Origin of the sequence: Pelagerythrobacter aerophilus (assembly GCF_003581645.1) — a bacterium.
Taxonomy (GTDB): Bacteria; Pseudomonadota; Alphaproteobacteria; order Sphingomonadales; family Sphingomonadaceae; genus Pelagerythrobacter; species Pelagerythrobacter aerophilus.
On sequence record NZ_QXFK01000018.1, the window covers coordinates 232501 to 463186 of the forward strand.

General features: G+C 66.6%; 205 protein-coding genes and 3 tRNA genes (2 of these 208 running past the window's edge). 111 read left to right on the forward strand and 97 right to left on the reverse strand.

Annotation, left to right across the window (positions count from 1 at the left end; all coding sequences use genetic code 11):
• From D2V04_RS11885 to D2V04_RS11895, 3 genes are all read left to right on the forward strand, one after another.
• A protein-coding gene (locus tag D2V04_RS11885) for a lipopolysaccharide biosynthesis protein (RefSeq protein ID WP_119513898.1) crosses the window boundary here: on the forward strand, positions 1-310 show its 3' end. The gene continues 1217 nt to the left of window position 1, outside the view; the window shows 310 of its 1527 coding nt (coding positions 1218-1527); the start codon falls outside the window, past its left edge; the stop codon is at positions 308-310.
• Positions 311-396: 86 nt separating this feature from the next.
• Complete coding sequence (locus D2V04_RS11890) at positions 397-1398, forward strand: retroviral-like aspartic protease family protein (protein ID WP_228766407.1); 1002 nt, start codon at positions 397-399, stop codon at positions 1396-1398.
• Positions 1399-1448: 50 nt separating this feature from the next.
• Positions 1449-3263: an ABCB family ABC transporter ATP-binding protein/permease gene (locus D2V04_RS11895; RefSeq protein ID WP_119513899.1), complete on the forward strand. Its 1815-nt coding sequence runs from the start codon at positions 1449-1451 to the stop codon at positions 3261-3263.
• Between the two features lie 49 nt (positions 3264-3312).
• On the opposite strand, the gene D2V04_RS11900 is transcribed toward D2V04_RS11895, so the two are convergent.
• The 4 genes from D2V04_RS11900 to D2V04_RS11915 all read right to left on the reverse strand — a co-directional run bounded on the left by D2V04_RS11900 (position 3313) and on the right by D2V04_RS11915 (position 6252).
• Positions 3313-3708, reverse strand: coding sequence for a GFA family protein (locus D2V04_RS11900; protein WP_119513900.1), 396 nt, complete (start codon positions 3706-3708; stop codon positions 3313-3315).
• A gap of 51 nt (positions 3709-3759) precedes the next feature.
• A complete protein-coding gene (gene hslU, locus D2V04_RS11905; RefSeq protein WP_119513901.1) occupies positions 3760-5061 on the reverse strand; it encodes an ATP-dependent protease ATPase subunit HslU in 1302 nt (433 codons plus the stop codon).
• Between the two features lie 92 nt (positions 5062-5153).
• Positions 5154-5714: an ATP-dependent protease subunit HslV gene (gene hslV / locus D2V04_RS11910; RefSeq protein ID WP_119513902.1), complete on the reverse strand. Its 561-nt coding sequence runs from the start codon at positions 5712-5714 to the stop codon at positions 5154-5156.
• A gap of 61 nt (positions 5715-5775) precedes the next feature.
• Complete coding sequence (locus D2V04_RS11915; protein WP_182849745.1) at positions 5776-6252, reverse strand: outer membrane protein assembly factor BamE; 477 nt, start codon at positions 6250-6252, stop codon at positions 5776-5778.
• Positions 6253-6442: 190 nt separating this feature from the next.
• Between D2V04_RS11915 and D2V04_RS11920 the strand changes: the two genes are divergently transcribed.
• The 3 genes from D2V04_RS11920 (at position 6443) to D2V04_RS11930 (ending at position 8218) form a co-directional block, all read left to right on the forward strand.
• Positions 6443-6961: a ubiquinol-cytochrome C chaperone family protein gene (locus tag D2V04_RS11920; protein ID WP_119513903.1), complete on the forward strand. Its 519-nt coding sequence runs from the start codon at positions 6443-6445 to the stop codon at positions 6959-6961.
• Positions 6958-7473: a YceD family protein gene (locus D2V04_RS11925; protein ID WP_119513904.1), complete on the forward strand. Its 516-nt coding sequence runs from the start codon at positions 6958-6960 to the stop codon at positions 7471-7473. The genes D2V04_RS11920 and D2V04_RS11925 overlap by 4 nt, the downstream gene beginning before the upstream one ends.
• Positions 7474-7648: 175 nt before the next feature.
• A complete protein-coding gene (locus D2V04_RS11930; RefSeq protein ID WP_119513905.1) occupies positions 7649-8218 on the forward strand; it encodes a hypothetical protein in 570 nt (189 codons plus the stop codon).
• A 192-nt stretch (positions 8219-8410) separates the two neighbouring features.
• Here D2V04_RS11930 and D2V04_RS11935 read toward each other — a convergent pair whose 3' ends face one another.
• Complete coding sequence (locus D2V04_RS11935) at positions 8411-9034, reverse strand: TetR/AcrR family transcriptional regulator (protein ID WP_119513906.1); 624 nt, start codon at positions 9032-9034, stop codon at positions 8411-8413.
• Between the two features lie 102 nt (positions 9035-9136).
• On the opposite strand from D2V04_RS11935, the gene D2V04_RS11940 reads away from it, so the two are divergent.
• Entirely contained in the window at positions 9137-11524 is a 2388-nt protein-coding gene (locus D2V04_RS11940) for a TonB-dependent receptor (protein WP_119513907.1), read from the forward strand.
• 5 nt (positions 11525-11529) lie between these two features.
• Here the strand turns inward: D2V04_RS11940 and D2V04_RS11945 are convergent, their stop codons facing one another.
• Positions 11530-12837, reverse strand: coding sequence for a sulfotransferase family protein (locus D2V04_RS11945; RefSeq protein ID WP_228766408.1), 1308 nt, complete (start codon positions 12835-12837; stop codon positions 11530-11532).
• Positions 12838-12971: 134 nt separating this feature from the next.
• On the opposite strand from D2V04_RS11945, the gene serS reads away from it, so the two are divergent.
• The 4 genes from serS to D2V04_RS11965 all read left to right on the forward strand — a co-directional run bounded on the left by serS (position 12972) and on the right by D2V04_RS11965 (position 16961).
• A complete protein-coding gene (gene serS / locus D2V04_RS11950) occupies positions 12972-14252 on the forward strand; it encodes a serine--tRNA ligase (protein WP_119513908.1) in 1281 nt (426 codons plus the stop codon).
• Positions 14253-14350: 98 nt separating this feature from the next.
• Positions 14351-15115 carry a 5'/3'-nucleotidase SurE gene (gene surE / locus D2V04_RS11955; RefSeq protein WP_119513909.1) on the forward strand — a complete coding sequence of 255 codons (765 nt, stop codon included), beginning with the start codon at positions 14351-14353 and terminating at the stop codon, positions 15113-15115.
• Positions 15112-15891 carry a M23 family metallopeptidase gene (locus D2V04_RS11960; RefSeq protein WP_119513910.1) on the forward strand — a complete coding sequence of 260 codons (780 nt, stop codon included), beginning with the start codon at positions 15112-15114 and terminating at the stop codon, positions 15889-15891. The genes surE and D2V04_RS11960 overlap by 4 nt, the downstream gene beginning before the upstream one ends.
• 5 nt (positions 15892-15896) lie before the next feature.
• On the forward strand, positions 15897-16961 hold the full coding sequence (locus D2V04_RS11965; RefSeq protein ID WP_228766451.1) for a potassium channel family protein: 1065 nt from the start codon (positions 15897-15899) through the stop codon (positions 16959-16961).
• Here D2V04_RS11965 and D2V04_RS11970 read toward each other — a convergent pair.
• On the reverse strand, positions 16958-17359 hold the full coding sequence (locus D2V04_RS11970) for a DUF1761 domain-containing protein (protein ID WP_228766452.1): 402 nt from the start codon (positions 17357-17359) through the stop codon (positions 16958-16960). The two genes, D2V04_RS11965 and D2V04_RS11970, sit on opposite strands and share 4 nt — an antisense overlap.
• A gap of 79 nt (positions 17360-17438) precedes the next feature.
• Here D2V04_RS11970 and rimO point away from each other — a divergent pair, with 79 nt between their 5' ends.
• The 4 genes from rimO (at position 17439) to D2V04_RS11990 (ending at position 22492) form a co-directional block, all read left to right on the forward strand.
• Complete coding sequence (rimO, locus tag D2V04_RS11975) at positions 17439-18815, forward strand: 30S ribosomal protein S12 methylthiotransferase RimO (protein WP_119513912.1); 1377 nt, start codon at positions 17439-17441, stop codon at positions 18813-18815.
• A gap of 164 nt (positions 18816-18979) precedes the next feature.
• The gene (locus D2V04_RS11980; RefSeq protein ID WP_119513913.1) at positions 18980-20134 is read left to right on the forward strand and encodes a PepSY-associated TM helix domain-containing protein; all 1155 of its coding nucleotides are present in this window, start codon (positions 18980-18982) and stop codon (positions 20132-20134) included.
• Complete coding sequence (locus D2V04_RS11985; RefSeq protein WP_119513914.1) at positions 20131-20355, forward strand: hypothetical protein; 225 nt, start codon at positions 20131-20133, stop codon at positions 20353-20355. The genes D2V04_RS11980 and D2V04_RS11985 overlap by 4 nt, the downstream gene beginning before the upstream one ends.
• Position 20356: 1 nt before the next feature.
• Entirely contained in the window at positions 20357-22492 is a 2136-nt protein-coding gene (locus tag D2V04_RS11990; protein WP_119513915.1) for a TonB-dependent receptor, read from the forward strand.
• On the opposite strand, the gene D2V04_RS11995 is transcribed toward D2V04_RS11990, so the two are convergent.
• Positions 22489-23025, reverse strand: coding sequence for an alpha-ketoglutarate-dependent dioxygenase AlkB (locus tag D2V04_RS11995; RefSeq protein ID WP_228766409.1), 537 nt, complete (start codon positions 23023-23025; stop codon positions 22489-22491). The genes D2V04_RS11990 and D2V04_RS11995 overlap by 4 nt on opposite strands.
• A gap of 60 nt (positions 23026-23085) precedes the next feature.
• Between D2V04_RS11995 and D2V04_RS12000 the strand changes: the two genes are divergently transcribed.
• Positions 23086-23505 carry a secondary thiamine-phosphate synthase enzyme YjbQ gene (locus D2V04_RS12000; protein WP_119513917.1) on the forward strand — a complete coding sequence of 140 codons (420 nt, stop codon included), beginning with the start codon at positions 23086-23088 and terminating at the stop codon, positions 23503-23505.
• Positions 23506-23540: 35 nt separating this feature from the next.
• Here the strand turns inward: D2V04_RS12000 and D2V04_RS12005 are convergent, their stop codons facing one another.
• Positions 23541-25103, reverse strand: coding sequence for a tetratricopeptide repeat protein (locus tag D2V04_RS12005; RefSeq protein WP_119513918.1), 1563 nt, complete (start codon positions 25101-25103; stop codon positions 23541-23543).
• A gap of 101 nt (positions 25104-25204) precedes the next feature.
• Between D2V04_RS12005 and D2V04_RS12010 the strand changes: the two genes are divergently transcribed.
• The 3 genes from D2V04_RS12010 (at position 25205) to D2V04_RS12020 (ending at position 29833) form a co-directional block, all read left to right on the forward strand.
• Positions 25205-26005, forward strand: a complete 801-nt coding sequence (locus D2V04_RS12010; RefSeq protein ID WP_119513919.1) for a transglutaminase-like domain-containing protein — start codon at positions 25205-25207, stop codon at positions 26003-26005.
• 76 nt (positions 26006-26081) lie between these two features.
• A complete protein-coding gene (gene glk / locus D2V04_RS12015; RefSeq protein WP_119513920.1) occupies positions 26082-27059 on the forward strand; it encodes a glucokinase in 978 nt (325 codons plus the stop codon).
• The gene (locus tag D2V04_RS12020; protein ID WP_119513921.1) at positions 27056-29833 is read left to right on the forward strand and encodes a phosphoenolpyruvate carboxylase; all 2778 of its coding nucleotides are present in this window, start codon (positions 27056-27058) and stop codon (positions 29831-29833) included. The genes glk and D2V04_RS12020 overlap by 4 nt, the downstream gene beginning before the upstream one ends.
• 48 nt (positions 29834-29881) lie before the next feature.
• Here the strand turns inward: D2V04_RS12020 and D2V04_RS12025 are convergent, their stop codons facing one another.
• Positions 29882-30892, reverse strand: a complete 1011-nt coding sequence (locus tag D2V04_RS12025; protein ID WP_182849746.1) for a LacI family DNA-binding transcriptional regulator — start codon at positions 30890-30892, stop codon at positions 29882-29884.
• A 122-nt stretch (positions 30893-31014) separates the two neighbouring features.
• Here D2V04_RS12025 and zwf point away from each other — a divergent pair, with 122 nt between their 5' ends.
• The 4 genes from zwf to D2V04_RS12045 all read left to right on the forward strand — a co-directional run bounded on the left by zwf (position 31015) and on the right by D2V04_RS12045 (position 35710).
• Complete coding sequence (gene zwf / locus D2V04_RS12030) at positions 31015-32454, forward strand: glucose-6-phosphate dehydrogenase (RefSeq protein WP_119514267.1); 1440 nt, start codon at positions 31015-31017, stop codon at positions 32452-32454.
• A 36-nt stretch (positions 32455-32490) separates the two neighbouring features.
• Positions 32491-34299 carry a phosphogluconate dehydratase gene (gene edd, locus D2V04_RS12035; protein ID WP_119513922.1) on the forward strand — a complete coding sequence of 603 codons (1809 nt, stop codon included), beginning with the start codon at positions 32491-32493 and terminating at the stop codon, positions 34297-34299.
• Between the two features lies 1 nt (position 34300).
• Positions 34301-34915 (forward strand): bifunctional 4-hydroxy-2-oxoglutarate aldolase/2-dehydro-3-deoxy-phosphogluconate aldolase, encoded by a 615-nt coding sequence (gene eda, locus D2V04_RS12040; protein WP_119513923.1) that lies wholly within the window; start codon positions 34301-34303, stop codon positions 34913-34915.
• A gap of 84 nt (positions 34916-34999) precedes the next feature.
• Positions 35000-35710, forward strand: coding sequence for a L,D-transpeptidase family protein (locus D2V04_RS12045; RefSeq protein ID WP_119513924.1), 711 nt, complete (start codon positions 35000-35002; stop codon positions 35708-35710).
• Positions 35711-35752: 42 nt separating this feature from the next.
• On the opposite strand, the gene tilS is transcribed toward D2V04_RS12045, so the two are convergent.
• A complete protein-coding gene (gene tilS / locus D2V04_RS12050; RefSeq protein ID WP_228766410.1) occupies positions 35753-36586 on the reverse strand; it encodes a tRNA lysidine(34) synthetase TilS in 834 nt (277 codons plus the stop codon).
• Between tilS and D2V04_RS17955 the strand changes: the two genes are divergently transcribed.
• Complete coding sequence (locus D2V04_RS17955) at positions 36572-36715, forward strand: hypothetical protein (RefSeq protein WP_182849747.1); 144 nt, start codon at positions 36572-36574, stop codon at positions 36713-36715. The genes tilS and D2V04_RS17955 overlap by 15 nt on opposite strands.
• Here D2V04_RS17955 and D2V04_RS12055 read toward each other — a convergent pair.
• The 4 genes from D2V04_RS12055 to D2V04_RS12070 all read right to left on the reverse strand — a co-directional run bounded on the left by D2V04_RS12055 (position 36702) and on the right by D2V04_RS12070 (position 41263).
• The gene (locus D2V04_RS12055) at positions 36702-37646 is read right to left on the reverse strand and encodes a tetratricopeptide repeat protein (RefSeq protein ID WP_119514268.1); all 945 of its coding nucleotides are present in this window, start codon (positions 37644-37646) and stop codon (positions 36702-36704) included. The two genes, D2V04_RS17955 and D2V04_RS12055, sit on opposite strands and share 14 nt — an antisense overlap.
• 144 nt (positions 37647-37790) lie before the next feature.
• Complete coding sequence (locus tag D2V04_RS12060) at positions 37791-38600, reverse strand: helix-turn-helix domain-containing protein (protein ID WP_119513926.1); 810 nt, start codon at positions 38598-38600, stop codon at positions 37791-37793.
• 136 nt (positions 38601-38736) lie between these two features.
• Positions 38737-41007: a phosphoenolpyruvate--protein phosphotransferase gene (ptsP, locus tag D2V04_RS12065; protein ID WP_119513927.1), complete on the reverse strand. Its 2271-nt coding sequence runs from the start codon at positions 41005-41007 to the stop codon at positions 38737-38739.
• A gap of 76 nt (positions 41008-41083) precedes the next feature.
• Positions 41084-41263 carry a YdcH family protein gene (locus tag D2V04_RS12070; RefSeq protein ID WP_407672100.1) on the reverse strand — a complete coding sequence of 60 codons (180 nt, stop codon included), beginning with the start codon at positions 41261-41263 and terminating at the stop codon, positions 41084-41086.
• 137 nt (positions 41264-41400) lie between these two features.
• Here D2V04_RS12070 and D2V04_RS12075 point away from each other — a divergent pair, with 137 nt between their 5' ends.
• Together D2V04_RS12075 and D2V04_RS12080 are read left to right on the forward strand one after the other, a co-directional pair.
• A complete protein-coding gene (locus D2V04_RS12075) occupies positions 41401-41598 on the forward strand; it encodes a YdcH family protein (protein ID WP_119513928.1) in 198 nt (65 codons plus the stop codon).
• 136 nt (positions 41599-41734) lie between these two features.
• Entirely contained in the window at positions 41735-42196 is a 462-nt protein-coding gene (locus D2V04_RS12080) for a DUF1465 family protein (RefSeq protein ID WP_119513929.1), read from the forward strand.
• On the opposite strand, the gene D2V04_RS12085 is transcribed toward D2V04_RS12080, so the two are convergent.
• Positions 42193-43662, reverse strand: coding sequence for a glycerol kinase (locus D2V04_RS12085; protein ID WP_119513930.1), 1470 nt, complete (start codon positions 43660-43662; stop codon positions 42193-42195). The two genes, D2V04_RS12080 and D2V04_RS12085, sit on opposite strands and share 4 nt — an antisense overlap.
• Positions 43663-43772: 110 nt before the next feature.
• Here D2V04_RS12085 and D2V04_RS12090 point away from each other — a divergent pair, with 110 nt between their 5' ends.
• The 3 genes from D2V04_RS12090 to D2V04_RS12100 all read left to right on the forward strand — a co-directional run bounded on the left by D2V04_RS12090 (position 43773) and on the right by D2V04_RS12100 (position 46136).
• Positions 43773-44645, forward strand: coding sequence for an MBL fold metallo-hydrolase (locus D2V04_RS12090; RefSeq protein ID WP_119513931.1), 873 nt, complete (start codon positions 43773-43775; stop codon positions 44643-44645).
• Positions 44642-45307 (forward strand): DUF4230 domain-containing protein, encoded by a 666-nt coding sequence (locus tag D2V04_RS12095; RefSeq protein ID WP_228766411.1) that lies wholly within the window; start codon positions 44642-44644, stop codon positions 45305-45307. The genes D2V04_RS12090 and D2V04_RS12095 overlap by 4 nt, the downstream gene beginning before the upstream one ends.
• Positions 45308-45380: 73 nt before the next feature.
• Entirely contained in the window at positions 45381-46136 is a 756-nt protein-coding gene (locus D2V04_RS12100; protein ID WP_119513933.1) for a hypothetical protein, read from the forward strand.
• Between the two features lie 6 nt (positions 46137-46142).
• On the opposite strand, the gene D2V04_RS12105 is transcribed toward D2V04_RS12100, so the two are convergent.
• Entirely contained in the window at positions 46143-48131 is a 1989-nt protein-coding gene (locus D2V04_RS12105) for a BCCT family transporter (protein WP_228766412.1), read from the reverse strand.
• A gap of 127 nt (positions 48132-48258) precedes the next feature.
• Between D2V04_RS12105 and nadA the strand changes: the two genes are divergently transcribed.
• The 3 genes from nadA (at position 48259) to D2V04_RS12120 (ending at position 52892) form a co-directional block, all read left to right on the forward strand.
• Complete coding sequence (gene nadA, locus D2V04_RS12110; protein ID WP_119513935.1) at positions 48259-49245, forward strand: quinolinate synthase NadA; 987 nt, start codon at positions 48259-48261, stop codon at positions 49243-49245.
• Between the two features lie 154 nt (positions 49246-49399).
• Complete coding sequence (locus tag D2V04_RS12115; protein ID WP_119514270.1) at positions 49400-51520, forward strand: prolyl oligopeptidase family serine peptidase; 2121 nt, start codon at positions 49400-49402, stop codon at positions 51518-51520.
• A gap of 40 nt (positions 51521-51560) precedes the next feature.
• Entirely contained in the window at positions 51561-52892 is a 1332-nt protein-coding gene (locus D2V04_RS12120; protein WP_119513936.1) for a DUF2254 domain-containing protein, read from the forward strand.
• Here the strand turns inward: D2V04_RS12120 and D2V04_RS12125 are convergent.
• The gene (locus tag D2V04_RS12125; RefSeq protein ID WP_119513937.1) at positions 52889-53812 is read right to left on the reverse strand and encodes a DMT family transporter; all 924 of its coding nucleotides are present in this window, start codon (positions 53810-53812) and stop codon (positions 52889-52891) included. The genes D2V04_RS12120 and D2V04_RS12125 overlap by 4 nt on opposite strands.
• 54 nt (positions 53813-53866) lie before the next feature.
• Between D2V04_RS12125 and D2V04_RS12130 the strand changes: the two genes are divergently transcribed.
• A complete protein-coding gene (locus D2V04_RS12130) occupies positions 53867-54973 on the forward strand; it encodes an alkene reductase (protein ID WP_119513938.1) in 1107 nt (368 codons plus the stop codon).
• 66 nt (positions 54974-55039) lie between these two features.
• Here the strand turns inward: D2V04_RS12130 and D2V04_RS12135 are convergent, their stop codons facing one another.
• Positions 55040-55402 carry a hypothetical protein gene (locus D2V04_RS12135; protein WP_119513939.1) on the reverse strand — a complete coding sequence of 121 codons (363 nt, stop codon included), beginning with the start codon at positions 55400-55402 and terminating at the stop codon, positions 55040-55042.
• Complete coding sequence (lipB, locus tag D2V04_RS12140; protein WP_119513940.1) at positions 55399-56070, reverse strand: lipoyl(octanoyl) transferase LipB; 672 nt, start codon at positions 56068-56070, stop codon at positions 55399-55401. Before lipB ends, D2V04_RS12135 begins: the two co-directional genes overlap by 4 nt.
• Before the next feature lie 67 nt (positions 56071-56137).
• Between lipB and D2V04_RS12145 the strand changes: the two genes are divergently transcribed.
• Positions 56138-56953 carry a glycerophosphoryl diester phosphodiesterase membrane domain-containing protein gene (locus tag D2V04_RS12145; RefSeq protein WP_119513941.1) on the forward strand — a complete coding sequence of 272 codons (816 nt, stop codon included), beginning with the start codon at positions 56138-56140 and terminating at the stop codon, positions 56951-56953.
• Positions 56954-56978: 25 nt separating this feature from the next.
• On the opposite strand, the gene D2V04_RS12150 is transcribed toward D2V04_RS12145, so the two are convergent.
• Complete coding sequence (locus tag D2V04_RS12150; protein WP_119513942.1) at positions 56979-57605, reverse strand: class I SAM-dependent methyltransferase; 627 nt, start codon at positions 57603-57605, stop codon at positions 56979-56981.
• 101 nt (positions 57606-57706) lie between these two features.
• Between D2V04_RS12150 and D2V04_RS12155 the strand changes: the two genes are divergently transcribed.
• Positions 57707-59077 (forward strand): MFS transporter, encoded by a 1371-nt coding sequence (locus D2V04_RS12155; RefSeq protein ID WP_119514271.1) that lies wholly within the window; start codon positions 57707-57709, stop codon positions 59075-59077.
• Here the strand turns inward: D2V04_RS12155 and arsC are convergent.
• From arsC to D2V04_RS12170, 3 genes are all read right to left on the reverse strand, one after another.
• Positions 59074-59418 (reverse strand): arsenate reductase (glutaredoxin), encoded by a 345-nt coding sequence (gene arsC / locus D2V04_RS12160; protein ID WP_119513943.1) that lies wholly within the window; start codon positions 59416-59418, stop codon positions 59074-59076. The two genes, D2V04_RS12155 and arsC, sit on opposite strands and share 4 nt — an antisense overlap.
• Before the next feature lie 145 nt (positions 59419-59563).
• A complete protein-coding gene (locus tag D2V04_RS12165) occupies positions 59564-60118 on the reverse strand; it encodes a (2Fe-2S)-binding protein (protein ID WP_119513944.1) in 555 nt (184 codons plus the stop codon).
• Between the two features lie 23 nt (positions 60119-60141).
• Positions 60142-60900: a class II aldolase/adducin family protein gene (locus tag D2V04_RS12170; RefSeq protein WP_119513945.1), complete on the reverse strand. Its 759-nt coding sequence runs from the start codon at positions 60898-60900 to the stop codon at positions 60142-60144.
• 112 nt (positions 60901-61012) lie between these two features.
• Here D2V04_RS12170 and D2V04_RS12175 point away from each other — a divergent pair, with 112 nt between their 5' ends.
• From D2V04_RS12175 to D2V04_RS12250, 16 genes are all read left to right on the forward strand, one after another.
• Complete coding sequence (locus tag D2V04_RS12175) at positions 61013-62359, forward strand: MATE family efflux transporter (protein WP_119513946.1); 1347 nt, start codon at positions 61013-61015, stop codon at positions 62357-62359.
• Positions 62360-62418: 59 nt separating this feature from the next.
• A complete protein-coding gene (locus D2V04_RS12180; protein ID WP_119513947.1) occupies positions 62419-64761 on the forward strand; it encodes a chemotaxis protein CheA in 2343 nt (780 codons plus the stop codon).
• Positions 64761-65195, forward strand: coding sequence for a chemotaxis protein CheW (locus D2V04_RS12185; protein WP_119513948.1), 435 nt, complete (start codon positions 64761-64763; stop codon positions 65193-65195). Before D2V04_RS12180 ends, D2V04_RS12185 begins: the two co-directional genes overlap by 1 nt.
• A 54-nt stretch (positions 65196-65249) precedes the next feature.
• Positions 65250-65615: a response regulator gene (locus D2V04_RS12190; RefSeq protein ID WP_119513949.1), complete on the forward strand. Its 366-nt coding sequence runs from the start codon at positions 65250-65252 to the stop codon at positions 65613-65615.
• Positions 65616-65697: 82 nt separating this feature from the next.
• The gene (gene cheB, locus D2V04_RS12195; RefSeq protein WP_119514272.1) at positions 65698-66729 is read left to right on the forward strand and encodes a chemotaxis-specific protein-glutamate methyltransferase CheB; all 1032 of its coding nucleotides are present in this window, start codon (positions 65698-65700) and stop codon (positions 66727-66729) included.
• Positions 66720-67580, forward strand: a complete 861-nt coding sequence (locus tag D2V04_RS12200) for a CheR family methyltransferase (protein WP_119513950.1) — start codon at positions 66720-66722, stop codon at positions 67578-67580. Before cheB ends, D2V04_RS12200 begins: the two co-directional genes overlap by 10 nt.
• Positions 67581-67654: 74 nt before the next feature.
• The gene (locus tag D2V04_RS12205; RefSeq protein ID WP_228766413.1) at positions 67655-69187 is read left to right on the forward strand and encodes a putative bifunctional diguanylate cyclase/phosphodiesterase; all 1533 of its coding nucleotides are present in this window, start codon (positions 67655-67657) and stop codon (positions 69185-69187) included.
• Positions 69184-70545, forward strand: coding sequence for a methyl-accepting chemotaxis protein (locus tag D2V04_RS12210; protein ID WP_228766414.1), 1362 nt, complete (start codon positions 69184-69186; stop codon positions 70543-70545). Before D2V04_RS12205 ends, D2V04_RS12210 begins: the two co-directional genes overlap by 4 nt.
• A gap of 108 nt (positions 70546-70653) precedes the next feature.
• A complete protein-coding gene (locus tag D2V04_RS18310; RefSeq protein WP_119513951.1) occupies positions 70654-71760 on the forward strand; it encodes an ABC transporter ATP-binding protein in 1107 nt (368 codons plus the stop codon).
• A gap of 32 nt (positions 71761-71792) precedes the next feature.
• Positions 71793-72836 (forward strand): LacI family DNA-binding transcriptional regulator, encoded by a 1044-nt coding sequence (locus D2V04_RS12220; protein WP_119513952.1) that lies wholly within the window; start codon positions 71793-71795, stop codon positions 72834-72836.
• On the forward strand, positions 72836-74089 hold the full coding sequence (locus D2V04_RS12225) for an extracellular solute-binding protein (RefSeq protein WP_119513953.1): 1254 nt from the start codon (positions 72836-72838) through the stop codon (positions 74087-74089). Before D2V04_RS12220 ends, D2V04_RS12225 begins: the two co-directional genes overlap by 1 nt.
• The gene (locus tag D2V04_RS12230) at positions 74086-74988 is read left to right on the forward strand and encodes a carbohydrate ABC transporter permease (RefSeq protein ID WP_119513954.1); all 903 of its coding nucleotides are present in this window, start codon (positions 74086-74088) and stop codon (positions 74986-74988) included. Before D2V04_RS12225 ends, D2V04_RS12230 begins: the two co-directional genes overlap by 4 nt.
• Positions 74985-75797, forward strand: a complete 813-nt coding sequence (locus tag D2V04_RS12235; protein ID WP_228766415.1) for a carbohydrate ABC transporter permease — start codon at positions 74985-74987, stop codon at positions 75795-75797. Before D2V04_RS12230 ends, D2V04_RS12235 begins: the two co-directional genes overlap by 4 nt.
• Entirely contained in the window at positions 75794-76540 is a 747-nt protein-coding gene (locus D2V04_RS12240; protein WP_119513955.1) for a carboxylesterase family protein, read from the forward strand. Before D2V04_RS12235 ends, D2V04_RS12240 begins: the two co-directional genes overlap by 4 nt.
• Positions 76537-77889: a GH1 family beta-glucosidase gene (locus D2V04_RS12245; protein WP_119513956.1), complete on the forward strand. Its 1353-nt coding sequence runs from the start codon at positions 76537-76539 to the stop codon at positions 77887-77889. Before D2V04_RS12240 ends, D2V04_RS12245 begins: the two co-directional genes overlap by 4 nt.
• The gene (locus tag D2V04_RS12250) at positions 77886-78749 is read left to right on the forward strand and encodes an endonuclease/exonuclease/phosphatase family protein (protein WP_119513957.1); all 864 of its coding nucleotides are present in this window, start codon (positions 77886-77888) and stop codon (positions 78747-78749) included. The genes D2V04_RS12245 and D2V04_RS12250 overlap by 4 nt, the downstream gene beginning before the upstream one ends.
• Positions 78750-78821: 72 nt before the next feature.
• Here the strand turns inward: D2V04_RS12250 and D2V04_RS12255 are convergent, their stop codons facing one another.
• Both D2V04_RS12255 and D2V04_RS12260 read right to left on the reverse strand, forming a co-directional pair.
• Complete coding sequence (locus D2V04_RS12255) at positions 78822-80327, reverse strand: glucoamylase family protein (RefSeq protein ID WP_119514276.1); 1506 nt, start codon at positions 80325-80327, stop codon at positions 78822-78824.
• 77 nt (positions 80328-80404) lie between these two features.
• Positions 80405-83527: a TonB-dependent receptor gene (locus tag D2V04_RS12260; protein WP_119513958.1), complete on the reverse strand. Its 3123-nt coding sequence runs from the start codon at positions 83525-83527 to the stop codon at positions 80405-80407.
• 210 nt (positions 83528-83737) lie between these two features.
• On the opposite strand from D2V04_RS12260, the gene bglX reads away from it, so the two are divergent.
• The 3 genes from bglX (at position 83738) to D2V04_RS12275 (ending at position 89185) form a co-directional block, all read left to right on the forward strand.
• Positions 83738-86062: a beta-glucosidase BglX gene (gene bglX / locus D2V04_RS12265; RefSeq protein WP_228766416.1), complete on the forward strand. Its 2325-nt coding sequence runs from the start codon at positions 83738-83740 to the stop codon at positions 86060-86062.
• Positions 86063-86067: 5 nt separating this feature from the next.
• Complete coding sequence (locus tag D2V04_RS12270; protein ID WP_119514278.1) at positions 86068-87747, forward strand: sulfatase family protein; 1680 nt, start codon at positions 86068-86070, stop codon at positions 87745-87747.
• 148 nt (positions 87748-87895) lie between these two features.
• Positions 87896-89185 carry a sugar MFS transporter gene (locus D2V04_RS12275; RefSeq protein ID WP_119513959.1) on the forward strand — a complete coding sequence of 430 codons (1290 nt, stop codon included), beginning with the start codon at positions 87896-87898 and terminating at the stop codon, positions 89183-89185.
• A gap of 43 nt (positions 89186-89228) precedes the next feature.
• On the opposite strand, the gene D2V04_RS12280 is transcribed toward D2V04_RS12275, so the two are convergent.
• Entirely contained in the window at positions 89229-89840 is a 612-nt protein-coding gene (locus D2V04_RS12280) for a TetR/AcrR family transcriptional regulator (protein ID WP_119513960.1), read from the reverse strand.
• 92 nt (positions 89841-89932) lie between these two features.
• On the opposite strand from D2V04_RS12280, the gene D2V04_RS12285 reads away from it, so the two are divergent.
• The 7 genes from D2V04_RS12285 (at position 89933) to D2V04_RS12315 (ending at position 98372) form a co-directional block, all read left to right on the forward strand.
• A complete protein-coding gene (locus D2V04_RS12285; protein ID WP_119513961.1) occupies positions 89933-91090 on the forward strand; it encodes an efflux RND transporter periplasmic adaptor subunit in 1158 nt (385 codons plus the stop codon).
• 3 nt (positions 91091-91093) lie between these two features.
• Positions 91094-94321, forward strand: a complete 3228-nt coding sequence (locus tag D2V04_RS12290; protein ID WP_119513962.1) for an efflux RND transporter permease subunit — start codon at positions 91094-91096, stop codon at positions 94319-94321.
• Positions 94318-95784 carry an efflux transporter outer membrane subunit gene (locus D2V04_RS12295; RefSeq protein WP_119513963.1) on the forward strand — a complete coding sequence of 489 codons (1467 nt, stop codon included), beginning with the start codon at positions 94318-94320 and terminating at the stop codon, positions 95782-95784. The genes D2V04_RS12290 and D2V04_RS12295 overlap by 4 nt, the downstream gene beginning before the upstream one ends.
• 111 nt (positions 95785-95895) lie before the next feature.
• Positions 95896-96693 (forward strand): TSUP family transporter, encoded by a 798-nt coding sequence (locus tag D2V04_RS12300; RefSeq protein WP_119513964.1) that lies wholly within the window; start codon positions 95896-95898, stop codon positions 96691-96693.
• A gap of 45 nt (positions 96694-96738) precedes the next feature.
• On the forward strand, positions 96739-97149 hold the full coding sequence (locus D2V04_RS12305) for a DUF2946 family protein (RefSeq protein ID WP_119513965.1): 411 nt from the start codon (positions 96739-96741) through the stop codon (positions 97147-97149).
• 70 nt (positions 97150-97219) lie between these two features.
• Positions 97220-97747 carry a copper chaperone PCu(A)C gene (locus D2V04_RS12310; RefSeq protein ID WP_119513966.1) on the forward strand — a complete coding sequence of 176 codons (528 nt, stop codon included), beginning with the start codon at positions 97220-97222 and terminating at the stop codon, positions 97745-97747.
• Positions 97740-98372, forward strand: a complete 633-nt coding sequence (locus D2V04_RS12315; RefSeq protein ID WP_228766417.1) for an SCO family protein — start codon at positions 97740-97742, stop codon at positions 98370-98372. Before D2V04_RS12310 ends, D2V04_RS12315 begins: the two co-directional genes overlap by 8 nt.
• A 79-nt stretch (positions 98373-98451) precedes the next feature.
• Here D2V04_RS12315 and D2V04_RS12320 read toward each other — a convergent pair whose 3' ends face one another.
• Complete coding sequence (locus D2V04_RS12320; RefSeq protein WP_119513968.1) at positions 98452-101787, reverse strand: amidohydrolase family protein; 3336 nt, start codon at positions 101785-101787, stop codon at positions 98452-98454.
• A 119-nt stretch (positions 101788-101906) separates the two neighbouring features.
• On the opposite strand from D2V04_RS12320, the gene D2V04_RS12325 reads away from it, so the two are divergent.
• From D2V04_RS12325 to D2V04_RS12345, 5 genes are all read left to right on the forward strand, one after another.
• The gene (locus D2V04_RS12325; protein ID WP_119513969.1) at positions 101907-104108 is read left to right on the forward strand and encodes a thiamine pyrophosphate-dependent enzyme; all 2202 of its coding nucleotides are present in this window, start codon (positions 101907-101909) and stop codon (positions 104106-104108) included.
• A complete protein-coding gene (locus D2V04_RS12330; protein WP_119513970.1) occupies positions 104105-105148 on the forward strand; it encodes an ACP S-malonyltransferase in 1044 nt (347 codons plus the stop codon). Before D2V04_RS12325 ends, D2V04_RS12330 begins: the two co-directional genes overlap by 4 nt.
• A 96-nt stretch (positions 105149-105244) precedes the next feature.
• On the forward strand, positions 105245-106756 hold the full coding sequence (locus D2V04_RS12335) for a flavin-containing monooxygenase (RefSeq protein ID WP_119513971.1): 1512 nt from the start codon (positions 105245-105247) through the stop codon (positions 106754-106756).
• 173 nt (positions 106757-106929) lie between these two features.
• Entirely contained in the window at positions 106930-107685 is a 756-nt protein-coding gene (locus D2V04_RS12340) for a competence/damage-inducible protein A (protein WP_119513972.1), read from the forward strand.
• Positions 107686-107738: 53 nt separating this feature from the next.
• Entirely contained in the window at positions 107739-108701 is a 963-nt protein-coding gene (locus D2V04_RS12345) for a polysaccharide deacetylase family protein (RefSeq protein ID WP_119513973.1), read from the forward strand.
• Positions 108702-108729: 28 nt separating this feature from the next.
• On the opposite strand, the gene D2V04_RS12350 is transcribed toward D2V04_RS12345, so the two are convergent.
• From D2V04_RS12350 to secE, 5 genes are all read right to left on the reverse strand, one after another.
• Positions 108730-108909: a hypothetical protein gene (locus D2V04_RS12350; RefSeq protein WP_119513974.1), complete on the reverse strand. Its 180-nt coding sequence runs from the start codon at positions 108907-108909 to the stop codon at positions 108730-108732.
• A gap of 126 nt (positions 108910-109035) precedes the next feature.
• On the reverse strand, positions 109036-109731 hold the full coding sequence (gene rplA, locus D2V04_RS12355) for a 50S ribosomal protein L1 (protein ID WP_119513975.1): 696 nt from the start codon (positions 109729-109731) through the stop codon (positions 109036-109038).
• Between the two features lie 4 nt (positions 109732-109735).
• Positions 109736-110167, reverse strand: a complete 432-nt coding sequence (rplK, locus tag D2V04_RS12360) for a 50S ribosomal protein L11 (RefSeq protein WP_119513976.1) — start codon at positions 110165-110167, stop codon at positions 109736-109738.
• A gap of 613 nt (positions 110168-110780) precedes the next feature.
• A complete protein-coding gene (nusG, locus tag D2V04_RS12365) occupies positions 110781-111317 on the reverse strand; it encodes a transcription termination/antitermination protein NusG (protein ID WP_119513977.1) in 537 nt (178 codons plus the stop codon).
• 34 nt (positions 111318-111351) lie between these two features.
• A complete protein-coding gene (gene secE / locus D2V04_RS12370; protein WP_119513978.1) occupies positions 111352-111546 on the reverse strand; it encodes a preprotein translocase subunit SecE in 195 nt (64 codons plus the stop codon).
• Between the two features lie 259 nt (positions 111547-111805).
• Here secE and D2V04_RS12375 point away from each other — a divergent pair, with 259 nt between their 5' ends.
• Positions 111806-113347 carry an alanine/glycine:cation symporter family protein gene (locus D2V04_RS12375; protein WP_119513979.1) on the forward strand — a complete coding sequence of 514 codons (1542 nt, stop codon included), beginning with the start codon at positions 111806-111808 and terminating at the stop codon, positions 113345-113347.
• Positions 113348-113445: 98 nt separating this feature from the next.
• Here the strand turns inward: D2V04_RS12375 and D2V04_RS17960 are convergent, their stop codons facing one another.
• Together D2V04_RS17960 and D2V04_RS12380 are read right to left on the reverse strand one after the other, a co-directional pair.
• Entirely contained in the window at positions 113446-113595 is a 150-nt protein-coding gene (locus D2V04_RS17960) for a hypothetical protein (RefSeq protein ID WP_182849748.1), read from the reverse strand.
• A 187-nt stretch (positions 113596-113782) separates the two neighbouring features.
• Positions 113783-113858: transfer RNA gene (locus D2V04_RS12380), tRNA-Trp, on the reverse strand.
• 98 nt (positions 113859-113956) lie between these two features.
• Between D2V04_RS12380 and aat the strand changes: the two genes are divergently transcribed.
• Positions 113957-114652, forward strand: a complete 696-nt coding sequence (aat, locus tag D2V04_RS12385) for a leucyl/phenylalanyl-tRNA--protein transferase (protein WP_119513980.1) — start codon at positions 113957-113959, stop codon at positions 114650-114652.
• Here aat and D2V04_RS12390 read toward each other — a convergent pair.
• The 4 genes from D2V04_RS12390 to D2V04_RS12405 all read right to left on the reverse strand — a co-directional run bounded on the left by D2V04_RS12390 (position 114571) and on the right by D2V04_RS12405 (position 116604).
• A complete protein-coding gene (locus D2V04_RS12390) occupies positions 114571-115083 on the reverse strand; it encodes a DUF2155 domain-containing protein (RefSeq protein ID WP_228766418.1) in 513 nt (170 codons plus the stop codon). The two genes, aat and D2V04_RS12390, sit on opposite strands and share 82 nt — an antisense overlap.
• Positions 115084-115085: 2 nt before the next feature.
• Complete coding sequence (locus tag D2V04_RS12395; protein ID WP_119513981.1) at positions 115086-115484, reverse strand: NADH:ubiquinone oxidoreductase subunit NDUFA12; 399 nt, start codon at positions 115482-115484, stop codon at positions 115086-115088.
• 61 nt (positions 115485-115545) lie between these two features.
• A complete protein-coding gene (locus D2V04_RS12400; RefSeq protein ID WP_119513982.1) occupies positions 115546-116028 on the reverse strand; it encodes a DUF192 domain-containing protein in 483 nt (160 codons plus the stop codon).
• Positions 116029-116604, reverse strand: a complete 576-nt coding sequence (locus D2V04_RS12405; RefSeq protein ID WP_119513983.1) for a regulatory protein RecX — start codon at positions 116602-116604, stop codon at positions 116029-116031.
• Between the two features lie 131 nt (positions 116605-116735).
• On the opposite strand from D2V04_RS12405, the gene D2V04_RS12410 reads away from it, so the two are divergent.
• Entirely contained in the window at positions 116736-118490 is a 1755-nt protein-coding gene (locus D2V04_RS12410; RefSeq protein WP_119513984.1) for a fatty acyl-AMP ligase, read from the forward strand.
• A gap of 95 nt (positions 118491-118585) precedes the next feature.
• Here the strand turns inward: D2V04_RS12410 and D2V04_RS12415 are convergent, their stop codons facing one another.
• Positions 118586-120133, reverse strand: a complete 1548-nt coding sequence (locus D2V04_RS12415; protein WP_119513985.1) for a TIGR00341 family protein — start codon at positions 120131-120133, stop codon at positions 118586-118588.
• A 144-nt stretch (positions 120134-120277) separates the two neighbouring features.
• Between D2V04_RS12415 and D2V04_RS12420 the strand changes: the two genes are divergently transcribed.
• From D2V04_RS12420 to D2V04_RS12430, 3 genes are read left to right on the forward strand one after another with little or no spacing between them, the layout of a single operon-like run.
• Positions 120278-121492 (forward strand): toxic anion resistance protein, encoded by a 1215-nt coding sequence (locus D2V04_RS12420; protein ID WP_119513986.1) that lies wholly within the window; start codon positions 120278-120280, stop codon positions 121490-121492.
• A gap of 4 nt (positions 121493-121496) precedes the next feature.
• Positions 121497-122237: a hypothetical protein gene (locus tag D2V04_RS12425; protein ID WP_119513987.1), complete on the forward strand. Its 741-nt coding sequence runs from the start codon at positions 121497-121499 to the stop codon at positions 122235-122237.
• Positions 122237-122539: a polyhydroxyalkanoic acid system family protein gene (locus D2V04_RS12430; protein WP_119513988.1), complete on the forward strand. Its 303-nt coding sequence runs from the start codon at positions 122237-122239 to the stop codon at positions 122537-122539. The genes D2V04_RS12425 and D2V04_RS12430 overlap by 1 nt, the downstream gene beginning before the upstream one ends.
• 4 nt (positions 122540-122543) lie before the next feature.
• On the opposite strand, the gene D2V04_RS12435 is transcribed toward D2V04_RS12430, so the two are convergent.
• The 5 genes from D2V04_RS12435 to D2V04_RS12455 form a co-directional block, all read right to left on the reverse strand.
• Positions 122544-123572, reverse strand: a complete 1029-nt coding sequence (locus D2V04_RS12435; protein WP_119513989.1) for a mannose-1-phosphate guanylyltransferase — start codon at positions 123570-123572, stop codon at positions 122544-122546.
• 71 nt (positions 123573-123643) lie between these two features.
• Positions 123644-124366 (reverse strand): TonB family protein, encoded by a 723-nt coding sequence (locus tag D2V04_RS12440; RefSeq protein ID WP_119513990.1) that lies wholly within the window; start codon positions 124364-124366, stop codon positions 123644-123646.
• Positions 124367-124506: 140 nt separating this feature from the next.
• A complete protein-coding gene (locus D2V04_RS12445; protein ID WP_119513991.1) occupies positions 124507-127059 on the reverse strand; it encodes a TonB-dependent receptor in 2553 nt (850 codons plus the stop codon).
• Positions 127060-127294: 235 nt separating this feature from the next.
• Positions 127295-128224, reverse strand: coding sequence for an isopenicillin N synthase family dioxygenase (locus tag D2V04_RS12450; protein WP_119513992.1), 930 nt, complete (start codon positions 128222-128224; stop codon positions 127295-127297).
• 10 nt (positions 128225-128234) lie between these two features.
• A complete protein-coding gene (locus D2V04_RS12455) occupies positions 128235-129542 on the reverse strand; it encodes a NupC/NupG family nucleoside CNT transporter (protein ID WP_119513993.1) in 1308 nt (435 codons plus the stop codon).
• A gap of 122 nt (positions 129543-129664) precedes the next feature.
• On the opposite strand from D2V04_RS12455, the gene D2V04_RS12460 reads away from it, so the two are divergent.
• Positions 129665-130324 (forward strand): queuosine precursor transporter, encoded by a 660-nt coding sequence (locus D2V04_RS12460; RefSeq protein WP_119513994.1) that lies wholly within the window; start codon positions 129665-129667, stop codon positions 130322-130324.
• Here the strand turns inward: D2V04_RS12460 and D2V04_RS12465 are convergent.
• Together D2V04_RS12465 and D2V04_RS12470 are read right to left on the reverse strand one after the other, a co-directional pair.
• Positions 130321-130581 carry a hypothetical protein gene (locus tag D2V04_RS12465; protein ID WP_119513995.1) on the reverse strand — a complete coding sequence of 87 codons (261 nt, stop codon included), beginning with the start codon at positions 130579-130581 and terminating at the stop codon, positions 130321-130323. The two genes, D2V04_RS12460 and D2V04_RS12465, sit on opposite strands and share 4 nt — an antisense overlap.
• Positions 130582-130631: 50 nt before the next feature.
• Complete coding sequence (locus tag D2V04_RS12470) at positions 130632-131096, reverse strand: Lrp/AsnC family transcriptional regulator (protein ID WP_119513996.1); 465 nt, start codon at positions 131094-131096, stop codon at positions 130632-130634.
• A gap of 128 nt (positions 131097-131224) precedes the next feature.
• Here D2V04_RS12470 and D2V04_RS12475 point away from each other — a divergent pair, with 128 nt between their 5' ends.
• Both D2V04_RS12475 and D2V04_RS12480 read left to right on the forward strand, forming a co-directional pair.
• Positions 131225-132277: a Glu/Leu/Phe/Val family dehydrogenase gene (locus D2V04_RS12475; protein WP_119513997.1), complete on the forward strand. Its 1053-nt coding sequence runs from the start codon at positions 131225-131227 to the stop codon at positions 132275-132277.
• Between the two features lie 13 nt (positions 132278-132290).
• On the forward strand, positions 132291-132536 hold the full coding sequence (locus tag D2V04_RS12480; RefSeq protein WP_147391820.1) for a hypothetical protein: 246 nt from the start codon (positions 132291-132293) through the stop codon (positions 132534-132536).
• Here D2V04_RS12480 and D2V04_RS12485 read toward each other — a convergent pair.
• The 8 genes from D2V04_RS12485 to D2V04_RS12520 form a co-directional block, all read right to left on the reverse strand.
• On the reverse strand, positions 132533-133723 hold the full coding sequence (locus tag D2V04_RS12485; protein ID WP_119513999.1) for a dipeptidase: 1191 nt from the start codon (positions 133721-133723) through the stop codon (positions 132533-132535). The two genes, D2V04_RS12480 and D2V04_RS12485, sit on opposite strands and share 4 nt — an antisense overlap.
• A complete protein-coding gene (locus tag D2V04_RS12490; protein WP_119514000.1) occupies positions 133720-135297 on the reverse strand; it encodes a serine hydrolase in 1578 nt (525 codons plus the stop codon). Before D2V04_RS12490 ends, D2V04_RS12485 begins: the two co-directional genes overlap by 4 nt.
• Entirely contained in the window at positions 135294-136433 is a 1140-nt protein-coding gene (locus D2V04_RS12495; RefSeq protein ID WP_119514001.1) for a YkvI family membrane protein, read from the reverse strand. Before D2V04_RS12495 ends, D2V04_RS12490 begins: the two co-directional genes overlap by 4 nt.
• Positions 136430-137470, reverse strand: a complete 1041-nt coding sequence (locus D2V04_RS12500; protein WP_119514002.1) for a DUF1611 domain-containing protein — start codon at positions 137468-137470, stop codon at positions 136430-136432. The genes D2V04_RS12495 and D2V04_RS12500 overlap by 4 nt, the downstream gene beginning before the upstream one ends.
• Positions 137471-137489: 19 nt before the next feature.
• A complete protein-coding gene (locus tag D2V04_RS12505) occupies positions 137490-139802 on the reverse strand; it encodes a TonB-dependent receptor (RefSeq protein ID WP_119514003.1) in 2313 nt (770 codons plus the stop codon).
• A 4-nt stretch (positions 139803-139806) separates the two neighbouring features.
• On the reverse strand, positions 139807-140949 hold the full coding sequence (locus D2V04_RS12510) for a dipeptidase (protein WP_119514004.1): 1143 nt from the start codon (positions 140947-140949) through the stop codon (positions 139807-139809).
• An 84-nt stretch (positions 140950-141033) separates the two neighbouring features.
• Positions 141034-142041: a dipeptide epimerase gene (locus tag D2V04_RS12515; RefSeq protein ID WP_119514005.1), complete on the reverse strand. Its 1008-nt coding sequence runs from the start codon at positions 142039-142041 to the stop codon at positions 141034-141036.
• Positions 142041-144020 carry a serine hydrolase domain-containing protein gene (locus D2V04_RS12520; protein ID WP_119514006.1) on the reverse strand — a complete coding sequence of 660 codons (1980 nt, stop codon included), beginning with the start codon at positions 144018-144020 and terminating at the stop codon, positions 142041-142043. Before D2V04_RS12520 ends, D2V04_RS12515 begins: the two co-directional genes overlap by 1 nt.
• A 143-nt stretch (positions 144021-144163) precedes the next feature.
• Between D2V04_RS12520 and D2V04_RS12525 the strand changes: the two genes are divergently transcribed.
• On the forward strand, positions 144164-144787 hold the full coding sequence (locus tag D2V04_RS12525; protein ID WP_119514007.1) for a helix-turn-helix domain-containing protein: 624 nt from the start codon (positions 144164-144166) through the stop codon (positions 144785-144787).
• A gap of 91 nt (positions 144788-144878) precedes the next feature.
• On the opposite strand, the gene D2V04_RS12530 is transcribed toward D2V04_RS12525, so the two are convergent.
• Both D2V04_RS12530 and D2V04_RS12535 read right to left on the reverse strand, forming a co-directional pair.
• Positions 144879-146210 carry a sigma-54-dependent transcriptional regulator gene (locus D2V04_RS12530; protein ID WP_119514008.1) on the reverse strand — a complete coding sequence of 444 codons (1332 nt, stop codon included), beginning with the start codon at positions 146208-146210 and terminating at the stop codon, positions 144879-144881.
• Positions 146207-147889: a sensor histidine kinase gene (locus tag D2V04_RS12535; RefSeq protein WP_147391821.1), complete on the reverse strand. Its 1683-nt coding sequence runs from the start codon at positions 147887-147889 to the stop codon at positions 146207-146209. Before D2V04_RS12535 ends, D2V04_RS12530 begins: the two co-directional genes overlap by 4 nt.
• 203 nt (positions 147890-148092) lie before the next feature.
• Here D2V04_RS12535 and D2V04_RS12540 point away from each other — a divergent pair, with 203 nt between their 5' ends.
• Genes D2V04_RS12540 through D2V04_RS12550 form a run of 3 tightly spaced genes read left to right on the forward strand, consistent with a single transcriptional unit; the run spans position 148093 to position 153496 of the window.
• Positions 148093-149478, forward strand: a complete 1386-nt coding sequence (locus D2V04_RS12540) for a dicarboxylate/amino acid:cation symporter (protein ID WP_119514010.1) — start codon at positions 148093-148095, stop codon at positions 149476-149478.
• On the forward strand, positions 149475-150419 hold the full coding sequence (locus D2V04_RS12545; protein WP_119514011.1) for an alpha/beta hydrolase: 945 nt from the start codon (positions 149475-149477) through the stop codon (positions 150417-150419). The genes D2V04_RS12540 and D2V04_RS12545 overlap by 4 nt, the downstream gene beginning before the upstream one ends.
• A 26-nt stretch (positions 150420-150445) precedes the next feature.
• Entirely contained in the window at positions 150446-153496 is a 3051-nt protein-coding gene (locus D2V04_RS12550; protein ID WP_119514012.1) for a TonB-dependent receptor domain-containing protein, read from the forward strand.
• 130 nt (positions 153497-153626) lie between these two features.
• Here the strand turns inward: D2V04_RS12550 and D2V04_RS12555 are convergent.
• From D2V04_RS12555 to D2V04_RS12570, 4 genes are all read right to left on the reverse strand, one after another.
• A tRNA-Lys gene (locus tag D2V04_RS12555) sits at positions 153627-153702 on the reverse strand.
• A 25-nt stretch (positions 153703-153727) separates the two neighbouring features.
• On the reverse strand, positions 153728-154204 hold the full coding sequence (gene folK / locus D2V04_RS12560) for a 2-amino-4-hydroxy-6-hydroxymethyldihydropteridine diphosphokinase (protein WP_228766419.1): 477 nt from the start codon (positions 154202-154204) through the stop codon (positions 153728-153730).
• Between the two features lie 17 nt (positions 154205-154221).
• The gene (gene aguB / locus D2V04_RS12565) at positions 154222-155073 is read right to left on the reverse strand and encodes an N-carbamoylputrescine amidase (protein ID WP_119514013.1); all 852 of its coding nucleotides are present in this window, start codon (positions 155071-155073) and stop codon (positions 154222-154224) included.
• A 51-nt stretch (positions 155074-155124) separates the two neighbouring features.
• Positions 155125-155946 (reverse strand): class I SAM-dependent methyltransferase, encoded by an 822-nt coding sequence (locus D2V04_RS12570; RefSeq protein WP_119514014.1) that lies wholly within the window; start codon positions 155944-155946, stop codon positions 155125-155127.
• Between the two features lie 101 nt (positions 155947-156047).
• Here D2V04_RS12570 and msrA point away from each other — a divergent pair, with 101 nt between their 5' ends.
• Together msrA and catB are read left to right on the forward strand one after the other, a co-directional pair.
• On the forward strand, positions 156048-156584 hold the full coding sequence (gene msrA, locus D2V04_RS12575; RefSeq protein ID WP_119514015.1) for a peptide-methionine (S)-S-oxide reductase MsrA: 537 nt from the start codon (positions 156048-156050) through the stop codon (positions 156582-156584).
• Between the two features lie 193 nt (positions 156585-156777).
• Positions 156778-157410 carry a type B chloramphenicol O-acetyltransferase gene (gene catB / locus D2V04_RS12580; protein ID WP_119514016.1) on the forward strand — a complete coding sequence of 211 codons (633 nt, stop codon included), beginning with the start codon at positions 156778-156780 and terminating at the stop codon, positions 157408-157410.
• A gap of 30 nt (positions 157411-157440) precedes the next feature.
• Here the strand turns inward: catB and D2V04_RS12585 are convergent, their stop codons facing one another.
• On the reverse strand, positions 157441-158673 hold the full coding sequence (locus D2V04_RS12585) for an RsmB/NOP family class I SAM-dependent RNA methyltransferase (protein ID WP_119514017.1): 1233 nt from the start codon (positions 158671-158673) through the stop codon (positions 157441-157443).
• 54 nt (positions 158674-158727) lie between these two features.
• Between D2V04_RS12585 and D2V04_RS12590 the strand changes: the two genes are divergently transcribed.
• On the forward strand, positions 158728-158886 hold the full coding sequence (locus D2V04_RS12590) for a DUF1674 domain-containing protein (RefSeq protein ID WP_119514018.1): 159 nt from the start codon (positions 158728-158730) through the stop codon (positions 158884-158886).
• 68 nt (positions 158887-158954) lie between these two features.
• On the opposite strand, the gene D2V04_RS12595 is transcribed toward D2V04_RS12590, so the two are convergent.
• From D2V04_RS12595 to D2V04_RS12610, 4 genes are read right to left on the reverse strand one after another with little or no spacing between them, the layout of a single operon-like run.
• A complete protein-coding gene (locus D2V04_RS12595) occupies positions 158955-160346 on the reverse strand; it encodes a cytochrome P450 (protein ID WP_119514019.1) in 1392 nt (463 codons plus the stop codon).
• A gap of 44 nt (positions 160347-160390) precedes the next feature.
• Positions 160391-161413: a ferrochelatase gene (gene hemH / locus D2V04_RS12600; RefSeq protein ID WP_119514020.1), complete on the reverse strand. Its 1023-nt coding sequence runs from the start codon at positions 161411-161413 to the stop codon at positions 160391-160393.
• Positions 161410-163695: a molybdopterin cofactor-binding domain-containing protein gene (locus D2V04_RS12605; RefSeq protein ID WP_119514021.1), complete on the reverse strand. Its 2286-nt coding sequence runs from the start codon at positions 163693-163695 to the stop codon at positions 161410-161412. Before D2V04_RS12605 ends, hemH begins: the two co-directional genes overlap by 4 nt.
• 2 nt (positions 163696-163697) lie before the next feature.
• Positions 163698-164663 (reverse strand): Mrp/NBP35 family ATP-binding protein, encoded by a 966-nt coding sequence (locus D2V04_RS12610; protein WP_119514022.1) that lies wholly within the window; start codon positions 164661-164663, stop codon positions 163698-163700.
• Positions 164664-164736: 73 nt separating this feature from the next.
• On the opposite strand from D2V04_RS12610, the gene hflK reads away from it, so the two are divergent.
• From hflK to D2V04_RS12625, 3 genes are all read left to right on the forward strand, one after another.
• A complete protein-coding gene (gene hflK / locus D2V04_RS12615; RefSeq protein ID WP_228766420.1) occupies positions 164737-165894 on the forward strand; it encodes a protease modulator HflK in 1158 nt (385 codons plus the stop codon).
• 1 nt (position 165895) lies between these two features.
• Positions 165896-166741, forward strand: coding sequence for a protease modulator HflC (gene hflC, locus D2V04_RS12620; RefSeq protein ID WP_119514023.1), 846 nt, complete (start codon positions 165896-165898; stop codon positions 166739-166741).
• A 126-nt stretch (positions 166742-166867) separates the two neighbouring features.
• Entirely contained in the window at positions 166868-168385 is a 1518-nt protein-coding gene (locus tag D2V04_RS12625; RefSeq protein ID WP_119514282.1) for a Do family serine endopeptidase, read from the forward strand.
• Between the two features lie 181 nt (positions 168386-168566).
• Here D2V04_RS12625 and D2V04_RS12630 read toward each other — a convergent pair whose 3' ends face one another.
• The 4 genes from D2V04_RS12630 to D2V04_RS12645 form a co-directional block, all read right to left on the reverse strand.
• Positions 168567-170741: a PBP1A family penicillin-binding protein gene (locus D2V04_RS12630; RefSeq protein WP_119514024.1), complete on the reverse strand. Its 2175-nt coding sequence runs from the start codon at positions 170739-170741 to the stop codon at positions 168567-168569.
• 142 nt (positions 170742-170883) lie between these two features.
• Entirely contained in the window at positions 170884-171555 is a 672-nt protein-coding gene (locus D2V04_RS12635) for a glutathione S-transferase family protein (RefSeq protein ID WP_119514025.1), read from the reverse strand.
• Between the two features lie 83 nt (positions 171556-171638).
• Positions 171639-172115, reverse strand: coding sequence for a hypothetical protein (locus tag D2V04_RS12640; RefSeq protein ID WP_119514026.1), 477 nt, complete (start codon positions 172113-172115; stop codon positions 171639-171641).
• Between the two features lie 68 nt (positions 172116-172183).
• Positions 172184-172552, reverse strand: coding sequence for a hypothetical protein (locus tag D2V04_RS12645; RefSeq protein WP_228766421.1), 369 nt, complete (start codon positions 172550-172552; stop codon positions 172184-172186).
• 121 nt (positions 172553-172673) lie between these two features.
• On the opposite strand from D2V04_RS12645, the gene D2V04_RS12650 reads away from it, so the two are divergent.
• The 5 genes from D2V04_RS12650 (at position 172674) to fghA (ending at position 177207) form a co-directional block, all read left to right on the forward strand.
• Positions 172674-174107 carry an NAD-dependent succinate-semialdehyde dehydrogenase gene (locus D2V04_RS12650; RefSeq protein ID WP_119514027.1) on the forward strand — a complete coding sequence of 478 codons (1434 nt, stop codon included), beginning with the start codon at positions 172674-172676 and terminating at the stop codon, positions 174105-174107.
• A 105-nt stretch (positions 174108-174212) separates the two neighbouring features.
• Positions 174213-175325, forward strand: a complete 1113-nt coding sequence (locus D2V04_RS12655; protein WP_119514028.1) for an S-(hydroxymethyl)glutathione dehydrogenase/class III alcohol dehydrogenase — start codon at positions 174213-174215, stop codon at positions 175323-175325.
• Between the two features lie 56 nt (positions 175326-175381).
• A complete protein-coding gene (locus D2V04_RS12660) occupies positions 175382-175783 on the forward strand; it encodes a VOC family protein (RefSeq protein WP_119514029.1) in 402 nt (133 codons plus the stop codon).
• A gap of 5 nt (positions 175784-175788) precedes the next feature.
• Positions 175789-176289, forward strand: a complete 501-nt coding sequence (locus D2V04_RS12665; protein WP_119514030.1) for a prolyl-tRNA synthetase associated domain-containing protein — start codon at positions 175789-175791, stop codon at positions 176287-176289.
• Between the two features lie 75 nt (positions 176290-176364).
• The gene (gene fghA / locus D2V04_RS12670) at positions 176365-177207 is read left to right on the forward strand and encodes an S-formylglutathione hydrolase (protein WP_119514031.1); all 843 of its coding nucleotides are present in this window, start codon (positions 176365-176367) and stop codon (positions 177205-177207) included.
• Here fghA and metW read toward each other — a convergent pair.
• Positions 177204-177803: a methionine biosynthesis protein MetW gene (gene metW / locus D2V04_RS12675; RefSeq protein ID WP_119514032.1), complete on the reverse strand. Its 600-nt coding sequence runs from the start codon at positions 177801-177803 to the stop codon at positions 177204-177206. The two genes, fghA and metW, sit on opposite strands and share 4 nt — an antisense overlap.
• Positions 177796-178902 carry a homoserine O-acetyltransferase MetX gene (gene metX / locus D2V04_RS12680; RefSeq protein ID WP_119514033.1) on the reverse strand — a complete coding sequence of 369 codons (1107 nt, stop codon included), beginning with the start codon at positions 178900-178902 and terminating at the stop codon, positions 177796-177798. The genes metW and metX overlap by 8 nt, the downstream gene beginning before the upstream one ends.
• Before the next feature lie 192 nt (positions 178903-179094).
• Between metX and hisC the strand changes: the two genes are divergently transcribed.
• Together hisC and D2V04_RS12690 are read left to right on the forward strand one after the other, a co-directional pair.
• Positions 179095-180195: a histidinol-phosphate transaminase gene (gene hisC / locus D2V04_RS12685; protein ID WP_119514034.1), complete on the forward strand. Its 1101-nt coding sequence runs from the start codon at positions 179095-179097 to the stop codon at positions 180193-180195.
• A complete protein-coding gene (locus D2V04_RS12690; protein ID WP_119514035.1) occupies positions 180192-181097 on the forward strand; it encodes a prephenate/arogenate dehydrogenase family protein in 906 nt (301 codons plus the stop codon). The genes hisC and D2V04_RS12690 overlap by 4 nt, the downstream gene beginning before the upstream one ends.
• Here the strand turns inward: D2V04_RS12690 and D2V04_RS12695 are convergent.
• The 4 genes from D2V04_RS12695 to ftsE are packed head-to-tail and all read right to left on the reverse strand — an operon-like array spanning position 181094 to position 183985.
• Entirely contained in the window at positions 181094-181789 is a 696-nt protein-coding gene (locus D2V04_RS12695; RefSeq protein WP_119514284.1) for a lysophospholipid acyltransferase family protein, read from the reverse strand. The genes D2V04_RS12690 and D2V04_RS12695 overlap by 4 nt on opposite strands.
• Before the next feature lie 11 nt (positions 181790-181800).
• Complete coding sequence (locus D2V04_RS12700) at positions 181801-182325, reverse strand: YdcF family protein (RefSeq protein WP_182849749.1); 525 nt, start codon at positions 182323-182325, stop codon at positions 181801-181803.
• The gene (locus tag D2V04_RS12705) at positions 182322-183254 is read right to left on the reverse strand and encodes a cell division protein FtsX (protein WP_119514036.1); all 933 of its coding nucleotides are present in this window, start codon (positions 183252-183254) and stop codon (positions 182322-182324) included. The genes D2V04_RS12700 and D2V04_RS12705 overlap by 4 nt, the downstream gene beginning before the upstream one ends.
• Positions 183251-183985: a cell division ATP-binding protein FtsE gene (gene ftsE / locus D2V04_RS12710; RefSeq protein ID WP_119514037.1), complete on the reverse strand. Its 735-nt coding sequence runs from the start codon at positions 183983-183985 to the stop codon at positions 183251-183253. Before ftsE ends, D2V04_RS12705 begins: the two co-directional genes overlap by 4 nt.
• 154 nt (positions 183986-184139) lie before the next feature.
• On the opposite strand from ftsE, the gene D2V04_RS12715 reads away from it, so the two are divergent.
• Both D2V04_RS12715 and D2V04_RS12720 read left to right on the forward strand, forming a co-directional pair.
• Positions 184140-184955: a zinc-ribbon domain-containing protein gene (locus tag D2V04_RS12715; RefSeq protein WP_119514286.1), complete on the forward strand. Its 816-nt coding sequence runs from the start codon at positions 184140-184142 to the stop codon at positions 184953-184955.
• Positions 184956-185064: 109 nt separating this feature from the next.
• Positions 185065-185151, forward strand: a tRNA-Leu gene (locus D2V04_RS12720).
• 89 nt (positions 185152-185240) lie between these two features.
• Here the strand turns inward: D2V04_RS12720 and D2V04_RS12725 are convergent.
• Positions 185241-185687: an Lrp/AsnC family transcriptional regulator gene (locus D2V04_RS12725; RefSeq protein ID WP_119514038.1), complete on the reverse strand. Its 447-nt coding sequence runs from the start codon at positions 185685-185687 to the stop codon at positions 185241-185243.
• Between the two features lie 119 nt (positions 185688-185806).
• Here D2V04_RS12725 and alr point away from each other — a divergent pair, with 119 nt between their 5' ends.
• Both alr and D2V04_RS12735 read left to right on the forward strand, forming a co-directional pair.
• Positions 185807-186952 (forward strand): alanine racemase, encoded by a 1146-nt coding sequence (gene alr / locus D2V04_RS12730; RefSeq protein WP_119514039.1) that lies wholly within the window; start codon positions 185807-185809, stop codon positions 186950-186952.
• Positions 186949-188205 (forward strand): D-amino acid dehydrogenase, encoded by a 1257-nt coding sequence (locus D2V04_RS12735; protein ID WP_119514040.1) that lies wholly within the window; start codon positions 186949-186951, stop codon positions 188203-188205. Before alr ends, D2V04_RS12735 begins: the two co-directional genes overlap by 4 nt.
• Here D2V04_RS12735 and D2V04_RS12740 read toward each other — a convergent pair.
• The 5 genes from D2V04_RS12740 to D2V04_RS12760 all read right to left on the reverse strand — a co-directional run bounded on the left by D2V04_RS12740 (position 188196) and on the right by D2V04_RS12760 (position 196776).
• Positions 188196-189674, reverse strand: coding sequence for a mannitol dehydrogenase family protein (locus D2V04_RS12740; RefSeq protein WP_119514041.1), 1479 nt, complete (start codon positions 189672-189674; stop codon positions 188196-188198). The two genes, D2V04_RS12735 and D2V04_RS12740, sit on opposite strands and share 10 nt — an antisense overlap.
• Before the next feature lie 7 nt (positions 189675-189681).
• Positions 189682-191241 (reverse strand): pectate lyase, encoded by a 1560-nt coding sequence (locus D2V04_RS12745; protein WP_119514287.1) that lies wholly within the window; start codon positions 191239-191241, stop codon positions 189682-189684.
• Positions 191238-192236, reverse strand: coding sequence for an alpha/beta hydrolase (locus tag D2V04_RS12750; RefSeq protein ID WP_119514042.1), 999 nt, complete (start codon positions 192234-192236; stop codon positions 191238-191240). Before D2V04_RS12750 ends, D2V04_RS12745 begins: the two co-directional genes overlap by 4 nt.
• Positions 192233-193873 (reverse strand): family 43 glycosylhydrolase, encoded by a 1641-nt coding sequence (locus D2V04_RS12755; protein ID WP_407672104.1) that lies wholly within the window; start codon positions 193871-193873, stop codon positions 192233-192235. Before D2V04_RS12755 ends, D2V04_RS12750 begins: the two co-directional genes overlap by 4 nt.
• An 89-nt stretch (positions 193874-193962) precedes the next feature.
• On the reverse strand, positions 193963-196776 hold the full coding sequence (locus tag D2V04_RS12760; RefSeq protein WP_228766423.1) for a TonB-dependent receptor: 2814 nt from the start codon (positions 196774-196776) through the stop codon (positions 193963-193965).
• Between the two features lie 253 nt (positions 196777-197029).
• On the opposite strand from D2V04_RS12760, the gene D2V04_RS12765 reads away from it, so the two are divergent.
• Both D2V04_RS12765 and D2V04_RS18435 read left to right on the forward strand, forming a co-directional pair.
• The gene (locus tag D2V04_RS12765) at positions 197030-198382 is read left to right on the forward strand and encodes a pectate lyase family protein (RefSeq protein WP_119514043.1); all 1353 of its coding nucleotides are present in this window, start codon (positions 197030-197032) and stop codon (positions 198380-198382) included.
• 11 nt (positions 198383-198393) lie between these two features.
• Positions 198394-199506, forward strand: a complete 1113-nt coding sequence (locus tag D2V04_RS18435; protein ID WP_407672105.1) for a ThuA domain-containing protein — start codon at positions 198394-198396, stop codon at positions 199504-199506.
• Here D2V04_RS18435 and D2V04_RS12775 read toward each other — a convergent pair.
• The 9 genes from D2V04_RS12775 to D2V04_RS12815 all read right to left on the reverse strand — a co-directional run bounded on the left by D2V04_RS12775 (position 199503) and on the right by D2V04_RS12815 (position 210547).
• The gene (locus D2V04_RS12775) at positions 199503-201083 is read right to left on the reverse strand and encodes a carboxylesterase/lipase family protein (RefSeq protein WP_119514044.1); all 1581 of its coding nucleotides are present in this window, start codon (positions 201081-201083) and stop codon (positions 199503-199505) included. The genes D2V04_RS18435 and D2V04_RS12775 overlap by 4 nt on opposite strands.
• Positions 201083-202399: a xylose isomerase gene (gene xylA / locus D2V04_RS12780; RefSeq protein ID WP_119514045.1), complete on the reverse strand. Its 1317-nt coding sequence runs from the start codon at positions 202397-202399 to the stop codon at positions 201083-201085. The genes D2V04_RS12775 and xylA overlap by 1 nt, the downstream gene beginning before the upstream one ends.
• Positions 202396-203850 carry a xylulokinase gene (xylB, locus tag D2V04_RS12785; protein WP_119514046.1) on the reverse strand — a complete coding sequence of 485 codons (1455 nt, stop codon included), beginning with the start codon at positions 203848-203850 and terminating at the stop codon, positions 202396-202398. Before xylB ends, xylA begins: the two co-directional genes overlap by 4 nt.
• Positions 203850-205277, reverse strand: coding sequence for a D-xylose transporter XylE (gene xylE, locus D2V04_RS12790; protein ID WP_119514047.1), 1428 nt, complete (start codon positions 205275-205277; stop codon positions 203850-203852). The genes xylB and xylE overlap by 1 nt, the downstream gene beginning before the upstream one ends.
• A gap of 53 nt (positions 205278-205330) precedes the next feature.
• Entirely contained in the window at positions 205331-206338 is a 1008-nt protein-coding gene (locus tag D2V04_RS12795; protein WP_119514048.1) for a sugar kinase, read from the reverse strand.
• Between the two features lie 5 nt (positions 206339-206343).
• Entirely contained in the window at positions 206344-207099 is a 756-nt protein-coding gene (gene kduD, locus D2V04_RS12800) for a 2-dehydro-3-deoxy-D-gluconate 5-dehydrogenase KduD (protein ID WP_119514049.1), read from the reverse strand.
• The gene (gene kduI / locus D2V04_RS12805; RefSeq protein WP_119514291.1) at positions 207096-207938 is read right to left on the reverse strand and encodes a 5-dehydro-4-deoxy-D-glucuronate isomerase; all 843 of its coding nucleotides are present in this window, start codon (positions 207936-207938) and stop codon (positions 207096-207098) included. Before kduI ends, kduD begins: the two co-directional genes overlap by 4 nt.
• Before the next feature lie 13 nt (positions 207939-207951).
• Positions 207952-209388 carry a glucuronate isomerase gene (gene uxaC / locus D2V04_RS12810; RefSeq protein ID WP_119514050.1) on the reverse strand — a complete coding sequence of 479 codons (1437 nt, stop codon included), beginning with the start codon at positions 209386-209388 and terminating at the stop codon, positions 207952-207954.
• A 100-nt stretch (positions 209389-209488) separates the two neighbouring features.
• A complete protein-coding gene (locus D2V04_RS12815; protein ID WP_119514051.1) occupies positions 209489-210547 on the reverse strand; it encodes a LacI family DNA-binding transcriptional regulator in 1059 nt (352 codons plus the stop codon).
• 108 nt (positions 210548-210655) lie between these two features.
• On the opposite strand from D2V04_RS12815, the gene D2V04_RS12820 reads away from it, so the two are divergent.
• Both D2V04_RS12820 and D2V04_RS12825 read left to right on the forward strand, forming a co-directional pair.
• Positions 210656-212164, forward strand: a complete 1509-nt coding sequence (locus tag D2V04_RS12820) for a UxaA family hydrolase (RefSeq protein WP_119514052.1) — start codon at positions 210656-210658, stop codon at positions 212162-212164.
• 89 nt (positions 212165-212253) lie between these two features.
• Positions 212254-213066, forward strand: coding sequence for a 2-keto-4-pentenoate hydratase (locus D2V04_RS12825; protein ID WP_228766424.1), 813 nt, complete (start codon positions 212254-212256; stop codon positions 213064-213066).
• Positions 213067-213105: 39 nt separating this feature from the next.
• On the opposite strand, the gene D2V04_RS12830 is transcribed toward D2V04_RS12825, so the two are convergent.
• The 5 genes from D2V04_RS12830 to D2V04_RS12850 form a co-directional block, all read right to left on the reverse strand.
• Positions 213106-213633, reverse strand: coding sequence for a PepSY domain-containing protein (locus tag D2V04_RS12830; protein WP_119514053.1), 528 nt, complete (start codon positions 213631-213633; stop codon positions 213106-213108).
• Between the two features lie 10 nt (positions 213634-213643).
• Positions 213644-214924, reverse strand: coding sequence for a TRAP transporter large permease (locus D2V04_RS12835; RefSeq protein WP_119514054.1), 1281 nt, complete (start codon positions 214922-214924; stop codon positions 213644-213646).
• Positions 214915-215403, reverse strand: coding sequence for a TRAP transporter small permease (locus tag D2V04_RS12840; RefSeq protein WP_228766425.1), 489 nt, complete (start codon positions 215401-215403; stop codon positions 214915-214917). The genes D2V04_RS12835 and D2V04_RS12840 overlap by 10 nt, the downstream gene beginning before the upstream one ends.
• 13 nt (positions 215404-215416) lie before the next feature.
• Positions 215417-216409, reverse strand: coding sequence for a TRAP transporter substrate-binding protein (locus tag D2V04_RS12845; RefSeq protein WP_119514056.1), 993 nt, complete (start codon positions 216407-216409; stop codon positions 215417-215419).
• Positions 216410-216613: 204 nt separating this feature from the next.
• Positions 216614-217795, reverse strand: a complete 1182-nt coding sequence (locus tag D2V04_RS12850; protein WP_119514057.1) for a Gfo/Idh/MocA family protein — start codon at positions 217793-217795, stop codon at positions 216614-216616.
• A 98-nt stretch (positions 217796-217893) separates the two neighbouring features.
• Between D2V04_RS12850 and D2V04_RS12855 the strand changes: the two genes are divergently transcribed.
• From D2V04_RS12855 to D2V04_RS12905, 11 genes are all read left to right on the forward strand, one after another.
• Complete coding sequence (locus D2V04_RS12855; protein ID WP_119514058.1) at positions 217894-218286, forward strand: c-type cytochrome; 393 nt, start codon at positions 217894-217896, stop codon at positions 218284-218286.
• Positions 218287-218306: 20 nt separating this feature from the next.
• Positions 218307-219350, forward strand: coding sequence for a sugar phosphate isomerase/epimerase family protein (locus D2V04_RS12860; protein ID WP_119514059.1), 1044 nt, complete (start codon positions 218307-218309; stop codon positions 219348-219350).
• A gap of 48 nt (positions 219351-219398) precedes the next feature.
• The gene (locus tag D2V04_RS12865) at positions 219399-220700 is read left to right on the forward strand and encodes an MFS transporter (RefSeq protein WP_119514060.1); all 1302 of its coding nucleotides are present in this window, start codon (positions 219399-219401) and stop codon (positions 220698-220700) included.
• Positions 220697-221608 carry a hydroxypyruvate isomerase family protein gene (locus D2V04_RS12870; RefSeq protein ID WP_119514061.1) on the forward strand — a complete coding sequence of 304 codons (912 nt, stop codon included), beginning with the start codon at positions 220697-220699 and terminating at the stop codon, positions 221606-221608. The genes D2V04_RS12865 and D2V04_RS12870 overlap by 4 nt, the downstream gene beginning before the upstream one ends.
• A gap of 11 nt (positions 221609-221619) precedes the next feature.
• On the forward strand, positions 221620-222447 hold the full coding sequence (locus D2V04_RS12875; protein WP_228766426.1) for a 3-keto-disaccharide hydrolase: 828 nt from the start codon (positions 221620-221622) through the stop codon (positions 222445-222447).
• The gene (locus D2V04_RS12880) at positions 222444-223001 is read left to right on the forward strand and encodes a gluconate 2-dehydrogenase subunit 3 family protein (RefSeq protein ID WP_119514063.1); all 558 of its coding nucleotides are present in this window, start codon (positions 222444-222446) and stop codon (positions 222999-223001) included. Before D2V04_RS12875 ends, D2V04_RS12880 begins: the two co-directional genes overlap by 4 nt.
• The gene (locus D2V04_RS12885; protein ID WP_119514064.1) at positions 222998-223837 is read left to right on the forward strand and encodes a sugar phosphate isomerase/epimerase family protein; all 840 of its coding nucleotides are present in this window, start codon (positions 222998-223000) and stop codon (positions 223835-223837) included. Before D2V04_RS12880 ends, D2V04_RS12885 begins: the two co-directional genes overlap by 4 nt.
• A 25-nt stretch (positions 223838-223862) precedes the next feature.
• Positions 223863-225545, forward strand: coding sequence for a GMC family oxidoreductase (locus tag D2V04_RS12890; RefSeq protein ID WP_119514065.1), 1683 nt, complete (start codon positions 223863-223865; stop codon positions 225543-225545).
• Between the two features lie 7 nt (positions 225546-225552).
• Positions 225553-226797, forward strand: a complete 1245-nt coding sequence (locus tag D2V04_RS12895) for an FG-GAP repeat domain-containing protein (RefSeq protein WP_119514066.1) — start codon at positions 225553-225555, stop codon at positions 226795-226797.
• Positions 226798-227112: 315 nt separating this feature from the next.
• Positions 227113-228429 carry a chloride channel protein gene (locus tag D2V04_RS12900; RefSeq protein WP_228766427.1) on the forward strand — a complete coding sequence of 439 codons (1317 nt, stop codon included), beginning with the start codon at positions 227113-227115 and terminating at the stop codon, positions 228427-228429.
• 303 nt (positions 228430-228732) lie between these two features.
• Positions 228733-229353 carry a helix-turn-helix domain-containing protein gene (locus tag D2V04_RS12905; protein ID WP_267463456.1) on the forward strand — a complete coding sequence of 207 codons (621 nt, stop codon included), beginning with the start codon at positions 228733-228735 and terminating at the stop codon, positions 229351-229353.
• A 33-nt stretch (positions 229354-229386) separates the two neighbouring features.
• Here the strand turns inward: D2V04_RS12905 and D2V04_RS12910 are convergent, their stop codons facing one another.
• Positions 229387-230686, reverse strand: the 3' portion of a protein-coding gene (locus tag D2V04_RS12910) for a serine hydrolase domain-containing protein (RefSeq protein ID WP_228766429.1). The gene runs 656 nt beyond the window's last position; the window shows 1300 of its 1956 coding nt (coding positions 657-1956); its start codon lies off the right edge, out of view — the gene reads right to left on this strand; it ends in the stop codon at positions 229387-229389.

Here is a 230686-nt window from a genome sequence, read left to right on the forward strand (position 1 = left end):
GCTGGCGATTACGCTGGCGCTAACACTGCCCGCGATCGGCGTCCGTCTGCGCGACCTGCTTGCCGCCGTTGCGCCAGCCGCCGTCGCTTGCGCGCTGATGGCCGTGGCGGTGCTGGCGATGCGCGGTTCGGTCACTGGCTGGTATCCGATCGCGCAGCTTGCCGCACTGGGGGTGGCCGGGGCCGTCACCTATATGTTGACACTCTGGTTCGTCTGGCCGGGCGTCGTACGCGATGCCTGGGCGATGCTGCGCCGCCAGCCTGCAGCCGTTCCCGAGCCGACCGCTTCGCTCGGTGCCACGCACGCCTGACCAGAGCCGGCCGACCGCCGAACGATCATTGGTAGGGTGAACGCCTTGTGGTATGCTGTGCACGATCTGTCGAACAGGAGATCGTCATGTCGCTCCTAGTTTTCGCTGCCGGCGCGCTGATCCAGATATCGACGCCCGAGCCCGCCGAGCCGCCGGCGCCCGTGCCAACAACAGTGCCCGCGCCCGCACCGGTCGACTCGTCGGCGTTGCTCGATAAGATGGCCGGCGCCGCGGGCGAGACCATCGAGAGCATGACCGACCGCTATCAGCGCATGACGGTGCCGGTGACGATCGAGGGCCAAGGCCCATTCCGCTTCATGATCGATACCGGCGCGCAAGCGACGGTCGTCACCCGCGGGCTCAGCGACAGGCTCGGGCTCAAGCCGCTTGGCAATGCCACCGTGGTCGGCATGGCGAGTGCGCAGCAGGTCCAGCTGGTCGAACTCAACGGCCTGGAATTCGCCGCGCGCACGTTCGACAACCTCCACGCTCCGCTGCTCGAGGCGCAGCATATCGGCGCGGACGGCATTATCGGCCTCGACAGCCTGCAGGACCTGCGCGTGCTGATCGACTTTCGCGAGGGCACAATCGCGGTCGACGATGCCGAGGCCCTGGGCGGCAACCGCGGCTACGAGATCGTGGTACGCGCGCGGCACAAGCTCGGCCGGCTGATCATCGCCGATGCGCGGATCGACGGGATAAAGACCGCGGTGGTGATCGACACCGGCGCGCAGGGCAATCTCGGCAATCGCGAACTGCAGGAGCGGCTGCGGGCGAAGAAGCTGGAGCAGGTGCGGTCTACCGACGTCCACGGGGTCGATCTTGTCGGCGATCTCGATTTCATCGATGCGGTCAAGATCGACGAGTTCGTGATCCAGAATCTGCCGGTCGCTTTCGCGGAGGGCCCCGCGTTCGCCGCGCTGGGGCTCGACCGGAAGCCGGCCCTGATCCTGGGCATGCGCGATCTGCGGCTGTTCGACCGGGTGGCGATCGACTTCGAATCGCGGACGGTGCTGTTCGACATGCCGCGCGGGTATGCCTCAGGTAACCGCGGAATGCGCTTCGGCGGAATCCCGAGCCGCTTCTAGCCAGCCCCGTCCATTGCACCGGCCGAGTCGCGTCGCCACATAGGCGCGCGATGCCGCCCGACACGCCCTCCCCCGCCCCCGCCAATCACGACGGGTGGGCGACGATCCGGCGCTTCCTCCCTTATCTCTGGCCGCGAGACAACGCCGCGCTCAGGCGGCGGATCGTGTTCGCCCTGCTGCTGGTGCTGGCCGCCAAGGCCGTCACCCTCGCCCTCCCCTATGCCTACAAGCGCGCAGTCGACGCGATGACGACGCCGGCGAACGAGACGGCAATGGTGGCGATCGCCTTCGTCCTCGCCTACGCGGCGGGCCGCTTCGCTTCGGTCGGGTTCGACAACGCCCGCAATATCGCGTTCGAGCGCGTCGGCCAGGAAGCGACCCGGCATCTCGCCGAGGATACCTTCGCCCGGCTCCACCGCCTCTCGCTGCGCTTCCATCTCTCGCGTCGCACGGGCGAAGTGACCAAGACGGTCGAGCGCGGGACCAAGAGCATCGATTCGATGCTCTACTTTCTCCTGTTCAACATCGCGCCGACCGTGATCGAGCTGCTTGCGGTGGCGGTGATCTTCTACCTCAACTTCGGCTGGGGTCTCGTGCTCGCAACGGCGATGACGGTGACGGCCTATGTCGCGGTGACCCGCTGGATCACCGAATGGCGCACCAAGCTGCGCAAGGAAATGAACGACCTCGACGGCCTGGCGCTCTCGCGCGCGGTCGATTCACTCCTCAACTACGAGACGGTGAAGTACTTCGGCGCGGAAGGGCGGGAGCGCGAGCGCTACGGCCGCGCCGCGCGCGCCTATGCCGAAGCGGCAATCCGCAGCGAGAACTCGCTCGGCCTGCTCAACGTCGCCCAGTCGCTCATCACCAATCTGCTGATGGCGGGTGCGATGGCCTACACCGTCTGGGGCTGGAGCCGCGGGGAGTTGACCACCGGCGACCTCGTTTTCGTCAACACCTACCTTACCCAGCTCTTCCGTCCGCTGGACATGCTCGGCTGGGTTTACCGCACGGTGCGCCAGGGCCTGATCGACATGGCCGCTATGTTCGAGTTGATCGACACCCAGGCGGAAGTCGAGGACGCACCGGGCGCCCCCGCGCTCGTCGTGCGCCGGCCGAGCGTCGCGTTCGAGGATGTCGTGTTCGGCTACGAGCCCGAGCGGACGATCCTCCACGGCCTTAGCTTCGAAGTGCCCGCCGGCGCGCATGTCGCGATCGTCGGCCCCTCGGGCGCGGGCAAGTCGACGATCGCGCGGCTGCTGTTCCGCTTCTACGATCCCTGGTCCGGCCGCATTCTGATCGACGGGCAAGACATCGCCCAGGTGACCCAGGCCTCTTTGCGCGCGGCGATCGGAATCGTCCCGCAGGACAGCGTGCTGTTCAACGACACGATCGGCTACAACATCGCCTATGGCCGCGATGGCGCGACGCACGAGGATATCGTGCGGGCCGCGAAGGATGCCGCGATCATGCCGCTCGTCGAGCGCCTGCCCGACAGGTTCGAAACCGAAGTGGGCGAGCGCGGACTGAAGCTCTCAGGCGGAGAGAAGCAGCGCGTCGCGATCGCGCGGACGCTGGTCAAGAACCCGCCGATCCTGTTGCTCGACGAGGCGACCAGCGCGCTCGATTCGCGCACCGAGCAGGACATTCTCGCCACGCTCCATCGGGTGAGTGAGAACCGCACCAGCCTGTCGATCGCCCACCGCCTCTCGACCATTGCCGATGCCGACGAGATCCTAGTGATGGAACACGGCCGCCTCGCCGAACGCGGCAGCCACGCTGCGCTGCTGCGCGCGGATGGGCTCTACGCCGAGATGTGGCGCCGTCAGCAGGCGGAGAGCGAAGTGAGCGAAGCGGCGGAGTAGCCCAACAAGATCCGCCCCATTTTGCGCGAGCACAAATGATTAGGAGGATTCAACCAGGATACCGCTCGAACCGCGGCAGTTCACCCAGCGATGCCTCCCACGGTAGTTCGTCCGCGACCTGCACGTGAATCTGCGGCGGATAGTTCTCCGGATCGTCGAGCGTCGCGGTCTGGATGTCGACCAGCCCCGGCAGGGCTTTCTCGTTCACGTAATAGAGACCGGTGCCGCAGGTGCCGCAGAAATAGCGCTCGGCATCGGCGGAGGAGCGGTACAGCGCAGGCTCGCCCTCTACGATCGTGAACTCATCGCTCGCGACCGCCATCCAGGCGACGCCGGCCGCGCCGGCGCAGCGGCGGCAGTCCTCGCAATGGCAGACCGAAACGTGCTTCGGCTCGCCGTCGACCCGATAGCGCACCGCACCGCAATGACATCTGCCGCCCGTCATCACATTTCTCCCTCGATTCGATAGAGAGAACATATCGGGTACGGCGTTGCGCTACAAGATGTACTTCGACAGATCGCTATCGGCGGAAAGGTCGTCGAGCCGCTCGCGAACATACGCAGCATCGATCGTCACCGTCTCACCCTGGCGGTCCTCGGCCTCGAAGCTCAGCTCCTCGAGCAACTTCTCCATGACCGTCTGCAGACGGCGCGCGCCGATGTTCTCGATGCTCTCGTTCACCCGGGCGGCAATCCGGGCGATCTCGCTGACGGCATCGTCGCCGAGCTCGAGCGTGACCTTCTCGGTGCCGAGCAGCGCCTTGTACTGCGCGACGAGATTGGCGCGCGTCTCCGACAGAATGCGCACGAAGTCCTCCTCGGTCAGCGCGCGCAGTTCGACCCGGATCGGCAGACGGCCCTGGAGCTCGGGCAGCATGTCCGACGGCTTGGCCAGGTGGAACGCGCCACTGGCGATGAACAGCACGTGGTCGGTCTTCATCGGCCCGTACTTGGTTGACACCGTGGTGCCCTCGATCAGCGGCAGCAAGTCGCGTTGCACGCCCTCGCGGCTGACCGAACCGCCGCGCACGTCGGAGACCGCGATCTTGTCGATCTCGTCGAGGAACACGATGCCATTAGTCTCGGCGTTCTCGAGCGCGACCCGGGCGACATCGTCCTGGTCCATGCGCTTTTCGGCTTCTTCCTCGACCAGCTTGTCCCAAGCGTCGGGCACCTTGAGCTTGCGCCGCTTCATCGGCGTCTTGCCCATCGCCTTGCCGAGCATGTCGGACAGATTGATCATGCCGACGTTGCCGCCCATGCCGCCGAGGTCGAAGGGCATCTGCGGCGCCTCCTCCACCTCGATCTCGACTTCGACGTCGTTCATCGCGTTCTGGACGATCCGCTCGCGGAACGATTCGCGGGTCGCCTCGCTGGCGTTCTCGCCGACGAGGGCCTTGAGCAGCCGGTCCATCGCCGCCTTGCTCGCCGCCTCGCGCACCGCTTCGCGGCGGCGGTCCTTCTCCAGCCGGATCGCTTCTTCGACCAGATCGCGCGCGATCTGCTCGACGTCGCGCCCGACATAGCCGACTTCGGTGAACTTGGTCGCCTCGACCTTCACGAACGGCGCATCGGCCAGCTTGGCCAGGCGGCGGCTGATCTCGGTCTTGCCGCAGCCGGTCGGGCCGATCATCAGGATGTTCTTCGGCGTCACCTCGTCGCGCAGGTCGGGCGAGAGTCGCTGGCGGCGCCAGCGATTGCGCAGCGCCACGGCGACGGCACGCTTGGCTTCCTTCTGCCCGATGATGTGCTCGTCGAGAGCGGCGACGATCGCTTTGGGGGTAAGTGCTTCGTTCATTGTCTTCCGTCGTCATCCCAGTGAAAGCTGGGATTGGGTTGGGCTTGGCGCGAAATGGGAAGCGATCCCAGCGTTCGCTGGGATGGCACCTACTAAACCGTCTCCACCGTCACATTGCCGTTGGTAAACACACAGATGTCGGCCGCGACCGCCATCGCCTTGCGCGCGATCTGCTCTGCGTCGTTCTCGTAAGCGTCGAGCGCGCGCGCGGCGGCGAGTGCGTAGTTGCCGCCGGAACCGATCGCGGCGATTCCCGCCTCGGGCTCCAGCACGTCGCCATTACCGGTCAGCACGAGCAGGGCGTCCTTGTCGGCCACGATCATCAGCGCTTCGAGATTGCGGAGGTACTTGTCGGTCCGCCAGTCCTTGGCGAGCTCGACCGCGGCGCGCATGAGCTGGCCGCTATACTGCTCCAGCTTCTTCTCCAGCCGTTCGAACAGGGTGAAGGCGTCGGCCGTCGCGCCGGCGAAACCGGCGACCACCGAGCCATCCTTGCCGATGCGGCGGACTTTGCGCGCATTGGGCTTCATCACGGTGTTGCCCATGGAGACCTGACCGTCGCCGGCGATGACGGTCTTGCCGTTCTTGCTGACCCCGATGATGGTGGTCCCGTGCCACTGGATCAGGCCGTGGCTCGCCGCGTTCTCGTCCATGCCGCGCGATATGGGGTGGCGCGCGCGGCGGTCAAGGAATGTGGGTGCGCCGGGGATCGGCTCAGACGCCGGGTCCGCCCGGCCCCGCACCGCCGCCGACGCCCGGCGTGCCGACCTGGCCGATGTTGCCGAACAGGTCCTCGAAGAACCCGCGCTCGCGGCCCAGCGTCGGCGTCTCGGCGCCGTCGGGGCTGAGGTACACGACGTCTTCCAGCCCGGACTGCTCGGTCGCGACGACGTTGCCCGAAGCATCGAACTTCACCGCGAGAACCGAATGCTCGCGGATCGTCGGACGTACGAACGGCCGGCGGCCGGTGGTGCTGGAAACGTAATACCAGGTCTCATTACCGAACTGGCTGGTGAAGCTCGGCCGGCCGAGGGTGGCCGCGACCGAACGTTCGTTGTCGATGCCGGGCTGGATGGCGGAGACGAGTGTCCTATCCTGAATGTAGCCACGATTCTCGCGGATCGCGCTGCACCCGCCCAGGGCCAGCGCCGCTACGACCGCCGCCATGCCCAAAGCCTTACCTGCCTGCATCGAGAAACCTTCCGAAATCGGCGCACACGCCTTTTGCCAGGCGCGGCGAAATCTTCTATCGGCGCGAGCCTTACGGCGATGCGCGCGTGCTTGCAACTTTGCCGCTTGCGCGCTGTGCGGCGGCGGGGTTGAATTGCCCCTGAACATCGAACCGAACACCTGACGAACTCCGGGACGAACACCAACGGCCATGTCACTGCTTGCGAAGATTTTCGGTCGGCAGACCGACCCCAAGGACCGGTTCGTGCCGCTATGGCGCGCGGTCGTCGGCATCGCGCGCGAGCCGCAATGGTACGCCGACTGCGGCGTCGCCGACACGCAGGAAGGGCGCTTCGACATGCTCTCCACCGTGCTCGCAGCGGTGATCGTGCGCATGGAGCGCGACGAAGGGCTGCGCGCGCAGGCGGCGCTGCTGACCGAGCTGTTCGTCGAGGACATCGAGGGCCAGCTCCGCCAGCAGGGGATCGGTGATCCGACGCTCGGCAAGCGCATGGGCAAGCTGATGAGCGCGCTCGGCGGCCGCATCGGCGCGTACCGCGCGGGGCTCGCGGACGCTGGGGATACGGCGCTTACCGACGCGGTAATCCGCAACGTCACTTTCGGTGACGGCGGAAGCCCGGCCTGCGTCGCCGGGCGGTTGCGCGCGCTCCACCGCACGTTGCAGGACACCGCGGACGAGGCGCTGCTGCGAGCGGAGATCGCACGATGAGCAAGAGCGAGCTGTCCCGCCTCATCAAGCTGCGCCAGATCGACGCTCGTCCCATCCGGATCGAGGCGAGTGCGGAGGAACGCGCGGCGCTCGCCGAGCGGTTCGGGATCGTTGCGGTGAAGCGGCTCGCGGCCGACATCACGCTGGAGCGCGAAGGTGAAGAGGTCGCGGTATCGGGCCGCCTCGAAGCGGACATCGTCCAAGCATGCGGCGTTTCGGGCGAGGACTTCCCCGTCAGGATCGACGAGCCGATCGCCCTGCGCTTCGTCCCCGAAGTGGCGCGCAGCGTGCCGGACGAGGAAATCGAGCTCGAGGAAAGCGAGCTGGATGAAATCGAGTACACCGGCGACGCCTTCGACCTCGGCGAGGCGGTGGCGCAGTCGCTCGGTCTCGCCATCGATCCTTACGCGACCGGCCCGAACGCCGATACCGTACGCAGGGAAGCCGGCCTCCTGGAAGAAGGCGCCACCGGGCCGCTGGCGGAGGCGCTCAGGGCGCTGAAGAGGGACTAGGCAGCCCGCCGTTGCGGTCATTGGTCCATCGGCAACGGCATCCCTCGTGCTTCCCGCATGATTCGTTCGGTTTATCGCGTAAAGAGGCCTGCTCGTCCGAAAGTGCGTTCAAAGCGCCCGATTGTCCTGCCTCAAGAGGGCCGACAAGCTTGCTCGGCAGGAGGGAACGGCAGGAATGGACAAGTCGAAGATCACCGTAACAACCGCGCTTCTCGCAGCGGCAGCATTCATCATTTTTCTGTTCGTCGGATTTTCGATCGGCAGCGGCGGCAGTCCGCTGCTCGTCGTTCTGGCGCTGGCGAGCGTGGGCGCGCTCATTTACTTCTTCGTGTCGGGCAACAAGAAGGAAGTGGTGCTCGACGATGCTGCGCTGGCCGATGCGCGGCGCATGCAGGCTCCCTCCGGCATGGCCCGGCTCTATATCGTCCGCCAAGGCTTCGTTGGCGGTCAGCAAGGGATGGACGTGGCAATTGGCGAGACATATCGCGGCCAGATCAAATCGGGCCGCGCATTGGTTGCCGATCTCCCCCCGGGCCCGCACGCCCTGTCGGTACGCATGGCGCGGGGCGGCGATAAATCGAATGCCTCGCTGGCCCTCGATCTTGCGGCCGATAGCGTCACTGTCGTGAAGGCGACATCGAGCATGGGAACCACGACCGCAGCCCTTCAACTGTCGGTGATGACCGACATGAGCGCTGCAAGAGCGGATCTGGACAAGGCGCGCTTTCTGGCCTGGCATTCATAAGGATACCCTCAGGTACCGATGGACCTGGCCGGAGCCATGCGCCGCATCGGCGCGGCCCTCGTTCCTCTTCCGAGCCTCCGGCGCCGGGCAGACTCTGCGTCCCCTGTCCCTGCACACCGTCGGAGATAAATTTGGGGCTTCTTGCTTCCACGACACAGAGCCGTCGGTGATCGTGACATCCGGCGACTGGCGTCATCGATCCGCGGCAATGCCTTTCGCGAGCAGATCGCCGGCGATGGCCGCGACGTGCTCGGCAGGCAGGTCTCCCTCGCCCCAGACGGCGTAGCGCAGGCCCAGAAACACGTTCATTCCCATGATCGCCCAGGCATGCGCCTCCTCGAGATCGGCCCGCAGCTCGCCCTTGCGGGCGCCTTCGCGCAGGCGATCGAGGATGCGCGCGCCGGTCGTCTCGTAGTGCTGGCGGTAGCTTTCGGGGTCGACGAACTCGGCTTCGTCGATGATCCGGTAGACTTCCTTGTGCTCGGCGGCGAAGCGCAGAAAGGCGGTGAGCGCGGCGCGCTCACGCTCCAGCGCCGGGGCCGGTTCGGCCAGTGCCTCGCGCGCCGCGACTTTCACCGCCTCGCTCATGTCGCGCACGAGCGCCTGGAAGATCGCCTCCTTCGATTCGAAGTAGGTGTAGAAGCTGCCCAGCGCGGTCCCCGCCCGTGCGGTAATTCCGCTGATCGAGGCTTCGTGGAAGCCGCGCTCCCCGAATTCGACCGCCGCCGCGTCGAGCAGTTTGCGCAACGTGCGCCGTCCGCGCTCCGTACGAGGCTGCTTGGCAGTGTCGGCCGCGGCTGGTGTCCCCGTGTCCATCGATAGCTGGCTAAATGGCGTGACACCGATCCGCAAGAGGAAACTTGAAACCTGGTTCATGTTTCAATATTGAGAGCTCAACGAACAGACAGGAGAGGATCGATGAGGGTCACCAATTCACGCGTTGCAGCGGTGCTGCTCGGCGGCGTGGCGGCTACGGCGGTCATGACGGCCCCTGCGGCGGCGCAGGATGCTTCACCCGCACCGGCCGAAGCCGATCGGGCGGAAGGCGACGGCGTGATCGTGGTGACGGCACGCCGGCGCGAGGAGCAGTTGAACGACGTGCCGGTCGCCGTGACGGCCTTCACCGGCGCCGCGCTGGAGGCCCGCGGCGCGCTCGACATCACCGACGTCTCGAACGTCACGCCGAACACCACGCTCGAGACGTCGCGCGGGACCAATTCCACGCTCAGCGCCTTCATCCGCGGCGTCGGCCAGCAGGATCCGGTGCCCGGTTTCGAGGCGGGCGTCGGCATCTATCTGGACGACGTCTATCTCAACCGTCCGCAGGCTGCGGTGCTCGATATCTACGACGTCGAGCGGATCGAGGTGCTGCGCGGGCCGCAGGGCACGCTCTACGGCCGCAACACCATCGGCGGCGCGGTCAAGTACGTGACCAAGCCTCTGCCGCAGGAGTTCAGCGCCAAGCTGCGCGCGACCTACGGCACTTACGATCAGGCGGAGGGTGTCCTGACCGCCAGCGCCCCGCTGGGCGATCTGGTCCGCATCGGCGGATCGGTCGCTCGCCTCTCTCGCGGCGGGTTTGGGGACAATCTCAACATTCCGGGTGTCGAGAACTACAACAAGGACGTCTGGGCGGCACGCGGCACGTTCGAACTGGGCGGCCACGGCGAGCCGGTGCTGATCCGCATTTCCGGCGATTACACGCGCGACAAGTCCGACCCCCGCAACGGCCACCGCCTGATCCCAGGTATGCTCTCGGGCGCTCCGGTGCTCGAGGACGAGTTCGATACCCGCGCGGGGCTCAACGCACCCGAGCAGGACATCGAGGCTTACGGCCTGGCGATGAACGTCACCGCCGATCTGACCGACAGCCTCACGTTCCGCTCGATCAGCGCCTGGCGCAAGGACGAAAGCTATACGCCGATCGACTTCGACGCCCTGCCCACGGTCGATGTCGACGTGCCGGCGGTCTATCGCAACGAACAGATCAGCCAGGAATTCCAGCTCCTCTACGAGAGCGACCGGCTGCACGGCCTCGTCGGGTTCTACTACCTCGACGCGCGCGCCTACACGAAGTTCGACGTGCTCCTGGCGACGACCGGCGACCTGCTCGGCCTGCCGCCGGGGTTCGGGCAGCAGACGATCGGCGACGTGCGCACCGATACATGGTCGGTATTCGGCGACTTCACCTTCGACGTGACCGATCGGCTGCATCTTTCACTCGGTGGCCGCTACACCGTCGACGATCGCGACAGCTTCATCTTCAAGCAAAACCGCATCAGCGGCGCCGATCCCGAGTTCGGCGGCACCGGCATTCCATTCGGGCTTCCCATTACCGATTTCGAAGGGCAGGCGCGGTTCAAGAAGTTCACGCCGCGCGCGTCGATCTCTTACGATGTGACCGACGACGTGATGGTCTATGCGTCGTACTCGCAGGGCTTCAAGGGCGGCGGCTTCGATCCGCGCGGCAGCGCCAACGCCGGGGCGATCGACGTCAATGGCGACGGCGATTTCAGCTACGACGAAATCTACAACTTCTTCCTGTTCGAGCCGGAAGAGGTCGACAGCTATGAAGTGGGGATCAAGGGCGCAGCGCTGGACGGCGACCTGAATTTCGCGTTGAACGGTTTCTACGCCGACTACACCAACGTCCAGATCCCCGGCTCGATCGGCATCGACGCGGATGGCGACGGCGTGTTCGAGGGATTCTCGGGCGTCACCACCAATGCGGCGTCAGCCACCTTCAAGGGCCTCGAACTGGAGACGTCAGCCAGCTTCGCGCGCGGTTTCGCGGGCGCGGGATCGCGAATGAACTTCGCCGGCACGCTCGGCTACATCGATGCGCAGTACGACGAATTCATCGGCAATCTCGGCACCGACGTTGCCGACATCACCGATATTCAGAACACCCCGACCTGGACCGCTTCGGGCACATTGGGCGCGCTGGTGCCGATCGGCGCGGACGGGGAGCTCAACCTCTCGACCACGCTTTCCTACCGCAGCAAGACGCAGCAGTTCGAGTATCCGAGTCCCTATCTCGATCAGAAAGGCTACGCGCTGTGGGACGCGACCCTGGTCTACAGCTTCGGCGAGGACCGGTACTCGATCGGCCTTCACGGGAAGAACATCCTCGACAAGCGGTACAAGACCTCGGGTTACCAGTTCCTCGTCACCGACCCGGCGACCGGTCTGCCGGTGGTCGGCAACAACGGCCTGCCCACCCCGTCGCTTGGACTGGAGGGTATCGCGACGGTGTTCTACGGCAATCCGCGGCAGGTCTTCGTCACGGCAACGCTGAAGTACTAGGGAGTTCAGCCTCCCGCCGCGCGCACGGTTGCCTGACCGGGGGCCTCCCCCTCGATCGGCACGTCGAACGCGCGTACGTAATCCTCGAGCCGCTCCCGCACATCGCCTTCCGACAGCCCGAATTCGGCGAGGCTGTAGGTGTGCGGGCGGCGCTTCAGCGCGGAGGCACGACGCATGTAGTCCTCCATCGCGGGAAGCGCCGGGCCGATGTCGAGTTCGAGAAAACGGTAGACCCGCTGCATGGTCCCGCGCCAGTCGCGCTCCACTTCATCGTACTGCACGTCGATCATCCGCTCGGGCGGGATCGCAGCGCGCGCGGCGCGCATGCGGTCGATCTGGAGCGCGGTCTTGCGCAGCCATTCGCGCCCCATCCGGGCGGGATCGACGTGGTCCGAATAGATGATCGTCTGGTTCCAGGCGAGCGACGTCGCGCTGCCGACCACCCTGTGCGGATCGCGGTGGGTGAAGATCAGCCGTGCATCGGGAAAGACCTTCAGCAGTGCATCGAGATCGAGCATGTGCTGCGGCGTCTTGAGAATCCACGGTCGGATGGACGAGACCTGCTGCGACCAGCCGACCAGGCGCAGCAGGTTCGCCATATGCCGGTAGGCGGGCACCGCGCTCTCTCCCTCGCACCAGCGGCCGTAGCTCGGCACCTGCCACTGCGCCTCGTGCTTCATGCCCCACATGCTGGCGACGAGCAGGCCGAGTTCCTCTTCGGGCTCATAGGGTCCGGTCGGATGGATCGAGAGTGTCCGGGGGTTCGCAAGCCGGGCGACCTTCATGATCCGGGCGGCCAGGATCGGGCGGAAGTCCTCGCGCCTGCCATCGAGCACGTCCTCGAAATCGGGTCGCGGCACGGGGCTGATCGTCTCGAAACTGCGCATGTGGCTGAAGCGCCGGTCACCCGCGAGCAGGCGGTGCAGACGCGTAGTGCCCGAGCGCATCGGCCCCACGATGACGACCGGTCGCGGCATGGGCCGGGCAAGTATCTCCGGATGCCGCTTGAACCACATCTGCGCCAGCAGCCGGTCGCGCAGGACGTGGTGGAACTGCTTCATCGCGGAGAGGTCGCCAGCCGCATTGAGCTGCGCCTCCCGCTGTACCGCATCGAGGAGCACCTCCATCGGGCGTTCGAACCAGCGGTCGCCGAAATCATCGAGCCCGGTCGCCTCCACCGCCTCTTCCAGCAGATGGTCCTTTTCAAGCCGCGCGGGGGCGACCATGCCCAGCTTGCGTCCGCCGCGGACCGCTGCGTCGAGGATGTCGATGAAGGGAGTTCGCCGCGGGGGCTGGATGCTTTCGTGCTGCAATACTCTCGCCCGAGCTGCGGATTTGACGGCCAGACTGGCTGCCAATCGATCCGTGGGTTGTCTACCCCCGAGCCCCGAAATCCGTTCCCGAAGCCTACTGGAAAAGGGCGCGCGCGTGCGGCATAGGCCGCGCCATGCACGACATCCGCCTGATCCGCGAAAACCCGGAAGCCTTCGACGCCGCACTCGCCCGCAGGGGGGTGGAGCCGGTCGCCGAAAGCCTGCTTGCGCTCGATGCGAAGCGCCGCGCCGTCACCACGCAGATGCAGGAGGCGCAGAGCCGCCGCAACGACGCCTCGAAGGCGATCGGCCAGGCCATGGCCCAGGGGGACAAGGACAAGGCGGAAGCGCTCAAGGCGGAGGTTGCCGAACTCAAGCAGACCCTGCCCGCGCTCGAGGAAGAGGACCGTGCGCTGGCCGCGGAGCTCCAGGACGCCCTCGCGCGCCTGCCCAACCTGCCGGCTGACGACGTCCCGGCCGGCGAGGACGAGAGCGCCAATGTCGAGCTGTCGCAATGGGGCAAGCGGCGCGAATTCGCGTTCGCACCGAAGGAGCATGCCGACCTTGGCCCGGCGCTGGGCATGGATTTCGAGACCGGCGCGAATATTTCAGGCGCGCGCTTCACCTTCCTGCGCGGGGCAATGGCGCGCCTGCATCGGGCGCTCGGCCAGTTCATGCTCGACCGGCAAACCGCCGAGAACGGCTACACCGAATGCGCCCCGCCGCTGCTGGTGCGCGACGAGGCGGCGTTCGGCACCGGACAACTGCCGAAGTTCACCGAGGACCTGTTCCGCACGACCGACGGCCGCTGGCTCATCCCCACCGCCGAGGTCAGCCTGACCAACGCAGTGCGGGAGCAGATTATCGACGAGGCCACGTTCCCGATCCGCATGACCGCTCTCACTCCCTGCTTCCGCTCCGAAGCGGGCGCGGCGGGGAAGGACACGCGCGGCTTCATCCGCCAGCATCAGTTCGAAAAGGTTGAACTCGTCAGCGTCGTTCGCCCGGAGGAGAGCGAGGCCGAGCACGAACGGATGACCGAGTGCGCCGAAGGCGTGCTCCAGGCACTTGGCCTGCCCTACCGCAAGATGCTGCTCTGCGCCGGCGACATGGGGGCGACCGCGCGCAAGACCTACGATCTCGAGGTCTGGCTGCCCGGCCAGGGCGCCTGGCGCGAGATCAGCTCGTGCTCCAACTGCGGCGACTACCAGGCACGGCGGATGAACGCGCGCTACCGGCCCGAAGGTTCGAAGAAGACCGAATTCGTTCACACGCTCAACGGCTCCGGCCTCGCGGTCGGGCGCACGCTGGTGGCGATCCTGGAGAACTATCAGCAGGAAGATGGCTCGGTAGAGGTGCCGGAGGCGCTTCGGCCGTACACGGGCGGCCTGGATCGCCTGGTTCCAAAGCCGTAGTCCGTTCGTGCGAAGGTTGTCCAAGCACCGCTTTTTCTTCTAGCCCTCAGCGGACGCAAGCGCGGCCCTCGGCAAGCTCGGACGAACGGAGTCCAGATTTGAAAATCCTCCTCACCAACGACGACGGCATCTACGCCCCCGGGCTCAAAGTGCTCGAAGAGATCGCGCGCGAGTTCAGCGACGACATCTGGATCTGCTCTCCGCACGAGGAACAGTCGGGCACCGGCCATTCGCTTACCCTCACGCAGCCTGTACGCCTGCGCCGGCATGACGAACGGCGGTTCTCCGTCACCGGCACGCCGACCGACGCAGTGACGATCGGGCTGCGCAAGGTGATGGACGGTCCGCCCGACGTGATCCTGTCCGGCGTCAACCGCGGGGCCAATCTCGGCGACGACATCACATATTCTGGCACGGTCTCCGCGGCGATCGAGGGGGCTCTGGCGGGGATCCGCTCGATCGCGCTCAGCCAGGTCTATGCGCGCGAGGGCATGGGCGACGAGGTACCCTTCGGCGCCGCCCGCGATTGGGGCGCGCGCGTGCTTGCCCCGCTGCTCGACGCGCCGCTTCCGAAGCGCACGCTGGTCAACATCAACTTTCCCGCGCGGCCGCCCGAGGAGGTAAAGGGCATCCGAGTCGTGCGCCAGGGCTTCCACGACTATTCGCGCGGCACCGTAGTCGAGGGACGTGACCCGCGCGGTTACAAGTATTACTGGTTCGGGCTTCAGGCGATCGAGCACACGCTCGATCACGGAACCGATCTGGAGGCGATCGACGAAGGGTATGTCGCGGTGACCCCCTTGCAACTCGACCTCACGCATCACGCGTCGCTCGGCGAGCTCGGCGAGCGCTACACAGGATGAACCGTTTCGTCCTACTCGCGCTCGCACCGCTGCTGATCGCCGCCGGCGATCCGGCAAGCGAAGCGGAGCACGTGGTGAAGGAAGGCGAGACGCTGAACGGGATCGCCAATCGTGCGCGGGTCCCCGCGGCGGTGATCGCGGCGGCCAATGGACTGGCCGAGCCCTACGCCGTGAAAGAGGGCCAGCGGCTCGTGATCCCACGCCAGCGCATCCATGTGGTGGGACCGGGCGAGACCGGGTTCGCGATTGCCATGCGCTACGGCGTGACGTTCGAGAACGTCGCCCTCGCCAATGGGCTCGAGCCGCCCTACAGCATCCGTCTAGGGCAGCGCCTGATCATTCCGGCGGTACTCAAGGTCCCTTCGCTCGCGCCGCCAATGCGAAGCCAGCCTTATTTCCGCCCTCCGCACGACGGCGCGGTCCTGCTCGGCTATGCAGTCCGGCCCGACGGGGGCGGCCACGATGGACTAGACTATGCCGTGACGCCCGGCGACATGGTGCGCGCCTCCGCCAGCGGCACGGTGGTAGAGGCCGCGACCGACGCGCCTCGTTTCGGCAGGCTGGTGGTCATCGACCACGGCAACGGCTGGCATAGCGCATACGGCCACCTCGATCGGGTCACGGTCAAGGTAGGCGACGTGGTCAAGACCGGCGAGCGGATCGGGATCGCCGGTGCATCCGGCGACGCGGAAAGCCCGGAGCTGCACTTCGAGATCCGCCACAACGGCCGCAAGGTCGATCCGTCGGACAAACTGCAGGGTGCGGGCGGCGCGTGAGTCGATTGCGTCTCTCCGAAAAGCTCCCGGGGCGGAAGCGCACGCATCGCGCACCGCATTTTCAGCCATTGCGGCGCGCGCTCAAAGTGCCGGTCTGGGCCGATCTGGGCCTCCGCGTGGGCGCCGCCTTGACGCTGGTTTTCATCGTCGTCCTGATCCACTGGTGGGACCGCGCGGGCCTGGTCGATAATCTCGACGGCGAGGTATCCTTCCTCGACGTCGTCTATTTCACGATGATTTCGATCACGACCACCGGCTTCGGCGATATCGCACCGATCAGCGACCGCGCCCGGCTGGTCGAGGCGGTGATCGTCACGCCGATCCGGTTCCTGGTGATCTTTATATTCATCGGGGCGGCATACGACTTCATCATCAGGCGCAGTTGGGAGAGATGGCGCATGGCCCGCATTCAGGAAACGCTTTCCGGCCATGTCGTGGTCATCGGATTCGGCATATCCGGCTCGGAAGCCGTTGCCGAACTGATCGACCGCGGCACCGACCCACGCCACATCGTGGTAATGGACACCCGCGAGGAGCGCCTGGCCGAAGCCGAATTGCTCGGCTGCAACGTCATGGCGGCCGATGCGACCCGCGACGACAGCCTGATGGCCGTTCGGATCGACAAGGCCGAGACCGTGCTGGTCTCCGCAGGGCGCGACGACGCCTCGATCCTGATCGTACTCACCGTGCGCCATCTTGCACCCGACGTGCCGATCACCGTGGTGGTACGCGCGGCGGACAACGAGTTGCTTGCCCATCAGGCCGGCGCCAACAATGTGATCAACCCGGTGCGCTTCACCGGCCTTCTCCTCGCCGGCAGCGTGCAAGGCATGCACATCGCCGACTACATGGCTGATCTCGCGTCCGTCAGCGGGCGGGTGCACCTCGTCGAGCGCCCGGTCTTGCCCGAAGAAATCGGCAAACCGCTCGACCAGCTAGCGACGGGCGGACGTGGCCTGAGGGTCTATCGCAACGGAGCGGCGCTGGGCTTCTGGGAGACCGAGGCAGGTGCCTTGCAGGCGGGCGATGTGGTGGTCGAGATCCGCCCGACCGCCGAAAAGGACGCCTAACCCAGCAACCAGAACACGCCGCCCATGGCGAGGTAGGCGGCAAGCCAGTACCCGGCGTCGATCATCGCAACGCGGGTCGGCACCCGAATGTGCGAAAAACTGATCCACAGCGCCGGAATCACGAACGCCAGCGCCAACCCGCCCGACATCATGAAGTAGAGCCAAGGCCTGGCGGCCAGGGTCTCCGTCCCGATGCGTGCGAACATGTGCCCCATCATCACCGAGGTCAGCAGCAGCAGCCCACCGGTGATCGCCGCGACTCGTTCGGGGCGCGACCGAGCCAGGATCTTCCCGGGTGCCACTTTGCGCGCCTTGGCAGGCCCGAACAACGGGCCGAACCACGCGAAAGCAAGCAGTCCTGCGGCCAGTGCCGCAACAACAACCGCAATCCAGTTCACCGGACCCAAGACGTTTCTCCTTCGCCTTTTTCTTACACGGTAGCGCAAAGCGCGCGACAGGTGTAGGGCGCGCCGCGCAATGGCTTCCACCCCCTCCACCGCGATTCCCGGCCAGAAGAAGGTCGGCATGGTCAGTCTCGGCTGTCCGAAGGCGCTCGTCGACAGCGAGCGCATCCTCACACGCCTGCGGGCCGACGGCTACGCGATGAGCCCCGACTATGCCGGGGCCGACGTCGTGCTGGTCAACACCTGCGGCTTCCTCGACAGCGCGAAGGAGGAGAGCCTGGCCGCGATCGGAGAGGCGATCGCCGAGAACGGCCGTGTAATCGTGACCGGCTGCATGGGCGAGGAAGCCGACGCGATCCGCGCCGCACATCCCGCCGTCCTCGCGGTCACCGGCGCGCACCAGTACGAGCAGGTGGTCGAGGAAGTGCACCGGGCCGCCCCGCCCAGCCAGGGGCCGTTCGTCGACCTCATTCCCCAGCCCGACGTGAAGCTCACGCCGCGCCACTACAGCTATCTCAAGATTTCCGAGGGCTGCAACCATTCCTGCGCCTTCTGCATCATCCCCCAGCTTCGCGGGAAGCTGGCCAGCCGCCGGATCGACGCGGTGCTGCGGGAGGCGGAGAAGCTCGTCGCGGCGGGCACGAAGGAACTGCTCGTCATCAGCCAGGACACCTCGGCCTACGGCGTCGACATCCGGCACGAGAGCCGCGAATGGCACGGCCGCGAGGTGCGTGCGCACATGACCGACCTCGCCCGTGAGCTCGGCACGCTGCGTACGCCGGATGGCCAGGTGCCCTGGGTCCGCCTGCACTACGTCTATCCCTATCCGCACGTCGATGCGGTGATCCCGCTGATGGCGGAAGGGCTGCTGACGCCTTACCTCGACATCCCGTTCCAGCACGCGAGCCCGAAGGTGCTGAAGGCGATGAAGCGGCCGGCGAACGAGGCGAAAGTACTCGAGCGTCTGAAGTCCTGGCGCGCGATCGCACCCGACATGACCATCCGTTCGAGCTTCGTGGTCGGTTTCCCCGGCGAGACCGAGGAGGACTTCCGCTACCTGCTCGACTGGCTCGAGGAAGCGCAGCTCGACCGCGTCGGCGCGTTCCGCTTCGAGCCGGTCGAAGGCGCGGCGGCCAATGCCCTGCCCGATCCGGTGCCCGAAGAGGTCAAGGAAGAGCGCTACGCCCGGCTGATGGAAGTGACCGAGCGGATCAGCGCGGCCAAGCTTGCGGCCAAGGTCGGCCGCACGCTGCCGGTCATCATCGACGAGGTCGGCGAGCCGGACGAGGACGGCGACATCGGCGCCACGGGCCGCAGCCAGGCCGACGCGCCCGAGATCGACGGCCAGGTCTTCCTGCGCAACGTGCCCGAAACGCTCCGGGCTGGCGACTTCGCCAAGGTGCTGATTGAGGACGCCGACGCACACGATCTGTACGGCGTGTCCGCCTGACCTGTTGACACGTGTGACAGGCCGGAACCGCGGATATCCGCGGTTTTCGGGTGCTACGCCCTTCAAAAGTCACAGCAGGCGCGATCATTGGCTATCACCTCGGTCGCCCTTATTGCAAATGACTATCATTGACCTTCGCCGCCGCTCCGCATAGGCGCGCGGGCATGCGGCGTAGCACTATCCGTGCCTGGTATCTGGTCCACAAGTGGAGCAGCATCGTGCCCACGGTGTTCCTGCTCATGCTGTGCGTGACCGGACTGCCGCTGATCTTCCATGACGAGATCGAGGCGCTGGAAGGGGTCGATTACGAGACCGCCCTGCCCGGCGCACCCTCGGCGGAAAGCGGGGTGCCGCTCGACACGATGCTCGAAACCGCGCTGGCCGAACGACCGGGCGAAGTGCCGCTGTTCATGGCCTTCAGCCAGGAAAGCCCGCTGCTGACCGTCACCACAGGCCCGACGCCCGACGCCGCGAGCGAGGACATGACGCTGCTGTTCTTCGACCGTGCGACCGGCGAATCGCTCGGCCCCGCACCGGGCGGCGGAGTGATGGACTTCCTCCTCCAGCTCCACACCGACATGTTTCTCGGCCAGCCGGGCATGTGGTTCCTCGGCGTGATGGGCGCGCTGTTCGTGGTCGCGCTGATCTCAGGCACGGTGCTCTACGCGCCGTTCATGCGGCGGCTCCGGTTCGGCACGCTGCGGATGGACAGGAGCCGCCGGGTCGGGCGGCTCGACCAGCACAACCTCGGCGGGATCGTGATCCTCGCCTGGGCACTGGTCGTCGGCGGCACCGGCGTGATCAACGCTTTCGCCGATCCGCTGACCGACGCCTGGCGCGAGGGCGAGCTCGCCGCGATGACTACGGAGCATGGTGGGGCCGAGCCCGTTGCGCCGGCGGACTACGGCTCGCTCGATGCCGCAATGGCCGAAGCGCATGCGGTATTGCCCGGCCGCAACCCGCAGTTCATCGCCTTCCCCGGCGGCGGGTGGAGCACCGCGCGCCACTACGCCGTGTTCTTCCAGGGCGACCGGCCGCTGACCGAGCACCTGCTCACCCCCGCGCTGATCGATGCCGAGAGCGGCGCACTGGTCGATGCACGCGCCATGCCCGCGCTCAACCAGGCGCTGATGATGTCCAAGCCGCTCCACTTCGGCGACTACGGCGGGCTGCCGCTCAAGGCGCTGTGGGCGCTGCTGACGCTGGCGACGATCTGGGTGCTGTGGACCGGCGTGCTGCTGTGGTGGCGTCGCAGCCCTGGTGAAATCGAACGGCGCGTGGCCGAGATCCACGGCGGCGCGGAAGGGCAGCTCGCGTGAAGCCCATCGCTCCCTCGCGGCGCCGGACCCGGCAAAGCCTCGCGCATATTTTCGCGCTGCCGCTGGCGCTGTTCGCCGCGAGTTTCGCCGGTCTCGTCCTCGGCCTCACCGGTGAGGGCGCGCCCGACATCCTCGCCTGGGCCCTGCTCTCGCTTCCTGTTCTCGTGGTCGCCGTCGCCTGGCGGCGGCGCGGCCGCCCTTCCCCGCAAAGAAAGATCTGACATGACCGTTCGCTATGCCCTCACGGCTTCCGCCCTCGCCCTTGCCGCCGCTGCGCCCGCCTTCGCGCAGGAGGAGGCGACGGAAAGCGCAAACGACATCGTCGTCACCGCGCAGCGCACGAACGCGACCGAAGTTACGAATGGCGGCGATGCGGGCGTGCTGGGCAACAAGCACGCGGCGGACCTCGCGTTCTCGATCCGCAGCTTCGACGAATCGCTGATCCTCAACCAGCAGCCGCTGACGCTGGGCGAAGTGCTCGATAACGATCCGACCGTGCGCACGACCTACGGCTTCGGCAATGCCTCCGAGCTGTTCGTGATCCGCGGCTTTCCGCTGTTTGGCGACGACGTGGGCGTGAACGGCCTCTACGGCATCGCGCCCCGCCAGATCGTCGCGCCCGAGCTTTACGACAGCGTGCAGGTGCTGAACGGCGCGAGCGCGTTCCTCAACGGCGCGGCACCAGGCGGCTCCACCCTGGGCGGGTCGGTAAACCTCAAGCTCAAGCGCGCCGGGTTCGACCCGCTGACGCGCGCGACGCTTGGCTACACCTCAGGCGCCCATTTCGGCGGCAGCTTCGATGTCTCCCGCCGGTTCGGGGCGAATGGGGAATGGGGTCTGCGCGTCAACGGCGCCTATCGCGACGGCGAGACTTCGGTGGACCGCGAGGATCGGCGGACGCAAGTGATCGGCGGCGCGCTCGACTACGACGGCGGCAACTTCCGCGCGGCGCTGGATCTTGCTTATCAGAAGGTGCGGGTGGATTCGCTGCGGCCCAAGGTGACGCTGGGCGCGGACGTGACCGCAATCCCGCGCGTACCCGAAGCCGACGCGAACTATGCGCAGGACTTCACCTATACCGAGATGCGCGACGTGTTCGGCACGTTGAGCCTCGAATGGGACATCGCCGACAACGCGCTGCTCTATGCGCGCGCCGGTGCCCGCGATGGGCGCGAGGACGGCATCTACAGCCGCATCACCCTGACCGACGCGGCAACCGGCGAGGCCGTCGGCGCCGGACTCATCGTGCCGCGCACCGACAACAACGAGGCGGCCGAAGCCGGCATCCGGGTCAACCTGGGCGAGACGATGACGCACGAGTTCAACTTCGGCGGCAGCGCGAACTGGCAGACCAACCGCAACGCCTTCGACTTCCGGGACAACTTTGCCACCAATCTCTATGACACCCCGCAGGTGGCGCTGCCGCCCTCCACGGTCGCGCCGTGGAATCCCGGCGGCGACCTCGACGATCCCTTCCCGATCGTGAAGAGCCGCCTGTGGAGCGCGTTCGCCTCCGACACGATCGGACTGTGGGACGACCGCGTGCTGATCACCGGCGGCCTGCGCATGCAGACGATCCATGTCGAGAACTACCTCGCCGCCAACGGCCAGCTCGACACGGTGTACGACAAGGACGCAATCACCCCGGTCGTCGGCGTGGTGTTCAAGCCGCTGCCTTACGTCTCGCTCTACGCCAATCGGATCGAGGCGCTGCAGCAGGGCGCGGTCGCTCCGCTGGAGGATGCGCTGGAGAACCGCGGCGAAGTGCTCGCCCCGCGCAAGTCGACCCAGTACGAGGCCGGGGCCAAGCTCGCGCTTGGCCGGTTCCTTTACGCCGGGCTGGCATTCTACCAGATCGAGCGGCCGGGCGACGGCACGATCACCGAACCCGACGGCACGCAGCGCTACGGCTATATCGGCGAGCAGCGGCATCGCGGGATAGAGTTCACGGTCAACGGCGAACCCGTCGAAGGCCTTCGGGTGATCGCGGGCCTTTCGACCATCGACGCCGAGCTCGACGGCGGTGCTGATGTCGCGGGCGTCCCCGGCTTCACGGCCAATGCCAACGTCGAATGGGATACGCCATTCGTGCCGGGCCTGACCCTGACCGGGCGCATGACACACACCGGCAAGCAATGGGCCGATACGGCGAACACGCTGCGACTCGACGACTGGACCGTCTTCGGCCTTGGTGCGCGCTATGTCGTCGCAGCGGGCGGCGCCCCGGTCACGCTGCGGCTGACGGTCGATAACGTGGCGGACAAGCGCTACTGGGCCTCCGGCTTCGACGCCTTCAGCGCCGCCCTGCTGCAGGGCCGCCCGCGCACGGTGAACGCCTCGGTCTCGGTGGACTTCTAGCGCAGGCTTCGCAGCGTCAGCGAGCGGCGCGTGACGGCCATGGGGGCGATCGAATGCTCCCATGCCGCGCGGGCCTCTCCGCTCAGCAGGTAAAGCGAGCGTGGCGGCAGGTCGACGCTGCGGCGCTCGAAGCCCTGCGCGGTGCGGCGGCGCAGGCGCAGGACGGCGGGCGCGGAGAGCGAGAGGCCGAGCACCTCGCCATATTGCGGCCTATCGCGGTGCCAGCCGATGCCTGCGCCGGGATCGTAGCGGATCAGTAGCGCCTGGACGAAATCGCGTGGATCGCGGCCGGCGAGCGGTGCCAGTTTCTCGCGCAGGGCCCCGATCCACTCGGGCAGCGGCGGCGCCTCGGCTACTCGACCGCGCTGGTAGTCGTAGGCCGAGCCGTAGTTCGCTGTCAGCCGCTTGCCGCGCCACTGGCCGAACCGGAATGGCTCCAGCGGCGCCGCGTCGATCCGCGCCTCCAGCACGCGTTCCTCGCCGGCGCCGATCCCATCCTCGATCAGTAGCATGCCCGGCACCGGCGGTGCCACGGCTTGCCCTTCGGAGGCGAAGAGGTCGCGCTGGAAACCCATGCCGCCTATATGGGAGCGATGCCGCACCACACCACCACGCTCGCCTTTGACACCCCCGGGCCGGGCCTGACCGAGATCACGCGCGAGGTCGCCGACTGGCTCGAGTCCACCGGTGTCGAGACCGGCCTGCTCACCGCCCTGTGCCGTCACACGTCGGCCTCGCTGCTGGTCAACGAGAACGCCGCGCGCGCGGTGCAGCACGACATCGTCGCGTGGCTGGACCGTGTCGCGCCCGAGAGCAGCGCCTATGCGCACGACGACGAGGGCCCCGACGACATGCCCGCGCATCTCAAGGCCGCGCTCACCGGCGTCAGTCACTCGATCCCGGTCTCCGGCGGACGAATGATGCTCGGCACCTGGCAGGGCCTGTTCCTAGCCGAACACCGCGCCCGCCCCCACCGCCGCGAAGTCGCGCTGCACGTGGTGGGCGAACCGTAGAACAGCGGGTGAAACCGCGCGGTGCAACCCCTTCGCTAGCGCGCGCTTCTCGGCGTGCGATCGAGCGGCACCCGCTTGCGCGACGCCGCTGGCTCGAACTCCTCGGGTATCTCACGCGCCCAGCGCTGGTAGGCCATGCGTAGCTCCGCACTCGTGGCCAGAAGATCGCGCGGCTGAGGGAGGATCGATGCCGTATAGAAGAGATCGTATTCCTCCGGCAGCAACCCGCCAATCACATTCGAGCGAGTGCGTTCCTCTTCCAATCCGTCGATCAGCATGGCGAGCGCTTCATCCCGCCGACCGGCACACAGCAGTGCTTGGGCCGCCACGGCCACGGTCTCAACGCGGTTTTCGCGCAAGTACGCCAGCTCGGTCTCGGCCTCTTCACCGCGGTCGAGACCGTGAAGCGCACAGGCATGATCGCGTGCGACGAGCATTCTCGCATATGTGCTGCCGTGTACCTCGGCCACTTCGCGCGCAAGCCGGGCAGCTTCCAAACCTTCGACGAAGCGGGTCTGTCCAACCAGCCGGGAACTGCGATTGATTACGAAGTTCACCACCCAGGGATTCTCGTCCGCGGGCAGTTCGGCAAGGCGGTCGAACACGGCGTCGGCCTCGTCGATCCGGCCCAGCGCGTCGAGCGCATAGGCTTCTATGTTGAGCGCCCAGGCGTCGCCCTCCTGGATGTTTCCGAAAGCGCCGGGCCGCTCGCGCCATTTGCGCGCAAGAGCGGTCGCCTCCTCGAACCGACCGTCGAAATAGAGCGCCTGCGCAGCATCGGAGAAGCGCTCGCGGTCGTACGATGCGTTATCATAGCGTGCCGCCGCCCAGTGACGGTAGTTCTCCGTAATCGCGGTAAAATGTTCGCCGACCCGCCGCTCGATCTTCGGCCACGCGGATTCGTATTCGCGCAGCGCCAGCAAATCCGGATAACTGACCGGATTGCGTATCTGGCCCAGAGTTTCGTCGATCAAGGCGTCGTTGTTCGCGCGGATCGCAGGCTTCAGCGCCCGATAGGCGATGCCGCTTTTGACGTCGCCGGAGAAGCTGGCGTACAACGGCGATTGGAACAGACGGAAGGAAAGGTCCTCGAACGCATCCTCGCGGCCATGCTTGCGCGCGAGGCGTGCGGCAGTTTGGAACCCGGCCACGTCCAGCGCCCCGGCCGTCTCGTCAGTCGCGGTGTTCGCGAAGCGCTCGAGCCGAGCGAGTGCGGAGGCGGCATCGTCGAGCCGCGAGTCGAGGTAGAGTCCGAGACCGACAAACGACGACGGGTCGAAATCCCTCTCGTACTCGGCAAATGCATCGGCGGCTTGGCGGTATGCGCCCTGCTTGTCGGCGCAAACCGCGCGCGCAAGCAGCATGCCCGCCCGATAGCCCTCACCGGCTGGACGCGTGCTGAACTCGGCCAGCAGCGGCTCGCTGACTTCGCATTGGCCGAGCCAGCCGTCCCCTAGCCTATCCACCTCCGCCTTGAGTTCGGCGTCGCTCATCGCCGCATAGTTGGACACCGTTCCTGTCGCTTCGCCAGGCTGCTGCGCCGCGGTCGGCGCCGCCCCCAGCATGAGCGCGATAATTATGGCCTCATGTGATTTCATGCTCCCCCCAATTCCGACGTTGTGCCCTACGGTTCCGGTGGTGGCAATTCCCGCGATCTCTCGCGCCCGAAACAACCGCGCTTCCACCGCGTTGGCGAAGTATGCCCATATCGATCGATCTCGCCTTCGCCTTCCGCATGGAGAAGGTGACCGACGTGTTGCTGCAGTTCGAAGCGGCGATCATCCCCGAGCAGACGCTGCTCGAAACCGATACCTGGGCGACGAAAGGCGAGCATTTCGCGCGCATTTCGGCGCAGGACGATATCGGCGAGCGGGTGTGGATCCGCGCGGTCGGGCGGTACGACGTCTCGTACAAGGCCAAGGTCGCCGTCAACCGGCTGCCGGCCGAGATCGGAAACCTCGAATACCTGCTCCCCCATGATCTTCCGGGCGAGGCGGTGCAGTATCTGTTCGATTCGCGCTATTGCCCGGCCGACCGGTTCCAGCCGTTCGTCGAGGCGGAGTTCGGCGGGACCGAAGGGGGCGCGCGGGTCGCGGCGATCCACGACTGGATCGCGCAGAATCTCGCCTACGAACCGGGCAGCAGTACGCCCAACACGACCGCGCTCGACAGCTTTATCGAACGGCGGGGGATTTGCCGCGATTTCGCGCATGTCATGGTCATGCTCGCGCGCGCTTCGGGCATTCCCGCGCGCTTCGTCAGTTGCTTCGCGCCCGGGGTCGATCCGCCGGATTTCCATGCGGTCGCCGAAGTGTTCCTGACCGATCCGACCACCCCGGGCGGCGGCGCCTGGTTCCTGGTCGACGCCACCGGCATGAGCCAGCCGGACGAGGTAGTGAAGATCGGCGTGGGCCGCGATGCCGCGGACGTCAGCTTCATCACCAGCTTCGGACCGACCGAATTCCTCGAGAAGCAGGTGACGGTTACGCGCAAGGCGTGAATATGTATGCGGCGCGTGGGCATGACGCGGCGCGGCTGCTAGCACTTTGGCAGGAGACGAAAGCGGGAGGAGAGCGATGGACCTGGTCGTGGTGGATATCGGCGGCACGCATGCGCGCTTCGCGATCGCGTCGATCGGCGAGGACGGTGCGATATCGCTGAGCGAGCCGGAGACGCTCCACACCGAGGATCACGCCAGCTTTCAGACGGCCTGGGAGGAATTCCGCCGGCGCCAGGGCGGCACGCTGCCCGACGCGCTGAGCATGGCGATCGCCGGTCCCGTCGGCGGCGAGGTGATCCGCTTCACCAACAATCCCTGGATCATCCGCCCGGCGCTGGTGAAATCCAAGCTGGGCGTCGAACGCTACAGCATCGTCAACGACTTCGAAGCAGTCGCCCACGCCGTGGCACGCGCGCCGGAAGACCAGTTCCTGCACCTGACCGGCCCCGACGAGCCGCTTGGATCGGACGGGACGATCAGCGTGCTCGGTCCGGGGACCGGCCTCGGCGTGGCGCATCTCTGGCGCTCCGGCGGCCAGTACCGCGTCCAGGCGACCGAAGGCGGCCACGCCGACTTCGCACCGCTCGACCTGATCGAGGACGCGATCCTCGCCCGGCTGCGCAAGCGCCACACGCGGGTTTCGGTGGAGCGCGTGGTCGCCGGCCCCGCGATCGTCGACATCTACCAGACGCTCGCCGCGATGGAGCGCCGCTCTGTGCCCGAGTCCGACGACGTAGAGATCTGGACCAAGGGCATGAGCGGGGAAGACAGCCTCGCGGCCGCCGCGGTCGACCGGTTCTGCCTCTCGCTCGGCTCGGTCGCAGGGGACATCGCGCTGGTCCAGGGCGGGTTCGCCGGCGTGGTGATCGCCGGCGGGCTCGGCTACCGCATCCGCGAGACGCTGCTCACCTCCGGCTTTGCCGACCGGTTCCGCGCCAAGGGCCGCTTCGCCGGCCTGATGGGGTCGATCCCGGTCAAGCTGATCGTCCACCCGCAGCCCGGCCTGTTCGGTGCCGCCGCCGCCTTCGTTGCCGAACATGGGATAAGCCAATGACCACTGTCGCCCAGCTAGCAGACCGCCTTGCCGTGCTGCACCGGCAGACGCAGGAATCGCCGCTGTTCAATCCCGTGTTTCAGCTCTCGCTCGAGCTATCGCGCATGCTCGAGAGCGGCGAACTCGACCTCGCCGGCGCCGAGGGACTGATCGCCGAGCTGGAGTGCGATGCGCTGATGACGCGTGCCGGGCGGCTCCGGCGGCTGGTCGCGCCGGTCGGGCCGCAGGCGAACGAGGACGCTCTCGCCGCCTGTCTGGACGCCGGGAGCTTCGCGGATTTCCGCGCGGCATGGGAGCGCCCGCAGCTCCACGCGGTCTTCACCGCGCACCCGACGTTCCTGCTCTCCCCCGCACAATCCCAGGCGGTCGCATCCACCGCCGCGAGCGAGGGCGCGATCGGGGAAAGCGCCTGTGCCGCGCCCGCCGAGCGGCCGGCGATCACGCTGGCGTTCGAGCATGCGCAGGCCATGGCGGCGCTCGCCCGCGCGCAGGACGCGCGCGACCGTATCGTGGGCCACCTGCTGAGCACCGCACGCGAGCGCTGGGCGGATGAGTGGCACGCGTTTTCGCCAGTTCCGTTCCGCTTCGCCACCTGGGTCGGCTACGACATGGACGGCCGGACCGACATCGGCTGGCACACCTCGATCGGGTTCCGCCTGGCCGAGAAGGCCGAACGGCTCGGGCGCTATGCCGATACCCTCGCCGCGATCGACCCGACGCACCCGCTGCTCGATACCTTGCGCCCCGCGCAGACTCATACCGCCGAATGTGCGGCGGCGTTCGCGGAACCGCTCGACGAAGCCGGAGCGCTTTCGGCCGCAGCCAATCGGTTGACCGCCCATCACCCGGCCAAGCTGCTGTCGCTCGCCCCGCTGATCGATGCGCTCGAACGCGAAGCGGCCGACCAGGACGACGACCGCGCGGTGGCGCTCAAGACGCTCGCCGCCGCCATGCGGGCCGACGGGCTCGGCATGGGCGGAATCCACTTCCGCGTGAACGCCAAGCAGCTCCATAACGCGATCCGCGGCCGTCTGGAGGACGGCGAGAACTTGGACCTGTCGAGCCAGGGCGCGCTCGCCACGCTGCGCATGCTGATCGCCGAGGCGACCCCGCTGCGGAGCAATTTCGCCGCGCTCGCGATCGAGAGCTCTACCGCGATCCGCCAGTTCCTAGCGATGGCCCAGATCCTGCGCCACATCGACGCCGACGCACCGATCCGCATGCTCGTCGCCGAGTGCGAGCAGCCGGCGACCGTGCTCGCCGCGCTCTATTTCGCGCGGCTGTTCGGGGTGGAGGACAAAGTCGACGTCTCGCCCCTGTTCGAGACGGAAACCGCACTCGAGCACGGCGGCCGCTTCCTCGACGCGCTGCTGGCCGAGGAGATATACCGCGACTACGCGCGGCGGCGCGGGCGGGTCTGCATCCAGACCGGTTTCTCCGACGCGGGGCGCTTCGTCGGACAGATTCCGGCCAGCCTCGCGATCGAGCGGCTGCAAGGCCGGCTGGCCGACGCGATGGCCGCCAACGACCTGACCGACGTGGCCGCGCTGATCTTCGACACGCACGGCGAAAGCATGGGCCGCGGCGCGCACCCGGGCGGATTTGCCGACCGGCTCGAATGGCCGCTCTCGCCCTGGGCACGGCGGCGCTTCGCCCGCGCGGGCATCCGGATCGAGCCCGAAGTCACCTTCCAGGGCGGCGACGGCTATCTGTTCTTCGCCAATCCCGAACTCGCGCTGGCGACGCTGACCCGGATCGCCGAACTGCGCCCGGCCGAGACCGACATCGATGCCCCGCCCGATCCGTTCTACCGCCGCACCGACATCAGCCTCGACTTCTACCGCGCGATCCGTGACCACCAGCACGAGCATCTCGAGAGCCGCACCTACAGCCGCGCCGTGACAGCGTTCGGGCTCGGGCTGCTCAACACGACCGGCAGCCGCGTCTCGCGCCGGCAGTCGGACTTGTCCTCCGATCGCGAGATGAGCCTGCGCCAGATCCGTGCGATCCCGCACAATGCCGTCCTGCAGCAGCTCGGCTACCCGGTGAACGTGATTGCCGGTGTGGGCAGCGCGGCCGAGGGGAACCGCGAGGAAATCGCCGGGCTGCTCGCCGAAAGCCCGCGCGGCCGGCAACTCGTCCGCCTCGTGCGAGCGTCCAACGCGCTCGGCAGCATCAAGACCGTCGCAGCCTACGGCGAGCTGTTCAACTCCGCCTATTGGGCGAGCCGAACCTATCGCGGGACCGAGAGCCATATCGCCGGGGCCTGCGCGGCGCTGGCCGAATACCTGGTCAAGGACGACCGCGCGGGGGTATTCCGCCGTCTCGCCTCGCGCTTGCGGATCGACGCGCTCAAGCTCCACCGCCTGCTCGATCTGTTGCCAGACCAAGCGCCGATGGAGAACCGCGAGCAGGTCCGCCGCCGGATCGGTGTGCTCCAGGCGCTGCGCATGGCGCTGCTGCAGTTCATGTTCCTGCGCGCGGTTTCGGTCCCGGCCTTCAGCCGCGCCAACGACATCAGCCGCGGCGACGTGATCGAGATGGTGCTGACGCTGCGCATCGACGAAGCGCTGGCCCAGCTCCGCCGCGCCTTCCCGACGCACTTCCCGGCACCTTCCGACTATGTGCTCGACGAACCGTCCGACTACCCGGACCGCGGATCGGAAGGTTACGCCGCGATCGAGAACGAGTTCATCGCCCCAATCGAACGCGCGCATGCGCTGAGCCTGCGGATCACCACCGCCATCGCCAACGAATTCGGGGCGCATGGGTAAGGGTTAATATCCCCCCACTTTGTGAAGCCAAATGGGAAGGATCGCCAGCTATCGCGCCGTACTGCCTCGCACAGTCAGCGACACCGGCACTCGCCGCAGCGGCGCATCGTCGCCGGCGTTGAACAGGGCGTCGACCAGCAACGAGCCGGCGGCGGCCGGATCGGGGGCGATCGTGGTCAGAGTCGGCTGGGCGAAGCGCGCTGCGGGCAGGTCGTCGAAGCCGGCGACCCCTACTTCGCCCGGCACCGCCACGCCGCGCTGCTTAAGCGCCTCGAGCGCGCCCAGTGCCATCGCGTCGCAGGCGGCGAAGATCGCATCCGCCCCGCCCCCCTGATCGAGCCAGGCCTCGACGGCCGCAGCCCCTTCCTCCTCTCGCGTGGCGCCGTCGCGCGTCGGCACCAGGCATGGCTCCAGCCCGGCTGCGCGCATCGCGTCGCAATAGCCCTCGTAGCGCTCGGCGAACTGGTGTTGCGGAGAATCGATCGCACCGAGGAAGCAGGGCGCGCGGTAGCCTTGCGCGAGCAGATGCTCGACCGCCAGCCGCCCGGCCGCGCGGTTGTCGGAGCGGACCCATTCGAGATCGTCGAACGGCGAGCCCCAGTAGACCACCCGCCGCTCCGCCTTCTCGAGCCCGCGGAAATAGTCCCACGCCGCGCGGTTGGTCGTGGTGCCGATCACCACCAGCCCGTCGGCCCAGCCGCGTTCCTCGTAATGGCCGAAGAACTGCTCCTCGCGCGCCTGGAACGAGACCAGCGTCTCGAACCCGCGTTCCGACGCCGCGAGGCAAACGCTGCCGAGCAGCATGTAGGAGAACGGGTTGATGTCCGCGGCGCTCTCCCCCGGGCGGCAGATCACCACCACCGCAAGCGTGCCGGTGGAGCCGCGCCGCAACCGGGCGGCGCGCTCGTCGACGAAATAGCCGATTTCCTCGGCCGCACGCAGCACCCGCGCGCGGGTCGCTTCGGTGATCACTTCGGACCCGGCGAGCGCGCGCGACACGGTGGACTGGCTTACGCCTGCCCGTTCCGCCACATCGATCGAAGTCGGCCGCCGTTTCATCGCCGTTCCCTATCGGGAAGACCGTGCAAAAGCGCAAGCGAGCCTGAATATGTATGCGGCACACTGGTATGCATGGACGCGGTTTCCTAGACAGGGAAACGAAAAGCGAAAGGCATATGCGCATGAGCTTCACCGCGGACCGTCTGGTCCTGTTCGGCGCGACGGGCGACCTGGCGCAGCGCATGCTGCTCCCCTCGCTCTGCGCGCTGGATCACGACGACCTGCTGGCGCCCGATCTCAAGATCGTCGGCACCGCCCGTTCGGACCTGAGCGACGCCGAGTTTCGCGACTTCGCGCGCGCCGCACTCGAGAAGTTCCTGCCTGCCAATCGCCGCGGCGGCATGGCCGAGTTCCTCAACCGCCTGAGCTACCAGCCGCTCGATGCGACGACTCTGGAAGGCTACGAGGAATTGGCCGCCAAGGTCGGCGAACCGGAGCGCGGGATCGCGATCTTCCTCTCCACCGCCCCCAGCCTGTTCGAGCCGACGATCCGCGGACTGCAGCACGCCGGGCTCGATGGGCCGCATGTGCGCATGTGCCTGGAAAAGCCGCTTGGCGTCGATCTCGAGACCAGCCGCGAGATCAACGACGCGGTCGCCGCCGCCTTCCCGGAGGAGCGGATTTTCCGCATCGACCACTATCTCGGCAAGGAGACGGTGCAGAACCTGCTGGCGTTGCGTTTCGCCAACATCCTGTTCGAGCCGCTGTGGAACGCAAGTCACATCGATCACGTTCAAATCACCGTGGCGGAAACGGTCGGCCTCGAAGGACGCGTCGCCTTCTACGACGACGCCGGCGCCCTGCGCGACATGGTGCAGAATCACATGCTCCAGCTCCTTGCGCTCGTCGCGATGGAGCCGCCGGGCAACTTCAACGCGACGTCGGTGCGCGACGAGAAGGTCAAGGTCCTGCGCGCGCTGCGACGCGTGGCCGAAGGCGAAACGGTGACCGGCCAGTATCGTGCAGGCGCGATCCAGAGCAAGGCCGTCCCCGGCTACGACGAGGAACTGGGCAAGGATTCGGACACCGAGACCTACGTCGCGATCAAGGCGCACGTCGACAACTGGCGCTGGAAGGGCGTGCCCTTCTACATGCGCACCGGCAAACGCCTGCCCGAGCGCGTTACCGAGATCGTCGTGCAGTTCCGCTGCGTTCCGCACTCGATCTTCGAGGACAAGGGCGCGCGGATGCAGCCCAACCGCCTCGTCATCGGCATCCAACCGGAAGAGAACGTGCATCTTTCGCTGATGGCCAAGGTGCCGGGGCTCGACCGCGAAGGCATCCGTCTGCGCTCGGTGCCGCTCGACATCTCGATGCCGGACGCCTTCTCGGGCGCGGTGCGGCGGATTGCCTACGAGCGGCTCCTGCTCGACCTCATGGAAGGCGACCAGACGCTGTTCGTCCGCCGCGACGAGGTCGAGGCGCAGTGGGAATGGATCGACGCCATCCGCGCCGGCTGGGCCGAACAGGGCCTCACCCCCCGTCCTTACAGCGCCGGCACCTGGGGTCCGAGCGCTGCAATCGCGCTGGCAGAGCGCGATGGGGTGACATGGCATGAGTAACTTCGAACATATCCTCCCAGGAACGGAGAGGATCCTATGACCCTCAACGACACCATCCACCGCGTCACGCAGCGCGTGATCGAAAACTCGCGCGATAGCCGCGCGGCCTACCTCGACCTGATGCAGCGCGAGGCCGATAGCCGGCCCGATCGCCGGTCGGTCTCGTGCTCGAACCTCGCGCATGCCTATGCCGGGACGCTGCACGATCAGCCCGAGCTCAAGTCCGGCGAATTGCCGAATATCGGCATCGTCACCTCCTACAACGACATGCTTTCGGCGCATCAGCCCTACGGCCGCTATCCCGAGCGCCTGAAGATCTACGCCCGCGAAGCCGGCGCCACGGCGCAAGTCGCGGGCGGCACCCCGGCGATGTGCGACGGCGTGACGCAGGGCGAGACGGGCATGGAGCTCTCGCTGTTCAGCCGCGACGTGATCGCGCTGTCGACCGGCGTCGCGTTGAGCCATGCCGTGTACGATGGCGCGCTGATGCTCGGCATCTGCGACAAGATCGTGCCCGGCCTGCTGATCGGCGCCCTGCGCTTCGGCTACCTGCCGACGATATTCGTACCGAGCGGCCCGATGCCCACCGGCATTCCGAACAAGGAAAAGCAGCGCGTCCGCCAGCTCTATGCCGAGGGCAAAGTGGGCCGTGACGAGCTGCTCGAGAGCGAACTCGGCAGCTATCACTCGCCAGGCACCTGCACGTTCTACGGCACCGCCAACTCCAACCAGATGATGATGGAGCTGATGGGGTTGCATATCCCCGGAGCGGCATTCGTCCAGCCGGGCACCAAGCTGCGCCAGGCGCTCGATCGCGCCGCCGTGCACCGGGTCGCCGCGATCGGGCATAAGGGCGACGACTACCGCCCCCTCGCCCGCTGCGTCGACGAGAACGCGATTGTCAACGCCGCGATCGGGCTGCTGGCGACCGGCGGATCGACCAACCACGCGATCCACATTCCGGCAATGGCCCGCGCCGCGGGTATCCGGTTCGACTGGGACGATCTGGCCGAGCTGTCGCACGTCGTGCCGCTGCTCGCACGCGTCTATCCCAACGGTGCGGGCGACGTGAACCATTTCCACGAAGCCGGCGGCATGGGCTACGTGATCGGCGAACTGCTCGAAGCGGGCCTCGCGCATCGCGACGTGCTGACGGTGAGCGAGGGCGATCTCTCCCGCTACGCCGAGGAGCCCGGGCTCGACGACGACACGCTCGTGTGGCGCGATCCGGGCCCGAGCGGCAATCGCGAGATGCTGCGTCCTGTCTCCGATCCGTTCCAGGCCGACGGCGGCATGCGGCTGGTCCAGGGCAATCTCGGCCGCGCATGCTTCAAGTCGAGCGCGGTGGAGCAGGAGCGCTGGACGATCGAGGCGCCGTGCCGCGTGTTCCAGACCCAGCGCGAGGTCGCGGAGGCGTTCAAGGCGGGCGAGCTCGACCGCGATGTCGTCGTCGTCGTCCGCTTCCAGGGGCCGCGCGCGAACGGCATGCCCGAGCTGCACAAGCTGACCCCCGTCCTCGGCGTGCTGCAGGACCGCGGCTACCGCGTCGCACTGGTCACCGACGGGCGCATGTCGGGCGCCAGCGGCAAAGTGCCGGCGGCGATCCACTGCACGCCCGAAGCACTCGCCGGCGGCCCGCTGGCGCGGCTGCGCGATGGCGATGTGGTCCGCGTCTGCGCCGTGACCGGCGAGCTTTCGACCAACGCCGATCTCGACGCGCGCGAGCCCGTACCCGATCCGCTGCCCGAAGCAGGCACCGGGCGCGAGCTCTTCGCCATGTTCCGCAATTTCGCCGATGGCGCCGAACAGGGCGGCTCGGCCATGCTCGCCACCGCAGGACTTTGACATGACCGATATCGACGCGCTGATGCGCACCGCCCCGGTGATCCCGGTGATCGTGATCGACGAGCTTGAGCACGCCGTGCCGCTGGCCGAAGCGCTGGTTGCCGGCGGATTGCCCGTGCTCGAGGTGACCCTGCGCACCCCGGCCGCGCTCCCCGCCATCGCGGCGATGAAGCAGGTGCCCGGCGCGATCGTCGGCGCAGGCACGGTCGCCAACCCGCGCGATCTCGAAGACGCGCTCGCCGCAGGGAGCGAGTTCATCGTCTCCCCCGGCCTGACCGAGCCGCTGGCGCAGGCTGCAATCCGCCGCGGCGTGCCGTTCCTGCCCGGCATCGCCAACGCCGGGGACATCATGCGCGGGCTCGACCTCGGCCTCACCCATTTCAAGTTCTTCCCCGCCATGGCCGCGGGCGGCTTGCCGGCGCTCAAGTCCCTTGCTGCGCCGTTCGGTGGCTGTCGGTTCTGCCCTACGGGCGGCATCGGGCTCGACAACGCGGCCGAGTGGCTCGCGTTCGATCCGGTGCTCTGCGTCGGCGGGAGCTGGGTGGCCCCGCGCGGGGCACCCGACCGCAAACAGGTCGAGCGAGTCGCCCGCGAGGCAGCCGCGCTCGGGCGTTAACCTCCGCGCTAACGCCGTCCCCTTGCGGGACGCGGCGTGCGGCGGACTGGCTGTCGTATCACTCCCGGCGCATAAGTCCGGCCCATGGACCCGATGCTCAAATGGATCGGCGGAGCGACCGCCGCACTCGTTCTCCTGCTCGGCGGAGCTACCCTGGTGAGCCATCTACGGGACGCGCCGGAGACCGACAATGCGCCCGCGCTCGAGCAGGCGATCCCTGTCGACGAGGCAGCGCTGGCCGAAACGTCCGAAGATGCGACCGATAGCGAGGCCGAGCCTGCGACCCCGGGCGGCAATGCCGACCTGACGCCCGCCTCCTCGACCAAGGAAGAGGCCTTCGTCGTCAAGCGGATCCTGCCGATCGATGGGCCGATCAAGTACGGCGAGTGGCACTGGGACGATGAGGGCGTGCCCGACGGGCCGCTGGTCGTCACCGTCGATCTCGACGCACGCGTGGTCTCGATCTTCCGGAACGGCTACGAGATCGGCGCCGCCGCCGCCATGCTCGGCACCGACGAGCATCCGACGCCCCTCGGCACATTTCCGATTCTCAGCAAGGAGCGTCACAACGTTTCCGAGAAGTACGGCAACGCGCCGATGCCCTGGACGCTGCGGCTAACCAACGATGGGGTCGCGATCCACGGCGGCTCGGTGGTGGAGAACGGCTACGCCAGCCACGGCTGCATCGCCATTCCCGACGAACTCGCCAAGCGCCTGTTCGCAGTCGCGAAGAAAGGCGACAAGGTCATCGTCACTCGCGGCGAGACGATGCAACTCGGGGACTCGATTATCTAACATCTCCGTCGCCCTGCGCAGCAGAGACGATGAGAGTGGCGGCTATCGAGTTCGCCGGGGCGGTTCGGGTTCGAGCAGCCAGCCGTCGACCGTGCTCCGTCCCGCAACGCCGCCGCAGTTTGCAGCCGATCCGCGCGTGAGAGCATCGTCGAGCTGCGCCACCCCGCCGCCCCTGGGGAGGCCGCCGAGCAGGCCGATGGCTTTCGCTAGAACCCGTAGGCGAATCGCGCGTGGGGCCCGGGGACGGTAGAGATAGCCGCCGTCCTGCTCCGTTACCTGCGCTTCCCATTCGCGATCGGCTGCCCATTGCAGCGCCTGGTCGGCATCGGCGAGATGACCGGCGCTTTGCGCCAGCGCGAGGATGTCGAGCCAGTCCGTACCGGCCAGCGCCTGGCGCATGCGCACGCGGTCGAACCGCTCATCGGCATTGGACGGATCCTGCGCGGCCACGATCCCCGCAACGTCGAGCACGGCCCGAAGCTCGGCCCGCCGCCAACCGAGCAGCGGGCGCAGCAGGACAAGATCGCCGCCCGGCACATGAGTTCGCGCACGCACCCCGGCAAGCCCGGTGACGCCGCTTGCACGGTTGAGGCGCATCAGCAGTGTTTCGGCCTGATCGTCGGCATGGTGCGCGGTCGCGATCGCTGAGAGCCCGCGCTCGCGTGCCCAGCCTTCGAGCGCGGCATAGCGCGCCTTGCGCGCCTCGTCCTGAAGATTGCCGCCGGCGACCGCGACGCGAAGCGTGGCATGCGGCACGGAGAGCTCGGCACAAAGGCGTGCGACCATGGCCGCCTCGTCCGCGCTCTCCGGACGAAGACCGTGATCGACGGTCGCCGCCTCGACGCTACCGGGAAAGGCCGCATGCGCGAGGAGCATCATGGCGAGGCTGTCGGGCCCGCCGGAAACGGCAAGCCCCAGCCGCCCGGCTTCGGGCCCGATCCGCGCGAGATCGGCCCGGAAGCGCGCTACGCGTTCGGGATCGGCCGGCCTATCAATTGCACGTAACCTTCTTCCGGTTCGCTTCGTACTGGTCGGACAGGCGGCCGGCCGCGATCGCGGGATAGGTCTCCGCGAATTCGGCCAGCGCGATACAGGCGCGGCTCGTATCCTTCGCGGCGATCATGGCCTCGGCGAGGTAGAGCAAACTGTCGGGTGCGCGGGCCGCCTGCTTGTCGCTCTGGTAGTTCTTGAGGAACCAGGGCGCAGCCTCGGCCGGCTTGTCGTCGTCCAGATAAGCGCGGCCGAGCAGGTTGAGGCCGTAGGTCGTGCGCCAGTGGCGCGGGTACTTCTCCACGAACAGCGCAAGCTGCTGTTGCGCTTCGGGATAGAAGCCCGCTTCCCACAGACGGAAACCGTACGAATATTCGTCGTCGCCAGGATCATCGGTCTGCGGCTTGGCGATTGCCTGCACTGCGGCAAGCCGTCCGGGAGTCGGTCCGCTGGCGGCGGGTGTCGCTGCTGGTGGCGGAGGCGGAGGCGGCGCGGAGGCAGAAGCCCCGCCGGTCATCACCGACAGGTTCTGCTGCGGCGCACTGGAGCCGGAGGCCTGCCCGCCAGGCGCGGTATTCGTCACCTCGAGCGCGGAGAGGCGCGTTTCCAGCTCGCTCAGCGCATTGGCGTTGCTCTCGGTCTGCGAGGTCAGCGATTGGATCTGCGCCTCCAGCGCGTCGAGCCGCGCGAGGATGTCGGTCACCGCGGTGGTCGACGGCGGCGCCTGCTGAGTGTTCTGCGCTGGCGCCGCGCCGGTGATCTCGGGCTGGAAGAAACGCCCGTTCGGCCCGGGGAATACGGTGCGCTGCAAGGCACGCACTTCGGCTTCGAGCTTGCGCAGGCGCGATTCCGCATTCCCGTCCTGCGCGAGCGCCGGGGCAGACGCGGCCCCGACCGATACGATCGCCAGTGCGCCCAGAATTGCACGGCTCGTTCGGCTGGTCATGATGAATTGGCTCCTGTCCCTGAAGGTCGCGGCCATCCAAGCGTCCGGTGCCCGAACAACGCCTGAATGGCATGAAATCTGTGCCGCAAGGACGCCTCGCTGTCGAGGTGTCCGGCGCGTGAATCGGGGGAAACCGTACTCGGCTTACCCGCCCTCCGCCGCCGGCTGTCCGCGCGCGAGCAGAGCTTCGGCGCTGACCTGGACGTCGCGAATGATCTCGTCCTGCTCGGACAGCTTGGGAACGCTCCGCCCGCCGATCGTGATTGCGAAGGCGTAAGGCCGGCCGGTCCAGATCTGCGGGCCTTCGGCATCCGCCGGCACCGTATAGCTTTCCCCTTCAGCCATCTGCTTCTGCATCAGTTCCTCGCCATTGGCGTCGTAGAACTTGACCCAGGTATCGTCTTGCAGCGCGGTGAAAACGACCGGCCCCGTCGGGGTCGGGGGCGCGGCCGGCGTGGGCGCCGCGGCGGCCTGAGCCGGCCCCTGCGCGCCCTGCGTCTGCGGCTGGGTCAGCGGGCCGGGTCCGGCCCCGGGGAAGAAGTAGTCCTTGAAATAGGCGAAACCGCCGCCGATCAGCAGAAGCGCGGCGAAGGCGCTGAACCAGGCAAGCCCGCGGCTGGGCACCCGCGCCGGATCGCCGGGTTCGAAACTGCTGGCACGCGCCACCTCGTTCGCGCTCGGCACGCCCAGCTCCTCGCGAACCTCGCGCGCGATCTCCCCTTCGTCGAGGCCGACGGCCCGGGCGTAGGTGCGGGAGAAGCCGATCGCGTAGGTGCGCGCCGGCAATGCGCCGAAATCGCCCTGCTCGATCACCTCGAGATGTCTCTGCGGGATGCGCGTTTCGGCGGCAACCTGCTCGAGCGACAGGCCCGCCTGCTCTCGCGCGCGGCGTAAACGTTGCCCTGCCCCGTCCAGCGGCAGTTCCCCTGGAGCTTCGTTCAATTCGTCCGACATGCCGTCCCTAGCGTACCCGAAATAGCGCGGCTTGCCCGCTTCTTAACCCGAACAGGGTGCCGCGCGCCACCCTGCCGAACAGCCTGTCCACGCAGGCGTGCCGTTTGCCGCAGATCACGCGTCTGGCGCGGCAGCCTCAGTCGGTCTCTATTCCGCGCTCGTTCGCCCATTCGGCGATTGCGGCGCGCATGTTTTCGGGCGGCGCAGAAAGCCAGCCCTGCATTGCCTTTTCCAGTTCGCGCAAGTCGATCTGCCGCACGATTTCCTTGATCGGTCCGACCGAAACCGGCGTGATCGACAGCCGGCGGAAACCGAGCCCGAGCAGCGCCAGCGCCTCCAGCCGCCGTCCGCCCATCTCGCCGCAGATGCCCAGATCGACTCCGCTGCCGGCGGTCGCCAGCGCGACGCGCTTCAGGAAGCGGAGGATCGCCGGGCTCAGCCAGTCGTAACGCTCGGCGAGCTTCGGATTGGCGCGGTCGGCGGCGAACAGGAACTGCGTGAGATCGTTGGTCCCGACCGACAGGAACGAGACGCGCGGGAGGAACTGATCGAGCACTTCGGCCAGCGCCGGCACCTCCAGCATCGCGCCGTAGCGGATCGCTTCGGGCAGGATCTTCTTCTGCTTGCGCAAATGCGCGAGCTGATCGTCGAACACCGCCTTGGCTGCGTCGAATTCCCATGGTTCGCTGACCATCGGGAACATGACGTAGAGCGAACGCCCTGCCGCCGCTTCCAGCAGCGCACGGGCCTGCGCCTTCAGCAGCCCGCCCCGCTCGAGCGCGAGGCGCAGCGCGCGCCAACCCATGGCCGGGTTCTCGTCGTTCTCGAACTCGCTCTCGCGCAAGTAAGGCAGCGCCTTGTCCCCGCCGATGTCGACCGTGCGGAAGATCACCGGCTTGTCCCCCGCCGCGTCGAGCACGTCGCGGTAGAGGCGGAACTGGCGTTCGCGCTGCGGCAGCGTGGCCGAGACGAGGAACTGGAACTCGGTGCGGAACAGACCGATGCCGTCGGCACCCACCAGCGGAAGGGTCGAGATGTCGTCGCGCAGGCCCGCGTTCATCATCACTTCGATCCGCGTGCCGCAGCGGGTGAAGGGCTCTATGTCGCGCAGTTCGGCATAGAAAGCCTGCCGCTTACGCGAGCGGGCGAAGCGCGTTTCGAACGCGTCGATCACCGGCTGCGCCGGGCGCGCCGTGGCCGTGCCGTTGTCGGCATCGAGCAGAACGAAGTCGCCTTCCTGCACGATCCCGCGCAGGCCCCGCACGCGGCCGAGCACCGGCACGCCCATCGCCCGCGCCACGATGATCACGTGCGCGGTGAGCGAGCCTTCCTCCAGGATCACGCCCTTGAGCCGCCGTCGGTCGTATTCGAGCAGCTCGGCAGGCCCGAGGTTCTTGGCAATCAGGATCGCATCGCCGCGCAGGCCTTGCGTGGCCGCGGTGCCGAGCTGGCCCGAGACGATCCGCAGCAGGCGGTTGGCGAGGTCCTCCAGATCGTGCATCCGGTCCTGCAGCAGCGGATCGTCGATCTCGCGCATGCGCATGCGGGTGCGCTGCTGCACGCGCTCGATCGCCGCTTCCGCCGTGAGGCCGGCGTCGATCGCCTCGTTGATCCGCCGGCTCCAGCCTTCGTCGTAGGCAAACATCTTGTAGGTCGCGAGGACCTCCTCGTGCTCGCCGCCGACGCCGAACTCGGCGCGGTCCGACAGGTTGTCGATCTGGTCGCGCATTTTGTCGAACGCGCGGTAGACCCGCTGGCGCTCGACCTCGATATCCTCGGCCATGACCTGATCGATGGTGATCCGCGGCTGGTGATAGACGGCGACGCCGCTCGCCAGCCCCTTGACAAGCGGCAGGCCGGAGATCGTCGCCGGACCGGTATCGGCCGGGGCGAGGCCGCGCGCCTCCTCCTCGTCGATCAGCTCGTTGTTAGAAATGAGCTCGGAGAGCACCATGGCGGTGGTCTGCAGCGCCTCGATCTCGACGTCCTCGTAACGGCGCGGATCGACGTGCTGAACACAGAGCACCCCCACCGCCCGTTCGCGGTAGACGATCGGCACCCCGGCGAAGGAATGGAACTTCTCCTCACCGGTTTCGGGCCGGTACTGGAAATCGGGATGCGCCTTGGCCTCGGCCAGGTTGAGAGTCTCGACGTTGTCGGCGATCGTTCCGACCAGACCTTCGCCGATCGCCATGCGGGTGACGTGGACCGCCTCGGCATTGAGGCCCTGCGTCGCGAACAGCTCCAGCATCCCCTCGCGCAGCAGGTAGATCGAGCAGACTTCGCTATTCAGAGATTCGGCAATGATGTCGACCACATGGTCGAGCTTGCCCTGCGCGTGCAGGCGCGAGGCCATGACCTCGTGCAGGCGGGTGAGAATGCGGCGTGCGGCTGCGGCGGCGCTCATGCAAGCCGCCTAGAACAAAGCGCGCCACATTGGAACGATTCCCGCGCCGCTTCTCCCTTTTTGCCGGCTTCCGGGGCTAGATTTCGGCGAGCTCTTCCTTGATCCGGAGCTTCTGTCGCTTGATTGCCTGGATCGCCGCCGCGTCGGGTGAGGGCCGGTTCATCTCCTCGCGAAGTCTGCTTTCGAGACCGGCATGCTTGTTCTGTAGTGCGCTGGCGTGGGACGATACCATCGGGCTCTCCTTGGTTGCAGCCATGGAGCGACTCGCCCTTCGCGGGCGAGCCGCGCAAGTGATATAGAACCACAACCGGAGGCGCTTGCGAAGGCCCGAGATTGCGCATTTCGACGGGACCGGGCAGAGGCACGTCGAACCGCAGAGGGGAGCAGGCTCAGGTGAACGAGCAGGAACTGCGCAAGCGATTGGCAACGCTGAGGATCGAGCATCGCGACCTCGACGCGGCGATCGATGCCCTGCGCGCTTCGGGCTCGGCGGATCAGTTGCAGATCGCGCGTCTGAAGAAGCGGAAGCTGAAGCTGCGGGATCAGATCGCGGCGATCGAGGACGAATTGCTGCCCGATATCATCGCCTGATTTCCGCATGGCGTGGGCGGGCTGCGATTTTCGCTACAATCCCCTCATCCCGCCACGACACAATTGTTATCAAAATGGGAAAACCCCAACGGCGCGACTGGCGGGGCGACTCCGTCTGGGATAGCGCTCTTCGGGTATGGGCACTCCCACCGACATCAGTCAGACGATTATCGAATCGCTCTATTGCGAGGCCCTGATCCTTGCCGACGACGTGCGCGCCACGTTCGACCTCTCCCAGCACAACATCCCGACGGGCGAGGGCGACTTCGCCCGCATCGCACTGTCGGTCGAAGGGCTGCGCACGACCACGCGGGTGATGCACGTCCTCGCCTGGCTGCTGAACCGGCGGGCGTTCTTCAACGGCGAGATGACCGAATTCCAGCTCCGCCGCCACGGGAGACTGCCGGAGGATCGGCCCGCCGACCCCGACAACCTGTCGTGGCTCGATCCGCATATCCGCGACCTGATCCGCGCGAGCGGGAAGCTCCATGCGCGGATCGCCCGGCTCGATCGGGCGTGGAACGACGGATTCGAGATGTCCCCCCCGGCGATCCTCCGGCTGCACGAGCGGCTCGGACACCGGATGGGCGAGATCTAGACCGCTGCCAGCGCCTTGCGCCAGCGCGCGAGGCGCTCGTCGCGCGTACTCGCGGCCATCTCCGGTTCGAAACGGCGGACTTTGCCGCGCATCGCCCGCGCCGCATCCTCGAGACTCGCGTGAGTGCCAACGCCGACCGCGGCGAGCATCGCTGCGCCGAGTGCGGTGGTCTCGACGAAATCGGGCCGCTCGACGATGACACTCAGCATGTCGGCGAGATCTTGTGCCATCCAGTCGTTCGCGCTCATCCCGCCGTCGATGCGCAGCGTCTGCCAGGCGGCACCGTCGGCCGCGAAGGCTTCCGCGAGATCGTGCGTCTGGTGCGCCATTGCCTCCAGCGCGGCGCGCGCGATCTGCGCCCGGCCGCTGGCGAAGCTCAGCCCTGCGATGACGCCGCGTGCATCCGCCTGCCAGTGCGGCGCTCCGAGGCCGGAAAGCGCCGGCACGATCGTCACGCCGCCACTGTCGGGGATCGAGCGGGCGAGCGCTTCGGTCTCCGCGGCGGCGCTGATCAGTCCCAGCGAATCCCGGAGCCACTGGACCAGACTGCCGGCGACGAACACCGAACCTTCCAGCGCGTAGCGTCGCACGCCCTCGCGCTGGGTCAGGACAGTGCCGAGCAGCCGGTGTTCCGAGCGGGGAAGCACATCCCCCTGGTTGGTCAGCACGAATGCGCCGGTGCCATAGGTCGCCTTGGTTTCCCCTGGCGAGAGGCAGCCCTGCCCGACGGTTGCCGCTTGCTGGTCGCCCGCGAGCCCGCAGACCGGGATCGCACGCCCGAATACCTCGGCATTCGTTTCCGCAAGCGTCCCGTGCGTGTCGACGACGTGCGCGAGCGCAGTGTGCGGCACGCCGATGAGATCGCACAGACCCGCATCGAACTGCGCCCCGTCGAGCGGCAGGAGAAGCGTGCGACTGGCATTGCTCGCATCGCTGACGAAGGTGCCGCCCGAGAGCTTGAACACCAGCCAGCTCTCGACCGTGCCCAGCGCCAGCGCCTTGCGCTCGGCTGCGGCACGCACAGCGGCGTCGTTGTCCATCAGCCAGCGCATCTTGGTGCCGGAGAAGTAGGGATCGAGCACGAGCCCGGTGCGGCGCTGAATCTCCGCTTCGTGTACAACCTCGCGGAGCTTGCCGCAAACGTCCGCCGTGCGCCGGTCCTGCCACACGATCGCGCGGGTGAGCGGTTCGCCCGTGTTGCGGTCCCATGCGACCACAGTTTCGCGCTGATTGGTGATGCCGATTGCCGCGACCGCCTCCGCGCCGCCTGCTTTCTCCACCACCTCCCGCGCGCAGGCGAGCGTGCGTTGCCATATCTCGCCCGGATCGTGCTCGACCCAGCCGGGTCGCGGATAGTGCTGCGTCAGCGCCCGCTGCGCGACATGATGCAGCACACCATCCGCTCCGAACAGCATCGCGCGGGTCGAGGTCGTGCCGGCGTCGAGGACGAGGATGCGTTCTCCCATCGAGGCATCCTAACCACTTTCATCATTGCAGCGAAAGCCGGGATCGCGCGGCATGCCGACCAGCGAGGCCCAAACTCGACACGCCCCGTCTCCGCCCCCATATGGAGCCCATGGCAGGTCCCCCTCCCAAGCCGTGGCCGACCGGGCTGGTCGAGCGCCCCGAACCGCTGGTGCGCCGCGTGCTCGCGCCCAATCCATCGCCCTACACATATACCGGCACGCAGACGTATATCGTCGGCGAGAGCGATGCAGTGGCGGTGATCGACCCCGGGCCGGCCGATCCGGCGCATATCGACGCGATCCTCGCGGCCGTCGGCGATGCGAAAGTCGCGGCGATCATGTGCACGCACACCCACCGCGACCATTCGCCCGCTGCGCGCCCGCTCGCCGAACGCACCGGCGCTCCGATCGTCGGCTGCGCCCCGCTGGTGCTCGACGACAGCGGGCCGCGGGCCGACGCCAGCTTCGACCGCGACTACGCGCCCGACCGGGTAATGGAGGACGGCGAGGCGATGACCGGCCCAGGCTGGACCTTACGCGCGGTCCACACGCCGGGTCACACCTCCAACCACCTGTGCTTCGCCCTCGAGGAAAGCGGAGCGCTGTTCACGGGCGATCATGTGATGGGCTGGTCCACCAGCGTCGTCGTCCCCCCCGACGGCGACATGGGCGCCTACATGAAGAGCCTCGACAAGCTCTACGAGCGCGACGACCGCGTCTATTACCCCGCGCACGGCGCGCCGGTCGAGAAGCCGCGTCAGCTCGTGCGCGGAATGATCGGCCATCGCCGCCAGCGCGAGAATCAAATCCTGCGCCTGCTCGGCGAAGCGCCGCATCCCGCGGCCGATCTCGTGCCCCGGATGTACAAGGGCCTCGACCCGCGGCTTGCCGGTGCGGCGGAGATGAGCGTGACCGCACATCTCCTCGATCTGGAACGCCGCGGCCTAGTCAGCCGTTCGGCGGACATATGGCAAACCCTTTGAAAACGAAGCGCCGCGAGGACCTCGGGCCGGAAGTCCGACGCGAGCGTCCGCTGGCACTGGTGCAGGCCGTACCGTGGCTGATCGTGATCGTCCTCCTCGCCCTCGCCGCCTGGCTCGGCTGGCGCGCGTTCGTCTATCAGGAAGAGGGCGATCCGGTCGGCAGCGCGATGCTTGCGTTCGAAAAACAGAATTCGCTGACCGTGTTCTCCTCGCGCTTCGAAGTCATCGCGGAGAGTGAGGACACGCGCGGCGTGCTCGGCGTGCCGGTTCTGCGTTCGCGCCAGGCCATGATCATTCCGGCCACGGTGGAATACCGCGTCGACCTCTCGCAGGTCGGGCGCGAGCGGATCGACTGGAATGCGGAGACGCAGCAGCTCACCGTGCGCCTGCCGCAACTTCAGACCACGCGCCCGAACCTCGACGAGGCGCAGGCGCGCGTATTCCAGGACGGCGTATTCATCACCCGCGACGCCTCCCGCGACCTCAGCCAGAACAACTCGCGCCAGGCCGAACGCAAGGCCAGCGCCTTCGCGAAGAACCCCGAAGTCCTCGCCCTCGCCCGCACCGCCGCGAAGGAGGCCGTGCGCCAGAACCTCGCCATCCCGCTGCAGATCGCCGGCTATGACCGCGCGACCGTGCAGGTCACGTTCGAAGGCGAGTAGCACCTCCCAAGTATCGCTTCCGCCAAAGGCCGAACTGCAATATAAGCGGCGTGCAATTGGGGGGAGGTCGATCATGGCGACCGTTTCCGATTCCGTTCCAGATACGATTGTTCATTCGGCGCCGCGGTCCCACGATTTCATTGGCGACCAACGCTTTTTTACCCGACTTGCCATCGGGCTTGCGTTGTTCATCGTCGCTGCTTTCGCCCAGTTCGCGCTCCGCGGCATAGTCGACTATCGCGCCGCACCTTTCTGGGTCCACCTGCACGGCGGGCTCATGCTGGCGTGGCTGGCACTGTTCACGACGCAAAACTGGCTGATCGAACGGCGCGCCATCGTGCAGCATCGCATGCTCGGCCGGGTAGGCGTAGTGCTGGCGCTGCTGGTCGCTCTCACCGCAAGCTTCACCGGCTATTGGGCGGTCGCCATGGAACGTCAGCCCCCCTTCTTTCCGCCCGCCTATTTCATCGCACTGACGCAGGTCACCGCAGTGTTCTACATGGCGCTGGTGTTCTGGGCCGTCAGCCTTCGGCGCAACACGCAATGGCATCGGCGGCTGATGTTCGCATCGCTAATCCTGATTCTCGAGCCGGCGCTGGGGCGAGTGCTGCCACTGCCGCTGATGATGCCGTGGGGCGAATGGGTCGTGCTGGTCGTTCAACTCGCGGTATTCCTCATCATCCTGCGGCACGATCGCAAGGCGCTCGGCCGCGTGCACGCCGCCACGTGGGCGGGCATCGCGACAGTGACCCTGCAGCATGTGGTGATCGAAGGCCTCGCCATCGCCCCGCCTTTCATCCGCTTTGCGGAAGCGATCGCCGCGCGCTGAGCGATCTCACGCCAGCCGCCGCGCCTGCCGGAAATGGGCGTAGCGGTTGAGCAGGTCGTGGATCACCTGCGCGCTCGTATAGCCGGTCACGTCGTGCGCATGCTCGCCTTCGGAGCTGTGCGCCATCGCGCGGTAGTGGCGCCGTTCCCGCTCGTGCGACTTGCGCGTTTCGGCCCAGACGAAGCTTGGGGAGAGAAACTCGCGGCTGCGGATGGTGTAGCGGAACACACCCCGCTCGCCATGCGGCACGGTGAGCTCGATCCGGCCCTCGGCGTCCGCGAGTTCTGGCGCGAGACCGTTCTCCCGCAATTCCGCCGCCACTTCCTCCAGCGCCGGACGCGCCGTGCCGGTCAGGAATCCGCCGATCTCGTCCTTGCCGAAAAACTGGGTGATGGAGGCGAGGCGCTGCTGCCAGCTCAGCTCCGGATCGGCCGGCGCGTCGGTCGGCTGGGAGAGGTCGGCAGCGGCGCCCACCGCTTCCATCTGCAGTGCGCGCAGAAGGCCGTAGCAGATGAAGACCAGAACCACCGCAAACGGCAGGGCGCTGGCGATCGCGGCCGTCTGCAGCGCCTCCAACCCGCCCGCGACCAGTAGGACCGCGGCGATGCCGCCGGCGCAGGCGGCCCAGAAGATGCGCTGCCAGACGGGCGGGTTCTCCGCGGCGCCGGACGTGATCATATCGATCACGAGCGCTCCCGAATCCGCCGACGTGACGAAGAAGGTTATCACCAGCAGCGTCGCGATCAGCGAGGTGATGGCCGACAGTGGCAGTTCGGAAAGCATCTCGAACAGCGCGACCGGCAAGTTGTCCTCCACGGTGGCGGCAATCGGCGCCGCACCGCTCATGTCGAGCCCCATGGCGGTATTGCCGAACACCGTCATCCACAAGCAGGTGAACAGCACCGGGACCAGCAGGACGCCCCCGACGAACTGACGGATGGTCCGCCCACGCGAGATCCGGGCGATGAACATGCCCACGAAGGGCGACCAGGCGATCCACCATCCCCAGTAGAACAGCGTCCAGTCGCCCAGCCACGGATTGGGCTCGTAAGCGTACATGCGGAAGGTCCGCTGAACGAACGCGCTGAGATAGGCGCCGACGTTCTGCACGAATGCCTCGAGCAGGAACACGGTCGATCCGGCGAAGAGCACGAAGAGCAGCAGCAGTACCGCGAGTATGATGTTGAGCTCCGACAGACGCTTCACGCCTCTATCGAGCCCGAGAAAGACCGACAGCGTCGCGAGTGCGGTGATCCCCGCGATCAGCAGGAGTTGCACCGCCGTATCGACCGGTACTCCGAACAGATAGCTGAAGCCGGCATTGACCTGCAGGACGCCTAGCCCGAGCGAAGTCGCGACGCCGAACATCGTGCCCAGCACCGCGAACGTGTCGATCGCGTGACCGATCGGGCCGTTGATCCGCCGTCCGATCAGCGGAAACAGCGCCGAACGGATCGTCAGCGGCAAGCCGCGGCGGAAAGAGAAGTAGGCCAGCGCCAGCCCGACCACGACATAGATGCCCCAGGCGTGAAAGCCCCAGTGGAAGAAGGTCAGCACCATCGCCTGCCGTGCTGCATCGACAGTTCCGCCCTCCCCAACCGGCGGGGAGGCATAGTGCTGTATCGGCTCGGCGACGCCGAAGAAGACCAGGCCGATCCCCATCCCGGCGCTGAACAGCATCGCGAACCACGAGAGGTGGCTGTATTCGGGTTCGCTTTCGTCCGGCCCCAGCTTGATGTCGCCGTAGCGGCTGATCATGAGGAATACGACGAAGATCAGGAAACCTGCGACCGATGCGATATAGAACCAGCCGAAATCGGCGACGATAACGTCTTGTACGTGGCCGAATAAAACGCCCGCACGATCGGCGAACACCGCTCCCAACAGCGCGAAGGCGAGGATCAGTGCCGCGGAAACGAAGAAGACCGGCGGATTGACCTTGATCCGCGCGCTTTGCCCCGCGCTTGCCGCTTCCTTCAGGACTGGATCGTTCACACGGCTCTCCCAACTACCTCCAGCGATCAACGCCTGCCCGCGCTGTCGATCGTCCTCGTTCCCCCAAGAATAACCCCGCGACATGAGCGCGGCCGCTTCCTATATGCCAACGCGACAGGAGATTGGCATGTCTATTGAACGCAATATCCCCGCTGGAACCGATCTGCTCGCGGAGATCGACCGCCTGCGCAAGGAGCGCAACGCTGTGATCCTGGCGCATTACTACCAGAAGCCCGACATTCAGGACCTCGCCGATTTCGTGGGCGATTCCCTCGAACTCTCGCGCAAGGCGGCCGAGACGGACGCCGACGTGATCGCGTTCTGCGGCGTGAAGTTCATGGCCGACACGGCCAAGATCCTCAGCCCCGACAAGATCGTCGTCCTGCCCGACATGGACGCCGGGTGCAGTCTGGAGGATTCCTGCCCGCCGGAGAAGTTCAAGGCTTTCCGGGAGGCGCACCCCGATCATATCGCGCTGACCTACATCAACTGCTCGACCGAAGTGAAAGCCCTGTCCGATGTGATCGTCACCAGTTCCTCGGCCGAAACGATCATCAGTCAGATCCCCGAGGATCAGCCGATCATCTTCGGCCCCGACCGGCACCTGGGCGGCTATCTCAGCCGCAAGTTCAACCGTGAGATGCTGCTCTGGCCCGGCGTGTGCATCGTGCACGAGGCTTTCAGCGAGACCGAGCTGTTGAAGCTCAAGGAACAGTATCCGAGCGCCCCCGTCGCCGCACATCCCGAGTGCCCGCCGACGATCATCGATCATGCGGACTACGTCGGCTCGACGAGCGGCATTCTCCAGTTCGCCAGCACGTTCGACGGCGACACGCTGATCGTCGCGACGGAACCGCACATCATCCACCAGATGGAAAAGGCGCTGCCGGAGAAGAATTTCATCGGCGCCCCCGGGGCGGACGGCAACTGCAGTTGCAACATCTGCCCCTATATGGCGCTCAACACGATGGAGAAGCTCTACGCCTGCCTGCGCGACCTCGAGCCGCGCATCGAGATCGAGGAAGGCCTGCGCCTCAAGGCCAAGCAGAGCCTCGACCGCATGCTGGAGATGGCCAGCGGTACGATCGGTAAGGGCGATTTGGGCAGGGTTTAGCTCTCCCTCAAATCTGCGTCCGCCGGCCTCCTCCGTCCGTCGTCCCTGCGAGGGGCAACGGGTCGGTGCGCGCGCGTAACAGTCCGATCGCACCGTACCCCTTTGATCGGGCGGCGAAATGGCTATGGTCCGGCACGTCCACAAAGAGGTGCCAATGCTGCTGAACCGCAAGACCGCTTTCGCTCTCGCCTTCCTCTCGCTGCCCGCCGCACTCGTCGCGCAGGATGCGGTATCGGAAGATCCCTACATCTGGCTCGAGGAAATCCAGGGCGAGCGCGCGCTCCAGCAGGTCGAGGAGTGGAATGCGGAGACCGAGGCGAAGCTGACCGGCGAGCCCGAATATGCGATCGCCAAGGCCTGGGCACGGCAGATCCTCGACGATGAGCGGCAGATCGCGATGCCCACCGCCATCCAGGGCGATCAGGTCACCAACCTCTGGCGCGACAAGGACAACCCTCGCGGCCTGTGGCGCATCGCCCCCCTCGACAGCTATCTCGCCGGTGCGCCCGAATGGCGCGTGCTGATCGATGTCGACGCGCTCGGCAAGCAGGAGGGTGAAAGCTGGGTCTGGCACGGCGCCAACTGCCTCGCGCCCGAATATACCCGCTGCCTCGTCTCGCTCAGCCCCGGCGGCACCGACGCCGACGTGGTGCGCGAGTTCGACATCACGACCGGCGCCTTCGTCGAGGGCGGCTTCACCTTGCCCGCCGCGAAGTCGAACGTCGCCTGGTTCGACGCCGACACACTGATGGTCGGCACCGAATACGGCGCCGGCAGCATGACGGATTCAGGCTATCCGCGGCAAATCCGCCTGTGGAAGCGGGGAACCGATCTCGCCGAGGCACCGCAACTGGTCGAAGCCGAGCAGGAAGCGGTGAGCGCCGGCGCGTTCTCGATCCTTGATGGTGAGACCCGCTGGCGTTTCGTCAATGTTTCGCCCAGTTTCTGGACCAACCGCGTCAGCCTCGTGCGCGAAGATGGCTCCACCGTAGCCCTGCCGTTGCCTGAGGACGCCGATTTTCAGGACGTGCTCGGCGGCCGGGTGATCGCCAAGCTCAATGCCCCGCTCAAGCAGGACGGCACGACCTTCGCCGCCGGCTCGCTGGTCTCATGGCCCCTCACGGAGATCGCCGCCGGAGGCGAAGCCGCACCTTCGCTGGTCTTTGCGCCGAGCACCTCGCAGGCGCTGGAGGAAGTCGCCGCGTCGGAAGGCAAGCTGTGGATCAAACTGCTCGACGACGTCTCGGGCAAGCTCGTGGCGCTGACACCGGGGGCAAACGGCTGGACGGCCGAGGACATGGCGCTGCCCGATAATTCCACCCTCTCGCTCGCCGCAGTAAGCGGCAACGGCGATCTGGCACTCGTGACGGTCGAGGGCATGCTGACCCCGCCCACGCTCTACGCCGCCACACCGGGCGCCGAACCGCGCGTCGTCGATTCGATGCCCGCGCAGTTCGATGCCGCGAAATTCGCGGTCGAGCAGCGCTTCGCCACTTCCAAGGACGGCACCAAGGTCCCCTACTACATCGTCCGCCCGAAGGACGCCGAGGGACCGCTACCGACGTTGATGCACGCCTACGGCGGCTTTCGCGCGGCGCAGACGCCGAAGTATCTCACCGCCGAGCCCTACCGCAGCGGCCCGCTGGCGCTGTTCTGGCTCGAGGAAGGCCACGCTTATGTTCTCGCCAATATCCGCGGCGGTGGCGAATACGGACCGCGCTGGCACGAGGATGCCCTGCGCGAGAAGCGACAGAACAGCTTCGACGATCTTCATGCGGTGGCCGAGGATCTGATCGCGAACGACCTTGCCGTAGCGGACGGGATCGGCATCTCGGGCCGTTCCAACGGCGGCGTGCTCGTCGGCGCCGCGGCGAACCAGCGGCCGGACCTCCATGCCGCCGTCATCTCCGGCTCACCGCTCGACGACATGAAGCGGTACAACAAGCTGCTCGCCGGCGCCTCGTGGATGGGCGAATACGGCAACCCCGACGTGCCCGAGGACTGGGCCTTCATGAAGGAATGGTCGCCCTACCAGAACCTGCGCGCGGTCGAGGGCTATCCGGCGACGTTCTACTACAGCTCGACTCTCGACGATCGGGTCCACCCCGGCCATGCGCGCAAGATGGCCGCGAAGCACGAGGCGCTGGGGCAGACCTTCTACTTCCACGAATACCGCGAAGGTGGCCATTCGGTGGGGGCGGACCATGCCGAGGATGCGAAGCGCGCCGCACTGCTGCTGACCTTCCTCAATCGCGAGCTGGCGAAGATCGACTGAGCGTGCGGCGACCGATCGCCCACTTGAGCGTTGACCCCGCATGACCGCGGATCTCAGATGGCTGCTCGCGCGGCTCGGGGCAAATTACTGGTTCTATCCAGCGTTGTTCTCGATTGCTGCGGCCGCGCTGGCATTCTTCCTGGTCTATCTCGACCGGATCGGCGCGGCCGAGTTCCTCAGCCAGGTGGAGACGATCGTACCGGCCCGGCCCAACGGCGCGGCCAACATGCTGACCGTGATGGCCGGATCGATGATCGGCGTCGCCTCGACCGTGTTTTCGATCACCATCGCCGCGGTCGCTTACGCCAGCGGGACATACGGTCCGCGGCTACTGACGAATTTCCTGGAGGATCGCGGCAACCAGTTAAGCCTCGCCACGTTCATCGGAACCTTCGTTTACGCGCTCACCGTGCTGCGGACCGTGCGTGCGGAAGACGAAGTGCCCGCCACGGCCGAAGGGGCTATTGCCACCACGCTTCCCGGCTTCGTGCCGCAGCTATCGCTGCTGGTCGCTTATCTGCTGATGGCGCTGTCGGTGGCGGTGCTCGTCTACTTTCTCAACCACATCCCTTCCAGCATCCGCATCAACAGCGTGCTGCACGGCATCGGCAAGCGCTTACTCGCCGATATCGAGGACAATTACCCGTGTGATCAGAACGCCGGCGAAGAGGCAGAGGCACCGCTTGGTACGCCCGTGCCGAGCGAGTACACGGGCTATGTCCAGATGATCGACTACGATGAACTGGCGACGCTTGCGGCGAAGGCTGACTGCACGATTGCGCTGGAGGTGCGGACCGGCGACTTCGTTCACCCCGGAATGGCGCTGGTTCGGGTGTGCGAGGGTGAACCTGACGAGGCATTCGAAGCTGCTGCGGCAAACGCCTTCTCGTTCGGTGCCACGCGCACGGCGGAGCAGGATCCGCAGTTCCTGATCGATGAGCTGGTCGAGATCGCGCTCCGCGCGCTATCGCCGGCGATCAACGACCCCTTCACCGCGATCAACGCGCTCCACTGGCTCGGCGCTGCCACTGCAGAGCTGGGACGGCGCGACCTGCGGCGGCGATGGGAAGACCACCCCGAACACCCACGCGTGCACCCCTTGCCGGAAACATTCGGCCACTTCCTGCACCGCGGATTCGGTGCCGTCCGCAGCGCTGTCGCCACCAGTCCTGTTGCCGCGCTGGTGATGTTCGACGTCCTGCGCGCCGCCGCAGCGCCGATAACCGATCGGGCGCGAATCCTCATGCTGCGCGAGGAAGGCGCACGGCTCTACGAACAGGCGCAGCTCGCTATCGGAGGGCCCGACATGCGCGACGTCGCAGACCGGTACAGCAGCTTCCTGCGCGCCTTCCCCGACCTGCCGGCGCGTTAGCGTTCCGGTGGCACGGCGCGTGCGGCGCGCGGCTCCGCCAGCTTGGCGATCACGAGCGCGCAGGCGACAAGCGCCATGCCGGCGATGTCCGGCAGGGCGAGCGTTTCGCCGAACGCTAGCCAGCCGATCGCGGCGGCAATGGCCGGCTGAGTCAGCAGCGCGACCCCGATCACCAGCGGCGGAAAGTGCTTGAGCGAAAACACGAGCAGGCCCTGTCCGACGATCTGGCTCGAGATCGCAAGGCCCACCACAGGCCCCCATCCCGCCGCTCCCGGCCAGACCGGCTCGCCCAGCACCAGCGCCACCGCAAGCAATACGGGTGCCGCTGCGAGACCCACCAGCAGCAGCACGGTCCACTGCCCCAGCCCCGCCCGTGCGCGCTGCGCAGGCAGCAGGTAGAACGCGTAGAACACGCCGGCGAGCAGGCAGAACAGGTCGCCCACCAGAGTCACCGTCGAAACCTCGAAGCTCTGTCCCATGAGGATCGCGGCGCCACCCAGCGCGGCAGCAAGTGCGAGCACTTCGCGCACACCGGGCATGCGGCGAAGTGCCAACAGCCCCCAAACCATCAGGATCACGCTGCCCGAATTGCCGAACAGCGTCGCATTCGCGAGCCGCGTGCGTTCGATTCCCACATGCCAGCTCGCCAGATCGAAGGCGAAGAACAGCCCCGCCAGGGCGACCAAGAACCCGAGCCGCCAATCGAGCGGTCTTGGCGAACGCGCGCGCCAGGCGAGCAGTGCGATGACGGGCAGAGCGACGACCATGCGCCAGAACCCGGCGGCGACCGGGCCCGTGTCAGCCATGCGCACGAACCACGGGCCGAAGGCGAGGGCGACGTTGCCACCGACGAGCGCGGCGAAGTGCCAGGCGCCGGCCTGATAGTTTTTCTGGCCCTCCGGTTCGGTTGTGATCGCCATGGCCGGCCCCTAGCTCCAAACACAGAAAGCGACAGCAAAAAGGATGTGTCCCGAATGCACGAGAATCTGTTCGAACCGCTGACCATGGGCGCTCTCGAGGCGAAGAACCGCATTTTCATGGCGCCGCTGACGCGCGGCCGCGCGACTCTTCCGGGCGTGGTGCCGAACGAGATGATGACGACCTACTATCGCCAGCGCGCCGGCGCGGGGCTCATCATCAGCGAGGCGACCGGGATCAGCGTCGAAGGGTCGGGCTGGCCGGGAGCGCCGGGCATCTGGAGCGAGGAGCAGATCGACGGCTGGAAACCCGTCACCGATGCCGTGCACCGCGAAGGCGGGCTGATCGTGCTCCAGCTCTGGCACATGGGCCGGCTGGTTCATCCCGATTTCCTCGACGGCGCACCGCCTGTCTCCTCCAGCGCGACGACCGCGCCGGGCCACGCGCACACCTACGAAGGACGCAAGGACTACGAACCGGCCCGCGCGCTGAGCATCGAGGACATCGCGCGGGTGGTCGAGGACTATCGCAAGGCGGCGGAGAACGCGAAGAAGGCCGGGTTCGATGGCGTCCAGCTTCATGGCGCGAATGGCTATCTGATCGACCAGTTCCTGCGCGATTCGACCAACCTGCGCGACGACAAGTACGGCGGCTCGCCGGAAAACCGCGCGCGCCTGCTGCGCGAGGTGCTGACGGCATTGATCGACGTCTGGGGGGCAGACCGCGTCGGTCTGCGCCTTTCACCCAACGGCGAAACGCAAGGCTGCGACGACAGCGACCCCGCGGCGACCTTCGGTGCGGCGGCCAGGGTGGTGCAGGATCTCGGCATTGCCTTTCTCGAACTGCGCGAACCGGGGCCCGAGGGCACCTTCGGCAGCACCGAGGTGCCCAAGCAGAGCCCGCTGATCCGCAGCATCTATTCGGGACCGCTGATCCTCAACTCCGACTATGACGCTGTGCAGGCCGCAGCGGACCTGGAGGCAGGCCGCGCCGACGCCATCAGCTTCGGCCGTCCGTTCATCTCGAATCCCGATCTGCCCGAACGCATCCGCACTGGCGCCGATCTCGCGCCGAACAAGGGCGTGCCGCAAAGCTGGTACGGGCGCGGGCCCGAAGGTTACATCGACTACCCGACGCTGATGGAGCAGAGCGCGGCGGCCTGAGACAGGGGGTCCGACGGTGAGGGAGGAGGACGGCAGCTTTCGCCAGGCGGCCGCCCTCCCCGGGCCCTAATCTCCCTCAGCCTCGGGCGTGGCCGGCGCCGGGGCGGGGTTGAGTTGAATCTGCGGAGGAGCATCGGCGTTTGCGTCCTCATCCGCGGCAGCGTCCTCTTCGTCCGAGTCCTGCGTGTCTGCCGCTTCGTCCGTATCCTCCTCCGCTGCATCGTCCCCGGCCGCGCCGTCGCCGGTCGGCTCGGTGCGCAGCGGGGGCGATTGCGAGCGGACGGTGTCGAGCGGCAGCATCTCGTCGCTGATCGTACCGCCGAGCACTTCGCCTTCGGCCGTGCCTTCGTCCGCACCATCGTCGGCGCCGCCGTCGCAGGCCGCGAGGAGCACCGCCAGTGCCGCCACCGCAATCGTCTTGTGCATCATGCCTTTACTCCGCAAGCACGCGCGAGCCCGTCGAGAAAGCCCCCGGCGCGCGCCTCCAATGCCTCATCCCATTCCTCCGGCGCAACCGTGACGCCGAGCCGCTGGAGGCTCGTTACTCCATATTCGGCGATACCGCAGGGCACGATCCCCGCGAAATGCGAGAGGTCGGGCGCGAGGTTGACCGCGAAGCCGTGCATGGTGACCCACCGGCGCACCCGCACGCCGATCGCACCGATCTTGGCTTCGCTACCGTCGATGTCGCGCGTCCAGATGCCGATCCGCCCTTCGGCGCGCCAGGCGTCGACGCCGAAGTCGGCCAGCGTGTCGATCACCCAGCCCTCTATCGCGTGGACGAAGCAGCGCACGTCCTTTCCCCGCCGGTTCAGGTCGAGCAGGACGTAGCCGATCCGCTGGCCCGGCCCATGGTAGGTGTAGCGCCCGCCCCGTCCCGCCTCGACCACCTCGAAGCGCGGGTCGAGCATCTCGTCGGCCGCAGCGCTCGTGCCGGCGGTATAGACCGGCGGATGCTCGAGCAGCCAGACGAGTTCCCCCGCCTCGCCCGCCGCGATCGCGCGATTACGCGCCTCCATTTCGACGAGCGCATCGCGGTAGGGCACGGGTGCGGCCTCGCGCCGCCATTCTATTGCTGACTGGGTATTGCCGGACATTGCCGATTGCGTGGCGCGCCCCGCCCGGCTTATCAAGGGCAAAGGCACCGCAACGAGGGGACATGCCATGAAATTCGACATGGGACGGGCGTGGAACGAAGCGACCGCAATGGTCGGCGCGAACAAGGAACTGCTCGCGGTGATCGCAGGAATCTTCATATTCCTGCCCAACCTCGCGCTGGCGCTGCTGGTGCCGGAGATGATGATCGGCCCGGCCGAGGTCAATCCGGAAGACCCGATGGCCGCCTTCCAGGCGTTCTACGCGGACAACGGCATATGGTTCTTGCTGCTGGGGATCATCCAGTCTGTCGGGACGCTATCGCTCCTGGCCCTGCTGCATGACCGCCGGCCGACTGTCGGCGAAGCGATCCGAACCGGGCTCGTCACGCTGATCCCCTATATCGCGGCGCAGATCCTTCTCGTTCTCGGCCTGTCGATCGTGCTCGGCGTGCCCGTCGGCGTCGCTGCCGCGCTGGGCGGCCCCGCCGCGGGCGTGCTCGTGGGCCTGCTGGCCTTCGTCGTATTTGCCTACGTGATGGTGAAGTTCTCGCTCGTTTCGCCGGAGATGGTGATCGGTGCCAATCTCAACCCGATCACGGCCCTGCGCAATTCGTGGCGCCTGACCAAGGGCAACAGCCTGCGACTGTTCGGGTTCTATCTGCTCCTGGGTATCGGCGTGATCGTGGTCGGGATCGTCATCAGCATGATCTCCGGCCTGTTCGTCGCCATGCTCGGCCAGAACACGGCGGGGCTGCTGGTCGGCGGTGCGCTCAGCGGGCTTATCGCCGCCATCTGGAGCGTGCTGATCGTGTGCGTGCTGGCAGCAGTCTACAAGCAACTCGCCGGGCCCTCGGCCGAGACGGTCAGCGAAGCCTTCGAATAACGAAGATCGGAAGTGGTGAGGCGGCTCAGGCCGCCTCGTCCTTCCAGCCCCAGAAGAGCTGGCACGGCAGCACGTTCCACAGTTCGAAGCCCTGCTCGATGCGGGCGAAGTGCTTGGCCATGAAGTCGCGCGCCTTGGCGCTGAACTGATAGACGAGGAACGCCCCGCCGGGCCGCAGCACCTCGTGCGTCGCCGCGGCGATGGCGGGGCCGACGCCGTCCGGCAGAGTCGAGAACGGCAGGCCGGAAAGCACGTAGTCGGCTTCCTCATGCCCGATCGCCCGGACGATCTCCTTCACGTCGGCAGCCGAACCGTGGACCGCGATGAAGCGGCCATCGGTGATCGTGCGCTTCAGGTAGTCGATGTAGAGCGGGTTGGTATCGATCACCAGCAGCTTGCCGTCACGCGGCAGCCGCTCGAGCACCGGGCGGCAGAAGGTGCCGACGCCCGGCCCGTATTCCACGAACAGCTTGCATTCGGCCCAGTTCACCGGCTCGAGCATCTTGCGGATCGTGAAGCGTGAGGAAGGAATGATCGAGCCGACCATGCGCGGATGTTCGATGAAGCCGCGGAAGAAAACGCCCCATTGCCCGAATAGACGAGCGGTACGATCGCGGAGCCGGGTGCGCGGTTCGACCGCCAATTCGTTCATTTGGGCCAAGAAATCCTGCCTCGTTCGCCGTTGCGCCGTTCGCGTTCGCAAATCCACGGGCGTATTGCAAGCGCTCCGCGGCGAGCCTAGCGATGGACACGATGGCTGACAGCGACCCTCGTCTTCCCATAATCGAAGCACCCGCCCCGCAGAGAATCTCGCGCGGGCGCATGGTTCTGCTGTTCCTCGTCATGCTGGTAACGGCAGCGGGGAATACGGCGATGCAGTCGGTCATGCCCTCGGTCGGAACGGCGCTGGGCGTGGCGGACGTGTGGATCAGCATCGCCTATACCTGGTCGGCGCTTCTGTGGGTCATCTGCGCGCCGATCTGGGCCCGCCGCTCCGACCGGCGCGGGCGCAAGGCGATGATGGCGATCGGCCTGATCGGCTTCATCGCATCGTTCGCGCTGTGCGGTCTCGTGCTGATGTTCGGCCTGGCCGGCGCCATCTCCGCCGCGACGACGCTGGTGTTCTTCGCTGCCGCGCGCAGCCTTTACGGCGGATTTGGCTCGGCCGCACCGCCGGCGGTCCAGGCCTATGTCGCAAGCCGCACACCGCGGGCCGAGCGGACCAAAGCCATGGCCCTGATCGCCTCCAGCTTCGGGCTCGGCACGGTGATCGGCCCGGCGCTGGCGCCGCTGCTGATCTTCCCGGCGACCGGCCTCGTCGGTCCGTTCTTCGCCTTCGCGCTGATCAGCCTGGCGGTGCTGGTCGCGCTGCGGCTGCGCCTGCCCAACGACGCGCCGACCTTCGCGGCCCGCGGCGATGTCGTGGCCGTTCCGTTCAGCGCGAACTCCAATCCGAATGTCTCGCGCGAAGAGGACGAGGAGGACGCACGCGGCACGCCCGGCCCCGGGGTGATCCCCGACCTTTCATGGCGCGACGCCCGGCTGAGGCCGTGGCTGGTCGCGGGGTTGCTTGGCGGGCATGCGCAGGCGGCGACGCTCGGCATCATCGGGTTCTTCATTCTCGACCGGCTGGGGCTGCGCGCCGATCCTTCGGCGGGCACCGGGCCGATCGGTCTGGTGCTGATGTGCGGTGCCATCGCCACGCTGCTCGCGCAGTGGGGCCTGATCCCGATGCTCAAGCTGGGCCCGCGCTCCTCCACGCTCTGGGGCATGGCGTTGGCCATCGTCGGAGTGATCGGATTCTCGGTGGCGCAGGACCTGCATTCGATCGCGCTCGGCTTCGCGGTCGCCTCGCTCGGCTTCGGGCTCTATCGCCCGGGCTTCACCGCCGGATCCTCGCTGGCAGTGACGCGCGACGAGCAGGGTCAGATCGGCGGTATCGTCGCTTCGGTCAACGGCGCCGCCTATGTCATCGCGCCGGCGGCGGGCGTATGGCTCTACGGCCATCACGAATGGATCGGTTTCGCCGCGATCTGCCTGCTATGCGCCGCAGTGTTCGTGTTCGGATGGCGCTCGCTCCAGGCCGACGACGTGCTCGAAGGCCGCGCCGGAGACGACGACTAGAGGATTTCCTCGATCCGCTCGGTCGGGCGGCACAGCCGCACGCCCTTCTCCGTCTCGACCAGCGGGCGTTCGATCAGCTTGGGGTCTGCGGCCATCGCATCGAGCACCGTGTCGTCCTCCGCCTCGGTCAGTCCCCGCTCCTTCGCATCGGTGCCCTGGGTGCGAACGCCCTCGCGGGGTGCGATCCCCGCATCGCGGTAGAGCTGGGCGAGCTTGTCGCGGCTCGGCGGATTCCTGAGGTATTCGACAACCTCCAGCTCGATGTCGTCACGCCCGCGCAGCGTCTCGAGCGCCGCGCGCGACTTGCTGCAGTTCGGGTTGTGCCAGATGGTTGCCTTCATCGTCGGTCTCCTTTGCAGGAGCGGTTAGCGCCGACCGGAAAATTTCGCGAGTCTTCCCGCGCCCGCGCGAAGGTGGGGACCTCAGGTAATTTGTGGACGACCAGGAATTCCGAGCCCCCTGCCTTCGCAGGAACTCGCGCCTTGCTTACTCCCGGGCCTCGCTCTCCGGCACCGCCATTGCCGGTACTTCCTCCGCTGCGTCTTCCGCGCTGATCCCCGGCGCAGGTGCGGCACCGATGCGTTCGAGCCGCCGCGCGACACGCCCTGCCCGCTGAATGGCGTGGACCAGCCGTGGATAGACGCCACAGCGGCACAGGTTGGGGATCGCCTGCTTGATCGCCTCTTCCGAGGGATCGGGGTTGGCCTGAATTAGCGCGGCCGCGGCCATGGCGATGCCGGGCGTGCAGAAGCCGCACTGGATCGCCTGCTCGGCGACGAGCGCCTGCTGCACCGGATGCGAACGGTCGCGGCTCAGCCCTTCGATCGTCGTGACGTAGCGCCCCTCAGCCTCGGCCAGCGTGATCAGGCACGACCGCAGCGCCTCTCCATCGACGATCACCGTGCAGGCATGGCAATCGCCCACCCCGCAGCCGTATTTCGTGCCGGTGAGGTTGGCCGCGTCGCGCAGCGCCCAGAGCAGCGGCGTCTCAGGGTCCATATCGAACCGGACCGGACGGTCGTTGACGGTGAGCGCGGGCATCCGGTTCGGCGCGATCTAGCCCGTCAGTCGCGCCAGCTCGAATCGATCCGATCGACCTTGCGCTTCCACGCCTCGAAATCGGCGTAGCCCGGCCCGCCCGGCGCCTGCGCCTGGCTGAGATCGCGCTGATGGACGTTGATGACGTCCTGCGAGACGTGGATCGGCCTACCCTGGCTCAAAGTCGCGACCTGGATTTCGCAGGCACGCTGGAGTGCCCAGGCCTGCACGAACATCTCGTGGATCGTGCGGCCGAGCACCACGGGCCCGTGGTTGCGCAGCATCAGGATACGCTTGTCGCCGAGGTTGGCGAGCAGCCGCTCGCCTTCTTCCTCGCGTACGGTCACGCCTTCGAAATCGTGGTAGCCGATCTGGCCCTGGAAGTTGCAGGCGTAGAAGCTGATCGGCAGCAATCCGCCCTCTGTGCTGGAGACCGCCATCGCCTCGGTGGTGTGCGTGTGACAGATCGCGTGCGCCCAATCGAGGTGGCGGTGGAAATAGGCGTGCTGGGTGAAACCCGCCTTGTTCACCGGGTAATTGCCGGACAGCACATTGCCGTCGATGTCGATCTTGACCAGGTTGGACGCGCTCACTTCCGAATAGAGCAGCCCGAACGGGTTGATCAGGAAGGCGTTGTCCTCCCCCGGCACCTTTACCGAGATGTGATTGTAGATCGATTCCGACCAGCCGAAATGGTCGAAGATGCGGTAGCATGCGGCGAGATCGAGCCGGGCCTGCCATTCGGCCTCGCTGCATTCCATCCGGGGTTTGAGCTGCGTCGCCACGGGCACTCTCTCCTTCGATTGCTTTGCGCCACTTATCGCACGGAGCACCGCTCCGGCACAAGCGCCTGCCGGCAGCCTTGCAATCGCGGGGCACGGCGCTATCGGCAGGCGCATGAGCGAGGGCGCCAAGCTGACGCGCGGATCGATCCGCGGCCATCTGGTGACCCAGACGCTGCCGATGATCATCGGCGTCGCGGCAATCATGTCGGTCGGGCTCATCGATGCCTATTTCATCGGCCAACTCGGCAGCGCCGAGCTTGCAGCGGTCGCATTCGTTTTTCCGGTCACCATTGCGCTCTCAAGCCTGGGGGTCGGCGTCATGGTCGGGGTCAACTCGGTCATTGCGCGGGCGTTGGGTGCGGGTCATACCGAGCAGGCGGCCCGACGGGCGAACTTCGGCGGGGTGTTCGCGGTCGTGCTCGGCGCGGTCCTAGGGCTGGCGCTCTACCTGCTGCTCGATCCGCTCTTCCGACTGATGCAGGCGTCCGACGCGCTGCTGCCGCTGATCCGGGCCTACATGGCGCCGTTCGCGCTCGGCATGCCCGTGCTACTGCTGCAGATGGCGCTCAACGGCGTGCTCCGCGGCCAGGGGGAGGCGCGCAAGACCACGATCGTCGCGTTCACGTTCGCCATCGCGAACTGGGTGCTCGACCCGCTGCTGATCTCGGGTGCCTTCGGCTTCGAAGGCTTCGGCATGGCGGGCGCCGCCTACGCCTCGATCGCCGGCTATGCGCTGGCGATCGTCACCGCACTATGGCTGATCGCGAGCACCGAACTGCCGATAAGGCCGAGCCTGATCCGCCAGTCCCGCTTCGGCGAATCGGCGAGCGCGATTCTGCGCGTCGCGGGTCCGGCCGCGTTCTCGAACGCAGTCAATCCGATCGGGCTGTCGATCCTCACCGCCCTGCTCGCCGCGCAGGGAGAGGCAGCGGTGGCGGGCTTCGGTGCGGCCGGGCGCCTACAGAGCTTCGCGGTCGTACCCCTGCTAGGACTCTCGGGCTCGATCGGCGCGATCGTGGGGCAGAACTGGGGCGCGGGCCGGCCTGACAGGTCGCGGCTCGCCATGCTGGAGGCGGGCGTGTTCTGCCTCGCCTACGGCATCGCGCTCGCCTTCGTGCTGTTCGCCGCGGGGGAGTGGTTCGCGCGGTTCTTCACCGACGATCCTGCGGTGATTGCCGAGTTCGACAGTTACCTGCGGATCGCCGCCTGGGGCTATGCGGGTTTCGGAATCCTGATCGTCGCCAACGGTGCGCTGAACGCGGTCGACAAGGCCGGCTGGGCGCTGACGCAGAGCTGTGCGCGGGTGTTCCTGGTCATGCTGCCCTTCGGATGGCTGCTGCGCCCGCATTGGGGCGCGGAGGCGATCTATGCTGCGGAGCTTGCCGCCAACGTCGTCGGCGGCACGATCGCGGCGCTCATCGTCTGGCGTGCGCTGCGGCACTTTCCCGGGAAGCAGTGACCGTTCGTTAACCATCCTTGGCCATACCTTTCCGCATTATCGGGGGGGCTTGGATTTCGATGGACGACCTGCTGGCAGATTTCGTGGCTGAAACCCGCGAGATGCTCCAAGCGATCGAGGGTGAGATCGTGGCGTGGGAAGCCGATCCCGCGGACCGCGAGCGGCTCGATGCGATTTTCCGTTTCGTCCATACGGTCAAAGGCAACTGCGGTTTCTTCGATTTCCCTCGGCTCGAGAGGCTGAGCCACGCTGCGGAAAGCGCGCTGTCCGAAGTGCGCGCCGGTCGCCGGCGGGCCAGCAGCACGCTGGTCACGGCGGTGCTCGCGGTTATCGACCGCATCACCGACATGATCGAGGCGATCGACGCCGGCGAGGAACTGCCGGAAGGCGGCGACGACATGCTGATCGATGCGCTGGAACCGGGGCGCGACGAGCCCGACAGCGAGATGATCCAGGCGGGAGAGCAGACCAGTCCCCGGGCGGCGCGGACAGGCAACACGCGCTCGATCCGGCTGCCGGTCGAGTTGTTGGACCGGGTAATGAGCGGCGTTTCCGACATGGTCCTCGCGCGCAACGAACTCGCCCGGCGACTGCGCGACCACGGCGCCGATCCCGCGCTGCAGGCCCCGTTCGAGCGCCTCTCCACCATTCTCGACGAGGTTCGCGAAGGCGCGACCCGAATGCGAATGCAGCGGCTCGAGCATCTGTTCGGCGCCCTGCCGCGCATGGTCCGCGATCTTTCCGCGGAGCTCGGCAAACAGGTAATGATCGATCTCGAAGGCGGTGACGTCGAACTCGACCGCGAGATGATCGAATCGGTACGCGATCCGCTGACGCATATCCTGCGCAATGCGGTCGATCACGGGGTCGAACCGCCCGCCGAGCGGCTTGCTGCAGGCAAACGCGAAATCGGCATCATCGCCGTGTCCGCGCGCCGCACCGGCAACCGCATCACCATCGCGGTGAGTGACGACGGGCGCGGAATCGCGCTCGACAAGCTCGCCAAAAAGGCCGTGGCGGCAGGTGTGGCGAGCGCCGCCGATGTTGCCGCGATGACGGGCGAGCAGAAGCTCGACCTGATCTTCGCTCCCGGGCTCTCGACCGCCGACACTGTAAGCCAGGTCTCCGGCCGCGGCGTCGGGATGGACGTGGTGCGCGCCAACGTCGAGAAATTCGGCGGCTCGGTCTCGGTCTCAAGCAAGGAAGGCAGGGGCACGATCGTATTCCTCCACTTGCCGCTGACGCTCAGCATTGTGGAGGGGCTGACGGTGAAAGTCGGCCCGCATACGCTCGGCCTGCCTCGTTCGTACATCGTCGAGATCGCACGCAGCGTCTCGCGCTCGGTCGAAGTCGATCGGCTTGGCGACGGTATCTTCCTCACCTTCCGCGGCGAACGCGTGCCGTGTCTCGATCTCGCCGAGGTGCTCGGGCTCGAGGAGAAGGTCGATCTCGACCGCGCCACATTCGTTTTCCTGCGGCTCGTCAGCGGCGATCTGTTCGCGCTCGCGGTCGACCGGGTGCTCGACAACGAGGACTTCGTGCTCAAGCCCCTGTCGCCGGCGCTGGAGGCAATCGGCCTCTACGGCGGCACGGCGCTGCTCGACGACGGCAAGCCGATCCTCAAGATCGACGTTCCCCGCCTCGCCGACGCATACGGATTGGCCAGCCATACGCGCATCCGCACCACAATCCAGGAGCGCAGTGCCGAAGCGTCCGCGCCCGTGGAGCACGCGGTCGTCTTCACCTCCTTCGCCGGACGAAGGCGCGCCATCCGCATGGCACCCATCCGCCATATTCATACGCTGCCGGTCTCCGCGATCGAGCCGACCGAGGCCGGAATGCTGGCAACCGTCGACGGCGCGATCCTGCCGTTGCTGGGAACCGAAGGTGGGACGTTCACCAACGAAACGATCACCGCGCTGCGCCTGGGGGATGGTGAGGTCGAGCTGCTCTACGCGGTGGCGGGCATCGTCGATTCGGTAGAGCTACCCGGCCCCGTCGTGCCGCTCGAAGGCGAGGACACGCTGGAAGGCACGGCCCTGATCGACGGCGCCATCGTCGGCGTGATCGACGCGCACGGGCTGTTCGCCCGTTATGGCCGCACTGCCATGCCCGCCCAGCGCCCGACCTGCCGCCTGCCGGGCTCCGACCCGTGGGTGGCGAGCTTCCTCGAACCGCTGATCCGGTCGGCCGGGTACGACGTGCTCGGCGACAGCGACGGGTGCGCTGCCGACATCACCGTAACGCTCGACACGGCAGAGGAACCTGGCGGCGCCGCCGCAGCCGTCGTCCGCCTGCGCTCGCGCCCCGAAGGCGCCGAACACGATCCGGAAAGCATCTACCGCTACGACCGCGAAGGGCTCCTCTCGGCCCTCGCCCGCGTACGCACGGGAGCACGATAATGGGCAGCTTGCTTCTCCTCACGCGTATCGGCGGACGCCCGGCCGCGTTCCGGGCCGAGGACATCGGCTCGATCGTCGAGTTGACCGAGATCGCCCCGGTTCCCCGCGCGCCGGACTTCGTCGCCGGCCTCACCGGCTTGCGCAGCCGCGCGCTGACCGTGATCGACAGCCGCAAGGCTCTCGCCCTCCCCGGCACTCCCGACCCGCCCGACGTGCGCGCACCTGTCGTCGAAGTGGGCGGGCATGCCTACGCCCTGCTTGTCGACCGAGTGGACGACGTCGTCGCCGCTGAGGGGGAGCCTACGCCGCCGCCAGCCACGCTGGGGCCTGCCTGGGCGCGGGTCGCGTGCGGAATGATTGAAACTGCCGCCGGTCCTGCCGTTCTGATCGATGTGGCCGCCCTGGTCGCGGGCCCGCATCGGGCTGCCGCTTAAACGATTGGTTACCTGGAACGAATAATCCGGGATTGCAGAATAAGGATCGCATAAATGAAGACCTGTCTGATCGTCGATGATTCGCGTGTGATCCGCAAGGTGTCACGCCACATCCTCGAATCGCTCGGCCTCTCGGTCGAGGAAGCGGAAAACGGCGAAAAGGGCATCGCGCATTGCGAAAGGGCCATGCCCGATCTGGTGCTGCTCGATTGGAACATGCCGGTGATGACCGGCATCGAATTCATCACCCACCTGCGCCGTATGCCCGGGGGTGACGTGCCCAAGGTCGTGTTCTGCACCACCGAGAACGACATTGCGCACATCCGCGAGGCAATCGGGGCCGGCGCCGACGAATACGTGATGAAGCCGTTCGATCACGAGACCCTGCAGATAAAGCTCCAGCTCGTCGGAATGGCCTGAGGGCCGGCCCGTGGGTGCGGAGAGCAGCATCGCGACCGGAGAGGCCGGAAGGCCGCCGACGGAGCGAACGCCCATCAGGGTGATGATCGTCGACGATTCGCTGACGGTCCGCGCCGTGCTCTCCAGGATCATCGCGCCCGAAGGCGATATGATCATCGTGGGCAAGACGGGCAGCGCGGAGAATGCGCTCGCAGCCCTCGCGACCGCTCCTGCCGACGTCGTGCTGCTCGATCTCGAAATGCCCGGCATGGGCGGCCTTCACGCGCTGCCCAAGATCCTCGCCGCGCATGCCAGCACGCAGGTGCTGGTCGTTTCCTCGCTCACCGAAGACGGAGCGGAACACACGCTGGCGGCGCTTTCGATGGGCGCTGCCGATACCATGCTCAAGCCGCGCAGCGGCGAATTCGATCAGCACTATCGCACCGCGCTGCTGCAACGCATCCGTGCGCTGGGCCGGCGCAGGCGTACAGGCGCGGCTGTCATGCCGCCGGACGAGCCGCCGCTACGCGCGCGCAACAAGCGGGATGGCCCGCTCGAAGTCATCGGCATCGGCGCCTCGACCGGCGGCATTCATGCGCTCTGCATGCTGCTGCGAAGCCTGCCGCGCTATATCGAAGCGCCGATCCTGGTCACGCAGCATTTGCCCGAAACCTTCATGCAGGTCTTCGCCGGGCAGCTCGAGCTTGCGAGCGGGCGGGAAGCCGTGGTGATCGACCGCGCGATGCCGGTCGAAAGCGGGCGCATCCATATCGCGCCCGGCGACGGGCACCTTCTGCTTCGCCGGGAAGCCGGTGAACTGCTTGCAGATACGGCCGCTTTCAGAGCGCCGAGCGGATGCATGCCCTCTGTCGATGTCATGTTCGAGAGTATGGCCGAAGCAACCGAACACGCGGCGCTCGGCATCGTCCTCTCGGGAATGGGCCGCGATGGTCTGATCGGTGCCGAGCGGCTGATCCACGCCGGCGGCAATATCATCGCACAGGATGAGGCCAGCTCTTCCGTCTGGGGCATGCCGCGCGCCGTCGTCCAGGCAGGGCTGGCTTCGGCCGTGCTCCCGCCGGAGAAGATCGCCCTGCGGATCGCGCTCCACGCCGGAGAAGCGGCATGGAGGTGACTCAGATTTCCCACCGGATCATTGCCGACCTGCTCCTCGAGCGAACCGGACAGCAGCTCACCGCAACCCGCCAGTGGCGCATCGGCAGTGCGCTAGCGGGGGTGTTCCGCGAATATGGGATCGACAATGTCGACCAGCTCGTCTGCATGCTCGGCACGGGCGATTGCGAGGAAGTCTCGCGCAAGGTCGTCGAAGCCCTGCTCAACAACGAGACCTACTTCTTTCGCGACCGCCAGCTCTTTCAGCAGCTATCCGAAACCGTCCTGCCCGACCTCGCCGCCAAGCGCGCGGGCACGCGCCGCTTGTCGATCTGGTCCGCCGGCTGCTCGACCGGGCAGGAGGCGCTGTCGCTGTCGATGATGTTCGCGGATCGCCCGCACATGTGGCGCGGATGGAAGATCGAGATTCTGGGCACCGATGTTTCGTCTCACGCGATCGCCGCCGCCCGGCGCGCCTGTTACAGCCAGTTCGAGATCCAGCGCGGTCTCGGCGTTGCGCAGATGCTTCGCCACTTCAACGAGACGCCGCGGGGATGGGAGCCAGACCCGGCGCTGCTGGCGCCGATCTGTTACCGCGTCGGCAACGTACTCGACATGCAGACGCGGCCCGAGCGCTTCGATCTCGTGCTGTGCCGCAACGTGTTGCTCTATTTCGACGGAGAGACGCGGCGGCGCGCGCTCGGCCGCGTGGCCGACAGCCTGCGCGATGACGGCTGGCTGATGCTCGGCGCCGGCGAGACGATGGCGGGCACAGGCGGGCGTTTCGAGCCCGCCACGGACGTCCAGGGGCTCTACCGTCGCGTCGAAGCGCGGGCACCGGCTCTCGGCACCCGAATGGCGGCTGCAAGGTAAATCGGCGTTTAACGCTTCTTTAGTGCCGCAACGCTAACTTGCGGAGCAAGAACAGGGATTTGGGGTCCGGGCGGGTGACACTTGAGGGGGAAAATCACGGTTTGGCGCCGCGACTGCTGGTGGTCGCGCCGGTAGCCATTCTGACGGCGATCTTCGCCGCGATCTGCCTCGTCCTGTCGATGAGCGACGATTTCCCGCTCACCCAGGCCTCGCCACCAATCCTCGTCGGCATCGCCGCCTACGCGATCGCCGTGCTGTTGCTGCTGCGTTTCGGCTTTGCCCACGTCGCCCGGCTCGAGCAGCTCGGCATGACAGATAGCCTCAGCCAGCTTCCCAATCGCCGTGCGCTTCACCGGAACATCGCCGCAACCGCGACGACCGGGCATGAAATGGCCGTGGCGTTGATCGACCTCGACGGCTTCAAGACAGTCAATGATCTCTATGGACACGGGGTTGGCGACCGTCTGATCAAGGAAGTCGCACTGACCCTGCGCCGCCTGTGCGGCAACGACGCCGCCGCCTATCGCCTGGGCGGAGACGAGTTCGCGGTGAGCATGGTGGGGCCGCTCGCAGGAACGCTGCTCGAAGGGATCTGCCGCGGCCTGCTCGAGACGCTGTCGCAGCCAGTCGCACTCGACGACCGGCGCATCCCGATCGGGGCGAGTGTCGGGCTCGCTCGCTGTATGACCGGCGGAACGCTCGAATCCTCCGAGCTGCTGCGCCGCGCCGACGTGGCGATGTACGTATCCAAGCGCGACGGCAAGATGCGCTGCACCTGGTTCAAGGACGAGTTCGACCGCAGCCTGGAGGCGATGCGCGATCTCGACAACGAACTGCGCGCGGCGCTGCTCAACGAAGAATTCCGCGTTCACTATCAGCCCTTGGTGGACGCAAGGACACACCGCGTCGTGGCGGTGGAATCGCTGCTGCGGTGGCAACGCCCGGACGGGCGGGACGTGGGCCCCAACGTGTTCATTCCGGTGGCCGAGGAATCGGGGCTGATCAATGCGATCGGTCTGTGGGTGCTGCGCCGCGCCTGCACCGATGCCCTCCCATGGGGCATCCAGCTTTCGATCAACATCTCTGCCGCACAGCTCCGCAATCCCGAATTCCCGTTCCAGCTCGGACAGGTTTTGGAGGAGACCGGCTTTCCGCCCGAGCGGCTCGAGCTGGAGATCACCGAGACCTGTCTCGTGCTCGACCCAGTCGTCGCCGAGCGCAGCCTGGACCTGGTGCGCGGCCTCGGCGTCGATGTCGTGCTGGACGATTTCGGTACCGGCTATGCCTCGATCGGCTTCCTGCGGCAGTTCCGCTTCGAGAAGCTCAAGCTCGACCGCTCGCTGGTTGTCGATTCGGCGGTGGACGAGAGCCTGCGCGCAATGATGCTTTCCAGCATCTCGATGGCGCGCGCGCTCAAGATGCGGGTGACGGCCGAAGGGGTCGAAACCGAAGCCCAGGCCGCAATGGTACGCAGCGCCGGCTGCGACCACATCCAGGGCTGGCTCTTCTTCGCACCGATGCCGGCTGACGATATCCCACAGCATCTCGCCCCAGCGCTCCTCGAGAAGGACACGGCGAAGGCCGAACCGGGAAGGAAAGTAGCATGAACGCCCCGACGACGATCATCGTGCCCGACGAGATGCGCGACGAGATCGAGCAGGTCGAGCTGAAGCAGTCCGATGCCGACGCAACCCGCGCCGATTTCGCGCTCATGCGCCGGTTCAACGATCAATCGCTTGCGCGCAAGACCGTGCTGCTCGGCGGACTTCCCCTCGTCGCACTCGCCCTGGTGACCGTGCTTGCGTGGATCGGACTGTCTTCGGCGGAATCGCAAGCCGCGTCGGTGCTACGCTGGCCGATCGTCGCCATCACGGTGCTCGCCGTCGCGCTCGGCCTCGGCGCAATCCGGGCCATGCTAACCGACGTTTCGGAGCAACTCGGCACCCTCGCGCGCGACATGACTTCGCTGGTGGCCGGCCATCGCGATTTTACGATCCGCGGGATCGATCGGCAGGACGAGATCGGCGAAATCTCGCGCGCGTTCGAAGTTTTCGTCAAATCCGGCGTCAAGCTCGACGAATTGTTCGCCAACCGCCGCGCGGAACGCGAGCGGCGCGAGAAGGAAGTCCGCACGTTCGCACGCACGTTCGAATCGAGCGTGGGCGAGGTCGTCTCCGGGGTTGGCGCAGCCTCGGCTCAGCTGAAGGCGACTGCCAGCTCGATGGCCGTCGCTGCCGAGCAGGGCGCAGCGCAGACCCAGCGCGTGGCGCAGGCGATGGCCGAGGCGTCCTCGGGCGTCACCGCCGCCGCCGCGGCGTCGGACGAATTCGCAATGTCGATCGGCGAGATCAGCCGCCAGGCGGCACAGTCGGCCGAGCTCGCACGGCGCGCGACCGGCTCGACCCGGGAGGCCAACGATACGATCTCCACCCTGTCCACCACGGCCGAGCAGATCGGCCAGATCGTCGAGCTGATCTCGACCATTGCGCAGCGCACCAACCTGCTCGCGCTCAACGCCTCGATCGAGGCGGCACGCGGCGGGGAAGCCGGTCGCGGCTTCGCGGTCGTCGCGTCTGAGGTCAAGGAACTCGCATCGCAGACCGGCCGCGCAACCGAGCAGGTGGCGCAGCAGATCCGCGCGATCCAGGAATCGACTGGGGCCAGTGTGGGCGCTCTGCGCACGGTCGCAGATCAGGTGCAGCAGCTCGAATCGACCGCTGTCTCGATCGCATCTGCAGTCGATCAGCAGTCGGTCGCGGGGCAGGAACTGGCGCGCAACATCGACCTCGCCGCACGTAGCGCGAGCGAGGTACAGGCGAGCGTCGACCAGATCCGCGAAACCGCCCTCTCCACCGGTGCAGCCGCTTCGCAAGTTCTCAACTCGGCAACCGAGCTCGAAACCCAGGCATCGACGCTGCGCAGCCAGGTCGCGCGGGTCATGCAGGTGATCCTCAAGCGGAGCTGAAGGTCCGGCGCCAGCGCTCTCACGCACAAGATCCTTGGTGCACGGCGCTTCGCAGCGCTATGGCGGCAGCGGACGACGGGAACCATCCCGGCGGAGGGAGAGACGCAATTGCCGGGTGCAACGCTATCCGGGGTCGGCAAGAGCTTTGGCGCAGTCACGCTGTTCGACGGACTCGACTTGTCGGCCGGCGACGGCGAGTTCGTGGTGCTCGTCGGGCCGTCCGGCTGCGGTAAGTCAACGCTGCTCCGGCTGATCGCGGGGCTCGATCGGCCCGACAGCGGCGAGATCCGTATCGGCGAACGGCAGGTCGATCGCTTGCCCCCGGGCGAGCGAGGCGTCGCCATGGTGTTCCAATCCTACGCCCTCTATCCGCAGATGACGGTCGCGCAGAACATCGCCTTTCCGCTACGCATGGCCGGGCGGCCGAAACGTGAGCTGGACGAAAGCGTCAGGCGCACCTGCGAGCTTCTGGGGCTTTCCGAGCTAATGGATCGGCGCCCGGCTGAGCTGTCGGGCGGGCAGCGGCAGCGCGTCGCCATCGGCCGCGCGATCGTGCGCGAGCCTGATGTGTTCCTGTTCGACGAGCCGCTGTCCAACCTCGACGCCAACCTGCGGGCGCAGATGCGGCGCGAGTTCGCCGAACTGCACGCGCGGCTCCGCGCCACGACGATTTACGTCACGCACGACCAGGCCGAGGCGATGGCTCTCGCCGATCGTATCGTGCTGATGCGCGACGGGAGGATCGAGCAGCAGGGGACGCCCGAGGACCTCTATTGCCGCCCGGCGACCCTGTTTGCCGCGGAATTCTTCGGCCAGCCGCCGATCAACCGGCTGCCCGGTCGCATTCTCCGTGCCGACACGCGAAGAACCGAGATCGCTATCGGTGACGGCGAGTCGATCGTGCTCGGCCCACTCACCGGCGGCGGCCCTGCGCGCGACGATGTCGTGGTCGCGATCCGGCCCGAAGCGCTGACGGCACGGCCGGACGGCGGCACGATTGCGCTCGCTCCGCGCGCGGTCGCATTCGTGGAATGGTTCGGCGGGGAACGCCATGCACAGCTCGGTACCGGCGATACTGCACTGGTCTGGCGGACCGCCGGCGATCGCCTGATCGCCACAGGCGAGAGCATCACGCTCCATGTCGCTCCGGCGAAAGTGCATCTGTTCGACGACGAAGGACGGGCCGTTCCCCACACAGCATTGCCGAATTTGTGAAAACGGTTACATTGACTCGGGAGAGGGAAGGCATGGTCACGATTCGGGATGTTGCGCGGGAAGCCGGCGTTTCGATCGCCACGGTGTCCCGCGCCCTGAACGGGCACAGCAACGTCACCAAAGCCACTCGCGAAGCGATCGAGGCCGCGGCCAAGACGCTCAACTTCGTGCCACACAGCGGCGCCCGCAGCCTGACCAATCGCCAGACCGATACGATCGGTGTAATTCTGCCCGACCTGTTCGGCGAGTTCTTCTCCGAAGTCATCCGGGGGATCGACAAGATCGCCCATGGCGCGGGCAAGCACCTGCTGCTCGGCAACATGCACGGCAGCTCGCATGAAACGACCAGCGCGATCCGTTCGATGCGCGGGCGGGTCGACGGGCTGCTGCTGATGCCGCCCGATTCCACCGCAGAGTTGCTGTCCGACCACCTCGACGCCAACATGCCGACCGTCCTGCTCAACGCGCAGGCGGAGGGCCGAGACGTGCCCTTCGTCGCCGTCGACAACTATCACGGTGCGCGGACGATCACCGAGCATCTGATTGCTCGCGGGCGCAAGCGGATCATCCATATCGCCGGCCCCAAGCACAATCGCGATGCGCGCGAGCGCCTGCGCGGCTTCGCCGACGCCATGCGCGAAGGGCTGGGGGAAAAGCACCCGGTCGTCCTGCCGGGCGACTTCACGGAAACGGCGGGCCAGGAGGCAGCACGCCTGCTGCTCGCCGGGCAGGTGCCCGCCGACGCTGTCTTCGCATCCAACGATGTGATGGCAGTAGGGCTCATGTCCGTGCTTGACGAGGCCGGCGTGGCCGTGGGCGCGGAAACGCTCGTTGCCGGCTTCGACGACATCCCGCTCGCCCGCCACGTCAGCCCCAAGTTGACGACGATGCAATCGAACATGGCGCAGCTCGGTTCCACCGCTGCAATGCTGCTGCTGCGGATGCTGCGCGGCGAGGAACTCGGTAGCGAGCACGGCGTGGTGCTCTCTCCCCGACTGGCGGAACGTGGTTCGACCGGACGTGCGAGTCCCAATGGCGGTGCGACCATTGCAGGTGCGCCGGCCGACGCGGCCTGATGACTGACAGTCTATCGCGGCGGGACGTTCTCGCGGCGGGGATCGCCGGCTCCGCCGCACTCGCGCTGGGCGGGTGCCGAGGCGATGCCGGACTGACTTTCTGGGCCATCGGCAACGAGGCGACGGCTCTCCCCGCCCTGCTTCCCAAGCTCGGGCTCGGCGGGATCGACGTGCAGCCTCTGCCGTGGTCGGGCGCTCATCAGAAGCTACTGACGGGGTTCGTCGGCCGGTCGCTGCCCGATCTGGCGCAAGTCGGCAACAGTTGGCTCGCAGAGCTCGCGGCGCTGGACGCGATCGAACCGGTCCCCGCCGCACTCGACCCCGAAGCAGACCAGTTCTCGGCAGTGATCGAGAGCAACCGCATCAACGGGCGGCTGGTGGCGATGCCCTGGTACGTCGACACGCGCGTGCAGTTCTACCGCACGGATATCTTTGCTCGTGCCGGTTATGCCACGCCGCCGCTGGACTGGAGCGGGTGGAAGCGGGCGCTCGCCCGTATCCGGGCACAGAGCGCGGGTGAAACTTACGGTGTTCTCCTGCCACTCGACGAATTCGAGCACCTGCAGACGTTGGCACTGTCCGCCGGTGCGACGTTCCTGAAGGAAAACGGCACGCGCGGCGCTTTCACCGCGCCGGAATTCATCGAGGGGCTGGCCTTCTACAAGTCGCTGTTCGACGAAGGGCTGGCGCCCGTCGTCGCCGGCGCGCAGATCGGCAACCGCTGGGCCGAGTTCGCGCGAGGGTGGTTCGCGGTCTATCCGGCCGGCCCGTGGATGATCGGGGAAATGCGCAGCCGCTTGCCGGTTGCGATGCAGGATCTGTGGAGCACGGCACCGCACCCCGGCCCCGGCGGCCCCGGAGCGACTGCAACGGGTGGGTCGAGCCTCGTCGTGTTCAGCCGCGGCCGCCGCAAACGCGAGGCCTGGGAAGTCGTGCGCCGTATGCTCGATCCGGCGGCGCAACTCGCGCTGCACCGGGCGACCGGCGACCTGCCCGTGCGACGCTCCGTCTGGCGCGAGACCGAACTCGCTGGGGACCGCGTGGTCGCACCCTTCGCGCATCAGCTCGAACGCGCGCAGCCTTTACCCAAGGTACCCGAGTGGGAGCGCGTCGTCACGGAGATGCAGGTCGTCGCCGACCGCATGGTGCGCGGGGACTACACGGTGCGCAGCGCCGCGGCGGAGATGGACCTGCGCGTCGACGAGATCCTGGCCAAGCGGCGCTGGATGATGGAACGGGGGCGTCTGGCATGAGCGCCACAGGGGTCAAGGCGGAGCGGCGCGCCGGATGGCTGTTCAGCGCCCCGGCGCTGCTCGCGATCGCACTGTTCTTCGTCCTGCCGACGATCGCCTCGCTCGCGCTGAGCCTGACCGACTTCGACATCTACGCCCTCGCCGATATCCGCAACCTGCGCTTCGTCGGACTCGACAATTACGCCGAGCTGCTTGCCGACCCGCTGTTCTGGACCGCACTCGGCAATACGCTATGGTTCGTCGTGCTCGGCGTGCCGCTGGTGCTGGTCGTGTCACTCGCGGCGGCGCTCCTCGTCAACGAACGCATGGTCGCATGGCGCCCCGTCTGGCGTGTCGCGTTCTTCGCACCTTACGTCGCGACGCTGGTGGCAGCCGCGGTGGTATGGAAATACCTGCTCCATACCCGCTACGGCCTCGTCAACTACGTGTTCGGCACGCTCGGTCTGCCAACGGTCGACTGGCTCGGCGATCCACACTGGGCGATACCCGCGATCACGCTGTTCGTGGTCTGGAAGAGCTTCGGCTACGCCATGCTGATCTTCCTCGCCGCGCTGCAGACCGTGCCGCGCGACCTGGTCGAGGCAGCGCGGATCGATGGTGCCGGGTGGTGGTCGCGGCTGCGCCATGTCACCCTGCCAGCCCTCGCACCCGCGGCCGGGCTGGTCACGATCCTCACGGTGATCGCCATGTTCCAGCTCTTCGCCGAGCCCTACGTGATGACCGAGGGCGGCCCGGCGCAATCGACGATCACCGTGCTCTACTTGATGTTCGAGGAGGGCTTTCAGTGGTGGAACCTCGGCACCGGTGCTGCGGTCGCGGTCGTGCTGTTCGTCTGCATTCTGGCCGCGGCGCTGCTGCCGGCGCTGGCTATGCGCCTGCTGCGAGTATGCAGGTCATGACCGCCGGCCGCGCCATAACCGCGCTCGCTGCGCTGTTCGCAGCGATCACGCTCGCGCCGCTGCTGTGGATGGTGTCGGTCAGCCTGATGCAGCCGGGCGAAGCAGGCCAGTTCCCGCCGCCGCTAATCCCCGCCGACCCGACGCTGGCCAACTATCACGAGCTTTTTGCGGCGCAGGGCATGGGCGTGTTCCTGGGCAACAGCCTGCTCGTCTCAACCCTTGCGACGCTGCTCGCACTGCTGTTCACCCTCCCCGCGGGCTACGCCTTCGCCAAGCTGCGCTTCCGGGGGCGGACCGCGACGGTGCAGACGCTGCTCGCTCTGCTGCTGATCCCCGGGCAGATCGGCATGCTGCCGCTGTTCCTGGAACTGAAGGCAATAGGCCTGGTCAACTCCTATGCCGGTGTCCTCATCCCGTGGCTTGCCGGGATCATCGGGATCTTCCTGGTGCGGCAATACGCGCTTTCGATCCCCGATGAACTGCTGGAAGCGGCGCGGATCGACGGCGCGAGCGAGTGGGACATGTTCCGTCACGTCGTGCTGCCGATCCTGCGCCCGGCGATCGCGACGCTGGCCTTGTTCGTGTTTCTCGGGAGCTGGAACGATTTCATGTGGCCCCTGATCGTGCTGTCCGATCAGGATCTCTACACCCTGCCCGTCGCTCTCGCCTCGCTGGGGCGCGAGCGGGCGCAGGATATCGAATTGATGATGGCCGGTTCGGTGGTCACCACCGTGCCGGTGCTGCTGCTGTTCCTGGCGCTCCAGCGCCAGTTCATCGGCGGGTTGCTTGCAGGGAGTGTCAAAGGATGAATTGGGTTCGGATGTTGCCGCTGGTCCTCTTGCTAGGGGCCTGCACCGGTCATGCGGTCGCGGCAACACCGCCGCCGGCGTACGAGAGCGGGCAGCATCCGCAGCCGGCGGTCGACGAAGGGGGCTACGTCTATCAACTTCACCTGCCGCCCGGCGTCGCGACGACAGACGAGGACGCGCGCTGGCCCCTGATGATCTTCCTCCACGGTTCGGGCGAACGCGGCAGCGACGTCGCCAAGGTCAAAGTCCACGGCCCGCCCAAAGTCGCCGACCGGCAGACGGACTTCCCTTTCATCCTCGTCTCCCCGCTGCTGCCGGCGGAAGAAGACTGGGACGTCGCCAAGCTGGACGCGATCGTGGATCACGTGATGGAAACGCTGCCGGTCGATCCCGCGCGGGTCTATCTGACCGGCCTCAGCCGCGGCGGTCATGCGACCTGGCGCTGGGCGGCGGCGGAACCGAAACGCTTCGCCGCCATCGCGCCGGTCGCCGGGCGTGGAGACCCCGCCAGCGCCTGTGCGCTGACGGACACGCCGGTATGGGCCTTCCACGGGGACCGCGACGACGTGGTGACGCCCGAGGGCAGCTTTGCCATGGCGCGCGCGATCCGCGCTTGCGGTGGACATCAGAGCCGCCTGACGATCTATCCCGATCTCGGTCACAACGCGTGGGATCCGGCCTATAACGATCCCGCACTCTACCTGTGGCTACTGTCTCATCGTCTCGAAGGGCAGGCGCCATGAGCGGCTTTCCCAAGAGTTTCCTGTGGGGCGCGGCCACGGCCGCCTACCAGGTCGAGGGCTCCCCGCTCGCGGACGGCGCCGGGGCCAGTATCTGGCACCGCTTCACCCACGACCCGCGCCTGATGATCGCGACCGGCGATACGGGGGACGTCGCTTGTGACCACTACAACCGCATGGAAAGCGACGTGGAGCTGATGAAGCAGCTCGGGCTGCAGGCCTACCGCTTCAGCGTCTCCTGGAGCCGCGTGTTGCCCGAGGGCACGGGTCGCGTGAACGAGGCAGGGCTCGACTTCTACCGCCGCCTGGTCGACCGCCTGCTCGAAGCCGGGATCGAGCCGCTGGCGACACTCTACCACTGGGATCTGCCGGCCGCACTCGACGACCGCGGCGGCTGGCTGAATCGCGAAAGCGCGGAGTGGTTCGCGGAATATGCCGGCGTCATGTTCCGCGCGCTCGACGGCAAAGTGAAGAAGTGGGCGACGCTCAACGAGCCGTGGGTGGTGGCAGACGGCGGCTATCTCAACGGCGTGCTCGCACCAGGGCACCGCAGCATCTTCGAATGCGCGATCGTCAGCCGTAACCTGATGCGCGCGCACGGCCGTGCAGTACAGACCTACCGCGAATGCGGCGCGCACGAAGTCGGCCTGGTCATCAATATCGAGCCGAAGTACCCGGCCAGCGACAGTTCGGAGGATCTCGCCGCCACCGCGCGCGCCGATGCCTACATGAACCGCCAGTACTTCGACCCCGCGCTGCTCGGAACCTGCCCCGAGGAGCTGCGCGAGATCTACGGCGAGGCGTGGGAGGACTGGTCGGCCGAGGACCTGGCGCTGTGCTGCCAGCCGGTCGATTTCGTCGGCATCAACTACTACACCCGCAGCGTCGTGCGTTCGTCGGACACGGCGTGGCCCCTGTTCGCCGAACACGTGGTGCAGGAAGGCGCGCCGCATACAGAGACCAACTGGGAAGTCTTTCCCGAGGCGATGACCCGCACGCTGTTGTGGTTTCGTGAGCGCTACGGCGACCTGCCGGTCTATATCATGGAGAACGGCGCGGCCTTCTCCGACCCCGCGACCAGCGATGCCGACGGCATTCTCGACGAGGATCGCTGTCAGTACCTCGCCGAACACATCGCCGCCGTGCGCGACGCGATCGCGGCCGGGGTGGACATTCGCGGCTATATGGTCTGGTCGCTCTTCGACAATCTCGAATGGGCGCTCGGCTATGCCAAGCGCTTCGGAATCGTCCACGTCGACTATGAGACGCTCGCGCGCACGCCCAAGCACAGCGCGCGGCTCTACGGTCAGATCATCGCCAGCAACGGCGCCGAACTGGAGCACGCCGCATGAAATTCCTTCTCTCTCTCCTCACCGCCCTTCTTCTCGCCGCGTGCGCGCATGTGCCGGCGGAATCGGCCGAAGGTCCGCCCATCCGGGCGATGACGTTCAACATCCGGCTCGACGTCGCCTCCGACGGCGGAAACGCCTGGCCGCACCGCAAGGAAATGGTGGAGGCCGTTATTCGGCACGAAGCCCCCGATGTGCTCGGCATGCAGGAAGTTCTGCTGCACCAGAAGCAGTATCTGGAATCCGAACTGACCGACTACACGTTCGTCGGCGTCGGCCGCGATGACGGGGCCGACGCCGGGGAATTTTCGCCGCTTGGCTGGCGCAACGACCGCTTCGCGATGGTGGACTCGGGTACGTTCTGGCTCTCACCGACGCCCGAGGCGGCCGGCAGCAAGGGTTGGGATGCCGCCCTTCCCCGCATCGCCACATGGGCCATCCTGCGCGATCGACGCAGCGGCGAGACGATCCGTGTGCTCAACACCCATTTCGACCACATCGGCACGGTCGCGCGCGCAAACGCCGCGCGGATGATCGCCGAATGGGTCGCCGGCGGCGATGCGCCCGCGATCGTGATGGGCGACTTCAACGTGACGCCGGATAGCGAACCCTACCACGTGCTCGCGAACACGGCGCAAAGCGGCCTTTCCGATACGCGCACGATCAGCAGCACTCCGCCCTATGGCCCGCCCGGCACTTTCACCGGTTTCGACATCATGGCAGCAGCCGAGGGGCCGATCGATCACATCTTCGTGACGGCCGGCTTCGCAGTGCAGCGGTATGCGGTGGTGACGCAGCATTGGGAGGGCCGCCTGCCCTCCGATCACTATCCGGTCGTCGCCGACATCCAACCGCAGCGGTGAGGCCGAGAACCGTCATCCCGGCGCAAGCTGGGATGACGAGCTGGCGGAACGACGGTCCGCCGGCGAGCCGGCCTACTTGCCCTCGTCCAGCCAGCCGCCGGTGAACCCCAGGCGCTCGAGCCCGCGACGGATGTGCGGATTCTTGCGCATCGTGCGCCATACGAGGCCGCTGCGATGGTTCTCCATCATCGCCAGGATCGGCCCCTGGTCGATGCCGATATAGTCTCGCGCGATCCAGCCGAGTTCCGGATCGACCGTGCCGCTGGGGCTGCCCACGTCGACGAACGTGTAGCTCGGATTGAAGGCATCCTTGAAGCCGTATTCGGTGTAGAGCGTCTTGCCGTAAGCCGCACGCATGTTCATCAGCGCGTCGATGGTTACATCGGGCGCGAACGGGATCGAGCCGCCGGCCGCAGTCGGCACGATCGTGCCGTCGTCCACCACCCGCTCGGCGCTCACGCCACGCGCGGAATAGCCCATGAATTCGCGTGGCTTGCCGTTGACCACGCGGCCGTTGCCGGCGTTTGTCGGCCCGTCGGAAGCGGTCCAGCCCCAGATGTCGGCCGAATAGCCGATCCAATCGTTGGGATTGTCCACGCCGTAGGCGCGCTGGCTCAGCGTCGCGCGGCGGCTGTTCTCGAAATAGTCGATGCCCATCCCGCGCATGAATTGATCCTGGATGCCGCGGAAGTCGACCCAGACGTGGCTATACTGGTGCCCGAACAACGGCTCGAACTGCAGATGCTCGTAGCCGTAGTAGGTGCCCCAGTCCTTCTCCAGGTTTGCCGCCCAGCCGGTGTCCCAGGCGTCCTTGTCGATCGGATGCGTCGGTGATCCGGCAGCGAGAACATAGACCAGCATGCCTTCGTTGTAGCCGACCCAGTCGTGGGTCCCGAAGTCGCCGTTCTCGCCGCGGTCGGGATACCAGCCCATCGCGATGGCCTTGCCGCTGCCGCCGTTGCCGGAGGGAATCTCGCTGTTCTCGCGCTGCACGAACGTCCAGTCGACGCGGCGGTAGATCTTCTCCGCCAGGTCGCGGATCTCGGCCTCGCGCGGCGTATCACGATCGAAGTAGCTCTGCGCGAAGAGCACGCCGCCGAGCAGCAGCGACGTATCGACGGTCGACAGCTCCGTCTTCCCGCGGCGCGTGCCGCCCTCGTTTGTGAGGAAGTGGTAGAAGAAGCCCTTGTATCCCGTGTTGCCAGAGACCTCCGGCCCCTGCGGTGCGTTCCAGTAGAATTCCAGGCAGTCGCGCGTGCGCTCTGCGGCCTGCTCACGCGTGACATAGCCCCGCTCGGCGCCGATACTGTAGGCCGTCAGCGCAAACCCGGTCGCCGCGATCGAGGAGAACGGATTGCTCGGCCAGCGATCGGGCGCGAGGCAACGCTGGGTGTCGGTAGTTTCCCAGAAGTAATCGAACGTACGGCGCGAGAGCTGCTCGGCGAACTCCGCCTGCGTGAGTTGAGGCAGCGCGGCAGCGGAATTCTCCGTCACTCCGGCGGGAGGCGGCGTGGGGGTAGACGTGCACGCGGCCAGCGCCAGAAGCGGCAGCGCAAGCGATCCGAAACGGAAGGACATCATAGCTCCCAAGGTCAGGAGGGCGCCCGGTCAAGGGAGGAGGAGGGGATGACCGGGCGCCCGAACAGTGTCGATGATCAGAACGAGAAGCCGGCGGAAAGCTTGATCGTGCGGGGTGGATTGCCGCCGACGCCGAAGCCAGTTCGCTCGCCATAGACGGTGGGCGAATTTTCGGTCCGCGTGTCGTCCGCGGGATTGTTGTTGAAGTTAGTATAGTTCCGATCGTTGAACAGATTGATGATATCGACCCGGAAGCGGAGTCGCGATTCGTCGCTCAGGAAGCCCAGCGGAACGTACTTGGTGAACGCCAGGTCCATCTGCCGGCGGCCCCAGCGATCGCCATTGCCGTCCTCAAACCTGCCGACGATGATGCGCTCGAACGGATCAGCGATGTTGCGGAACGCCTGCATATAGCGCGGCGATTCCAGAGTGAACTTGGCCGACAGTGCCGCTTCGAACGGCAGGTCGACACTGCCCGCCGCGACGAAACGGTGACGCGGCACGCCCGACGAACGCATCACCGGATAATCCTCAATCGACGGATAGTCGAGTGAGAACACCTCGTTGAACTTCCGGTTCTCTTCCGCTTCCGTATAAGTGTAGGTGGCTGTGAGGCTCCAAGGCGAAGACGGCGAATAGTTCTTGGTGAGCTTGAGGTAGGCCGCGTCCGAACTCGTCTCGAGCCCATTGTCGCCGATGATCAGGTTGCCGTAACCCGGAGGAGTGAAAGACCAGGGAGTCTGCGGCCCCTCGCCCGGCTCGGGATCCGGCTGGAAGTACGAACCGTCAGGCCGACGATTGCCGAGCAGGAAGACGAACCCGTCCTTGCTCTCGATGTGGGTGTAGCCGGCTTCGAGCTCCACTTGATCGAAGCGCGTGCGCAGACCCAGGCTGAACTGATCCGAATAGGGCATTTTCAGATCGTTGTTGATGAACCGGAGTTCGCTACCGCCGCCGCCAGGCGTCCCTTCGGCAAGCCCCGCCAGCCCTTCCGGCGTCAGATATATGGGATCCCACGGAATACAGGTCGGCGAGGGATCGCAATCGTTTTCCGGATCGCCGGTGTCGAAGTTGAAGGTACGAGTAGTGAACGACCCGACGCTGATTTCCTGCTGAAGGAAGTCAAACTGGTTGCGGCTGTAGGAGCGGCCGTAGCCGCCGAACAGCACGAACTGCCCCTCTTCATCGAGATCATAGCTGAACCCGACGCGCGGCTGGAACGCACCCATGAACGGCTCACGCTCGTTTCCGGTCGAGATGTAGTCGTTGATGTCGTAATTGGCATTCGCGAGATTCGGATAGAGCGGCTCGCCCGTAACGGGATCGAGTGTCTGCCCCGTCACGAGATCGACGACGTCCTGATCGTGGACGAAATCGAGATACGCGGGGGTCTTCTCGTAATCCCAGCGAATGCCGAGATTGAGCGTCAGACGGTCGGTGACCTCCCAGTCGTCCTGAATATAGACGCCAAGCTGGAAGTTGTCGGATTCGATCTGCGATTCACCGAAGCCGCTCTCGTATCCGAACTGCACGCGATAGGGGATCACGTCATTGAACGTACTTCCGCCGCCAGTGGGATCGTACGCCACGTTGTAGGTGTAGGTCGGATTGGTGTTGTTCAGCTGAAGTGTTCTCAGGGTAACCCACTTCGCCTTGATTCCGGCCTTGATCGTATGCCTATCCAGGCCGGTGTAGGTGAAGTCGTTCTGGATTCCCCAGCCTTTCTGCCCCTTATCCTGATAGTTGGAGCTTCCACCGATCCGAAGCAGCTCGCCTCGTTCGATCTCATCGGGATCCTCGGGCCGCGGCGCGGCATAGGCAAACAGAAAGGACGGTTCGAACAACCCAGGTGTGGGCGCCCACTTCGCATCTTCGTAAGTGAGTTTGAGGTCATTCACCCAGGTATCGGCGGTATGCTCCCAGCGGGCCGTGGCGCGCAGCTCTTCCGTGTTGATGAGGCTGCGCCGCGACTCGGCATTAATGCCGCCGGCCAACTGCTCACCCGTCTCGTCGCGATATTTAGCCGAGATCTCGATCAGATCGCTCCCGCTCGGCGAAATATCGATTTTCCCGAAATAAAGATTCTCGTTGAACGTCTCGTTCGTCGTGCCGAAGTACCCTTGATACTTTTCGGGAAAGAAACTGATATCCCGGCCCAAGCCCGGCTCGATATCAACCGGACTTTCGATACGCTTACCTTCGTAGGTAACGAAGAAGTGCATCACGTCCTTGATGATGGGGCCGCCGAATGCTCCGCCGAACTGCATGTCCTGCGTCTCGACCTTCGCGCCATCATCTTCGTAGAGCTCCGATGGCGTCGGATCGCGCAGATCCTGATTGGTGAAATCGAAGAAGCCTTCACCGTGGAACTCGTTTGTGCCCGATTTGGTGACCGCTGTGATCGCGACCGAGCTCACCTGATCGAACTCCGCCTTGTAGTTGGAACTGATCACGCGATACTCGCCAATCGCCAGCTGCGGGAAGGGATTACCGCGCGAGGTATCTTGGCCGGTGATCCCGTTCTTCAGGATGTAGTCCTTCTGCCCGACGCCGTCTATGAAGACGTTGACTGTGCTGCTGTCCTGCGCACCACCCTGGAGGCGCGAAGCACCATTCGCGCCCGTCACAAACATTACGCCCGGCGCCAGATCGGCGAAGGCCAGGAAGTTACGGTTGTTCTGCGGCAGTTGCTCGATCAGGCGCTGTGTGATGTTCACGCCGACTTCCCCGCCTTCCATCGTACGGATGCGCCCCGCCGTGACGAGGATCTCTTCGCCGCTTGAAGCTGGAGGCGTCTCACCGGCGTCGGTTGGCAGGGCCTGCGGCGCGGCGAGATCGAAGTCGAGCACCGCATCCTGCGCCACAAGAAGCGTGAACTGGTCGGTCTGACGCACACCGTCCGCCGTCGTAATCTCGAGGCGGTAGATGCCGGGACGCAGCGAAGCGAACTGATAGCTGCCATCGGCGCCCACCGCCGAGACACGGCGGATGCCGGTATTGACCTCGATCGCGGCGATCTGGGTCACGCCTTCTGCACCGGTGATCCGACCGCGCAGCGAAGCAGTCGATTCCTGCGCCTGCGCCGGGGCGACCATGGCGAGCGACATCGCGCCACCGGCAACGCCGAGAGCGAGCGCTGCGGCCAGCTTACGGGCGAAGCGGGGGTTGGTGCGAGCGGTATGGGATTGGGTATGCGACATGAATTTCTCCCCGTGGTCGGCCGCATTCTCAGCGCGATCCGAAAGACTTTGCACTCGGCCGCGCCCCTCGGCGGGACACTGCCGAATCAAAATGTGCAAGAGTCTTGTAACCGGTTTCATATCCCCTGTATAGCCTCCCCACACACGCCGATTCCGGTATCGTTCAGAACCCCGTCCGCGGCCGCGCGGTGGGGTGCGGGGAGAAGAAACATGATCAAGACAGCCCGAATCCTGCTCGCCGGCGCCGCTGCGATGGCGCTCGCCGGGTGCGCAACCGCCCAGGCCCAGCCGGCTGCCACAGCCACATCCCCGACCGCCGTGCCGATCGCGCAGGCGGAGCCCGAGTGGGCACGTCCCGATCCGAAGATGGACGCGTTTCTCGACGAACTCATCGCCAAGATGACGCTGCAGGAGAAGATCGGACAGCTCACGCTGCTGACCAGCAACTGGGAGTCGACCGGGCCCACGATGCGGGAGGGTTACAAGCAGGACATCGCCGCCGGCCGTGTCGGCGCGATCTTCAATGCCTACACCGCCAAATACACGCGCGAGTTGCAGCAAATGGCGGTCGAGAACACGCGGCTGAAGATTCCGCTGCTGTTCGGTTACGACGTGATCCACGGCCACCGCACGATCTTCCCCATCTCCCTCGGTGAAGCGGCGAGCTGGGATCTCGAGGCGATCGAGAAATCGGCACGCGTCTCTGCGCAGGAAGCCTCGGCCGAAGGCCTGCACTGGACGTTCTCGCCGATGGTCGACATCGCGCGGGACGCGCGCTGGGGGCGCATCTCCGAAGGCGCTGGTGAGGACGTCTTCCTCGGCAGCAGAATCGCCCAGGCTCGCGTGCGCGGCTATCAGGGTGACGATCTCGGCGCGATCGACACGGTGCTGGCCACCGCAAAGCACTTCGCCGCATACGGGGCCGCACAGGCTGGCCGCGATTACCACACGGTCGACATCTCCGAGCGCACCCTGCGCGACGTCTATCTGCCGCCGTTCAAGGCTGCGGTCGACGAAGGCGTCGCGACGTTCATGACCTCGTTCAACGAGTACGATGGCGTTCCGGCGAGCGGGAGCAAGTACCTGCTCACCGACGTTCTACGTCACAAATGGGGCTTCGACGGCTTCGTCGTAACCGATTACACGTCGATCAACGAAATGGTCCCGCACGGCTATTCCAAGGACCTCGCCCAGGCCGGCGAGCAGGCGATCAACGCCGGTGTCGACATGGACATGCAGGGTGCGGTGTACATGGAGAACCTGGCCAAATCGGTCGAGGAAGGCCGTGTCGACATGGCCCGTATCGACCAGGCCGTACGCCGCATCCTCGAGATGAAGTACCGCCTCGGCCTGTTCGAGGATCCCTACCGTTATTCCGATGAGGCGCGACAGGAAGCAACGCTCTACAAGCCCGAGTTCCTTGAGGCCGCGCGCGACGTGGCACGCAAGTCGATGGTCCTGCTGAAGAACGAAGGGGACGTCCTGCCGCTGTCCGCGCAGGCGAAGTCGATCGCGGTCATCGGCCCGCTGGGCGACAGCAAGACCGACATGATCGGGAGTTGGTCCGCAGCCGGCGACCGGAAGACTCGCCCGGTCACCATCCTCGAAGGACTGCAGGCGCGCGCCGGCGAGGGCGTCACGGTCACCTATGCCAAGGGCGCGAGCTACGCTTTCGAAGACGAGGGCAAGACCGACGGGTTCGCCGAGGCCCTCGCGCTGGCCGGGAAGTCAGACGTGGTAATCGCCGCCATGGGCGAGCGCTGGGACATGACCGGCGAAGCCGCCAGCCGCACCTCGCTCGACCTGCCCGGCAACCAGCGAGCCCTGCTCGAGAAGCTCGTCGCGACGGGCAAGCCGGTCGTGCTGGTCCTGCTCAGCGGACGGCCGAACACGATCACCTGGGCGAACGAGAACGTGCCGGCGATCCTCCATGCCTGGTATCCGGGCACGCAGGGCGGCCAGGCCGTCGCGGACGTGCTGTTCGGCGATTACAACCCGTCGGGCAAGCTGCCGGTGACCTTCCCCCGCACGGTGGGTCAGTCGCCGATCCACTACGACATGAAGAACACCGGCCGGCCGATCGAACTCGGCGCGCCGGGCGCGAAGTATGTTTCGCGCTACCTCAACACGCCGAACGATCCTCTGTATCGCTTCGGTTACGGTCTCAGTTACACGACGTTCGGCTATTCACCGGTGACGCTCTCGGCCGCCTCGATCGGGCCGAACGGGTCGATTACCGCGAGCGCGACGATCACCAACACCGGCGATCGTGCGGGTGAGGAAGTCGTGCAGCTCTACGTTCGCGATCTCGTCGGCTCCGTGACGCGGCCGGTGCAGGAGCTCAAAGGCTTCGAGAAGGTCATGCTCCAGCCCGGCGAGGCGCGTACGGTGCGCTTCACATTGCGCCCCGAGGATCTCGCCTTCACCCGCGCCGACATGAGCCATGGGTGGGAGCCGGGCGAGTTCCAGCTCTGGATTGCGCCTTCCTCCGGTGCGAAGGCGAGCACGCCGGTCACTTTCACGATCACGGAGTAGGGATGATGGATCAGCCCAGAATCGCTCTCGCAGCCGCGCTCTGCACGCTGGCACTGCCCGCCTGCGCCACACTGCCGGAGGACGCACCGCGCCACGCCGCGGCCTCTTCGACCACGCCGCAGGAAGAGCGGCAGCGGCCGAACATTGTGTTCATCATGTCGGACGATCACGCCTACCAGGCCGTCTCCGCCTATGGGAGCGATATCGGTCGCCTGGCGCCGACCCCGAACATCGACCGCATCGCCCGAAACGGCGCGATCTTCCTCAACAGCTACGTTACCAACTCGCTGTGCGGCCCCAGCCGCGCTACAATGCTGACCGGTCAGTTCAGCCACATGCACGGCTTCACCAAGAATGGGCAGAAGTTCGACAATTCGATGTGGAACTGGCCGCGCGCGCTGGGCCAGCAGGGATATCAGACCGCGCTGTTCGGCAAGTGGCACCTCAACTATTCGCCCGAGGGCGCGGGGTTCGACACCTGGAAGGTGCTCGACGATCAGGGCAAGTACTACAATCCCGACATCATCACGCCCGATGGGCGCACCGTGGTCGAGGGCTATGCGACCGATCTCGTCACCGACTACAGCCTCGAATGGCTGAAAGAGGAACGCGACCCGGGCAAGCCGTTCGCGATCCTGATCCACCACAAGGCGCCGCACCGCAACTTCATGCCCGCGATCCGGCATCTGCAGAAATATCTCGGCACCGAGTTTCCCATCCCGACGAACTACTTCGATCACTACGATGGGCGCCCTGCCGCCGAGGCGCAGGAAATGAATATCTACGAGGACATGTACGAAGGCCACGACCTGCACATGACCGAGCAGGCTGGGTCGAGCGAACTTCGCTTCGACCGTTGGCCGGACGATTTCACGCGGATGACTCCCGAGCAACGCGCCGCCTGGGATGCGCGCCTCCAGGCAAACAACGACGCCATGAACGAGGCCGACCTCCACGGCCGCGATCTCGCGCTGTGGAAATACCAGCGCTACATGAACCAGTATCTCGCCACCGTCACCGCGGTGGATGAGAGCGTCGGCCGGGTGCTCGACTGGCTGGAGCGGACCGGGCTCGATGAGAACACGATCGTCGTCTACACGTCCGATCAGGGCTTCTACCTCGGCGAGCACGGCTGGTTCGACAAGCGCTTCATGTACGAGGAATCGCTACGCACGCCGCTGGTGATGCAGTACCCTGGCCATATCGCACCGGGGACGCGGGTGGAGGCACCGGTGCAGAATGTCGATTACGCGCCGACTTTCCTCGACTTCGCCGGATTGCCGATCCGCGATACGATCCAGGGCCGCTCGCTACGCGAAGTGGTCGACGATGGCGAGGCGCCTGCGGATTGGCGCGAGGACATCTACTACCACTACTACGAGTACCCGGGCTTCCACTCGGTCCGCGCGCACTACGGTGTGCGCACCGACCGCTACAAGCTGATGCGCTTCTACGGGGACATCAACGCGTGGGAGTTCTACGACCTCCAGACCGACCCCAACGAGATGCATAACCGGATCGACGATCCATCGATGCAGGGGACGATCGCGGAGCTGAAGCAGAAGCTGGTGGAATTGCGCGCGCAGTACAAGGATAGCGACGGCCCCGCGGTCGACGACCCTCTGTCGGCGGTCGCGAAGGGCCGACGCGATGCCGAAGCTGCCGCGGGGCTTCATCACCACTGACCCATCGCCGTTCCGCGCCTACGTATGCAAATTGACGTTGTGCGGTTTCCGGGGATGAGTTGCGGTAGAAGAGAATCCGTCGTGCCCACGATAACATGAACGTGCGAGGCGTTCGAGCACGACAACCGATTGGGGAGGAATGCAAGGTATGGCAATCGCACCGGAAGTCTCGTCGAGCACCGATCCGCATCCGCTGGAGGACGCGGGTCAGAACATCGATGCGCCTGGCCTGCAGTATTTCGTCTTCGGCCTGTTCTTCATCTTCGGCGGCATCACCTCGCTCAACGATGTGATCATCCCGAAGCTGAAGGAGCTGTTCACGCTCAGCTACTTCGAGGCGTCGCTGGTGCAGGTCTGGTTCTTCATCGCCTATGCCGTGGTCGGCATTCCGGGTGCCAAGCTGGTCAAGAAGATCGGCTACATGCGCGGCGCGGTGGCCGGGCTTGTCGCAATGATCGCGGGATGTCTGCTGTTCATTCCCGCGAGCCAGTCGGCGGTATTCGCCTTCTTCCTCGTCGCCTACTTCGTACTCGCGACCGGCGTGGTGCTGGTGCAGATCGTCGCCAATCCCCTGATCAGCCTGCTCGGTCCGGCCAGGACGGCGCATAGCCGGCTGACCTTCGCGCAAGGCTTCAATTCCTTCGGGACGACGATCTTCCCCTATTTCGGGTCGATCCTGATCCTGGGCAGCCTCGCGACCGTGACCGCGGCCGAGCTCTCGGGTGCGGAGCTCGTCGCCTACCGCCAGGCCGAATCGCAGGCTATCGTGGATGGCTACCTCGGCCTTGCGGCCGCGATCGCGGTCGTCGCTTTCGTCGTGTGGTTGTTCCGCAACCGCCTTAAGGGCGAGCGACACGAGCAGACCAGCCTCGTCGAAGGCCTCGCGCTGCTCAAGCGCCCGCGCTTCGGCTACGGCGCCGCGTGCATCTTCCTCTATGTCGGGGCGGAAGTCGCGATCGGCAGCTTCATCGTCAACTACCTGATGCAAGCCGACGTGCTCGCCCTCCCCGAACAGGAAGCGGGCAAGCTGATCTCGGTTTACTGGTTCGGTGCGCTGATCGGCCGGTTCATCGGTTCGGGTCTGCTGCGCGTGATCAACCCCGGCTTGCTGCTTGCCACCTTCGCCAGCGGCGCGATCGCGCTCATCGCGATTTCGACGAGCACGACGGGCACCGTTTCGGGCTATTCGCTGCTCGCCGTCGGGCTGATGAATTCGATCATGTTTCCGACGATCTTCACCCTCGCCTGCGAGAAACTCGGCGCCCGCGCGGCGGATGGCTCGGGGATCATCAACGTCGCCATTGCCGGCGGTGCGGTAATTCCCGCGGTCTATGGCGCGCTGGCCGACGCGACGAGCCTGGCCACGGCCCTCATCCTGCCTGCGATCTGCTATGCGATCATTGCCGGCTTCGGACTCTTCGCCCGCCGCCCGGCGTAAGATGCACGGCGCAGCCCCGGCGTGTCGCCGGCGGCTGCGCCTGTCAGATGAGGCCTGCACCCCGCAGGAAGAACTCGATGCGGGCGGCGATCCGCTCGGCAGACGGGCGCGCGACGACGCCGTGGCTGATCGCATCGGTCTGCATGTCGCTGACCATCAGACCGAGAAAGACCTCCGCCAGCATATCGGGCGATCCGCGCAACTGCACGCCTTGCGCCTCCCATCGTGCGAAGGTGTGCTCCAGCGCGCGGCGCGTGTGCATGGCGGTGCTTTCGAAGAAGCGGCGCGCGAAATCGGCATCGTCGATACTGCGCGCGATCACGATGCGAACCAGCGCCACGTCGTCCGGATCGAGAAAGCGCTCGTAAAGCACCGTCGCCAGTCGGCGCAGCGTATCGGCTGGGCTCGCCCCGCATTGCGTAATCTCGCGGATCAGATTCTCGCCGGAGGCCGCCTTTTCGAACACGACGGCGTCGAGCAGCCCCTCTTTGTTGCCGAACAGCTTGTAAATGGTGGCGAGGGAACCGCCCGCCCGCTCGACAATTTGACCGAGTGTCGTACGTTCGAAACCTTGTTCGATGAACAGGGCGCGCGCTGCGTCCGTGATCGCACGCCGGCGGCGATCGAGCCGGTCGCATTCGAATTCGTCGGTCATGCTTCGGGGGTCTACGATAATGGCTTGCCTGACAATCGTGTAATGACTATTACACCTTCGCACCTGCACAAATTCTGCCCGAAAGTCTATCGATGAAGCGCATCCTCACCGGTATGTTCGCCTGCCTCCTGCTTGCTGCCTGTTCCGGTAGCGAGCAACCGCCGGCGCCACAGGCGGTTCCCGTGAAAGCCATCACGGTTGCGAACCAGTCGATCCCCAACGTCATCGAACTGCCGGGCCGGGTCGAACCCGTGCGCGTGGCCGAGGTTCGCGCCCGCGTGACCGGGATCGTGCAGGAACGGCTCTACGAAGAAGGCACCAACGTCTCGGCTGGCCAGCCGCTGTTCCGCATCGATCCGCGCGAGCTCCGCGCAGCCTATGCGCAGACGCAGGCGAGCCTGGAGCGGGCACGCGCCACCGCGGCCAACGCCAAAGCGGTCGTCGAGCGCTATCGTCCGCTAGTCGCCGAGGACGCGATCAGCCGGCAGGAATACGACGCCGCCCTTGCCGCCTCGCGTGAGGCGGACGCCAATGTCGCGCAGATCCGCGCGCAGCTCCAAGCCGCTTCGCTCCAGCTCGGCTACACCACCGTGCGTGCGCCTATCGCTGGCCGCGCCGGACGTGCGCAGGTGACCGAAGGCGCACTGGTCAGCCAGCCCGAGGGCACGCTGATGACGCGGATCGAGCAGATCTCGCCCGTCTACGTCAGCTTCGCCCAGTCGGCGAGCGAGGTCCTTGCCCTGCGCCGCGCAGTCGCGGCGGGCGAGATCGAACTGGATGAAAACGACCGCGTCGAGGTTCGTCTCACGTTCAGCGACGGCACCGAGTATCCGATCCCCGGCCATATCGATTTCCGCGGCTTCTCGGTCGACCAGCAGACCGGCACGGTCGAGCTGCGTGCCGAATTCGCGAACCCCTCGGGCCTGCTGCTGCCGGGCGAGTTCGTCCGTGCCCAGATCTTCGCCGGCCAGGTCAGCCAGGGGATCGCGGTGCCGCAACGTGCGGTGACGCTGAACGAAGATGGCGGATCGGTCTTCGTGATCGACGAGAAGGGCCAGGCTGCGCCGCGTCCCGTGAAACTCGGCGCGATGGTCGACGGGCGCTGGATCATCGAGAGCGGCCTCAAGGCCGGTGATGTGGTGATCATCAGCAACCTGCAGAAGATCCAGCCCGGCGCGCCGGTGCAACGCATCAAGGACGCAGCAAACGGCAAGGCCCCTGCCAAGAACGCCGACAGCAAGGCGCGCTGAGCCATGGCGCAGTTCTTCATCAACCGGCCGATCTTCGCATGGGCCGTCGCACTCAGCATCCTGCTCGCCGGGCTGATGGCGCTGCGCGCGCTGCCGGTAGAGCAATATCCGGAAGTCGCCCCGCCATCGCTCGCGATCAACGTGGTCTATCCCGGCGCCGACGCGGAAACGCTGGAGAAAAACGTCACCCAGGTGATCGAGCAGCAGCTCAACGGGGTCGAGGGTTTTCTCTACATGTCCTCCTCCAGCGCGTCGAACGGCACCGCCACGATCACGCTGACGTTCGAGGCGGGCACCGATATCGATATCGCGCAGACCGAGGTGCAGAATCGCCTGAGCACGGTTGAAGCGCGCCTGCCGGAGGACGTGCGCCGCCAGGGCATTACCGTGCGTCAGGCGAACGCCGGCTTCCTAATGATCGTCGCTCTGACGTCGGAAAGCGGCAGCCTCGACAGCACCGATCTCGGCAATATCGCCACCAACCAGGTGATCGACGAACTCCGCCGCGTGCCCGGCGTGGGCGACGTGATGCTGTTCGGGTCGCAATATGCGATGCGCATCTGGCTCGATCCCGACGCACTCGCGTCATACAATCTTTCGCCCAGCAGCGTGCTGGCCGCGATCCGCGAACAGAACGCCCAGACACCGGGCGGCGCGCTCGGCGCGATGCCGCTGGTCGACGGACAGCAGATCAACGCCACGATCTCGACCGAGGGCCGCTTCACGACCGCCGAGGAATTCGAGAACGTCATCCTGCGGGCCAACTCCGGTGCGGCCGTGGTGCGCCTTGGTGACGTCGCTCGGGTTGAAATCGGGGCCCAGAGCTACGCCACCTCGACCACGCTGAACGGCCGCCCCATGGCCGGCATGGCGGTCCAGCTCGCAACCGGCGCCAATGCGCTCGAGGCGGCCGAGGGCGTCAAGCAGCGCCTGGCGGAAATCGCCCCCAGCCTGCCCGGCGACACGGCCTGGTCGATCCCGTACGACACCACCCCGTTTGTTCAGGCATCGATCGAGGAAGTGGCCAAGACTCTGATCGAGGCCATGATCCTCGTGTTCCTGGTCATGTTCCTGTTCCTGCAGAATTGGCGCGCGACGCTGATCCCGACACTCGTCGTTCCGATCGCCCTGGCCGGAGCATGCCTGGGCCTGTGGCTGCTGGGTTTTTCGATCAACGTGCTGTCGCTGTTCGGCATGGTGCTCGCCATCGGTATCCTGGTCGACGACGCGATCGTGGTAATCGAGAACGTCGAGCGTATCATGCGCGAGGAAGGGCTGCCGCCCTTGCAGGCGACGCGCAAGGCGATGAAGCAGATCACCGGCGCGATCATCGGGATCACGCTGGTGCTGGTTGCCGTGTTCGTGCCGATGGCGTTCTTCCCCGGCTCCACCGGTGGCATCTATCGCCAGTTCTCGGTCACGCTGGCGATCTCGATCTTCTTCTCCGCCTTCCTCGCCTTGTCGCTGACCCCGGCGTTGTGTGCGACGTTCCTCAAGCCGATGCACGCTCATGATGGAGAGCCGGAGGTGGACGAGGAGGCCGAGGCGCAGCCCGGCTGGCGCGGCGCCCTTGCCCGGGCGCGCGGAATCATCGTGCGCTTCTTCGCCCGCTTCAACCGCTGGTTCGCGGACGTCACGGACAAGTACGGCCGCGCCAATGATAAAGTCCTGTCGCGCCCCATGCGCGCCTTTGCGGTGTTCCTCGCCCTGGGCGCAGTCACGCTGCTGCTCTTCATGCGGCTGCCCACCGCCTTCCTTCCGACCGAGGATCAGGGCTATCTCATCACCGCGGTCCAGGCCCCACCGGGAGCGACGCAGGAGCGCACCGACGAGGCGCTGAAGCCGATCATCGATTTCTGGATGGCGCAGGAGGAGCTCGAGAACCTCGTGGTCGTGCGCGGCTTCAGCTTCTTCGGCCAGGGGCAGAACAACGCCATCATGTTTGCTCCCTTCAAGCCGTGGGAGGAACGCACCGCCTCCGAAAGCAGCGCCGAAGCGATCCTGGAACGTGCGATGGGCCAGTTCATGCAGATCGACGGGGCCATGGCCTTCGTCATCCAGCCGCCCTCGATCCAATCTCTGGGCACGGCGAGCGGGTTCACCTTCAAGCTGCAGGATCGCGGCGGTTTGGGGCGCGAGGCGCTGATGAACGCGCGCAATCAGCTTCTCGGCATGGCTTCGCAAAGCCCTCTGATCGCCAATCTGCGGCCCGAAGACCAGGGCCCCAGCCCCGAACTCGCGATCGAGATCGACCGGGTCCAGGCTCGCGCGCTCGGACTGTCGCTGGCCGACGTCAACGCCGCGCTGTCGATCACCTTCGGCTCCGCCTACGCGAACGATTTCAACCGTGAAGGCCGTGTGCTGCAGGTGCTGGTGCAGGCCGATGCGCCCTATCGCATGCAGCCCGACGACGTGCTCTCCTTGCGCGTTCCCAATCAGCAGGGCGAACTGGTGCCTTTCAGCGCATTTGCCGAGGTCGACTGGTCGGCCGCGCCCGCCAGTCTGTCGCGCTATAACGGCTACCCTGCGATGACCCTGTCGGGCACTGCCGCGCCGGGCGAATCATCCGGCGCCGCGCTCGAGGAAATGGAGCGGCTGGCCGGCCAGTTGCCGCAGGGGATCGGCTACGAATGGACCGGCATCTCCTTCGAGGAGAAGCAGGCCGGCGGGCAGATCGGGCTGCTGCTCGGCCTGTCAGTCGTGGTGGTCTTCCTGGTGCTCGCTGCGCTTTACGAAAGCTGGGCCGTGCCGCTGGCCGTGCTGCTGATCGTGCCGATGGGCATGCTGGGCGCGGTGTTGTTCTCGATGCTCCGAGGCCTGTCTGCGGACGTGTACTTCAACGTGGGGCTGATCACCATCATCGGCCTTGCCGCGAAAAACGCCATCCTGATCGTCGAATTCGCGATCGAGGAGGAAGAGCTCGGCAAACGGCGGATCGATGCGGTAAAGGCGGCCGCGCGCCTGCGCCTGCGGCCGATCATCATGACCTCGCTCGCCTTCACCATGGGCATGGTGCCGTTGGTGCTGGCGAGCGGCGCGGGCGCGGCCAGCCGTGTCGCGGTCGGCACGGGCGTGATGGGCGGTATGATCGCTGCGACCGTGCTCGGCATCTTCCTGATCCCGATGCTCTACCTGCTCGTCAGGCGAAACATCAGCCGCAAGCAGCCCGTGGCAGCAGGCCACCTCGACGAAGCACCTGTTCCGCCTTCCGGGGAGGAGCCCGCACGATGAAACGCCTGATCGCCCTCGCCGCGCTCTCGACCGCGCTTTCGGGCTGCGCCAATTTCGCGCCCGAGCACACCCGGCCGGAGCTGGCCGTCACCCCCGCCTACGACGGCGAATTGCGGCCCGACGGCACGGTCGTTGCCGCGCAACTCTCCTACCGCGACTGGTTCCTCGACCCCCGGCTCGAAGGACTGATCGCGAGCGCGTTGGAGAACAACCGCGACCTCGTCGCCGCAACCGCGCGGATCGAGCAGGCCCGTGCCCGCTACCGCATCCAGGACAGCCGCCGGCTGCCCACAGTGGTTGCGGACGCCAGTGGTACGCGCACGCGCCAGTCGCTCTCCGGCAATCCCACGCTCGGCGGGGTTGGCGGCGAGGAAGGTGGCGACGCGCCCGCCTCGGTGACCTACAACCGCTTCCAGGTCGGCGTCGGCATCAGCGCCTTCGAGCTCGATTTCTGGGGCCGAATCGCGAACCTGAGCGAAGCGGCGCGTGCGGAGTATCTGTCCACCATCGCCGCCCAGCGTGCGTTCTATCTCTCGCTGATCGCCGATACCGCCAACACCTACTTCGAGATCGTCGAGACCGAGGAACAGGTGGCGCTGGCAGAGGCGACGGCGCAGTCGCGCCGGGAAGGGCTGAGGATTGCACGGCTGCGGCTCGATTCCGGTGTCACGTCGGCTCTCCCCTATCGTCAGGCGGAGACATTGCTGACGCAGGCCGAGCAGCAGCTCGCGGCCGAGCGGCTCGCGCTCGCACAGCTCCGCAACCAACTCGCGGTGCTCGTCGGCGGAGCGGTGCCGCAGGGTCTGCCCCAGGGCCTTACCCTTGCGACACAGGCCGACGAACGGCGGCTCGCCGCGGGCCTCCCCTCGGATCTCCTGCTGGCCCGCCCCGACATCATCGCAGCGGAAGAGCAGCTCCGCGCGGCACGCGCCAATATCGGCGCGGCGCGGGCAGCGTTCTTCCCGACCATCTCGCTCACCGGCAACGCCGGCTTCAGCTCCGACAGCCTCGGCGGTCTGTTCGATTCTGATGGGCTGGGCTGGAGCTTTGGCCCCACCATCAGCCTGCCGATCTTCGATTGGGGCGCACGCGAGGCCGATCTCGACCTCGCCCGAGCGCTGGAAGTGGAACAGGTCGCCAACTACGATCGCACGGTCCAGACCGCGTTCCGCGAAGTGGCCGACGCGCTCGCCGGACGGCGCTATCTCGCCGAGCAGGTCGAGACGCTCGAACGCGCGCTCGCGGCGCAGGAGAAGATCGCCCGCATCGCGCGCCTTCGCTATCGGGAGGGCGTCGCCGACTATCTCGAAGTGCTCGATGCAGAGCGCAACCTGTTCAGTGCACAGCAGCAGCTTCTCGCCACCCGCCGCGCCTGGCTGCAGAACCGTGCGACGCTGTTCGTTGCGCTCGGCGGCGGGTTCGAACAGGACGACCGCGCCGCGCAGGCACCCGCGGAGGAATAGTGCCTTTCCGCCGCAGGTGGGCGCGGCGCACGCTGCCCACTCCCATCCGCAATCCACTGCCGATGACATCGGGCCATTGCCCTCTCCGGTAGCAAGCCTATGGGCCCGCGGATGGAACTCACGTTCGAACTCGTCGCCTTCCTGATGGCAGTCGCCTTCGTGGCCGGGGCAATCGATGCCATGGCGGGCGGCGGCGGATTACTGACGCTTCCTGCGCTTCTCGCGGCCGGAGCATCGCCGGCGGCGGCGCTCGGCACGAACAAGCTGCAAAGCACCTTTGGCGTGGCCACTGCCGTCATCACCTTTGCGCGGAAGGGGCGGATCGACCTGAAGCGGTTCGGCGGCCCGGCCATCGCCGCCTTCCTCGGCTCGGCCGGCGGGGCCTTCGTGCTCACGCGGATCGATCCGGAGTTTCTTTCCGGCCTGATCCCGGTGCTTCTGATCGCCATGGCGATCTACTACGCGCTCAAGCCCAATCTCAGCGACGAGGACCGGCACGTGCGCGCACGGCCGGTCCTGCTGCTCGCGGTAGCACTGGTGATCGGGTTCTACGACGGCTTCTTCGGCCCCGGCACCGGTTCGTTCCTGACCACTGTGCTGATCGCCGTGTTCGGCCTCGGCACCGTCAATGCGATTGCCCACACCAAGCTGCTCAACTTCGCCAGCAATCTTGCGAGTCTGACCGTGCTGCTCGCCGCCGGCGAGGTCCTGATCGTGCCCGGCTTGGCCATGGCGGTCGCAAGTATCGCAGGCGGCTATGTCGGCGCGCACAGCGCATTGCGGTTCGGAGGCAGGGCGGTGCGGCCGCTGCTGATCATCATGTGCCTCGCACTGACCGCGAAACTGCTCACCGATCCGGCCAATCCCCTGACCGCTGCTATTCTGGAATGGCGGGCCGGCACGAGCTGATGAGCCGGTGACACGGGCGGCGGCGATGCTTATGGCCTGCGCCCGATGACGCCGCTCCGCGCCTCGATTCGCAGGCATCGCCATTTGGCGATCGTGCTGCTGGCGCTGGCGTTCGTCATCAAGGCGGCGATCCCCGCCGGCATGATGGTCTCCAGCACGCCCGACAAAGTGCTGACGGTCACCGTCTGTACCGGAAGCGCGGGCGAGATCGAGACGATCCGGCTCGTAGTGCCGACCGAGACCGGGAAAAGTGACCATTCGGGCGAGGCAGCCAAGGCCGATCGCTGCGCCTTCACGGGCCTTTTCCAGTCCGCGCTCGAGGGGATCGATCCGGTCCTGCTCACCGCGGCGTTCGCGTTCATTCTCGTGCTCGGCCTCATGCCGGTTCGCGCGGCACCGCGCTCACCTATTCCCTACCTCCGACCGCCGCTGCGCGGTCCTCCGGCAGCAGCCTGACGATCTGACCTGATCCTTTGGCCAACCTCCCGGCTGCGCCTCGTGTGCCGGGCTGTCGGAGTATTCGAACATGACTGTTATCCCGCGCTGCCCGCAGAGGCAGCCGAAGGCGGCGATCGCTGCCGCGCTCGCTCTCGCCCTTACCCTGTCCGCGTGCGACACGGCGCCGGACGCGGACGCCCCAGCCGAGGCGACTGCCAGCCGCATCGCAGTGGAGCGCGCATGGTCGCGCGAGACTGCGCCCGGCCAGGGGGTCGGCGGCGCCTTCCTGACGATCGTCAATCGGGGCAGCGCCCCAGACCGCCTGATGGGCGGCGCAACCGCCATCGCGGAGGACGTTCAGATTCACACCGTCGACATGACCAATGGCGTCATGCGCATGCGCCACCTCGCGGAGGGTCTGGAAATCCCCGCAGGCGGCACCGTGACGCTGGAGCCGGGCAGCTATCACATCATGTTGATGGACCTGCAGCGCCCCCTTACCCGCGGCGATACGGTGCCTCTGACGCTCGAGTTCGAGAAGGCCGGGAGCGTCGATGTCGAACTTGCGGTCCAGCCGGTCGGTGCCGCAGGACCCGAGGAGGCGCACCATGGCTAGTCCTCAACCCGCCGACGGCGCCGCGAAACGTCTCAAAACTGCTCGCATGATTCTCTGGTTGCTGGTCCTGCTGGCAGCGGGCGCGGGGCTCTACGCCTTACTGAATCGGAGTGAGGGACCGCCTGAAGCCGCAGGGTACGCAGACACTGTCGGCGGCCCCTTCACTCTCACGGCATCCGACGGCTCCACGGTTACCGACCAGACTCTCGCCGGCAAGCCCTTCGCCATCTTCTTCGGCTTCACTCGTTGCCCCGACGTCTGCCCGACCACTCTCGCCCGGCTGGCGCAACTGCGCGGGCGGATGGGCGAAGACGGCGACGGGTTCGAGATCGTCTTCGTCTCGGTCGACCCGGACTTCGATACGCCCGAGGATATCGGCCGCTACGTCGCACTGTTCGACACCCCGATCTTGGGCCTTACCGGCACGAAGGAGCAGATCGACGCGATCGTTAGCGCCTATCACGCCTTCTACGAGAAAGTGCCGACGGAGGGCGGCGGGTACACCGTCGACCATACGGCTTCGGTTTTCCTGATGAACCGCGAGGGCAAGCTGCAGTCGATCATCGACCATCACGAAAGCGCCGAGACCTCGCTCGAAAAGCTCGAGCGGCTCGTGAGTGCCTGAACGTTGCGGGGAGGACGCACGATCCTCGCAGCCGAGTTCCTGTGGACTCGGCTGCGAGGGCGATGCAGCGGAGCGAGCCTCAGTCCTCCCACCAGTAGGGCAGGCGCTGGAAGTCGCCGGTCTCGACCTCGTTCATGGTCCGCGCGTCGTAGAGGCGGCCACCGAGCATGACGCGTTCGATGTCGTCACTCGCGCTGATGTCCTGCGACGGATCGGCCGAGAGGACCACGAGGTCGGCGAGCTTGCCGGGCTCGAGGCTGCCGATGTCCTGCGCCATGCCGAGCGACTGGGCGGCGACGATCGTGCCCGCCCGCAGGGCCTCGACCGGACTCAAGCCGCCGCGCGCGAAGCTCCACAGCTCCCAGTGCGCAGCGACGCCCGGTTGCTGCCCGTGCGCGCCGATGGAGACCTTCACCCCGCGTTCGGCGAGCTTGGCCGCCTCGCGAGCGTTGTTGTCGTCGACGAAGGCCCACTCGGGCGCCTTCACACGGCGCGCTGTGGCGGCGAGCAACTGGCGCGGCGGCGTGTGGACGAGCAGCGGGTTCTCGAACACGTTGGTCGCCTGGCGCCAGTAGGGATCACCGGCGAGCCCGCCGTACGTCACCACCAGCGTCGGGGTGTAGTTGCTCTGGCTCTGGCTGAAGAACTGCAGCACGTCTTCGTACATCACATCGACCGGGACATTGTGCTCGATCGTCGAGTTGCCGTCGGCGATCAGCGCCATATCCATACCGAACAGCGAGCCGCCTTCGGCCACCACCAGCATGTCTTCCGCGCGGCTGGCGGCGACGACCTGCTGGCGCTGCTCGCGCCGCGGCTGGTTGTAGTTCTTGATCGAGATGCCGCCCTGCGCCTTGATCCGGCGGACGTGGGCGAGTGCATCCTCGTAGCTGTCGATCCGCGCGTAGATGCCTGCGGCCTTGGCTCCGTAGATCACCTCGCCGGTCGAGAAGATACGCGGGCCGAGCAGTTCGCCGGCACGCTGGCGTTCGGAGGCGGCGAAGATCATGCTCGCGCTGGACGAGGGATCGTGCATCGTCGTCACGCCCATCGCCAGCGCCTGGACCAGCGCCCAGTTCTGCTGCGGCACGAGATCGCCCGTGCCCTGCGGCCCGTGCGCGTGGGCGTCGACGAGGCCGGGCATGATCGTCTTGCCAGCGGCGTCGATGACCTTCGCACCGCCTGGGATATTGACGCTGGCGGCGGGACCGACGGCGACGATCCGGTCGCCCTCGATCACGATCGTGCCGTTCTCGATCGCACCGGCATCCTCTCCCGTCATGGTCAGGATGCGCGCGCCGGTCAGCGCGACGGTGCCGCTGGGCTTGGCTGCGCGCAGGGTGCGCGCGATCGAGATGCCACTCTCGGGCGGGGTGAAGCCGGGCGCACCTTCCGCCTGCGGCGCACGCGGGAACATAGCCGCGGCGGTGGCGCGATAGACCGTCGGGCCCATCGACCAGTAGAGCGTATCGCCGCCACCGGACCAGCCGATATATTCCGCGCCGCCCTTGCTGGCGCGGACCACGGGCAGGACCTTTGCCTCCTCGTCGACTTCGACCGCCTGTCCGCCGGGCATCAGCGGCATGGCGAAGACTTCGTAATTCTGGCGGAAGGCGAAGAATTCGCCGTTCGGCGAAACGCGGAAATCGCTCGCCAGTTCGCCTTGCGCGTGCACGCGGCGGGCCTCGCCGTTGAGATCGGCGGAGATGAGCTGCAACTTGCCGTCCGCCCGACCCAGCATGAACACACGCTCGCCGTCGGCGCCGAACTGCGGTTCACCGAGGTCGCGCGCAATCAGCTCAGGCGTGCCGCCCGACACGGGCACGCGGTAGACGCCCGGATCTTCCGAATACTCGGGTGCCGTCAGGTCGCCGCCCTCGCGTTTCTCGAACACCAGCGTGCGGCCGTCGGGCGAGAACTGCGGCACCGCGTAGTGGCCCGGCTGATTGGTCACCGTGCGCACGTTGCGGCCATTGGCATCGGCGACCACGATCTCGCCCAGCCCGGTGTCGGTCCAGCGCACCCAAGTGAGTTGGCGCCCGTCGCGCGACCATGCCGGCCATAACTCCAGCGCCTCTTCCTGCCGTGTCAACCGCCGCGGTTCGCCGCCGGCGGTGTCCTTGACGTAGAGCTTGCCGAGGCTGGCGAAGACCACGCGGTCGCCATCGGGCGAGATCGTAGCGAACTTCGGCATCTTCGCCACAAAGGTATCAGGTGCCACCGGGATTACCGGATGGGGCGCATCGGCCACGCCGCGTGTGTCATCGATGGCGAAGGGGATCTCGCCGAGTCCGCTGCCGTCGGCGTTCACCCGGCGCAGTTTGCCGCCGGCCCAGAACACGACGCTACGGCTGTCCGGCGTCCAGTCCATGTTGGGATAGACGCCATAGACGGCCCAGGTCTCCTGCATATCGAGGTCGAGATCGCCGTAGATCATCCGTTCCTCGCCCGTCTCGAGGTTCTTGACCCAGAGCTGCGACTGGTCCTTGTCGCGCCGCACGAAGGACAGCAGCTTGCCGTCGGGCGAGGGATTGGGACGGACCGAGCCGCCATAGCCGGAGACCGCCGTGGTCACCTCGCCGGTCTTGAGGTCGTAGCGTTCGATCTCGAACATGCTCTGGGTCGAATCCTGCGCATATTCGAAGATCGGCCCGGGCGTGACGTTGCGGGTGTAGTAGATCGCGCTCCCGTCAGGCGCGTAGATCGGCTCGCCCAGTTCCTTCTGGAGCTGCTCGCTGGCACGCTCGACCAGCGCAACCCCGCTGCCGCCCGACACGTGATAGAGCCAGACCTCGCCGGTGCCCGCCGAGCGGCCGGTGGTGAAATGCTTCTTCGCCGCAATGAAGCGGCCGTCGGGGCTCCAGGTCGGCTGGTTGAGCAGACGGAACTTTTCCTTGGTGACCTGCCGCTTGTCCGACCCGTCGGCGTTCATCAGCCAGATGTTGTCGCCGCCGCCGCGGTCGGACGTGAAGGCGATCCGGCTACCATCGGGAGAAAAGCGCGGCTGTACCTCCCAAGCCAGCCCCTCGGCGATCCGACGGGGCGTGCCGCCGGAGATCGGCATGGTGTAGATGTCGCCGAGCAGCGCGAATGCCACGGTGCTGCCGTCGGGCGAGACGTCGACGTCCATCCACGTACCTTCGTCGGTGCGGATGGGGATCTGCCGAATCGTCGCTCCGCGCGGCGCGGTGACGTCCCACTTGGCCTTGTCCGCGGCGGTCTCGGCCGGATCGACCGGGCTGGAGGCCACCTGCTCGCCGCTGCCTTCGGTGGGAAGCGGCCCCTCGTCGCCTTGCGAAGCATCGACCTCCTGCTCCTCCACGGGGTTCGGCGAGGGCTGCGGTTCCTGGTCCTGCGCACTGAGCGAGGTGGCGAACAGCAGGCTGGCGATGACGGACGCGACGCTGGCTTTCATATGATCTGTCTCCCCTGGGAAAGCCGGGGTTCTATGCAAGCGGGCGCGCTAGGTCCATGCCGCCCGTCGATTGATTTCGCACCCTTTCCTTTTGCGCGGGACAGTCTAGCAACCGCGCAATGGACCGGGCGACAATCGTTCACGAGAACTTCCTCCGCCGCGTGGCGCAAGGCGACCTGCCAGACGGGGCGGAGCCGCACGGACCGCTCTCGGCGGAGGCCGCGGTGCAGCTCTACAGGTCGGGCTGCCTGACCCGCGCGCTCGACATCGTCAGCCGGCGGATGCAGAGGGCGGGCGAGGGATTCTACACGATCGGCTCGTCCGGCCACGAGGGCATGGCCGCGGTCGCGGCGGCGCTGCGGCCGACCGACATGGCCTTCCTCCACTACCGCGACGCGGCGTTCCAGATCGAGCGCGCGAACCAGGTGCCCGGCCAGTCGATCCTGTGGGACATGCTGCTGAGCTTCGCCTGTTCAAGCGAGGATCCGATCTCGGGCGGGCGGCACAAGGTGCTCGGCTCCAAGGCGCTCAACATTCCGCCGCAGACCTCGACTATCGCCAGCCATCTGCCCAAGGCGGTCGGTGCTGCCTATTCGGTCGGCTTGGCGAGACGCGCCCGGCCCGAGCATCAGGCTCTGCCCGACGACGCCATTGTGATGTGCAGCTTCGGCGATGCCAGCGCCAACCACTCGACTGCGCAGGGCGCCATCAACACGAGCTGCTGGACCGCGTTCCAGAAGATCCCGATGCCGCTGCTGTGGGTGTGCGAGGACAACGGGATCGGCATTTCGACCAAGACCCCAAGCGGCTGGATCGCGGCCAACTTCGCGCACCGCCCCGGCCTCGGCTACTTCGCCTGCGACGGGCTCGACATCTACGACACCTACGCGACCGCGCGCGCCGCCGCGGAGTTCGTGCGCACGCGGCGCAAGCCGGCCTTCCTCCACGTGCGCACGGTGCGGCTCTACGGCCACGCCGGGGCCGACATGCCGACGACCTACATGGCCAGGCACGAAGTCGAGGCCGAGGAGGCAAACGATCCGCTGCTCCATTCGGTGCGGCTGCTGGGCGAAGCCGGCGCGCTCGAGCGCGAGGAGGCGCTGGCGATCTATCAGGACACGCTCGCGCGCGTCGAACGCGTGCGAGCGGAAGCGGTCACGCGACCGCGCCTGAGAACCGCATCCGAGGTCATGGCCAGCCTGATCCCGCCGAAGCGCGAGAATGCCCCCAGCAACGGGCCATCCGCCGAAGCGCGTGAGGCGGCGTTCGGCGCCGATTGCAAGGCGATGGAAAGCCCGCAGATCATGAGCCGCCTGATCAACTGGGCGCTCACCGATCTGATGCTCGAACACCGCGAGATCGCGCTGATGGGGGAGGACGTCTGCGCCAAGGGAGGCGTCTATGGCGTGACGCAGAAGCTGGGCCAGCGCTTCGGCCGCGCACGGGTGATCGACACGCTGCTCGACGAGCAATCGATCCTCGGTCTCGGCCTCGGCATGGCTCAGAACGGGTTCCTGCCGATCCCCGAGATCCAGTTCCTCGCCTACTACCACAACGCCGAGGACCAGATCCGCGGCGAAGGTGCGACGCTGCCGTTCTTCTCGAACGGACAATACAGCAACCCGATGGTGCTGCGGATCGCCGGGCTCGGCTATCAGAAAGGCTTCGGCGGGCACTTCCACAACGACAACTCCTTTGCCGCCTTGCGTGACGTGCCGGGGGTGATCCTGTGCTGCCCCTCGAACGGCGCCGACGCCGCCCGGCTGCTGCGCGAATGCGTGCGGCTGGCGCGCGAGGAACAGCGGTTGGTCGTGTTCCTCGAACCGATCGCGCTCTATCCGATGCGCGACCTGCATGAGCCGGGTGACGGGCTCTGGCTGCGGCACTATCCCGATCCGTCGGAACGGATCAGCTTCGGCGAAGTGACGACTTATGACCTTGGGCACGGCGACGGACACGATCTGGCGATCGTCAGCTACGCCAACGGGCTGCACCTCTCGCTTCAGGCCCAGAGGCGGCTGTCGGAGGAAGGAATCGCCGCGCGGGTGATCGACCTCCACTGGCTGAACCCGCTGCCGGAGGAGGCGCTGCTGGAGGCGCTCGGCGACGCGGAGCGCGTGCTTATCGTCGATGAAACCCGCCGCACCGGCGGGCTGGCGGAAGCGCTGATGACGCTGCTGACCGAGCGCACCGGCAAGCCGCACGCCCGCTATGTGGCGGAAGACAGCTTCATCCCGACCGGCCCCGCCTACGCCGCGACGATGCCGAGCGGGGACGGCATCGTCGAAGCCGCGCGCGCTCTTGCGGGAGGCAAGGTATGAGCGACCGGAAAACCGCCGTCGTCGTCTGTCCGGGGCGCGGGACATACAACAAGGCGGAGCTTGGCTATCTAGGGCGGCACTTCCCCGACGCCGCCCTGCTCGCCGCATTCGACGCGCAGCGCGCGGTGGCCGGGCAGGACACGCTCACCGCGCTCGACGGCGCCGAGCGCTTCAGCCTCGCGCGGCACACCCGCGGCGACAATGCCTCGGGCCTGATCTACGCCGCCACCCTGGGCGACTTCCTCGCCATCAACCGCGAGCGGATCGAGGTCGTCGCCGTCACGGGCAATTCGATGGGCTGGTACTCCGCCCTCGCCTGCGCTGGCGCGGTGTCTGCGGAGGACGGGTTTACCGTCGCCAACACGATGGGCACGCTGATGCAGGAAGCGCTGATCGGCGGTCAGCTCGTCTATCCGTTCCTCGGCGACGACTGGCGGCCCGATCCGGCGCGCAAGGCTGCGCTGCTGGCCGTCGTCGCCGAAATCGACGCGCGGCCCGATCACACGCTGGCACTGTCGATCGACCTCGGCGGAATGCTGGTGCTGGCCGGCGACGAAGCCGGACTGACAGCGTTCGAGAGCGCGGTCGAGCCGATCGACGGGCGTTTCCCGATGCGGCTCGGCAATCACGCGGCGTTCCACACGCATCTCCAGGCGCCGGTCGCCGAGCGGGGCCAGGCGGCGCTCGCGCTCGACCTGTTCGGCCAGCCCACGCTGCCGATGATCGACGGGCGCGGCGCGGTCTGGTGGCCGCGCTCCACCGATGTGCCAACGCTGCGCGACTACACGCTCGGCGCGCAGGTCACCGAGACCTACGACTTCACCCGCGCGATCGCGGTCGCCGCGCGCGAGTTCGCGCCCGACCTGTTCATCGTCACCGGCCCGGGCACTACCTTGGGCGGCGCGGTGGCGCAGTCGCTGATCCTCGCCGACTGGCGCAGTATGGGCAGCAAGGCCGACTTCAAGGCACGACAGGACAACCAGCCCCTGCTCATCTCAATGGGCATGGCAGAGCAGCGCGCCCTCGCAGCGGGTCGATAAACCCGCCAAGACCGCGCCGATCGGTTTCAATTTGCCATGGGGACTCGCCAACCCGCACGCGATGGTTTACGTTCGCGTAAGGAGGGAGAGAGGCGAATGGCAGCAGAACAATCCGATTTCGACGTGCTGATCGTCGGCGCCGGAATTTCCGGCATCGGCATGGCGGCGCACATGGAAATGATGTGCCCCGGCCGCAGCTACACGGTCGTCGAGCGGCGCGAGAACCTCGGCGGAACCTGGGATCTGTTCCGCTATCCGGGCATCCGTTCGGACAGCGACATGCACACGCTCGGCTTCGTGTTCGAGCCGTGGAAGCACGAGAAGTCGATCGCCGACGCGCCCGCCATCCTCGATTACCTGAACCGCATCGTCGACGAGCGCGGCATCCGCGGCAAGATCCGCTACGGCCACAAGGTGCTGGCGGCCGACTGGCGCAGCGACGAAGCGCGCTGGCACGTCACGGCGGAACTGCCCGACGGTACGACCACCACTCTCACCGCCAACTTCATCTATCTCGGGTCCGGCTACTACGACTACGACGATCCCTACGATCCGGGGTTCGACTTCGGCGAGTTCGAGGGACAGGTCGTGCATCCGCAGTTCTGGCCCGAGGACCTCGACTACGCCGGCAAGAACGTCGTCGTAATCGGATCGGGTGCGACGGCCGTCACCATTGTGCCTGCGATGGCAGAGCAGGCGGGGCACGTGACCATGCTCCAGCGCACGCCGACCTGGATGTTCTCGCGCCCGGCGAAGGACCGCATTGCCAATGTCCTGCGCAAGTTTCTGCCGGAGGAGCTTGCCTACCGGATCACCCGGTGGAAGAACATCAAGCTGCAGGACATCGGCTACAAGCGGGCCCGCGAACGGCCGGAGAAGGTCAAGGAGTTCCTCCACAAGCGCATCCGCAAGACCTTCGGCGGCCGCGACTACGACGTGGCTGCCTTCACCCCGCCCTATAATCCCTGGGAACAGCGGCTGTGCCTCGTGCCCGACGACGACCTGTTCGAAGCGATCAAGCGCGGCAAGGCGGACATCAAGACCGGCCGCATCGCGCGCTTCGTGAAAGGCGGGGTCGAGCTCGAGAGCGGCGAGGTCGTGCCTGCCGATATCGTCGTTACCGCGACCGGGTTGAAGCTCGCCATCGCAGGCAAGATCGCCGTCAGCCAGGATGGCGCGCCCGTCGATTTCGCGCAGCGCTACTACTACAAGGGCTGCATGTTCTCGAACCTGCCGAATCTGGCGGTGGTGTTCGGATATCTCAACGCGAGCTGGACGCTGCGCGCCGATCTCAATTCGGACTACGTCTGCCGCCTGCTCAACGAGATGAAGGCCAAGGGCGCCGACGTCGCGGTGCCGGTGCTGAGCGAGGCCGACGAGGCCGCGCTGGAGGAGGACGACATCTTCGATTTCTCGTCCGGCTACATTCAGCGTTCGAAGCACATCATGCCCAAGAACGCGGTCGGCTTCCCGTGGCGGCTCAACCAGGAATACGTGCTCGACCGCAAGCGGATGGCGGAAGATCCGGTGGACGACGGCATCATCGCCTTCCGCCGCGTCGGCGCGAACGTGAGCGCTCCCGAAGAACAGCTCGAGGCGGCGGAATAACTCTCTCCCCTTCAGGGGAGAGATACGCAGGCTTGCGAGCGCAGCGAACTAGCCGGAGTTGAGAGGGGGTTGGCGATCGTGAAAGGCGGCGTTGCGCGCTCCCCCTCTCCCAACCCTCTCCCCTGAAGGGGAGAGGACTAGCGGCCCGCGCCGCCTTCGCCTAACCGTTCGCCATGAGCGACCGCATCTACACCGCCGGTCTCGTCGTGATCGGCGACGAGATCCTCTCCGGCCGCACGCACGACCGGAACATCGCGCAAGTGGCGAGCTGGCTGCAGGTCCAGGGCATCCGCCTGGCCGAAGTGCGCGTGGTGCCGGACGTGCTCGACCGGATCGTCGCCGCGGTCAACGCGCTGCGGGCGGAGAACGACTATCTCTTCACCACCGGCGGGATCGGTCCGACGCACGACGATATCACCGTGGACGCGGTCGCCGCCGCGCTCGGCGTTCCGGTGGTGATCCACCCTGAGGCCCGCGCGGTTCTGGAACGCTACTATGCCGGTCGAGGCGGGCTCAACGAAGGGCGCCTGCGCATGGCCCGCGTGCCTGACGGCGCCGAACTGATCCCCAACCGCATGTCGGGCGCGCCGGGGATCAAGATCGGCAACATCCACATGATGGCCGGCGTCCCGCATATCGCCGCGCAGATGCTCGACTCGCTGACGGGCACGCTCGAAGGCGGCGCACCGCTGCTGAGCGAGACCGTGGGCGGCTACATTCCCGAAAGCGAAGTCGCCGTGCTGCTGCGCGAAGTCGAGCAGGCGCACGAGAACTGCCAGATCGGCAGCTATCCTTTCTTCCGCGAGGGCAAGGTGGGCGCGAACTTCGTTATCCGTTCGACCGACCCCGACGCACTGCAGAGCTGCGTTCACACGCTGTGCGAGGGGCTTGGCGAACTCGGCTTCGACTTCACGCCGGGCGGCATCTGAGCGCAGGGGGCGGCAGAACCCGCTCTTAACCTTGTCCCGCTACGACTCGTCACATGACGGGGGTCTACATCACCATCGATACCGAATACGCCTCGAGCCTCGCCGGGCTCGGGAGGGCGGAGAACTTCGCGCGCTCGATCGTGGGAGGGACGCCCGAGGGTCCGGCCGGCCTGTTCTACAAGATGCGCCTGATGGAGCGGTACGGCCTCAAGGGCGTATTCTTCGTCGATCCGATGCCCGCCCTGCTGTGGGGGCGTGAGGCGATCGCCGATATCGTCCGTCCGATCGTGGAGGGCGGCCACGACATCCAGCTTCACTGCCATACCGAATGGCTCGAACTGGCCGGCGACCGCAACCCGTTCGGCGGGCGGACGGGCCGGAACATCGCCGACTTCACGTTCCACGAACAGTGCGCAATCCTCGAATGGGCGCGCGACATGCTGGTGGCGGCCGGCGCATCGCGGCCGGTCGCTTTCCGCGCGGGCAACTACGGCGCCAACGACGACACCCTGCGCGCGCTGGCCGCGATCGGACTCGCCTACGATACGAGCCACACGCCCGGTATCGCCGGCGGCGCATGCCGCATCTCGCTCACCCGCCGGCATCGCCGGCCGCTCCGCCATTGCGGGGTCATCGAAATGCCGACCGGCTGCATCCGCACTTTCGGCGGCGGCCTGCGCCATGCGCAGGTGACGGCGATCTCGTCGCGCGAGATGCTGGCGGCGATCCGCCATGCACGCGATCACAACCTGTCGAGCTTCACGCTGGTCTCGCACAGCTTCGAACTGCTGTGCCGCGCACGGATGCGGGTCAACGCGATCGTGCGCCGCCGGTTCGAGACCCTGTGCAGGGGCATCGCAGACATGCCCGGCGTGACCAGCGCCACTTATGCCGACAATCCGCCGGTCCCTTCGCCCTCCGCGAGCGTGCGCCCGGTGCTGCCGGCCAGCCGCATGCGGACCGGCATGCGGCTGGCCGAACAGTTCATCTCGAACAGTCTCTACGGCGCGCGCTGACTGCGGGCCGCCGCCGTTCGGCGGGGGACTAGAGGTCGATCGTCCGGTCCTGCCGTTCCTCGAGGTCCTCGCGCAGCTCGCGGGCGCCGCGCTCCGATTGCTCGACCGAGCGCGGGCCGGCCTGCCTGTTCCTCGCCCAGACGTAGATCGCCACGGCGAGGAGGAGGATCGGGCCGAGAATGACGGCAACGCCCCAGATGGAAGCCATGGGTCTGCTCCTTGAATCAGCTCATCAAGGAAACGCGTGGCGGCAGCGATCTTTCCGAACGACCAAGAGAAAGGGCCGGGAAGATCGCTCCTCCCGGCCCCTCAAATCCCGTCAATCCGGAACGGATCAGGCGCCTTCGACCTCGGCGAGGTCGAGCTTGAGGCCCGGACCCATCGAGCTAGTCAGGGTGACCTTGCGGACGTACTTGCCCTTGGCGCCGGCCGGCTTGGCCTTGACCACGGCGTCGGTCAGCGCCTTGAAGTTCTTCAGCAGGTCCTCGTCCTTGAACGAGAGCTTGCCGATGCCCGAGTGGATGATGCCCTGCTTCTCGACGCGGAATTCGACCTGGCCCGCCTTGGCGTCCTTCACGGCCTGCTCCACGTTCGGCGTCACGGTGCCGAGCTTCGGGTTCGGCATCAGGCCCTTGGGGCCGAGCACCTTACCGAGGCGGCCGACCACACCCATCATGTCGGGCGTCGCGATCACGCGATCGTAGTCGAGGTTGCCGTTCTGCATGTCTTCCATCAGGTCCTCGGCACCGACCTTGTCGGCCCCGGCGGCCAGCGCCTTGTCGGCGTTGTCGCCGCGCGCGAAGACCGCGACCTTGACGTCCTTGCCCGTGCCCGAAGGCAGCGAGACCATGCCGCGGACCATCTGGTCGGCGTGGCGCGGATCGACGCCGAGGTTCATCGCGACCTCGACCGTCTCGTCGAACTTCTTGCTCGCGTACTGGCGCAGGGTGCTCAGCGCCTCTTCGACGTTGTAGAGCTTCTCGGCGTCGAGCTCGGCGAGCGTCTTCTGCTTCTTCGTCAGCTTTGCCATCGGATCAGCCCTCCACCACTTCGAGGCCCATCGAACGCGCGGAGCCTTCGATGATCTTGGTCGCCTGCTCGATATCGTTCGCGTTGAGATCCTTCATCTTGGTCTCGGCGATCTCGGCAAGCTGCGAGCGCTTGATCGTTCCGGCCGAAACCTTGCCCGGCTCCTTCGAGCCCGACTTGAGCTTGGCCGCACGCTTGATCAGGAAGCTGGCGGGCGGAGTCTTGGTGACGAACGTGAACGAGCGATCCGCATAGACCGTGATGATGGTCGGGATCGGCATCGACTTTTCGAGATCCTGCGTCGCGGCGTTGAACGCCTTGCAGAATTCCATGATGTTGACGCCGCGCTGACCCAGCGCGGGGCCGATCGGCGGGCTGGGGTTGGCAACGCCAGCCGGCACCTGCAGCTTGATGTAGCCGGTGATTTTCTTGGCCATGAGGCCACTCCTTTCTCACTGTCGCTCCGGCCGAGGCCGAAGCTCATGGTAAGCGGTCAAGCGGTCTGCCCCAGCGCGCTGGAAAGCAGACCTCCCGCAATGGTTTCCCGGTGCTGTCGCGTGGGAAGGCGCGCAGATAGCGCGCACGGGGCAAAATGCAAGCGATAGTACCCGCGGCGGCGGGGCAAGGCGACACCGGGCGCGTGACACTCGCGGGGGGTTTTGACAAGTGTAACCTTGGGCCTTTTCCCTTTCGAACCATGGACTTGCGGGCGCCTGCGGGGGCCGGGTGTGGCCTTTCCCATCGCGAAAGCCACACTGTCACCTTGCACCGTCACCTTCTGCTTCACCGCCCGCCAAGGACGGGAGACTGGCAACAGGCCGACGCGCGAATCGTTCGTTCGATAGAACATATGCGGAACGTAAGCAGGAAACGCGCATGTAGGAAAGGGGCAATCTCAAGCCCGGCGCGCAGTCCCCGGCCCCGCCCGTCATCCCAGCGAAAGCTGGATCGGATGCAGCAAGGTCCGGCCCAGCGGCCAGCGATCCCAGCTTTCGCCGGGATGACGGAGTGGGATTGTGGGTAGGACGGCGAGACGCCGCCCCGGGGGCCTTACTTGACCAGTTCGACCTGCTCGAAGTCGAGCTCGACCGGCGTCGCGCGGCCGAAGATCGAGACGCTGACCTTGACCTTGGCCTTGTCGAAATCGAGCTCTTCGACCACGCCGTTGAAGCTCGCGAACGGGCCGTCGAGGACCTTGACCTGATCGCCGATCTCGTAATCGACGCTGATGTCCTTCTTCGGCGCGGCCTTCGCTTCCTCGACACCGCCGAAATAGCGCGCGGCCTCCTTCTCGGAAATCGGCTGCGGCTTGTTGCCCGAGCCGAGGAAGCCGGTCACCTTGGGCGTGTTCTTGACCAGGTGGTAAACGTCGTCGGTCAGCCGCAGCTTGGCGAGCACGTAGCCCGGCATGAACTTGCGCTCGACCTGGACCTTCTTGCCCCGCTTGACCTCGGTCACGGTCTCGGTCGGGACCTGCACCTCTTCCACGGCCTCCGACAGGCCCAGCCGTTCGGCCTCCGCGATGATCGCGTCGCGAACCTTGTTCTCGAAGCCCGAGTAGGCGTGGATGATGTACCAGCGAGCCATTGTGATCCCTGTCGTGTCTTTTGCGTGTTTTCGATCAGGCGATCGTCAGCAGCCAGCGCACCACTGCGCCGAAGGCCGAATCGATGCCGAGAAAGAACAGCGAGAGAATGAGCATCATGATGCCGACGAAGATCGACGTGCGAACCGTCTCTTCGCGCGACGGCCATACCACCTTGCTGCCTTCGGCACGGACCTGGCGGATAAACTCCCCGGGGGTGGGCTTGGCCATGTGCTCTCTCGCTCTTGCCTGAAAATTCCTGTTGCGCCTTCCGGAATGGGACCATCGCCGCCCCGGTTCAAGTCCGGGAGGGGCTTTTAAGGCTCCGATGTCGGAAGGCGGGCTGCATTTAGGCGGCATGGCAGGCAAAAGCAAGGCGGTGCCGCACAGGAACACAAACCGGTTGCAGTCGAAACTTGGGGCTGGTCCTCACCGCCTCGCGCCGTTAGCCTGACCGCCATTCCAAGGGACACATGAGGGGATAAAGCGAATGGCAGCAGGCCAAGCACCAGCCACGCTGGGCGAACGAATGATCGCACCGGTGACCAACCTGTCCGATTTCATCTGGGGCGGGACGTGGAACGGCGAGCAGTTGATCCCCATTCCGCCGCTGGCCGTGATCCTGCTCGGCATCGGGCTGTGGATCATGATCGGCCTGCGCTTCTATCCGATCGTCAAGTTCGGCGCTGCGGTCCGCGGGCTGTTTGTCAGCCGCAAGGGCTCCGGAACGGGCGAGATCAGCCCGTTCGCCGCGCTTTCCACCGCACTTTCGGGCCAAGTCGGCACGGGCAACCTGGCCGGCGTCGCGACCGCCATCGCGCTCGGCGGACCGGGCGCGGTGTTCTGGATGTGGATCACGGCCCTGTTCGGCATGGCGCTCGCATTCGCGGAAGGCAGCCTCGCCATTCGCTACCGCGAGACGACATCCGATGGCGTCTCCCGCGGCGGCCCGATGAGCTACATCATGCTGGGCCTGGGGCCGAAATGGACCTGGCTCGCGATCGTGTTCTGCATCGGCACACTGTTCTCCGCACTGGTCACGGGCAATTCGATCCAGGCCAACGAAGTGGCGAGCGGCCTCAACGAACTGTTCGGATTCGAGCGCTGGCTCGGCGGGCTGATCGTCGCAATCGCGGTGTTCGTGGTGATCATCGGCGGCATCAAGTCGATCGGCAACGTGGCCGAAAAGGTCGTGCCGTTCATGGCCGCTGCCTACATCGTGATGGCGGTGATCGCTCTGATCATCAATTTTGGCGACTTGCCGGAAACCTTCGGCCGGATTTTCGACGGCGCCTTCAACATGCAGAGCGCCAGCGGCGGCTTCGCGGGCGCGGCGATCATCCTGGCGATCCGCGCGGGCGTGGCGCGCGGCCTGTTCTCCAACGAGGCCGGACAAGGTTCGACCCCGATGGCGCACGCCGTGGCGCAGACCGACGATCCCGAACAGCAGGGCCGCATGGCGATGCTCGGCACCTTCATCGACACGATCGTGATCTGCACGATGACCGCGCTCGTGATCCTGACGGTGCAGGGCGACTTCACCTACAACGGCCAGCCGGTGGATCACGTGTGGCAATCCGACCTCGGGACCACCGCGATGTCGGGCTTCGTGACCACGTCGGGCGCGTTCGCCGCGGCCTTCCCGTTCGAGATCGGATCGATCCCGCTCGGCACGCTGATCGCCAGCATCGCGCTGATCCTGTTCGTCTTCACCACCCTGCTGACATGGTCGTATTACGGCGAGCGGGCGATCACGTTCATCTACGACCGCGTACCCGGCTCCACCCGGGGCGGCGAGAAGGTGCTGCACATCATGTGGCGGGTGATCTGGTGCATCGCCATCTTCATCGGCGCGATGCAGCCCTCGCAGCTCGTCTGGCGGCTGGGCGACATCTCGAACGCGGCGATGGCCCTGCCCAACCTGCTCGCGCTGGCGCTGCTCTCGGGCGTTGTGTTCAAGCTGGCGCGCGGCGAGCGAAAGGCCGGGCGCGACTACCACAGCGAAACGCCGGAAGAGCCCGAGGAATACTGACGGCGGGGCCCGGCCAGAACGGGCGGGGTAAAAAGGGCCGGACCTTTCGCGGGTCCGGCCCCTTTCTCGTTTCGGCCGTCCGATCGGGCGACCGGGTCCTAGCGAGCGCCGAACAGGCGGGCCAGCAATCCGGGTTCTTCCATCGGCCGGATCGGTCCGTGGGTCAGGTATCGCAGCGAAGCGTCACGGTGCGGGCGGGGCTGGACCCACCCGTCGGGGCGGCTGCTGCGGAAGGACAAACTCGACATGGCGTCATCTCCATGAACATCTGCGCCTCCGTCCAACGCATGTAATGAACGGTTCGGCGCAGAGTTCCCGCTTTGGACGCAGCCGTACCACCCTGGCACAGGCGAAGCGCCGGTCTGCCGCGGGGGTTCCCGCCAAGCGTGGATTGTCAGGAGTCGCGGGCGCGAATGCGTCGCCGCCGATATCGCCTGGCAGGGGTGACAGGATTCGAACCCGTGGCCCTCGGTTTTGGAGACCGATGCTCTACCAACTGAGCTACACCCCTGCAGGCGGAAGCGCCTCTAGAGCCAAGCACGGGGGATGGCAAGGCGGCGCGCGCATGGTGCTAGGAACTTTGCCTCACGCACGATAGAGGCGGCGGTCATGCACGCGCCCGCGCAAGGCCCGATCCCCGGCGATCTTCTGCTGCTCGCCTATCGCAACGGGATCTTCCCGATGGCGGACGGGCGCGACGATCCGGAGGTGTTCTGGGTCGAGCCGCGCAAGCGCGCGATCATTCCGCTCGACCGCTTCCACTGCTCGCGCTCGCTGCGCAAGGTCCTGCGACATGGCGAGTTCACCGTCACCTGCGACCGCGCCTTCGACGAGGTTCTGCGCGCCTGCGCCGCGCCGCGGCCGGACCACGAGGGGACCTGGATCAACCGCCGGATCGAGGAGAGCTTCCGCGCTCTCCACCGCGAGGGACACGCGCACTCGCTCGAGTGCTGGCGGGGCGACGAACTGGTGGGCGGTCTCTACGGCCTCGCGGTCGACCGGGCGTTCTGCGGCGAGAGCATGTTCAGCCGCGCCGACAACGCGTCCAAGGTGGCGCTCGCCTGGCTGGTGGCGCTGATGCGGCGCGCGGGCTTCGCGCTGCTCGACTGCCAGTTCATGACGCCGCACCTCGCTTCGCTGGGGGCGGTCGAGCTTTCACAGCGGCGCTACTGCGCCTTGCTGGAGGACGCGCGGGGCGAGCCGCGCATGTCGCTGGCCGAAGCCTACGATTCGTTGCTGTCGGAGGCCGAGCCGCCCTCTTCCCCCGGGAACGTCATCGCGCAGTCCTTCACCCAGACGTCGTAGATCGGGTGCTCGACCACATTCAGGCTGGGCGAGTTCTTGAACAGCCAGCCGGAGAAGGTCTTGTCCCACACGCCGTCGTCGCCCGCCTGACGGACGAAGACCTGGACGAACGCGCCCGTCTCGTGCGGCATTTCCCACGGCGCGGTGCGTTCGCAGGCGGCGAGGCGGACGATGACGTCGCCCACGCGGCGCGATTCGCCGGGCCGCATCTCCAGGTCCTGCGACAGGTTGTTGCGCTTGTTGAGCAGGCCGAGCGTGGCGACCCGGTCTTCCATCGGCGTTCCCGCGCCGCTGTCGCCGACCGGCGCGGGCGGCGTGCCGGTGCGCAGACTCTCGGGAATCTCGGTCTCGACCGGCTCCGGCGCCGGCGCTTCCTGCGTGCAGGCGGCGAGCATCGCCGCCAGCGGCAGCGCGAGGATGAGCCGGCCCACGCTCAGCTGTCCGGCGACCACGCTTCGTAGTCGCCCGTTGCCGCCGCACGGCGCCCGCCGCGCTGCAGCGCCCCCTGCGGCAGGTAGGCTGCCTCCGTCCCCGTCGCGTTCGGCGTGTAGTCGGCCTCCCAGATCCGGGGCGGCGGCAAGCGGCTCTCGGGCACGTCGTCGAACTGGCCGTGGAGCCAGCCGTGCCATTCGGGCGGCACCCGGCTGGCGTCGTTCGAACCGTCGTAGATCACCCAGCGGCGCTCGCGCCCGTCGGGCGAGGTCTTGCGCGAACGGAAGTAGCGATTGCCCTGCGCATCGGTGCCGACCTCGACCCCGTGGCGCCAGTTATGGAGCAGCGTGCCGATCGTCGCGCCGTTCCACCAGGTGAAGATCTTGGCCAGGAAGTTCATGGAGCGGGCGGTTAGCCGATTCGCCTCGCGCGGCCAAGCGCGCAATCGAGAACGGCCGCGATTACCACTCGACCGCGTCGCCCGGCTCGATCCCGAGTTCGGCCGCACGGCCCCCGGGGATTTCGAGCACGGCGCTCGTCAACCCGACGGCCGAAACCGAGTCGAGCGAATAGGGGACGGTCTCGGCCGCGATGTTCATGATCCGCCCGTCCTTGCCGATGAAGATGATGTCGAGCGGCAGCGGGGTGTTCTTCATCCAGAAGCTCGCCAGATCGGGCGGCGTGCGCGGGAAGAGCATGCCTTCGTTCGGGCCGAGCTCGGTCCGGAACATCAGCCCGCGCGCCTGTTCCTCGGCCGTATTCGCGACTTCGACCGCGAATTCGTGGCGCTGTCCGTCGCTGACCACGGCCAGGGGAATGATCTCCAGCCCCGAGACCGGATGGCGGCTCGCGGAAGTCTCGGCGGAAGCGGCGGCTCCCGCGCCCGCCTGGGGCGAGCAGGCCACCGCAAGCGCGGCGGCGAGAAGGGAAAGCAGTCGGCGCATCTATCGATCCTCTTCGTCGTCGGCGGCATCGGCCACCCATTGCTCGGCTTCCGCGACGTCCTTCGCGTCCATTACCGCGCGAGCGTCGTCAAATCCATGCCCGGCGCGGATCATCGCGGCGAGCTGCTTCTCGCGCCGGTCACGCTCCGGCACTTCCCCGCCGAAAGGCCCGAAACGGCGCTTGCGCGCCAGCGTCAGAGCCGCTTCGCGCCGCGCCCGCTCGCCCGGCTGCGCGCCGGCGCGCAGATCCTCGTCGATCCCCGCACCGCGCAGCGCCTGATCGATCCGGCGCGCGCCGTATCCGCTGCGCAGCAGCCCCCCGGCCCGCGCCCGGGCATAGGCTTCGTCGTCGATATAGCCCAGTTCGGCGAATCGCGCCGCGATTCCCGCAGGATCGGCGGGCCGTTCGCCCTCCCACCCGCGCTCGCGCAGCTTGCGCGCCAGATAGCCCTCCAGCTTCGCCGCGGTGGTCGCGAAACGCGCGACATAGGCGAGCGCCAGCTCCTCCAGCCGCGCCTCGTCGAGCGGCTTCGGCGGGCGCCTCCTGCGCCTCTCGTGCGTTCCTTCGCGAACCATGCGGCCTTATTCGTGCCACACTCGTTCGGAAATGGGAAAGTTTGAAACGACGGCGAGGAAGGGATAAGGGCGCCGGTAGGGGATAATGAAAGCGCTATGTTGCGCGCCAATGACGGGTACCGCCTCCAGACATGACCGATACCAACCTGATTCCGACCCCGAACGACTGCGCCTTACCGCGTCGCAGGTCGGATTTCGCCACCTTCAACGAGGCGGTCGACTACGCCGCCCGTAGCGAGAAGGGCCTCAATTTCCACGATATGCGCGGCACGCTGGAGAGGGCCTATCCCTACGGCGAAATGCGCGAGGACGCGCTGGCGATGGCCCGGCGGCTGGTCGCGGCCGGGATCGGCAAGGAAGACCGCGTGGCCCTCGTGGCCGAGACCGGGCCGGAATTCGCCGCCTTGTTCTGCGCCTGCGTCTATGCCGGCGCATGGCCGGTGCCGCTGCCCCTGCCGACCAGCTTCGGCGGCAAGGAGAGCTATATCGAACAGCTCGCAGTGCAGCTCGAAAGCTCGGACCCGAAGATCCTCATCTATCCCCCGGAAATCGCCGAAATGGCGCAGGCCGCCGCCGACCGGCAGGGCTGCGAGGGGATCGACTGGGCAAGCTTCGCGGAGCGCGAGGCGCCCGAATGCGAGCTGCCCGAGGCGAAGCCGGACGACATCTGCTACCTCCAGTACTCCTCCGGCTCGACCCGCTTCCCGACCGGCGTGGCGGTGACGCACGAGGCGCTGCTGCACAATCTCTACGGCCACGCGACCATGGTCGACCTGGGCGAGAACGACCGCGTGGTGAGCTGGCTGCCGTGGTATCACGACATGGGCCTCGTCGGCTGCTTCCTCTCGCCGATCGCCAACCAGGCCTCGGTCGACTACCTCAAGACCGAGCATTTCGCGCGCCGCCCGCTCGCCTGGCTCGACCTGATCAGCCGCAACCAGGGCAACACGCTCTCCTATTCGCCGACCTTCGGCTACGACATCTGCGCGCGCCGCATCTCGAGCCAGAGCAGCGTGTCCGAGCGTTTCGACCTTTCGCGCTGGCGCACCGCGGGCAACGGGGCGGACATGATCCGGCCCGACGTGATGCAGAACTTCGTCAACGCCTTTGCCGACGCCGGCTTCCGCGCGAGCGCCTTCACCCCGTCCTACGGGCTGGCCGAAGCGACGCTCGCGGTCACCGTGATGCCACCGGGCGAAGGCATCCGCGTCGAGCTGGTGGAAGAGGAGCGCCTGTCGGGCACGCGGGCCGATTTCTCCCGTCCGGCCCGCTACCGCGCGATCGTCAACTGCGGCAAGCCGCTCCCCGGCATGGAAGTCGAGATCCGCGGAGAAAATGACGAGGCCAAGGGCGATCACAAGATCGGCAAGGTCTGGTGCCGCGGCAAGAGCGTGATGCATTCCTACTTCCGCAACGAGGAAGCGACCAGCGACTGCCTCGTCGCCAAGGAAAACGGGGATGTCTGGCTCGACACCGGCGACATGGGCTACATGGCGAACGGCTATCTGTTCATCGTCGGCCGGGCGAAGGACATGATCATCATCAACGGCAAGAACCACTGGCCGCAGGACATCGAGTGGGCGGTGGAGCAGTTGCCCGGCTTCAACCACGGCGACATCGCCGCGTTCTCGGTCGAGACCGAGAACGGCGAGGAGGCGCCGGCGGTGCTGGTCCATTGCCGCGTGTCCGACCCCGAGGAGCGCGTGCGCCTGCACGAGCAGATCCGCGACAAGGTCCGCTCGATCACCGGCATGAACTGCGTGGTCGAACTGGTCCCGCCGCGCACCCTGCCCCGCACCAGTTCGGGCAAGCTCAGCCGGGCCAAGGCCAAGCGGCTCTACCTCGCAGGCGAAATCCAGCCGCTGCCGCTGATGGAAGCCGCCTGAGGCCGCACCCTTCGTGATCCCTCTTCAATCCTCCCCATCTCGCGATGGGGAGGATCTATCCTCTCGGTGATCTGCTGACCTGCGGCTTCGCCGGCCTACTCATCCTCGTTGGGAGCCCACGCCACCCGCACTTCGCCCGTGCGGGTCTCGCCCAGACTGGCCTCCGCGCCTTTTCCCACCAGAAGCGAGCGAACCGTTTCGGCCTGCTCTTCGGGACCGGAGACCACCAGGCCCCGGCCCAGCCGCTGCGCCGCCCATCCTGCGAGCGTGATCGCCTCGCGTGCCGCGTCATCGGGCTCTTCGCCGTCGAACGCCACCGAGGGCAGCGTCGCAATGGGCGGGATCAGCTCGACCCGCCATTCGGGCTCGGTCGCGGTGATCCGGCGTTCGAGCGCGGCGTAGGTTTCCAGCGGGGCGCCGGGCAGAACCTTCGCCCTGACGAGGGCGCGGCGACGCTGGCGGTCGATGAGAACGTCATCCTCCTCCACCCCCGCCGCGAGCGCGAGCCGTGCGGTCAATTCCTGCAGCCGATCGCGGGCCGCTTCTTCCTCGGCCAGCTTGACGGAGGCGAGCTGGGCCTCCTCGGCGCTTTCCTCGTCGCGAACGAGGAATTGCTTGAGCTGGACATCGACCGCGGTGTCGAGAAGTCGCGCGAGGTTTGCTTCCGAGCGGACTTCCGCATCGGGTTCCAGCCGCGTGGTCCACACGAAGGCCGACACCCGCATCGGCTCGCGGTCGAACTCGATCTCCGGCTGCGAAAGGCGCGAGGATGCGCCGAAGTTCGCCGCCAGCTCGCCGCGCACCTGCCTTGCGGCGCCGGCTTCCCAGGCGATCTGGCGCAGTGAGAAGCCCAGGGGAACTGCAAGCGCAATGAAGACGATCGCCAGCACGAAGTTCTGCCACCGCGTCTGCCGCTCCGAAAGCGTGGCGCTGAATCCGTAAAGCCGGGCCATCCCCCATACGGTGAGCGCGATCGTCACGAAGTTGGTCACGTAGAGCAGCAGCGCGCCGGTGAAGACGGTCCAGTTCAGTGTCGCGAGCCCGAACCCGATCACGGCCAGCGGCGGCATGAGAGCGGTGGCGATCGCAACGCCGACGATCGTCCCTTCCCGCCCACGGATCATGGCGTAGGCGCCGGCCATGGCCGAGAACAGGGCGACCATCAGGTCGAACAGATTGGGCCGCGTGCGCGAGGCGATCTCGCTCGTGATGTCCTGCAGCGGCGAAACGAACACGATCATCGCGCAGAGCCCGATCGCCATCAGCGTGCCCCAGGCGAGCGAATGCGCCGACTGGCGCATCCAGCGATAGTCGCCGATCGCCAGCGCGAAGCCGAGCCCCATGATCGGGTCCATCAGCGGCGACAGGAGCATCGCGCCGATCACCACCGCGGGGGAAGAGAGAAGCAGGCCGAGGATCGCGATACCGGCCGACATCGCCGTCATGAACAGATAGCGCGAGGAGATGGCGCACTCTTCGCGGCGCTTGGCGATCACCTCTTCCTGTTCGACGGTCCCCATAACCGCGTCGTGCCACCAGCGGCGGAAGCTCGCGACGACCCGCAGGAACGACCACTGCGGTTGTCCGCCGGCGCCCGTATCGCTGTTTGCGCCGGATTTTTGGGTCTTTGCACCACTGTCCATCGTCCGTCTTTAGCGCTTGCCTTGCGTCGAAAAAAGTCGACATTCGATCGAGCACCCTTGGCGGCACCGTTGAATTTCGTGTCTTATGTGCTTAACACAGTATGCAGGAACCGGGCTGCGTCCCGGGAGGAGTTGAAAGCAGGTATGGCCAGCAATCAAACCGCTACGGCGACCGAAACCGATCTGGAGCTGACCGCGCCCGATCCGGTGCCGCAGGTCGCAGCGGAGAAAGCCGCCGGGCTCGTGCCCGTGAGCGAGGAAAAGAAGTCCAAGCTGGACGAGAAGGTCGAGGCGTTCATCGCCGACCTGGTCGCGGAGGACGCGAACTCGCCCGAATTCGGCAAGAAAGTCGACCAGATCACCAATATGGGCCGCAAGGAAATCATGGCGGCCGCGCAGCATTCGAACCGCTTCCTCGACCGCCCGGTCCGCGCGATGGACAAGGACGAGGGCGTCGGCGCCAATCTCGCCGAACTGCGCCGCACGGTGGAGGAGCTCGACCCCTCCCGCCGCGGGAAGCTGACCGGCCCGAAGAAGCTGCTCGGCATCATTCCCTTCGGCAACAAGCTGAACGATTACTTCCGCAGCTATCAGAGCGCGCAGACGCACATTCAGCAAATCCTCTCCAAGCTGGCCAACGGCAAGGACGAGTTGCTGATGGACAACGCGGCGATCGACGTCGAGCGGTCCAAGCTGTGGGAGGCGATGGGCAACCTGGAACAGATGATCCACATCTCCCAGGCGCTCGACGATCGGCTGGAAGAGAAAGCCGCCGAGCTCGACGCGACCGATCCGGCCAAGGCCAAGGCGATCCGCGAGACCGCGCTGTTCTACGTCCGCCAGCGCACGCAGGACCTGCTGACGCAGATGGCGGTCAGCGTGCAGGGCTATCTCGCGCTCGATCTGGTCAAGAAGAACAACGTCGAGCTGGTCAAGGGCGTCGACCGCGCCAGCACCACCACGGTCGGCGCGCTGCGCACCGCGGTGACGGTGAGCGAGGCGATGACCAACCAGCGCCTCGTGCTGCAACAGATCACCGCGCTGAACGACACGACCGCCGGGATCATCGATTCCACCAGCACCATGCTGCGCGAGCAGACCGGCAAGATCCACGAGCAGGCCGCCTCGAGCACGATCCCGCTGGAGACGCTCCAGCGAGCGTTCCAGAACATCTACGACACGATGGACGAGGTCGACACCTTCAAGCTGCGCGCGCTCGATTCGATGAAGCAGACGGTCACGACGCTCAGCAAGGAGGTCGAGAAGTCCAAGGGCTATATCGCCCGCGCCGAAGGCCAGGCGCAGGCGCAGTCCAAGATCGGCTCCAGCGAGCCGTCGCTGCTGACCCTCGATAGCTAGAGCAATGCCCGACAGTACGCGAAACAGCGACGTAATTCTCGCCGATGCGCGGCGCTCGCTCGCGGAGAACCGCGCGGGCGGATATCACCGGCGCGCGTCGATCGGGCGCGGGTCGGCCGATCTCAAGACGCGGCATCTCGTCGGCAAGATCAAGCGCATCGCGCTGGCGGTGGGCGGGATCGTGGTCGCAGCGATGGTCGCGGGCCTCGTCATCGACGGAATCGGCTTTACCGGCGTGATGGTGGCACTGCTGGCGATCGTCGCGGCGGTCTTCGTGTTCTCGGCCTTCCCGAAGATGAAGGTGCCCCAGCGCGCCGAGCTCAACAAGGGCGACACGCGGGAGATGGTCGGCCGCACCGAGCTGTGGCTCGAACACCAGCGCCCGGCCCTGCCCCCGCCGGCGGCGAAGATCGTCGACGACCTCGGCGTGCAGCTCGACGCGCTCGGCCTCCAGCTCGAGACCGTCGACCAGGCACACCCGGCGGTGCGCGACGTCCGCCAGCTCGTGGGCGAGCATTTGCCGGAAATGATCGATTCCTACCGCAAGGTGCCGGCGCATCTGCGCGGCGAGAAGCGCGCCGGGGCAACGCCCGACGAGCAGCTTGCCGAAGGGCTCGGCCGCATCAGCCGCGAAATCGACAGCGTCACGCGGCAGCTCGCCGACGGCGCGCTCGACGATCTCGCGGTGCGCCACCGCTACCTCGACTATCGCTACGGCGACGGCGCAACGCAGGAAGAAGGCTGATGCGCGTCGCGATCCCCCACGATCTCCCGCGCGAGACGGTGCGCGAACGGCTGCGCAGCCGCAGCCACGAGATCGCCGATCACATTCCCGGCGGAATGGCCGAGGTCACGACGGCCTGGGCGAGCGATGACAGCATGACCATGCGAGTCAGCGCTATGGGGCAGAATCTCGACGGTCGTGTGAATATCGAGGAGGGGCAGCTCGTGTTCGAGATCGACCTGCCGCCCGCGCTCGGCTTCGTCGAGCCGATGGTCGCGAACGCCATACGCCAGCAAGGGCAGAAGCTGCTGACGAAGGACTAGGGGCCTAGCCGCTCGCGCCGCCGAGCTTCCCGACCTTCTGCGCATCGCCGGCCCGCATCACCAGCACCTCGTCGCCGTCGACCACGACGATCACGTCCTCGAGCCCGATGCACGACACGCGCGGTCCGTCGCTGTCGACCATGACGTTGCGGCAGCCGACCAGTTCGGTCGCTCCGCGCACCACGTTGCCGCCCTCGCCGGCCTCCCGCGCCTCGCGCAGTGCGACCCAGTTGCCGATGTCCGACCAGCCCATGTCGACCGGCACGAGCGCGGCGCGGGCGGTGTTCTCCATCACCGCGTAATCGACCGACTCCGCCTCGATCCCGGCGAAGACCGAGGCGGAGGGATGGAACCGCGGCCCGTTGTCCGATCCGCGCACCACGGCCTCGCGCGCGGCCTCCGCCATCGCCGGGCGGTGACGCGCCAGTTCCTCCAGGAACGTGCCCGCCCGGAACGCGAAGATGCCGCCGTTCCAGCTGAATTCGCCCGAGGCGACGAAGTCGCGCGCCAGCGCCTCGTTCGGCTTCTCGACGAAGCGCGCCACCTCGTAGCCGCCCTCGATCGCGGCGCCCCGCTGGATATAGCCGTAGCCGGTCTCCGGCCGGTCGGGCGCGATGCCGAAGGCAACGAGGCGCCCCTGTCCAGCAAGCGCCACCGCGGCGTCCACCGCCGCATGGAAGGCGCCGGTGTCGGCGATGTAGTGGTCGCTCGGACAGACCAGCATGATCGCCTCTTCCGGCAGCAGCGCGGCGGCGAGCGCGATCGCGGGCGCAGTATTGCGACCCTCCGGCTCGACCACGATCCGCATGCCGGGATGCCCCTGCGCCTCGACATGCTCGATATGGCGCGCGCCCGCCACGACCATCGGCGGCGCAAAGCGGTCGCCGGCGCGGCATCGGGCCAGCGTCGCTTCGAACAGCGATTGCTCGCCCAGCAGGCGCAGGAAGGGCTTGGGGCGGTCGGCGCGGCTCCGCGGCCAGAGCCGCGTTCCGCTGCCGCCGCACAGGATCACCGGATGGATGCCGTCGGTCATGCCTGTGCGTCATTCACCAGCTTGGGCGGCAGGGCAAGGCTCGGCACCCGCCCGGTGCCCGCCTGTCCCGATCAGAACCAGCGTTGCCGCCAGTAGAACGGGGCCGGAACCGGGTTGCCTTGTGCGTCAGTCGCAGGGCGAAAGCGCAACCGCTCGACCACCAGGCGGCAGGTGATCCGGTCGGCTTCCGGATCGGGGCTCGGGCGATATACGGTGCAGTTCGATGCGCGCCCGTCCACCCCGACGATCACCCGCACGATCACCTCGGTTCCGCGCCGCGCCGCACGTCCGCCCTCGGGGACCGGATAGTCGCTCGCGTCGTCGATCGAGCCCGCGATGTGCTCCGGCTTGGTCACCGCGCCGCCACCCTGGCCGCTGCCGCCCTGCCCGCTGCCGGTCCCGCTGCCCGCGCCGCCTGCGCCCGTTCCCGCACCGCTCTCGCTCGCGCCGGAGGTATCGGCGGTGCCAGTGGAGGAGGCACGCGGTGCAGGCGACGGACGCGGGACCGGGATCGGCGGCTCCGGCGCGGCAATCTCCCGCGGCACCGCCTCGCGCCCTTCTTCGCCCGAAGCGCCTGCGTCCGGCTCGGCCGGAGGCTCGGGCGTTTCCTCGGGCGGAGCTGTGATCGTGACCGTAACCGCCTCGACCACCTGCCGCTCGACAGAGCCGGTGAAATCGGGCGCAAACGCCTTCGCGAGCCCGTAGATCGCGAGAACATGCAGCAGCGCGATCAACGCCAGCGTGCCGAGGCGGGGTCTACGGCGCGAAGTGAAGGAAGAGCCGGTCCCGATCATCGCGCTGATAGAACACTTCCCTCTCGCACGGCGTTCCCCTGCGAGAGCAATAGCCCACTCCCCCTGTTCCCGGACATAAAAAAGCGGCGGCGCCCCTTCCGGAACGCCGCCGCCTTTTCAAACGGTGCTGGATCGGTTCGTCAGTAGCCGACGACGAGCGAGATGCTTGCGGCGCGCGGGGCACCGATCTGCGCGAAGGGCACGCTGTCGAGCGAACCGCCGTAGTAGCCGACGTACAGTTCGTCGAACAGGTTGGTGACGTTGAGCTGCAGCGCCGCTTCCTTGCCCGGCGCGAACTCGCCGAGAGTGTAACGCACGTCGAGGTCGACCAGCGTGTAGGACGGCACCGTGGTGTCGTTCAGGTCGTTGACGAAGCGCTTGCCGGTGTACTTGACCTGCGCACCGAACTCGACCGGACCGAAGTTGATCTGGCCACGTGCACCCACGGTGTACTTGGGCGAGCCGCTCTCGCGGTTCCCGGCGGTCGGCAGGTAGTAGTCCTCGCCAACCGTGGCGACGGTGCAGCCGAACCGCGCCGGATCGGCCATACCCTCATCGTCGAGGCCGCACTGGCCGCCGAGGACGTCGTCCTTGATCTCGGAGTTGTTGAACGAGCCGAACACATAAAGCAGCGTGTTCGGAGTCGGGCTCCAGGCCACCGAGCCATCGATGCCGTATTTGTCCACCCGGCCGAGGTTCCGGTAGAGGGTCTCGTCCAGGATGGGGTCATAGGCCGATGCAAGCCGGTTGTTGTAGCGCGTGTACCAGCCGGCGATCTGCGCCGTCAGGTTGTTGCCCAGACCGTACCGCACGCCGACGTCGAAGCTATCGGTCGTTTCGGGAACCGGCTGCGATTCGCGAACGTCTGCCAGGAAGAGTGAGTCGTAGAGCGGATCGGTGCCGGGCACCGAAAGCCCCTTGGCATAGTTGGCGAACAGCGAGACATTGCCGAAGTCGTAGGTAAGGCCGACGTTCGGGAGCAGCTTGTCGTACTTGTAGGTACGGGTCTGCGGCGGGGCATTTTCCGGATTGGCCGCTTCGTAAGCGGTGGTGTCCTGGTTGCCGAGGCAGTCGACGAAACCCGAGGCCGAGGTCGTGAAGCAGTTCTGGTTCAGCTCGCGCTTGAAGAACGGAAGCCGTAGCCCGGCCACGATGCCGAGCGGACCGAACGTGCCGCGATACTCGCCCGACACCTGGTTGAGGATGGCGTAGGACAGGCGGTCACGCTTGTTCAGCGCATACCCGTCCGACGTCAGAACCGGATCGTTCATCGGGAATACGTCGAAGGGCTCGCCATCCGCCCACAGGAAGCCCGTTTGACCCGTCTGGCGGTGACGCGCGTGATCGAGCGTGTAGGCAAGACGAACGCTGTGGTCGTCATTGATGTCGTAGATCAGGTTCGCGATGACGCCGTAACGGTGGGTCCGCGTCTGGCTGGGGTCGGTACCGGCCACACGGTCGAGCAGATCGCCGTCACCGTTGAGGTCCATGCCGTAGTAGTAGCCGCCGCCGATGAAGCCGGTGTACTGTACGCCGCCGATCGTCTGGAAACCTTCGCGAAGGTCTTCCACGCCGCCGCCATTGGCCTTGACGTACTGGAAGCTGGGATCGACGGTGAGGGTCAGGCCGTCCGACAGAGTGAAGCGCGACGAACCGCGGATGTTGCCGGTGTTCGACGGGTTGTAGCGCCGGTCAAACTCGACGCCGCAATTGCCGCTGCTCGAGCTGTCAGACCAAGTGTCCGCGACGCCTGGCGTCCCCTGCCCAAAACCGCCCCCCAACTGACCCGCCGGAATCGTGCAGGGATAGTTGATCTCATAGAAGCGGTCGCGGCCTTCGCCGTTTTGCACCAGTTCCTTGAGATCAAGAACGTCGAACGAGCCGAAGAAGTTGTTGCGGTTCTCGTTGTAGTGGCCTGCGACGGAGATGAAGTCGCCGTTCGACCCGATCTCCTGATAGAGACGACCGTTGTACTGCTGCTTGCGGACTTCGCCGTAGTTGTTGAACGGATTGTCGTAGCGGGTCCACGAAGCCGACACGAACGCGCGCGTGCCGAAGCCAGTGATGTCGCCACTGTCGACCATGCCGAACGCACGCACGTAGGGCCGGTCGCCGGCTCCCTCGGCGAAAATGTTGCCGTAGCTCGCCGTCGCAACCACACCGAAGGTTTCGCCGGGGACCCGCGTGCGCAGGTTCACGGTGCCGCCGGTCGCGGAGGCCGTGGGGCTGTCGACATCGGTCACGCCGAGATTGACGTTGACCTGCTCGAGGATCTCGGGGTCGATCTGCTGATTGGTGTAGAGCGCGTAGTTGCCCGAGTCATTGAGCGGCAGGCCGTCCAGCGTCTGCGACACGCGATCGGCGCCGAAGCCGCGGATGGTAAAGCCACCGCCGCCCGAGCCCCAGGGGTCGTTGTTCTGGAAGCTCACGCCGGGAACGAGATTGATGATGTCGTTCACGGTCTGGCCGGGACGCTGACGCCGGATGACTTCCTCGGTCAGAACCTGCTTCGCCTTCGGGGTGTTGGGCACATCGACACCGCCGACGTCGGAATCGCGCGTTCCGGTCACGATGATAACATCGTCGTTCTCGAAATCGACGGACCCGGTGGACTGGGCATAAGCCGCAGACGGCATGACAGCCGCGGCGGAAAGGCTGACGACGCTGGCAGCCAGGAGATACTTGAGCTTCATGAAAACGATCCCTTCGGTGAGGCTCGGTGGGGAAAGACTGGATGCGCGCCCCGTTAGGCACGAACGGCGACGCTAGGAAGGCACTTTTGTTGCAAGAATGTGACAGTGCGGCAAGATGCGCACCGCGCCTGTGCGAGCGGCCTCAAAAATCGCAGAAATCCATACGCTTTCGGCTGTTGCCGCAATGCAACATCGCGCCAGATTTTATCGTATTGTGGACAATCTGCCGGCGAAATCAGACGAGATTGATCTCTCGCAGCCGCTGCATCAGGAAATCGTGGCTCGATATCGGCGCCGGGTGCGGCTCGGCCGACTCGGGGTCGATGCAGCTTTCCAGCGTCTCGATCGTGAAGTCGGGCCGGAAGTGAAGGAAGAACGGCATCGAATAGCGCGAACGGTAGGCCGCCTCGCCGCGAGGGTTGACTACCCGATGCGTGGTGGAGCGCAGCTTGCCGTTGGTCAGCCGGTCGAGCATGTCGCCGATGTTCACCACCAGCGCGCCTTCCGGAACCTCGATCGCCTTCCACTCGCCGCTCGCGGTTAGCAGCTCGAGCCCGGCCTCCTCGGCCCCGAGGAGCAGGGTGATCGTGTTGATGTCGCCATGCGCGGCGGCCCGGATCGCGCCTTCGGCATCCGCGCCGGTGAGCGGCGGATAGTGCAGCAGGCGCATGACCGAATTGCCGTCCTCCACCGTCTTGGCGAACCAGTCCTGCGGCAGGCCCAGGTGCAGCGCGATCGCCTCCAGCACCCGCGCACCGGCTTTCTCGAACGCGGCGTAGAGCGCTTCGAAGGTGTCGCGGAACTCGGCGATCTCGGTCGGCCAGAGGTTCGGCGCCATGTATTCGGCGAGCGGATGACCCTCGGGCAGCGAGCGGCCGACGTGCCAGAATTCCTTGAGATCGTGGACCGAAGCGTCCTTCGCCTTCTCGGTTCCGAACGGGGTGTAGCCGCGCGCGCCGCCGCCGCCGGGAATGTGGTAAGCGCGCTTGATCTCGTCCGGCAGGGCAAAGAAGGCTTTGGACAGCTCTTCCGCCTTCGCGATCAGGTCCGCCGGGATGCCGTGATCGCGGATCACCGCGAAGCCGTATTCCTCGAAGCTGCGGCCGATCTCTTCCGAAACCTCGGACAGCGGGCGGGCGATGGAAACGGAAGCGATCTCGGACATGGGTTGCGACTCAGTAAGGTAGGAACAGGCCCGCCAGTGCAGCGCTCATCAGGTTGGCGAGACTGCCCGCGGCCAGCGCGCGCAGACCCAGCTTCGCGATGACCGGGCGCTGATTCGGCGCGAGTCCGCCCGTAACCGCCATCTGGATCGCAATCGAGGAAAAATTGGCGAAACCGCAGAGAGCGAAGGTCACGATGGCGCGGCTGCGGTCGGTCAGCATCTCGAGCTGACCCAGCTCGATGAAGGCGACGAATTCGTTGAGCACGATCTTGGTCCCGAACAGGCCGCCGGCGAGACCGGCCTCTTCCCACGGCACCCCGATCAGGAACATCACCGGGGCGAACAGCCAGCCGAGCACCATCTGGAACGAGAGATCCGGCTGCCCGAACAGTCCGCCGACAGCGCCCAGAAGGCCGTTGGCGAGGGCCACCAGGGCGACGAAGGCCAGCACCATCGCGCCGACCGCCACGGCCAGTTTGACGCCCGTCTGCGCACCCTGTGCCGCCGCTTCGATGATGTTGGCTGGCCGTTGGCCCTCTTCGAAGGTCTGGGCGACCTCAACTTCGTGCGCCTTGTCGCCTTCGGTGATCGCGGCCGGGCCCTCGGCGCTGATGCGGCCCCGGGGCAGGACGATCTTCCCCTCCGCCTCGGGCGAAGGTTCGTCGTCATCGGGCATGATGATCTTCGCCATCAGAATGCCGCCGGGCGCCGACATGAATGCCGCGGCGAGCAGGAACGGCAGGTAGTCGCTGCCCAGCAGCCCGGCATAGGCCGCCAGGATCGTGCCCGCGACGCCCGCCATGCCGACGCTCATCAGCGTGAACAGCCGGCTGGGCGAGAGCGCCGCGAGATAGGGGCGGACCACCAGCGGGCTTTCCGACTGGCCGACGAAGATGTTCGCCGCCGCGCCGAGCGATTCCACGCGGCTGATGCCCGTCACCCAGCCGATCGCCCCGCCGACCCAGCGAACCACGCGCTGCATGATCCCGAGATAATAGAGGATCGACACCAGCGAGGCGAAGAACACGATCACCGGCAGGGCGCCGAGCGCGAAGGTGTTCTGCAGCGGGTTATCCGCCCCGAACAGGAAGGCGGTGCCCGCGTCGGCGTAGGACAGCAGCGCCGCGACTCCGTCGCTCATCCCTCTGATCGCGGCCCGGCCCCAGGGCGTGCGCAACACGAGGAAAGCGAGCAGGGCCTGGAGCGCGAAGGCCGCGGCCACCACGCGCAGGCGGATGCGGCGCTTGCCCGTCGACAGAAGGAAGGCGAGCGCCAGGATCGCAACGATCCCGAGCAGGCTGGTGAGGACTGGATGCATGGATGGCCCTGTTCGGCGAGATATCTCAAGCCGCTCTCTTGCCTGCCCGGCATCCACAGTCAAACGGGCAGCGCCGCTTAGCCACGCTTCCCTTTTCGCGCGCGAGCCAATAGGCGGTGGCCATGAACGACGCATCCGCCGCGAATCCCATCCCCCGATCGCTGTTCGTCTTCGCGCTGGTCTATGGCGGGATGACGGTTCTGGCGGGCTTTCTCGCGGTCAAGCAGGTCATGCTGTGGCCGACCTCGCTCGCGGTGGAATCGGGCATCTTCGCGTTCCTGGTCCTGGTCGTGCTGTCGAGCGCGACCGCACAGGTGCACGGAGCGCCGGCAGCCAACCGGCTGGTGGTCTGGGGCTTCCTGCCGCTCGCCATGTCGATCGTGCTGATCCTGGTGGTCCTGCGCCTGCCCGCCGATCCGGCGATGTGGCCCGAAGGACTTGAGGCGTTCCAGCTCATCCACGCGACCACCCCGCGCATCATGGCTGCCGGGCCGGTCGCCTATCTTGTCTCCCTGCTGCTCAACGTGTGGATCTTCTCCAGGCTGCGAGGAGAAGGCGAGGCGAACGGCGGCGTCGGCCTGATGGTGCGCGGCGCGGTGGCTTCGGCGCTCAGTCAGGCGATCGATTCGGTGATCTTCATCACGCTCGCGTTCGGCGGAGAACGCGCGATCGGGCCGCTCATCGCGGGTCAGGCTTTGGCGAAGATCGTGCTGTCGCTCGTCCTCGTACCGTTCCTGATCGCGATCGCGGTGAAGATCGCGCGGCGGCTCGACCGGGCCTAGGGTTTTCCGGCGGCGTCCAGCAGGTCCATGAAGTTGCGGGCGGCCTCGCGCTCCTCCTCGCTTTCGAAGACCTCGTCCAGATCGGGCGCCGCGCCCAGCATGTAGAGCAGCGTCCACAGCGCGAAACGCTTGCCCGGTTCGGTCTCGAGCCCGAGATCGACCTGGCACCGCTCGATCCCCGCAGCGAGAGCGGGCCCGGGCACTGCATCGATATCGTTGGTGGCGAAATAGCGGCGGAGCAGGTCGTCGAGGTCCATCGGCGGGCCCTAGCGCAGATTGCCCGCTGCGACCATGCGCCGCCGGCAGCTCAATCCAGCGGCAGCTCGGTCGTGGCCTTGATCTCGGACAGGGCGACGGTGGAATTGATCTCCTGAACGCCGGGCAGCTTGCTGAGCTGATCGAAGAAGAAGCGTTCGTAGGCGTCGATGTCCTTCGCCACGATCCGCAGCATGAAATCCATCGTCCCCATCAGAACATAGGCGTCGAGAACTTCGGGAAAGCCGCGGATCGTCTCGCTGAACTCGTCGAGATTCGCGCGCCCGTGCGCGTTGAGCTTCACCTGAGCGAAGACGTGGGCGTTGAGGCCGACCTTGCGCCGGTCGACGATCGCCACACGCTTGCGGATGTAGCCCTCGCGTTCGAGCCGGTCGATGCGGCGCCAGCAGGGCGAGGCGGACAGGCCGACCCGTTCGGCGATCTGCGCCGTCGTCTGATTCGCGTCACGCTGCAATTCGCGGAGAATCTTCTTCTCGTATCGATCGAGTCCGGTCATCTGTTTCGCATAGCGCCTCGCTGCAGGTAAAACTATCCCTTAAAGGAGACGCATCGCCGCCAAAGCGACGAAGTTTCTCCGGCCGACCGGTGCGATGATCCGCGCAAGCTCGTGAAGGAGAGACTTGCATGGTTGCCCGCCCCGCCCGCCTGACCCCGCCGTTGCAGTGCGTGCCGCTGCGCGACCCCGAGAGCGATCTCGAAGGCGTGATCGTCATCCACTCGACCGCGCTGGGGCCCGGCGCCGGGGGATGCCGTTTCTGGAGCTACCCGGACATGGACGGCGCGCGGGCCGATGCCATGCGGCTGGCCGAAGGAATGAGCTACAAGAACGCGCTCGCCGGCCTGCCTCTCGGCGGCGCAAAGGCGGTGCTGCGCAGGCCCGCAGGGGAATTCGACCGGGCGCGGCTGTTCCGCGCTTTCGGCCGCGCGGTCGAGGAACTCGGCGGACGCTATGTCACGGCCGAAGATGTCGGCACCTCGGTCGCCGATATGCAGGAAGTCGCAAGGGCCACGCGCCACGTCGCGGGCCTGCCGCCCACCGAAGGGCGTGCGGGTGGAGACCCCTCGCCATGGACGGCGCGGGGCGTATTCGACTCGATGCAAGCCGCGGCCGCCTTTGCGCTCGGTAGCGAGCTGCGCGGTCTGACAGTCGCGGTGCAGGGAACCGGCAATGTCGGGGCGGATCTCTGCCGCCATCTCGCCGAAGCGGGTGCACGCCTGGTGATTGCCGACCCCAATCCCGCACAGCGCGAAGAGCTACGCGCCACGCTCGGCGCAAAGGTCGTCGGGGTGGACGAGATCGCCGAAGTCGAGGCCGACGTGTTCGCGCCCTGCGCCCTGGGAGGCGTGCTGACCCGCGAGAACGTCGGCAAGCTCAGGGCCCGCTTGGTCTGCGGTGCCGCGAACAACCAGCTCGCCAGCCCTGAGGTCGGCGCCATGCTGCTCGACCGCGGGATCGCCTACGTGCCCGACTACGTCGCGAATGCGGGCGGGATCATCAGCGTGTCCGCCGAGTACCTCGGCGAAACCGAAACCGACGTCGCGCAGCGTGTCGCCACCATCGCACCGCGCGTCGCCGCGATCCTCGAACGCGCAGCGCGCGAAGGCCGCTCACCCGCCGCCGTGGCCGACGAAATGGCTGAAGAGGTCATTGCGCGGGCACAGCGAGCGGCGGCCTGAGGCGCGTTTCGGCATGCACCGGTTCCGTATCGACGCGATTGCCGATCCGCAGTCGCTGCCGCGCGTGGCCGGTGCGTTCGCGCAGCGGGGGATCGTTCCCGATGCTCTCTCGGCGCGCTTCGACGGCGAGACCGTGCGGATCGAAGTGACGATCTCAGGGCTGGACGCCCGGCAAGCGGCCGTCATTGCGGCGAAGCTGGGCGCAACCGTGGCGGCGATCGCGGTGCGGCTGGAGGCGGTGGAGGAGGCGTTCGCCTAGGACCGAGGTTCCCCGCCTTGCGCGGCAAGGATGCGCAGCACGTTGCCGCTCCACATCTTCTCGATATCGGCATCGGAATAGCCCGCGGCTTCGAGCCGCTCGGTCACCTTGGGCAGCGCCGAGATATCCTCGATCCCTTCAAGGCCGCCACCACCGTCCCAGTCGGCGCCGAAGCAGATATGATCCACCCCGCCGACCTCGATCGCGCGCAGGACCATGGCCATGTAATCCTCGAAATCGGCGGCCCACATCGGCTCGGTCTTGTCGAGCTCGCGCCACTTGCGGGTCAGCTCGGCCTGTTCCTCGGGCGTCATCCCGCCGATCTGCTCGTACTGCCCGAACAACTCGGCGCGCGCCGGAGACATGTTCATCTCCGACATGAAGATGGTCGAGATGCACATCGCACCGTCCTTGGCAGCGAGCTTGCGCAGCCGCTCCTCGTCGAGATTGCGCGGGTGATCGTAGGCCGAGCGCAGGCTCGAATGGGAAAGAATGATCGGGTATTTCGACAGCTCGAGAAGCTGATCGAACGTGGCATCGGAGGAATGGCTGGCATCGATGACCATGCCGAGCCGGTTCATCTCCGCCACCCACTTCTTGCCGAGCGGGCTGAGGCCATTCCAGCGCGCTTCTCCGGTCGCGGAGTCCGCGAACTGGTTGGTCGCCGAATGCACCGGCCCCGCCATGCGCACGCCCTTGTCGTAGAACTCCTGCAGCAAGGAGAGATCTTCCCCCAGCGGGTAGCTGTTCTCGATCGACTTGAACGCGATCAGCTTGCCCTCTTCGTTCAGTCGCCGGGCATCGGCAGCGGTCAGCGCCGGAGCGATCGCACCGCTGTTCTTCGCGATCGTGCGGTCAATCAGATCGGACCGCTCGCGAGCGAAGGCCAGCGCATCGGCATAACCCTGCGGCGTGAGCGGTCCCTGCTCCGTGTAGATGACGAAGAACCCGCCATCGAGCGCGCCGTCCTTCATCCGCGGAATGTCGAGTTGGACGAGGTCGCCCGCCAGTTCGTGCGGGTCGGCGAAGCTCCAGCCCTCGCGCTCGAAATGCAGCGGCGTGTCGAGATGGGTGTCGAGGACCAGCATGTCCGCGTGAACCGACGCGGGCTCGGTCGCTTCCGGGTCCCCTCCGGCCGAGCAGGACGCGAGCGCCGTGGCGGCGAGCAGCAGAGCGGTCTTCTTCATTTCTTGTCCTCCACGGGCTTCAGATCGAGATCCTGATAGTCCCAGCTGAAGTCGGCGATAACGCTCACTGGCTTCATCGTCACGCCGGTCACCTTGCCGTCGGCGTCGAGTGCGAAAGTGACATAGGCCGGTTCGATCGCCGGATCGTCGAATTCGGTGACGAAGCTGTCGTACTGCCAGTGCTTAAGGCGCCCGGCCATGTCCGGCGTGGTGGTGAAGTCGATTGTCAGCCCCTGAGGCGTCGTGCCGACCATCACGTCCCCGTACCAGGCATCACGATACCGGCCGGCATAACGCGCGAGATCGAGCGAGGGGCCGACGTCCACCGGCGAGGCTTTCGCCTGCTCGAGGTATTCCTTGCCGCCCTGCAACCGCGCTTCGAACCAGTCCTGCCACTTCGTCGTCCAGTCGAAATCCGGCTGATCGAGATAGTGGTCGAGCAGGTCGTAGGTCAGGCCGAGGATCATCCCGCTGTCCTCGCTGTTCATCATGATCGCGAAGCCGACGTTGCGGTCGGGGATCATCACCACGCGGGTGATCGAACCGAACACGCCGCCGCTGTGCTGGACGATGCGATGGCCGCGGTAGTCCTGCACCTGCCAGCCGAGCGCATAGGCCTGCTGGGTCGGCTGCGCGGGTTTGAGGCTGTCGGGCAGCTCGGTGATCTGCATAGGCGTCACCGGGCTCCACATCTCCCGCGCCTGCTTCTCGCTGAACAGCCGCCCGCCGCCCGGCAGCGCCCCGTGCGCGAGCTGGATCTTGAGCCAGGTCGCCATGTCCTCGGCACTGAGCGCCAGTCCGCCGGCGGGTGCGGCACTGCGGCCGAGCTCGTCGCGCTCGTCGAGCACCTGCTGCGGCCCGAGTCCGCGCAGAGCACCCGAGAGGCGCGCGTGCGGCCACGAGCGGTTGGGCGTGCGGAACCGGTCCGCGCTGTCGCTGGTCGCGTTCTTCATCCCGCCCGCGCGCAGCACGCGGTCGCGCATGAAGACTTCCCAGGTCTGCCCGGTGACTTCCTCGATCAACTGCCCGGCCACGGCATAGAGGATGTTGTCGTAGGCGTAGGCGGAGCGGAAGCTCGTCTTCGGTTCGAGGAAAGCCACGCGCTCGACCGTCTCGCGGCGGGTGAGGCTGCTGCGCGGAACGAACAGCAGGTCCCCCTGCCCCAGCCCCAGGCCGCTGCGATGGACGAGCAGGTCGCGGATGGTGATCTCGCGCGTGACCCACGGGTCGTACATGCGGAACCAGGGCATGTGTTTGATGACCGGATCGTCCCACGCGATCTTGCCCTCGTCGACCAGGATCGCGAGCGCGGCGGCGGTCATCGCCTTGCCGGTGGAGCCGGTCTGGAACAGCGTTTCGGCATCGACCCGAGCGCGCTCGCCGAGCTTGCGCTCGCCCCAGCCGCGCGCGAGCGTGGTCTCCCCGTCCTCGACGATCGCAATCGAAACGCCGACGGCGCCGATCTCCTGCCGAAGCGCCTCGACGCTTTCGCCGATGTCCGCCGGCGGTTCGGCCAGCGCCGGCGGGGCGAAGAGCAGCAGGAACGAGAGGGCAAGCAGGCGGACGTGGTTCATGACGATACCTCCGGTCGGGGTTCGCGGCCTCCGCGCAGGAGGCGATAGGTGCCGATGCCGAGCAGCGGCACGACGAACACGGCGAGAAACAGCCAGGCGAGGAAGCGGTAGCCGCTGGCGATCAGGTCCACGAGGCCCACGCGGGCTGCGATGAACATGCACCCGGCAAGGATCGCGGCGCCGATCAGCGCGCGCAGCGCCGGGCCCGGTGCCGGGCGGCCGCGGGATTCCAGCGCGCCGGCGATACGCTCGTTGATCGCATGGATCGCGCCGACGCCGCTTTCGAGCAGCGCCGCGAAGATCATCAGTTGGAAGAGGACCTGGAAGCCGGGCACGTCCATCTGGCGGAGCAGAAAGTCGGACGGCAGCGTCTCCTCGCCGATCGCGGGGTAGAAGGCCATCATCGCGACGAAGAAGAGGATCGCGGGCAGCATCGTCAGCGGCCCGGCCACGACACCGGCGATCAGCGCGTCGCGGCGGCTGGTCAGGTGGCGCAGCACCGGCAGGATCACCACCGCGCCGACGATGTTGTAGCTGGCATAGGTAAGCCCGCCTGCCATCCAGTTGCCGGCCGGTGCCGGCGCGGCAGCGAAGCCCTGCTCGATCCGGTCGCCGAAGCTCGTCAGGGCGAAGACGATGAACAGCGAGTAGACCGTGTAGATCAGCATCGAGGCGTATTTGAACAGGCGCTCGACCCCGGCGGTCCCGAAGGCGGTCGTCACCAGGATCGCCGCGGCGAGCAGGATCGATCCGGCCAGTTCGGGCCAACCGAACGTCGCCGCCCCGATCGCGCCTGCCGCGGCACCGAACACGGCGAGGATCAGGACCACGAAGATCAGATAGGCAGCCTCGAACAGCACCCAGCCGGGGCCGAGCAGCCCCTTGAAGAAGCTGCGGTAGTCGTAGGCATTCATCGCCCGGGCGAGCGCGAACGTGAGCGCGGCAACCACGCTCCAGATCAGCGTCGCCATCAGCATTCCGGCGAGCCCGCCCCATGGGCCCGCGGGCACGAAATACTCGGCCAGTTCACGCCCGGTGGCGTAACCGCCGCCGATAATCACCGCCTTGAGCGCGAAGCCGGGCAGCAGGAAGCGCTGGAACCAGTTCCCCCCGCCGACCGCTTCGCCCGCGCTCATGCGAGGCAGCTGTCGACGAGTTCGGCGAAGGCGGTGCCCCCGCGGATCGGGTCGGCGACCGGGATATTGAGCCGCTCGCGCTCCGCCGCCATCAGAGCCTCCGCCTCCTGCGCGCCAAAGCTGGAGGTGTTGAGGCTCACGCCGCCGCAGCGGATCGCCGGATTGGTGCGGCCGCCGAGACGGATCGTGAGGTCGACCACTTCCTCGACCGAGGGCAGAGCGAAGTCTTCCAACCCCAGGATCACCTTGCGCGTGGGATCATGGCAGACGACGAACACGTCGGGCTGGCTGCCATGCAGCAGGCCCAGCGAGACCGCCGCATAGGCCGGGTTGAAGATCGAGCCCTGCCCCTCGATCACATCCCAATGATCGGCAGGCGCGTCGGGGCTCAGGATCTCCGCCGCCCCCGCCTCGAAATCGGACACCACCGCATCCATCGGGATCCCGCCGCCGGCGATCATGATGCCGGTCTGGCCCGTGGCGCGGAAATCGGCGTCGAGGCCGCGCTCCACGAACGCGCGGTGCAGGGCGAGCGCGGTGTACTTCTTGCCCAGCGCGCAGTCGGTACCGACGGTCAGCAGCCGCTTGCCGCTGCGCTTGCGCCCGGTACCGACCGGAATGCCGGGCGGCGGACTGCGCACGTCGATCAACCGCCGACCCGTGCGGCGCGCCGCGTCGGCCAAGGCGGGAATGCTGTCGAGCCGGACATGGAGGCCGCTCACGACGTCGAGCCCGGCCTCCATCGCCTCGACCAGGGCCGTGATCCATCGTTCGCCGATCACTCCGCCCTGGTTGGCAACGCCGATCACCAGCGAGCGGGCGCCTGCCTCCCGCGCCTCGGCGGGGGTCATGCGCGGCAGCCCGGTCGATACCGCGCAGCCGTCCACCCCGAACTCGCCGACGCAGCGGTCGGCCGCCCAGTCGGCAAGGCCGAACGCAGTCTTGGCGAAACTCGGTTCCGTCGTATCGCCGAGGAACAGCAGATAGGGTTGCGGCAACACTATGGCGTCGGCCAGCGCGCCGAGGGGGGCGTTCATTCCATTCACTCCGTGCCGCTCAGAAGTCCGCGCCAAGCGTAATGCCTACCGTTCGAGGTCGGATGGGCGATGCCAGCAACGATGTGCCGGGCCGTGCGCCAAACTGGGTGGCGCTCATCACGCCCAGCGTGTTGGTGACGTTCTTTGCATAAAGCGCCACCTCGACGTTGCCGAAGGTGACACCTGCGCGCAGATCGGCGGTCGCATAACCGTCGATTACGAGCCGCCGGCCGAACGTGGTGCGATAGTTGTCATCGAACCCGCCGGGCTGGTCGCTTATGAAGCGAACGCTCCCGCCGAGATAGGCCATTGCCGAGCCACCGACACTCCATTCGTAGTCCGCCGATATATTGGCCGACCATTCCGGAGCATAAGGCAGCCGGTCACCCGCGTAGCCGCCATTGCCGGCCGGGAGGTCTTCATCGAGCTGCGCGTCGTTATAGGCGACATTCGCGACTATATCGAGGCCGCGCGTAGGGCGCAGCGTGGCCGTGACCTCGGCGCCCTTGCTGGTGGCGCTCTCGCCGTTGCCGTCGGCATTCACCGGCCCGATGGCCGTATCGTAGGTCACGAGGACCTGAATGTCGCGCCAGTCGAGGTAGTAGAACGACGCATCGATTCCGAAAGTCCGGTCCGGCGTCTCCGCGCGCACGCCTGCCTCGTAGCTGATCAGGGTGTCCGCGGAGTACTGAGAGGGAAAATCATCCCCCGCGCCCGGCGGGACGACATTGGGCCCACCGGGACGATACCCCTTCGCAACCCGCGCGTAGACCGTCGCATTTTCGCTGAGTTCGAAGCGTGGCGAAATCGACCAGGTGAAGACGTCTTCGGACGATTTTCCGCTGACGACTTCCGGGATCACCGTCGCGCCCGAAAGGAAGAGCAGCGAGCCGTCAAGCACCTGCCGCGTCCGCTGCTTGTTATGGCTGAAGCGGCCGCCTGCGGTGATGTCGAAACGCGGGGAGACATACCAGGTCACGCTCCCGAAACCGGCGTACTCCTTGTAGGTCGAATCCAGTTCTGCGCTCAGGAAGTTGGGGAACGTCACGGCTTCGCCGCCGGGTCCCGCCGGCAACGTCAGTTCGGGATCGATCGCCTGTCCGTCCGCGAGCGTGAACGGGAGGTAGCGCTGAAACAGACGCCCTTTCTCGTGGGTGTAGTAGCCGCCGAGCAGCCATTCGAAGCTGTCGCTGGTCGCCGATTGCAGTCGAACTTCCTGCGTGAACTTTTCCTGCCCCGCGAAGGCCGGGAAGGTGATGCCGAGAGGCCCGCTGTCGGGCGTGCCGTAGATCGCATCGGCCACGCCGGGAAGCTGGTAGGTTGCGTCGTAGACCTCGTGCTGGTCCAGCTCTCCGTAACTGGTCACGGAGGTGAGCGATACCGGCCCCAGATCCCATTCGACGGTGCCGTTGTAGAGCCGGTAGTCGACGTTGTTCTGCTCCGGATAATACTCCGCGCGGGTCAGCCGGCCGTCGGTGGAGGCGCCGGTCGTCGGGTCGATTTCCAGCGGCTCCAGCGTCACCGGATCCGCATCGTAACTCGCCCTGGAGTCCGAGCGGATGTTCTGAGCCAGCGCAGTCAGACGCACGGAGAGTGCATCGGTCGGCTCGAACAGCAGCGAAGCGCGCCCGCCGTAGCTGCGATAGCCGTTGGCGTCTTCGCGCGGAATGCCCACCGTGTCGATGAAGCCGCCGACGTCGCGGTAGTAGCCACTCGCACGCACCGCCAGATTGTTCCCCAGCGGCAGGTTGATCACGCCGTTGGCGTTCCAGCCCATGTCGCCACCCTTCGTGGCTTCCACGCCGGCCCTTACGCGACCTTCCGTGATCCCGAGCTTCGGCGCGACGGTGACGAACTTCACGAGTCCGCCGAGCGAGTTTGCGCCGTAGAGCGTGCCCTGCGGCCCGCGCAGCACCTCCACGCGCTCGATGTCGAAGGTGTCGATGTCGCCCGCGAGAACAGCGCCGTTGCTCTGCCCGGTGCTCGGTCCGAACGGCGTTTCGTCGATATATACCGCCGCCGTGGGGCTTGCGCCGCCGGTGTTGATGCCGCGCAGAATGATCCGGGTCTGGCCGGGGTTCGCCTGCTGCAGGCTGAGGCCGGGAACCAGCGCTGCGTAGTCGCTGAAACTCGTCGCCTGCTGTTGCTCCAGGCTCTCGCCGCCGATGATCGATATCGACTGCGGAATTTCGTCGAGCGTCTGCACCCGCTTCTGCGCGGTGACGACGATTTCGCCTTCGGTCGCGACTGCCGCGTTGTCCTCCTGCGCCTGCGCCGGCAACGCCGCTGCAAAGGCGAGCACACTTCCTGCGATCCAGAGATTCTGCTTCATGGTCTCACCCCCACACTTGCCCGAGCAGCCGGCGGAAGTTGCCGCCCAGCACTGCCCGGATGTTGTCGTTGGAATAGCCGCGGCGGATCAGTTCCTCGGTCAGATCGAAGATCTTGCGAGGGTGATCGAAGCCGTCGATGTCGATCTTGTCGCGAAAGCCGTAGCTTCCCTTGTATCCTGCCTTCAGCGCCTCGTACTCTTCCGGCACCATGTCGTCGTAGCCGTGAAGATCGGCGTCGGAACCGATACCCACGTGCTCGATGCCGACCAGTTTCGCGACGTGATCGATATGATCGACCATGTGGCCCACGTTCGTCGGATCAGTCTCCCGGATGAACATCCGCACCCCGGTGATGCCCATGACGCCGCCCTTGGCCGCGAGCGCCTTGATCGCCTCGTCGGTCTTGACCCGCGGATGATCGACCAGCGCGCGCGCATTGCTGTGCGTGATCGCGATCGGGCCCTTGGCAATGGCGATCGCGTCGAGCGTGGTTTGGTCGCCGCAGTGCGACACGTCGACCAGCATGTTCGCCTCTTCCATCGCGGCGATGATCGCCGCGCCGAAATCGCTAACCCCGCCGTCGACCCGTTCGGTGCTGCCCGACCCGATCCGGTTCTGGCTGTTGTAGGTGAGCTGCGCACACCGCAGGCCGAGGCTGCGGAAGCGCGCGACATCCTCCACCGTCTCGAACTGCTCGGCGTTCTGGATGCCCATGATGACCGCGCACTTGCCCTCGGCCTTGGCCCGGTCGAGATCCTCGACCCGGCCGGCGAGGGTGAAGACGTGATTGTTGCGGCCCACAAAGCCCTGCCACCCGGCAAGATATTCGAGCGCCTGCGCCTGTGCGTCGGGCCCGCCGATGCCGTAGGCGGCATGAAAACCGGTGATGCCGCTGGCACGGAACTCCGCCGCCTCGGCATCGGTCAGCCGGTGCGCAACGTAGGCGGGATTCATCGTGATCTTGAGCGGCGCAAGCATGTCGATGACGAGCGTTTCGGCAACCAGATCGACCGCACGGCGCGAATAGGTCCGCCCCGGCGCGCCGGAGAAGGCGAACGCTCCCGTCGCGATCATCGGGGCCGTCATGGCCGCGCCGACCACCCCTGCTATGACCGCGCGCCGCGTCGCTGGGAATGAACCCGCCATTCCTTCCTCCCTCATCGATATCTCGTTTTCCGCACTATTTGTCCTGATCAGAAAATTGTCAACCCATTCAGGACATATTGCGGACTAATGTCCCCAGACCTCAGGCGGGCAGTGGATCATGCCGTCGCGGTAGCGCACGCCCGGCGTCCGATCGCGGGCCAGGAAAGTCGGTCCGTCGAGATCGACGATGTCGCAAAGCTGGCCGACGAGGTAGGAGGGCGCCATCGACAGGCTGGTGCCCATCATGTTGCCGACCATCACCTCGAGCCCCAGCTTCCGCGCCTGACGCGCGATCGCGAGCCCCTCGGTCAGCCCCCCGCACTTGTCGAGCTTGATGTTCACCACGTCGAAGCGCCCGACCAGCGATGCAGTGTCGGCGAGCGAAAGAGCGCTCTCGTCCGCGGCGAACGGCAGCGGACGCTTCAATCCGTCGATATCAGCCTCGTGCCCGCGTGGGAGCGGCTGTTCGAGGACCGCCACCCGATGCTCGACCAGCACCTCGAGCAGGGCCGGAAGCGTCTCCCGGCGATAGCCCTGGTTGGCATCGACGCCGATCCAGGCATCGGGCCGCGCCCCGCGGATGGCCGCGAGGCGCGCGGCATCGTCCTCGACGTCGCCGGTCAGCTTGACCTTGACCGGCGCCTGCGGATCGATCGCGAGGGAGGCCGCAGTCATCGCTGCGGGCGCGTCCGCACCGAGCGTCAGCGTCGAACGCAGTGGACGCGGCTCGGAGAGACCTGCCAGATCCCACACCGGTCTGCCAGTGCGCTTCGCCTCCAGATCCCAGTACGCGCAATCGAGCGCGTTGCGCGCGCCGCCGGGCGGCAGCAGCTCTTGCAGCTCCTCGCGTGTCGCCCCCGCCTCGATCGCACGCCGCACCTGCTCCGCTTCGGCGAGCATGTGGTCCGCGTCGTCGCCGAGGTAGTAGACCCCCGCCCCCTCGCCCTGCCCGCGATGCTCGCCGTCCGAGATCTCGGCTACGAGCAGCGCGGTCTCGGTGAAGACGTGTCCCGCGATGCGGAACGGCTGATGATAAGGAAAGCGCTCGATCCGAAGATCGAGCGCCAGTTCCCGCTTCACGTGCGTGGCCATCAGTAGACCATCGAGAAGCCATAGAGGTTGAAGGCGAACGTCACCCACACCAGCACCAGGGCCGCCAGCACGAGCAGCACCCCGCCGAGCTTCATCGTCCACCGCCGGCGGTCGCGGAAGCAGAGCCACAGGTGCCACGCGGACGCGGCGAGCAGGCCGACGGTCGCTATCGGCGTCAGGATGCGCAGCAGGATGATCAGCCAGTCGAGCGGGCCGCCGAGGCTGCCGATGTCGCCCGAGAAGGTCACCACCAGCATGACCCAACCGGCCACTGCGAGCAGCACCAGCCAGGCGAAGATGCGCGACAGGCGCCAGGCCTTCCTGGCATCGTTCTCCAGCGCGAACGACGCATCGAAGTGACGGCGTACCAGCGCACGCACCGGCCATGCCAGCGCGGCGAGGAGCACCAGCGCCAGTGCCAGAAGCAGCGCAGGCATCAACCAGGCCGTATTCTCCCCGGCAGACGCCGGTTCGAGGACCATGAAGGGCGAGATCGCATCGGTGCTCACGCGGACCACGCGGCCGTCCTTCACTTCGGCAGCCAGCCGTTCGCCGGTAGCCGTGTCGACCCAGAGGAACGGTTCGACCTCGACCCAGTCGCGCGCGGCTGCGCTGAGCCCGTCGAGCGCCGGCATGGCGATCTTGCCGTCCTCGCCGACGACGATCTGCATCTGGCCGAGCAGACCGAGCACGCTCATGAAATTCGTGAACGAACCGCGGCTCGACACGTAGTGCCCCGCCATCATCGCCGCGTGCTCGCGGGCGGTCTCCGGATCGACCCGCCCGGTCGGGTCCGGGCCCGGCAGATAGCGGTCGGCGAATTCATGGAACAATGCGCTGCGCAGCGCTCCGGCTGCACCTTCCTTGCCCGCGCTGTTGACCGAGACGAACAGCCCGATGTCGGCCTCCGGGAACAACCAGAGATACGAGTGGAACCACTCGGTGTCGCCGCCATGGCCGATCGCGCGGCGGCCGTTGACCCACTGTTCGTAGAAGCCGAGCGCCATCGTGTTGAGCGGCCCCACGCCCGGGGCGCGGTAATCGTGCATCGTCCGTGCCGTCTCGGGCTGGAGCAACGCCCCTCCATCGTTGAGATGCGCCATCATGAACTTGCCCATGGCTGCGCCCGACGCCGACAGGCTGCCGGCCGGCGCGGGAATGACGATCTCGAACGGCTTCGCCTTCTCGGTCACGGTCGAATAGCCGCTCGACATGAACGGCCCCAGCGCTTCCGGAAGCGGCTGGCGGAAGGTCGCGTACCGCATTTCCAGCGGTGCGAAGATGTGCCGCTCTACATAATCATCGAACGGCTCTCCGCTCACCCGCTCGACGATATGTCCGGCCAGCGCGGTCGCGTAATTGGAATAAGCCGGCGTGGTGCCGGGCGCGAAGACCCGCGCAGGCAGCGCTTCGCGCGCGTAATCCTGAAGCGGCATGACCGCGTCCGGATCGCTGCTGATCAGATGGCGGATCGACTCTTCGAAGCCGGCCGTGTGCGTCATGATATGGCGCAGCGTGATGGGCTCGCTCTCATAGGGCGGAATCTCGAATTCGAGATAGGCGTTCACGTCCTCGTCGAGGTCGAGCTTGCCCGCCTCGACTTGTTGCATCACCGCCGTCCAGGTGAACAGTTTGGACACCGAGCCGGGGCGGAACAGGGTGGTTTGTGGATCGACCGGCTTGCGCGAGGCGACATCGGCAAAGCCGTAGCCCTTCTGCAGCACCGGCCCATCGCCGCGCACGACCACGACGACAGCGCCTGCGATCTGCCCGCGATCGAGCGCGAACGGCATGAAACCATCGAGCCAGGCTTCGACGTCGGCCGCATCGAGCTCGGCCCGTTCGGCTTGCGCGGCCGACGCCGGCAGCGCCGGACTCTCCGGCTGCTCCGACGGCTGCTGCGGCACCGGTCCCTGCGCGACCAGCGGCAGCGCCAACAGCGCCGCCAGACCGATCATCAGCTTGCGAATAAAGCGCATCGCTCTTTCCCCTCCCCTACAACTCCGTTCGTGACACCTTGCAGCATCTTCGGCGAGCCCTTACCAAGGAACAACAGTCGCTGGCCCGATGGGGACATAATGATCCTGATTGGAAAATTGTCAAACACGAGTTGGAAGATTTGATGGCAAACGTCGCCAATCCGCCAACGCTGGGAACGGTGTTGCGCGGCATCCGCTCGCGAAACGGCTGGACGCTCAAGGAGATGAGCGCCCGGTCCGGCATCCCGGTGTCGACGCTATCGAAAGTCGAGCATGACCGCCTGACGCTGAGCTACGACAAGCTCCAGCAGCTCAGCCAGCGGCTCAACATCCGCATGTCCGATCTGTTCGCGGAAGGCGCGGAGGAGAGCGTCCCCCGCGTGACCGGCCGCCGCAGCATCGGTACGCTGGAGCAGGCCGTCCGCGTCACCACCGACAACTACGATTATCACTATCTCTGCACCGATCTGCGCCAGAAGCGCATGATCCCGATCATCACCCGCATCCGCGCGCACAGCGCCAGCGAGTTCGGCGATCTCGTCCGTCACCAGGGCGAAGAGTTCATCTACGTCCTCGAAGGCCAGATCGAAGTGCACTCGGAATTCTACGACCCGGTCCTGCTCAAGGCCGGCGAGAGCATCTATCTCGATTCGTCGATGGGCCACGCCTACGTCGTCGCCAAGGGCTGCGAGGAAGCCCTCGTCCTCGGCGTCTGCTCGAGCGCCGACGAAGGATTGATGGACTCGTTGATGAACCTGCACGGCTGACCGGCAACCACGACGCCGCGGGTGGTGCCTGCTGGGCTCGAACCAGCGACCTACCGACCAGGATTACCGACCAGAAAGCTCGCTTGCGCACTCAATCCGACCTGAAGCGGCGCGGTTCGAGTTCGTAACGTGCGAGCTTGTCGTAGAGCGTCTTGCGCGGCAGGCCGAGCACGCGGCAGACATCGGGAATGCTGCCTCGGGCCTGGCGCAGCGTGTCCTCGATCACCGCGCGTTCGAAGCTTGCCACGCGGTTCTTGAGCGTCTGCGATTCCGGTGCGGTGCGCTCGGCGACGCGCCGCGCAGTCGGCAGATCCAGCACCCGCGCGCGCGCGTAGGCACGCAATTCATGCAGGTTGCCGGGCCATTCGTGATTGACGAGGTGATGCCACTCCGCGTCGCTGAGCGGACGCATCGTCGTTTCGAATTCGCGTTCAAAGCTAGCGACGAAGTGGCGAAATATTTCCGGGACGTCCGTGCGTCGCTCAGCGATCGCCGGCAGCGCGATTGTCACGCTGTTGAGCCGGTTGACCAGCGACTGCGCCACGCGCGACCTCGCGTTGTCCGCGGAGAGGTCGCTGGCAGCGGAGATTATGCGCAGGTTCGCGGAGTGCGGCCGGGATGCACCGATGGGCAAGTAGCTGCGGCTTTCGACCACCGCGAGCATGCGGGCCTGGAATTGCTCCGGCATGGCGTCGATATCGTCGAGGAACAGCGTACCGCCGTTTGCGCGCTCGATCAGGCCGGCACGCGACAGGCCGCTACCGGGTTCGCGTCCGAAGACGATCAGCTCGGCATCCCGGTGGAGCCAACTGCCCGCATCGATCGTCACGAACGGACGGTCGTGCCGCGAGCCCAGTTCGTGAATCTGCCGCGCCACGAAGCTCTTTCCAGTCCCGCTCGGACCTGTGACAAGCAGGTCGATATCGGCCTTGCCGACTTCGCCGATCAGGCGCTTGAGACGCTCGATCATGTCGGAGCTGCCAAGAAGGCTCGGCATCGCGCGATCGCGCAGCGCTTCGCGCAGCTTGCGGTTCTCGATCACCAGCGCGCGCTTTTCCGCGGCGCGGCGGATAGCATCGACCAGCGCACTCACGGAATACGGCTTGGTGAGGAAGTCGGCGGCACCATCCTTCATCGCGGCAACCGCCATCGCGACGTCGCCGTGGCCGGTAGTGAAGATTACCTGCAATTCGTGATCGAGCGATCGGAGGGCGGCGAAGAATTCCAGGCCGTCCATCCCGGGCATGCGGACGTCGCTTACGATCACGCCTTCGAACTCGCGGGAAAGCCGTCGGAGCGCCGGACGGGCGGCGTCGAAGGCTTCGACCGCAATCCCCTCGATCTCGAGGCCTTGAACCATTGCCTCGCGCAAGGGACCGTCATCCTCGACGAACACGACGCGGACTTTTCCGGTGGCAGTCATGCCCGCGGTATCTTCATCACAAATGTTGCTCCCCCACGGCCGCTTTCTTCCAGTGTGAGATCGCCCCCGAGATCACGCATGATGTCCCGCGATATGACGAGCCCGAGCCCTAGCCCCCCGGGCTTGGTCGTCGCGAAGGGCTGAAACAGGAGTTGGGAGGCCTCGGTGTCGAAACCGGGCCCATCGTCCTGCACCGCGAGGAAGCAGAAAGCCTCGTCCGTCCTGACGGACAGTGTCACCGAGCCGCTGCCGCCAACGGCGTCGAGCGCGTTCTGCAGCAAATTGACCAACACCTGCTCGAGGCGGACGGGCTCTGCGCGAACGCGAACCGACAAAGCCGCAGCGTCGGGCATCGACAGCGCTACGCGCGCACCGTCGAGCCTGTCGCGGAGCAATAGCAGCGCCCCGTCCACCGCGTCGGCGAGGGAAAACACCCGCGGCTCCGGCGCGTCGCGGCGGCTGAACCGGCGCAGTTCCGAAGTGATCCGACCAATCCTTTCGGTCAGTTCGATGATGCGCGCGAAGTTGCCCCGGGCATCCTCCGCCTTGCCAGCTGCGATCAGCCGGTCACCGTTCTCCGCGAAGACCCGGACCGCGGCGACCGGCTGGTTGATCTCATGCCCGACACCCGCGGAGATCTGGCCAAGGGTGGCGAGGCGATTGGCCTGGTTGAGCTGTTCGCGGAGCGTCTGCGTCCGAGCGGCAAGCACCGCCTCGGCCCGCTTCTCGCGTCGCCGACGCGAATAGAACGCGAGCCCGATCAGGCCGCCGACGGAAGCCAACGCAAGCAGAAGATAGAGGCGCCCGGTTGCCACGGACGCGGCGATCCGCTGCGAAGGATCGACCAGCAGGTGCAAGACCCAACCGTCGAGCGCGATCGGCTGCTCGGTATCCAGTAGCGGCGCAGCCACCAGTCCGCCGCCGCCATGCCTCTCGCTGAGCTCGAACGGCTCGAGACGGGCGATGCCGAACTGCTGACGGTCCAGTGCATGGTCGCGCGTGCTCGCGCGCTGCATGTCGGTCGCCCGGAACCGCCAGGCGTCGTTGCTTGCGAGCAGGATGACGCCATCGCGATCGGTGACGAAGACACCTTCGCTCGCCGCTCCCCACTGGGCTTCGAGACGGTCGAACTCGACTTTGGTTGCAACCACGCCGACCGGCCTGCCGCCCTGCATTACGCGCTGCGCGATATAGAGCCCCGGCTCGCGGCTCACCGTTCCGAGGGCGAACTGCGTCGCCGAGCCTGTCTTCATCGCGTCGCGGAAATAGGTTCGGAAACTGTAATCGGAGCCGACGAAGCTGGTCGGAAGGCGCCAATTGCTGGCGGACAGGGTCACGCCCTGGGCATCCATCAGGTAGATCGCCGCCGCATCGGTTTGGCGCGCGAGATCTTCGAGCCGTCGGCTGAGGGTTGGCGCCTGTGGTGTCGAACCGGCCAGCAGTGCGCGAACCTGGGGATCTTCGGCCAGCACCAGCGGCAAGAGGCTGAACTTGTCCAGTTCGCTCTGCAGCCCGGCGGACATGATCTCGGCCTCGTTGCGTGCGGCCTCCGCCGCAGCATCCGTCGCCGTCAGCCGGGCGGCACGGTCGATCGCCCACCAGGCCGCCGCGAGAAAAGCGAGTCCCAGCACCACGATCAGCATCAGCCGGCGCCGAGGTCGAGATACGGAACGGATCATCTGCACGACATCCACTGTCCGAACTTCCGCACAGTTGTCAAAATGACTGTGCGAAATATCGCACAAATCGAACCGCCACCTCTCTTAATATACTGTAATAAAAGAGATAAAAAATTTGACCCCTGCGCCTCTGCGTATCCGCGGCAAGTCCTATGCTGGTGGCAGGACCGCCGGACACGTGGCGGCAGGAGGATGTCTGAACCATGCCGACGATCGATCGGGATCGCCAACCTGAAGGCGTCCGCCGCCGGAAGCCGCTCTATCGCCTGCTCTATGTGCAAGTGCTCGCCGCGATCGCGCTGGGCGCCTTGCTGGGCCATTTCTTTCCCGATCTGGGCGCTTCGCTGAAGCCCCTCGGAGATGCCTTCATCAACCTGGTGAAGATGATCATCGCGCCGGTGATCTTCCTGACCGTGGCGACCGGAATCGCGGGGATGAAGAACATGACGTCGGTCGGCAGCGTGGCGATCAAGGCGCTGGCCTATTTCATGTTCTTTTCGACGTTGGCGCTCATCATCGGCCTGGTGGTCGCAAATGTCGTGCAGCCGGGCGCCGGCCTGAATATCGATCCGGCCACGCTGGATCAGACGGCAGTGGCTTCATACGCCAAGACTGCGCACGAGCAGACGCTGTCCGGCTTCCTGCTCAACATCATACCGACCACCTTGTTCAGCGCATTGACCGAGGGCAACATCCTGCAGGTCCTGCTGGTGGCGATTCTCGCAGGGGTCGCCATTTCGGCCACGCGGCCCAAGAGCGACCTCGTCCTCGACGCGCTGACCTCGCTCAGCGAAGTGGTGTTCAAGCTCGTCCACATGCTGATGAAGCTCGCGCCGATCGGCGCGTTCGGGGCGATTGCCTTCACCATCGGCGAGTTCGGGATCGGCTCGCTCGCAAGCCTCGCCGCGCTCGTGGGTACGTTCTACCTCACCTCATTGCTGTTCGTGCTCGTTGTCCTGGGCCTGGTTGCGCGGTTTGCCGGGTTCTCGATTTTCGCGCTGATCAAGTATCTGCGCGCCGAACTGCTCCTCGTGCTCGGCACCTCCTCGTCCGAGGCTGCGCTGCCGAGCCTGATGGAGAAGATGGAAATCGCCGGATGCCGCAAGGCGGTGGTCGGGCTGGTCGTGCCCACCGGCTATTCGTTCAACCTCGACGGCACCAATATCTACATGACGCTGGCCGCCCTGTTCATCGCCCAGGCCGTCGGCATCGACCTGACCCTGGGCGAGCAGATCGCGCTGGTCCTGGTCGCGATGATCAGCTCGAAGGGCGCCGCAGGAGTGACCGGAGCGGGCTTCGTGATCCTGGCCGCGACACTCTCGGTCGTGCCTTCGGTGCCGGTGGCGGGAATGGCGCTGATCCTCGGCATAGACCGCTTCATGAGCGAGTGCCGCGCGCTCACCAACTTCGTCGGAAACGCTGTGGCAACCGTCGTCGTCGCGCGCTGGGAAGGCGTGCTCGACGCAGACCGTCTGCGCGCCGCGATGGCCGGCGCACCCCTGCCGTTGCCCGAAGGAGACATCGAGCGCCACGAACGGACCGGTCCGCACAGCGAGCAGATTGCGGGTACACTGGGAGAGCGAGCATGATTTCGCGACGTCAGGGGCTCAAATGCGGGGCGGCCCTGGTCGCAGCAATGGCGCTGCCAAGTCTCGCCGCGCCTGCTTTCGGACACGAATACGAGGAAATTCCCCTCTGGACCGGCACGCCTCCGGGCGACGGCCGGGTGACGGGGCCGGAAAAGATCGGCGGCGAAGGGAGCGGTTACGGCGCGGTCTCGAACATCTCGACCCCCCGCATGCGCGTATATCGGCCCAAGGTGCCCAACGGTGCGGCGGTCATCGTATGCGGTGGCGGCGGGTATTTCCGTATCCAGCTTTGGAAGGAAAGCACGCCCATTGCCAAGTGGTTGCAGCTACGCGGCTATACGGTCTTCGAACTGATCTACCGGTTGCCGAACGACGGGTGGGACGCGAGCGCGCCGTTCATGGATGCACAGCGCGCGATGAAGATCGTCCGCACGCGCGCCACCGAATTCGGCGTGCAACCGGACCGCATCGGAATCATGGGATTTTCGGCCGGCGGACATCTCGCAGGCTATACGGCGCTGCGCTTCGATCATGCCCTGTATCAAGGAAGCGACCGCTACGAAGCGGCCTCTGCCCGGCCGGACTTCGCTGCTCTTCTGTTTCCGGTGGTGTCGCTGCGAAAGCCCTACGATACGACGCGCACGCGGCGCGAGATCGTCGGAAAGGACCCGAGCCGGGCGGCGCAGGACGCCTGGTCGCTCGACACGCATGCACGCAAGGACGCCCCGCCAACGATCATCTTCTCGGCGGCCGACGATCCCATCACACCGCCGGGCCACGGCATCGCGCTGCTTCAGGCGCTCGTAGCCAAGGGCGCGCCGGCGGAGCTGCACATCTTCGAGGAAGGCGGTCACGGCTGGGGCGTCGGCACGCCCGACCAGATCCTGAGCCAGTGGCCGGCGATGTTCGACGCCTGGCTCAACAGGCGAAAAGACGACTGACAATTTACGGGGAAGGGAGAGACCCTATGCGCAAGACGACTATCGGCCGACTGGCCTTCATGTGCGGCTGCAGCCTTATCGCCACCACCGGAGCGCTGGCGCAGGACGAGACGCTGATCGAGGAGGCCGCGGCCGAACCCGACCGACCGGCACAGGCGGGCACCGAAGGGAACGTGATCGTGGTCACCGGGTCCCAAATCAAGGGCGCCCGCATCGACGATATCCTGCCCGTGACGAAGGTCGGCGAGAATCTCATCGAGGCGGCAAACCCCTCCTCCGGCGACGAGCTGTTTCGCGCCATCCCTCAGGCAGGATCGGTATCGTTCAACGACTACACCACCTCCGGCGGTATCAACAGCGCGCGGGGCGACGTCGCGTCGATCAACCTGCGAGAGCTCGGCACCGGCAACACGCTGCTGCTGATCAACGGGCGCCGCATGGTGCTCAACCCCGGTTTCCAGACCGAGCTGCTGGTGCCGGTCGTCTCGCCCGATACGAATACGATTCCCGTGGGCGGGGTCGACCGGGTCGAGGTGCTGCGCGACGGCGCCTCCCCGATCTACGGCGCCGACGCGGTCGCGGGCGTGGTCAACACGTTCCTCAAGGGCAATCTCGATGGCGGGTTCCTTGAGGGGACCTGGCGCGCGTCGGATGGAACGAGTCTCTACAGCACGAGCATCAACGGGGGGATCGGGTTCGATTTCAACGAAGGCCGTACCAATCTCACGGTCTACGGATACTACTACCACGAGAATGGCGCGCCGACCTCGATCCGTCGCTATTCGCGCGATTCCGACCGGCGGCCACTGGTCGAGGGGACTCCGTGGGAAGGCGATGTCGAGTGGGATGCCAGCTCGACCAACTCGCCGTTCGGCCAGTTCGATATCCAGGCCCCGCGCAGTCGGACGCCGATCGATGACGACGATTTCCATATCCAGCCCGGAACCTTCGATGGCTGCCGGCTCGATCTCGGCAATGGACTGTGTGCCGACAACGGCACTTCGCTCGACCGTGAGCTGCGCTACAACATGGACGGCGACCGCGATCTGTTCTCAAAGAAGGATCGCTACAACGTCTACGGCCTGCTCAGCCACGAGTTCAGCCAGGCGGCCGAATTCTACGCCGAGGCATCCTTCTACCGGTCGAAGTCGACCCGGCGAAATGTTCAGAGCGCGCTTCTGGGCGCAGTTCCCATCGGGATCGCGGCCGACGCCTACTACAATCCGTTCGGACCGGTGACGCTGGCCGACGGCAGCCCCAACCCGAACCGTGTGCCCGGAACCACGATCGACGATGAAGGCGCGGAGCTGCTGATGGAGCGGTACCGTGTGATCGACGCGGGGCCGCGCGTGACCACTGTCACGAAGGACACCTATCGCCTTCTCGCCGGTCTGCGCGGGCAAGTGCTCGGTTTCGACTACGACACGGCGTTCCTCTATTCGGAGGCCAAGGCGACCGATCTCACTCGCAATCGCATTTCGACCACCGCGCTGCAGAACGCGATCAACCGCACCACGTCCGACGCGTACAACCCGTTCAACGGCGGGTGCCTCGATGCGCCGCGCAGCGGCGACTGTACGCCCAATCCGCAGAGCGTGCTCGACGACATCCGGATCGACGTGTTCCGCGTCGGCAAGACCTCGCTCGCGCTGGGCGACCTGAGGCTCTCGAAGTCCGACTTGCTGACCCTTCCGGGCGGCGATCTCGGCGTGGCGTTCGGCGTCGAATGGCGGCGGGAGACGTTCTCCGACGATCGCGACCCGCACCTCGACGGCACCATCACCTTTACCGACTCGGTGACCGGCGAATTCTTCGGCAGCGACGTGCTCAATTCCAGCCCCACGCCGGACACGCGCGGAGAGCGCGACGTCTATTCGGCCTTTGCGGAAACCCTGGTGCCGATCGTGTCACCGGAGATGGATGTCCCCCTGGTCCATTCGCTCGACGTCCAGCTCGCCGGGCGGTTCGAGCATTTCTCCGACGTCGGCAGCACCGTCGTGCCGCGTGCCGCAGCCTCATGGCGGCCGATCCGCGATGTCCTGCTGCGCGGTGCCTGGTCGCAGGGCTTCCGTGCGCCCAACCTGGTCCAGATCAACGACGTGGGGATCACCCGGGTCAACACCCAGGACGATCTCGTCTACTGTTACGCCCAGATCCAGAAGGGCCTGATCGAGAACTTCGGGGAGTGTTCCGGCAGCTCCACCGTCTCGAATCGCACGGGCAGCGAAGAGCTCGATCCGGAAAAGACCGAGAGCCTCAACTTCGGTATCGTGCTCACGCCTTCGTTCATTCCCGGCCTGACCCTGACCGCGGATTACTGGCGCGTGAGGCAGGACGGCATCGTGGGCGTCTTCGGTCCTGACAACGCGATCGCGCTCGATCTGTTGCGGCGGCTTCAGGGGTCGTCCAACCCCAATGTCGTGCGCGGTGAACCCGATGCCGATCTGATCGATCTCTATGCCGGAACGGGCCTCACACCCGCGGGCGACATCCTCAGCGTCCGCGACGCCTATCTCAATCTCGACAGCCGTGTCTCGAAAGGCTGGGACTTCGGGCTCTACTACGACATCGGCGAGACCCCGCTCGGCCGCTTCAACGTGAGCTTCAACGCGGCGCGCTTGACCAGCTTTTTCCAGACGCCGGGTCCCGACGGCGAGGAACTGCTCGATGCCGTGGATCGGGGCATCCTGCCGCCAGACATCACCATCAGCGACATCGGCGAACTGCTCGAGCTCAACGGACGGCCGAAGTGGCGCTTCACCAGCGCCGTCAACTGGCGCTCGGGCGGATGGCGGGTGAACCTCTATGCCGACTACATCGGAAAGTATTTCGACGACACGGCATTACAGGACGAAACCAACGAGCCCTGGCCGGTGGACGACTGGCTGACCTTCAACGCCTCGGTGTCCTATTCCATTCGCAACAACACCGCGATTTCGGGCACGCGGATCAAGTTCGGCGTGAACAACCTCTTCAACAAGGCGCCCCCGCTGGTCGAAGACTCGTTCGGTTTCGACGGCGCCTATCACAGCGCGCGGGGCCGCCAGTTCCTGATCCAGGTCGAGAAGAAGTTCTGAAGGGCATGATGATGGCAGTGTGACCATGTCCCCTCGGCCAGCGGGTATCGCAGCACGAAAAACGCCGCCCGTTCGCAAGGCTACCAAGGGGGACATGGCGCGCCGCGGACGCCGCTAAATACCTGAATTATGGTGAGCCCTGCTGGGTTCGAACCAGCGACCTACTGATTAAAAGTCAGTTGCTCTACCGACTGAGCTAAGGGCCCACGGACACATGGGTGCCGAGGCGGCTCACCTAGGCAGGGCGCGCGGGCGGGTCAAGCGGGCATGGAGGTGGCGAGGCGTCAGGCCGGTTGCCGGGTCGCGCCAGCGCGAGGCGATGGCGGCGGCCGGCGTGAGGACGAACGTGCGGCGGCGGAATTCGGGGTGGGGGATCGTCAACCGCGGGCTGCGGTGGGTGCCCCCGCTCCACAGCACCAGGTCGAGATCGAGCACGCGGGCACGCCAACGCCGGCCGCGGCGGCGGCGGCCGAAGGCACGCTCGATCCGCTGAAGGACAGAGAGCATCTCCTCCGGCGGCAGCGCGGTCTCGATCATCGCGGCGGCATTGGCATAGCGCCGGTTCGAAGGGCCGAGCGGCGCGGTGTCGAAGATGGCGGAGTGCGCGACGATCTCGGCGCCTGCCGCTTCCAGCTCATCCAGCGCCGCGGCGATCACCCGGCGCGGCGGCCCGTGTCGCGGATGGCGGACGTTCGAGCCGAGCGCCACCAGGTAGCGATGCGCGCTCAGATGTCCTCGCAGATGCGGCGGTAGAGATGCGGACGGCGGTCGCGGAAGAAACCCATGCCGGCGCGGTGCTTCGCGGCGCGCGCCAGGTCGATCGCCGCGACCAGCGCGCCGCTCTCGCCCGCACCGTATTCGCAGAGAAAGTCGCCCCACTCGTCGGTCACGAAGCTGTGGCCGTAGAACCGCTGCCCGTCCTCGGTGCCGATGCGGTTGGCGGCGATCACCGGCATGCAATTCGACACCGCATGGCCGAGCATCGCGCGGCGCCACATGCGGCTGGTGTCGAGATCGGCGTCATAGGGCTCGGACCCGATCGCGGTAGGGTAGAACAGCAGCTCGGCCCCCATCAGCGCCATGACGCGCGCGCTTTCGGGATACCATTGGTCCCAGCACACACCCACGCCGATGCGGGTGCCGAAGAGGTCCCACACCTTGAAGCCATCGTTCCCCGGGCGGAAGTAGTACTTCTCCTCGTAACCGGGGCCGTCGGGGATATGGCTCTTGCGGTAGGTCCCCATGATCTCGCCGTCGGCGCCGATCATCGCGAGCGTGTTGTAGTAGTGATGCCCGTCGCGCTCGAAGAAGCTGGTCGGGATCGCAACGCCGAGCTTCTTCGCCAGCGCCTGCATCGCCGCGACGGAGGGATGTTCGGCAACCGGCCGCGCGAGGGCGAACAGGCCTTCGTCCTCGACCTTGCAGAAGTAAGGGCCGGAGAAGAGCTCGGGCGGCAGTACGATCTGCGCGCCCTGCCGCGCGGCCTCCTCGACCAGCGCGGCAACGGCGGCGATGTTCTCCTGCTCGTCGCTCGACGAGATATCCAGCTGCAGCGCGGCAACGGTGATTTCGCTCATGCCCGCGCGATTACCGGCGCGGGCCGGCGGAGTCCATTCGGACCGGTCGAATCAGCGCTTGCGGAAGAGCAGCGTCATCCGGTCGCTTTCGCCCCGCGTCTTGAGATCCTCCCGCTTGGTGGCGAGCGTGGGCGGCATTTCCCACACGCCCTCCGGATGATCGGCGGTGTCGTTCGGGTTGGCGTTGATCTCGCTCGCCGCGACCAGCTCGAAGCCGAGTGCCTCGACGAAGCGGATAACGTCCTCCTGCCGCAGATAGCCCTTGCTGCCGTCGGCATAGTCGTCCGGCGCGTCGGCTTTGGCGCGGTGCTGGACGATACCCAGCATGCCGCCGGGCTTGAGCAGATCGCGCATCGCCGTCAGTTCGCTGTCTGCGATGTCCCAGCGCATCATGTTGTGCAGCATGCGGATCACGAGCACCCGGTCGAACGTGCCCTTCTGCGCGTCGGTCACGTCATCGAGCGTGAGCCCCGCGAAGTTGGCGGCGGGCTTGCCGGTCCACTCGGCCACTTTGGCGGGGAAGGCCGCCGCTCCTTCTCTGATGCCGGCCTGTCGCTGTGCGTCGAAGGGGCCGGATTCGGGCGTGAAGTAGAGCCCGACCAACTTGCCCTCGTCGCCAAGGTAATTGCCAAGCACGCGCGAGTACCATCCGCCGCCGGGCGCATATTCGCCGACCTTCATGTCGGGCGCGACGCGGAAGAAGGCGAGCGTTTCGGCGGGGTGGCGGAATTCGTCGCGCGCGCGGTCGGCGTCGCGATTCGGGTTGGCGATGGCGGCCGCGAGCGTGGCCTCGTCGGCGGCATCCTGCGCAAACGCGGGTGCGGACATGGCAAGCGCCGCAATCGGCGCGGCAGCGGCAAGCAAGAAACGCATCGGATTCTCTCCCCGAATGGACAGGGCGCAGTCTTAGGTCCGGACGGAGCGATGACAAGTCCGCACGCGCTGCCTATCTCCTCGCACGAAGGAGAATTTCGATGGCGAACAGCGAACAGGCGATCGTTGCCGGCGGGTGCTTCTGGTGCACCGAGGCGGTGTTCCGCGACGTGATCGGCGTGAGCAAAGTCGAGAGCGGCTATATCGGCGGCACGGTGCCGAATCCGACCTACAAGCAGGTTTGCGGCGGCGACACGGGGCATGCCGAGGCGATCCGGGTGACCTACGACCCGGCCGTCATCACCCTGCCCGAAATCTACGACGTGTTCCTCGGCACGCACGATCCGACGCAGTTGAACCGCCAGGGCAACGACGTCGGCACGCAGTACCGCAGCGCGATCTTCCCGCTCGACGACGCCCAGCGCGCGGAGGCCGAGGCCGCAATCGCACGCTGGAACGCCGAGCACGATGGCGAAGCGGTCACGACGATCGAGGGCCCGGCGGAATGGTACCCGGCCGAGGACTATCACCAGGAATACTGGAAAGGCGAAGGCCAGCGGAATCCCTACTGCCTCGCGACGATCCCGCCCAAGCTGATGAAGCTGCGGAAGAGCTTTCAGAGCAAGGTGAAAGCCTAGGCGGCCGGACTTGCCGCATCCGCCGCGGCGCGGCATAGCGCCCGGCATGAAGGCAGCAGACTGTACCATCTGCATCGCGTTCCCGCGTCGCTGACGCCAGGAACGACAGCGGGGAGCCCTGCGGCTCCTCCGCACACCCTCGTCTCATCTCCAGAAGTCCGGCGTTCGCGCCGGCGATGCAGCAGGTACTTTCATGACCAATTTCTTCGAAAGCCCCTTTCGGGGCATCACGCTCGACAAGCAGGTGACCCAGCCGAACATCCGCGTCGGGCGGTACAGCTATTACTCCGGCTACTACCACGGCCACAGCTTCGACGATTGCGCGCGCTTCATCCTGCCCGATGACGATGCGGACAAGCTGATCGTGGGCAGCTTCTGCTCGATCGGCACCGGCGCCGCCTTCATCATGGCGGGCAACCAGGGCCACCGGAACGACTGGATCAGCACCTTCCCGTTCTTCTGGATGCCCGAGGTGGCGGCGTTCGAAGGCGCGCGAAACGGCTTTCTGCCCGCCGGCGACACGGTCATCGGCAACGACGTCTGGATCGGCTCCGAAGCGATCGTGATGCCGGGCGTAACCATCGGCCATGGCGCGGTCATCGGCACACGCGCGCTCGTCGCCCGCGATGTCGAGCCCTACACGATCGTCGGCGGCAATCCCGCCAAGCCCATCCGCAAGCGGTTCGACGAGAGGCAGATCGCGATGCTGCTCGAGATGCAGTGGTGGGATTGGCCGGAGGACCGGCTGCACGGCGCCATGCCACTGCTCACGAGCGGCGATGTCGAGGGGCTCTACCGCTACTGGAACGAGACCCGGGGCGGCTGATCGAACGGGGCGGGCGGCCTCGGCTACGGATCAGGCGCGGAGACGTGCGATGAAGAATCCGTCGAGGCCGCCCGCTTCCGGCAGCATGCCGGGGTCGGTGCGGACCCAGCCCTCGGGCGCCGGCGAGAGGCCGGCGGGCAGTTCCTCGGCCGTGATCGGCAGGAGGTCGAGGCCGACTTTGCCGAGCTGCTCCTCGCCCTCCTCGCGCTCGAGCGAACAAGTGGCGTAGACCAGCACGCCGCCGGGCTTGAGCCATTCCGCCGCCCGGGCGAGCAGCGCGGTCTGGAGTTCGGCCATTTCGGCGATCTGGCGCGGGCCGATGCGGTGGAGCACGTCGGGGTGGCGCCGCGCGGTGCCGGTGGCGGTGCAAGGCGCGTCGAGCAGGATCGCATCGAAGCGGTGCCTGGGTTCCCAGGTCAGCGCGTCGGCGCGGACGACGCCGGCCTTCAGCCCGGTGCGCTTCAGGTTGTCCTTCAGCAGGTCGAGGCGGCGCTTGGACACATCAAGCGCCGTCACCTGCCAACCGGCGGCGGCAAGTTGCAGCGTCTTGCCGCCCGGCGCGGCGCAGAGGTCGAGCACGTGCCGTCCCTGCCCCTCGCCCAGCAGGCGCGCGGGCAGCGAGGCCGCGAGGTCCTGCACCCACCAGCCGCCATCCGCGAAACCGGGCAGTTGTTCGACCGGTGTGCCGCGCGGGAGGCGGACATGGCCGGGCGCAAGCGACTCGCCGCCGAGCTGGACGGCAAGCGGTGTCGCGTCGCCTGGATCGCGCAGGGCGAGGTCGAGCGGCGGCGGATCGGCCAGCCCTGCGGCGATTCTTGCCGCTGCCTCTCCCCACCGCGCGCGCGCGGCCTCGGGCAGCGTCGGCACTTTCGGCAGGGCCGCGCCCTGCTTGGCCAGCGTCGAGAACACGCCGTGCGCCAGTCGCCGCGGACCGCCGCCGAGCAGCGGCAGCGCCGTCGCGATCACGGCATGCGGCGGGGTGCCGAGGCGGAGCCACTGCGCCAGCATCAGCCGCAGCACGGCGCGCGGCTTGGCGTCGTCGGGCAGGCGCCTCTGGGTCGCACCGTCGATCAGCGCGTCGAAGTCGACCAGCCAGCGCAGCGCCTCGCTTGCGATGGCGACGGCGAGCGCACGATCGGGTGCGGCGCGCACCCCGCGCAAAGCCGCGCCTTCCGCCTGCTCGAGCGTCTCGCCCCGGCGCAGCACGGCGTCGAGCATATGCAGCGCGGCGCGGCGCGCGGGCAGTCCGGGTGTTTCAGCCATCGCCGCGCCCTAGACGCCCTTGCGCCCGCCCGCCAGTGCGCGCATCTTGCCGGCATGCCCAAACGTGCGACCAAACGGCCCGAAACTTTCAAGAAGCCCGCGCACTGGAGTGACGCGCCGCCGCCCAAACCCAAGGCAGGCGACGACGGGGAGGAGCTGAGCCCAACCCGCTACGGCGACTGGGTGAAGAACGGCATCGCGATCGATTTCTAGCGAGCCCCCGCGAAGGCGGGGGCCCAGTTGCGGCATGAGGTCCCCGCCTTCGCGGGGACACAGGCTCCTCACAACGGCTTGAACGTCACTTTCAGCCCGTCCTTGGGGCGAGGGATCGGCCAGGGCTGCCATTGCGGCTCGTAGCCGTCTTCGATCGCGATCTCGTAGCGGGTGAGGAGCTGCGCCATCAGGACCTTCACCTGCATATAGGCGAAGTGGAGGCCGAGGCACATGTGCGCTCCGCCGCCGAACGGGATCCAGGCGTACTTGTGCCGCTCCTTCACCGCTTCGGGCGTGAAACGCATCGGATCGAAGCGGTCGGGATCGGGCCAGTATTCTTCCATGCGGTGGACGAACTGCGCATTGATTCCGACCGGCGCGCCGGCGGGGATGCGATAGCCGCCGAACTCGAATTCCCTCAGCGCGCGGCGGGGGGTCGAGGGCACCGGCGGGATCATCCGCAGCGCTTCCTTGAACGCCATCTCGGTCAGTTCCAGCTTGCCGAGATCGTCGTAGCCGATGTCGCCGGTGATGGCGGTGATCTCCGCCCGCAGCCGCTCCTGCCACTCTGGGTGCTTCGCCAGCAGCCAGACGAGTGTCGTCGCCGAAGAGGTGATCGTGTCGTGCGCCGCCATCATCAGGAAGTTCATGTGGTCGACCACCTCGTCGACCGGCAGCATCGATCCGTCCTCCCGCGTCGCGGTGGCGAACTGGCTGAACATGTCCTGCCCGCCGCCCTCGGCGCGGCGGCGGCGCGTCTCTTTCGTGAAATAATCGACCAGGAACTCTCGCCCCTTCACGCCTTTGCGCATCAGCGTGAAGGGCAGCGGCGTGCGGATCGGCGCGACCGAAGCCTGGACCATGTAAACGAACGCCTCGTTGATCCGGTCCGCTTCCGGCCCCCAGGGAATGCCGATGAAGCTGTCCGCCGCGAGATCGAGCGTAAGCTGCTTGATCGCGGGGTAGAACTGCATCGGCGCCCCGCCCCAGCCCTTCACCGCCTGCGCGATGCCGCGGTTGAGGCTGCCGGCATAGTGCCGCATCGGCCCTGGCTTGAAGGCGATCGACAGCGCGCGCCGGTCGGTGCGGTGATGATCGAAGTCCATCAGCATCAGCCCGCGCGGGAACAGCCGGTCGAGGATCGGGCCCCAGCCCTGCTCGGAGGAGAACAGCTTCTCGCGGTCGAACAGCACGAGCTCGTTGGCGTCGGCCCCGACCATGGCGACGTTCCAGCCGCCGAAGGCCCTGCTCTTGTAGACCCGGCCATAGGTCTCGACCATCCGGCGGGTGAAGGCATGCGGATCGGCCAGCATGCGGAATGTGTTGCCGACCACCGGCCATCCGCCTTCGCCGGGAATGTGCGCGAGGTCGACATCGGTCAGCACGTTTTCGCGCCAGTGGCGCGGCGCGGCTTCGGCCGGAGCGTGGGCGGAAAGCGCGGGTTCGGCGAGCGTGGCCATGCGGCGGACCTCCTTACTTACCGCAGTGTAAGTAATCTGCGCGTCTAAATCCAGCCCGCAAGTTCGCGGCGCACCAGCGCCTCCAGCATGTCCATTCCCGGCTCGCGCGCGTTGAGGCAAGCCAGCGCGGCGAACCGCTCGCCGCCGGCGCCGAGGAATTGATCGCGTCCCTGGATCGCTAGCTCCTCCAGCGTTTCGAGGCAGTCGGCGGAGAAGCCCGGCGAGGCCACGACGAGCCGCTTGGTGCCCTTGTGTGCCTCCGTAACCAGCGTCCTGTCGGTCGCGGGTTCGAGCCATTTCGCCCGGCCAAAACGGCTCTGGAACGTCGTGTCTATCCGTAAGTCCGTCCGTCCGAGCGCTTCCTCCAGCAGCCGCGCCGTCTTGCGGCAGTGGCAATGATAGGGATCGCCCAGGTGGAGCGTCCGCTCGGGCATACCGTGGAAGCTCAGCAGCAGAACCTCGGGCGCGAAGTCGAGCGCGTCGAGCTGCGCGCCGATGTCGCAGGCGAGCGCGTCGATGTAGAGCGGATCGTCGTGATACGGAGGCAATGTTCGTAGCGCGGGTTGCCAACGCATTTTCCGCAGCTTGTCCGCAGCCTTGTCCACAACCGTCGCCGTCGTCGCGGCGCAGTATTGCGGATAGAGCGGCACGAGCAGCACCCGCTCGCACCCTTTGTCCATCAGCGCCTGAAGCTCGTCGCCGATCGCCGGGCGGCCGTAGCGCATGGCCCAACGGACCCGCACCGCCTCGCCCAGCCGCTCCTGCAACTTCTCCGCTTGCTCCGCGGTGATCGCGGCGAGCGGCGAGCCGGCTTCGGTCCAGACCTGGCGATAGGCATGCGCGCTCTTCTTCGGCCGCGTGGTGAGCACGAGCCCGCGCAGGATCGGCTGCCACGCCAGGCGCGGGATCTCGACGACGCGCGGGTCGGACAGGAACTCGGCGAGATAGCGTTTCACCGAGGCCGCGTCCGGCGCATCGGGCGTGCCGAGATTGACGAGCAGGACGCCGACGCGCCCGCTCCTCACCGGCGCGTGATCGCGCGGCACATTCTGTTCCTGCCAGGTCATAGCCCGCCCGATAGCAGCGGCAGACGGCGCAGGCGAAGCCCCGTTGCGGAATGGAGCGCGTTGGCGATCGCCGGGGCCGCCACCGCCACGCCCAGCTCGCCCGGATCGAACGGCTCCGCCTCGCTCGCAACGAAGTCGACCTCGATCTCCGGCACGTCGGCCAGCAGCGGCAGGTTCAGGTCGGCGAGCCGGCCCTGGACCGGCAACCCCTGCCGGTACTCGATCGCAGCGCCGAGCGCCTGGGCCATCCCGAAGACCAGCCCCCCTTCGATCTGTTGGCGCGCTATGTCGATATTGACGATCCGCCCGATGTCGACCGCCGCCGTCAGCCGGGTCACGCGCACGCCCCCCTCGTCTTGCCGCGCCGTGGCGACGCAGGCGATCCGCCCGCCCTCGTCCCCGCCGCCCATTCGGTGGCAAGCGAGCCCCTTGCCGCTCTGATCGAGACCGCCGTCCCATTCGGCAAGACGTGCGGCGCGCTGGAGGCATTCGGCCATGCGCGCGTCCTCCCCCAGCATCCCGATCCGGTACGACAGCGGTTCGCGCCCGTGCCGCGTCGCCAGCTCGTCGATGAAGCATTCGATGAAGAACGCAGTGTAGCCATGCGCATTGGCGCGCATCCGGCCACTGGGCATCCCGGTCGCGACGGGAATGTGTTCGACCGTCACGTCGGGGATCGCATAGGGCGGCAGCGCGCCTTCGGTCACCATCGGGTCGGTTTCGCCGACCGTGTTTTCCAGCGCGGCCCAACTGGTCTCGTTGCCGAACAGCCGGCGGCCGAACTCGCGCGCCGCCGGCTGCATCGCGATCCGGACCTTGAGCGCCGTAATCTCGCCATCCGCGTTCGGGCGCACATTGGCCGAGACGATGGCGGAAACCGGGGCGCGGGGGCGGCCGGCGAGCTGTTCCTCCCACCGCGACCAGACGAGCTGGACCGGGCGGCCGTGTTTCTCCCCCACCTCGCGCGCCATCAGCGCCACCTCGATCGCGTGATCATGCTCGAGCCGCCGGTCGAAGCTGCCGCCTGCCGCCATCGGGTAGAGGATCACGTCCGACAGCGAGAGACCGATCGCCTCGGCCGCGGCCCGGCGGGCTCGCTCCGGCGCCTGGCTCGCGATCCATAGCTCCAGTCGCCCGTCGGCGAAGCGCGCAGTCGCGCTTGCGGTTTCCAGAGTGGCGTGCGCGCCCGGCGCCACGTCGTAGCGCAAGGCGAGGTCGGGCGTCTCGGTCCACTCGGCCCCTTCGCCCCGCACGGCGAGCGCCTCTCCCGTGCCGCGCCGGATCGCTTCGTCGAGCTTCGCCTCGATCTCGCCGGAATCGAGCGGCCCGGCGACGCGGAAGCGCGGGCGCATGGCCTGGAGCGCGCGATCGGCGGCCCACCAGTTGCTCGCCACGGCGGCAAGCCACCGCTTGCCCTCCACGACCTGCACCAGTTCGCCGATGCGCGCGGCACGGCGCGGTTCGAAGTGCGACAGCTCCGCCTGAACTGCCGGTCCGTGCTTGATCGCGGCATAGAGCATGTCGGGCAGGCGCACGTCGCCTGCAAACAGGAAACTACCGTCGACTTTCGCGGGCAGATCGAGCCGCGGGTAGGACGTCGCCGCCTCGGCCGCGCCCGCGATCGGACTTTCGGAAGCCGGAAGCGGACGCAGGTGCGGCGGATCGGGCGGTTCCAGTTGCGCCGCCTCTGCCGCAAGGTCGGCGAAGCGCAGCCGGCGCTCGCCGTGGCGGACGAACCCGGCGGCTGCTTCGCATTCCTCCCAGGCGACGCCCCACCGCTCGGCCGCAGCCATGCACAACAGTGCACGGGCGGTAGCCGCTGCGATGCGGCAGGGGCCTTCGTGCGCGGCGAGCGTGGTTCCCTCGGCGGTCGCCAGGAGAGGCGCTTCCTGTGCATAGCGCTTGGCCAGGAGATCGTCGGGATTGTCGGCGAGACCGGGCGCGAAGGGCATCCACAGCGGCGCCCAGCGGGCGGCCAGCGGGATATTGGCATAGGCCCCGCTCACAGGTGCAGGTTCGACGGCGATCTGCCGCCAGTCCGCGCCAAGCTCGACCGCGACGATCTGCGGCAGGATCGTCGTCACGCCCTGGCCCATTTCGAGCTGGGGCACGGCCACGGTGACGACGCCGTCCTGCGCGATCTTGAGCCAGGCGCCGAATCCATATTCGCCGCGTCCGGGAGCGAGCGGGTCGGGGAAGTTTCGCGGGCGCAGCGTCCAGGCGGCGAGCAGCCCCCCGCCCACCGCGGCACCGATCAGGATCCCGCGGCGGCTTACCTGCATCCTCAGGCGTCCGCGCCGTCGAGCCAGCGCGAGAGCTTGTCCGCGATCGCCCGGAACGCTTCCCCTTGCACGCCGTCATCCGCAGCGGGCGGCGTGCCCGCGTCGCTCGCCTCGCGGATTTCGAGCGACAGGGGAATACGCCCGAGGAAGGGAACGCCCTTCGCTGCGGCGGCAGTCTCCACACCGCCCGTCCCGAACGGGTCGCTCAGCTCGCCGCAATGCGGGCAGGCGTAGCCGGCCATGTTCTCGACCAGGCCGATCACGGGAATGGAGCCCGTTTCAAACAGCTGCATCGCGCGCGTTGCGTCGATCAGGGAGAGGTCCTGCGGTGTCGAGACGATCACCGCTCCGGCGGGCTTGAACCGCTGGAGCATCGTCAACTGCACGTCGCCGGTACCCGGCGGCAGATCGATCAGCAGCAATTCGGTATCGCCCCAGTTCGCATCGATAAGCTGCCCGAGCGCACTGCCGACCATCGGCCCACGCCAGGCGATCGCCCGGCCGGGTTCGACGAGGTGGCCCATCGAGAGCACCGGCACGCCCCACTTGCTCTCGACCGGCACCAGCTTGTCGTTTTCGGCGACCGGCCGCTCGCCCTGGTTCGCGAGCAGCGTCGGCTGCGAAGGCCCGTAGATGTCGGCGTCGACGATGCCGACCTTGCGGCCGGCGCGCGCGAGCGCGATCGCCAGATTGGCCGTCAGCGTCGACTTGCCGACCCCGCCCTTGCCCGATCCGACGGCGATGATCCGGCGTTGCGGACGATCGGCCATCATCGCGACCCGGACCTCCTCGATCCCCTCGACTTGCCCCAGCAAGTCCTGGGTCGCCTCTTCGACGTCCTGGCGGGCCGACGCATCGAGACCGGAAGCATCGAGGATCGCAGTCACCTTGCCGTCCGTGATGCGCAGCGATCGAACCCGTGCGGCAATCGCGTCGGGCAGGCGGGCTTTCAGCTCCTTGTCGGTCATGGGCGGGTCACTAGCACCAAAATCGGCTGCGCAACCCCTGTTTTTCCAGCCATCCGCACCTATAAAGGCTGCCATGAACATCTTGGGCGGTTTTCAGAAACGCATAGCGCTGGCGATGGCCGGCAAGAGCCCGTGGGGCGGGAAGCCAGGGGGCAGCGGCGGCAAGGACGGCGAGCAGCCGGAAGAAGCGCCGGGAGCGGACGATCCTCCGCGCGGCCCGCGCAATCCGTGGCTCCCGGGCGGCGGCGGCGAGGAGCCGCGCCGTTCCGCCAATATCGAGGATATCTTCAAGCACCGCGGCGCCGAAGGTCCGCGTCGGCGAGGCGGAGGCGGAGGCGATGGTCCCCGTTTCCGGCTCCCAGACGGCCCTGGCGGACGCAGCTGGTTCCCGCTCGCCATCGCGGCGATCGCGGCGCTGTGGCTGTTCGTGACCAGCATCCACCAGGTTGCCCCGCGCGAACAGGGGATCGTCACCTGGTTGGGCGGGAAATACTCGCACACGCTGTCCTCGGGCCTCAACTTCACGCTGCCCTGGCCGATCCAGGTGGTGGAGATCGAGAACGTCAGCCAGATCCGTTCCGAAAGCATCCCGGGCACCAACGAGGAGAAGCTGATCCTCACCGGAGACCAGAATCTGGTCGACCTGTCCTATCTTATCCGCTGGAACATCAAGGATCTGCAGCAGTTCAAATTCCAGCTCGCCGATCCCGAGGAAACGATCCGCGAAGTTGCCGAAGCCGCGATGCGCGCCTCCGTTGCCGAGCAGGATCTCGACAGCGTGCTCTCCGGCGCCGGCCGCGCGACGATCGAGGAGCGCGTGCGCACCCGGATGCAGACGATCCTCGACGCCTACCGCGCGGGCGTCGCCGTGCAGGGTATCGAGATCGAGAAGACCGATCCGCCCGCCGAAGTGGTCGAGGCGTTCAAGGACGTTTCCGCCGCGCAGCAGGACGCCGAAACCGCCGTCAACAGCGCGCGCGCCTATGCCCAGCGGGTCCTTGCGCGGGCGCAAGGCGACGCGGCGGCCTTCGACAAGATTTACGAGGAGTATCGCCTGGCGCCCCAAGTCACCCGCCAGCGGCTCTATTACGAAACGATGGAAAGCGTGCTGAGCAAGACCAACAAGACGATCATCGAGGCGGACGGCGTCGTGCCGTACCTACCGCTGCCCGAAGTGCAGCGCCGCTCGCAAGGTTCGCCGCCGGTCGTTTCCACCCCGGAGGGCCAGTGACATGACGCGCATCTGGCAGGACCACAAGGGCAGCGTAATCGCGCTCGGCATCGCGCTCCTGGCGCTGCTTTCGAGCATCGTCATCGTGCCCGAGACGCATCAGGCGGTGATCATCCAGGGCGGCCGGCCCGACCGGGTCGCCAACCAGTTCCAGCCGGACGCGCCGTACGGCGAGACCGGCGCCGGCATCGTGCTCCGCATCCCCGGCTACGAGCGGGTGCAGATGATCGACAAGCGGATCCTCGATCTCGACATGGAGCGGCAACAGGTGCTCTCGAGCGACCAGCAGCGCCTCCAGGTCGATGCCTACGCCCGCTTCCGCATCATCGACCCGGTGCTCACGGTCGAGAACGCCGGCTCGGAGGAGATTCTCCGCACGCAGCTTTCGCCGATCCTCACTTCGGTGCTGCGGCAGGAACTCGGGCGCCGGTCGTTCGCCTCGCTGCTGACGGCGGAACGCGGCACCGCCATGGCGAACATTCGCGACGCGCTCGACCGCGAGGCGCGCAGCTACGGCGCGCAGATCATCGACGTGCGGATCAAGCGCGCCGACCTGCCCGACGGGGCCCCGCTCGCAGCCGCGTTCACCCGCATGCGGACCGACCGCGAGGAAGAAGCGGCGACGATTCGCGCACAGGGCCAGAAGAACGCCCAGATCATTCGCGCCGAGGCCGAAGCCGACGCGGCTTCGACCTATGCCGCCGCCTATGGTAAGGATCCGGAGTTCTACGACTTCTACCGCGCGATGGAGAGCTATCGCCGCACCTTCGAACAAGGCGAAGGCGAGAGCACGATGATCCTGTCGCCGGACAACGAATACCTGCGCCAGTTCCAGGGACAGCGTTGACGGCGCGGCTATTCAAGCCGGGTTCAGGGCTTCGCGCCATCTATCCGGCACGGGACTGAGCCAGCCCTTCTCCCGAAGGGATTCGAGACTGACGATTACGAGAGGAAGCATAAGGAAGTGAAGCCCGTGAAATACGCCTATGGCCTGACTTCGGCGCTCCTTATCGGCGGCGCCACGATCTCGCTCGCGACCGGATATCCCGCCGGGGCGCAAGTCGCCCAGAACGACGACAGCCGCATCGCAAGCACCGTGCCCCGCGCCGGAGCGCCCGAGAGCTTTGCGGAACTGACCGCTCAACTCCAGCCCGCAGTGGTCAACATCTCGACCCGCCAGCGGGTTGAGGTGCAGAACGCCAACCCCTTCGCCGGCACACCGTTCGAGAACTTCTTCGGCCGCCGCGGCGGTTCCGAGCCGCAGTACCGCGAAGGTCAGTCGCTCGGTTCGGGCTTCATCGTCTCGGCGGACGGCTACGTGGTCACCAACAATCACGTCGTCACCCCCCCGGGCGGCAACGGCACGGTCGAGGAGATCACCGTGACCATGCCCGACGGCACCGAGTATCCGGCGGAAATGGTCGGTTCGGATGCGGCGTCCGACCTCGCGGTCCTCAAGATCGCGCGCGACGAGCCCTTCCCGTTCGTCGAATTCGGCGACTCCCGGCAGGCGCGCGTAGGCGACTGGGTGATCGCTATCGGCAACCCGTTCGGGCTGGGCGGTACGGTTACCTCCGGCATCATTTCCTCGGTCCTGCGCACCGCGGGCGCAGGCGCCTACGACCGCTACATTCAGACCGATGCCAGCATCAACCGGGGCAACTCGGGCGGGCCGCTGTTCGACATGCGCGGCAACGTTATCGGCATCAACAACGCGATCCTGTCGCCGACCGGCGGCAGCGTCGGGATCGGCTTCGCGATCCCGGCCGAGATCGCGGCCCCGATCGTCGACCAGCTCCGCCGCGGCGAGGAGATCGAGCGCGGCTATCTCGGCGTGCGCATCCAGCCGGTCACCGAAGACATGGCCGACTCGCTCGGCCTTCAGCGCAACATCGGCGAGTTCGTCCAGTCGGTCGAACCCGGCGCCGCTGCCGACGAGGCCGGCATCCAGGCGGGTGACGTGGTCGTGGAAGTGAATGGCGAGGCGGTAACGCCCGACCAGACCCTCTCCTTCCTGGTCGCCAACATCAAGCCCGGTACGCGCATTCCGGTCGAGCTCTACCGCGACGGCAAGCGGCGGAAGGTGAACATCACGGTCGGAAAACGCCCGAGTGAGGCGGAGCTCGCCCAGCAGCAGATGTTCGATCCCAATGCCGAACCGGATGTTCCCGAGGGAACCCAGGGTGGCGCGGTCGGAGAGAGCCTGGGTCTTCAGGTCATCGAACTTACCCCGCAGATCCGGCGCCAGCTCGGCGTTTCGGGCGAAACCGCAGGTGTGGTTATCGCCGCGGTCGACCCGAATTCCGATGCGGCGCGCAAGGGCCTGCAGCGCGGCGATATCCTGCTGAGCGCCAACTACAGCGAGACTGCTTCGGTGTCGGCGCTCGAACAGGTGGTGAGCCAGGCCCAGGAAAGCGGCCGCGAAGCCGTCCTCCTGCGTGTCCAGCGGCGCGGACAGCCGGCGATCTACGTGCCCGTCAGACTCCGCTAGGCACCGCACCGGAAGCTCGAAAAAACAAAAGGCCCTCCCCCCACCGGGAGGGCCTTTTTCGTTTGGGCAGGGCCGGATGCCGATCACTTAACCGGCGACTGCAACCAGCGCTGAAGGCCTGCGGAGTCCTAGCCGTTTCTTCGCTCTTCGATGAAGCCCGGAGTTTGGAGCGCAGTCGTGCCTATTCGGCCCCCTCGACTCCCGGCTGTGGCGTGGGGACCGGCGCGCGGGGCTGGAGGCGGATCGGCTGCGGGGAAGCGCGGCTCTGCGGCTCGGCGCGTCCGGTCGCGCGGTCGAGGAAATCGTCGCTCGCCGCCTGCCCCGGATCGCCGTCGCTCGCCGGACCCGGCGGCGGCTGGCGCGGACGATCGCCCGGCGGCAGTTCACCCTCGATCGGGAAAGGCAACTCGCCCGGTTCCTCCGGAACACCCGGCTCGATCAGATTACCCTGCTCGTCGATGTAGTAGTAGTCGTCCGGCTCGCCGTAATAGTACTCGTCGTCCGGCTCGAGCTGCCATTCGGGCAGTTGCACCTCGGTATCGAACTGCTCGACCGGCCGATCCTTCACCGCGTAGCGCATGTAGGCTGCGAAAGCCTGGGCCGGCGCGCGGCCGCCCTGCAGGCCCGGCACCGGATCGGCATCGTCGCGGCCCATCCACACGCCGGTGGTGATCCCGCTGGAGAAGCCGAGGAACCAGCCGTCCTTGTTCGAATTGGTCGTGCCGGTCTTGCCCGCAACTGGCCGGCCGATCTGCGCCGCACGCCCCGTCCCGGTGTTGACCGTCGTCTGGAGCAGATCGGTGATGCCCGCCGCGACATAATCGGGCACCAACTGCGTCGAGCGCGGCGCATCGTGCTGGTAAAGCACTTCCCCGTCGGCTGTCGTGACCTTGACGATACCATAGGGCTCGACCGAACTGCCCTTGGCCGAAATCGCGGCAAAGGCGCGGGTCATGTCGATCACGCGCACTTCCGAACTGCCGAGCACCATTGCCGGATAGGTCGAGATCGGCGTGGTGATGCCGAACCGCTTGGCCATCGAGGCCACGGTCCCGAAGCCGACCTCGTTGCCGAGCTGCGCCGCGACGGTGTTCTTCGAATAGGCGAAGGCGGCGCGCATATCGATCTCGCCGGCATAGGTGCCGCCGGAATTGCGGGGGCTCCAGCCGTCGATGGTGACCGGCGCGTCGACCACGCGGTCGTCGGGCGTATAGCCGGCTTCGAGCGCCGCGAGATAGACGAACAGCTTCCATGCCGAGCCCGGCTGGCGCAGCGCATTCGTCGCGCGGTTGTAGTTGGTCGTGACGTAGTCGGTCCCGCCGACCATCGCGAGGATGGCCCCGTCGCGGTCGAGGCTGACCAGCGCCCCCTGCGCGCCGGCGGGCGTGTTCGACTTGACCGCCGCGGTCGCCGCCTGCTGCATGCCGACATCGATCGTGGTCCAGACCTCGATCGGCTCGAAGGTCTCGGGCAGGAGCAGCTCGAGCTGCGGCAGCGCCCAGTCGGTGAAGTAGCGCACCGAATTCTGCGCGCGCTCTTCCTTGAGGTTCACCGTCGCCGGATCGACGCTCGCCTCGCTCGGCGAGATGCGCCCCTGCTCGCGCATGAGGCGCAGCACGACGTTCGCGCGGCCGACCGCGGCCTCGACATCGGCAGTCGGCGAATAGCGGCTCGGCGCCTTGACGAGGCCGGCGATGATCGCCGCCTCGGCGGTCGAGAGCTCGGTCGCCGGATGGCTGAAGAATTTCCGGCTCGCGCTGTCGATGCCGTAGGCGCCGCCGCCGAAATAGACCTTGTTCAGATAGAGCTCGAGAATCTGCTCCTTCGAGAACTTGCTTTCCAGTGCGATCGCGAGAACCGCCTCGCGCAGCTTGCGGTCGAGCGAGCGGTTCGAATTGAGGAAGATGTTGCGTGCGAGCTGCTGCGTGATCGTCGACGTCGCAGAGATGCGCCGATCGCCGGTCATCGCCACCCAGAGCGCGCGGGCGAGACCGTAAGGGTCGACGCCGAAATGCGAATAATACCGCCGGTCCTCGACCGAGATCATCGCATCCTTCATCACCTGCGGAATTTCGGAGCTGTCGAGCCACTCGCCGTAGCTCGGCCCCAGTTCGACGATCTCGGTTCCGTCGCGGGCGCGTACGATGATCGTCTGGGCGTTGTCGGTGGCCTTGAGCTCGCCGTAACTGGGCAGCGAGCGCGCGGCAAAGGCGACTGCGAGGCCGAGGAACAGCGCGCCGAGCAGCGCCAAAGCGCCGCCCCAGATGAGCAGGCGCCGCGCCCAGAGGCGCCAGCCGCTCGCCGTGCGTTTGCCGGTCGACTTCGGTGCCTTCCGCCGGCTCCCCCGCTTCGCCATCAGTATTCGCTTACCTTCTTGCGGGCCGCAGCCCGATTACCCGTCGCGTGCCCGATGCATAGGGTAGTTGTAACCCGGCGTGAACGGGGTGGCGGGATTATTCCTCCGGCTTGAAATCGAGCGCCGCGCTGTTGAGGCGCCTTCAAACGTCCAGTTCGGCGTAGTGGCGCGGCGGCTGGATCACTTCCATGCGCTCCGACAATAGCGGACGGAACGACGGGCGGCTCTTGAACACCGAATACCACCCGCGCGTCTGCTCGTGCCCCGCCCAGTCGATCCCGCCGAGGTAATCGGCGACCGAGATCTGCGCCGCAGCGGCAAGATCGGCCAGGCTCATCGTCGCGCCGGCCAGCCAGGTGCGGTTGTCGATCAGCCAGTCGATGTAGTCGAGGTGCCCGTGCGCCAGCTTCATCGCCTCGCGCAGTATCCGCGAGTCGGGGGGCTGGCGCAGCACGAGCCGCTTCTTCATCCGCTCGTGCAACAGCGGCATGGTCACGTCGCCAAAGAAATTCTCGTCGAACAGCGCCACCAGGCGGCGGATTTCCGCGCGGTTGGAGGCCGTGCCGTTGATCATCGGCGCCTTGTCGACCGTTTCCTCGAAATACTCGCAGATCGCGCGGCTGTCGGACAGGGCGAGGCGCCGTTCCGGGTCGTAGAGCACCGGGGTACGTCCGGCCGGGTTCAGCGCCCAGAACTCGTCGCTCGCGTCCCACGGGTTCTCGCGCCACAGCTCGTAGCCGACGCCTTTCTCGCTGAGGAGCAGGCGAACCTTGCGACTGAACGGACAGAGGGGAAACTGATAGAGGCGCCACATATGCGCCCCTGCTCATGCCGCAAGTGCGCGGGGCCGTCTACAGTGCCGGGACAGGCGAAACAGGGTTTTACGCAGGCGCTGCGTCAGCGGGGACTGCGGGTCGCCTGATCGATGCCGGATTCGAGCCGCTCGGCCATTGCGCGCAGCGCCGGGCGCATCGCTTCCAGGCTGTCGGCCATCGACGCCATCGCGCCCATGGCACGCGGCAGATCGCGGGCGACGCGGGCGGGCACGTCGCTCGCCTCGGGCCGCATCTTGCGCAACGTCAGATCGGGATCGACGCTGCCGGGATCGCGGCCGGCAATCTCGGCCATCGGCTCGACGATCGGTGCCAGCGGCATGTCGAGCAGGATTTCGCCCAGCACCGCGACGGTGCTGGCAAGCTCGTTCTGCACCGCGGGGTCGGCGAGCCGCTGCGACAGGGGCTCCTCGTATTCGGCCTCAGGCGCGTAGAGCGGCGCGTCGTAAACCTCGAAATCGGGCAGCGGCGCCGGCTCGGAGGCGCTCGCGGCGGCCGGAAACGCGAGCGCAGAGGCCGCGCAAAGAGCGAGAATACGCATGGTCGTTCTCCGATTCGTTCGCGGGCGAAAACGTGCCCTGGAGTGCCTGACCGGGCACTGAACGGCCTTCAAAGACCCGAGGCGTCGAGCAGCAGCATGCAGGGCGACATGACCCGGTCGAGCGCCCCTTCCTCGCGCAGCGACTCGACTTCCGCGCCCATGAGGCCAACAACCGCATCGCGGCTCAGGCCGGTCTCGTCCATGATCCGGGCGGAGGTGCGGACGAAGAATTCGCGTCCTCGCTCGCCCAGCGCGGGATAGGCGGTCATCGCGGCATCGCCCCGCGCCTGCCCCTCGGCGACCAGCGCGAAGGCGACCGAGCAGCGCAGCGCGGTCCGCTGTTCGATGGTGAGATTCGGCTCCGGCGGTTCCTGCGCCTGCGCGGCGGAAGCGAGCGAGGCCAGCGCCAGCGCGGCGGAGGTGAGAAAGCGTGTCATGGCGGGCGCCCTATACGAAGCAAGATGAACGCTTGCCTAGGCTCAGTCTGGCCCGGCACAGTTGACGCGCCCCGCGTGCGCGGCCATCCCCCGCGCAAACGCGACTAGAGGAGCTGCTGCAATGGCCGATTACCCTTCCCTCCACCTTCTGATCGCCGGCGAACAAGTGACCGGCGGCGGGCGCGAGACCGAAGAGGTGATCGATCCGGCCACCGGCGAGACGATCGGCACCCTGCCCCGCGCAACCGCCGAAGATCTCGACCGCGCGCTCGACGGGGCGAAGCGGGGCTTCCGCGAATGGCGCAACACGCCGGCGGACAAGCGCGCCGCGATCCTGACCAAGGCCGCCGCGCTGCTCAAGGAGCGGGCGCGCGAGATCGCCCCCGCGATCACGCGCGAGCAGGGCAAGCCGGTCAAGGAAGCGATGGGCGAGGTGATCTACTCGGCCATGCTGCTCGAATTCTACGCCGGCGAGATCAAGCGCATCTACGGCCGCACGCTGGTGCGTCCCGCGGGCCAGCGGGTCGAGGTGCAGTACCACCCGATCGGCCCGGTCGCGGGCTTCGCCGCGTGGAACTTCCCGATGATCAACGTCGTGCGCAAGATCGGCGGCGCCCTCGCCGCCGGCTGCTCGACGATCGTCAAGCCGTCGGAAGAGACGCCGGCGGGCGGCATTGCGCTGGTCCAGGCGCTGCTCGACGCGGGCGTGCCGGGCGATGCGGTGCAGTGCGTGTTCGGCGTGCCCGACACGGTCAGCCGCCACCTGCTCGGCTCTCCGGTTATCCGCAAGGTGACCTTCACCGGCTCGACCGCGGTCGGCAAGCACCTCGCCCGTCTGGCGGCGGATGACCTCAAGGTCGCGACGATGGAACTCGGCGGCCACGGCCCGGTGCTCGTGTTCAACGACAGCGACGTCGACAAGGTGCTCGATACCATGGTCGCGGCCAAGTACCGCAATGCGGGCCAGGTCTGCGTCAGCCCGACCCGCTTCCTGATCGAGGAAGACGTGTTCGAGCGGTTCCGCGACGGGTTCGTCGAACGCGCCAGGACGGTGAAGGTCGGCAGCGGTTTCGAGGAGGACACGCAGATGGGCCCGATGGCCAACGCGCGCGGGCCGGATTCGCTGGCGAAGCTGATCGGCAACGCGAAGGACAAGGGCGCGAACCTGCTCACCGGCGGCGAACGGATCGGCAATCGCGGCTTTTTCCACGAGCCGACCGTGCTCTCCGAGGTGCCGGTCGACGCCGACATCATGAACAACGAACCGTTCGGCCCGGTCGCGCTGCTCAACCCGATGAAGGGCGAGGATAGCATGATCGAGGAGGCGAACCGCCTGCCCTACGGCCTCGCCGCCTATGCCTGGACGCAGGACCCGGCGCGCCGCCGCCGCCTGGCCGCGGAGATCGAGACGGGCATGCTGGCGATCAACGGCGCCAACGTGTCGGGCGTCGACGCGCCGTTCGGCGGCGTGAAATGGTCGGGCTACGGCAGCGAGGACGGGCGCGAGGGCGTGATGGCGTGCATGGTGCCGAAAACCGTGCACGAGACGGACTAACTTTTCGCTTCCTAACCCATTTGGTGATTTTTTCTTGACTTTTATCCGCAGCTTGGTTAGTCAAGCAATGCTGATTCGACGACAGACGTTTACAGGAGTGCCCCGATGAAAACCCGCGCCGCCGTCGCTTTCGAGGCGAAGAAGCCACTCGAGATCGTCGAGCTCGACCTCGAAGGACCGAAAGACGGCGAAGTGCTGGTCGAGATCATGGCGACCGGCATCTGCCACACCGACGCCTACACGCTCGACGGGCTCGATTCCGAAGGCATATTCCCCAGCGTGCTCGGCCACGAAGGCGCGGGGATCGTGCGCGACGTCGGAGCGGGCGTGACCAGCGTGAAGCCCGGCGATCACGTGATCCCGCTCTACACCCCCGAGTGCCGCCAGTGTAAGTCGTGCCTTTCCGGCAAGACCAACCTGTGCACCGCGATCCGCGCCACGCAGGGCAAGGGCCTGATGCCGGACGGCACCAGCCGCTTCTCGTACAAGGGGCAGACGATCTTCCACTACATGGGCTGTTCGACGTTTTCGAACTTCACCGTGCTGCCGGAGATCGCGGTCGCGAAGATCCGCGAGGACGCCCCGTTCCAGACGAGCTGCTACATCGGCTGCGGCGTCACCACCGGCGTCGGCGCGGTGGTCAACACGGCCAAGGTCCAGGTCGGCGACAACGTCGTGGTGTTCGGCCTCGGCGGGATCGGCCTCAACGTGATCCAGGGCGCGAAGCTCGCCGGCGCGAACATGATCGTCGGCATCGACATCAATTCGGACCGCGAGGAATGGGGCCGCAAGTTCGGCATGACCCACTTCCTCAACACCAAGGGCCTGAGCCGCGACGAAGTCGTCGCCAAGGTGGTCGAGCTGACCGACGGCGGCGCGGACTACAGCTTCGACTGCACCGGCAACACCGAAGTCATGCGCACCGCGCTCGAATGCTGCCACCGCGGCTGGGGCACTTCGGTCGTCATCGGCGTGGCCGAAGCCGGCAAGGAAATCTCCACCCGCCCGTTCCAGCTCGTGACCGGCCGCAACTGGCGCGGCACCGCGTTCGGCGGCGCGCGCGGCCGCACCGACGTGCCGAAGATCGTCGACTGGTACATGGACGGCAAGATCCAGATCGACCCGATGATCACCCATGTCCTCAGCCTGGAGGAGATCAACAAGGGTTTCGACCTGATGCACGCCGGCGAAAGCATCAGGAGCGTCGTGGTCTATTGACCGGCGGTTCGCACCCGATATAGGTGGCGAATCGAAACTGAATGGGAGGCTTGGCGATGTTCAATCATATCATGGTCGGCGCGAACGATATCGAGAAGGCAAAGACGTTCTACGACGCCGTGCTCGGCACGCTGGGCTTCACGGGCGAGGCGATGCGCAATGTCGCGAGCAGCGGCCACACACGCCTGTTCTACGTCCACAACGGCGGTACGTTCTGCGTGTCCGAACCGATCAACGACGAGCCTGCCACGTTCGCGAATGGCGGGACGATCGGCTTCAAGTGCGATTCGCCCGAACAGGTGAAGGCCTTCCACGACGCCGGCGTCGCCAACGGCGGCACCTCGATCGAAGACCCGCCGGGCCCGCGCGAGGGCGGCGTGCTGGGGACCATGCACCTGAGCTACGTGCGCGATCCTTCGGGCAACAAGCTCTGCGCGCTTCACCGGCCGCAGTCCTGAGCGCAATGCGCGGCGAAGCGGGATTGCTGGCCGACCTTGCGTCGCTCGCGATCCCGCATTCGCTGCACGAGCATCCGGCGGTCTTCACCGTCGCCGAAAGCCGCGCGCTCGACCGCGGCATTCCCGGCGAGCATACCAAGAACCTGTTCCTGAAGGATACCACCGGTGCGTTCTGGCTGGCGACCGTGCCGGCCGAGGCGCGGGTCGACCTCAAGGCCCTGCCGCAGGCGATCGGCTGCAAGCGGGTGAGCTTCGCGAAGGCGGAGGACATGCAACGCCTGCTCGGCATAGCGCCGGGCTCGGTCACTCCGCTCGCCATGATCAATGCCGAACCGGGCAGCGTGACCGCGGTGCTTGATGCAAGACTGGCCGCGGCGGAGCGGATCAACGTCCACCCGCTGCGCAACACCGCGACCGTGGGACTGGCGGGCGCCGACGCCCTGCGGCTCTTGCGGCACTGGGGCCATGCACCCCTGGTGGCCGAGGTGCCGATCGCCGAGGCCTGATCCTCCCCATTTTGGGAGGTGCAAATGCGGAGGATCGGCTTCGACACGCGTGCGGCGAACGGATAGGGAGGGCCGATGACCATCGAAACCATCAGCACCAACCGCAGCCACGGCGGCATACAGGGCGTCTATTCCCACACGTCGGCCGAAACCGGAACGACAATGACCTTCTCGGTCTTCGTGCCCGAGCATGCGGACGGGGCGAAGCTGCCCGTGCTGTGGTATCTCTCGGGCCTGACCTGCACCCACGCCAACGTCACCGAGAAGGGCGAGTACCGCGCGGCCTGCGCCGAGCATGGCGTGATCTTCGTCGCCCCCGATACCTCTCCACGCGGCGATGACGTGCCCGATGCGGAGGACGAATACGACTTCGGCAAGGGTGCCGGCTTCTACGTGGATGCGACCGAGCAGCCTTGGGCAGCGCATTACCGCATGCGCAGCTATATCGAGCACGAGCTGCCCGAGGCGATCGCGGCGAACTTCCCGGCGGACATGGCGCGCCAGTCGATCACCGGCCATTCGATGGGCGGCCACGGCGCGCTGACCATCGGCCTGCGCAATCCCGAGCGCTTCCGTTCGATCAGCGCCTTCTCCCCGATCGTCGCGCCGAGCGAAGTGCCGTGGGGCGAAAAGGCGCTCGGGCGCTATCTCGGAACCGACCGCGCATCATGGCGCGAATACGACGCGGTCGCCCTGATCGAAGACGGCGCGCGCCACGACCACATCCTCGTCGACCAGGGCACCGCCGACGACTTCCTCGTCGAACAGCTCCGCACCCACCGCCTCGCCGAAGCCTGCGACGCCGCGGGCACGGACGCCACGATCCGCTTGCAAGCCGGCTACGACCATTCCTATTACTTCATCTCGACCTTCATGGCCGAACACGTGGCATGGCATGCGGAGAGGCTGAAGCTTTAGCGCCGCACCTCGAACAGTGCGTATTCGGCGCGCCAGTTGGCGCCGGAGGGGCCGATCTCGCGTTCGCGGGTGAAGAACCAGCGGTTCTCGATGGCGATGCCGAGATCGCGCGCCAGTTCCTCGAAATCGCGCACGGTCATGTGGTGGATGTTCTCGGTCTCGTACCAGGTCACCGGCAGGTGGCGCGTCACCGGCATGCGGCCGCGGCTGAGCAGGGCCCAGCGCATCCGCCAGTAGGCGAAATTGGGGAAGCTGACGAAGGCGCGGCGGCCGACCCGCAGCAATTCCGCGAGCATCTTGTCGGGCCGCGCGGCGGTCTGCAGCGTCTGGCTGAGGATCGCCACGTCGAACGCGCCGTCGGGATAGAAGGCGAGGTCGCGGTCGGCATCGCCCTGCACCACGCTGAGGCCGCGCGCGACGCAGCGTTCGACGAGCGCGCCGTCGATCTCGATCCCGCGCGCGTCGACTTGCTTGCCGTCGCGCAGAGCCGCCATCAGCGCGCCGTCGCCGCAGCCGATGTCGAGCACGCGCACGCCGGCAGGCACCTGGCGCGCGATCACCGCGAGATCGGGGCGCAGTGTGGACGCGTCAACCATCGAGGAAGCCCTTCACCACCCGGTCGAGCGGGGGCACGTCGAGCAGGAAGCTGTCGTGCCCGAACGGTGCGGAGAGCTCGACGAAGCTGACCGGTGCGCCAGCGGCATTGAGCGCGTGGACCACATGGCGGCTTTCGGACGTGGGATAGAGCCAGTCGGTGTCGAAGCTGACAAGGCAGAAGCGCGCGCCCTTGCCCATCGCGTGCCCGGCGAAGGCGTCGGCCAGCTTGCCGCCGTGTTCCTCGGCGATGTCGAGGTAGTCCATCGCGCGGGTGATGTAGAGGTAGGAATTGGCATCGAACCGGCGGGTGAAGCCGCTGCCCTGATAGCGCAAGTAGCTCTCGACCTGGAAATCGGCGTCGAAGCCGAAGCTCTTCGCGTCGCGGTCCTGCAGACGGCGGCCGAATTTCTCGGTCAGGCCGGCTTCGGAGAGATAGGTGATGTGCGCCGCCATACGTGCGACCGCGAGGCCGGCGTCGGGCGCGGTGTCGTGGCCGTAGTAGTCGCCGTCGCGCCAGTTGGGATCGGCCATGATCGCCTGCCGCCCGACTTCATGAAACGCGATGTTCTGCGCCGAATGCCGCGCGGTCGTCGCGATTGCGAGCACGCGCGCGGCGCGCTCGGGGAAGTTGGCCGCGAGACTCAGCGCCTGCATCCCGCCCATCGACCCGCCGACGACCGCGTGCAGCCGCTCGATCCCGAGCCCGTCGAGCAGGGCGACGAGGCCGCGCACCATGTCGCGGACGGTGATGACGGGGAAGCGCATCGCCCACGGCTTGCCGTCGGGTGCCGCGCTCGCCGGGCCGGTCGAGCCCATGCAACTGCCGATCACATTGGCGCAGATCACGTGGTAGCGGCTCGTGTCGATCGGCTTGCCGGGACCGACCATCCGCTCCCACCAGCCGGGCTTGCCGGTCACCGGATGCGGGCTGGCGAGATACTGGTCGCCGGTGAGCGCGTGGCAGACGAGAATCGCGTTGGACTTGTCCGCCGCGAGTTCGCCATAGGTCTCGTAGGCGATCGCCGCACCCTCGATCGCCTGCCCGCCGTCGAGCGGCAGAGGCTGGGGAAGGGTGTAGGTGTGGGACGGCGCGGCCATGCAGCTCTCGAAACCAGAAGTGCGGTGCCGCGGCAAGCTCGGCACGAACGAAGGTCGGGAAGGCGCCCCTTAGCCATTCCCCCCGGCCTTGTCTAAGCATGTCCCGAGCGGCCGGTTGAAAGCCGTCCTGCCCGGGGGGACTGCATTTTCTTTTTTGCCCGCCCTGCCCGTTCCCCTAGGAGGCTCAACGACATGAGCGATGGCCCTACCCCCAAGCCCTGGATCGAGGGCATCCACGCCTACGTGCCGGGCAAGGCCCGGGCTGCCGACGGGCGCGAGCTGGTCAAGCTCTCGGCCAATGAGAACCCGCTGGGCACGAGCCCGGCAGCGCTTGCCGCGCTGACACAAGCTGCGCCACCGGCGCGCTACCCCGATCCGGACGCGGGTGCGCTGCGCGAAGGCATCGGCGCGCTCCATGGGATCGACCCCGTGCGCATTGTCTGCGGCACCGGGTCGGACGAGCTGCTCAACCTCGCCACGCAGGGCTACGCCGGGCCGGGCGACGAGGTACTGTTCACCCGCTACAGCTTCGCCGTTTACGACATCGCCGCGCGCCGCTGCGGCGCGGTGCCGGTCGAGGCCCCCGATGCCGACTACGGCGCCGATGTCGACGCGCTGCTCGCCGCGGTGACCGAGCGGACGCGCGTGGTCTTCCTCGCCAATCCGAACAATCCGACCGGCAGCTTTCTCCCCGGGTCCGAGGTGGCACGGCTCCACGCCGGTCTGCCGCGCGACGTGCTGTTCGTGCTCGACCAGGCCTATGCCGAATACCTCGCGCCCGAGGACGACGACGGCGGGCTCGCGCTCGCTGCGCGGCACGACAACGTGCTTGTCACGCGGACGTTCTCGAAGATCTACGGTCTCGCCGGCGAGCGGGTTGGCTGGGCGACGGGTGCGCCGGGGATCGTCGACACCCTCAACCGCATTCGCGGGCCCTTCAACGTCACCAACCACGGCCAGGCGGCGGCGCTCGCCGCGCTCGGCGACCAGAGATTCGTCGAACGTTCGCGCGATCACAACAAGGCGGAGCTGGCGCGGTTTTCGGACGCGATCGGTGCGCTCGGCAATCATGGGCTGCGCGCCCTGCCGAGCAAGGGCAACTTCGTGCTCGTGCTGTTCGAAGGTGCGCTGGCCGCTGCGGCCGCGCTCGATGGCCTGGCCGACGCAGGCTTCGCGGTGCGCCACCTGCCCGGTCAGGGCCTGCCGCGGGCCTTGCGCATAACCATCGGCACGCGCGAGCAGATGGACGCGGTCGCGCAGACGCTGCGCGCCATGGCGGAGGCGGTCCGTTGAGTATCGAGCGCGTCGCGATCATCGGGCTCGGCCTGCTCGGCGGCTCGCTCGGGCTGGCGATCGCCGAGCATCTGCCGGACGTGGAGACCACGGGGTACGACGCCGACCCCGCCGTGCGCCGCCGTGCCGCCGAGCGAGCTCTGGTCCGGACCGTCTGCGAAACGGCCGGAGAGGCGGTAACCGGCGCCGACCTCGTTCTCTTCTGCGTGCCCGTTGGCGCGATGGCGCAGGCGGCCGCCGAAATCGCCGACCATTTGTCCCCCGATGCGATCGTCAGCGACGTCGGATCTTCGAAGCAGTCGGTGATGGACGCGCTCCGCGAGGCACTGCCGGGGCACACCGTCATTCCCGCGCATCCCGTTGCGGGCACCGAGCAGAGCGGCCCCGACGCCGGATTCGCCAGCCTGTTCCGGCACCGCTGGTGCATTCTCACCCCGCCCGCCGATGCCGATGAGGAGGCAGTTGCTGCGCTGACCGGCTTCTGGGAAGCGCTGGGCGCGAAGGTCGAGATCATGGATGCGGCGCATCACGACCTCGTGCTCGCCGTCACCAGCCATATTCCGCACCTGATCGCCTACACCATCGTGGGCACGGCCTCCGATCTCGAGGAAGTCACGCGCAGCGAGGTGATCAAGTATTCGGCCGGCGGCTTCCGCGATTTCACGCGCATCGCCGCCAGCGATCCGACGATGTGGCGCGACGTATTCCTGTCGAACCGAGACGCGGTGCTGGAGATGCTCGGCCGTTTCAACGAAGACCTGACGGCGCTCCAGCGCGCGATCCGGCGCGGCGATGGAGAGGCGCTGTTCGAACTCTTCGCACGCACGCGCGATATCCGCCGTTCGATCGTCGAACAGGGGCAGGACGATGCGCGGCCAGACTTCGGCCGCAAGGATCACTAGGCCGCGGGCGATCCCGCGTTCAGCGCATTGATCGCCTCGATCACCTGCCGTTCAACTTCGGCGCGTGGCAGCCCGGGAGCGATCGGCTCCGCAAACCGGTAAGTGATCGTGCCCGGCCGCTTGAGCCGGCGGTGATAGAGCGGACCGCTGTCGACCGCCACCGGCACCACCGGCAGCCCGAGGAGCTTGTAGAGCCCCGCAAAGCCCGCCTGGAGCTGGCGCCGCTCCCCATGCGGCACGCGGGTACCTTCGGGAAAGATCACCAGCGGACGGCCCTGCGCGGAATAAGTCCGGGCGGATGCGACCATCGCACGCAGCGCCCGGGCGCCTTCTTCGCGGGCTACGGGGACGCAGCCATAAGCTTCGGCCGCACGGCCCCAGCCGGGGATACGAAACAGCTCGCGCTTGGCGAAAGGCACCGGCCGATCGAACAGGCACGGCGCGTCGATCGCCTCGAAAAAGCTCTCGTGCCGGACCGCATAGAGCGCCGCGCCGGCGGTGGGCGCGCCTTCCAGGCGCACCGATATGCCGAGGAACACCTGCGCGCAGGTACGGTGGAAGCAGCACCAGCGGTCCACCACCCAGCCAAGCGCGCGTGCCCCCAGCGGAATAGAGGCGACCGCCGAGAGCACGTAAATCACGCTCCCGAGGTAGAAGACGAGATAGAACGCGAGATTGCGCAGGAGGAGCATCGCCTGCCCCACTACCACAGCCGGCTGGCCGTGCTGGCGAGCAGCTTGTGATATTCGAGGAACAGGTCGCCGAACGACGGATGCGAGGGAACCGCATCCCACACTACCGTCACACCGCCCGGGAGCGTGCGCGCCAATTCACCCGCTGCGCGCCGCATGTGCCAGTCGGTCGTGACGAGGCGGAGCGACTTGATCTCGCGCGAATCGACCCAGCGCGCGGTTTCCGAGGCGTTGCTGCGCGTGTCGACCGCCGCAAAGCCGAGCGCGACGCAGCAATCCATCAGATCCGCCGGCACATCGAACTGCGCCGCGAACTCGCGCGGTTTGACCTCGGGATCGACCCCGGTCACGAGCATCGCTTCGGCTTGCCCATTGCGAAGGATCTCGAGTCCGCGCTCGATTCGTCCGGCACCGCCGGTGGGCACGATCACCGCGTCGGAATGCAGGTCTCCCGCCGGCCCCGGCAGCGCAACCGCAAACCACAGGAAGCCCAGCGCCCACAGCATGACCACGGCGGAAACGATGCGGCCGATCACAGCATCCGCCTCACGGAAGCGAGCACGGTCAGCCGCGCAGTGACGATCGCAATCACGACCCCCGCGATCGGGATACCTGCGAGCATCAGCCAATCGAACAGCGTCAACCCGCCGCCGGCCATCATGCCCGAGCCGAGCGCCGCGAACTGCTTGCCGAGCACCATGACCCCGGCGACGCCGATCGCCAGCCCCGCCGCACCGCCGAGCACCGCATCATAGCCGATCGAGCGCTGGAAGATGCGCGCGATCTGGCCGTCCGTGCCGCCGAGGAGGTGGACGATCTCGATCGTGTTCCGGTTGCTGCCGAGCGCCGAGCGCGCCGCCAACCACACCGCTGCGGCACTCGTCAGCGCGAGCAGCACCACGAGCGCGATCGCCAGCCACTGAAGCGATGCGATCGCCGCGAACACGGGTTGCAGCCAGCCGGATTGCGCATCGACGCGCGCATCGGGTGCGATCTGGAGCAGCCGCGTCTGAAGGTCGTCGATCGCGGCGCGGTCGGCAACGCCCCGCAGACGCACGTCGATCAGCGCCGGAACGGGCACAGTCGCATCGGTTGCCCCGACGCCGAGCCAAGGTTCGAGCAACGCTTCGAGCTCCGCCTCCGGCACCCGGCGATAGGTGGCGATCGCCGGGTCGTTCGCGAGCGCATCCATCACCGCGTCCGCCTGCCGCTCGCGTGCGGCGGGAAACGCCTCGATCACCTGCACGGTCACACCGCCCGAAAGCTCGGCGCGTGCGGTATCGGCCATGTTCTGCAGCGCAAGCCCGCCCGCCGCCGCGATCACCGTCAGCGCGACCATGATCGCGATCACCCATGGCATCGGCCCTACGAGCCGCGCCTGGGGCACCAGCCGCGCCGCACGATCGCCGCCGAACGGCGAGAAGCCGCGCACGATCGCACGATTGAGCGTTCCCGACTTGGTCATGATACAGAGTTCTCGCGGCTGGCGGCGCGCGGCGGATAGCGCAGCGCGCCCGTGGGATCGGACAGCCGCCCCTTGTCCAGCCGCATGATCAGCGAATCGGGCACCTTCTTGAGCAGATGCACGTCGTGCGTCGCGACGACGACCGTCGTGCCCAAGCGATTGAGAGCCTCGAACAGGCGCAGGAGCTTCAACGCCATTTCGGGGTCGACGTTGCCGGTGGGCTCGTCTGCCACCAGCATGTCGGGCCGGCCGATCACCGCACGGGCGATCGCCACGCGCTGCTGCTCCCCGCCCGACAGCGTGGCTGGCCGCGCCTCATACCGGTGCGACAGGCCGACCCAGTCGAGCATGTCCGCGACCGGCTTCGCCACGTCGGATTCCGGCATGCCCGAGACGCGCAGCGGAAGCGCCACGTTATCGAAGGCGGAGAGGTGCGGCACGAGCCGGAAATCCTGGAACACGACGCCCAGCCGCCGGCGGAAGGCCGGCAGGCGGGCGCGCGGCAGGGTAATGACGTCGGAGCCGAACATCCGGATCGCCCCGCGCGAGGGGCGTTGCGCCAAGTACAGCAGCTTGAGCAGCGAGGTCTTGCCCGCCCCGCTCGCCCCGGTGAGAAAATAGAAACTGCCCGGGTAGAGCGTGAACGATATGTCGCGCAGCACTTCCCCGTCGGTGCCGTAGCGCAAACCCACGTTGTCGAACGCCACGATCTCGCTGTCGAAATCGCTCATGGACGAAGGTCCGTCCGCAGTGTCGGGAGATCGCAGCTTGGCATGTGCGCGCGGCTATAGCGGCGCTTCGATGTGGAAAAAAGCCGCTCGCTCGCTCCCGCATTGCGGGCAAGCCTTGTGCGATCCGTGGCCCGCCCTAAGGATGCCGGTTACGATGATCATCGCCTGCCCCGCCTGCTCGACCCGCTATGTCGTGCCAGACAGCGCTATCGGAGTCGACGGGCGCACGGTGCGATGCGCGAAATGCCGGCACAGCTGGTTCCAGGAAGGCACGGGCGCGGAGATCGGCGAGGATGCGCCGCCGCCAGCGCCTCCCGCGCCCCCGCCGGTAGCTCCTCCTGCGCCGCCGCCGCCGCCTCCGGTCGAGGAATCACAACCTGCGCCGCAGGACGAACCCGAAGTCCCGGAAGAGCCCGCTCCCTCGCCTGCGCCCGATTTCGACCAGCCACCGCCGGTGGCCGAAGCGATTCCCGCCCCGCCGCCGCCTGTGGAACCCGACGACGGCTATTCTCCCTTCGCGGCCGAACCGCCCTTCCGTCCGCGACGCAATCCGCTGAAGATATGGACCGCGGCCGCCGCAGTATTCGCGGTGCTGGCGCTCGGCACGATCGCTGCGGTCAGCTATTGGGGCCTACCCGGCTGGGTGCCCGTCAGCCGCCCGATTTTCGCGGTCCAGCAGCCCGATCTCGTGCTCGAGTTTCCGCCCGAACAGCAGGACCGGCGCACGCTGCCCAACGGCACGGAGTTCTTCGGCGCGAGCGGCACGATCACCAACGTCGGGCGCGAGACACGCACCGTCCCCTCGATCCTGATCGTCATGCGCGATGCCCGCGACCGGATCGTCTACAGCTGGGAAGTCGCACCGCCCAAGGCGCAGCTCGCCCCGGGGGAGAGCGTCACGATCAACGAGGCGGTAACCGACGTTCCCAAGTCGGCCAAGTTCGCGGAAATCGGCTGGAAACCGGGCTGATTGCGGGCATGGCGCGACAAGCACGCTCAAACCGCTTGCGGAGGGGCGCACCTGTTGCTAGTGGCGCCCGCCTACCCCCCGAGGGCGCCCGTCGCCCTTCTGGCTGAGTGCGGTCGTGGCGGAACTGGTAGACGCGCAACGTTGAGGTCGTTGTGGGCGAAAGCCCGTGGAAGTTCGAGTCTTCTCGACCGCACCATTTACCCTTTATTTTCAGGTAGTTAATCCTCGTTTTCCCGGGAAAACGGGGATTTTTGCGTTTGCCAGCGTTCGCCGATGGCCGCCGTGCTACCGCCGGCGATGGCTGCGCATGGCGAAGCTCGACGTGATGCGTGAAACGCCCGGGAGTCGCGACAGGACGTCGCGGTGGAACTCTCCGTAATCGTCGATCCCCGCGATCTGGACGCGAAGGACGTAGTCGCCGTTGCCGGTCATCAGATACCACTCCTGAATTTCCGGGTGGCGGCGTAGGGCGGCCTCGAAACGGGCGAGATATTCTTCGGTCTGCCGTTCGAGCTCGATTTCCACGATGGCGACTGTGCCTTCGTCCGGTCCGGCGATCGAGACGATCGCGGTATAGCCCCGGATCACGCCCGATGCCTCGAGCAGCTTCACGCGCCGCAAGCAGGCGGACGGCGATAGGCCGACCTCCGCGGCAAGCGCGCTGTTGGTAATCCGTGCATCGAGACGAAGGCGGTTGAGAATCCGCCGATCGGCGTCGTCGAGGGCTTTCATGCAGAATATTCCACTATTTTGCAGATTATGCCTCTCATAGGGCATTTATCGGCGTTTCATACATCAGATTGGCGAAACGTTGAGCAGGATATGCAGTATTCCCGCCGAAGGAGCGGGGAATGCAATCACACATCGCCATCGACGCATTCTCGAGCCGGCTTGGCACCGATCTCGATGCCATACGCGCGAACTATCGCACCATTGCGCGGCGTATCGCGCCGGCGCGCTGCGGCGCCGTCGTCAAGGCGAACGCCTACGGTCTCGGCGTGACGATGGTCGGCCCGGCCCTTTACCGCGAGGGCTGCCGCACCTTCTTCGTCGCCCAGCTTTGCGAGACCGGTCCACTGGCGCAAGTCATCGGCGGCGATGCGGAGATCTTCGTCCTCAACGGCATCGATCCCGGGAGCGAAGCACTTTGCGCCGAGCGCGGTTTCGTGCCGGTGCTGAATTCCGCGACGCAAGTCGAACGCTGGCGCACGCTCGCCCGCTCGAACGGCCGGTCGCTGCCGGCAGCCCTGCAAGTCGACAGCGGCATGTCGCGCCTCGGCCTGCCCTCCACTGCCGCGATCGCTTTGGCGAATGATCCGGCGTTCGCGCGCGAAGTCGACCTTCGTCTCGTCATGACCCATCTCGCCTGTGCGGACGAACCGGCGCGCCCTGCCAACGCGGAGCAGCTCGCGCGGTTTCGTATGGTCCACGCGCATTTCCCGGGTGTGCCCGGCTCGATCGCAAACAGCGGTGGCATATTCCTTCCCGGCGAGTTTCACGGCGAGCTCGCGCGGCCCGGCGTCGCCTTGTTCGGAGTCGATCCAGGGCCCCATGCCGAGGGGCTCCAGCCCGTCGTCCGGCTCGATGCGCGCGTCCTCCAGATCCGCACGATCGAGGCGGGTGCCGGCGTCGGCTACGGCTTCGAGCACATCGCAAGGGGGCAGCAACGGCTGGCGACAATCGCCATCGGTTATGCGGACGGCTGGCCGCGTTGTCTCGGCGGTGTCGGTGCCGCTTGGCATAGCGGCACGCGGCTTCCCATCGTCGGGCGCGTATCGATGGACAGCACGACCGTCGACATCGGCGCGCTCCCCGAAGGGGCGTTGCGCGAGGGCGACTTCGTCGAACTCATCGGCCCTTCGCAGTCGCTTGACAACGTCGCACGCGATGCCGGGACGATCGCCTACGAGATCCTGACGCAATTGGGTGCGCGGCATGCGCGCATCTATCTCGAAAACGGCGCCGCGCAGGTGCGGGCGCCTGGGAGCTACCCATGAGAGTGATCGTTCTGGGCGCCGGCGTGGTCGGCGTGACCTCGGCCTATTACCTGGCCGAAGCCGGGCATGAAGTCGTGCTGCTCGACCGCCAGTCGGGGCCCGCGCTGGAGACCAGCTTCGCCAATGCGGGCGAAATCTCGCCCGGCTACGCCTCCCCCTGGGCGGCGCCCGGCATTCCGCTGAAGGCACTACGGTGGCTGCTCATGAAGCATGCCCCGCTGATCCTGCAGCCGCAGCTCGACATGGCGATGCTGCGCTGGATCCTGGCGATGTTGCGCAACTGCACCGCGGCGCGCTACGCGCTCAACAAGAGCCGCATGGTCCGCCTCGCGGAGTTCAGCCGGGACGAGCTGATCGCGCTGCGCGGCAAGCTCGGGCTTCAGTACGATCAGCGATCGCTCGGTACGCTTCAACTCTTCCGCACGCAGAAGCAGCTCGACGCGAGCGCGAGCGATATTGCCGTGCTGGAGCAGTACGGCGTTGCCTACGAGCTGCTCGACCGCGACGGCTGCGTCGGCGCCGAACCGGGCCTCGGCGCCTCGCGCGATCGCTTCATGGGCGGCCTGCGCCTGCCAGGGGACGAGACCGGCGACTGCCACGTGTTCACGCGCCTGCTCGCGGAGCGGCTGCCGGGCATGGGCGTGGACATGCAGTACGGCACGACGATCGAGGCTCTGGAGCGGGACGGCGATCGCGTCAGGGGTGTCCGCACCGACCGCGGCCTCGTGCGCGGCGATGCCTATGTCGTCGCGCTCGCCAGCCATTCGCCCGGGCTGCTGCACCCGCTCGGGCTTCGCCTGCCGGTCTATCCGGTGAAGGGCTATTCGATCACGTTGCCGGTGGCCGACCCGGCCCGCGCGCCGGTCTCGACCCTGCTCGACGAGAGCTACAAGATCGCGATCACCCGGCTTGGCGATCGCATCCGGGTCGGCGGAATGGCCGAGCTTGCCGGCTTCGACCGCACTCTGCGCCCGCGGCGCGAGGCGACGTTGCGCCATTCCATAAACGATCTCTTCCCCGGCGCCGCGGCGAACCATGAGCCGCCCAACTTCTGGAGCGGATTGCGTCCGATGACGCCCGACAGCACGCCCGTGGTGGGCGCAACGCCGGTGCCGAATCTGTTCCTCAACACCGGTCACGGTACGCTGGGCTGGACCATGGCGTGCGGTTCCGGCCGCCTGGTCTCCACGATCGTCGGCGGCGAGACCCCGCCGATCGACCCAGGTGGGCTCGGTCTCGCGCGCTATCTCTGATCGCGAACCGCCGCCGTAAGGGTTGCGGCGGCGCCGCTCCGAACCAGGTCTCCGAGCCAGCGGGCGATTTCGCCCGCTGCGGGGCTTTGGGCCAGCACCGGCGGAAAGATCGCGTCGAGCGCCAGTAGCCGGCGCGCCGCGTCATCCGGATCGGCAGCGGCCGCCCAGGCAGCCGCGGTACGATCGGCCAGGGGATCGTCGACCGCATGCCGCGTGCCGTCATCGCCGCGCCCCGCCTGCCAGCGCATCCAGGCAGCGATCGCAAGGCTCGTCATCGGCGAAGCGAGCCCCATCTCCTGCCGTGCCATAAGCGAGGCGACCAGCCGCTGCGGCAGCTTCTGGGATCCGTCCATCGCGATCTGGCGAGTCCGATGCCCGAGCGCGCGATTGGCGAAGCGCGCCATCAGCGCCCGGCGATAGGCGGCAATGTCGAGTTCCGCCGGCGGGACCAGCGCGGCCTCCGCCTCATCCCACAGTGTCTCGACGAAGGCCGAGCCCGCGCGGGTAGCTACAAAACGGTCGACAAATTCGACCCCGGCCAGCGCACCGAGATAGGCGATCCCCGAATGCGCGCCGTTGAGGAGGCGGAGCTTGGCCGTCTCCCAGGGCGCGACGTCGGCGGTCATCTGAACGCCCACCGCGTCGAAGTTGGGCCGCTCGCCTGCGAAGCGGTCTTCGATGACCCACTGCGTGAACGGCTCGGTCTTGACCATCGCGCGGTCGAGAAGCCCGGTCCGGGCGGCCAGCCGCTTGATATCCTCTTCGTCGGTCGCCGGCACGATGCGGTCGACCATCGTCTGCGGAAAGGCGCCCTTTTCGGCGATCCAGTCGCGAAGCGCCGGGTCGCGGCGCCCGGCCATGGCAAGCACCGCCGCTTCGAGCCGGCGCCCGTTCTCGGGAAGGTTGTCGCACGAGATCGCCGTGAATGGTGCGAGCCCTCGCTCCCGCCGCCGCGCGAGAGCGGCGACGAGGAATCCCGGTGCCGTCTTCGGCGTATCGGGGCCGGCGAGGTCGGAGGCCACCTCGGCGTCCGCTTCGATCAGCGCCCCCGTCGCGGGATCGAGCTTGTAGCCCTTCTCGGTCACCGTGAGTGTCACGATATGCGTCTCGGGCGCCGCCAGCGTCTCCACCAGCGCGGCGGGATTTTCGGGCGCCACCAACACGTCCCTGACGGAGCCGATGACGCGCACCCGCTCTTCGGGCCCGTTGCGCACCACGAGGCCGTAGAGCCCGTCCTGCGGCGCCATCGCATCCCGGGTGGCAGGCGAACGAAGCGAAGCGGCGCGAATGCCCCATCGCCTATCACCGCGCGCGAGAAGGTCGTCGAACACCACTGCCTGATGCGCACGGTGGAAGGCGCCGATGCCGAGATGGACGACACCCGGTTGCACCGCCGAACGATCGTACCCCGGCCGTTCGATGTCGTCCGGCAATCGCTCGACCGTGGCATTGGTCAGCCGCAACGTCACTCCCGCATCACCGGTCGGAAACCAGCGCCTCGATAAGGCGGCTCATGTTGGCGATATAGGTCGCGGTCGAGATGCCGATGACCGGCGTATCGGTCGTATAAGGCGAGGTATCGGTCGCATCACCGACGTGGGTCGAGCGGAAATCGCCCGGCGCCGGTTCGGCGGGCCCGTCGCCGCGGTAGGGATTGCTCGTCGCGCGGAGTGGTGTGGGCCACCAGCCATCCTCGTTCAGCGTGCGGACGAGATCGGTGGGCGCGGCCGCGCCCCGCGCGTTGAGGTCGGAGCCGGTGGCTAGATCGACCACGAAATAGCGGGGTAGCGGTGTGGCCTCCGTCGCATAGAGCGGCGAGTTGCGGACTGCTTCTTCGGGTGGCAGGGCCCTCAGTGCCTCGTACTCACGCCGCAGCGCCGCGACATCGATGGCACGGTAGGCGGAATAGTGGCCAAGCGGCGCTTCGGGATTGTAATCCCAGTAATATTCGCCGTTCACGACGTTCGAGCCGCGGCGGTGGACATAGATCGGCCGGTTGGTGCCGATCTCGATGAATGTCGGGAAATGACGGTCGCCGCTTCCCTGCCCCTCCGGCAGGCGCACCGATTCCAGCCAGTCCAGCGCTTCCGGGATGCGGGCGAGGAACTTGGTTTCACCGGTCATGCGGTAAAAGTTCATAAGCTGCCGCACGTTCGCCGCCGTAGTGCTCGTGGTGAGCGCATTGGGTTCGTACGTGCGCGCGCCCGCAGGCTTCAGATCGAGGGTATATTGCAGCGCCCAGCCGGGCTGCGGCGCCCCGAGCTGCGTCACCAGGAAAGAGTTCATCGCCCGGATGACCGGTTCCACCACGCGGGTGTCGCCGAGCGTCTGATGAACCATGAGCAGAAACTTGATGTTCTCGGCCGCGACGTCGTCGTTGAACGTGATGTAGCGCGAGTATTCCGGAAACTCGGGATCGTAGGGCCAGCGCTGCGGCCAGCCGCCGATCGGATACTGGCTCTCCAGAACGAACTGGATCGCCTTGTCGAGCGCCGGGCGATATTTGGGATCCAGCTTCTCGACATAGAGACGAAGCAGGAACTGCATCGCTTCGGAGGTGCCGGCATCGTCGAAGGTCGCGTTGTCGGCGTAGTGCTGAAATTCCTCCATCCGCCACGCGTTCTTGCCGATCGTTTCGTACCAGTGGCGGGTCGAGGCGGGCCCGGCGAAATCGATGAAATAGTTCCAGCCACCGCTCCGGTGCTGGCCGCGGATGAGCGCCGCCGCGGCCTTTTCCGCAGCCTGATAGTAATACTCGTCGCCCGTGGCGTGATAGGCGTCGAGGAACAGGTGGCCCATCGTCGCGGTACCCGGCGGCTGCACCCAGATCATGCTCGGTTTCGCCTCGAGCTCGCCCCAGCGGCGGGACATGTCGGGCAGATAGGACCAGACATAGCCGCCATTGGTCGAGGCTTCCTCGACCATGAACCGCGTCGCGCGCTTCATGGTCTGCTCGATCTCTTCCTGGCTCTGAGCCCTAGCTTGCGGCGCCGTGACCAGGATCAGCGCGAGCGCGCAAAGCAGACGGTAGATCATGCCCACAGCCCCTGTCCCCGGCCCCAGCGATGGAAGAGATGCTCCCAGCCCTCGACCGTCTTTCCTTTCGCAAGCCGGAGCCCGAAGCCATGCCCGCCATCGGCGTAGAGATGAGTCTCGGTAGCGATGCCTCGTTCGTGCAACGCGGCGCGAAGCATCAGCGTGTTCTCGACCACCACCGAGCCGTCATCCTCTGCGTGGAGAAGGAAGGCCGCCGGCGCATCGGCGGGCACGTTGAAGCTGGGCGTATGCGCCCGCTCGATCGCCGGAGAAGCCGATTCACCGATCAGATTCTTACGCGATCCGGCATGGGCCGTGGGCGCGGTCATGGAGATGACCGGATAGATCGGCGCTGCGGCATCGGGGCGGGCCGAGAGGCGGTCGGCAGCGTCCACCGGATCGTAGACACTGGCGTCGAAGCGGGTCATCAGATCGGCGCACAAGTGGCCCCCGGCGGAAAAGCCCATCGCCGCCACGCGCTTCGGATCGAGGCCGTAAGCATCGGCGCGATGCCGGATCAGGCGCATCGCGCGCTGCGCGTCCGACAAGGCCACGTCCGGCCCCGCGGCCCAGCCCTCGTACGGCAACCTGTAGAACAGCACGAAAACCGTGATGCCGTGCCCGTTCAGCCAGCGGGCCATCTCGTAGCCTTCCTTGTCGACCACCACCCAGCTGTAACCTCCGCCGGGGGTGATCATCACCGCAGCGCCGTTCGGGTTTTCGGGGCGAAAGACCGCGAGGCGCGGGCGGGAGATGCCGAAGACGTAGCGATCGTTGAACGCCGGATCGGTGCTCCGTTCCTTCACCGTCTCGATCGGCAGCGTTTCAGGCGCTCCGGGAGCGCCTGCAGGCCACAGGTCGATTGTCTCCGTCGGATCGGGAAACGTCAGGTGAGGGGAAGTGGGCGTCGCAGGCGCAGCGGTCTGGCCTGCCGCGCGCGATGCGAGACCCAGCGCCATGCCGCCCATCAGGGCCGTCCTACGGTCGAATCTCATGCCAGGGCCTCATAGGTGAAATTGGAGAACCGCCCTTCCCCGCTTCCGGCAACGTAGAGCGCAGGGCGGAGGCTGAGGAAGTCGTAGGCCACGTTATGATGGTAGCCAGAGACTTCCATCTGCACGTCGAACTTCTGCCAGCTCCGGCCGCCATCCTGACTCGTATGGATCGTGAGGATGTTGCGGTCGTTGGTCAGGCGGATTCGCATCCCCGTCACCGGTGCTCCACCCTTGTCGCGCTGACCGGGGATAGCGCCCCGCGAACGCTGCAGACCGTAGCGGTGCATCATCAGCCCCTTGTCCCCGAAACCGAGCCCGGCATAGAGCCGCCGGTTGTAGAACAGAAGCAGCCCCGCCTCGGCGCCCGGATCGACCTCCACGTCCGCCTCGATGCGATAGCGCTGATCGCCGTTGACGAACGACAACGGTGAGCAATCGCTTGGCGTGCTTCCCTTGCCGCGCATGTGGAGCACGCCGTTCGCCCGGCGGAGGCGTTGCACTTCGTCCGGCACGGGGTCGTAGAAGCTCCACTGGATGCCGAATTTGTCGGCCGAGAAATCGTCGCTCAGCGGCATGCCGTGCTGCTGGTCGGGGAGATCGAGCGGCTTCTCGATCGGCTCCGACAGGTCACCGCCCAGCGGCTCTATCCAGCCGTCCTCGGTCCATTCGACCGGCTCCAGCAAGGCTTGGCGGCCGAGCGTCCAGTAGCCGTTCTCGTAACCGTGGTAGATCATCCACCACTGGCCGCCCGGTCCTTCGAACAGCGTCGCATGGCCGCGCGACCACCACTTCTCGCGCGCGCTCTTGGTGCGGATCTGGGGGTTGTTGGGGGCGTGTTCCCAAGGGCCGTGAATGGAGCGCGAACGCGCCATGATGACCATGTGCCCGGTCGGCGGCCCCGCCGTGCCGCCCACGGCGGTGGTCATGTAGTAATAGTCGCCCCGCCGGGTGATCTTCGGCCCCTCGGGCGCGAAGGTCTCTACCACCCATTCCTCGGGATAGCGCCAGGGGTCGTAGACGTGCTCGACCTCGCCCACGACCGAAAGGCCGTCGGGCGCAAGACGCACACGATCGCCGCCGGAGAGGAACAGCCAGCGGCTGCCGTCCTCGCCAACGGCATGGCCGGGATCGATATGATCGGGAAGCTTGAGATCGATCGGATCCGACCAGGGTCCTTCGATCCGCTCCGCATGAATGACGTAGATCGACTTGTAGTCGGGGAACCGCGCGGGAATGTAGAGGAAGTAGCGGCCCTCGTGCTTGACCAGTTCCGGCGCCCAGACCGATCCGATCGGCTTGGTAAGCGCGGCCGTCACGGGCTGCCAGTTCACCAGGTCGCGGCTGTGCCAGATGACAAGGCCCGGATAGGCATCGAAGCTGGAGAAGGTGAGGTAGTAGTCCTCGCCGTCGCGCAGAATGGTCGGGTCCGGATGATCGCCGGCGAACACAGGGTTGAGGAACCGCCCGTCGCCGAGATCGGCCTTGCGCTGGCCTTCGAACCCCTTGCCCCACGCCATGTCCGCATAAGGGTCGAGCGATGACGTCGCGCGCGAGCCCTGCGCCAGCGCACGACCGGGAAGGAGTTGGAGGATACCGGCGGCTGCGACCGCCTTCAGGCCGGTCCTTCGATCGAACATGCTTGGAGGAGCCTCCTTGGCAGGAAAGAAATGGCCGGCCGCGCCAATCGCACGGGCCGGCCAAGGGGGGAGTTACCTGGCGAAGCGCATCACAGCTTGAAGCGCACGCCTGCCATGATCACGCGGCCGAAGTGGTTGTTCTCGTAATTCCGGCGCGCAAAGTCGTCGGTCCAGCGATAGCGGTAGTCATCCGTCAGATTGGTGCCGTCGAGCGACAGCTCGATCTGATCGGTGAGCTGATAGCGAATCGCGGCGTCGAGGTTGAACGAGCTGCCGAACCCTTCGAAGATGTTGCTGTTGCCGCTCGTGCCGGTGATGTAACCGCCGCGATAGGCACCCGATACGCGGATCGAAAGCTTGCCGTCGTCGTAGTAGACGGTACCGTTCGCCGATTTCTTCGACAACCCGAGGAGTGGGCGAGTGTATATCTCCGGGTTCTCGTCATCGCCGAAGTTATAGTCGACCTTGCTATCGATCAGCGTCACGTTGCCGAGCACGCCGAAATGACGCAGCATGCTCGAGTCCGAGAACGCAGAGAAAGGAAGGTTGAGACCAAACTCGACACCCTTCAGACTCGCGCCGGGACCATTGAGGGTAGTCCTGAACTCAAATTCGCGATCGGGATTGGTCCCGTTGACGATCGCGTCGTAAACAGGTGTGCCCGGTGTCAGAAGAGACGTAGGCAACCCACTGTCCGCCCAGGTGCCCTCTTCCGAATCCGCCAGCGGGAAGCTCACGATATCCTTGGCAAAGAGCGCCACGGATGCGAGCGCTCCCGGGGCGAAATACCACTCAAGCGCCACGTCGTAGTTGGTCGCACGATAGGGATCGATGTAGGGATTGCCGGTCGAGATGCGGAAATTGAACTGATCGACCGACCCACCCGGTGTCAGCGAGCCTAGGCTCGGCCGGGTCATCACCTTGGCGATGGCGCCGCGCAGGATCAGATTGTCCGCCGGGAAGATGTTGACATTCATGGCCGGCAGCCAGTCGTCATAGGTGCGCTCTATGGTCCTGTAGGTGCCACTCAGGAACCCTTCGGACGTCTGATCGGTCTTGGCATAGCGCATGCCCGCATTACCCGTGACACGCATGCCGAACAGCGATGTTTCGTAGTTCGCCTGGAGCCAGCCACCGGTCACCTCCTCGGTGACCGAGCGCTGCCCCCCTTGATCCAGCACGGCTTCGCGGTTGTAGAGGTCGATCAAATCGGTGGCGGCGTCGAGGTTCGGCACAACCCACTGGTTGGTGTTGCCTTGCGGCTGCCCCGCCTTGCCGAGTTCGAAGATATCGGCAAGATCGTCGGTTACCGGCGCACCGGAAGCGCCCGGCGCACAGTCGAATGCCTGACAGTAGACGCCGTCGCGCCGGTATCCGATCGTATCGAAGTTGAAGCGGCGATAGAAGGCGCCACCCGCGAACTGGAAGCCATCTGCCACATCCCATTCGAGATCGAGCGCGGCCGTACGGAACTTGTTGGTGAGCGATGACGGCCGGTCGCGGAACTCGGCGAATTCAAACGCTGCCGGATCATCGATTCCGGGGCCGAAGACCAGGAGCGGCGACTTCATGTCGGTGTAGTCGTAGGTGTAGCCGTCCGCGCGGTCGTCGAACATCAGCGAGGTTTCGATCGGAATGTCTGCGTCCGACCGCGAGAGGCCGCCCCGAAGCGTTCCCCGGAACATATCGCTGAACTCGTGATCGATGTTGGCCGAGATCTGATAGAACTCGGTCTCGCTCTCACGATGATAGCGCTCGGTGCGGACGTAGGCGTTGTCCAACTCGGCCGAGATGATGTTGTTGTCGCCGTCGATCACATAGTTGGAGATATCGATGGTGTCTTCATTGCTGCGCAGCAACACCTCGCCCCAGAACTCGTCGCGATCCTCCTTGAAGTTCGAATAGAGGCCGTCGATCGAGATATTGGTGCGGTCGGTCGGCTTGAACTGGATCGACGCGGTCGCGCCCAGACGTTCGCGATCATGGTCGACGAGGCCATAGCGCGGGATGCGCGGGTGAAAAGCGTCGGCAACCTCCGCGCACTCGCCGGTCGGATTGTCGAGGTCGCATGCGACGCCGTTGACCGAACGGAACGGATCCTGAGCCCAGCGCACCGAGTTGTTGCCGAGCTCCGAGGTCTTGTACTGCGAGTAGGCGACCGAGGCGGACACGCCGAACGTCTCGGCGTCGTTGGTCCAGCCGATGAGGCCGGCGAGGCGCGGGCCGACATTGTCGTTGAGGTCGTTGTAGCGGGCCTGCGCCGAAGCGGTGAGCGTCAGGCCGGCGCCATAGTTGATCGGGTTGCCGGTGTTGAGATCCACCACCGCGCCCAGCGACCCCTCGTCGAGCGATGCCGATGCGGTCTTGTGCACAACGATCGAGTTGAACAGCTCCGACGCGAAGACGTTGAAGTCGAACGCGCGGTCGCGGTTGGCGGACGCGCCGTCGGTCGAGGTCGCAATGGTCTCCATGCCGTTCACCCGAACCCGGGTGAACTGCGCCCCCAGACCACGTACGGTGATCGCACGCCCTTCGCCCGCGTCGCGCTCGATGGCGACGCCCGGGATACGCTGCAGCGATTCGGCCAGGTTCTGGTCGGGGAACTTCGCAATGTCCTCGGCCACGATGACGTCGATCGCCGATACCGATTCGCGCTTCATGTCGAGCGCCGCGTCGAGCGAGGCGCGGAAGCCGCTGACGACGATCACATTGCCCTCTTCCCCGATCGCTTCCTCGGCGACAGCTTCATCGGCGGCCCCGCTGGTCGTGCTGGGGGACGTGTCCGTCTCCTGCGCACTTGCCACGGAAGGCAGCGCGGCCGTCGCCAGCACTAGAAACGAAGTGGCTCCCATGAGCCGCGTCAGCGCGCGCTTCCGCCGCTCGATGTCCTGATCCTTGCGCATTCCTCTCTCCCTTGTCCGTTTCGCTTATGGAGGCGAATAAAACCGTATGACACCGGTGTCTAAGCTAGACGACGGCATGGCTGGAGAGAACGAACTCTGGAGTTGAGGCAATGACGGCGCCCCTTCACTCTCTCCCACCGATGCTGTGCTTATCCGCCCAGTCATCATCCCGGTTGTAAGATGTAAGTAACCGGTGTCATAAGAGTGCGCCCGGCGCGAGACGCTGTCAAGACCGGTGATTGGGAGAGAGACAATGATGCGTGTTCTGATACCCCTTCTGTTGCTGATTGTGGCCTCGCCGCTACGCGCGGAAGCCTTCCCCGGCGCGACGGGATGGGCCGCGACGACCGAGGGCGGGCGCGGCGGCACGATCATACGAGTCACCAATCTCGATGCGGACGGGCCCGGTTCGCTCAAAGCCGCCCTTGAAGCGTCCGGACCGCGAATCGTCGTCTTCGAGGTGGGCGGGGTGATCGATCTGGGCCTCACCACCGTGAATATCGACGAGCCGTACCTCACAATTGCAGGGCAGACCGCACCATCGCCGGGCATCACCATCATTCGCGGCGGCTTCGATATCCGCACGCACGATGTCATCGTTCGCCATATCCGTATCCGCTCCGGCGTTTCCGGAAAGCCGAAACGGAGCGATTGGGAAGCCGACGCCATCTCCACCGTCGCCGCCAGCAATGTGATCGTCGACCACTGCTCGGTCACCTGGGCTGTCGATGAGAACCTGTCTGCCTCCGGCCCCCGCTTCACGGGCGGCACCGTCGAGGAGTGGCGAGCGGGAACATCGCGCAATATTACGTTCTCCTACAACATCATCGCCGAAGGCCTCGCCCACGCCAGCCATCCGAAGGGAGAGCACAGCAAAGGCTCCCTGATCCACGACAACGCGACCGGCATCCTCATCTACCGCAACCTCTATGCCCACAATTACGAGCGCAACCCGATGCTGAAGGGCGGTGTCCAGGCAGCGGCGGTGAACAACTTCATCTTCGATCCGGGCGCGCAGGCGATCCATTACAACCTGATGGACCTGGAGTGGGGCGACCATCCGCATCAGACCGGAGAACTGTCTGCCGTCGGCAATGTCCTACGCGCCGGCTTCTCCACCCGCGACGACATCGCCTTCCTCTCGATCGGCGGCGTCGGCGATCTGCGCTACTACGGACGCGACAATGTCGCGGTCGGCCGACTGGGCGAATCGCTGCCGATGTTCGGCCGCTACACCACCAGCCCCGCGAAGATCGTCGAAACCGACGAGCCGCCCGTCTGGCCCGAGGGCCTGGACGTGCTGCCCGCGAATCAGGTGGAGACGCATGTCCTGCGATATGCCGGCGCCCGCCCCTGGGATCGCGACGCGCATGACATCCGCGTGATATTCGACGTTGCCGAGGGGCGCGGCGAGATCATCGACAGCGAGGCGGAAGTCGGCGGCTATCCGGTGGTCGAACCCACCCGCGCGCGGTTTGTCGCGGAGGAATGGAACCTCGATACGATGGAGCCCAAGTCCGGGCGCTATCCCGGCCAGAAGGACGATTTCGTCCAGCAGCCGACCAGCACGCGCGACCGGCTGATGCGGCAGCAGGAGGGGAACTGACGATGAAGGCAATGGCGGCACGAATCCTCGGCGCGCTCGCGTTGGTCCTCGCCCTCGCGTCCAATCCCGCGGCGGCGTGGGCAGCGCCGAAGGTCCTGCTGTTCAGCCATACGACCGGCTATCGCCACGCCTCGATCGAACCCGCCATCGTCGCGATTCGGTCGCTCGCCGAACGAGAAGGCTTCGCCCTCGTCGCTTCAGAAGATCCGGCGGTTTTCGAGGAGGACGGACTGGACGGCTTCACCGCGATCATCCTGCTCAGCACCACGACCGATCGGAAGGACCCGGCGTCCGAATGGCTCGTCGGCCCGCGCCGCGCCGGATTGCAGGCATTCGTTCGGGGCGGAGGCGGCGTGGTCGGCATCCATGCCGCAGCCGACTCGCACGCGCACTGGCCCTGGTACCGGCGGATGATCGGCGGGCAGTTCGCCCGTCATCCGGAAGGGACGCCAACGGCCGAGCTTCACCGCACCGATGCCGATCACCCGGCCGCGCGCGTGTTCCCCGAGAGCTTCCGGCGCACGGACGAGTACTACCTGTTCGAGGATTTCGACCCGACGGTCACCCTCCTCGCCACCTTCGACCCGGCATCCATTGGCGAGCCGGCGGCCAACCCCAAACCGGTCGCCTGGGCGCACCATTTCGAGGGCGGCCGCGTCTTCTACACCGCGATGGGGCACACACCGGAAAGCTATTCCGAGCCGCTGTTTCTCGCGCACCTTGCCGCGGGGCTCCGCTGGGCGGCCAGCCTGCCGCGACCGGCCGCGCGGGGCGTAGTGATCGACGAGCAGGAGGTTGTCCGGCAAGAGCCGCCACCGCACGGCGCCATCGGCATGAGCACCGCCTACCGGATTAGCGATGCTGCTCCGCGGCGAACGATGGAATTTCGCAAACGTGTTCTCCACCCCGGCGCCGCGATCGGCGTCCACCCGATCAGCCACGACGAGGTCTACTACGTACTCTCCGGCGAAGGCGAGCTCGAGAGTGACGGACAGAAGCAACGGCTGGGACCCGGCATGGCCGCCTATCTCTACGCCGATGCGGAAGTCGGCATTCGGCAAGTCGGCAGCGAGCCGCTGGAGCTGATCATCTCCTATCCGCTACCCACCCGAACGCAGGATTAGGTTCCGGGCTGGATGTAGGGGACACGTCCGAAAAGCTCGCGCTCCCACTGCCGGGGATCGTTCGCGATGCGCACCTCCGTATCGAACAGCATGGTCTCCCGGCGGGGCAAGGTATGGACCGGCCAATCCGGTATGCTCGCATGATTGGGATCGCCCTTGCGCGCGAGGGCGATGAAGGCATCCATCATTTTCCCGCTCAATTCCTGCGCCTCTCGGCCGGTGCCGGTGATTGATCCCTCGGCATCGAGCGTACCGAATGCGAGCGGAATATCGATCGTGTGCGGTGCGCCGCGGCGCGGCTCGATTGGCGACTGGTAGTCCACCCGATAGACCCAAGTCGGCGCGCCGGCCTGCGCCCGCTCGTCCGCCTCGATCACTTGCCCGCGCCAGCTCCGCCCTGCGGTCGTGGCGGCGTAGAAGACCTGCTCGGGAGTGTAGGCGGGATAGCGTTCGCGGAACTGCGCCACGACCCATTCGGGGTGGATGTCGATGCGAAGCTCCGGCGCCATGCGCTCGGCGATGTTCGACCAGTCGAGGCCGGCGACCTTCGGCCCGTCCGGATCGATGAAGGCACGAGTCTCGTCGAGCGTGTTGCCGAGGATCATCGGGATGTGGTTCGACTGCGGGTTGGCGTCCGGCCAGAACGGGTGGCGGATGAGCCATTTCATATCCAGCACCGGGCCGAAATAGACGCCGCCGCCAAGCACGGGATCGGTCGCATCGAGCCCCTCCACCAATGCCTCCGTTGGCACGGTAAGCAAGCGGCCGAGGTCGCTCTCCGGAACGCCGACATCGGCGAGAAAGGCGCGGGTGCGCGCGGTGGCGTTGAGCGGGCCGGAGGCGGTGACCTGCTGACCGCTCATGGTTGCGGCACTGTGAAACAGGCCCTTGGCTGCGGGCATGCCCATCATCGTCGCGATCTTGGCGCCGCCGCCCGACTGGCCGAACACCATGACCTGCCCCGGATCGCCGCCGAAGCTCGCAATATTGTCGCGGATCCATTCCAGGGCGAGGATCTGGTCGAGTTGACCGGCATTGCCGCTGTCCGGGAAGCGCGGATCGAGGCGCGAGAGGTAGAGATAACCGAACGCGTTGAGACGGTGGTTCAGCGTAACGACGACCACGTCGCCGCGCGCGGCGAGATGATGGCCGTAGTTCAGCGGATCGACCACGCTTCCCGATGAATAGGCGCCGCCGTGGATATAGACCATCACCGGCCGCTTCGCGCGCGGGTCCGGCTCCGGCGTCCAGACGTTGAGGAACAGGCAGTCCTCGCTGGTCGAGGCGTAGCGATCGCTCCGCTGCGGGCAGGACGGCGCGAAGGCGGTCGCATCGGCGATGCCGCTCCACGGTTCCGGAGCGCGCGGTGCCTGAAAGCGGTGCGGCCGCGTGTCCTGTCCGTAGCGAAGGCCGCGAAACACGTGGAGGCCGTCTTCGACGGTGCCGCGCGCGCGGCCCTTGGTCGTCGGGACGACGCTCTCCCGTCCCTGCGCGGCATAGGCAGCCCCGGGCAGCGAGAGGGCTGCGGCGGCCAGGGTCGAGTTGCCCAGAAAGCGGCGGCGGTCGAGCTTGTCCATCACGCGAACCTGTTCACCAGATTTTCGAGGTATTCCTGCCGGCCCGAAGCAGGCCGCTTGTCGCTGCCCGATTGCAGCGCATGGTCGGAGAGATCGGTCAGGCTCAGCTCGCCCAACGCTTTCCGTCCGAACTCGCCTTTCCAGCCGGCATAGCGATCCTCGACGAATTGCCCGAGCCGCCCGTCCTCGATGATCGCGGCCGCATTGAGCAGCGCGCGGGCGAGAACGTCGATGCCGCCGATATGGCCATGGAACAGGTCGACCGGATCGATCGACTGCCGGCGCACTTTCGCGTCGAAGTTGAAGCCGCCGGTGGTGAAACCGCCGCCTTTCAGGATCTCGAGCAAAGCCAGCGTGAGCCCCGGAATGTCGTTGGGAAACTGGTCGGTGTCCCAGCCGTTCTGCGGATCGCCGCGATTGATGTCGATCGATCCGAAAATGCCGAGCGCCATCGCGGTCGCGATCTCGTGCTCGAAGCTGTTGCCGGCGAGCGTCGCGTGATTGGCCTCGATGTTGACCCGAACCTCGTCGACCAGCCCGTAGCGTTCGAGGAAGCCGTACACGGTCGCCGTGTCGCGGTCGTACTGATGCTTGGTCGGTTCGTGGGGCTTGGGCTCGATCAGGATCGTACCGGGAAAGCCGATTTTGTGCTTGTGCTCGACGACGAGGTTCAGAAAGCGGCCGAGCTGATCCATCTCCTGCCGGAGATCGGTGTTGAGGATCGTGTCGTAGCCTTCACGGCCGCCCCACAGCACGTAGTTCGCGCCGCCGAGCCGGTGCGTTGCCTCCAGCATCTCGCGGACCTGGAACGCCGCCCAGGCGAAGATTTCGGGGTCGGGACTGGTCGCACCGCCCGCCGCGTAGCGCGGGTGGGAGAAGAGATTGGCGGTGCCCCACAGCAACTTCATCCCGCCCGTTTCCATCCGCCGCGCCATCTGCTCGACGATGTCGGACAGGTTGCGGCGATGCTCCTCCGGCGTCGCGGCGGTCGCCATCGCGTCGACGTCGTGGAAGCAGAAGAACGGCGCGCCCAGCCGTTCGAAGAAGTCGAACGCGTTTTCCAGCTTCAGCGATGCCCGCTCAGGCGTGCAGATCTCACCCGGCATCCATGGCCGGTCGAACGTGCCGGCCCCGAAGATGTCGGCGCCGGGCCAGGCGAAGCTATGCCAATAGCAGACCGCGAGACGAAGGTGCTCCGCCATCGTCTTGCCCAGCACGATCCTGCCCGGGTCGTAGTGGCGGAAGGCGAGCATGTTGTCGCTGTCTTCGCCTTCGTAGGCGATCGGGGCGATGTCTGCGAAAATCCGGTCGGTCATGGGTGGCCTCGAAAGTGGGGTTGGAGGGCGGAGTAGAGCGCGCGGAAGAGCTGCTGGCGTTCGGCGAAGTCGGCGGCGCGGTCGGGGTCCGGCTCTTCCACGCCGGTGACGGCGGGAGGCTGGATCACGGCATCCGCATGCCCTTCCGCGCAGAGCCGGGCGAGCCGCGCGGCGCCGAAGGCCGGTCCGACCGCGCCCGCTTCCCTGAACACGAGCGGCCGATCGAGCGCGGCGGCAATGATCGCGCCCCAGAACGAGGAGCGCGAACCGCCGCCCGCCATGGTAATCGCGTCGGGTGACGAGCCCGCAGCGACGATCGTATCCAGCCCGTCGCGCAGGCCCATGGCGACACCTTCCAGCACGGCCAAGGCAAGCTCCGGCGCGCCGGTGGTTGCGGTCATGCCGAAGAAGACGCCCTGCGCGTGCGGATCGGCGTGTGGCGTCCGTTCGCCGCTGAGGTAGGGAAGGAAGATCGGCCGCGAGCGATCCATGCGCGCCTGTTCGGCGGCCGCGAGCAATGCCGGCACGTCGTCCAAGCCGAGCAGGGCCGCCGCCCAGTCCAGGCATGCGGCGGCGCTCAGCATGACCGACATCTGATGCCAGCGCCCGGGCAGGGCATGGCAGAAGGCGTGCAGGCCGTTGTCGGGTGCCGCCCGAAGCCGGTCGGTCGCGACGAAGCAAACGCCCGAGGTGCCGAGCGAGAGGAAGCAATCGCCCGGATCAACGACGCCGAGCCCGACGGCGGCCGCGGCATTGTCGCCCCCGCCGGCCGCAACGGACACCTCGTCCATTCCCCAGCGGGCAGCGACGCTTGGCCGCAGCGTTCCCGTCACCTCCGGCCCTTCGTGCACGCTCGGCATGGCTTCCACGTCGAGGCCCGTTGCAGCCAGCATCGCCGGCGACCATGCCCGCGCCTCGACATCGAGCCATAGCGTTCCGCTGGCGTCCGATAGGTCGGTCGCCTTCTCGCCGGTCATCTGCAGGCGGACGTAGTCCTTGGGCAGCAACACGGTGCGGGTGCGCACAAACAGATCCGGCTCGTGCTCGCGTACCCAGAGGAGCTTCGGCGCTGTGAAGCCAGCCATGGCGGCATTGCCCGTGATGCTGCGCGTCCGAGGCTCCGCTTCCTCCAGCAGGCGGCACTCGGCGCCCGAGCGGCCGTCGTTCCACAGGATGGCGGGGCGGAGCGGCCGGTCGGTCTCGTCGAGCAAAGTCGCGCCGTGCATCTGGCCCGCGAGACCGACCGCGCGGACCGCGCGCCGGTCCGCGGCCGGCAAGGACAGCACGGCCGCCTCGGTCGCCCGCCACCAGTCGTCGGGGTCCTGCTCCGACATCAGCGGCCCGGGCCGGGAGACCGACAAGGGCGCCGAGCCTTCGCCGCGCAGCCGCCCTTCCCCGTCGAGGAGAACGGCCTTCACAGCCGAAGTGCCGATATCGATCCCGAGATACATCAGGGGCGCTCTTCCGCCTTCCACAGCAGGCCCATCTCCTCGAGCGTCCGGCCCTTGGTCTCGGGCAGCATCTTCCACACGAAGAGCGCCGCGAGGACCGACATGGCGCCATAGAGCCAGTAGGCGAAGCCGTGGTTGAACATCGCCACCAGCGTCGGGTCGCCGTCGAGAACCTTGAACGACCACGAGACGAGGAAGTTGGAAATCCACTGCGCGGTAACGGCAAGCGCCATCGCCTGCCCCTTCACCGGATTGGGGAAGATCTCGGCCAGCAGGACCCAGACCACCGGCCCCCAACTCAGCGCGAAGCCAGCGATATAGACGAGCATCGCGAGGAGCGCTCCGAGCCCAAGGCTGTCGACGTAGAACAGCGTGCCGAGCGTCCCCATCGAAAGCGCCATGACCACCGCGCCGGTGATCATCAGCGGCTTGCGCCCCCAGCGGTCGACGGTGAGCATGGCGAGCACGGTGAAGCCGAGATTGATCGCGCCGACAGCAATCGTCTGCAATAGCGCAGTGTCGGTCGAGGAACCCATGCTCTTGAAGATGAAGGGGGCGTAGTAGAGCACCACGTTGATCCCGACGAACTGTTGGAAGACCGACAGCAGCAGGCCGACCACGATCAGCGCCGCGCCGTAGGAGAACAGCGGCCGGCGCGGGATCACCAGCGACTGGCGGATCTCGTCGAGAAGGCCCGGACGGCGGAGCCCCAGCGAATGGAGCACCCTCACCGCGCCTTCCTCATCCCCCTTCTGGACCAGCCAGCGCGGGCTTTCCGGGATGAAGAAGAGCATGCCGAAAAACAGCACGGCCGGAATGCATTCGGACGCGAACATCAGCCGCCAGCCGGTCGACAGCACCCATTGCTCGTCGCCCTGCCGGGCAATGCCCCAGTTGACGAAATAGACGACCAGCATGCCGCCGATGATGGCGAGCTGCTGCCAGGTGACGAGCTGCCCGCGCCGCTCCGATGGCGCGATCTCGGCAATGTACATGGGCGAGATCATCGAGGCGAGCCCGACCCCGATCCCGCCCAATATGCGATAGACGTTGAACAGGGTGAGCGCGTCCGGCCCCATCGATCCGGGCGCGCCGAAGCCGATTTCGGGCCATGCGGAGCCAAGGGCCGAGGCAAAGAACAAGGCCGCCGCGAGAATTAGCGAGCGGCGGCGGCCGAACCGCGTCGCCAGCATACCGGCCATGGCGGCGCCAATGACCGTGCCGATCAGCGCGCTGGCGACGGTGAAGCCGGACAGGCTGTCGCGGACGTTCGGCGCCAGACCGCGCGGGTCGATAAAATTGACGTCGATCGCCTCGATCGCGCCCGAAATGACCGCCGTGTCGTATCCGAACAGCAGGCCGCCCAGTGTCGCGGTCAGCACCGCGAAGGTGATGGAGCCGCTCTTTTCTGCCACCTTCTGGTGCATCCATTTCCCTCCCGAAGGGCCGCTTTTTGCGGCTCCCGATTGTCGGTTGAGCGTTATCGGCGGACGTCGAACCCTCCCGCCAGGAACGCGTCGATATCCTTCTGACCGAACACGCTCGCGTCGCCCGGCAGGCTGTGTTTCAAGCAGGTGAGCGCGAGACCCGTGCGGGCGGCGCCGCTGATGTCCTGCCCCGTGCGCAAGGCGTGGAGCACGCCCGCTGTGAAGGCATCGCCGGCGCCGATCCGGTCGACGATACCCGCCACGCTCACTTCGTCGGTCTGCACCGCGCCGTCGCGCGCATCGATGCGCGCCGAAAGGCGATGGTGATCGACATCGTCCAGATGCCGCGCGGTCGATGCGATGAGCTGGAGCTGCGGGAAGGCCTCGAACGCCGCCTCGGCCGCCTCACGCCGCCGATCAGGGCCATCGCCGTCGAACCTTTCGCCGAGCAGCAGCGAGATGTCGCGGTGATTGCCGAACAGGATGTCGGCTTTCGAAATCAGCCGGGTCAGCGTCGCCCTGGGATCGCTGTCCCATGCCTCCCACAGCCGCGCGCGGTAATTGCCGTCGAACGAGATCGGCACGCCCCGCGCTTCTGCGGCGTCGGCAGCGCGAAGGGCGGCCGCGGTGCCTTGCGGCCCGAGAGCGGGTGTGATGCCGGAGAGGTGGAGCCGGTCCGCACCGTCGAGCAGCCGGTCCCAGTTCCAGTCCTCCGGCGGGGTTTCCGCGAAGGCGGAACCCGCGCGGTCGTAGATCACGTCGGTTGCGCGCAGGCCAGCCCCGGTCGTCACGAAGTAGAGGCCCATGCGCCCTTCGCGCCGCTGGATCCCGCGGGTGTCGACGCCGAAGCCGCGAAGCGCGCGCACCGGCGCATCGCCGAGCGGCGTCGGCGGCACCGCGCTGACCATCGCACTGTCATGGCCGAGGCAGGCCAGCGCGGTGGCCACGTTGGCTTCCGCGCCCGCCGTCCAGACGTCGAACTTCGGCGTCTGGAGCAGCAGTTCCCGCCCGGGCGGCGAGAGGCGGAGCATGATCTCGCCGAAGGCGACGAAGCGGCCCATCGCTCTCAGCGCGCCAGCCAGCCGCCGTCCACGGCGAGCACGTGGCCCTGCACGTAGTCTGACGCCGAGGAAGCGAGGAACACCGCCGCGCCGCCGAGATCGGACGGGTCGCCCCAGCGTCCCGAGGGGATGCGCTCGAGGATCTGCCGGTTGCGGCCCTCGTCCGCCTGCAGGGCCGCGGTGTTGTTGGTCGCGATATAGCCGGGCGCGATGGCATTCACGTTGATGCCCTTGCCCGCCCATTCGTTCGCGAGAAGCTTCGTGAGGCCCGCAACGCCGCTCTTGGAAGCGGTGTAGCTCGGCACGCGAATGCCCCCCTGAAAGCTCAGCATCGAGGCGATGTTGATGATCTTGCCCCCGCCCTGCCCGATCATGTGCCGACCGGCGGCCTGACAGAGGAAGAATACCGACTTGAGGTTGGTGTCAACGACCGCGTCCCAATCCTCCTCGGTGAACTCGACCGCGTCGGCGCGCCGGATAATGCCGGCGTTGTTGACGAGGATGTCGAGCCCGCCGAGCTCGGACAGGGTGCGGTCCACCACCTCCTGCACCGGTTCGATAGTCGAAAGATCGGCGCGGATCAGAGCAGCCTTGCGCCCGAGCGCGCGGATCTTCTCGGCCGTCTCATCGGCGCTGGAGCGGCCGACCAGCGCCACGTCGGCCCCGGCCTGAGCCAGGGCAGTGGCGATTCCCTGACCGATGCCGGTGTTGGCGCCGGTCACGATGGCGGTTTTCCCGCTGAGATCGAACATGGCGGTCACTGGAGCTGGCAGATGTCGAGGACGTTCATGTCGGTGTAGTCCTGGTTCTCACCGGCCATGGCCCAGATGAAGGCATAGGCCTTCGTGCCCGCGCCCATATGGATCGACCAGGGCGGCGAGATCACCGCCTCGTCGTTCTGCATCACGATGTGCCGGGTGGCCTCGCCCTCGCCCATGAAGTGCATCACGCGGTCGGTCTCGACATCGTCGAGCTCGAAGTAGAAATAGATCTCCGACCGCCGCTCGTGGATGTGCGGCGGCATCGTATTCCAGACGCTGCCGGGCTTGAGCACCGTCAGGCCCATGACGAGCTGCGCACTTTCGCACACGCCCGGAATCACGAGCTGATAGATCGTCCGCTCGTTCGATTCCTCGAGGCTCCCGCGATCCAGCGCATTGGCCTCCGCTATCGAGAGCTTGCGGGTCTGGAACGCCTTGTGCGCCGGGCAGGAGGCGAGATAGAACTTCGCGCCCTGGCCGGAGAAGGTCACGTCCTTCGCGCCCATGGTGACGTAGAGGCAGTCCTTGTTGCCGAGTGTGAAGGTTTCGCCGTCCACGGTAACTGTACCTTCGACCTTGCCGACGTTGACGACCGCGAGCTCGCGCCGCTCCAGGAACGGATGCCCCGCAGCGGACGGCGGCTCGGTCTGGTCGGGCAGCTTCACGGTGCCCGAACCCACCAGCACGCCGCCGATCACGAAACGGTCCGCGTGGGTGTAGTTGAGGACGCACTCGCCCTCGGTGAACAGGTTCTGGATCAGGTAACGCTCGCGCAGTTCATCGTTGGAGACGCACTCCATCATATCCGGGTGCGTGGCGTAGTAGGTTCGTTCAAACATATCCTTCTCCTGTTCAGGCGGCTTGCGCGCGCGGCTCGTCGAGCCGGTAGGCGCGCTTGGCCAAGTCATAGCTGAGTTCGCGGGCGAGTTCGGCCGCTTCCCAGTCCTCGATCCGGTGCTCGGTGACGAGGCGGGCGAGGAAGGCACAGTCGACCCGGCGGGCGACATCGTGGCGCGCGGGGATCGAGAGGAACGCCCGCGTATCGTCGTTGAAACCGACGGTGTTGTAGAAGCCCGCCGTCTCGGTGGTCATCTCGCGGAAGCGGCGCATGCCTTCCGGGCTGTCGTGGAACCACCACGCCGGCCCGAGCTTGAGACACGGGTAATGGCCGGCCAGTGGGGCAAGCTCCCGCGCATAACTGCTCTCGTCGAGCGTGAAGAGAATGATCGAGAGGCCGGGTTCATTGCCGAACCGCTCGAGCAAAGGCTTGAGCGCGCGGACATAATCGGTGCGTGCAGGAATGTCGGCGCCCTTGTCCCGGCCGTATGCTTCGTGGAGCCAGCGGTTGTGATTGCGGAACGCGCCGGGGTGGATCTGCATGACCATGCCGTCCTCAACGCTCATCGCGGCCATTTCGGTCAGCATCTGGGCGCGGAAAAGTTCGGCGTCATCCTTGGTCCATCCCCCGCCGACGACGCGCGCGAACAGCGCTTCCTTCTCCGCCTGCGGCAGGTCCCCAGTCAGCGCCGTCGGATGGCCGTGGTCGGTCGCGGTTGCGCCGGCCGCGCGGAAGTCCGCCCGCCGCTTCCGGTGGGCGGCGAGATAGCCTGGCCAGCTATGCACGTCCTCGCCGGTCAGGTCGCCGAAGCGAGCCAGCGCGGCCGCAAAGTCTTCATGCTCCGGATCGACCACGGCATCGGGACGATAGGTGGTTATCACCTGCCCGCCCCAGCCCGACGCACGGATCGCGGCGTGATGATCCAGATCGTCCTGCGCCCCCTCGGTGGTGGCCAGCCATTCGATACCGAAGCGGTCGAAGAGCGCGCGGGGCCGGAACGCCGACGTCGCGAGCGCTTCCGTGATCCGGTCGAAATAGTGATCCGCCGTGGCGGCGTCGAGCCGCACGTCGAGGCCGAACACCTCCGCGAACACGTGGTCGAGCCAGAGCCGCGACGGCGTGCCGCGGAAGAGGTGATAGTGGGATGCGAAGAGCCGCCACGCCGCCCGCGGATCGGCGGCGGAAGGACCGGCCTTGCTCGGCACGCCAAGCGCCTCCAGCGAGACGCCCTGGCTGTAGAGCATGCGGTAAAGGTAGTGATCCGGCGCGAGGAGCAGGTCCGCCGGATTGGTCCAGGCAGCATCGGTGGCGAACCAGTCGGGATCGGTATGGCCGTGCGGGCTCACAATGGGGAGCGCGCGCACCTCCTCGTAGAGTGCCCGCGCGACGGAACGCGCACCCGGTTCGGCCGGGAGCAGGCGATCTGGGTCGAGATTGAGGGGGCGCTTCATTCCAATCCTTCTCGGGCGGCAATCGATGTCGCCTTGGCTCTTTGGTAACCGGTGTCAAACTTCGATGCAAGGTGCCTTCGCGTGCGTTCGGGCGAGTCCTTTATTGTCGCGGCGGCGCGACCGATGCCCGGCGGACGAGACTGGATAGAAAGAACGAGGGTTCGGCAGCAGCCTTGGTGCGGTCGCCGGGGCTTCCGACCAGCTTCAGAGCGGCCGAACGGGCCATCGGAATAATCGGCCAGCGAACCGTCGTGAGCGGCGGCCAGATATGCGCGGCGATCGCGGTGTCGTCGAAGCCGATGACCGAGAGATTTTCGGGTACGGACAGGCCGCGCTGGTTGGCGGCGTGCACGACACCGGCGGCCATCTCGTCGTTCGAGGCAAAGATGGCGGTCGGGGGCGGTCCGAGATCCAGCAGCCGGTTGGCGGCTTCGATGCCCGATTCAAAGGTGTAGTTGCCTTCCGCTATGTAGTTTCTCGGCAGCTCGATGCCTGCCGCCTCGATCGCCTGTTCGAAGCCCGCGCGGCGCTCCGCGGCCGAGCGGAAGCCGCGCGGCCCCTCGATGAGGGCGATGAGGCGATGGCCTTGATCGACGAGATAGGTGGTGGCCTCCCGAACCGCTTCGCGATCGTTCGAGGCGACGAGATGCTCGGGATCGTCGAGTTGCGCCGAACCCATGCGTACGTAGCGGCAGCCGAGTTCGTCGCAGAGGTTCGCGAGCACATCGTTCTCCGAGATCGGCGGCAGCAGCAGCACGCCGAACAGGCGCTGGCGGTTGAGAAAGGCCCGCACGTCCTCGAGCATCAGCGGTGAGCGGCGGTCGACCGGGCGCACCACCAGTTCGAACTCGGTCCCCTGCAAGGCTTCGAGTATGCCCTGCTGAACGTTCAAGACCGTCTGCGCGTTCGGATTGTCGTGGATGAGGCCAATCAGAAAGTTGCGGCGGAGCGCCAGGGCTCGTGCCTGTGGGTTGGGGACATAGCCGAGTTCCGCGATCACCTGCTCCACGCGCTCGCGCGTCTCGCTGTTGAGAAGCGTCGAGCGGTTGATGACGCGGCTCACCGTTTTCTTCGATACCCCGGCAAGGCGCGCCACATCGTTGATCGTCGGCTTGGCGGCGCGTTTCGCCGTCGACGATGCTTTATCCTGTTCCGCCAACGCCGTTCCCTCTCTTCACGACCCGCATAACCACTCCTCTCCCCCTCGCCAAGGCATGGCTCTTGCGAGGGATCGAGGGTGAGCATACACTGACACCGGTTTCCAAGTATGCAAGCTCCATTCGTCCCTTCCGCAGACGTGCTCTCGCTGCTGCACCTCCATCCCCGCGACGACGTCGCAGTGGCTCTGCGGCCGATCGCGGCCGGAGAGGCGCTATCGGCGGGCGGGCGAAGCGTCGTCGCGGCGGAGCCGGTGCCTCATGGACACAAGATTGCGCTGACCAGCATCGCGGCGGGGACGGACGTGTACAAGTTCGGCTGGCCGATCGGGCGCACCACGATGGATATCGCGCCCGGCGCGCACGTCCATACCCATAATGTCGAAACCCGGCTCAAGGGCGTGCAAGGCTACGCATACGATCCGGCGGAGCACCAGCCGCTGCCGTCCGCCGACGCCGAGTTCCTCGGGTATCGCCGGGCCGACGGCCGCGTGGGCACGCGCAACGAAATCTGGATCCTGCCCACGGTCGGCTGCGTCGGCCGTACGGCGGAACGGATCGCCGGCATCGCCGCGGCGCGCCACGGGGGGGCAGTCGACGGCATCCACGCCTTCCCGCATCCGCACGGCTGCTCGCAGCTCGGCAGCGACCTCGAAAGCACCCGTGCCGTTCTTGCCGCGCTCGCCTGCCACCCCAACGCCGGCGGGGTGCTGCTGGTCGGGCTCGGGTGCGAATCGAATCAGCTGGACGATCTCGTTGCCGCCATACCGGAGGCATTGCGGAGCCGCGTTCGAACACTCCGGGCACAAGGCGTGGAGGACGAGGTCGAGCATGGTCTGGCGTTGATCGACGAACTCGTCAGCCAGGCTTCGTGCGCAGAGCGGCACCCGGCGCCTCTCGGCGAGCTCGTCCTCGGCCTCAAATGTGGGGGATCGGACGGGTTCAGCGGTCTCACAGCCAATCCGCTCGTCGGCCGCATGGCCGACTTGGTCGTCGGATCGGGCGGATCGGCAATCCTGACCGAAATCCCCGAAATCTTCGGGGCAGAGCACCTCTTGATGGCCCGGGCGCGCGGTACAGACGTGTTCGATCGCGTCGTAGCGCTCGTGAACGATTTCAAGTGCTACTTCCTCGAAAGCGGCCAACCAGTTTCCGAAAACCCCTCCCCCGGCAACCTCGCCGGCGGGATCACGACGCTGGAGGAGAAATCGCTCGGTGCGGTGCAGAAAGCCGGGCAGTCGCCGGTCGGCGACGTGCTCCGCTATGGCGAACGAGTGCGCCTGCGGGGGCTGACCCTGTTGGAAGCGCCGGGCAACGACGCGGTTTCTTCCACCGCGCTTGCGGCCGCGGGTGCGACCCTGATCCTGTTCACCACCGGCCGCGGCACGCCGCTGGGCTTTCCGGCGCCGACGGTGAAGATCGCGTCGAACTCCGAGCTGGCGACGCGCAAGCCGCGATGGATCGACTTCGACGCCGGAGAGGTGCTGACAAGCGGCCCCGATACGGCTGCCGCGGCGCTGTTGAGCCGCATTCTCGCGCTCGCATCCGGCGAGCCGACTGCGTCCGAACGGAACGACGAACGCGAAATCGCGATCTGGAAACGCGGCGTGACCCTCTGAGCCTCGGCTCTCGCGCGGTCCATACAACACCGACGGTGGTCCGAGATGGAAAAACCACTGTTGCTTATGACACCGGTTTCCAATATCAAATGGACGAAGTTCTTCAGGGGTTTGACGTGACGGTGAATGAAGATGCCGCGGCCATCGCCAGCCGCTTTCTCGCGGCGCGGCGGACAGCGAACGGGCTGAGCGATTATCCCGGCACGCTTCCCGATACTCTGGCCGCCGCCTACGCGGTTCAGGACCGCGCCATCGACGAGTGGCCGCACCCCATCATCGGCTGGAAAGTCGGGCGGATCATGCCGCCGCAGAGCGACCGCTTTCAGGCGGATCGCCTGGCCGGCCCAATCTTCCTCAGCCGGAACGATGGCGACGACATGCCGATCTTCGCGAAGGGATTCGCAGCAGGCGAGGCCGAGTTCCTGTTGCGGATCGGCGCCGCGCCTGCGGCAGGGAAGAAGACGTTCACGCTGGAGGAAGCGGCGGATCTCATCGATGCGGTCCATGTCGGCCTCGAGATCGCAAGCTCACCTCTCGGCGCGATCAACGCCATCGGGCCGATGGCGGTCATATCCGATTTCGGCAACAACAACGGCCTGGTGATCGGGTCGGCCATTCCGAACTGGCGCGATAGCGGGTTCGAGGAATGGGAGGTCCGGACTCTCATCGACGGCGAGGAAGTCGGAACCGGGAAAGCCGCCGCGTTCCCCGACGGGGCGATCGGCTCCGCGCGTTTCCTGTTCGAACTGATGGCGGAACGCGGCATAGCCCTCACCCCCGGCCAGTGGATCTCAAGCGGCGCCGTGACGGGCGTTCACGACGCCCGGCCCGATCAGACGGTCGAGGGGCGGTTCAACGGCTACTCGGTCGAATGCCGACTGGTCGAGGCGCGGCCGGAATAACGTCCCGTCGGCGAGCGGTCCTCCGCTCGTCTGTAGGCCCTAGTGCTTCCATTCCTGCGTCAGCAGTTCGGCGCTCTCGCCGTCCCATTTCACTTCGACCTTGCGGCCTTGCGGATCATCGCCATCCGGCCCGTAGAGCTCGTAGATGACGATGCCGTCCGCCTGCACGCTCTCGATGATCCGGGCAGGTGTAAAAGCGGCATCATGATCGGCCAACGCATCGCGGACCGGCACCGGCGTCTCCGCAAGGATGATGTCGCGCTGGATTTCGACGACGCGCCATTCGCCGTCATCCTGCATAATATCGAACTCGATCTCGGTTCCATCGGCCAGCGTTCCGCCGATATCGTAGTACGATCGCCCATCCCGCGTTTCCGCCTCGGCCTCGCGGATAGTGAACCCATCCCGTTCGGCTTTGGCGGCAGCGAGAACCTCGGCAGGGACGTCCTCCACGGGCACGTCGCGCTTGCCGGACGTTGCCACCGTCGCCGGGTCGGATGGCGCTTCCGACGGACCCGAGCACGCGGCGACGGCGGACAGCAGCAGGATTGGGTAAGCGCGAGACATCGCCTTCTCCTCAGTTGAAATAGTTCGGCAGCGCCATCGAGAGCTCGGGAATATATGTGATCAGCAGCAATGCGAGGACGAGCGCACCATAGAAAGGCCAGATCGTCTTCACAGTCCGTTCGACCGGAATCTTGCCGATCGCGGAGCTCACGAACAGGACCGAGCCCACGGGCGGAGTGACCAGCCCGATGCCGAGGTTGAGCATCAGGATGATTCCGAAATGCACCGGATCGATGCCCAGCGGCATCAGGATCGGCAGGAAGATGGGCGTCGTGATCACGATCAGCGGCGCCATGTCCATGAACGTGCCGAGCAGGAGCAGTATGACGTTGATGAGGAGGAGAATCAGGATCGGATTGTCGGTGATGATACCGATCAGGTTCGCCAGCTCCGCAGGTACCTCGAGGATCGCCAGCGCGAACCCGAAGCCCGTGGCCGAAGCGATGATGAGAAGCACCATAGCGGTGGTCTTCACCGACTGGATGGCGGCCGCCATGAACTCCGCCAGTCCGAGCGTCCGATAGACCAGCGCGCCGACCAGAATGGTATAGATGACCGCGATCGCGGAGCTTTCCGTCGCGGTGAAGATGCCGCTCAGGATGCCGCCCATGATGATAATCGCCGTCAGCAAGCCCGGTAGCGCGTAAACCGCCGCGCGAAGGAAGGGGCGCCAGCCGGGAAAGATGCCGCGGGGATAGCCCCTCCGGCGCGCCACCACGTAAGTGGCGATCATCAGCAGAAGCCCGGTTAGAATGCCGGGAAAGACCCCCGCGAGGAACAGATCGCCGATGGAAACCCCGGTGCCCGACGCCGCCGCGTAGATGATCATGTTGTGCGAAGGCGGAATCAGCAGCCCGACGATCGCGCCGGTCGCGGTTACGTTCACCGCATAGTCGGCGTCGTACCCCTTCTCCTTCATCAGCGGGACGAGCGTGGAGCCCATGGCAGAGGCACAGGCGATGGCGGAGCCCGATACCGCACCGAACAGCATCGATGCACCGACATTCACCTGCCCCAACCCGCCGCGCGTGCGGCCGAACGTCGCTTCGGCCACCTGGACCAGCCGGGTCGCTATCCCGGCGCGGTACATGAGGTCGCCGGCGAAGATGAAGAACGGAATGGCCATCAGGCTGAACACGCTGATCCCCGCCGCCATTCGCTGGAACACGACGACCAGGGGAAGGTCGATGGCAAGGAATGCCGCGATCGTTGCGCCGAGAAGAGCGAAGGCGACCGGCACGCCGATCAGCAGCAACACCACCAGCGTGAGGAAGAGGACTGCTAGCTCCACTGGCCGTCCTCCACATCCGCGCTGTCTTCGCCCATGCCGTCCTCGAGGATCAGCTCCACCGCGAAGAAAGCCATCAAGGCACCCGACAACGGCAGCGGCAGGTAAGCGACCCCGCGTGGCAGGCCCAGCGTGGGGATCACGTGGCTCCAGGTCCGCGCCACCAGCTCACCGCCCCAGACGAGAAGAGCGATCCCGCTCAGTCCCACAATCACATGCGCGGCCAGGCGCAACAGACGGCGCCCCGCTGAGGGGAGTGCCGTCTGAACGGCTACGATGCGGATATGGAAGCCCTCGCGAACGCCGGCGGCCGCGGCGAAGAACACGTACCAGATCATGAGGATCAGCGCCAACTGCTCCGCCCATGAGGGGCTGTCGTTCAGCACGAAACGTCCGAACACCTGCCAGCCGATGACCGCCGTCATCACGATCAGCCCCGCCGCGCCGGCATGAAGCAGGGCGGCGCTGGCCGCTCGGTTCACCCGTTTCAATCCATCAAGCATTGCCATCCCCCATCGCCAGCGCCGCGCGCATGATTTCCTTCTGCGCGTCGCTCGTGACGAAACTCTCCCACACCGGGTGCATTCTGCGGCGGAAGGGCTCGGAATCGACTTCGTTCACCCGGACGCCGTCCGCGACCAGCGCTTCCTGCGCCGCCGCCACGCGCGCATCCCACAATCCGCGCATGTACGGCACCGACTCGCGCGCGCTCTCCATCACGATCTCGCGGTCCGCGGCGCTGAGGTTGTCCCAGCTCACCTTGGACATCAGCAGCACTTCGGGCGCCATGACGTGGCGCGTGAGACTGTAGTAAGGCGCGACTTCGTAGTGCCGCCCGCTCTCGTAGGAAGGCCAGTTGTTCTCCGCCCCGTCGATCACCCCTTGAACCAGGCCCTGATAGACTTCGCCGAGATCCATCGGTGTCGCGTCGGCACCAAGGCCGCGGATCATCGCCACATAGAGGTCGGAATTCTGGACCCTGATCTTCATCCCGCGCATGTCGCTCGGGCGTTCGATCGGCCCCCTTGTGTTGTAGAAGGACCGCGCACCGGAATCGTAGAAGCAGAGGCCGATCATGTCGTGCGGCGCGAGCGAGGCGAGCACACGCTCGCCCGGCTTTCCGTCCAGTACCCGCCGCAAATGCGCTTCGCTGTCGAACAGGAAGGGCAGCGAGAAGATCGTGGTGAGAGGCTCGATCGAATTGAGCGGCGCGAGATTGACCCGGTTGAAATCGAGCCCGCCGAAGCTCGTTATCTCCAGCGTATCGCGCTCCGCGCCGAGCTGGCCGCCGGGGAAGATCTTTACCCGCAGCCTGCCGCCGCTGCGCTGCTCCACCAGATCGCCGAAGTATCGAAAGGCCCGAACTGTGGGATACTCGGCAGGATGGGTATCGGTGCCGAACAGCGTCGACCGGCCGCCCCGACCGCACCCGGCCAGGCCCATCGCGAGCGCCCCGCCGACGAAGATGCGCCGGCTGACTCTCAACATTGCGTTTCGCGGCTGGAAACCTTGCACGCGCCTGCGCCCACGACCTCACCTCTCCCAACTTTGCCGCATCTCGTGGCGACCAATTGGGTCAGGTTTTGCATATTATGACACCGGTTACCAGTGGGAATTTACGCGTGCCCGGAGCGGAGCTGAAGGAATGGCAACCCGGCTTACCGCGCCAGCCGCAGTAATTCGGGGCCGGGCCTACCCGCCGCGGCCGGGACTTTCCGCGAGCGAAGTCCACTTGGCCTCTCCGGCGCTGTTCTCGATCATGGCCTCGACGAACGCCATTGTCCGCAAGCCGTCATGAACACCGGGAAACCAGTCGGCTGCGCCGGGGGGCGGGGAACTCGCGGCGTCGGCGTGCAGGGCTCGGCCGAAGCTGCGGTACAGATTGGCAAAGGCTTCGATATAGCCCTCGGGATGGCCCGCGGGAACGCGCAGACGTCCCATCGTCGACGCATCGAGGCCCGGGCCGCCCGCACGGACGATCTCTGCCGGCCGATCGAGCCAGCGCAGCGTCAGCGTGTTCGGCTCCATCTGCGACCAGTCGAGGCCGCCTTTTTCGCCGTGGATACGCAGGCGGAGCCCGTTCTCATCACCCGCCGCAACCTGGCTCGCCTTGAGCACCCCGCGCGCACCGCCTTCGAAGCGCAGGAGCGCAGCCACGTCGTCGTCGAGACGGCGACCCGGCACATGGGCAGTCAGGTCCGCGCTCAGTTGCTCGACCTTCAGGCCGGAAACATGTTCGGCAAGCTGAAAGGCGTGCGTGCCGATGTCGCCGAGGCAGCCGCCCAGGCCAGCTCGCGCGGGATCGGTGCGCCACTCGGCCTGCTTGTTGCCTTCACGGTCGATCGGCTCGCTCAGCCAGCCTTGCGAGTATTCGACCTGCACCAGCCTGATCGCGCCGAAATCGCCCCGCGCCACGCGCACGCGCGCCTCCTCGATCAGCGGATAGCCGCTATAGGTGAAGGCCAGACCGTAGAGCTTGCCGCTGCGAGCAACCGCCTCCGCGATCGCCCGCGCTTCGGCGAGGTTCAGCGCCATCGGCTTTTCGGACATGACGTGAAAACCGGCGTCGAGCGCCGCGATCGCCATGGGGGCGTGCAGGTGATTCGGCGTTACGATCGCCAGCGCTTCCATCCGCTGATCCTCCGGCACCGCCCCCTCGGCCGCAAGCAACGCATCGAGCGTGGCGTAGGCGCGCGCGGGGTCGAGCCCGAGCGCCTCGGCGCTCCGCCGGTTGCGTTCCGCGTCGCTACTGAATGCGCCGCAGACCAAGGCAAACTCGCCGTCGAGCGCCGCCGCCATCCGGTGCACCGCACCGATAAAGGCACCCTCACCACCGCCGGCCATGCCGTAACGAATTTTTGGCTGACCACTCATCCCATTCCCCACTTTCTTAATTCCGAAAAATGATTGCATAATTCGATTGTGAACGGTTACATGTCTGGACCGGCTGTTTCCAGACGGGGAGAGGATAAATGAAGTTTCTTGTCGGGCTACCTCCGGTGGCCGCGATACTGGCCGCTTTGGCGCTGGCGCCATCGTCTCAGGTGCGCGCGGATCCAGCGCCCAATGCCGGTGCTCAGGCATTCGCCGCCTGCCGCGCCTGCCACACGCTGAATGCCGGCGGCAAAAGCGGCGTGGGCCCCAACCTTCATGGTCTGTTCGGCCGCCAGGCGGGCTCCGCCCCCGGATTCAACTATAGCCCTGCGCTCAAGGCCTCGAAAATCCGCTGGGATGAAAAGACGCTCAACGAGTATCTGGCCGCGCCGACCAAGAAGGTTCCGGGCACGCGGATGTTCGTCAAGGTTGCCGATCCCGCTCGCCGTGCTGCACTGATCGATTATCTCAAGACCGAAACGTCCAAGTGATTCGGAAAGGGGGCGGCGGCATGAAGGGCCCGGCAGTTTTCCTCGCGCAGTTCATGAGCGACTCCGCGCCGTTCGACACGCTGCCCTCCGCCGCCCGGTGGATGGCCGAGGCCGGCTATATAGGAATTCAGGTTCCCACCACGGACAGCCGCTGCATGGATCTGCGCCTGGCGGCCGAGAGCCAGGACTACTGCGACGAACTCGCCGGCACCTGCCGCGAGGCAGGAGTCGAGATCACCGAACTTTCGACCCACCTGCAAGGCCAGCTGGTCGCGGTTCACCCGGCCTACGATGTGGCATTCGACGGCTTTGCGCCCGAGGCGGTGCGAGGGAAGCCGGCGGAACGGCAAGCATGGGCGGTCGAACAGCTCCATCTCGCGGCCAAGGCGAGCCGGCGGCTGGGCCTCAAGGCGCATGCGACGTTCTCGGGCGCGCTGGCTTGGCCCTATCTCTATCCTTGGCCGCAACGCCCCGCCGGACTGGTCGAGGAGGCGTTCGCCGAGCTCGCTAAGCGCTGGCGTCCGATCCTCGATGCGTTCGAGGAACAGGGGGTCGACCTCGCCTACGAGATTCATCCCGGCGAGGATCTGCACGACGGGGTGACGTTCGAGCGTTTCCTGGCGGCGGTGGACAACCACCCGCGCGCCAACATTCTCTACGATCCCAGCCACTACGTGCTGCAGGCGCTCGACTATCTCGAGTTCATCGACATTTATCACGAACGTATCCGGATGTTCCACGTCAAGGACGCGGAGTTCAATCCGAACGGACGCTCGGGCGCCTACGGCGGCTACCAGGACTGGGTGAACCGGCCGGGCCGTTTCCGCTCGCTGGGCGACGGACAGGTGGATTTCTCGGGCATTTTTTCGAAGCTGACTCAGTACGGCTATGACGGTTGGGCGGTGCTGGAGTGGGAGTGCTGCCTGAAGCACCCTGAGGACGGCGCCCGCGAAGGTGCGCCGTTCATCGCCGCGCACATGATCCGCCAGCCCGAACGCGCGTTCGACGATTTCGCGGCGGGCAGCGATCCCGCGCTCAATCGCGCACTGCTGGGACTGGATTGACGACCCGCAAGAGCGGGCAAGAACGAGACGATTGGGAGGGAGTGCCGGATGGCCGCGACATTGAATAAGGGAAGGCTGTTCTGGCTGGGCGTCCTCGCCCTGTTCACGGCCGCATCGAGCCTCGCGATCCGCGGTGCGATCGCCAGCGGGCTCAAGGCCGAGTGGATCGATCCGATCGCACCACTGCAGGCGGGCGAACTGCTTGCCGCCGCGCTGGGCGCGGCGTTCCTCAGCTTTGCGATCACCCTGTTCGTCGCCAGCGCCTTCCTCGATCAGATCGGCATGAAGGGGTGTCTGCTGGGTGCCGGCTTGTGCTTCCTCGTCGGCCCGCTGCTAATCATCACTGCGGGGGACGTTGCGACCGGCATGACGGTCTATACCCTCGTCTGGCTCGGCATGCTCCTCAGCGGCATCGGCTGGGGGCTGACAGAGGCGGCGATCAACCCGCTGACGGCGCAGCTCTATCCTGAAGACACGACCCACCGGCTCAACGTGCTGCACGCCTGGTTTCCCGGCGGCATCATCGTCGGCGGGCTGGCCGGCTTCTTCCTCTCCGCGACCTTGCCGTGGCAGGGCATCATGGCGCTGGTGATGATCCCCGCGGCAGCAACGGTCGTGATCGCCGCGACCACGACCTTCCCGCCTCCGCTGCGCAGCGAAAGCGGCGTCACGTTCGGCGAGATGGTGAGCGAGGTGTTCCGCCGCCCCAGCTTCTTCATCTGGTTCGGGGCGATGTTCCTGACCGCCGCGTCGGAGCTGGCCCCCGGTCAATGGATCGACGTCGCCCTGTCGAACCGTGTCGGCATGCGCGGCATTCTGCTGCTGGTCTACGTCAACGCGCTGATGTTCGTGTTCCGCCATTTCGCTGGCCGGCTGGCCAACAAGATCTCCAATCCGGGGCTCCTGTGGGTGTCCAGCCTGCTCGCCGCGATCGGGCTGTTCATGCTGAGCCAGGCGCAGTCGCCGGCCGCCGCGATCCTTGCCTCGACCGTCTGGGGGCTCGGCGTGTGCGTAATGTGGCCGACGATGCTCGCTTCAGTCGCCGAACGCTATCCGCGCGGCGGCTCGTGGGCTCTCGGGCTGGTCGGCTCCGCCGGCGCTCTAGCCAGCTTCTTCGTCCTGCCCCGGCTGGGCGCCATGTTCGACGAGGCCAAGATCGAATTCGCCGGCGGCCCCGAAGCGTTCGCCCGGCTGACCGGCGCGGCGAAACTGGCGGTCGAGGACGCCGCGGCATCGGTCTCGTTCCAGCGACTGGCGATCCTGCCGGTGATCCTCCTGGCGGTGTTCGGCTTCATTTGGCTGCGCGAACGCGGCAAGTCGCGCGCCGTGCTCGCGGGCGAGGCAGCATGAGCCTGTCGCGCCGCACGGTGCTGGTCGGTAGTGCAGCCACGGCCGCAGCCGCGGCAACGATGGGCAGTGGCGCCTCGGCGCAGAATGCCGCCCGGTTCTCGCTCGGCTACGCGCCGCACGAAGGGAGCTTCAAGAGCCGCGGCAACCGGCTCGAGCAGATCGCCTATGCCGCCGACATGGGCTTCACCGCCTGGGAGGATAACGAGGCCGCCGGCCGCTCGGTCGCCGAGCAAACCGCCATGGCGCGCGCGCTGCAGCAGCGCGGCATGACCATGGGCGTGTTCGTCGCGAGCATGCCGCGATGGAGCGATTTCCGGCCGATGCTCGGCGCAGACGACGATTCCGACCGGCAGGCCTTCCTCGCCGACATCCGCGCTTCGATCGACGTCGCCAAGCGCCTCAATGCCAAGTGGATGACGGTCGTCCCCGGCTTCCTCGATCGCAAGCTGCCGGTCGAGATCCAGACCGGCCGGATCGTCGACACCATGCGCCGCGCGGCCGAGATCGTCGAGCCGCACGGCCTCGTCATGGTGATGGAGCCGCTCAACACGCTGGTGAACCACCCGGGGGTGTTCCTGCGGACTATTCCGCAGGGCTTCGCGGTCGCCAGGGGTGTGAACAGCCCGGCGGTGAAAGTCCTTGCCGATCTCTACCACGAGCAGATCCAGGCCGGGAACCTGATCAACACGATGGCGGCCTGCTGGGACGAGATCGGCTATATCCAGTTCGGCGACAATCCCGGGCGCGACGAGCCCGGCACCGGCGAGATCAACTACCGCAACGTCGTCCGCTGGCTGCGCGCCAAGAAGTTCACCGGCGTGATCGGCATGGAACACGGCAATTCGATCGAAGGCCGCGCGGGCGAGGAGCGGCTGGTCGCCGCCTATCGCGCGATCGACGCGGCATGAGGAGGAAACGAGTGAGGCATTTCAATCTGGCGACCGCGATTGCAGTCGCGGCATTGGCAGGAGGCGCTGCCATGGCGCAGGACAAACCAGGTTTCCGCGATACGCCGACGCTGCCCGACGGCAAGTGGAAGGTCCACGACGCCGACCGGCCCCATCCCGAGGTCGTGACGCCCGGTGCCACCCCCGGCGCGGCGCCGTCCGACGCAGTGGTGCTGTTCGACGGCACCTCGCTCGACGCGTGGGAGCCGACGGGCCAGCCCTGGCACCTCGAAAACGGCGTAGTGACTGTTCCCGCGCGCGAAGAGGGCGAAGAGGCGAGCACGCTCGTCAGCAAGCAGAGCTTCGGCGACGTGCAGCTCCACCTCGAGTTCCGCTCCCCCAATCCGCCCGAGAAGAGCTCGCAGGACCGGGGCAACAGCGGCGTGTGGTTCATGGAACGCTACGAGGTCCAGATCCTCGACGGCTACGACAACCCGACCTACGCCGACGGCACAGTGGGCGCGATCTACGGATGGAAGCCGCCGCTGGTGAACGCCTCGCGCAAGCCGGGCGAATGGCAGAGCTACGACATCGTCTTCGAACGGCCACGCTTCGCCGCCGACGGTTCGGTCGAGCGGCCCGCCTACGTCACCGTGTTCCTGAACGGCGTGCTGGTGCAGAACCGCCAGCCGTTCCTCGGCTCGACCATTTGGCGCGACGTCGGGAAGTACGAAGCGCACGCCGATGCCGCGCCGATCCAGCTTCAGGATCACGATTCGCCGGTATCGTTCCGCAATATCTGGGTCCGGCCGCTGTCCGAAGCGGCGCTGAGCCATGACGCGATGGGAGACCACCAGTGATCGATCGCAGAGACGCCCTCGCGGGCATCGTCGCCATGTTCGGAGCCACGCTGTTCGCGCCGATCGCGCGCGCGGCCTCGGTCCAGGTCGCAGTGATCGATACCGGCCCGCCGAGCAGCGCGGTCTTCACCGCGGGACAGCGCGCGCTGGTGAGTGCGCTGAGCGAGCGGGTGATCCCCACCACCGATACGCCCGGCGCGATTGCGGCGGAAGTACCGCAGTTCATCGAGAAGCTGCTCGCCGACTGGGCCCGGCCCGAGGACAAGCAGCCGATCCTCGCCGGGCTCGAGGCGATCGAGGCGCGCAGCCTGCGCGACTACAAGATCGCTGCCGCCGAGGCGACGCCCGAGCAGCAGGACGCCCTGCTGACGCTGGCGATGAACGATCAGCTACCCGGCGGCGCGGACTTCTTCGACAAGTTCCGCCAGCTCGTCATCACCGGCTACTACACCTCCGAAATCGGCATCACGCAGGAACGCGAGTACCTCCCGGTTCCGGGCAAGTACGACGGCGCCTACCCTTATGCCAACGTCACCAAGGTCTTTTCGTCATGAGGGCGAGCAGACGTCAGATGCTCGCTGGCGGCGCAGCGCTCGCAGCCGCCTTCGCGGCCGGCCCGCTCGCCGCCCGGGGCGGCCCGGTGGGACGGATCGGCCTCCAGCTCTACACCGTGCGCGAGCTGTTCGCGCCCGATCCGATCGGCACGCTCGAGAAGGTCGCGGCGATCGGCTACCGCGAAGTCGAATACGGCGGCGGCGGGTACGAGGCGATGGATCATGCCGCGCTGCGCAAGGCGATGGACCGGCTCGGTCTCACCGCCCCGTCGATCCACGTCGGCTACGATGCGCTCGCCGGCAGATTCGACGAGACGGTGGCCATGGCCCGGACGCTCGGCGCCGATACGATCGTCGTCCCGTGGATGGAGGAGAAGTTCCGCGCAGCTGCCGCCTGGCGCGGCGCGGTGGCCGACTTCAACCGCTTCGCCGAACGGCTCAAGGCGGTGAACCTCGGCTTCGCCTATCACAACCACGACTTCGAGTTCACGCACAGGGACGGCGACCGGACACTGTTCGACGTCCTGATCGCCGAGGGCGATCCCGAACTCCTCGGCATCGAGCTCGACCTATTCTGGGCAGTCAAGGCCGGACAGGACCCCAAGGCGCTGATCGACCGCCTCCCGGGCCGGATCTACGCCTATCACGTGAAGGACATGACCGCCGAGGGTGCCATGACCAGCGTCGGCAAGGGCGTGATCGATTTCGCCGACGTCTTCACGCTGAACGAGCGGGCCGGGGTCAAGCATCTCTACGTCGAGAACGACCAGTCGCCGGCGCCCTATCTGCCCGACATCACCACCAGTTTCACCACGCTGAGCCGCCTCGGCGCCTGAACGGATTACGCAAGGAACATTTCTCATGGCAGCGACGGACCAATACGACGCAATCGTCATCGGCTCGGGCGTCAGCGGCGGCTGGGCCGCCAAGGAGCTCACCGAGAAAGGGCTGCGCGTGCTGATGCTCGACCGCGGCGTGATGGTCGAGCACGGCGCGGACTACACTTACGACGGCGCGCCGCCCTACGAGATCCCGGCCCGCAACATGATGCCCAAACCGCTGGTCAAGAGCGACTACTTCATCGCCACCCACGGCTATGTCTCGCCCAGCAACCAGAAGTTCTACAACAACGACCGGCTCAACCCCTACGCCTACGACGAGGGTGAGAAGTTCTACTGGATCCGCCCCGGCGCCGTCGGCGGCAAGTCGCTGATCTGGGGCCGTTGGTCGTTCCGCTGGAGCCCCGAGGATTTCGAGGCCAACAAGCGCGAGAACATCGGCGGCGAGTGGCCGATCGGCTACGACGATCTCGCGCCCTGGTACGACTACGTCGAGAAGTACGTCGGCGTCTCGGGCTCCCGCGAGAACCTGCCGCAACTGCCCGACAGCCAGTTCCAGCCGCCGATCCCGATGAACGTCGCCGAAAAGTGGGTCAAGGAACGGCTCGAGACGACCTCGCCGGGACGCAAGCTGATCCACACGCGCCTCTCCAACATGACCGAAGACAAGCCGGAACAGGGCCGCAGCAAGTGCCAGTTCCGTGCCCAGTGCGGCCGTGGCTGCTCGTTCGGCGCCTATTTCTCGACCCAGGCGGTGACCCTCCCCGCCGCGCGCGCGACCGGGCGGCTAACGCTGCGCTCGGATGCCGTGGTCAGCAATCTCGAATACGATCCCGCGACCAAGCGCGTCACCGGCGTGCGCGTGGTCGATGCCAATACGAAGCAGGCGGAGATCATTCCTGCGCGGCTGGTCTTCCTCTGCGCCTCGGCGATGGCCTCGACGCAGATCCTGATGAACTCGCGGATCCCTGGCACCGGCCGCAGCCATTTCGACAACAGCGGAACGCTGGGCCGCTATGTCATGGACCACATCTTCCGGGTCGACATCTCCGGCGATATCGCGGGCATGACCGACTACATCGAATACGGCCGGCGGCCGGGCGGGGTCTACATCCCGCGCTTCCGCAACGTCGGCGGCGAGGAGGGAGTCGGCTTCCTGCGCGGCTACGGCTATCAGGGCAGCGCCTGGCGCAGCCCGCTGCCGCCCGAGGGCTTCGGCGCTTCGATGAAGCACGGCATGCGCGGCTACGGCCCGTGGAAGTTCGGCATGGGCGCGTTCGGCGAGTGCCTGCCTTACGAGGACAACCACGTCTCGCTCCACCCCGACGAGGTCGACCGCTTCGGCATTCCCCTGATGCGCTTCAACGTGACCTTCCGCGACAACGAGCTCAAGATGATGAGCGATGCGCGAACCGAGGGCGAAAGGATGCTGCGCGCCGCCGGCCTGACCAACGTGACGAGCAATCGCCGGGAACACGTTCCGGGCGACGCGATCCACGAGATGGGCGGCGCGCGCATGGGCTCCGATCCGCGCCAGTCGGTCCTCAACAAGTGGAGCCAGGCCCACGATGCAGCCAACCTCTTCGTGACCGACGGGGCGCAGATGGCCTCCATCTCCTGCGTGAACCCGTCGCTGACCTTCATGGCATTCACCGCCCGCGCGGCGGACTATGCGGTCAAACAGTTGAAGGTCGGCGCGATCTAGGGCTGCCATGGGTGCTCGGGCAAACAGCTGCTTTCGTCCGCTGCTCGGTACCGCCGTGCTTCTGGTTGCCGGAGCGTGCCAGGCACAGTCCCCCACGGACAGCCCGCCGACGGTCCTGCGCGATGTGACCGCCACCCACCTGCCGCAGGCGCCCGACCTGCATGCGCTCGACATCGCTCTCGCCGATTTCGACGGCGACGGCGATCTCGATGCGGCGCTCGCGGTGGAGGGGGACGTCAACCGGCTCTACCTTAACGACGGGCACGGCCGCTTCGCCTGGCGCAAGGGCGCATTCGGACAGCGCCCGCACGACACCGAGCATGTGCGCGCGGCCGATTTCGACCGCGACGGCCACGTGGACGTCGTCTTCGTCGCCGAGGATGACCGGACGCATCAGTTGTTCCTCGGCCGCGGCGACGGGCGTTTTGTCGACGCGAGCGACCGGCTGCCGGCGACGAGCGAAGGCAACGCCCTGGCAGTCGGCGACGTTAACGGTGACGGGCTGTCCGACATCGTCATCGGCAATTCGGGTGGGAAGGAAGGCGGCCGGAACTTCCTGTGGTTGAACGATCCCGACCGTCCAGGCTGGTTCGAGGATCGCACCGCAACGCACTTCCCGGCAGTCGGCAACCGGGCGCAAGGCGTCGCGCTCGTAGATCTCGACGGTGACGGCGATCTGGACATGGCGGTTGCGACCGAGACGCCGCCGACGCGGCTGCTCGTCAACGATGGCACCGGCCGCTTCGCCGAGGCGTCGGACAGGCTCGACCAGGTCACCCCGCTGGAGACGCGCGAGGTTCACGCGTTCGATGCCAACGGCGATGGACAGCCGGATCTCCTGCTGCTCAATCTCACCAGCAATGCCGGCGAATGGGAGAAGGACCCGCAGGCGCGGCTGCTGATGCAGAACGAATCCGGCCGCTTCGTCGACGAAACGGCAACGCGCCTCCCCTCTAATCGCTTCTCGAGCTGGGGCGGCGCCGTCATGGACTTCACCGGCGACGGCCATTCCGACCTGATCGTCGGCGCCATCGAGGTCCCCGGCTTCGAACCCCTCCAGGTCCGCGCCTATGCCAACGACGGTCAGGGCCGGTTCCACGACGCCACGGTCGCCACCATCCCGAGCACGACCATCGGCCGAAGCTGGAGCATGGCCGTAGGCGACGTGAACGGCGACGGCGCGGACGACCTATTCATCGGTGGCTGGGGCACACAGGCCCGCCTGCTACTCGGCCGCCCTGTGTCGGAGTAGAACCAGTAAGCCTGCCGGAAAATGGCGCCGCCGAGACCCGAAACCGATCCCGGCGCTCCGATCCACGCCGGCGATTGCAGGGGTACAGCGCATCGCTTATGGCGCTGAGATGGCTTCGATACGTTGGTTTGTTGCGTTGATCTCGACGCTCCGCGGTGCCAGCCGCGCTCATCGACCCTATTGCGTCGATCTTGGGGTCGAAGGCTTTCTTGCGACAACGACCTGTTCTCGCGTCCGGCGTGAATCGAGCCAGCCGGACTCGTCTGCCTGCGTGTATCGCCTTCCTTCGTTTACCAGCGCGGGTTCGGACGGACGGTGAAAAAAAGCTGGTTTTTCCGAAAGGTACCGACCCCGGGAGAAGAACGCGGTGCGCCTTTATACGTTGTTCGCCGGCGGCTAGCTGCGGGCGCCGGCGCACTCGTGCTGGCGCTGGTCGCAATTCTGTTTGCAGCCTTGGGCGATATGGCCCAGCATGCCTTCCGAGTTCTCCAGGAGCGTTGGCCGCTTGCCCCGCTGGTGATCACCCCTGCTTTCTTCGCCGGCGTCATATACGTCACGAACACCTGGTATTCCGGTGCCAAGAGTTCCGGTATTCCTCAGGTCATTGCAGCGGCAAAGAACCCGCAGACAGTCGACAGCCGGTCGTTGCTTTCGCTGCCCACCGCTCTTGTGAAGATGATCATGACCCTGGCGATGATGATCGTTGGCGGGTCGGTGGGGCGCGAAGGGCCTGCGGTGCAGGTGAGCGCGGCGATCATGGTGGCGTTTCATCGCCTCCTGCGCGTGCCGATCACGTCCGGCGTGGTGATCGCCGGCGGCGCTGCAGGCGTGGCGGCGGCATTCAATACGCCGCTTGCCGGCGTGGCCTTCGCGATCGAGGAGCTTGCCGCCGGTTTCGAGCAACGCGTAGCCGTGCTGGTGATGGGAACAGTGGTTGTGGCCGGCCTGGTCAGTCTGGGTATCGCGGGCGACTACGTTTATTTCGGAGCGATGCGCAGCACACTGCCGATAGAATCGGTCGTGGTCGTCGCGCCGGTAGCAGGCATAGTCGGCGGACTTGTGGGCGGGCTTTTCTCGAGAATGCTCCTCGCGATGACAAAGCCGCGCTACGCCTGGCAAACGGCTATCAAGTCTCGGCCGGTGTTGATGGCCGCTACCTGCGGCCTCGTCGTCGCTACGACCGGAATAATTGCAGGGGGTTCCACATGGGGGACAGGCTATGAGGCCACTCGCGCGCTCATAGAAGGTGAAACCACCTCGCTCTGGTTCGGGCCGGCCAAGTTCCTCGCCACCCTGGCGACAGCGCTCAGTGGAGCCCCTGGCGGCATTTTTGCCCCTTCTCTGTCGGTCGGTGCGGGCTTTGGCCAACTCCTCGCCGTTGCTTTCCCGGACGATCCGACGGGAGCCGTCGTGCTCTTGGGAATGATGGGCTATTTTGTAGGCGTCGTGCGAGCGCCGTTGACAGCTGTGGTCATTCTCATGGAGACCACAGCCAGCAGAGGCATGATCTTGCCCCTGTTCGCCACGGCGTTGGTGGCGGACGGCGTGAGTGCGCTGGTTTGCCGGGACAAACTCTATCACGGGCTCGCCACTGCGCTGATGCCCGAACCAGAACAACCGCCGAAGAGTTAGGGAAGCAGATTTCCCTGAGGTCGGCGAGGGCGTTGTCCCTCCGGTGCGCCCCGGGGCGATCCCTCAGGCGAGCCTTGGAGCCTGAACGCCTTCTTCACGAACTTGAGAGCAACCCAAAGCCTGTCCCGCGACTTGGTGACGTAAACCTTGAGAATCTCGCTTCTCGAGGTCGATCGCTCGCCAGCTTTTCGGCTGGACGCGGCCCCCCTGATCAGTAACATGCACTGCAGCGCTCGCCTGGCTGAACTAGGACATAATGATCCTGTTCGGGAAATTGTTAATGGGAGCCGTCGATTGGTAGCTGTGCAAGCGAAAGCAAGAACGCTTGGCGAGGTGATACGCGAAATCCGCTCCCGTAACGAGTGGACGCTCAAGGAGATGAGCGACAAGTCCGGCATTCCGGTTTCAACGCTTTCCAAAGTCGAGCACAATCGGCTGACACTTTCCTATGACAAGCTGCAGCAACTCAGCCGCCGGCTCAATATCCGCATGTCCGACTTGTTCGCCGAGGAGGAGCCGACCGGCACGTCGCCGCGAGTGACCGGTCGCAGGAGCCTTGGCAAATTGGACAATGCCGTCCGCGTAACCACGGATAATTACGACTACTTCTATCTCTGCACCGATCTGCGCCAGAAGCGAATGATACCGATCGTTACCCGGATTCGTGCCCAGAGCGCCAAGGAGTTCGGGGACCTGGTACGCCACAATGGCGAGGAATTCATTTACGTCATCGAAGGCGGGATCGAGGTCCACTCCGAATTCTACGATCCCGTCCGGATCAATACCGGCGAAGGTATCTACCTCGATTCATCGATGGGCCACGCCTATGTGACTGCCGAAGGCTGCGAGGAAGCAGTGGTGCTCGGCGTGTGCTCGAGCGAGGATGACGGCCTCATGGATTCGTTGCTCAGCCTGCGCGGCTGAGCAACGGCGGAGGCAACGACCCATCCCGTTCCGTCAGGGTGTTTCGACGTAAACATACTCGTGCTGGTTGTCGCGAACCGTAAGTGTACGGTGTCCGTCCAGTTCGCCGACCACCGCTTCGACCGGAACGAGACCGGGCCCCGCGGTTACCAACGACACGCTGCCGTCGGCGTTTTCGCGTGTGGCTATCGGTCCCTCGACGAAGCCCGCCTTCATCGCAAGGGTATCGCCCTGCCTGGTTATCCGGATCGAGCCGATTTCCGGGTGCTCGTAGTAGGACGCGAGACCTGCCAGAACCTCGGGATCTCCAGGTACGGTCAGGCTCGCCCGTTTGACTTCGGCCTGTTTCTCCAGCCGCGCCGCCGCCGCTGCAACTTCCTGCGCAGCTTCGGGCTTGCCGTCGTAGACGACTTCGAGCAGGCGCCGCAGGAACGGCGATAGCATGGAGGCCCCTGCATCTGAATTGGTCAGGATCACCGCCCCGATTCCCGCATCTGGCAGAAGATAAAAATTGCTGTGATAGCCTTGGAGCGTACCGCCATGGGTGACCACCGACACATCGGCGATCTTGCGCTCCATCAGCCCCATTCCGTACCAGGCATTTTCCCCGATCGGCACTCCCCGCTTGCGACGCTCGACGATGTTCTCTTCGCTCACCACTCGCACGCCTTCGGGAGAGAGCCCCTTCGAGAGCTCAAGCTGGACATATTTCGCCATGTCGGCCGCAGTCGACCACGCGCCCCCGGCCGGCCGGTGCGGCGTGATCAGGTGATTGAACCGGTTTGAAAGCAGTGTGACCTCGCCCTCTACGTCGAAGCCGTGGGGTCGAGCCCAATTGCCGCTTTCGCCGATTTCGAAGTCGAACGTGGTGTTGGACATGCCGAGCGGGTCGAAAATCCGGGTCTTCATGGCTTTGTCGAACGCGGCGCCGAGTTCCATGTCGGGATAGGCCAATGCACCGCCAAGGTAACCCGCGGCGGATGCCATTAGATTGTTGTACTGATACAGTTCGCCGAAATCGCTGGTGGGCTCGCTCTGCGCAAGCTGGCGGAAGGTATCCGATGCAGGAGCGCCGCTATCCGCCAGAATGAAGGCATAGTCCTTGCGCGGAAGGCCCGTGCAGGCGCAGACCAGGTGGCGGACCAGCGTGGATCTGGTCGTCTCATCACTACCAAGCCGGAACTCGGGAAAGAGATCGGTCACCGGCTGTTCCCAGCGCAGCTTCCCTTCATCGGCCAGCACCGAGAGCAGGAGCGTCGCCATGCCCTTTGTGTTCGACGCAATCATAAACTTGGTATTCTCGTCGACCGGTGCGGCCTCGCCCAGCGTGCGA

Coding starts and splice junctions, on each gene's coding strand:
- rimO (WP_119513912.1), top strand. CDS start 17,439: ATGGCTTCCACCCCCTCCACCGCGATTCCCGGCCAGAAGAAGGTCGGC.
- fghA (WP_119514031.1), top strand. CDS start 176,365: ATGACCATCGAAACCATCAGCACCAACCGCAGCCACGGCGGCATACAG.
- D2V04_RS12070 (WP_407672100.1), bottom strand. CDS start 41,263: ATGGCTGCAACCAAGGAGAGCCCGATGGTATCGTCCCACGCCAGCGCA.
- D2V04_RS12885 (WP_119514064.1), top strand. CDS start 222,998: ATGAGGGCGAGCAGACGTCAGATGCTCGCTGGCGGCGCAGCGCTCGCA.
- D2V04_RS12430 (WP_119513988.1), top strand. CDS start 122,237: ATGCGCGTCGCGATCCCCCACGATCTCCCGCGCGAGACGGTGCGCGAA.
- D2V04_RS12345 (WP_119513973.1), top strand. CDS start 107,739: ATGACGGGGGTCTACATCACCATCGATACCGAATACGCCTCGAGCCTC.
- D2V04_RS12010 (WP_119513919.1), top strand. CDS start 25,205: ATGCCCATATCGATCGATCTCGCCTTCGCCTTCCGCATGGAGAAGGTG.
- D2V04_RS12410 (WP_119513984.1), top strand. CDS start 116,736: ATGACCGATACCAACCTGATTCCGACCCCGAACGACTGCGCCTTACCG.
- D2V04_RS12295 (WP_119513963.1), top strand. CDS start 94,318: ATGAAACGCCTGATCGCCCTCGCCGCGCTCTCGACCGCGCTTTCGGGC.
- D2V04_RS12055 (WP_119514268.1), bottom strand. CDS start 37,646: ATGACCAGCCGAACGAGCCGTGCAATTCTGGGCGCACTGGCGATCGTA.
- D2V04_RS12340 (WP_119513972.1), top strand. CDS start 106,930: ATGAGCGACCGCATCTACACCGCCGGTCTCGTCGTGATCGGCGACGAG.
- D2V04_RS12500 (WP_119514002.1), bottom strand. CDS start 137,470: ATGAACGCCCCCCTCGGCGCGCTGGCCGACGCCATAGTGTTGCCGCAA.
- D2V04_RS12735 (WP_119514040.1), top strand. CDS start 186,949: ATGAGAGTGATCGTTCTGGGCGCCGGCGTGGTCGGCGTGACCTCGGCC.
- D2V04_RS12530 (WP_119514008.1), bottom strand. CDS start 146,210: ATGACTGCCACCGGAAAAGTCCGCGTCGTGTTCGTCGAGGATGACGGT.
- D2V04_RS12100 (WP_119513933.1), top strand. CDS start 45,381: ATGGCGACCGTTTCCGATTCCGTTCCAGATACGATTGTTCATTCGGCG.
- D2V04_RS12795 (WP_119514048.1), bottom strand. CDS start 206,338: ATGGGCCGCTTCGTCGCCTTCGGCGAGATCATGCTCCGCCTCTCGCCG.
- D2V04_RS12890 (WP_119514065.1), top strand. CDS start 223,863: ATGGCAGCGACGGACCAATACGACGCAATCGTCATCGGCTCGGGCGTC.
- nusG (WP_119513977.1), bottom strand. CDS start 111,317: ATGGCTCGCTGGTACATCATCCACGCCTACTCGGGCTTCGAGAACAAG.
- D2V04_RS12145 (WP_119513941.1), top strand. CDS start 56,138: ATGAAATTCGACATGGGACGGGCGTGGAACGAAGCGACCGCAATGGTC.
- D2V04_RS12590 (WP_119514018.1), top strand. CDS start 158,728: ATGCCCAAACGTGCGACCAAACGGCCCGAAACTTTCAAGAAGCCCGCG.
- D2V04_RS12330 (WP_119513970.1), top strand. CDS start 104,105: ATGAGCGACCGGAAAACCGCCGTCGTCGTCTGTCCGGGGCGCGGGACA.
- D2V04_RS12830 (WP_119514053.1), bottom strand. CDS start 213,633: ATGTCTCGCGCTTACCCAATCCTGCTGCTGTCCGCCGTCGCCGCGTGC.
- metX (WP_119514033.1), bottom strand. CDS start 178,902: ATGGCCGCGCCGTCCCACACCTACACCCTTCCCCAGCCTCTGCCGCTC.
- D2V04_RS11890 (WP_228766407.1), top strand. CDS start 397: ATGTCGCTCCTAGTTTTCGCTGCCGGCGCGCTGATCCAGATATCGACG.
- D2V04_RS12535 (WP_147391821.1), bottom strand. CDS start 147,889: ATGATCCGTTCCGTATCTCGACCTCGGCGCCGGCTGATGCTGATCGTG.
- D2V04_RS12510 (WP_119514004.1), bottom strand. CDS start 140,949: ATGGCGGGTTCATTCCCAGCGACGCGGCGCGCGGTCATAGCAGGGGTG.
- D2V04_RS12225 (WP_119513953.1), top strand. CDS start 72,836: ATGACTGACAGTCTATCGCGGCGGGACGTTCTCGCGGCGGGGATCGCC.
- D2V04_RS12300 (WP_119513964.1), top strand. CDS start 95,896: ATGGAACTCACGTTCGAACTCGTCGCCTTCCTGATGGCAGTCGCCTTC.
- hflK (WP_228766420.1), top strand. CDS start 164,737: ATGAACATCTTGGGCGGTTTTCAGAAACGCATAGCGCTGGCGATGGCC.
- D2V04_RS11940 (WP_119513907.1), top strand. CDS start 9,137: ATGAGGGTCACCAATTCACGCGTTGCAGCGGTGCTGCTCGGCGGCGTG.
- D2V04_RS12020 (WP_119513921.1), top strand. CDS start 27,056: ATGACCACTGTCGCCCAGCTAGCAGACCGCCTTGCCGTGCTGCACCGG.
- D2V04_RS12235 (WP_228766415.1), top strand. CDS start 74,985: ATGACCGCCGGCCGCGCCATAACCGCGCTCGCTGCGCTGTTCGCAGCG.
- D2V04_RS12870 (WP_119514061.1), top strand. CDS start 220,697: ATGAGCCTGTCGCGCCGCACGGTGCTGGTCGGTAGTGCAGCCACGGCC.
- xylB (WP_119514046.1), bottom strand. CDS start 203,850: ATGTATCTCGGGATCGATATCGGCACTTCGGCTGTGAAGGCCGTTCTC.
- D2V04_RS12315 (WP_228766417.1), top strand. CDS start 97,740: ATGGCTAGTCCTCAACCCGCCGACGGCGCCGCGAAACGTCTCAAAACT.
- D2V04_RS12465 (WP_119513995.1), bottom strand. CDS start 130,581: ATGGACCTCGACGACCTGCTCCGCCGCTATTTCGCCACCAACGATATC.
- hslV (WP_119513902.1), bottom strand. CDS start 5,714: ATGGACGAGAACGCGGCGAGCCACGGCCTGATCCAGTGGCACGGGACC.
- D2V04_RS12825 (WP_228766424.1), top strand. CDS start 212,254: ATGGACGAAGTTCTTCAGGGGTTTGACGTGACGGTGAATGAAGATGCC.
- D2V04_RS12245 (WP_119513956.1), top strand. CDS start 76,537: ATGAGCGGCTTTCCCAAGAGTTTCCTGTGGGGCGCGGCCACGGCCGCC.
- D2V04_RS12120 (WP_119513936.1), top strand. CDS start 51,561: ATGACCGCGGATCTCAGATGGCTGCTCGCGCGGCTCGGGGCAAATTAC.
- D2V04_RS12705 (WP_119514036.1), bottom strand. CDS start 183,254: ATGACCAAGTCGGGAACGCTCAATCGTGCGATCGTGCGCGGCTTCTCG.
- catB (WP_119514016.1), top strand. CDS start 156,778: ATGACCAATTTCTTCGAAAGCCCCTTTCGGGGCATCACGCTCGACAAG.
- D2V04_RS12455 (WP_119513993.1), bottom strand. CDS start 129,542: ATGCATCCAGTCCTCACCAGCCTGCTCGGGATCGTTGCGATCCTGGCG.
- D2V04_RS12505 (WP_119514003.1), bottom strand. CDS start 139,802: ATGAAGCAGAATCTCTGGATCGCAGGAAGTGTGCTCGCCTTTGCAGCG.
- D2V04_RS12240 (WP_119513955.1), top strand. CDS start 75,794: ATGAATTGGGTTCGGATGTTGCCGCTGGTCCTCTTGCTAGGGGCCTGC.
- D2V04_RS12450 (WP_119513992.1), bottom strand. CDS start 128,224: ATGTCCGAGATCGCTTCCGTTTCCATCGCCCGCCCGCTGTCCGAGGTT.
- D2V04_RS12750 (WP_119514042.1), bottom strand. CDS start 192,236: ATGAGATTCGACCGTAGGACGGCCCTGATGGGCGGCATGGCGCTGGGT.
- D2V04_RS12335 (WP_119513971.1), top strand. CDS start 105,245: ATGGCAGCAGAACAATCCGATTTCGACGTGCTGATCGTCGGCGCCGGA.
- D2V04_RS12135 (WP_119513939.1), bottom strand. CDS start 55,402: ATGATGCACAAGACGATTGCGGTGGCGGCACTGGCGGTGCTCCTCGCG.
- aat (WP_119513980.1), top strand. CDS start 113,957: ATGCACGCGCCCGCGCAAGGCCCGATCCCCGGCGATCTTCTGCTGCTC.
- D2V04_RS12425 (WP_119513987.1), top strand. CDS start 121,497: ATGCCCGACAGTACGCGAAACAGCGACGTAATTCTCGCCGATGCGCGG.
- D2V04_RS12695 (WP_119514284.1), bottom strand. CDS start 181,789: ATGCTCCTCCTGCGCAATCTCGCGTTCTATCTCGTCTTCTACCTCGGG.
- D2V04_RS12610 (WP_119514022.1), bottom strand. CDS start 164,663: ATGACCGACAAGGAGCTGAAAGCCCGCCTGCCCGACGCGATTGCCGCA.
- D2V04_RS12760 (WP_228766423.1), bottom strand. CDS start 196,776: ATGCGCAAGGATCAGGACATCGAGCGGCGGAAGCGCGCGCTGACGCGG.
- alr (WP_119514039.1), top strand. CDS start 185,807: ATGCAATCACACATCGCCATCGACGCATTCTCGAGCCGGCTTGGCACC.
- D2V04_RS12350 (WP_119513974.1), bottom strand. CDS start 108,909: ATGGCTTCCATCTGGGGCGTTGCCGTCATTCTCGGCCCGATCCTCCTC.
- msrA (WP_119514015.1), top strand. CDS start 156,048: ATGGCGAACAGCGAACAGGCGATCGTTGCCGGCGGGTGCTTCTGGTGC.
- D2V04_RS12255 (WP_119514276.1), bottom strand. CDS start 80,327: ATGTCCTTCCGTTTCGGATCGCTTGCGCTGCCGCTTCTGGCGCTGGCC.
- D2V04_RS12490 (WP_119514000.1), bottom strand. CDS start 135,297: ATGAACCACGTCCGCCTGCTTGCCCTCTCGTTCCTGCTGCTCTTCGCC.
- D2V04_RS12060 (WP_119513926.1), bottom strand. CDS start 38,600: ATGTCGGACGAATTGAACGAAGCTCCAGGGGAACTGCCGCTGGACGGG.
- D2V04_RS11930 (WP_119513905.1), top strand. CDS start 7,649: ATGGACAAGTCGAAGATCACCGTAACAACCGCGCTTCTCGCAGCGGCA.
- D2V04_RS12280 (WP_119513960.1), bottom strand. CDS start 89,840: ATGACCGACGAATTCGAATGCGACCGGCTCGATCGCCGCCGGCGTGCG.
- D2V04_RS12775 (WP_119514044.1), bottom strand. CDS start 201,083: ATGGACAAGCTCGACCGCCGCCGCTTTCTGGGCAACTCGACCCTGGCC.
- D2V04_RS12820 (WP_119514052.1), top strand. CDS start 210,656: ATGCAAGCTCCATTCGTCCCTTCCGCAGACGTGCTCTCGCTGCTGCAC.
- hflC (WP_119514023.1), top strand. CDS start 165,896: ATGACGCGCATCTGGCAGGACCACAAGGGCAGCGTAATCGCGCTCGGC.
- hslU (WP_119513901.1), bottom strand. CDS start 5,061: ATGAACGAAGCACTTACCCCCAAAGCGATCGTCGCCGCTCTCGACGAG.
- D2V04_RS12250 (WP_119513957.1), top strand. CDS start 77,886: ATGAAATTCCTTCTCTCTCTCCTCACCGCCCTTCTTCTCGCCGCGTGC.
- D2V04_RS12855 (WP_119514058.1), top strand. CDS start 217,894: ATGAAGTTTCTTGTCGGGCTACCTCCGGTGGCCGCGATACTGGCCGCT.
- D2V04_RS12850 (WP_119514057.1), bottom strand. CDS start 217,795: ATGAGTGGTCAGCCAAAAATTCGTTACGGCATGGCCGGCGGTGGTGAG.
- bglX (WP_228766416.1), top strand. CDS start 83,738: ATGATCAAGACAGCCCGAATCCTGCTCGCCGGCGCCGCTGCGATGGCG.
- D2V04_RS12305 (WP_119513965.1), top strand. CDS start 96,739: ATGACGCCGCTCCGCGCCTCGATTCGCAGGCATCGCCATTTGGCGATC.
- ftsE (WP_119514037.1), bottom strand. CDS start 183,985: ATGAGCGATTTCGACAGCGAGATCGTGGCGTTCGACAACGTGGGTTTG.
- D2V04_RS12480 (WP_147391820.1), top strand. CDS start 132,291: ATGCACCGGTTCCGTATCGACGCGATTGCCGATCCGCAGTCGCTGCCG.
- D2V04_RS12495 (WP_119514001.1), bottom strand. CDS start 136,433: ATGAGCGCGGGCGAAGCGGTCGGCGGGGGGAACTGGTTCCAGCGCTTC.
- zwf (WP_119514267.1), top strand. CDS start 31,015: ATGAGCTTCACCGCGGACCGTCTGGTCCTGTTCGGCGCGACGGGCGAC.
- D2V04_RS12630 (WP_119514024.1), bottom strand. CDS start 170,741: ATGGCGAAGCGGGGGAGCCGGCGGAAGGCACCGAAGTCGACCGGCAAA.
- D2V04_RS12325 (WP_119513969.1), top strand. CDS start 101,907: ATGGACCGGGCGACAATCGTTCACGAGAACTTCCTCCGCCGCGTGGCG.
- D2V04_RS12550 (WP_119514012.1), top strand. CDS start 150,446: ATGCGCAAGACGACTATCGGCCGACTGGCCTTCATGTGCGGCTGCAGC.
- D2V04_RS12375 (WP_119513979.1), top strand. CDS start 111,806: ATGGCAGCAGGCCAAGCACCAGCCACGCTGGGCGAACGAATGATCGCA.
- D2V04_RS12045 (WP_119513924.1), top strand. CDS start 35,000: ATGGACCCGATGCTCAAATGGATCGGCGGAGCGACCGCCGCACTCGTT.
- D2V04_RS12440 (WP_119513990.1), bottom strand. CDS start 124,366: ATGATCGGGACCGGCTCTTCCTTCACTTCGCGCCGTAGACCCCGCCTC.
- D2V04_RS12200 (WP_119513950.1), top strand. CDS start 66,720: ATGGAGGTGACTCAGATTTCCCACCGGATCATTGCCGACCTGCTCCTC.
- edd (WP_119513922.1), top strand. CDS start 32,491: ATGACCCTCAACGACACCATCCACCGCGTCACGCAGCGCGTGATCGAA.
- D2V04_RS12220 (WP_119513952.1), top strand. CDS start 71,793: ATGGTCACGATTCGGGATGTTGCGCGGGAAGCCGGCGTTTCGATCGCC.
- D2V04_RS12645 (WP_228766421.1), bottom strand. CDS start 172,552: ATGACACGCTTTCTCACCTCCGCCGCGCTGGCGCTGGCCTCGCTCGCT.
- metW (WP_119514032.1), bottom strand. CDS start 177,803: ATGGTTGACGCGTCCACACTGCGCCCCGATCTCGCGGTGATCGCGCGC.
- cheB (WP_119514272.1), top strand. CDS start 65,698: ATGATCGTCGACGATTCGCTGACGGTCCGCGCCGTGCTCTCCAGGATC.
- D2V04_RS11920 (WP_119513903.1), top strand. CDS start 6,443: ATGTCACTGCTTGCGAAGATTTTCGGTCGGCAGACCGACCCCAAGGAC.
- D2V04_RS12895 (WP_119514066.1), top strand. CDS start 225,553: ATGGGTGCTCGGGCAAACAGCTGCTTTCGTCCGCTGCTCGGTACCGCC.
- D2V04_RS12420 (WP_119513986.1), top strand. CDS start 120,278: ATGGCCAGCAATCAAACCGCTACGGCGACCGAAACCGATCTGGAGCTG.
- D2V04_RS12525 (WP_119514007.1), top strand. CDS start 144,164: ATGGCAAACGTCGCCAATCCGCCAACGCTGGGAACGGTGTTGCGCGGC.
- D2V04_RS11980 (WP_119513913.1), top strand. CDS start 18,980: ATGCGGCGTAGCACTATCCGTGCCTGGTATCTGGTCCACAAGTGGAGC.
- D2V04_RS12845 (WP_119514056.1), bottom strand. CDS start 216,409: ATGTTGAGAGTCAGCCGGCGCATCTTCGTCGGCGGGGCGCTCGCGATG.
- D2V04_RS12155 (WP_119514271.1), top strand. CDS start 57,707: ATGGCTGACAGCGACCCTCGTCTTCCCATAATCGAAGCACCCGCCCCG.
- tilS (WP_228766410.1), bottom strand. CDS start 36,586: ATGCTCCTCGCGCATGCGGCCTTTCCCGGTAGCGTCGAGGCGGCGACC.
- lipB (WP_119513940.1), bottom strand. CDS start 56,070: ATGTCCGGCAATACCCAGTCAGCAATAGAATGGCGGCGCGAGGCCGCA.
- D2V04_RS12595 (WP_119514019.1), bottom strand. CDS start 160,346: ATGGCCACGCTCGCCGAACCCGCGCTTTCCGCCCACGCTCCGGCCGAA.
- D2V04_RS12435 (WP_119513989.1), bottom strand. CDS start 123,572: ATGACCGACGGCATCCATCCGGTGATCCTGTGCGGCGGCAGCGGAACG.
- D2V04_RS11915 (WP_182849745.1), bottom strand. CDS start 6,252: ATGCAGGCAGGTAAGGCTTTGGGCATGGCGGCGGTCGTAGCGGCGCTG.
- rplA (WP_119513975.1), bottom strand. CDS start 109,731: ATGGCAAAGCTGACGAAGAAGCAGAAGACGCTCGCCGAGCTCGACGCC.
- D2V04_RS12865 (WP_119514060.1), top strand. CDS start 219,399: ATGGCCGCGACATTGAATAAGGGAAGGCTGTTCTGGCTGGGCGTCCTC.
- D2V04_RS12755 (WP_407672104.1), bottom strand. CDS start 193,873: ATGTTCGATCGAAGGACCGGCCTGAAGGCGGTCGCAGCCGCCGGTATC.
- D2V04_RS11900 (WP_119513900.1), bottom strand. CDS start 3,708: ATGACGGGCGGCAGATGTCATTGCGGTGCGGTGCGCTATCGGGTCGAC.
- hisC (WP_119514034.1), top strand. CDS start 179,095: ATGAGCGATGGCCCTACCCCCAAGCCCTGGATCGAGGGCATCCACGCC.
- D2V04_RS11895 (WP_119513899.1), top strand. CDS start 1,449: ATGCCGCCCGACACGCCCTCCCCCGCCCCCGCCAATCACGACGGGTGG.
- D2V04_RS12395 (WP_119513981.1), bottom strand. CDS start 115,484: ATGAACTTCCTGGCCAAGATCTTCACCTGGTGGAACGGCGCGACGATC.
- D2V04_RS12320 (WP_119513968.1), bottom strand. CDS start 101,787: ATGAAAGCCAGCGTCGCGTCCGTCATCGCCAGCCTGCTGTTCGCCACC.
- D2V04_RS12025 (WP_182849746.1), bottom strand. CDS start 30,892: ATGAAACGGCGGCCGACTTCGATCGATGTGGCGGAACGGGCAGGCGTA.
- D2V04_RS12470 (WP_119513996.1), bottom strand. CDS start 131,096: ATGACCGGACTCGATCGATACGAGAAGAAGATTCTCCGCGAATTGCAG.
- D2V04_RS12660 (WP_119514029.1), top strand. CDS start 175,382: ATGTTCAATCATATCATGGTCGGCGCGAACGATATCGAGAAGGCAAAG.
- uxaC (WP_119514050.1), bottom strand. CDS start 209,388: ATGAAGCGCCCCCTCAATCTCGACCCAGATCGCCTGCTCCCGGCCGAA.
- D2V04_RS11990 (WP_119513915.1), top strand. CDS start 20,357: ATGACCGTTCGCTATGCCCTCACGGCTTCCGCCCTCGCCCTTGCCGCC.
- D2V04_RS12125 (WP_119513937.1), bottom strand. CDS start 53,812: ATGGCGATCACAACCGAACCGGAGGGCCAGAAAAACTATCAGGCCGGC.
- D2V04_RS12115 (WP_119514270.1), top strand. CDS start 49,400: ATGCTGCTGAACCGCAAGACCGCTTTCGCTCTCGCCTTCCTCTCGCTG.
- D2V04_RS12745 (WP_119514287.1), bottom strand. CDS start 191,241: ATGATCTACCGTCTGCTTTGCGCGCTCGCGCTGATCCTGGTCACGGCG.
- D2V04_RS12150 (WP_119513942.1), bottom strand. CDS start 57,605: ATGAACGAATTGGCGGTCGAACCGCGCACCCGGCTCCGCGATCGTACC.
- D2V04_RS12725 (WP_119514038.1), bottom strand. CDS start 185,687: ATGAAAGCCCTCGACGACGCCGATCGGCGGATTCTCAACCGCCTTCGT.
- D2V04_RS12460 (WP_119513994.1), top strand. CDS start 129,665: ATGAACGACGCATCCGCCGCGAATCCCATCCCCCGATCGCTGTTCGTC.
- D2V04_RS12415 (WP_119513985.1), bottom strand. CDS start 120,133: ATGGACAGTGGTGCAAAGACCCAAAAATCCGGCGCAAACAGCGATACG.
- kduI (WP_119514291.1), bottom strand. CDS start 207,938: ATGTTTGAACGAACCTACTACGCCACGCACCCGGATATGATGGAGTGC.
- xylA (WP_119514045.1), bottom strand. CDS start 202,399: ATGACCGACCGGATTTTCGCAGACATCGCCCCGATCGCCTACGAAGGC.
- D2V04_RS12715 (WP_119514286.1), top strand. CDS start 184,140: ATGATCATCGCCTGCCCCGCCTGCTCGACCCGCTATGTCGTGCCAGAC.
- D2V04_RS12090 (WP_119513931.1), top strand. CDS start 43,773: ATGGCAGGTCCCCCTCCCAAGCCGTGGCCGACCGGGCTGGTCGAGCGC.
- D2V04_RS12185 (WP_119513948.1), top strand. CDS start 64,761: ATGGGCAGCTTGCTTCTCCTCACGCGTATCGGCGGACGCCCGGCCGCG.
- D2V04_RS12445 (WP_119513991.1), bottom strand. CDS start 127,059: ATGAAGCTCAAGTATCTCCTGGCTGCCAGCGTCGTCAGCCTTTCCGCC.
- D2V04_RS12400 (WP_119513982.1), bottom strand. CDS start 116,028: ATGCGCCGACTGCTTTCCCTTCTCGCCGCCGCGCTTGCGGTGGCCTGC.
- secE (WP_119513978.1), bottom strand. CDS start 111,546: ATGGCCAAGCCCACCCCCGGGGAGTTTATCCGCCAGGTCCGTGCCGAA.
- D2V04_RS12515 (WP_119514005.1), bottom strand. CDS start 142,041: ATGGCCACGCACGTGAAGCGGGAACTGGCGCTCGATCTTCGGATCGAG.
- D2V04_RS12310 (WP_119513966.1), top strand. CDS start 97,220: ATGACTGTTATCCCGCGCTGCCCGCAGAGGCAGCCGAAGGCGGCGATC.
- D2V04_RS12080 (WP_119513929.1), top strand. CDS start 41,735: ATGGGCACTCCCACCGACATCAGTCAGACGATTATCGAATCGCTCTAT.
- D2V04_RS12540 (WP_119514010.1), top strand. CDS start 148,093: ATGCCGACGATCGATCGGGATCGCCAACCTGAAGGCGTCCGCCGCCGG.
- hemH (WP_119514020.1), bottom strand. CDS start 161,413: ATGACCTGGCAGGAACAGAATGTGCCGCGCGATCACGCGCCGGTGAGG.
- nadA (WP_119513935.1), top strand. CDS start 48,259: ATGTCTATTGAACGCAATATCCCCGCTGGAACCGATCTGCTCGCGGAG.
- D2V04_RS12275 (WP_119513959.1), top strand. CDS start 87,896: ATGGCAATCGCACCGGAAGTCTCGTCGAGCACCGATCCGCATCCGCTG.
- glk (WP_119513920.1), top strand. CDS start 26,082: ATGGACCTGGTCGTGGTGGATATCGGCGGCACGCATGCGCGCTTCGCG.
- D2V04_RS12570 (WP_119514014.1), bottom strand. CDS start 155,946: ATGCGTTTCTTGCTTGCCGCTGCCGCGCCGATTGCGGCGCTTGCCATG.
- D2V04_RS12190 (WP_119513949.1), top strand. CDS start 65,250: ATGAAGACCTGTCTGATCGTCGATGATTCGCGTGTGATCCGCAAGGTG.
- D2V04_RS12165 (WP_119513944.1), bottom strand. CDS start 60,118: ATGCCCGCGCTCACCGTCAACGACCGTCCGGTCCGGTTCGATATGGAC.
- D2V04_RS12520 (WP_119514006.1), bottom strand. CDS start 144,020: ATGCGCTTTATTCGCAAGCTGATGATCGGTCTGGCGGCGCTGTTGGCG.
- D2V04_RS12635 (WP_119514025.1), bottom strand. CDS start 171,555: ATGTGGCGCCTCTATCAGTTTCCCCTCTGTCCGTTCAGTCGCAAGGTT.
- D2V04_RS12640 (WP_119514026.1), bottom strand. CDS start 172,115: ATGCGTATTCTCGCTCTTTGCGCGGCCTCTGCGCTCGCGTTTCCGGCC.
- D2V04_RS12475 (WP_119513997.1), top strand. CDS start 131,225: ATGGTTGCCCGCCCCGCCCGCCTGACCCCGCCGTTGCAGTGCGTGCCG.
- D2V04_RS12860 (WP_119514059.1), top strand. CDS start 218,307: ATGAAGGGCCCGGCAGTTTTCCTCGCGCAGTTCATGAGCGACTCCGCG.
- D2V04_RS12665 (WP_119514030.1), top strand. CDS start 175,789: ATGCGCGGCGAAGCGGGATTGCTGGCCGACCTTGCGTCGCTCGCGATC.
- D2V04_RS12650 (WP_119514027.1), top strand. CDS start 172,674: ATGGCCGATTACCCTTCCCTCCACCTTCTGATCGCCGGCGAACAAGTG.
- D2V04_RS12130 (WP_119513938.1), top strand. CDS start 53,867: ATGCACGAGAATCTGTTCGAACCGCTGACCATGGGCGCTCTCGAGGCG.
- D2V04_RS12765 (WP_119514043.1), top strand. CDS start 197,030: ATGATGCGTGTTCTGATACCCCTTCTGTTGCTGATTGTGGCCTCGCCG.
- D2V04_RS12605 (WP_119514021.1), bottom strand. CDS start 163,695: ATGCAGGTAAGCCGCCGCGGGATCCTGATCGGTGCCGCGGTGGGCGGG.
- D2V04_RS11960 (WP_119513910.1), top strand. CDS start 15,112: ATGAACCGTTTCGTCCTACTCGCGCTCGCACCGCTGCTGATCGCCGCC.
- serS (WP_119513908.1), top strand. CDS start 12,972: ATGCACGACATCCGCCTGATCCGCGAAAACCCGGAAGCCTTCGACGCC.
- D2V04_RS11935 (WP_119513906.1), bottom strand. CDS start 9,034: ATGGACACGGGGACACCAGCCGCGGCCGACACTGCCAAGCAGCCTCGT.
- D2V04_RS12210 (WP_228766414.1), top strand. CDS start 69,184: ATGAACGCCCCGACGACGATCATCGTGCCCGACGAGATGCGCGACGAG.
- xylE (WP_119514047.1), bottom strand. CDS start 205,277: ATGCACCAGAAGGTGGCAGAAAAGAGCGGCTCCATCACCTTCGCGGTG.
- D2V04_RS12285 (WP_119513961.1), top strand. CDS start 89,933: ATGAAGCGCATCCTCACCGGTATGTTCGCCTGCCTCCTGCTTGCTGCC.
- D2V04_RS12655 (WP_119514028.1), top strand. CDS start 174,213: ATGAAAACCCGCGCCGCCGTCGCTTTCGAGGCGAAGAAGCCACTCGAG.
- eda (WP_119513923.1), top strand. CDS start 34,301: ATGACCGATATCGACGCGCTGATGCGCACCGCCCCGGTGATCCCGGTG.
- D2V04_RS12270 (WP_119514278.1), top strand. CDS start 86,068: ATGGATCAGCCCAGAATCGCTCTCGCAGCCGCGCTCTGCACGCTGGCA.
- D2V04_RS12175 (WP_119513946.1), top strand. CDS start 61,013: ATGAGCGAGGGCGCCAAGCTGACGCGCGGATCGATCCGCGGCCATCTG.
- D2V04_RS12585 (WP_119514017.1), bottom strand. CDS start 158,673: ATGGCTGAAACACCCGGACTGCCCGCGCGCCGCGCCGCGCTGCATATG.
- aguB (WP_119514013.1), bottom strand. CDS start 155,073: ATGAGCGAAATCACCGTTGCCGCGCTGCAGCTGGATATCTCGTCGAGC.
- rplK (WP_119513976.1), bottom strand. CDS start 110,167: ATGGCCAAGAAAATCACCGGCTACATCAAGCTGCAGGTGCCGGCTGGC.
- D2V04_RS12260 (WP_119513958.1), bottom strand. CDS start 83,527: ATGTCGCATACCCAATCCCATACCGCTCGCACCAACCCCCGCTTCGCC.
- D2V04_RS17960 (WP_182849748.1), bottom strand. CDS start 113,595: ATGTCGAGTTTGTCCTTCCGCAGCAGCCGCCCCGACGGGTGGGTCCAG.
- D2V04_RS12485 (WP_119513999.1), bottom strand. CDS start 133,723: ATGAAGAAGACCGCTCTGCTGCTCGCCGCCACGGCGCTCGCGTCCTGC.
- D2V04_RS12545 (WP_119514011.1), top strand. CDS start 149,475: ATGATTTCGCGACGTCAGGGGCTCAAATGCGGGGCGGCCCTGGTCGCA.
- D2V04_RS11925 (WP_119513904.1), top strand. CDS start 6,958: ATGAGCAAGAGCGAGCTGTCCCGCCTCATCAAGCTGCGCCAGATCGAC.
- D2V04_RS12290 (WP_119513962.1), top strand. CDS start 91,094: ATGGCGCAGTTCTTCATCAACCGGCCGATCTTCGCATGGGCCGTCGCA.
- ptsP (WP_119513927.1), bottom strand. CDS start 41,007: ATGAGCGCCGCCGCAGCCGCACGCCGCATTCTCACCCGCCTGCACGAG.
- D2V04_RS12000 (WP_119513917.1), top strand. CDS start 23,086: ATGCCGCACCACACCACCACGCTCGCCTTTGACACCCCCGGGCCGGGC.
- arsC (WP_119513943.1), bottom strand. CDS start 59,418: ATGAAGGCAACCATCTGGCACAACCCGAACTGCAGCAAGTCGCGCGCG.
- D2V04_RS12180 (WP_119513947.1), top strand. CDS start 62,419: ATGGACGACCTGCTGGCAGATTTCGTGGCTGAAACCCGCGAGATGCTC.
- D2V04_RS18435 (WP_407672105.1), top strand. CDS start 198,394: ATGGCGGCACGAATCCTCGGCGCGCTCGCGTTGGTCCTCGCCCTCGCG.
- D2V04_RS17955 (WP_182849747.1), top strand. CDS start 36,572: ATGCGCGAGGAGCATCATGGCGAGGCTGTCGGGCCCGCCGGAAACGGC.
- D2V04_RS12230 (WP_119513954.1), top strand. CDS start 74,086: ATGAGCGCCACAGGGGTCAAGGCGGAGCGGCGCGCCGGATGGCTGTTC.
- D2V04_RS12405 (WP_119513983.1), bottom strand. CDS start 116,604: ATGGTTCGCGAAGGAACGCACGAGAGGCGCAGGAGGCGCCCGCCGAAG.
- D2V04_RS12005 (WP_119513918.1), bottom strand. CDS start 25,103: ATGAAATCACATGAGGCCATAATTATCGCGCTCATGCTGGGGGCGGCG.
- D2V04_RS12085 (WP_119513930.1), bottom strand. CDS start 43,662: ATGGGAGAACGCATCCTCGTCCTCGACGCCGGCACGACCTCGACCCGC.